Source organism: Alkalihalobacillus bogoriensis ATCC BAA-922 (genome assembly GCF_000621445.1).
Classification (GTDB): Bacteria; Bacillota; Bacilli; order Bacillales; family Bacillaceae_F; genus Bacillus_AO; species Bacillus_AO bogoriense.
Window position 1 is genome coordinate 115,343 of sequence record NZ_KK211277.1, and the last position, 230,686, is coordinate 346,028.

General features: G+C 37.2%; 241 protein-coding genes and 1 other annotated feature (2 of these 242 cut by a window edge). Of the genes, 23 read left to right on the forward strand and 218 right to left on the reverse strand.

Translation table 11 applies throughout. The annotated features are described in order from the left end of the window. From T323_RS0116335 to smc, 100 genes are all read right to left on the reverse strand, one after another. Positions 1–788, reverse strand: the 5' portion of a protein-coding gene (locus T323_RS0116335; protein ID WP_026674218.1) for a helix-turn-helix domain-containing protein. Its footprint begins 127 nt before the window's first position; the window shows 788 of its 915 coding nt (coding positions 1–788); its start codon is at positions 786–788; its stop codon lies beyond the left edge, outside the window. Between the two features lie 19 nt (positions 789–807). Further along, the gene (locus tag T323_RS0116340; RefSeq protein ID WP_026674219.1) at positions 808–1,575 is read right to left on the reverse strand and encodes a DUF3388 domain-containing protein; all 768 of its coding nucleotides are present in this window, start codon (positions 1,573–1,575) and stop codon (positions 808–810) included. Positions 1,576–1,859: 284 nt separating this feature from the next. After that, entirely contained in the window at positions 1,860–2,114 is a 255-nt protein-coding gene (locus T323_RS0116345) for a DUF3243 domain-containing protein (RefSeq protein WP_026674220.1), read from the reverse strand. Between the two features lie 90 nt (positions 2,115–2,204). Then, entirely contained in the window at positions 2,205–2,930 is a 726-nt protein-coding gene (gene ymfI, locus T323_RS0116350; protein WP_026674221.1) for an elongation factor P 5-aminopentanone reductase, read from the reverse strand. Positions 2,931–2,933: 3 nt separating this feature from the next. Beyond that, complete coding sequence (gene yfmH, locus T323_RS0116355; protein ID WP_026674222.1) at positions 2,934–4,235, reverse strand: EF-P 5-aminopentanol modification-associated protein YfmH; 1,302 nt, start codon at positions 4,233–4,235, stop codon at positions 2,934–2,936. Beyond that, entirely contained in the window at positions 4,236–5,516 is a 1,281-nt protein-coding gene (gene yfmF / locus T323_RS0116360; RefSeq protein WP_026674223.1) for an EF-P 5-aminopentanol modification-associated protein YfmF, read from the reverse strand. A gap of 244 nt (positions 5,517–5,760) precedes the next feature. Next, complete coding sequence (locus T323_RS0116365; protein ID WP_035179188.1) at positions 5,761–6,483, reverse strand: GntR family transcriptional regulator; 723 nt, start codon at positions 6,481–6,483, stop codon at positions 5,761–5,763. 21 nt (positions 6,484–6,504) lie between these two features. Next, entirely contained in the window at positions 6,505–8,883 is a 2,379-nt protein-coding gene (locus T323_RS0116370) for a DNA translocase FtsK (protein WP_026674225.1), read from the reverse strand. A 105-nt stretch (positions 8,884–8,988) separates the two neighbouring features. Continuing rightward, positions 8,989–9,201 carry a YlzJ-like family protein gene (locus tag T323_RS0116375; RefSeq protein WP_245613741.1) on the reverse strand — a complete coding sequence of 71 codons (213 nt, stop codon included), beginning with the start codon at positions 9,199–9,201 and terminating at the stop codon, positions 8,989–8,991. Further along, complete coding sequence (locus T323_RS0116380) at positions 9,201–9,968, reverse strand: ClpP family protease (RefSeq protein WP_026674227.1); 768 nt, start codon at positions 9,966–9,968, stop codon at positions 9,201–9,203. The genes T323_RS0116375 and T323_RS0116380 overlap by 1 nt, the downstream gene beginning before the upstream one ends. Before the next feature lie 166 nt (positions 9,969–10,134). Then, a complete protein-coding gene (locus tag T323_RS0116385; RefSeq protein WP_026674228.1) occupies positions 10,135–11,802 on the reverse strand; it encodes a ribonuclease J in 1,668 nt (555 codons plus the stop codon). A gap of 460 nt (positions 11,803–12,262) precedes the next feature. After that, positions 12,263–13,126 carry a 4-hydroxy-tetrahydrodipicolinate synthase gene (gene dapA, locus T323_RS0116390; protein WP_026674229.1) on the reverse strand — a complete coding sequence of 288 codons (864 nt, stop codon included), beginning with the start codon at positions 13,124–13,126 and terminating at the stop codon, positions 12,263–12,265. A gap of 59 nt (positions 13,127–13,185) precedes the next feature. Then, on the reverse strand, positions 13,186–14,409 hold the full coding sequence (gene dapG, locus T323_RS0116395; RefSeq protein WP_026674230.1) for an aspartate kinase: 1,224 nt from the start codon (positions 14,407–14,409) through the stop codon (positions 13,186–13,188). A 7-nt stretch (positions 14,410–14,416) separates the two neighbouring features. Beyond that, entirely contained in the window at positions 14,417–15,466 is a 1,050-nt protein-coding gene (gene asd / locus T323_RS0116400; RefSeq protein WP_026674231.1) for an aspartate-semialdehyde dehydrogenase, read from the reverse strand. 163 nt (positions 15,467–15,629) lie between these two features. Continuing rightward, positions 15,630–16,229 carry a dipicolinate synthase subunit B gene (locus T323_RS0116405; protein WP_035179060.1) on the reverse strand — a complete coding sequence of 200 codons (600 nt, stop codon included), beginning with the start codon at positions 16,227–16,229 and terminating at the stop codon, positions 15,630–15,632. A gap of 22 nt (positions 16,230–16,251) precedes the next feature. Continuing rightward, positions 16,252–17,127, reverse strand: a complete 876-nt coding sequence (dpaA, locus tag T323_RS0116410) for a dipicolinic acid synthetase subunit A (RefSeq protein ID WP_026674233.1) — start codon at positions 17,125–17,127, stop codon at positions 16,252–16,254. A 752-nt stretch (positions 17,128–17,879) separates the two neighbouring features. Then, positions 17,880–18,128, reverse strand: a complete 249-nt coding sequence (locus T323_RS0116415) for a YlmC/YmxH family sporulation protein (protein ID WP_026674234.1) — start codon at positions 18,126–18,128, stop codon at positions 17,880–17,882. Between the two features lie 78 nt (positions 18,129–18,206). Next, entirely contained in the window at positions 18,207–19,436 is a 1,230-nt protein-coding gene (locus tag T323_RS0116420) for a M16 family metallopeptidase (protein ID WP_026674235.1), read from the reverse strand. A 16-nt stretch (positions 19,437–19,452) separates the two neighbouring features. Next, positions 19,453–20,433, reverse strand: coding sequence for a polysaccharide deacetylase family protein (locus tag T323_RS0116425; protein WP_026674236.1), 981 nt, complete (start codon positions 20,431–20,433; stop codon positions 19,453–19,455). Positions 20,434–20,645: 212 nt separating this feature from the next. Next, positions 20,646–22,757, reverse strand: a complete 2,112-nt coding sequence (gene pnp / locus T323_RS0116430) for a polyribonucleotide nucleotidyltransferase (protein WP_026674237.1) — start codon at positions 22,755–22,757, stop codon at positions 20,646–20,648. A gap of 162 nt (positions 22,758–22,919) precedes the next feature. After that, positions 22,920–23,189: a 30S ribosomal protein S15 gene (gene rpsO, locus T323_RS0116435; RefSeq protein WP_026674238.1), complete on the reverse strand. Its 270-nt coding sequence runs from the start codon at positions 23,187–23,189 to the stop codon at positions 22,920–22,922. A gap of 148 nt (positions 23,190–23,337) precedes the next feature. Next, a complete protein-coding gene (gene ribF / locus T323_RS0116440; protein WP_026674239.1) occupies positions 23,338–24,291 on the reverse strand; it encodes a bifunctional riboflavin kinase/FAD synthetase in 954 nt (317 codons plus the stop codon). A gap of 14 nt (positions 24,292–24,305) precedes the next feature. Continuing rightward, complete coding sequence (truB, locus tag T323_RS0116445) at positions 24,306–25,226, reverse strand: tRNA pseudouridine(55) synthase TruB (RefSeq protein WP_026674240.1); 921 nt, start codon at positions 25,224–25,226, stop codon at positions 24,306–24,308. Positions 25,227–25,292: 66 nt separating this feature from the next. Then, the gene (gene rbfA, locus T323_RS0116450) at positions 25,293–25,637 is read right to left on the reverse strand and encodes a 30S ribosome-binding factor RbfA (protein WP_026674241.1); all 345 of its coding nucleotides are present in this window, start codon (positions 25,635–25,637) and stop codon (positions 25,293–25,295) included. Positions 25,638–25,656: 19 nt separating this feature from the next. Then, positions 25,657–25,935: a DUF503 domain-containing protein gene (locus T323_RS0116455; RefSeq protein WP_026674242.1), complete on the reverse strand. Its 279-nt coding sequence runs from the start codon at positions 25,933–25,935 to the stop codon at positions 25,657–25,659. After that, positions 25,932–28,079, reverse strand: coding sequence for a translation initiation factor IF-2 (infB, locus tag T323_RS0116460; RefSeq protein WP_026674243.1), 2,148 nt, complete (start codon positions 28,077–28,079; stop codon positions 25,932–25,934). The genes T323_RS0116455 and infB overlap by 4 nt, the downstream gene beginning before the upstream one ends. Positions 28,080–28,095: 16 nt before the next feature. Next, positions 28,096–28,410 (reverse strand): YlxQ family RNA-binding protein, encoded by a 315-nt coding sequence (locus T323_RS0116465; RefSeq protein WP_373279341.1) that lies wholly within the window; start codon positions 28,408–28,410, stop codon positions 28,096–28,098. Then, complete coding sequence (gene rnpM, locus T323_RS0116470) at positions 28,407–28,679, reverse strand: RNase P modulator RnpM (RefSeq protein WP_026674245.1); 273 nt, start codon at positions 28,677–28,679, stop codon at positions 28,407–28,409. Before rnpM ends, T323_RS0116465 begins: the two co-directional genes overlap by 4 nt. Positions 28,680–28,698: 19 nt before the next feature. Then, complete coding sequence (gene nusA / locus T323_RS0116475) at positions 28,699–29,805, reverse strand: transcription termination factor NusA (RefSeq protein WP_026674246.1); 1,107 nt, start codon at positions 29,803–29,805, stop codon at positions 28,699–28,701. Between the two features lie 20 nt (positions 29,806–29,825). Continuing rightward, positions 29,826–30,293 (reverse strand): ribosome maturation factor RimP, encoded by a 468-nt coding sequence (gene rimP / locus T323_RS0116480; protein ID WP_026674247.1) that lies wholly within the window; start codon positions 30,291–30,293, stop codon positions 29,826–29,828. A 213-nt stretch (positions 30,294–30,506) separates the two neighbouring features. Beyond that, entirely contained in the window at positions 30,507–34,802 is a 4,296-nt protein-coding gene (locus T323_RS0116485) for a PolC-type DNA polymerase III (protein ID WP_026674248.1), read from the reverse strand. 130 nt (positions 34,803–34,932) lie between these two features. Next, entirely contained in the window at positions 34,933–36,636 is a 1,704-nt protein-coding gene (locus tag T323_RS0116490; protein WP_026674249.1) for a proline--tRNA ligase, read from the reverse strand. A gap of 21 nt (positions 36,637–36,657) precedes the next feature. After that, positions 36,658–37,911 carry an RIP metalloprotease RseP gene (rseP, locus tag T323_RS0116495; protein ID WP_026674250.1) on the reverse strand — a complete coding sequence of 418 codons (1,254 nt, stop codon included), beginning with the start codon at positions 37,909–37,911 and terminating at the stop codon, positions 36,658–36,660. A 16-nt stretch (positions 37,912–37,927) separates the two neighbouring features. Further along, positions 37,928–39,076 (reverse strand): 1-deoxy-D-xylulose-5-phosphate reductoisomerase, encoded by a 1,149-nt coding sequence (locus T323_RS0116500; protein WP_026674251.1) that lies wholly within the window; start codon positions 39,074–39,076, stop codon positions 37,928–37,930. A 47-nt stretch (positions 39,077–39,123) separates the two neighbouring features. Then, positions 39,124–39,918 carry a phosphatidate cytidylyltransferase gene (locus T323_RS0116505; protein WP_026674252.1) on the reverse strand — a complete coding sequence of 265 codons (795 nt, stop codon included), beginning with the start codon at positions 39,916–39,918 and terminating at the stop codon, positions 39,124–39,126. A 15-nt stretch (positions 39,919–39,933) separates the two neighbouring features. Beyond that, a complete protein-coding gene (gene uppS, locus T323_RS0116510) occupies positions 39,934–40,698 on the reverse strand; it encodes an undecaprenyl pyrophosphate synthase (protein ID WP_026674253.1) in 765 nt (254 codons plus the stop codon). A 121-nt stretch (positions 40,699–40,819) separates the two neighbouring features. Next, positions 40,820–41,377 (reverse strand): ribosome recycling factor, encoded by a 558-nt coding sequence (gene frr, locus T323_RS0116515; protein WP_026674254.1) that lies wholly within the window; start codon positions 41,375–41,377, stop codon positions 40,820–40,822. Further along, complete coding sequence (gene pyrH, locus T323_RS0116520) at positions 41,377–42,099, reverse strand: UMP kinase (RefSeq protein WP_026674255.1); 723 nt, start codon at positions 42,097–42,099, stop codon at positions 41,377–41,379. Before pyrH ends, frr begins: the two co-directional genes overlap by 1 nt. 109 nt (positions 42,100–42,208) lie before the next feature. Then, positions 42,209–43,093 carry a translation elongation factor Ts gene (tsf, locus tag T323_RS0116525; protein ID WP_026674256.1) on the reverse strand — a complete coding sequence of 295 codons (885 nt, stop codon included), beginning with the start codon at positions 43,091–43,093 and terminating at the stop codon, positions 42,209–42,211. A gap of 96 nt (positions 43,094–43,189) precedes the next feature. Beyond that, positions 43,190–43,918: a 30S ribosomal protein S2 gene (rpsB, locus tag T323_RS0116530; RefSeq protein WP_026674257.1), complete on the reverse strand. Its 729-nt coding sequence runs from the start codon at positions 43,916–43,918 to the stop codon at positions 43,190–43,192. A 156-nt stretch (positions 43,919–44,074) separates the two neighbouring features. After that, a complete protein-coding gene (locus tag T323_RS0116535; protein WP_026674258.1) occupies positions 44,075–44,554 on the reverse strand; it encodes a DUF6115 domain-containing protein in 480 nt (159 codons plus the stop codon). A gap of 12 nt (positions 44,555–44,566) precedes the next feature. Then, the gene (locus T323_RS0116540; RefSeq protein WP_026674259.1) at positions 44,567–44,869 is read right to left on the reverse strand and encodes a hypothetical protein; all 303 of its coding nucleotides are present in this window, start codon (positions 44,867–44,869) and stop codon (positions 44,567–44,569) included. A gap of 46 nt (positions 44,870–44,915) precedes the next feature. Next, on the reverse strand, positions 44,916–46,316 hold the full coding sequence (locus T323_RS0116545) for a flagellar assembly protein A (RefSeq protein ID WP_026674260.1): 1,401 nt from the start codon (positions 46,314–46,316) through the stop codon (positions 44,916–44,918). Between the two features lie 64 nt (positions 46,317–46,380). Further along, entirely contained in the window at positions 46,381–47,145 is a 765-nt protein-coding gene (locus T323_RS0116550; RefSeq protein WP_245613742.1) for a FliA/WhiG family RNA polymerase sigma factor, read from the reverse strand. Continuing rightward, a complete protein-coding gene (locus tag T323_RS26985; RefSeq protein ID WP_035179067.1) occupies positions 47,145–47,474 on the reverse strand; it encodes a hypothetical protein in 330 nt (109 codons plus the stop codon). The genes T323_RS0116550 and T323_RS26985 overlap by 1 nt, the downstream gene beginning before the upstream one ends. After that, positions 47,474–47,962, reverse strand: coding sequence for a chemotaxis protein CheD (locus T323_RS0116560; RefSeq protein WP_026674262.1), 489 nt, complete (start codon positions 47,960–47,962; stop codon positions 47,474–47,476). Before T323_RS0116560 ends, T323_RS26985 begins: the two co-directional genes overlap by 1 nt. Further along, positions 47,946–48,593: a chemotaxis protein CheC gene (locus tag T323_RS0116565; RefSeq protein ID WP_026674263.1), complete on the reverse strand. Its 648-nt coding sequence runs from the start codon at positions 48,591–48,593 to the stop codon at positions 47,946–47,948. Before T323_RS0116565 ends, T323_RS0116560 begins: the two co-directional genes overlap by 17 nt. Positions 48,594–48,625: 32 nt before the next feature. Beyond that, positions 48,626–49,705, reverse strand: coding sequence for a protein-glutamate methylesterase/protein-glutamine glutaminase (locus T323_RS0116570; RefSeq protein WP_035179071.1), 1,080 nt, complete (start codon positions 49,703–49,705; stop codon positions 48,626–48,628). Between the two features lie 65 nt (positions 49,706–49,770). Further along, the gene (locus tag T323_RS0116575; protein WP_026674265.1) at positions 49,771–50,631 is read right to left on the reverse strand and encodes a MinD/ParA family protein; all 861 of its coding nucleotides are present in this window, start codon (positions 50,629–50,631) and stop codon (positions 49,771–49,773) included. Further along, on the reverse strand, positions 50,624–51,790 hold the full coding sequence (gene flhF, locus T323_RS0116580; RefSeq protein ID WP_026674266.1) for a flagellar biosynthesis GTPase FlhF: 1,167 nt from the start codon (positions 51,788–51,790) through the stop codon (positions 50,624–50,626). The genes T323_RS0116575 and flhF overlap by 8 nt, the downstream gene beginning before the upstream one ends. Further along, positions 51,787–53,829: a flagellar biosynthesis protein FlhA gene (gene flhA, locus T323_RS0116585; RefSeq protein ID WP_026674267.1), complete on the reverse strand. Its 2,043-nt coding sequence runs from the start codon at positions 53,827–53,829 to the stop codon at positions 51,787–51,789. The genes flhF and flhA overlap by 4 nt, the downstream gene beginning before the upstream one ends. A gap of 35 nt (positions 53,830–53,864) precedes the next feature. Further along, positions 53,865–54,950, reverse strand: coding sequence for a flagellar biosynthesis protein FlhB (gene flhB / locus T323_RS0116590; protein WP_026674268.1), 1,086 nt, complete (start codon positions 54,948–54,950; stop codon positions 53,865–53,867). 2 nt (positions 54,951–54,952) lie between these two features. Next, a complete protein-coding gene (fliR, locus tag T323_RS0116595; protein WP_026674269.1) occupies positions 54,953–55,726 on the reverse strand; it encodes a flagellar biosynthetic protein FliR in 774 nt (257 codons plus the stop codon). A 3-nt stretch (positions 55,727–55,729) separates the two neighbouring features. Further along, entirely contained in the window at positions 55,730–55,999 is a 270-nt protein-coding gene (gene fliQ / locus T323_RS0116600) for a flagellar biosynthesis protein FliQ (RefSeq protein WP_026674270.1), read from the reverse strand. Between the two features lie 21 nt (positions 56,000–56,020). Continuing rightward, complete coding sequence (gene fliP, locus T323_RS0116605; protein WP_026674271.1) at positions 56,021–56,701, reverse strand: flagellar type III secretion system pore protein FliP; 681 nt, start codon at positions 56,699–56,701, stop codon at positions 56,021–56,023. Beyond that, positions 56,694–57,359 carry a flagellar biosynthetic protein FliO gene (fliO, locus tag T323_RS26990; RefSeq protein ID WP_051556580.1) on the reverse strand — a complete coding sequence of 222 codons (666 nt, stop codon included), beginning with the start codon at positions 57,357–57,359 and terminating at the stop codon, positions 56,694–56,696. Before fliO ends, fliP begins: the two co-directional genes overlap by 8 nt. Positions 57,360–57,383: 24 nt before the next feature. Beyond that, positions 57,384–57,746 (reverse strand): response regulator, encoded by a 363-nt coding sequence (locus tag T323_RS0116615; RefSeq protein WP_026674272.1) that lies wholly within the window; start codon positions 57,744–57,746, stop codon positions 57,384–57,386. 23 nt (positions 57,747–57,769) lie between these two features. Continuing rightward, positions 57,770–58,975, reverse strand: coding sequence for a flagellar motor switch phosphatase FliY (gene fliY, locus T323_RS0116620; RefSeq protein WP_026674273.1), 1,206 nt, complete (start codon positions 58,973–58,975; stop codon positions 57,770–57,772). Next, complete coding sequence (gene fliM, locus T323_RS0116625; protein WP_026674274.1) at positions 58,965–59,960, reverse strand: flagellar motor switch protein FliM; 996 nt, start codon at positions 59,958–59,960, stop codon at positions 58,965–58,967. The genes fliY and fliM overlap by 11 nt, the downstream gene beginning before the upstream one ends. Positions 59,961–59,993: 33 nt before the next feature. Then, entirely contained in the window at positions 59,994–60,425 is a 432-nt protein-coding gene (gene fliL / locus T323_RS0116630; RefSeq protein WP_026674275.1) for a flagellar basal body-associated protein FliL, read from the reverse strand. After that, a complete protein-coding gene (locus T323_RS0116635) occupies positions 60,426–60,644 on the reverse strand; it encodes a flagellar FlbD family protein (RefSeq protein WP_026674276.1) in 219 nt (72 codons plus the stop codon). It lies immediately after the preceding gene. 55 nt (positions 60,645–60,699) lie between these two features. Beyond that, positions 60,700–61,545 (reverse strand): flagellar basal body rod protein FlgG, encoded by an 846-nt coding sequence (gene flgG / locus T323_RS0116640; protein WP_026674277.1) that lies wholly within the window; start codon positions 61,543–61,545, stop codon positions 60,700–60,702. Positions 61,546–61,636: 91 nt separating this feature from the next. Beyond that, on the reverse strand, positions 61,637–62,014 hold the full coding sequence (locus T323_RS0116645) for a TIGR02530 family flagellar biosynthesis protein (RefSeq protein WP_026674278.1): 378 nt from the start codon (positions 62,012–62,014) through the stop codon (positions 61,637–61,639). A gap of 35 nt (positions 62,015–62,049) precedes the next feature. Then, a complete protein-coding gene (gene flgD, locus T323_RS26995) occupies positions 62,050–62,505 on the reverse strand; it encodes a flagellar hook assembly protein FlgD (protein WP_035179074.1) in 456 nt (151 codons plus the stop codon). A gap of 14 nt (positions 62,506–62,519) precedes the next feature. Further along, positions 62,520–63,782: a flagellar hook-length control protein FliK gene (locus tag T323_RS0116655; RefSeq protein ID WP_026674279.1), complete on the reverse strand. Its 1,263-nt coding sequence runs from the start codon at positions 63,780–63,782 to the stop codon at positions 62,520–62,522. A 35-nt stretch (positions 63,783–63,817) separates the two neighbouring features. Then, positions 63,818–64,393, reverse strand: coding sequence for a MotE family protein (locus tag T323_RS0116660; protein ID WP_026674280.1), 576 nt, complete (start codon positions 64,391–64,393; stop codon positions 63,818–63,820). Between the two features lie 15 nt (positions 64,394–64,408). Next, positions 64,409–64,846, reverse strand: a complete 438-nt coding sequence (gene fliJ, locus T323_RS0116665) for a flagellar export protein FliJ (protein WP_026674281.1) — start codon at positions 64,844–64,846, stop codon at positions 64,409–64,411. Then, positions 64,843–66,165, reverse strand: a complete 1,323-nt coding sequence (gene fliI / locus T323_RS0116670; protein ID WP_026674282.1) for a flagellar protein export ATPase FliI — start codon at positions 66,163–66,165, stop codon at positions 64,843–64,845. Before fliI ends, fliJ begins: the two co-directional genes overlap by 4 nt. Then, positions 66,152–66,949: a flagellar assembly protein FliH gene (fliH, locus tag T323_RS0116675; protein WP_026674283.1), complete on the reverse strand. Its 798-nt coding sequence runs from the start codon at positions 66,947–66,949 to the stop codon at positions 66,152–66,154. Before fliH ends, fliI begins: the two co-directional genes overlap by 14 nt. Further along, positions 66,942–67,961: a flagellar motor switch protein FliG gene (gene fliG, locus T323_RS0116680; protein ID WP_026674284.1), complete on the reverse strand. Its 1,020-nt coding sequence runs from the start codon at positions 67,959–67,961 to the stop codon at positions 66,942–66,944. Before fliG ends, fliH begins: the two co-directional genes overlap by 8 nt. 12 nt (positions 67,962–67,973) lie before the next feature. After that, positions 67,974–69,563, reverse strand: a complete 1,590-nt coding sequence (gene fliF / locus T323_RS0116685) for a flagellar basal-body MS-ring/collar protein FliF (RefSeq protein ID WP_026674285.1) — start codon at positions 69,561–69,563, stop codon at positions 67,974–67,976. A 47-nt stretch (positions 69,564–69,610) separates the two neighbouring features. Beyond that, positions 69,611–69,907, reverse strand: a complete 297-nt coding sequence (gene fliE, locus T323_RS0116690) for a flagellar hook-basal body complex protein FliE (RefSeq protein WP_026674286.1) — start codon at positions 69,905–69,907, stop codon at positions 69,611–69,613. Between the two features lie 21 nt (positions 69,908–69,928). Next, the gene (gene flgC, locus T323_RS0116695; protein ID WP_026674287.1) at positions 69,929–70,381 is read right to left on the reverse strand and encodes a flagellar basal body rod protein FlgC; all 453 of its coding nucleotides are present in this window, start codon (positions 70,379–70,381) and stop codon (positions 69,929–69,931) included. A 2-nt stretch (positions 70,382–70,383) separates the two neighbouring features. Beyond that, entirely contained in the window at positions 70,384–70,785 is a 402-nt protein-coding gene (gene flgB / locus T323_RS0116700; protein WP_026674288.1) for a flagellar basal body rod protein FlgB, read from the reverse strand. A 335-nt stretch (positions 70,786–71,120) separates the two neighbouring features. After that, complete coding sequence (gene codY, locus T323_RS0116705) at positions 71,121–71,900, reverse strand: GTP-sensing pleiotropic transcriptional regulator CodY (RefSeq protein WP_026674289.1); 780 nt, start codon at positions 71,898–71,900, stop codon at positions 71,121–71,123. 22 nt (positions 71,901–71,922) lie between these two features. Then, a complete protein-coding gene (gene hslU / locus T323_RS0116710) occupies positions 71,923–73,314 on the reverse strand; it encodes an ATP-dependent protease ATPase subunit HslU (protein WP_026674290.1) in 1,392 nt (463 codons plus the stop codon). A 29-nt stretch (positions 73,315–73,343) separates the two neighbouring features. After that, positions 73,344–73,889: an ATP-dependent protease subunit HslV gene (hslV, locus tag T323_RS0116715; RefSeq protein WP_035179077.1), complete on the reverse strand. Its 546-nt coding sequence runs from the start codon at positions 73,887–73,889 to the stop codon at positions 73,344–73,346. A gap of 32 nt (positions 73,890–73,921) precedes the next feature. Then, a complete protein-coding gene (gene xerC / locus T323_RS0116720; RefSeq protein ID WP_026674292.1) occupies positions 73,922–74,827 on the reverse strand; it encodes a tyrosine recombinase XerC in 906 nt (301 codons plus the stop codon). Between the two features lie 66 nt (positions 74,828–74,893). After that, positions 74,894–76,195, reverse strand: a complete 1,302-nt coding sequence (gene trmFO / locus T323_RS0116725; protein WP_026674293.1) for an FADH(2)-oxidizing methylenetetrahydrofolate--tRNA-(uracil(54)-C(5))-methyltransferase TrmFO — start codon at positions 76,193–76,195, stop codon at positions 74,894–74,896. 44 nt (positions 76,196–76,239) lie between these two features. Beyond that, positions 76,240–78,315 (reverse strand): type I DNA topoisomerase, encoded by a 2,076-nt coding sequence (topA, locus tag T323_RS0116730; RefSeq protein ID WP_026674294.1) that lies wholly within the window; start codon positions 78,313–78,315, stop codon positions 76,240–76,242. Positions 78,316–78,495: 180 nt separating this feature from the next. Then, positions 78,496–79,386 (reverse strand): DNA-processing protein DprA, encoded by an 891-nt coding sequence (gene dprA, locus T323_RS0116735; RefSeq protein ID WP_026674295.1) that lies wholly within the window; start codon positions 79,384–79,386, stop codon positions 78,496–78,498. 97 nt (positions 79,387–79,483) lie between these two features. Beyond that, the gene (gene sucD, locus T323_RS0116740) at positions 79,484–80,389 is read right to left on the reverse strand and encodes a succinate--CoA ligase subunit alpha (protein ID WP_026674296.1); all 906 of its coding nucleotides are present in this window, start codon (positions 80,387–80,389) and stop codon (positions 79,484–79,486) included. 18 nt (positions 80,390–80,407) lie between these two features. Then, a complete protein-coding gene (sucC, locus tag T323_RS0116745) occupies positions 80,408–81,568 on the reverse strand; it encodes an ADP-forming succinate--CoA ligase subunit beta (RefSeq protein WP_026674297.1) in 1,161 nt (386 codons plus the stop codon). Positions 81,569–81,778: 210 nt separating this feature from the next. Further along, entirely contained in the window at positions 81,779–82,069 is a 291-nt protein-coding gene (locus T323_RS27000) for a DUF3905 domain-containing protein (RefSeq protein ID WP_051556581.1), read from the reverse strand. Next, on the reverse strand, positions 82,066–82,263 hold the full coding sequence (locus tag T323_RS0116755) for an alpha/beta-type small acid-soluble spore protein (RefSeq protein WP_026674298.1): 198 nt from the start codon (positions 82,261–82,263) through the stop codon (positions 82,066–82,068). Before T323_RS0116755 ends, T323_RS27000 begins: the two co-directional genes overlap by 4 nt. Positions 82,264–82,392: 129 nt before the next feature. Then, positions 82,393–82,665 (reverse strand): EscU/YscU/HrcU family type III secretion system export apparatus switch protein, encoded by a 273-nt coding sequence (locus tag T323_RS0116760; protein WP_026674299.1) that lies wholly within the window; start codon positions 82,663–82,665, stop codon positions 82,393–82,395. Further along, on the reverse strand, positions 82,662–84,383 hold the full coding sequence (locus T323_RS0116765; RefSeq protein ID WP_026674300.1) for a hypothetical protein: 1,722 nt from the start codon (positions 84,381–84,383) through the stop codon (positions 82,662–82,664). Before T323_RS0116765 ends, T323_RS0116760 begins: the two co-directional genes overlap by 4 nt. A gap of 20 nt (positions 84,384–84,403) precedes the next feature. Continuing rightward, positions 84,404–85,162, reverse strand: a complete 759-nt coding sequence (rnhB, locus tag T323_RS0116770) for a ribonuclease HII (RefSeq protein ID WP_026674301.1) — start codon at positions 85,160–85,162, stop codon at positions 84,404–84,406. A gap of 121 nt (positions 85,163–85,283) precedes the next feature. Continuing rightward, positions 85,284–86,150: a ribosome biogenesis GTPase YlqF gene (gene ylqF / locus T323_RS0116775; RefSeq protein ID WP_026674302.1), complete on the reverse strand. Its 867-nt coding sequence runs from the start codon at positions 86,148–86,150 to the stop codon at positions 85,284–85,286. A gap of 9 nt (positions 86,151–86,159) precedes the next feature. Next, the gene (lepB, locus tag T323_RS0116780) at positions 86,160–86,711 is read right to left on the reverse strand and encodes a signal peptidase I (protein WP_026674303.1); all 552 of its coding nucleotides are present in this window, start codon (positions 86,709–86,711) and stop codon (positions 86,160–86,162) included. 188 nt (positions 86,712–86,899) lie between these two features. Then, positions 86,900–87,244, reverse strand: coding sequence for a 50S ribosomal protein L19 (gene rplS / locus T323_RS0116785; protein ID WP_026674304.1), 345 nt, complete (start codon positions 87,242–87,244; stop codon positions 86,900–86,902). A gap of 131 nt (positions 87,245–87,375) precedes the next feature. Beyond that, positions 87,376–88,062 (reverse strand): tRNA (guanosine(37)-N1)-methyltransferase TrmD, encoded by a 687-nt coding sequence (trmD, locus tag T323_RS0116790; protein WP_026674305.1) that lies wholly within the window; start codon positions 88,060–88,062, stop codon positions 87,376–87,378. Between the two features lie 2 nt (positions 88,063–88,064). Then, complete coding sequence (gene rimM / locus T323_RS0116795; protein ID WP_026674306.1) at positions 88,065–88,583, reverse strand: ribosome maturation factor RimM; 519 nt, start codon at positions 88,581–88,583, stop codon at positions 88,065–88,067. Next, positions 88,567–88,992: a YlqD family protein gene (locus T323_RS0116800; RefSeq protein ID WP_026674307.1), complete on the reverse strand. Its 426-nt coding sequence runs from the start codon at positions 88,990–88,992 to the stop codon at positions 88,567–88,569. The genes rimM and T323_RS0116800 overlap by 17 nt, the downstream gene beginning before the upstream one ends. A gap of 124 nt (positions 88,993–89,116) precedes the next feature. After that, the gene (locus tag T323_RS0116805; protein WP_026674308.1) at positions 89,117–89,347 is read right to left on the reverse strand and encodes a KH domain-containing protein; all 231 of its coding nucleotides are present in this window, start codon (positions 89,345–89,347) and stop codon (positions 89,117–89,119) included. A gap of 32 nt (positions 89,348–89,379) precedes the next feature. After that, the gene (gene rpsP, locus T323_RS0116810) at positions 89,380–89,652 is read right to left on the reverse strand and encodes a 30S ribosomal protein S16 (RefSeq protein ID WP_026674309.1); all 273 of its coding nucleotides are present in this window, start codon (positions 89,650–89,652) and stop codon (positions 89,380–89,382) included. 84 nt (positions 89,653–89,736) lie between these two features. Next, on the reverse strand, positions 89,737–91,092 hold the full coding sequence (gene ffh, locus T323_RS0116815; protein ID WP_026674310.1) for a signal recognition particle protein: 1,356 nt from the start codon (positions 91,090–91,092) through the stop codon (positions 89,737–89,739). Positions 91,093–91,104: 12 nt separating this feature from the next. Next, positions 91,105–91,434: a putative DNA-binding protein gene (locus T323_RS0116820; RefSeq protein ID WP_026674311.1), complete on the reverse strand. Its 330-nt coding sequence runs from the start codon at positions 91,432–91,434 to the stop codon at positions 91,105–91,107. 90 nt (positions 91,435–91,524) lie between these two features. Continuing rightward, on the reverse strand, positions 91,525–92,526 hold the full coding sequence (gene ftsY, locus T323_RS0116825; protein ID WP_026674312.1) for a signal recognition particle-docking protein FtsY: 1,002 nt from the start codon (positions 92,524–92,526) through the stop codon (positions 91,525–91,527). 18 nt (positions 92,527–92,544) lie between these two features. Continuing rightward, positions 92,545–96,111 carry a chromosome segregation protein SMC gene (gene smc / locus T323_RS0116830; protein ID WP_026674313.1) on the reverse strand — a complete coding sequence of 1,189 codons (3,567 nt, stop codon included), beginning with the start codon at positions 96,109–96,111 and terminating at the stop codon, positions 92,545–92,547. 123 nt (positions 96,112–96,234) lie between these two features. On the opposite strand from smc, the gene T323_RS0116835 reads away from it, so the two are divergent. Beyond that, a complete protein-coding gene (locus T323_RS0116835; RefSeq protein ID WP_026674314.1) occupies positions 96,235–96,465 on the forward strand; it encodes a DUF1128 domain-containing protein in 231 nt (76 codons plus the stop codon). A gap of 192 nt (positions 96,466–96,657) precedes the next feature. Here T323_RS0116835 and rnc read toward each other — a convergent pair whose 3' ends face one another. The 11 genes from rnc to T323_RS0116890 all read right to left on the reverse strand — a co-directional run bounded on the left by rnc (position 96,658) and on the right by T323_RS0116890 (position 107,043). Beyond that, positions 96,658–97,449 (reverse strand): ribonuclease III, encoded by a 792-nt coding sequence (rnc, locus tag T323_RS0116840; RefSeq protein ID WP_026674315.1) that lies wholly within the window; start codon positions 97,447–97,449, stop codon positions 96,658–96,660. A gap of 74 nt (positions 97,450–97,523) precedes the next feature. Continuing rightward, positions 97,524–97,757 (reverse strand): acyl carrier protein, encoded by a 234-nt coding sequence (gene acpP, locus T323_RS0116845; protein ID WP_026674316.1) that lies wholly within the window; start codon positions 97,755–97,757, stop codon positions 97,524–97,526. Between the two features lie 93 nt (positions 97,758–97,850). After that, on the reverse strand, positions 97,851–98,594 hold the full coding sequence (fabG, locus tag T323_RS0116850) for a 3-oxoacyl-[acyl-carrier-protein] reductase (protein ID WP_026674317.1): 744 nt from the start codon (positions 98,592–98,594) through the stop codon (positions 97,851–97,853). Positions 98,595–98,603: 9 nt separating this feature from the next. Next, the gene (gene fabD, locus T323_RS0116855) at positions 98,604–99,542 is read right to left on the reverse strand and encodes an ACP S-malonyltransferase (protein WP_026674318.1); all 939 of its coding nucleotides are present in this window, start codon (positions 99,540–99,542) and stop codon (positions 98,604–98,606) included. After that, on the reverse strand, positions 99,542–100,552 hold the full coding sequence (plsX, locus tag T323_RS0116860; RefSeq protein ID WP_026674319.1) for a phosphate acyltransferase PlsX: 1,011 nt from the start codon (positions 100,550–100,552) through the stop codon (positions 99,542–99,544). The genes fabD and plsX overlap by 1 nt, the downstream gene beginning before the upstream one ends. A 78-nt stretch (positions 100,553–100,630) precedes the next feature. Then, a complete protein-coding gene (gene fapR, locus T323_RS0116865) occupies positions 100,631–101,185 on the reverse strand; it encodes a transcription factor FapR (protein ID WP_026674320.1) in 555 nt (184 codons plus the stop codon). 75 nt (positions 101,186–101,260) lie between these two features. Further along, the gene (recG, locus tag T323_RS0116870) at positions 101,261–103,303 is read right to left on the reverse strand and encodes an ATP-dependent DNA helicase RecG (protein ID WP_026674321.1); all 2,043 of its coding nucleotides are present in this window, start codon (positions 103,301–103,303) and stop codon (positions 101,261–101,263) included. Then, on the reverse strand, positions 103,300–104,187 hold the full coding sequence (sdaAA, locus tag T323_RS0116875; protein ID WP_026674322.1) for an L-serine ammonia-lyase, iron-sulfur-dependent, subunit alpha: 888 nt from the start codon (positions 104,185–104,187) through the stop codon (positions 103,300–103,302). The genes recG and sdaAA overlap by 4 nt, the downstream gene beginning before the upstream one ends. Before the next feature lie 14 nt (positions 104,188–104,201). Continuing rightward, positions 104,202–104,864, reverse strand: a complete 663-nt coding sequence (sdaAB, locus tag T323_RS0116880) for an L-serine ammonia-lyase, iron-sulfur-dependent subunit beta (protein WP_026674323.1) — start codon at positions 104,862–104,864, stop codon at positions 104,202–104,204. A 127-nt stretch (positions 104,865–104,991) separates the two neighbouring features. Beyond that, entirely contained in the window at positions 104,992–106,659 is a 1,668-nt protein-coding gene (gene fakA / locus T323_RS0116885) for a DAK2 domain-containing protein (RefSeq protein WP_026674324.1), read from the reverse strand. Positions 106,660–106,680: 21 nt separating this feature from the next. After that, positions 106,681–107,043 carry an Asp23/Gls24 family envelope stress response protein gene (locus T323_RS0116890; RefSeq protein WP_026674325.1) on the reverse strand — a complete coding sequence of 121 codons (363 nt, stop codon included), beginning with the start codon at positions 107,041–107,043 and terminating at the stop codon, positions 106,681–106,683. 271 nt (positions 107,044–107,314) lie between these two features. Here T323_RS0116890 and rpmB point away from each other — a divergent pair, with 271 nt between their 5' ends. Then, a complete protein-coding gene (gene rpmB / locus T323_RS0116895; RefSeq protein WP_026674326.1) occupies positions 107,315–107,503 on the forward strand; it encodes a 50S ribosomal protein L28 in 189 nt (62 codons plus the stop codon). Between the two features lie 200 nt (positions 107,504–107,703). Here rpmB and spoVM read toward each other — a convergent pair whose 3' ends face one another. The 15 genes from spoVM to T323_RS0116970 form a co-directional block, all read right to left on the reverse strand. Continuing rightward, positions 107,704–107,784 carry a stage V sporulation protein SpoVM gene (gene spoVM, locus T323_RS27005; RefSeq protein WP_035179085.1) on the reverse strand — a complete coding sequence of 27 codons (81 nt, stop codon included), beginning with the start codon at positions 107,782–107,784 and terminating at the stop codon, positions 107,704–107,706. Positions 107,785–107,988: 204 nt separating this feature from the next. Next, complete coding sequence (gene rpe / locus T323_RS0116905; RefSeq protein WP_026674327.1) at positions 107,989–108,636, reverse strand: ribulose-phosphate 3-epimerase; 648 nt, start codon at positions 108,634–108,636, stop codon at positions 107,989–107,991. 2 nt (positions 108,637–108,638) lie between these two features. Next, positions 108,639–109,520 (reverse strand): ribosome small subunit-dependent GTPase A, encoded by an 882-nt coding sequence (gene rsgA / locus T323_RS0116910; protein WP_026674328.1) that lies wholly within the window; start codon positions 109,518–109,520, stop codon positions 108,639–108,641. 73 nt (positions 109,521–109,593) lie between these two features. After that, positions 109,594–111,579, reverse strand: a complete 1,986-nt coding sequence (pknB, locus tag T323_RS0116915; protein ID WP_026674329.1) for a Stk1 family PASTA domain-containing Ser/Thr kinase — start codon at positions 111,577–111,579, stop codon at positions 109,594–109,596. 5 nt (positions 111,580–111,584) lie between these two features. Further along, positions 111,585–112,343, reverse strand: a complete 759-nt coding sequence (locus T323_RS0116920; RefSeq protein ID WP_035179088.1) for a Stp1/IreP family PP2C-type Ser/Thr phosphatase — start codon at positions 112,341–112,343, stop codon at positions 111,585–111,587. Beyond that, positions 112,344–113,423 (reverse strand): dual-specificity RNA methyltransferase RlmN, encoded by a 1,080-nt coding sequence (gene rlmN, locus T323_RS0116925; RefSeq protein ID WP_035179090.1) that lies wholly within the window; start codon positions 113,421–113,423, stop codon positions 112,344–112,346. Positions 113,424–113,439: 16 nt separating this feature from the next. Continuing rightward, positions 113,440–114,792, reverse strand: a complete 1,353-nt coding sequence (rsmB, locus tag T323_RS0116930; protein ID WP_026674332.1) for a 16S rRNA (cytosine(967)-C(5))-methyltransferase RsmB — start codon at positions 114,790–114,792, stop codon at positions 113,440–113,442. After that, positions 114,785–115,735 carry a methionyl-tRNA formyltransferase gene (gene fmt, locus T323_RS0116935; protein ID WP_026674333.1) on the reverse strand — a complete coding sequence of 317 codons (951 nt, stop codon included), beginning with the start codon at positions 115,733–115,735 and terminating at the stop codon, positions 114,785–114,787. Before fmt ends, rsmB begins: the two co-directional genes overlap by 8 nt. A gap of 30 nt (positions 115,736–115,765) precedes the next feature. Continuing rightward, positions 115,766–118,171 carry a primosomal protein N' gene (priA, locus tag T323_RS0116940; RefSeq protein WP_026674334.1) on the reverse strand — a complete coding sequence of 802 codons (2,406 nt, stop codon included), beginning with the start codon at positions 118,169–118,171 and terminating at the stop codon, positions 115,766–115,768. After that, positions 118,161–119,375 (reverse strand): bifunctional phosphopantothenoylcysteine decarboxylase/phosphopantothenate--cysteine ligase CoaBC, encoded by a 1,215-nt coding sequence (gene coaBC / locus T323_RS0116945; RefSeq protein WP_026674335.1) that lies wholly within the window; start codon positions 119,373–119,375, stop codon positions 118,161–118,163. Before coaBC ends, priA begins: the two co-directional genes overlap by 11 nt. A gap of 85 nt (positions 119,376–119,460) precedes the next feature. Further along, positions 119,461–119,673, reverse strand: a complete 213-nt coding sequence (gene rpoZ / locus T323_RS0116950; protein ID WP_026674336.1) for a DNA-directed RNA polymerase subunit omega — start codon at positions 119,671–119,673, stop codon at positions 119,461–119,463. A 1-nt stretch (position 119,674) separates the two neighbouring features. Beyond that, the gene (gene gmk / locus T323_RS0116955; RefSeq protein WP_026674337.1) at positions 119,675–120,289 is read right to left on the reverse strand and encodes a guanylate kinase; all 615 of its coding nucleotides are present in this window, start codon (positions 120,287–120,289) and stop codon (positions 119,675–119,677) included. Positions 120,290–120,319: 30 nt separating this feature from the next. Further along, positions 120,320–120,583, reverse strand: coding sequence for an extracellular matrix/biofilm regulator RemA (gene remA, locus T323_RS0116960; RefSeq protein ID WP_026674338.1), 264 nt, complete (start codon positions 120,581–120,583; stop codon positions 120,320–120,322). Positions 120,584–120,689: 106 nt separating this feature from the next. Further along, the gene (locus T323_RS0116965; protein WP_026674339.1) at positions 120,690–121,571 is read right to left on the reverse strand and encodes a YicC/YloC family endoribonuclease; all 882 of its coding nucleotides are present in this window, start codon (positions 121,569–121,571) and stop codon (positions 120,690–120,692) included. A gap of 223 nt (positions 121,572–121,794) precedes the next feature. Then, on the reverse strand, positions 121,795–124,497 hold the full coding sequence (locus tag T323_RS0116970) for a calcium-translocating P-type ATPase, SERCA-type (RefSeq protein WP_026674340.1): 2,703 nt from the start codon (positions 124,495–124,497) through the stop codon (positions 121,795–121,797). Positions 124,498–124,623: 126 nt separating this feature from the next. Between T323_RS0116970 and T323_RS0116975 the strand changes: the two genes are divergently transcribed. After that, positions 124,624–126,333, forward strand: a complete 1,710-nt coding sequence (locus T323_RS0116975) for an Rqc2 family fibronectin-binding protein (protein WP_026674341.1) — start codon at positions 124,624–124,626, stop codon at positions 126,331–126,333. A gap of 86 nt (positions 126,334–126,419) precedes the next feature. Here the strand turns inward: T323_RS0116975 and pyrE are convergent, their stop codons facing one another. The 45 genes from pyrE to T323_RS0117200 form a co-directional block, all read right to left on the reverse strand. Next, the gene (pyrE, locus tag T323_RS0116980) at positions 126,420–127,052 is read right to left on the reverse strand and encodes an orotate phosphoribosyltransferase (RefSeq protein ID WP_026674342.1); all 633 of its coding nucleotides are present in this window, start codon (positions 127,050–127,052) and stop codon (positions 126,420–126,422) included. Beyond that, a complete protein-coding gene (gene pyrF / locus T323_RS0116985) occupies positions 127,049–127,762 on the reverse strand; it encodes an orotidine-5'-phosphate decarboxylase (protein WP_026674343.1) in 714 nt (237 codons plus the stop codon). The genes pyrE and pyrF overlap by 4 nt, the downstream gene beginning before the upstream one ends. Next, the gene (locus tag T323_RS0116990) at positions 127,763–128,674 is read right to left on the reverse strand and encodes a dihydroorotate dehydrogenase (RefSeq protein WP_026674344.1); all 912 of its coding nucleotides are present in this window, start codon (positions 128,672–128,674) and stop codon (positions 127,763–127,765) included. Next, positions 128,671–129,435 (reverse strand): dihydroorotate dehydrogenase electron transfer subunit, encoded by a 765-nt coding sequence (locus tag T323_RS0116995; protein ID WP_035179201.1) that lies wholly within the window; start codon positions 129,433–129,435, stop codon positions 128,671–128,673. Before T323_RS0116995 ends, T323_RS0116990 begins: the two co-directional genes overlap by 4 nt. Before the next feature lie 25 nt (positions 129,436–129,460). Further along, positions 129,461–132,649: a carbamoyl-phosphate synthase large subunit gene (gene carB / locus T323_RS0117000; protein ID WP_026674346.1), complete on the reverse strand. Its 3,189-nt coding sequence runs from the start codon at positions 132,647–132,649 to the stop codon at positions 129,461–129,463. A 13-nt stretch (positions 132,650–132,662) separates the two neighbouring features. After that, a complete protein-coding gene (locus tag T323_RS0117005; RefSeq protein ID WP_026674347.1) occupies positions 132,663–133,754 on the reverse strand; it encodes a carbamoyl phosphate synthase small subunit in 1,092 nt (363 codons plus the stop codon). Between the two features lie 2 nt (positions 133,755–133,756). Further along, complete coding sequence (gene pyrC, locus T323_RS0117010; RefSeq protein WP_026674348.1) at positions 133,757–135,028, reverse strand: dihydroorotase; 1,272 nt, start codon at positions 135,026–135,028, stop codon at positions 133,757–133,759. Beyond that, the gene (locus T323_RS0117015; RefSeq protein ID WP_026674349.1) at positions 135,025–135,921 is read right to left on the reverse strand and encodes an aspartate carbamoyltransferase catalytic subunit; all 897 of its coding nucleotides are present in this window, start codon (positions 135,919–135,921) and stop codon (positions 135,025–135,027) included. Before T323_RS0117015 ends, pyrC begins: the two co-directional genes overlap by 4 nt. A 143-nt stretch (positions 135,922–136,064) precedes the next feature. After that, entirely contained in the window at positions 136,065–137,474 is a 1,410-nt protein-coding gene (locus tag T323_RS0117020) for a solute carrier family 23 protein (RefSeq protein WP_026674350.1), read from the reverse strand. 56 nt (positions 137,475–137,530) lie between these two features. After that, positions 137,531–138,067: a bifunctional pyr operon transcriptional regulator/uracil phosphoribosyltransferase PyrR gene (pyrR, locus tag T323_RS0117025; RefSeq protein WP_026674351.1), complete on the reverse strand. Its 537-nt coding sequence runs from the start codon at positions 138,065–138,067 to the stop codon at positions 137,531–137,533. A gap of 225 nt (positions 138,068–138,292) precedes the next feature. Next, complete coding sequence (locus T323_RS0117030) at positions 138,293–139,210, reverse strand: RluA family pseudouridine synthase (RefSeq protein WP_026674352.1); 918 nt, start codon at positions 139,208–139,210, stop codon at positions 138,293–138,295. After that, entirely contained in the window at positions 139,210–139,674 is a 465-nt protein-coding gene (gene lspA, locus T323_RS0117035) for a signal peptidase II (RefSeq protein ID WP_026674353.1), read from the reverse strand. Before lspA ends, T323_RS0117030 begins: the two co-directional genes overlap by 1 nt. A gap of 70 nt (positions 139,675–139,744) precedes the next feature. Further along, the gene (locus T323_RS0117040; RefSeq protein ID WP_026674354.1) at positions 139,745–140,404 is read right to left on the reverse strand and encodes a TraR/DksA C4-type zinc finger protein; all 660 of its coding nucleotides are present in this window, start codon (positions 140,402–140,404) and stop codon (positions 139,745–139,747) included. 160 nt (positions 140,405–140,564) lie between these two features. Beyond that, positions 140,565–143,327, reverse strand: a complete 2,763-nt coding sequence (ileS, locus tag T323_RS0117045; protein ID WP_026674355.1) for an isoleucine--tRNA ligase — start codon at positions 143,325–143,327, stop codon at positions 140,565–140,567. A 50-nt stretch (positions 143,328–143,377) separates the two neighbouring features. Further along, positions 143,378–143,602: a binding site (T-box leader), on the reverse strand. 93 nt (positions 143,603–143,695) lie between these two features. Continuing rightward, positions 143,696–144,193 carry a DivIVA domain-containing protein gene (locus tag T323_RS0117050; RefSeq protein ID WP_026674356.1) on the reverse strand — a complete coding sequence of 166 codons (498 nt, stop codon included), beginning with the start codon at positions 144,191–144,193 and terminating at the stop codon, positions 143,696–143,698. A gap of 90 nt (positions 144,194–144,283) precedes the next feature. Next, positions 144,284–145,063, reverse strand: coding sequence for a YlmH family RNA-binding protein (locus tag T323_RS0117055; RefSeq protein WP_026674357.1), 780 nt, complete (start codon positions 145,061–145,063; stop codon positions 144,284–144,286). Positions 145,064–145,081: 18 nt separating this feature from the next. Then, entirely contained in the window at positions 145,082–145,333 is a 252-nt protein-coding gene (locus T323_RS0117060) for a YggT family protein (protein ID WP_026674358.1), read from the reverse strand. A 15-nt stretch (positions 145,334–145,348) separates the two neighbouring features. Then, positions 145,349–145,780 (reverse strand): cell division protein SepF, encoded by a 432-nt coding sequence (locus T323_RS0117065; protein WP_026674359.1) that lies wholly within the window; start codon positions 145,778–145,780, stop codon positions 145,349–145,351. A gap of 11 nt (positions 145,781–145,791) precedes the next feature. Then, positions 145,792–146,481, reverse strand: coding sequence for a YggS family pyridoxal phosphate-dependent enzyme (locus T323_RS0117070; RefSeq protein WP_026674360.1), 690 nt, complete (start codon positions 146,479–146,481; stop codon positions 145,792–145,794). Between the two features lie 4 nt (positions 146,482–146,485). Then, on the reverse strand, positions 146,486–147,298 hold the full coding sequence (gene pgeF / locus T323_RS0117075) for a peptidoglycan editing factor PgeF (protein WP_245613743.1): 813 nt from the start codon (positions 147,296–147,298) through the stop codon (positions 146,486–146,488). Between the two features lie 110 nt (positions 147,299–147,408). Then, positions 147,409–147,666, reverse strand: coding sequence for a YlmC/YmxH family sporulation protein (locus T323_RS0117080; protein ID WP_026674362.1), 258 nt, complete (start codon positions 147,664–147,666; stop codon positions 147,409–147,411). A 119-nt stretch (positions 147,667–147,785) separates the two neighbouring features. Further along, on the reverse strand, positions 147,786–148,571 hold the full coding sequence (gene sigG / locus T323_RS0117085; protein WP_026674363.1) for an RNA polymerase sporulation sigma factor SigG: 786 nt from the start codon (positions 148,569–148,571) through the stop codon (positions 147,786–147,788). 146 nt (positions 148,572–148,717) lie between these two features. After that, positions 148,718–149,431: an RNA polymerase sporulation sigma factor SigE gene (sigE, locus tag T323_RS0117090; protein ID WP_026674364.1), complete on the reverse strand. Its 714-nt coding sequence runs from the start codon at positions 149,429–149,431 to the stop codon at positions 148,718–148,720. Positions 149,432–149,459: 28 nt separating this feature from the next. Next, a complete protein-coding gene (spoIIGA, locus tag T323_RS0117095) occupies positions 149,460–150,377 on the reverse strand; it encodes a sigma-E processing peptidase SpoIIGA (protein ID WP_026674365.1) in 918 nt (305 codons plus the stop codon). Between the two features lie 275 nt (positions 150,378–150,652). Next, positions 150,653–151,789 (reverse strand): cell division protein FtsZ, encoded by a 1,137-nt coding sequence (gene ftsZ / locus T323_RS0117100; protein ID WP_026674366.1) that lies wholly within the window; start codon positions 151,787–151,789, stop codon positions 150,653–150,655. Between the two features lie 50 nt (positions 151,790–151,839). Further along, entirely contained in the window at positions 151,840–153,117 is a 1,278-nt protein-coding gene (gene ftsA / locus T323_RS0117105; RefSeq protein ID WP_026674367.1) for a cell division protein FtsA, read from the reverse strand. Between the two features lie 155 nt (positions 153,118–153,272). Beyond that, the gene (locus T323_RS0117110) at positions 153,273–153,632 is read right to left on the reverse strand and encodes a small basic family protein (protein ID WP_026674368.1); all 360 of its coding nucleotides are present in this window, start codon (positions 153,630–153,632) and stop codon (positions 153,273–153,275) included. A 7-nt stretch (positions 153,633–153,639) separates the two neighbouring features. Continuing rightward, a complete protein-coding gene (locus T323_RS0117115) occupies positions 153,640–154,350 on the reverse strand; it encodes a DUF881 domain-containing protein (RefSeq protein ID WP_026674369.1) in 711 nt (236 codons plus the stop codon). A 4-nt stretch (positions 154,351–154,354) separates the two neighbouring features. After that, on the reverse strand, positions 154,355–155,065 hold the full coding sequence (locus T323_RS0117120; RefSeq protein ID WP_026674370.1) for a DUF881 domain-containing protein: 711 nt from the start codon (positions 155,063–155,065) through the stop codon (positions 154,355–154,357). Further along, a complete protein-coding gene (locus tag T323_RS0117125) occupies positions 155,049–155,825 on the reverse strand; it encodes a cell division protein FtsQ/DivIB (RefSeq protein ID WP_026674371.1) in 777 nt (258 codons plus the stop codon). Before T323_RS0117125 ends, T323_RS0117120 begins: the two co-directional genes overlap by 17 nt. Positions 155,826–155,973: 148 nt before the next feature. Beyond that, positions 155,974–156,882, reverse strand: coding sequence for a UDP-N-acetylmuramate dehydrogenase (gene murB / locus T323_RS0117130; RefSeq protein ID WP_026674372.1), 909 nt, complete (start codon positions 156,880–156,882; stop codon positions 155,974–155,976). 50 nt (positions 156,883–156,932) lie between these two features. Beyond that, entirely contained in the window at positions 156,933–158,024 is a 1,092-nt protein-coding gene (gene murG, locus T323_RS0117135) for an undecaprenyldiphospho-muramoylpentapeptide beta-N-acetylglucosaminyltransferase (RefSeq protein WP_026674373.1), read from the reverse strand. Between the two features lie 195 nt (positions 158,025–158,219). Continuing rightward, positions 158,220–159,320 (reverse strand): stage V sporulation protein E, encoded by a 1,101-nt coding sequence (spoVE, locus tag T323_RS0117140; RefSeq protein ID WP_026674374.1) that lies wholly within the window; start codon positions 159,318–159,320, stop codon positions 158,220–158,222. A 72-nt stretch (positions 159,321–159,392) separates the two neighbouring features. Continuing rightward, positions 159,393–160,751 (reverse strand): UDP-N-acetylmuramoyl-L-alanine--D-glutamate ligase, encoded by a 1,359-nt coding sequence (gene murD / locus T323_RS0117145; protein ID WP_026674375.1) that lies wholly within the window; start codon positions 160,749–160,751, stop codon positions 159,393–159,395. After that, complete coding sequence (mraY, locus tag T323_RS0117150) at positions 160,752–161,726, reverse strand: phospho-N-acetylmuramoyl-pentapeptide-transferase (RefSeq protein ID WP_026674376.1); 975 nt, start codon at positions 161,724–161,726, stop codon at positions 160,752–160,754. Positions 161,727–161,744: 18 nt separating this feature from the next. Then, positions 161,745–163,100, reverse strand: coding sequence for a UDP-N-acetylmuramoyl-tripeptide--D-alanyl-D-alanine ligase (locus T323_RS0117155; protein WP_026674377.1), 1,356 nt, complete (start codon positions 163,098–163,100; stop codon positions 161,745–161,747). Next, complete coding sequence (locus tag T323_RS0117160; protein ID WP_026674378.1) at positions 163,097–164,563, reverse strand: UDP-N-acetylmuramoyl-L-alanyl-D-glutamate--2,6-diaminopimelate ligase; 1,467 nt, start codon at positions 164,561–164,563, stop codon at positions 163,097–163,099. Before T323_RS0117160 ends, T323_RS0117155 begins: the two co-directional genes overlap by 4 nt. Before the next feature lie 210 nt (positions 164,564–164,773). Continuing rightward, a complete protein-coding gene (locus T323_RS0117165; RefSeq protein ID WP_026674379.1) occupies positions 164,774–166,708 on the reverse strand; it encodes a stage V sporulation protein D in 1,935 nt (644 codons plus the stop codon). Between the two features lie 108 nt (positions 166,709–166,816). Continuing rightward, positions 166,817–169,015, reverse strand: coding sequence for a penicillin-binding protein (locus T323_RS0117170; protein ID WP_156942468.1), 2,199 nt, complete (start codon positions 169,013–169,015; stop codon positions 166,817–166,819). Between the two features lie 228 nt (positions 169,016–169,243). Then, positions 169,244–169,597: a cell division protein FtsL gene (ftsL, locus tag T323_RS0117175; protein WP_026674381.1), complete on the reverse strand. Its 354-nt coding sequence runs from the start codon at positions 169,595–169,597 to the stop codon at positions 169,244–169,246. Positions 169,598–169,619: 22 nt separating this feature from the next. Then, a complete protein-coding gene (gene rsmH / locus T323_RS0117180) occupies positions 169,620–170,552 on the reverse strand; it encodes a 16S rRNA (cytosine(1402)-N(4))-methyltransferase RsmH (protein ID WP_026674382.1) in 933 nt (310 codons plus the stop codon). 26 nt (positions 170,553–170,578) lie between these two features. Then, on the reverse strand, positions 170,579–171,010 hold the full coding sequence (mraZ, locus tag T323_RS0117185; protein ID WP_026674383.1) for a division/cell wall cluster transcriptional repressor MraZ: 432 nt from the start codon (positions 171,008–171,010) through the stop codon (positions 170,579–170,581). Positions 171,011–171,166: 156 nt separating this feature from the next. Continuing rightward, positions 171,167–172,783, reverse strand: a complete 1,617-nt coding sequence (gene bshC, locus T323_RS0117190; protein WP_026674384.1) for a bacillithiol biosynthesis cysteine-adding enzyme BshC — start codon at positions 172,781–172,783, stop codon at positions 171,167–171,169. A gap of 76 nt (positions 172,784–172,859) precedes the next feature. Then, entirely contained in the window at positions 172,860–173,240 is a 381-nt protein-coding gene (locus T323_RS0117195; RefSeq protein ID WP_026674385.1) for a DUF3397 domain-containing protein, read from the reverse strand. Further along, positions 173,233–174,156 (reverse strand): 2-dehydropantoate 2-reductase, encoded by a 924-nt coding sequence (locus T323_RS0117200; protein ID WP_026674386.1) that lies wholly within the window; start codon positions 174,154–174,156, stop codon positions 173,233–173,235. Before T323_RS0117200 ends, T323_RS0117195 begins: the two co-directional genes overlap by 8 nt. A gap of 162 nt (positions 174,157–174,318) precedes the next feature. On the opposite strand from T323_RS0117200, the gene T323_RS0117205 reads away from it, so the two are divergent. Next, complete coding sequence (locus T323_RS0117205) at positions 174,319–174,798, forward strand: N-acetyltransferase (RefSeq protein ID WP_026674387.1); 480 nt, start codon at positions 174,319–174,321, stop codon at positions 174,796–174,798. Positions 174,799–174,854: 56 nt separating this feature from the next. On the opposite strand, the gene T323_RS0117210 is transcribed toward T323_RS0117205, so the two are convergent. The 4 genes from T323_RS0117210 to T323_RS0117225 form a co-directional block, all read right to left on the reverse strand. Next, on the reverse strand, positions 174,855–175,484 hold the full coding sequence (locus T323_RS0117210) for an RsfA family transcriptional regulator (RefSeq protein WP_026674388.1): 630 nt from the start codon (positions 175,482–175,484) through the stop codon (positions 174,855–174,857). A gap of 105 nt (positions 175,485–175,589) precedes the next feature. Continuing rightward, positions 175,590–176,357, reverse strand: coding sequence for an enoyl-CoA hydratase/isomerase family protein (locus T323_RS0117215; RefSeq protein WP_026674389.1), 768 nt, complete (start codon positions 176,355–176,357; stop codon positions 175,590–175,592). Positions 176,358–176,431: 74 nt separating this feature from the next. Continuing rightward, the gene (rpmF, locus tag T323_RS0117220; RefSeq protein ID WP_026674390.1) at positions 176,432–176,605 is read right to left on the reverse strand and encodes a 50S ribosomal protein L32; all 174 of its coding nucleotides are present in this window, start codon (positions 176,603–176,605) and stop codon (positions 176,432–176,434) included. Positions 176,606–176,708: 103 nt separating this feature from the next. Then, positions 176,709–177,221: a YceD family protein gene (locus tag T323_RS0117225; protein WP_026674391.1), complete on the reverse strand. Its 513-nt coding sequence runs from the start codon at positions 177,219–177,221 to the stop codon at positions 176,709–176,711. A gap of 217 nt (positions 177,222–177,438) precedes the next feature. On the opposite strand from T323_RS0117225, the gene T323_RS0117230 reads away from it, so the two are divergent. Next, positions 177,439–178,674, forward strand: a complete 1,236-nt coding sequence (locus T323_RS0117230) for a nucleotidyltransferase (protein WP_026674392.1) — start codon at positions 177,439–177,441, stop codon at positions 178,672–178,674. 19 nt (positions 178,675–178,693) lie between these two features. Here T323_RS0117230 and T323_RS0117235 read toward each other — a convergent pair whose 3' ends face one another. Further along, positions 178,694–179,746, reverse strand: coding sequence for a SepM family pheromone-processing serine protease (locus T323_RS0117235; protein WP_026674393.1), 1,053 nt, complete (start codon positions 179,744–179,746; stop codon positions 178,694–178,696). A 4-nt stretch (positions 179,747–179,750) separates the two neighbouring features. Continuing rightward, positions 179,751–180,530 carry a patatin-like phospholipase family protein gene (locus T323_RS0117240; RefSeq protein ID WP_026674394.1) on the reverse strand — a complete coding sequence of 260 codons (780 nt, stop codon included), beginning with the start codon at positions 180,528–180,530 and terminating at the stop codon, positions 179,751–179,753. A gap of 123 nt (positions 180,531–180,653) precedes the next feature. On the opposite strand from T323_RS0117240, the gene spoVV reads away from it, so the two are divergent. Beyond that, positions 180,654–181,871: a dipicolinic acid transporter SpoVV gene (gene spoVV / locus T323_RS0117245; protein ID WP_156942469.1), complete on the forward strand. Its 1,218-nt coding sequence runs from the start codon at positions 180,654–180,656 to the stop codon at positions 181,869–181,871. 165 nt (positions 181,872–182,036) lie between these two features. Here spoVV and coaD read toward each other — a convergent pair whose 3' ends face one another. Together coaD and rsmD are read right to left on the reverse strand one after the other, a co-directional pair. Next, positions 182,037–182,519, reverse strand: coding sequence for a pantetheine-phosphate adenylyltransferase (gene coaD / locus T323_RS0117250; protein WP_026674396.1), 483 nt, complete (start codon positions 182,517–182,519; stop codon positions 182,037–182,039). Positions 182,520–182,534: 15 nt separating this feature from the next. Next, a complete protein-coding gene (gene rsmD / locus T323_RS0117255; RefSeq protein WP_026674397.1) occupies positions 182,535–183,092 on the reverse strand; it encodes a 16S rRNA (guanine(966)-N(2))-methyltransferase RsmD in 558 nt (185 codons plus the stop codon). 438 nt (positions 183,093–183,530) lie between these two features. On the opposite strand from rsmD, the gene T323_RS0117260 reads away from it, so the two are divergent. Next, on the forward strand, positions 183,531–183,920 hold the full coding sequence (locus T323_RS0117260) for a DUF7147 family protein (protein WP_026674398.1): 390 nt from the start codon (positions 183,531–183,533) through the stop codon (positions 183,918–183,920). A gap of 15 nt (positions 183,921–183,935) precedes the next feature. On the opposite strand, the gene T323_RS0117265 is transcribed toward T323_RS0117260, so the two are convergent. Then, a complete protein-coding gene (locus T323_RS0117265) occupies positions 183,936–185,177 on the reverse strand; it encodes an MFS transporter (RefSeq protein ID WP_026674399.1) in 1,242 nt (413 codons plus the stop codon). A gap of 636 nt (positions 185,178–185,813) precedes the next feature. Further along, positions 185,814–186,092 (reverse strand): YlbG family protein, encoded by a 279-nt coding sequence (locus tag T323_RS0117270; protein WP_026674400.1) that lies wholly within the window; start codon positions 186,090–186,092, stop codon positions 185,814–185,816. Between the two features lie 109 nt (positions 186,093–186,201). Between T323_RS0117270 and T323_RS0117275 the strand changes: the two genes are divergently transcribed. Then, positions 186,202–186,522, forward strand: a complete 321-nt coding sequence (locus T323_RS0117275; RefSeq protein ID WP_026674401.1) for a hypothetical protein — start codon at positions 186,202–186,204, stop codon at positions 186,520–186,522. 147 nt (positions 186,523–186,669) lie between these two features. Here the strand turns inward: T323_RS0117275 and T323_RS0117285 are convergent, their stop codons facing one another. Beyond that, entirely contained in the window at positions 186,670–187,110 is a 441-nt protein-coding gene (locus T323_RS0117285) for a YlbF/YmcA family competence regulator (protein WP_026674403.1), read from the reverse strand. 44 nt (positions 187,111–187,154) lie between these two features. Next, positions 187,155–188,108 carry a UV DNA damage repair endonuclease UvsE gene (gene uvsE, locus T323_RS0117290; RefSeq protein WP_026674404.1) on the reverse strand — a complete coding sequence of 318 codons (954 nt, stop codon included), beginning with the start codon at positions 188,106–188,108 and terminating at the stop codon, positions 187,155–187,157. A 103-nt stretch (positions 188,109–188,211) separates the two neighbouring features. On the opposite strand from uvsE, the gene T323_RS0117295 reads away from it, so the two are divergent. Next, positions 188,212–188,973, forward strand: coding sequence for an ATP-grasp domain-containing protein (locus T323_RS0117295; RefSeq protein WP_026674405.1), 762 nt, complete (start codon positions 188,212–188,214; stop codon positions 188,971–188,973). Here the strand turns inward: T323_RS0117295 and T323_RS28085 are convergent, their stop codons facing one another. The 3 genes from T323_RS28085 to ylbD all read right to left on the reverse strand — a co-directional run bounded on the left by T323_RS28085 (position 188,974) and on the right by ylbD (position 190,405). Then, the gene (locus tag T323_RS28085) at positions 188,974–189,429 is read right to left on the reverse strand and encodes a hypothetical protein (protein WP_051556582.1); all 456 of its coding nucleotides are present in this window, start codon (positions 189,427–189,429) and stop codon (positions 188,974–188,976) included. It lies immediately after the preceding gene. A 209-nt stretch (positions 189,430–189,638) separates the two neighbouring features. Next, complete coding sequence (locus T323_RS0117305; protein WP_026674406.1) at positions 189,639–189,905, reverse strand: YlbE-like family protein; 267 nt, start codon at positions 189,903–189,905, stop codon at positions 189,639–189,641. Positions 189,906–189,922: 17 nt separating this feature from the next. Further along, entirely contained in the window at positions 189,923–190,405 is a 483-nt protein-coding gene (ylbD, locus tag T323_RS0117310) for a spore coat protein YlbD (RefSeq protein WP_026674407.1), read from the reverse strand. Positions 190,406–190,587: 182 nt separating this feature from the next. Here ylbD and T323_RS0117315 point away from each other — a divergent pair, with 182 nt between their 5' ends. Together T323_RS0117315 and T323_RS0117320 are read left to right on the forward strand one after the other, a co-directional pair. Further along, on the forward strand, positions 190,588–191,079 hold the full coding sequence (locus tag T323_RS0117315; protein ID WP_026674408.1) for a PaaI family thioesterase: 492 nt from the start codon (positions 190,588–190,590) through the stop codon (positions 191,077–191,079). Positions 191,080–191,089: 10 nt separating this feature from the next. Next, entirely contained in the window at positions 191,090–191,470 is a 381-nt protein-coding gene (locus T323_RS0117320; protein ID WP_026674409.1) for a hypothetical protein, read from the forward strand. A 32-nt stretch (positions 191,471–191,502) separates the two neighbouring features. Here T323_RS0117320 and T323_RS0117325 read toward each other — a convergent pair whose 3' ends face one another. From T323_RS0117325 to T323_RS0117340, 3 genes are all read right to left on the reverse strand, one after another. Beyond that, on the reverse strand, positions 191,503–191,727 hold the full coding sequence (locus T323_RS0117325; protein ID WP_026674410.1) for a hypothetical protein: 225 nt from the start codon (positions 191,725–191,727) through the stop codon (positions 191,503–191,505). Between the two features lie 72 nt (positions 191,728–191,799). Next, positions 191,800–192,900 (reverse strand): CAP domain-containing protein, encoded by a 1,101-nt coding sequence (locus T323_RS0117330; protein WP_035179105.1) that lies wholly within the window; start codon positions 192,898–192,900, stop codon positions 191,800–191,802. A gap of 286 nt (positions 192,901–193,186) precedes the next feature. Further along, entirely contained in the window at positions 193,187–193,615 is a 429-nt protein-coding gene (locus T323_RS0117340) for a CBS domain-containing protein (protein WP_026674412.1), read from the reverse strand. 207 nt (positions 193,616–193,822) lie between these two features. Between T323_RS0117340 and T323_RS0117345 the strand changes: the two genes are divergently transcribed. Next, entirely contained in the window at positions 193,823–194,179 is a 357-nt protein-coding gene (locus tag T323_RS0117345) for a YugN family protein (RefSeq protein ID WP_026674413.1), read from the forward strand. Positions 194,180–194,210: 31 nt separating this feature from the next. On the opposite strand, the gene T323_RS0117350 is transcribed toward T323_RS0117345, so the two are convergent. After that, a complete protein-coding gene (locus tag T323_RS0117350) occupies positions 194,211–194,663 on the reverse strand; it encodes a TcaA NTF2-like domain-containing protein (protein WP_026674414.1) in 453 nt (150 codons plus the stop codon). 63 nt (positions 194,664–194,726) lie between these two features. Next, on the reverse strand, positions 194,727–195,080 hold the full coding sequence (locus T323_RS0117355) for an Asp23/Gls24 family envelope stress response protein (RefSeq protein ID WP_026674415.1): 354 nt from the start codon (positions 195,078–195,080) through the stop codon (positions 194,727–194,729). A 132-nt stretch (positions 195,081–195,212) separates the two neighbouring features. Between T323_RS0117355 and ytvI the strand changes: the two genes are divergently transcribed. Next, positions 195,213–196,271 (forward strand): sporulation integral membrane protein YtvI, encoded by a 1,059-nt coding sequence (gene ytvI, locus T323_RS0117360; protein ID WP_026674416.1) that lies wholly within the window; start codon positions 195,213–195,215, stop codon positions 196,269–196,271. Between the two features lie 95 nt (positions 196,272–196,366). Further along, complete coding sequence (locus tag T323_RS0117365) at positions 196,367–196,798, forward strand: GNAT family N-acetyltransferase (protein ID WP_035179110.1); 432 nt, start codon at positions 196,367–196,369, stop codon at positions 196,796–196,798. Between the two features lie 191 nt (positions 196,799–196,989). On the opposite strand, the gene T323_RS0117370 is transcribed toward T323_RS0117365, so the two are convergent. The 6 genes from T323_RS0117370 to cyoE form a co-directional block, all read right to left on the reverse strand. Next, entirely contained in the window at positions 196,990–197,532 is a 543-nt protein-coding gene (locus tag T323_RS0117370; RefSeq protein ID WP_026674418.1) for a DUF420 domain-containing protein, read from the reverse strand. 159 nt (positions 197,533–197,691) lie between these two features. Continuing rightward, positions 197,692–198,036 (reverse strand): cytochrome C oxidase subunit IV family protein, encoded by a 345-nt coding sequence (locus T323_RS0117375; RefSeq protein WP_026674419.1) that lies wholly within the window; start codon positions 198,034–198,036, stop codon positions 197,692–197,694. Positions 198,037–198,040: 4 nt separating this feature from the next. Beyond that, entirely contained in the window at positions 198,041–198,661 is a 621-nt protein-coding gene (locus T323_RS0117380) for a cytochrome (ubi)quinol oxidase subunit III (protein WP_026674420.1), read from the reverse strand. A 6-nt stretch (positions 198,662–198,667) separates the two neighbouring features. Further along, positions 198,668–200,521 carry a cytochrome c oxidase subunit I gene (gene ctaD, locus T323_RS0117385; protein WP_026674421.1) on the reverse strand — a complete coding sequence of 618 codons (1,854 nt, stop codon included), beginning with the start codon at positions 200,519–200,521 and terminating at the stop codon, positions 198,668–198,670. Positions 200,522–200,534: 13 nt separating this feature from the next. Then, the gene (coxB, locus tag T323_RS0117390; RefSeq protein ID WP_026674422.1) at positions 200,535–201,545 is read right to left on the reverse strand and encodes a cytochrome c oxidase subunit II; all 1,011 of its coding nucleotides are present in this window, start codon (positions 201,543–201,545) and stop codon (positions 200,535–200,537) included. A gap of 125 nt (positions 201,546–201,670) precedes the next feature. Beyond that, on the reverse strand, positions 201,671–202,627 hold the full coding sequence (cyoE, locus tag T323_RS0117395) for a heme o synthase (RefSeq protein WP_026674423.1): 957 nt from the start codon (positions 202,625–202,627) through the stop codon (positions 201,671–201,673). Between the two features lie 309 nt (positions 202,628–202,936). Here cyoE and T323_RS0117400 point away from each other — a divergent pair, with 309 nt between their 5' ends. After that, on the forward strand, positions 202,937–203,830 hold the full coding sequence (locus tag T323_RS0117400; protein WP_026674424.1) for a COX15/CtaA family protein: 894 nt from the start codon (positions 202,937–202,939) through the stop codon (positions 203,828–203,830). A 128-nt stretch (positions 203,831–203,958) separates the two neighbouring features. On the opposite strand, the gene T323_RS0117405 is transcribed toward T323_RS0117400, so the two are convergent. The 4 genes from T323_RS0117405 to glsA form a co-directional block, all read right to left on the reverse strand. Next, the gene (locus T323_RS0117405; RefSeq protein WP_051556583.1) at positions 203,959–205,155 is read right to left on the reverse strand and encodes a GNAT family N-acetyltransferase; all 1,197 of its coding nucleotides are present in this window, start codon (positions 205,153–205,155) and stop codon (positions 203,959–203,961) included. 74 nt (positions 205,156–205,229) lie between these two features. Further along, a complete protein-coding gene (gene pyc, locus T323_RS0117410; protein ID WP_026674426.1) occupies positions 205,230–208,679 on the reverse strand; it encodes a pyruvate carboxylase in 3,450 nt (1,149 codons plus the stop codon). Between the two features lie 374 nt (positions 208,680–209,053). Next, positions 209,054–209,329 (reverse strand): Fpa/YlaN family protein, encoded by a 276-nt coding sequence (locus T323_RS0117415; protein WP_026674427.1) that lies wholly within the window; start codon positions 209,327–209,329, stop codon positions 209,054–209,056. Positions 209,330–209,436: 107 nt separating this feature from the next. Then, positions 209,437–210,366 (reverse strand): glutaminase A, encoded by a 930-nt coding sequence (gene glsA, locus T323_RS0117420; RefSeq protein WP_026674428.1) that lies wholly within the window; start codon positions 210,364–210,366, stop codon positions 209,437–209,439. Positions 210,367–210,507: 141 nt separating this feature from the next. On the opposite strand from glsA, the gene T323_RS0117425 reads away from it, so the two are divergent. Beyond that, the gene (locus T323_RS0117425) at positions 210,508–211,008 is read left to right on the forward strand and encodes a hypothetical protein (protein WP_026674429.1); all 501 of its coding nucleotides are present in this window, start codon (positions 210,508–210,510) and stop codon (positions 211,006–211,008) included. Positions 211,009–211,149: 141 nt separating this feature from the next. On the opposite strand, the gene T323_RS0117430 is transcribed toward T323_RS0117425, so the two are convergent. Both T323_RS0117430 and T323_RS0117435 read right to left on the reverse strand, forming a co-directional pair. Further along, entirely contained in the window at positions 211,150–212,478 is a 1,329-nt protein-coding gene (locus T323_RS0117430; protein ID WP_026674430.1) for a PhoH family protein, read from the reverse strand. 678 nt (positions 212,479–213,156) lie between these two features. Continuing rightward, complete coding sequence (locus T323_RS0117435; protein ID WP_026674431.1) at positions 213,157–213,612, reverse strand: pyridoxamine 5'-phosphate oxidase family protein; 456 nt, start codon at positions 213,610–213,612, stop codon at positions 213,157–213,159. 137 nt (positions 213,613–213,749) lie between these two features. On the opposite strand from T323_RS0117435, the gene T323_RS0117440 reads away from it, so the two are divergent. Next, positions 213,750–213,950, forward strand: coding sequence for a YlaI family protein (locus tag T323_RS0117440; protein ID WP_026674432.1), 201 nt, complete (start codon positions 213,750–213,752; stop codon positions 213,948–213,950). Between the two features lie 201 nt (positions 213,951–214,151). Here T323_RS0117440 and T323_RS0117445 read toward each other — a convergent pair whose 3' ends face one another. Genes T323_RS0117445 through typA form a run of 3 tightly spaced genes read right to left on the reverse strand, consistent with a single transcriptional unit; the run spans position 214,152 to position 216,617 of the window. Next, positions 214,152–214,421: a hypothetical protein gene (locus tag T323_RS0117445; RefSeq protein WP_026674433.1), complete on the reverse strand. Its 270-nt coding sequence runs from the start codon at positions 214,419–214,421 to the stop codon at positions 214,152–214,154. A gap of 4 nt (positions 214,422–214,425) precedes the next feature. Beyond that, positions 214,426–214,758: a YlaH-like family protein gene (locus T323_RS0117450; RefSeq protein ID WP_051556584.1), complete on the reverse strand. Its 333-nt coding sequence runs from the start codon at positions 214,756–214,758 to the stop codon at positions 214,426–214,428. Positions 214,759–214,778: 20 nt separating this feature from the next. Then, entirely contained in the window at positions 214,779–216,617 is a 1,839-nt protein-coding gene (typA, locus tag T323_RS0117455; protein WP_026674435.1) for a translational GTPase TypA, read from the reverse strand. A gap of 203 nt (positions 216,618–216,820) precedes the next feature. Here typA and T323_RS0117460 point away from each other — a divergent pair, with 203 nt between their 5' ends. Beyond that, on the forward strand, positions 216,821–217,021 hold the full coding sequence (locus tag T323_RS0117460) for a DUF5325 family protein (protein WP_026674436.1): 201 nt from the start codon (positions 216,821–216,823) through the stop codon (positions 217,019–217,021). Positions 217,022–217,058: 37 nt separating this feature from the next. Here T323_RS0117460 and T323_RS0117465 read toward each other — a convergent pair whose 3' ends face one another. From T323_RS0117465 to T323_RS0117475, 3 genes are all read right to left on the reverse strand, one after another. After that, entirely contained in the window at positions 217,059–217,955 is an 897-nt protein-coding gene (locus T323_RS0117465; RefSeq protein ID WP_026674437.1) for an NAD(P)-dependent oxidoreductase, read from the reverse strand. An 11-nt stretch (positions 217,956–217,966) separates the two neighbouring features. Then, entirely contained in the window at positions 217,967–218,749 is a 783-nt protein-coding gene (locus tag T323_RS0117470; RefSeq protein WP_026674438.1) for an inositol monophosphatase family protein, read from the reverse strand. Positions 218,750–218,864: 115 nt separating this feature from the next. Then, positions 218,865–219,053: a YkzI domain-containing protein gene (locus T323_RS0117475; RefSeq protein WP_026674439.1), complete on the reverse strand. Its 189-nt coding sequence runs from the start codon at positions 219,051–219,053 to the stop codon at positions 218,865–218,867. Positions 219,054–219,276: 223 nt separating this feature from the next. Here T323_RS0117475 and T323_RS0117480 point away from each other — a divergent pair, with 223 nt between their 5' ends. Beyond that, on the forward strand, positions 219,277–219,906 hold the full coding sequence (locus tag T323_RS0117480; protein ID WP_026674440.1) for a YktB family protein: 630 nt from the start codon (positions 219,277–219,279) through the stop codon (positions 219,904–219,906). Between the two features lie 74 nt (positions 219,907–219,980). On the opposite strand, the gene T323_RS0117485 is transcribed toward T323_RS0117480, so the two are convergent. Then, on the reverse strand, positions 219,981–220,247 hold the full coding sequence (locus T323_RS0117485) for a UPF0223 family protein (RefSeq protein ID WP_026674441.1): 267 nt from the start codon (positions 220,245–220,247) through the stop codon (positions 219,981–219,983). Between the two features lie 180 nt (positions 220,248–220,427). Here T323_RS0117485 and T323_RS0117490 point away from each other — a divergent pair, with 180 nt between their 5' ends. Next, positions 220,428–221,903 (forward strand): aminotransferase class I/II-fold pyridoxal phosphate-dependent enzyme, encoded by a 1,476-nt coding sequence (locus T323_RS0117490; RefSeq protein ID WP_026674442.1) that lies wholly within the window; start codon positions 220,428–220,430, stop codon positions 221,901–221,903. 126 nt (positions 221,904–222,029) lie between these two features. On the opposite strand, the gene T323_RS28500 is transcribed toward T323_RS0117490, so the two are convergent. The 3 genes from T323_RS28500 to T323_RS0117505 form a co-directional block, all read right to left on the reverse strand. Continuing rightward, complete coding sequence (locus T323_RS28500) at positions 222,030–222,155, reverse strand: GapA-binding peptide SR1P (RefSeq protein ID WP_373279342.1); 126 nt, start codon at positions 222,153–222,155, stop codon at positions 222,030–222,032. Positions 222,156–222,323: 168 nt separating this feature from the next. Then, a complete protein-coding gene (locus T323_RS0117500) occupies positions 222,324–222,620 on the reverse strand; it encodes a DUF3055 domain-containing protein (RefSeq protein WP_026674443.1) in 297 nt (98 codons plus the stop codon). Between the two features lie 101 nt (positions 222,621–222,721). Then, positions 222,722–223,171, reverse strand: a complete 450-nt coding sequence (locus T323_RS0117505) for a hypothetical protein (protein ID WP_026674444.1) — start codon at positions 223,169–223,171, stop codon at positions 222,722–222,724. 174 nt (positions 223,172–223,345) lie between these two features. Between T323_RS0117505 and T323_RS0117510 the strand changes: the two genes are divergently transcribed. Next, positions 223,346–223,765 carry a DUF1885 family protein gene (locus T323_RS0117510; protein WP_026674445.1) on the forward strand — a complete coding sequence of 140 codons (420 nt, stop codon included), beginning with the start codon at positions 223,346–223,348 and terminating at the stop codon, positions 223,763–223,765. Positions 223,766–223,860: 95 nt separating this feature from the next. Here T323_RS0117510 and T323_RS0117515 read toward each other — a convergent pair whose 3' ends face one another. Continuing rightward, a complete protein-coding gene (locus T323_RS0117515; protein WP_026674446.1) occupies positions 223,861–224,712 on the reverse strand; it encodes a polysaccharide deacetylase family protein in 852 nt (283 codons plus the stop codon). 143 nt (positions 224,713–224,855) lie between these two features. Here T323_RS0117515 and T323_RS0117520 point away from each other — a divergent pair, with 143 nt between their 5' ends. Then, entirely contained in the window at positions 224,856–225,917 is a 1,062-nt protein-coding gene (locus T323_RS0117520) for an FUSC family protein (RefSeq protein WP_026674447.1), read from the forward strand. Between the two features lie 260 nt (positions 225,918–226,177). Next, positions 226,178–226,561 carry a hypothetical protein gene (locus T323_RS0117525; RefSeq protein WP_026674448.1) on the forward strand — a complete coding sequence of 128 codons (384 nt, stop codon included), beginning with the start codon at positions 226,178–226,180 and terminating at the stop codon, positions 226,559–226,561. Positions 226,562–226,598: 37 nt separating this feature from the next. Here T323_RS0117525 and lpdA read toward each other — a convergent pair whose 3' ends face one another. The 4 genes in view from lpdA to pdhA are tightly spaced (at most 25 nt apart) and all read right to left on the reverse strand, a layout consistent with a single transcriptional unit that may run on beyond the window. Further along, complete coding sequence (gene lpdA, locus T323_RS0117530) at positions 226,599–228,008, reverse strand: dihydrolipoyl dehydrogenase (RefSeq protein WP_026674449.1); 1,410 nt, start codon at positions 228,006–228,008, stop codon at positions 226,599–226,601. A 3-nt stretch (positions 228,009–228,011) separates the two neighbouring features. Beyond that, positions 228,012–229,292 carry a dihydrolipoamide acetyltransferase family protein gene (locus T323_RS0117535; RefSeq protein WP_026674450.1) on the reverse strand — a complete coding sequence of 427 codons (1,281 nt, stop codon included), beginning with the start codon at positions 229,290–229,292 and terminating at the stop codon, positions 228,012–228,014. Between the two features lie 25 nt (positions 229,293–229,317). Beyond that, positions 229,318–230,295 carry an alpha-ketoacid dehydrogenase subunit beta gene (locus T323_RS0117540; RefSeq protein ID WP_026674451.1) on the reverse strand — a complete coding sequence of 326 codons (978 nt, stop codon included), beginning with the start codon at positions 230,293–230,295 and terminating at the stop codon, positions 229,318–229,320. 3 nt (positions 230,296–230,298) lie between these two features. Continuing rightward, positions 230,299–230,686, reverse strand: the final stretch of a protein-coding gene (gene pdhA / locus T323_RS0117545; RefSeq protein WP_084309324.1) for a pyruvate dehydrogenase (acetyl-transferring) E1 component subunit alpha. It continues 653 nt past the right edge of the window; the window shows 388 of its 1,041 coding nt (coding positions 654–1,041); its start codon lies beyond the right edge, outside the window; its stop codon occupies positions 230,299–230,301.

Below are 230,686 nucleotides of genomic sequence, written 5' to 3' on the forward strand. Positions count from 1 at the left end.
ATTTCTTCTTCTCCAGTGAAATCGTAATTTAATTCATCACCATCATTAGCTTCTTGACCATAAAAGCTTTTCCCTTTTGTATTTTTTATACCGACGTAACTTCTACCTGAAAACGAAATATCCACCTCAAATTGTTCTGTATCACTTAAGGCAAAGAATGTATTGTTTCCTCTTGTCTCTCCTTGAACTAGCACTTGTTCTTCTTCGGCCTCTGGCTCATTCTCCTCAACAGGTTCTTCGTCCTCAACAGGCTCTTCGTCTTGTGCCGATTCTAGTTCTTCTTCAGGTTCTTCTTCAGGTTCTTCATCAATGGTTGGGGAAACTTCAATTAATGTATTTTCATTTGCTGGAGGTTCTTCTCCTTCTGCTGCTCCGTCACTACCGTTTTCTTGAAGTAATAACCATACAGCTGAACCAATGACTACTAAAAAAACAACAGCCATTAATGTTGGCATTATTTTTGCAAATTTTGAACGGTGTGTTGCAACTGGTCGTCGTTTCGTTGTAGCGGTCCGTTCTGCACGAGAAGGAAGTTCTTTTACTTCTCGACTAGGGTTCGGGAGTTCACTTTGATATTGCTCAAATATTTCATCAGGATTCAAACCAACTGCTTCAGAATAACTTTTTACGAAAGCGCGGGCGTAAAATTTCCCTGGTAATGCATCAAAACGACCTTCCTCAATCGCAGCTAAATACCGCCTTTGGATTTTCGTTGACTTCTGCAAGTCATCTAAAGACATTCCCTTTTCTTCTCTACTCTCTTTTAAACGTTGACCTAATTCTGACATTGTAAACACCTACCAACTTTTAACTAATGTCAAATGAAGAAAATCCTGATTCCACAATATCATATGATATTTCTTCATTCTCATCGTTTCTTAATTCAATAATGCAATCAAAATCATCCATCGTAAATTCTGTTTCTCTCACAAAAATATCAGGATGTTCGACCACCTTCACTACAGGGTGATTCATAATATCCTCAACTAATTTCCGATGCTTCTCTGTTGCTCTCATCGTTGATACAATTCCGTCAATAATGTAAATATGATTTCCACTTAACTCATCTTCTGCAAGTTGACTTCGTATTGTTTGCCTTAATAAGGTGGAAGATAAAAATGACCACCGCTTATTTGCACATACACTAGCGGCTACAACTGATTCCGTTTTCCCAACCCGCGGCATCCCACGTATGCCAACTAAATAATGCTGGTTTTTTTTAAAAAGTTCTGCCATAAAATCAACAAGCAATCCTAATTCGTCCCGAACAAACCGAAACGTTTTTTTATCGTCTGCATCTCTTTCAATATAACGTCCATGACGAATTGCTAAACGATCACGGACTTTCGGTTCACGCAATTTTGTTACAGTAATATTATCAATCGTTTCAAGAATTCCTTTAAACCGTTTGATTTGGTCATCACTATTGCTGCGAATTAGCATCCCTCTTCGTTTATCCTCTACCCCATTTATTGTAACAATATTAATGGAGAGCATACCTAGTAATGAAGAAATATCACCAAGTAAGCCTGGTCTGTTTTTATGAATTAAATATTCTAAGTACCATTCTTTCATTTTTGCCCTCCCCTTTTGATTATAGTCTCCAAAAGGTAATAGATATTACATATGTAATATACTTTATGTAAGCAAAAGACTATTCAATATATTTTCTTTCATTTTACGCTATTTATATATTGATTAAAAGTAATTATTCCTTGTTTCTATATAATTTGACAAACTCCTACATAATTATGTAATGAAATGTAAGAACGTAAAAAATAATGAAAGTCTACATTGTTCTTAAATATGCCTCGATTGTGTAAAAAAGAGTGTCGTTCAACCGACACTCTTCTTCATCATTAGTTACCTTCGTTTTGCACAAGTTTTACCATCATGTTGGCAATTGCGTGTTGTTCTTCTTCTGATGCAACATTCCAAAGTTGAGCTAAGACACGCTCTTGTTCGTTTTTAGGTTCCACTTGTTGCGCCAAATATTCACCAACTTGATAAGCAACATCATTAATAACATTTTGGTTCATTCCCTCTGCTTTCGCTTGGTGAAGTCTATCACCTAAGAAATCTTTCCACTGCTCCCAGTTATCTAAAACAGACATATATGTTACCTCCTTAAATTAGACTTCGCTTGTATTTTTCGTTGAAATGGATGAATTTATACTAATGATTTATCAAACATATAAACAAAATTAACAAAACCATCCACCGTTTACCGAAATAATTTGACCATGAATATACGAAGCGTTTTCAGAAAGTAAAAACTGAACAACGTCTGCGACTTCCTCGGGTTTTCCAAGCCTTCCAAGGGGAATATCTTCTTGCATCAATCTTTTATCTTCATCCTTAAAAAATTGGAGCATTTTAGTCTCAATGGCACCTGGAGCCACTCCGTTCACGCGAATATTACTTGGGGCTAATTCTTTGGCTAACGCTTTAACGAAAGTATTTAGCCCCCCTTTTACAGCCGAATAAACAACTTCACAAGAAGCACCAGTTAATCCCCATATAGAAGAAATGACAAGAATGTCTCCTTGTTTTTGTTGTACCATTGGAGGTACAAGTGCTTTTGTTAATTGCATCGGTGATGTTAACTGTAGTTGTACCATTTTTGCAATGAAGTCATTGTCCATATCTGTTAGTAGTCCCACATAACTTTTGCCACTATTGTGAATGATTGTCGATGGAGGTGTGTCTAGTTGGGCTAACAGTGTAGGTACTCCAGAAGCTTCTGATAAATCAGCTTGCACTATCTTCACTTTCACTCCGAATAACTCACATTCTTTTTTTACGACCCTGGCATTTTCGATATTATTAAAATAGTGTACATACACATTTTTCCCACTTGCTGCTGTTTTTTTAGCAACAGCAGCACCGATTTCTCCACTTGCCCCTGTAATAAGAACCCATTCGTTCAACGTTTAAGCCTCCGTATATCCTTCAGGTTTAATTTGACATACAGTAAAACGTGAAAACGAAAAATGGTCCTTCATAATATCCGTTAATGTGTCTACGGATAATTGTTCAAGCATTGTAACAATATCAAACAAGTTCATGTCATTAAATTGATATCTTGTAAATTGGTTAGCGATATATTCTGGTGAATTTAATGACCTTAAAAACGAGCCGATTTTCTTTTTGCGAACTCGTTCAACTTCCTGTTCATTTAGTGGTGATGATACAAAGTCTTTCACCATCGCTTCAAGTCGGTTCGCTAAAGCATCAGGCTTTTTAGAATCTCCACCTATAATCGTAAACCCAAATCCTAATTCCGCTGAATGATCAAAAGAAAACGTTTCATCGATTAACCCTTCGTCGTATAACGTTTGATAATTCGAAGAACTTTGACCAAACATCAAGTCAAGAAGAATATTAAGTCCTAATTCACGTTCTAATAACTCATTTGCTTGCCTTGTTGGATTATGCTCTTTAAAGCCCACTAAACATTTTGGTGTTTGTACACTCATTGTAATGACTTCTTTTTCTTTGGCTACTTCCTCTGGTTCATCAGAGAAAAACCGTTTAATTTCTTGCTTATCTTTAAATTGTTTTTTTGCTTGATTTTCTTTTACTTGTTCAATAACTTTCGCTGGTTCAACTGGACCAATAACAAATAAAATCATGTTACTCGGGTGATAAAAGGTTTCATAGCATTGATATAACATGTCTTTCGTAATATTAGAAATCGAATCAATTGTACCCGCAATATCGATTTTCACTGGGTGTTGATGAAACATATTCGCAATTGTTCCAAAATACACCCGCCAGTCAGGATTATCATCATACATTGTTATTTCTTGACCGATAATACCTTTTTCTTTTTCCACACTTTCTTCCGTAAAATAAGGATGTTGTACAAAATTAAGAAGGGTATCTAGATTTTGTTCTACATTCGTCGTACTTGAGAATAAATAAGCCGTTCTAGTAAAGCTTGTAAAAGCATTGGCGGAAGCCCCTTGCTTACTAAAATCTTGGAATACATCCCCTTGTTCATCTTCGAACATTTTATGCTCTAGAAAATGGGCGATTCCATCAGGAACTTGCACTGGTTCCTGTCCACCGAGGGGAACAAAATGATTATCAATGGAACCATATTTTGTCGTAAAAGTGGCATATGTTTTATTAAAATCCTGTTTCGGAAGTACATACACTTGTAAGCCGTTTTCTAAAGTTTCATGCACGATACTTTCCTGTAATTGTTCAAATTTAATTTCTTTCGCCATTTATGCCTCCTCCTTTCCTTTAAGGAAATAGATCGTATCTAATTCAATCTTTTCGGCACTTTTTTGAATATCTTCTTTTGTTACTCGATCAATTCCTTCTAACCACTCTTCAATTGTCCGGTGTTTATTTGCGACCACATTATGGTAAAGTAACTCAACTAAAGCTCTTGGAACATCGACTGTTTCAAGAATTTGGTTTTTTATCATGGCCTTCGTTTGATTAATTTCATCCTCTGAAAAACGACCAGCCTTCATTTCTTCCATTTGTTCTTTAATGATAGACACCGCTTTTTCATAATTGGAAAATTCAATTCCAGACATAACCATAAGGATGCCTTTATGACTTTCGTACCGTGAGGCAGCATAATAAGCAAGGCTTTCTTTTTCTCTCACATTAATAAATAGCTTCGAGTGAGAAAACCCACCATATAAACCATTGCAAACTTGCAACGCAAAATAATCATCATCCCCAAATGTTGTATGAGTGCGGAAGCCTAAATGTAATTTTCCTTGCTTAACATCTTGTTTATCAAACACTTCTTTTTCTTTTATTTCTCGCTGTTGTTGGTCTTTTTCTGGCGTCTGTTTTCGATCTCCTTCTGGAAATGAAAAATACTGTTTTGTTACATCTTGCACTTGTGTTTCTTCTACATCACCGACGACATATAAATCAATTTTATCTTTATGTAGAAACTCTTGATAATACGAATATAGTTGTTCAGGAGTGACTGGATCAATCGATTCCTCATTCCCGTAAACCGAAAGCCCAAAAGGTTCGTCTTTGCACATTTCTTCGGTAATTCGTAAGTTTGCATAACGCATTTTATCATCATAAACAGATTGAATTCTTTGTTTTAACGAGCGCTTTTCATTTTCTACGATCGTTTGGTCAAATTGGTCATTATCTTTCTTTGGGTGTAACACAACTTGTGCAAGCAATGCGATTGCTTTTTCAAAAAGTGGACTCGTATCCTTTAAAAATTTCTCGTTGGCGACTTCCATCTTAAACATCATAATATGGTTTTCACCTTTTTTTTGTACATCAACTGACAAACTAGCACCATATAATTCGTCTAACTCGTTTCGAATCCGTTGTCTTGTTGGATAATTTTCGGTTCCTGCTTGTAAAACGTGCGGCAGTAACGCTCGCTTTGTTACCGTTTCCTTTTCAAGTGGTGCTTTGCAAAGTAATACAATTGTGTTTGTTTTATATTTGGTCGTTTTCACAACGTGAACATCAATACCTTGAACTGACATCGTTTGTTCTTTCAGACTTTGCATTTCCATCCTCCTTTATAATAATCCTATCTTACATACTTTTAACCATTTTTTTAATCCACATACATCCAGCTACTACGATATCATAAATTCTATATGTTAGTTGGATTATTGTACCATTTTTATCGAAAATCAACAAAAAGAATGCAACTTCAGAATAAGCCTTTTCATTACAAGGTGAAATCAGGACACAAAAACACTCCCCTAAAAAAAGCTGTCGATCATTTTCATCGACAGCTTGGCGTTTTTATTCCTCTGATGATTTTTTTCTTTTGCGAACAACATGAAACTTAAATTTATCGGCACGAAAATAGTTTAACGAATATAAAATCGGGCGATCGTGGTCATCGTAATGCATTTGCTTTAATAAAAGGAGAGACGTACTTGGATCACATTGGAGAATCGTGGATATCTCTTCATGAAAGCCTACAGGTTCAATATGGGTTATCGCATAACTAATCGTTCGTCCCTCTTCTTCAAGAATTTCATATATTGATTTAGTCGCATGAACCGAAAAATTCGGTAAGTATGGAGCTGGAGCTCTATCAATACAGTACGCCACAGGCTCACCATTTGCAGTACGAACTCTTTCCATTACGATAAGATTGTCGAAAGAACATCCAGTAAACTGTAATGCATCTTCTTCTAATGCTTCAATTTCAATCGAAGAAAGAAAAATGGTACCGGGCGTTTTATTCCCTTTGACTATCATATCAGTCACACTGTATAATTCTTCAATCCCAGAACTAAATAATGGTTTTGAATGAACAAACGTCCCAACACCATGACGCTTTACTACGAATCCTTCTTCTTCTAAAAATTGCAACGCTTCTCTTATCGTAGAGCGACTTACCTCAAGTTGTTTGGCGAGTTCAAACTCTGAAGGAAGCTTATCCCCTTCTTTATAAACCCCACTTTCAATGTCCTTTTTTACTCTCTCTATGATTTTGTTTCGTAACGGATGCTCCATTTGCCCCACGCTTTCCACTCCCTATTGTGATGATGCTTCTTCTTCTTGCTTTGCAACTAACACTTCTCTAGGTTTACTACCTTCATATGGACCAACAATCCCTCTTGCCTCCATTTCATCTATTAGCCTAGCTGCTCGCGTATAGCCAATTCGAAAACGTCGTTGCAACATCGACACTGATGCTGTATTCATGTTCATGACTAATTCCACAGCATCATCATATAATTCATCTGTACTTTCATTTGGTACATGAACTTCTTCCTCTGTCGGTGTCATATCTTCTTGGTACTGTGCTTTTTGTTGTGAAATAACATAATCGACAACTTCCTCTACTTCATCATCAGATAAAAAAGCACCTTGTACACGCGTTGGTTTTGACGCCCCTACAGGTAAATAAAGCATATCTCCACGTCCTAACAATTTCTCAGCGCCACCGCCATCTAAAATCGTTCTAGAGTCTGTTTGAGAAGAAACACCGAACGCAATTCTTGACGGTATATTTGCTTTAATAACCCCGGTAATAACATCAACAGAAGGCCGTTGTGTTGCTATAATCATATGAATACCTGCGGCTCTTGCCATTTGAGCTAAACGGGTAATCGAATCTTCCACGTCTCCTGATGCAACCATCATCAAATCGGCAAGCTCGTCTACAATGACGACAATATATGGTAAAGTCGGTTGCTTTGCTTCACCTTTCTCATTTTGCTTTACAATTTGTTCGTTGTAGCCTTCAATATTTCGCGTACCACTGTGAGAAAAGAGCTCATACCTTCTCTCCATTTCACTCACAACTTTTTTTAACGCTTGTGACGCTTTTTTAGGCTCTGTTACAACAGGGGTTAATAAATGTGGAATACCATTATACATGTTAAGTTCTACCATTTTAGGGTCAATCATAATAAGCTTTACTTCATGTGGTTTTGCTTTCAGTAAAATACTAGTAATTATCCCGTTAATACAAACACTTTTCCCGCTTCCTGTTGCTCCAGCGACTAAAAGATGTGGCATTTTATTTAAGGATGCTAATACTGGCTCCCCTGAAATATCACGACCTAGAGCTACAGATAGAACATTCGATTCTGAATGACTTTCAGGTGAGTCCAACACTTCCCTTAATGTAACAATGGCCACTTCTTGGTTTGGTACTTCAATTCCAATGGCTGATTTTCCAGGGATTGGTGCTTCAATTCTAATATCCTTTGCTGCAAGTGCTAATGCTAAGTCGTCCGTTAAATTGACTATTTTACTAACCTTTACTCCAACATTTGGGTGAACTTCATATTTTGTAACCGCAGGTCCAATATGAACTTTTGTCACTTCCGCCTTTACCCCAAAACTATCTAATGTTTGTTTTAATTTTTTTGCATTTTCTCTTGCTAAAATATGTTGTCCACCATTACTTTGGGATTGACTTGGTCTTTTCAACAAGTCGAGTGGTGGCAATGTATAATCTTTGTTTTCTATCTCGTTTTGGACTAAAGGTTGTCCAACCGAAAGAACTTCTGTGTCGCTATCATCTTGTTGATCCGTTTGTTTTTTCGGTTCTTGTTCATCTTGTAACGGTAATGTTAATTGCTCCTGCTTTTGTTCTTTATACACTTGTGAAGCTGTAAAGTCTCGAATTTCCACTTCTGGTATTTCCGTATCATGTTTACCTAGAGGCGCTTGTTGTTGTTTTAGCTCTGCTTGCTGTTGTCTTTGCTGTTTTAGTTGTTCTTTTTCTTTTTTCCTTTGTTCTTTTTGCTCTTGTAATCGTTCCTTAATCTTCGTGCTCCAATCGGTTATGTCATCCCGTATTCCTGTTATCATCTTATGGAAAAATGCATATGTTTTACTAAACGATTGAGCAAGCACTTCTGATAGTGATTTTCCTGTTATTAATAAAAAGGCGACAACCATACAAAAAAAGGAAATGAGAAAAGTTCCAATTGAGTCAAATAAAAAATGACTTAACGCAAAGCCAAGGGCACCAATCATCCCCCCACCGAAATCATCAACCGGTGCTTCATTATGTAATTGCAACCAATATAAATTCCACGTATTTCGTAAAACAGAGCGATCTTGAAACCCTTCTTGACCAGCTAGATTTTCAAATAGTCGTAGATGACTAAGTAAAAGGAAAGAAAATATAAATAAGTACAGCCCAACCAGCCTTCGTGAAACAAATGATGGGAGTTTACGTTTTATCATCGTATACAACGCTGTTACAAATACACCAATGGTTATAGCGACATACCATTCTCCTAGAAAAAATCGGAAAAAGAGCACAAATACCTCTCCGACACTTCCTAATTTAGCAAACGTAACAATGGATAATACAAGTAAAACAAGTCCGATAATTTCAAACTTTAATTGGACTCTCCAGTCTGCTTTTGTTTTTCGTTTTCGTTTTGCCATTCGTTCCACCTTCTATATTCCAAATGAAAAGAAAAGCAGCCAAATATTGGCTGCTTTAACCATATTCTTTTATTATTATACCATACTCAAAAACAACACTTCATCTTAAAATTGCGGTTTTAACTGAATGAGTCGCCCAGGGGCATAGTTTTCATTTAAGTAATGACTTGGATTACTGCTAACCAAACGAATCACTTTATATTCGGTTTCATTCGTTTTTTCAACAATTAAGAATCCACCATCAATTTCAATGCTTTCCTGCTCTTTCAATTGTTCGTTTGGAAAAATCATCTCTTCTGGAAGGATTGTATACAACATTATTGCATCATTCCTCCACTTGGTTCGTTTTTACGTTTTTCCTCGACCAATTCATTCAATTTCTTTAATGCTTGTCCAATTCCCCCAACCTCATTAATTAACCCATATTTTACAGCATCTGTTCCGACAACATTTGTTCCGATATCCCTCGTCAAATTTCCTTTGGAAAACATTAGTTCTTTAAATTTATCTTCTGTTATCATTGAATGCTTCGTAACAAAATTAATGACACGGTCTTGCATTTTATCTAAGTATTCAAATGTTTGAGGGACTCCAATGACAAGCCCAGTTAAACGAACAGGGTGAATCGTCATTGTTGCTGTTTCAGCAATATATGAAAAATCTGAGGCTACCGCAATTGGAACGCCTATCGAGTGACCGCCTCCTAATACAAGCGTAACAGTTGGTTTAGACAAAGAAGCAATCATTTCAGATAATGCTAGGCCAGCTTCAACATCTCCTCCTACTGTGTTTAAAATGACTAGTAACCCTTCGATTTTTTGGTTTTGTTCTGCTGCCACAAGCTGTGGAATAATGTGTTCATACTTCGTTGTTTTATTTTGTGGGGGAAGCTGCATATGACCTTCAATTTGCCCAATAATCGTTAAACAGTGAATGTTGGACTGGTTCATATCTGGGACATTTGTTTGTCCAAGCTCTTGTATTTTATTTAATAGTCCATCCCCTTTGTTATCTGGATTAATTGGTGGTACTTGAGGGGTGGCCGGTTGGTTTGGCTGATTTGGCTGATTTGGCTGTTCATTCATCGTTATTCCTCCTTAGTCGATGCTACTGTATAGTATGAACGGGTAGCCGATGTCTCATTCTATAAATTAGCAACGAAACTTTTTTCAGACAAAAAAAGGATGTCCAAAAAGAGTTTGGTTTACCCTTTTTGGAACATCCTTTTTAGTAAAAATCCTCGTTATCAACTTATACTTCCATAATGATAGGCAAAATCATCGGTCGACGCTTTGTTTTCTCAAACAAAAATCGACTAAGCACTTCTCTAACATTACTTTTTAATGATGACCATTCATTCACATTTTCTGTCATGCATTTTTTTAATGTTGTACTCACAAGTTCATTGGCTTCTACTAACAGCTTTTCTGATTCCCTTACATATACAAATCCTCTTGAAATAATATCCGGACCTGATACGATGCTACTACTTTCTTTATTTAACGTGACTACAACGACTAAAATGCCATCCTTTGATAACAAACGTCGGTCACGAAGGACAATATTGCCTACATCTCCAACACCTAATCCATCAATTAATACATTTCCAGATGGAACTTTCCCAGATTGGCGGCCTTGTTCATTTGTAAATTCAACAACTTCTCCCTTATCAACAAGAAATATATTTTCTTCTTGTACACCAACTTCGATAGCAAGACCTTTATGGGCACATTGCATTCGAAATTCACCATGAATCGGGATAAAGTATTTAGGTTTCATTAAATTTAACATCAATTTCAGTTCTTCTGCACTACCATGACCTGAAGCATGTACCTTTGCTTGTCCATAAATAATATCTGCACCAATCCGCGCAAGGAGGTCAATGATTTTCGCAACGGATTTTTCATTACCTGGTATCGGTGACGCTGCTATGATAATCGTATCATCACTTGTTACTTTCATTTGGCGATGAGCACCTTTTGCCATTCTCGCTAGTGCACTCATTGGTTCCCCTTGACTTCCCGTTGTTAAAACCGTAATTTGGTCTGGACGAAAATCAGCAATTTGTTCCATTTCAATAAACAAGTGATCCGGCGCTTTTAAATACCCTAATTCCCTTGCGATCGTAATGACACGATGCATACTTTTTCCTACCACAGCCACTTTTCGGTTCGTTTCAGAAGCAGCATTAATAACTGACTGAATGCGATGAACATTTGAGGCAAATGTCGTAACGATAATTCTTCCCGATGTTTTTTGAAACACCTCTGAAATTCCTTGTCCAATAATGGTTTCCGATAATGTTTGACCAGGTCGCTCCGCATTTGTACTATCAGATAGTAAGCAAAGAACACCAGTCTCACCGACATTTGCCATTTTTCCGATTTCTGCATGTTTCCCGTCAACAGGGGTTTGGTCAAATTTAAAATCCCCCGTATGAACAATGGCACCTTGAGACGTATGAACGATAACTCCTACCGAATCTGGAATACTGTGATTTGTTCGAAAAAACGAAACGTTTGTTTGACCGATAGTAATATTTGAGTTTGAGTCAACTAATCGTAAATCTACTTTTCCATATAGCCCATGTTCTTTCAGCTTTTCACCGATTAATCCTAATGTTAATCTTGTTCCGTAAACTGGAACATCTAACTTTCTTAAAATATACGGTAAGCCTCCTATATGGTCTTCATGTCCATGGGTAATGACAATCGCTTTCACACGGTCACCTTGTTCGACTAAATACGAAACGTCTGGGATGACAATATCAACACCGAGCATGTCGTCATCTGGGAACATTAAACCAGAATCGATAACGATAATATCCTCATCGACTTCTACTACGTACATGTTTTTGCCAATTTCGCCGACTCCCCCGAGTGCAAAAACACGAATTTTCTCTGTAATTAACTTTGACAATGTTAGTTCCTCCTATATTTACTTTTCAAATAGCAACCGAGCTTTATAGAGCTCAAATTCTGCTCTTGACTTATTTGTCCCCGTCGCACTAGAACAAATATGAAGTTTTGGACCAGCCAAGAAAAAAATTCGAACATGTAATATTTATATTCCCGAACAAATCACTTGTTTGTAGTATAACTTATTTTTTTATATGAATACAAGAGAAGAGTGTATCCGTTTTATATAGTCTTTTTATAAAGGCAGTTTTTGTATTGATTATTACTGTAATAAATTGTTTTTTTGCTTATGAAATGAAGTGGTTCCTCAGTGACCTGAGCGCAATAGAACTAACATGGCACAACCGATTAATACATATAGCTAGAAGTAATACAGCCGAATAAAAAGAATGACATGTTCCTGACACTTATCCTTTCCAATTGTATAAAAAAAAAAACAGCCATACATATTAGTATGACTGTTACGTGAATAACTCCATTAGTTGTGTCCGTTCCTTTGCAGATAATGGAATAAGTGGAAGTCGCACCGTCCCAACATCAATCCCTTTTAATTGAAGAGCTGCTTTCACACATGTTGGATTTGGAGCAGTAAACAATCCTTTCATTAAAGGCAGCAATTTACGATGCAAAGCAGCCGATTTTTCAATATTGCCTTTGAGAAAAGCATCAATCATTTGTTGCATTTCAGCTCCTATGACATGAGAAGCGACAGACACAACTCCTGTTGCACCAATCGCAAGAGCAGGTAATGTCATGGAGTCATCTCCACTATACAATGAAAATTGAGAACCAGTATTTTCAATAATCGTTGCCATCTGTTCTAAATCTCCACTTGCTTCTTTCACAGAGACGATGTTGGGAACTTTAGATAGTGTAATAATCGTTTCGGCTGACATATTAACAACCGACCTACCTGGAATATTATAGAGCATGACAGGTAACGTTGATGCGTTGGCAATGGCGGTAAAATGTTCGATCATACCTTGTTGTGATGGTTTATTATAATATGGTGTTACTGCCATAATCCCGTCTACCCCAATATCGCTAGCTTTTTTTGTAAGTTCTACCGAAGCGTACGTATTGTTATTCCCTGTTCCTGCAATCACTGGAACGCGTCCGCTTACTTTATCCACAACAAACTGAAATAACGCTAACTTTTCTTCTGTTGATAATGTTGGGGATTCCCCTGTCGTTCCTGCAATGACAACGCCATCTGAACCATTTGAAAGTAAATACTCAACCAATTTTTCTGTTTTCTTGAAGTCAATGTTTCCTTTGTGGTCAAAAGGAGTGACCATTGCTGTTAGAACCTGACCAAAGTTCACTGTCCTTCAACTCCTTATACTGAGGTTAATCTCAGCTTATTCTGCCTAAAGCAGAAATGTTAATTCAATTGACCATCTTGTTGTAATTGAAAAATGGTATGAAGAGCATTGACGGCTTTCACCATATCTTCACCTTTTACTAATACCCATATCGTTGTATGGGAGTCAGCAGATTGGAGAATCGATATATTTTCTTGAGAAAGAGCCGCGACAATTTTAGCTGTTACCCCAGGAACCCCTGTCATCCCTGCACCAACAGCAGATACTTTTGCACAATGTTTAATAGCTTCTGGTTCATATCCTAATTCTTGGAGAACTTCGATGGCTTTATCTGCCACTTCGTCCATTACAGTGTACACAACACCGAGTGGATTAATATTAATAAAGTCTACACTTATTTTTTCATTCGCCATCGCTTTAAATACTTGTTGCTGTAAATCAAACTGTCCTTCTTTGGCAATGACTTTTATTTGTGTGACGCCAGAAAGATTTGCAATTCCTGTAATTAAACGGTCTTGGACATCTTGGCCTTCCTTATCCGTCATTAAAGAAGTGACTAATGTTCCTTTGGAATCTGAATAAGTTGAACGAATATGCAGTGGGAGCTTGGCTTGCATGGCAATTTCAACCGCTCGAGGATGAATTACCTTTGCTCCTTGGTAGGCCATATTACAAATCTCATTATACGTGACCGACTCTAGTGGTCTTGCATCTTCGACAATCCTGGGATCAGCAGTCATAACCCCTTCGACATCTGTAAAAATGTCAACCCACTCTGCACCAACGGCAGCACCTAACGCTGTTGCGGACGTATCACTTCCACCTCGACCTAATGTCGTAATTTCACCCGTTTTTGTCTGACCTTGAAAACCTGCTACGACAATGACATCAACATCTTTTAATTCATGCCGTAAGTGATCAGACTTCATATCAATAATCTTTGCGTCCGTAAAATCATCTGTTGTTCTAAATCCTGCTTGAGGACCAGTCATCGCTTGTGCTTTTACCCCTTTTTTATTTAAGAGGTTTGTAAAAACAACTGACGATATCACTTCACCACAAGAAATGAGCATATCCTGTTCACGTTTTGCGATGGTCTTTGTATCAACCAAACTAAGTAACGTATCTGTTGCATATGGGTCACCACTCCGTCCCATTGCTGAAACGACTACGATGACCTTAAATCCTTCACGAACTGCTTTTTGGACATGATTCACAGCATGATCACGCGTTTCTTTTGTTTTAACTGATGTACCACCAAACTTTTGAACAATGATTTTCATAGAACACCTACTTCAATAATTGTAATTTCACTAGGCTTTCTGCGATTTGTACTGAATTCCATGCTGCACCTTTCAATAGATTGTCAGACACAACCCATAAGTGGAATCCGTTGTCTCGATCTAAATCTTTACGAATTCGTCCAACAAACACATCATTTTTCCCGACACTTGTTGTTGCCATTGGATATAGTTGATTACTAGGATCATCTTGTAACACAATACCTGGAGCATTGGCTAATAACGATCGAATTTCTTCTACAGAAGCGCCGCCTTTTTCTGTTTCAATATATACAGATTCTGAATGTCCTGTTTCAACTGGTAATCGTACACACGTCGCCGCTACTTCTAACTCGCTCATATGCATAATTTTCTTTGTTTCATTAATCATTTTCATTTCTTCAAATGTATACCCATTTTCCTGGAATAAGTCAATTTGTGGAATCGCGTTAAATGCGATTTGATAATGCTTTTTATCTCCACCAACTGGTAAAATTTCAGGTGTTACATCTTTTCCTTCTAAAATATCTTTTGATTGCTGTTTCATTTCATTAATCGCGTTCAATCCAGCACCTGACACTGCTTGGTATGTTGAAACAACAACTTTCTTCAATCCGTATTGTTGCCTTAACGGCTCAAGAGCAACGACCATTTGAATTGTTGAACAATTCGGGTTAGCAATGATGCCATTATGTTCATGTAAATCCGCTTCATTCACTTCAGGAACAACTAATGGAACTCCTTCTGTCATTCGAAACGCACTTGTATTATCTACACAAATTGCCCCACGTTTTACCGCTTCTGGTGCAAGTTGTTTTGAAACAGAACCACCAGCACTGAAGAGGGCCAACTGAACCCCTTCAAATGCTTCTGGTGTTGCTTCTTGCACAACAACTTCTTCACCTTTAAATAAGACGGTTTTTCCTGCAGAGCGTTTTGATGATAATAAACTTAATTTAGAAATTGGGAAGTTACGTTCCTCTAATGTTTTTAGCATTTGTTGCCCTACTGCACCTGTTGCTCCTACTACTGCTACATGATAACCTGATTGATTTGCCATTGTAATATTGTCTCCCTTCTGTTATAAACAAGCTTAGTTTAATAGATAATATTCATCACTTACTAATTTATTGTCTATTTTACCACAGTGATGTTATAAATACTGACATTCTCCTATTAAACTTTAAGGGATTTTTTATAAAATCGCAACTTCACTATTTTCCTTAATCTTTGTATTTTTCTACTAATACAGGCTGATATTGCTTACCACGTAAAGCAGCCTCAACAGTTTCCGGTAATGCTCCCATTCTCGCTACTAATGAGTTTGGTTTCCCATGTGGATTATCTTGACCAAATGGAATAAAGTAAATGTTTTTTGTCGCCATTAATTTCATGACATTCATCCCATTTAATCCTAACGCATCATTTGTTGAAATTCCTAGAACAACCGGATTTCCGGTACGTAATGTAGCTTTTGCTCCCATTAACACAGGCGAGTCTGTTAAGGCATTTGCTAATTTACTTGTAGAATTTCCTGTTAGCGGAGCTATGACCATACAATCAAGTGGAGTTTTCGGGCCAAAAGGCTCTGCTTTCACAATAGAGTCCACAATGTCCTCATCCGTAATTTCCTTTATTTTTTCAATCCAATCTTCACTTTTCCCAAATTTTGTATCTGTACTAATCACCGTATTACTAACAAACGGTGTAACTTTTGCCCCTAAATCAACTAATTTCTTCATTTGAGGAAGGACTGCCCCATACGTACAATGAGAACCTGTTAACCCAAATCCAATATGCTTTCCTTCAAATGATAAAGCCATTGTATTTCCTCCTTTAATTGAATTAGTCTTGTAATAGTAATTGAGCAAGAACATTTGCAAGAATTTGACCTGCTGTTTTTGGAGCTACAATTCCTGGTAGTCCAGGAGCAAGTAAAGCTTTAATCCCTCGTTTTTCAGCGTAACGAAAATCGGTACCACCTGGCTTTGAAGCTAGGTCAATAATTAAAGCATTTGTTGGCATCGTCGCTAAGACATTTGCCGTTACAATTTTTGCTGGGACTGTATTTATACAAAGATCAACATCCGAAACTTGATGAACTATATCTTTAATGTCAAAAGGAGTAAAACCCATTTCCGTTATTCTAGCAATGTGCTCTGATTCTCTTGCCCCTACTTTCACCTTAGCTCCTAGTGCTGCGAATGTCCGTGCAACAGACATACCGACGCGACCAAATCCTAAAACAGCAACGGTTGAGCCATGGATCGTAATATCTGTATGTTGAATGGCCATCATCACTGTTCCTTCTACTGTTGGAATCGAATTATAAATCGCAATATCATCCCGCTCTAACAACTTTACTAATTTCCGTTTGGAATTCTGAATACACTCATCTAAATACGAGTTGCTAATTCCGGTATATACAACACAGTGAGTCGGTGTCGCTTTTACTTGTTCTTCTGTAATCGTGATTGTTTCATTCGAAAAAACCGTATCCACTTCTCCTTGTTGATTCGTTCCACTTACTGGCAAAATAATGGCATCCACAGTCGAAAAATCAATGTTAGCAATCTGTTCTTTCGTCGCTCCTACAAATCCATCATCCAATTGCTCAAATCCAACCAATGAAAGTTTGGCATCTAAGGTCGATAGCTTGCGAATTATTTCTAATTGGCGTGCATCACCACCAATAATAACGATATGCTTCTCAGTAAGCATGGGTTCATCTCTCCCCTTTCATTTCCTTTAGAAATAACGATTTATTCGTTTCATTAAAAATCTAAAAACTGTAGGGGATACAATTTTTTTCGATTTCACCTTTATCTTATGTAACAAGGGTAAAATAGGTGAATGAGCAAAAAGAATATACAATACCCCTTTTATATCAACAAACTTCAACTCAACTAAACATATATAATGAATAAGCTTTCAAAGCTGCTATAGGAAAATTTTTATTTTTTTGTTCAAACCTTATTTTGTATTAATACAGCAATACTTTCTTTCAAGCGAAGTGTATGATGAACAACCAACACATCCCATGTTTCATTTTCGCGGTCACAGCAGCGGTTATTTGTGAACATGATACGGGTTTCCGTTTTTAAGCGGCCACAGGAGCGCTTATTCACGCAAAAGCAACTCTCTTCCTAGCGATATATTATGATTAACTGCTCCTGTGTCCGCCAACGTTCCAAAACGCTAGTAATGTTCACATATAACGGTTTTCATGGCCGCTTACTTATCCTAAACAATAAGAAAAACGCGGAGCGTCTTTTTTTTCAAGCGAAGTGCGGAGCCCTGCCCGCTTTTGACAGTGAACCACAAGTGCTCTTCCTGGGGTGAAACGCGCAGGTGCGCAGCCTTCGCTCTTCTTGAATAAGCTTTCAAAGCTCCCCTGCTACACCAAAATTTTTATACTCTCTTATATATAAAAAATACCCTAAAAGGTGTACTAGACCTTTTAGGGCTCTTTCTTATCCTTCATTACTGTCTTCCACATCAATAATAATCATGTCTGAACCAATTTTAATAATTTGATTCCAATATACTGTTACTTCTTTTTCTTTTTTTCCTAAACCAAACCATTTCATCGTTGGAATCACAAATGCTTCAATTTGCCCTGTTGACTCATCTATGACGAGATCCGTTTGTCCTAAAATTCCTAAGCGTTGGCCTTTTTGATAGTCAATGATTTCTTTTCCACTTATTTCACTTAATCTCATCGAATCCCCCCTCTATTGTTTTTATGAAAAGAAGAATAAAAAAATACCACAGACTTAAAAAGTCATGTGGCATTTTTGTTAATGTGGTAACTCTCCTGTTGGACTAATTAATGATAGAGCAGGTTCTTTTGAAAATAAGGAACGGGCTAACTCATTGACCTCTTCCATAGTCACTTCATTAATTTGGTCAATAATCTCATCTAAAGTTCGATGTTTTCCTAACAACAATTCATTTTTCCCGTTGCGGCTCATTCTACTGTTTGTACTTTCTAAACTTAACATTAAACTACCTTTTAATTGTTCTTTCCCATTTTTTAACTCTTTTTCTGTCATCCCATTTTGTGCTAGTGTTTCAACCGTTTGCTGTATGGATTGGTATAAACTATCTAATTGTTGTGGTGCTGTACCTGCATAAATTGTTAGTAAGCCATCATCACGGAAGGAAGAATGATAAGAAAACACAGAGTATGCTAATCCACGCTTTTCTCTAATTTCTTGGAATAACCGGCTACTCATACTTCCACCTAGTACATTATTTAAAAGGACGAGTGGATACATTTTTTTATTGCCAATTTCCAACCCTTGGTATCCTAAGCATAAATGAGCTTGTTCTGTTTCCTTTTTACGTCCTACCCGATTGGAAGCAAACGTTGGTGTAATAATTGGCTCTTCTTGTTTTCGTTTCGGAACAGCCGCAAAAATCGTTTTAATTTGGTCAATTAATGTTGGCGTAATGTTCCCTGCAATCGATACAACGACGTTATCTGCCGTATAATAACGGCTCATATAATCTTGTAATGACTCTTTTGTAAATGTGTTTAGTGTATCAACCGTTCCAAGAATCGGTAACCCTAATGCATGATCACCAAAACTTGCTTTTGACAACATATCATGAATAATGTCATCTGGAGTATCATCCACCATTTTTATTTCTTCAAACACAACATTCTTTTCTTTTGATAGCTCATCTTCTGCAAAAGTAGAATTAAAAAACATGTCTGCTAGTATATCAACAGCAATACCACCGTGTTCATCTAATACTTTTGCATAATAGCATGTGTATTCTTTTGATGTAAATGCATTTACTTGACCACCGATCGAATCAAATGCTTCCGCTATCTCAGACGCACTTCTCGTGTTGGTACCTTTAAAAAACATATGTTCTAGAAAATGCGAAATTCCATTTTCCTCGGTTCTTTCAAAACGTGAACCTGTCCCTATCCATATTCCAATCGAAATCGATCGTACTGTTGGGATTTCTTCTACTAATACTCGTAATCCGTTTGATAAATCAAGTTTTTGAATCAAAATTGTTCCCCCTATCTTAGTCGTCTAGGGCTACACCAAAACTTAAGCGTGATTCATCCATCAAATGAGACACCGTTCCAATTTGATACCCTTTCGCTTTTAACCCAATAATAAGCTGTTCCAACCCACCCGCAGTTGAGGATGTTGGATGCATTAAAATCATTGCACCTGGATGTACTTTGCTAAGGACATTATCAACCATCGTTTGAGGATCTGGCTTACGCCAATCAATTGTATCGACACTCCACATAATAGTATGCATATTCATACTATCTGCTATTTCTACAACTTCTTGCCGGAAACTCCCACTTGGTGGAGCGAACCATTTTGGTGTAACTTCCAATGTCGCATGAATAACATCATTTGTTTTTTGTAATTCTTCTTGGATTCGTGCTGACGATAATTGCTTCATGTCTGGATGAGAATAAGCATGATTTCCAATTTCATGCCCTTCTTCTTTAATCATTTTAGCCAACTTCGGGTTATCTTTTACCCAAGACCCGTCAAGAAAAAAAGTACTTTTAACATCTTGCTCATTCATTATTTTTAATACCGTTGGCAAATGCTCGTTCCCCCATGCAACATTAACTAATAATGTTACCATCGGTTTTTCTGGATTACCTTTATAAATGGGAGCAGGTGGCAAGTCTTCTAAATGAACTTTCGGTTCCACTTCTTTAAACACGAGCTTTTGTTGTTCATAATAGCCTTGTTCCTTCATTTTTTGATAAGAAGCATCAACATCGACTTGAATCCCATTATAACCGGGTATCGCTTTCCAAACTTTATCGACAACCGCATCAATCGGTTTTTCTTCATATTTTTTTTGAGCAGCTACAATCTCATCATATAACGGATCACTCATTTTTGAAGCAGTTACCGCTTCTTGTTTTAAGTTATCTATGTAATTTGATGAAAAAGGATTTTGAACTGTTCCAAATGATAATACCACAATCAAACAAAAAACAATAATTTGGATACCTGCGAACTTCTTCATAAATTTATACCCCCTTGTACTAATAAGAAATGTATGCATGTACAAAGGGTCATATGACTAGATTCATCAGGACAATCCACAAGGAGTTGACTGACTGTCTGCTTTGAAAAACCAGCTATGAGTCCATCTCATAACTGGCTTTTTAACCAATGTTTATACTCATTCTTGCAATTTCAAGAAAAACTTGGCAAATGCCAAGTTATCCTACACGTTTATTTTTCTTGCTTTTGTTCTTTTAAAAGGGCTTTTCTTGACAAGTTTACACGACCTTGTGAATCAATCTCAGTAACTTTAACAAGAATTTCATCGTCAATTTTCACAACGTCTTCTACTTTATTTACACGTTCTTCTGCTAGTTGTGAAATATGAACAAGACCGTCTTTACCTTTAAATAATTCGACAAATGCTCCAAATTTCTCAATTCGTTTTACTTTCCCTAAATATGTTTGTCCAACTTCAACTTCTCGAACAATATCTTCGATGGTGTCTTTTGCTTTTATATTCATTTGCTGATCAACAGATGAAATATAAATCGTTCCATCTTGCTCAATATCAATTTTAACACCAGTTTCTTCAATGATTTTATTAATGATTTTCCCACTTGGTCCAATGACATCACGGATTTTATCTGGGTTAATTTTCATTGTTAAGATTTTTGGCGCGTACTCGCTTAACTCTGTTCGAGACTCAGCAATAGCAGAGAGCATATTATCTAAAATAACCATTCTACCGTTTTTCGCTTGTTCAAGCGCTCGAACTAAAATATCACGGTCAATCCCTTTAATTTTGATATCCATTTGAATAGCCGTTACTCCCGTTTTCGTTCCGGCCACTTTAAAGTCCATATCCCCTAAAGCATCTTCCATGCCTTGAATATCAGTTAATACCGTTACATCTTCACCACTTTTGACAAGACCCATAGCAATCCCAGCTACCGGTGACTTAATAGGAACACCTGCATCCATCATCGCTAACGTACTTGCACAAATACTCGCCTGTGACGTTGACCCATTGGATTCTAACACTTCAGAGACAAGTCTAATTGTATATGGAAAATCTTTTTCACTTGGAATAACAGGCTCTAATGCACGTTCACCAAGGGCACCATGTCCTATTTCTCGGCGACCTGGTCCACGAATTGGTCCTGTTTCACCAACACTAAACTGTGGGAAATTATAGTGGTGCATAAAGCGTTTTGATTCCTCAATGCCTAATCCATCTAGAATTTGAACGTCTCCAAGGGCACCTAACGTACAAATGCTAAGAGCTTGAGTTTGTCCTCGTGTAAACAAACCTGAGCCATGTGTTCTTGGTAACAATCGAACTTGTGATGCCAATGGACGAATTTCCTCTGGGGCTCTGCCATCTGGACGAACCTTTTCTTTTGTAATAAGACGACGAACTTCTTCCTTCACAATTTTATGTAATGTTTCTTTGACATCACTTATATTTACATCTTCGTTTTCTTCAGGAGCATTTTCAAACTGTGCTACTGTTTCATTCATCACGACATCGATTGCTTCTTGTCGAGCATGCTTTTCCGGAACTTGAACAGCCTTTTTCAATTGCTCTTCAGCTAGGGAACGAACTTTTTGTTCTAATACTTCATCCACTTGTTTCAATTTAATCTCTGCTTTTTCTTTCCCAACAGCAGCAACGATTTCTTCTTGAAAAGCGATGAGACGTTTAATTTCTTCGTGTCCAAACATAATCGCTTCTAAAATCACATCTTCTGGTACTTCTTGTGCATTCGCTTCCACCATATTAATAGCGTCTTTTGTACCTGCAACGACTAAATCTAAATCACTTTGTTCTAATTGTTCCGTTGTTGGATTAATAATAAATGAACCGTCAATTCGTCCAATTGTTACACCTGCAATTGGGCCATCAAATGGAATATCAGAAACCGATAAGGCTAAGCTTGAACCGACCATTGCTGCCATTTCAGATGAACAATTTTGGTCAACACTCATCACTATGCTTATAACTTGAACTTCATTTCGGAATCCATCTGGGAATAATGGACGGATCGGTCTGTCGATTAAACGACTTGTTAAAATCGCTGTTTCACTTGGACGACCTTCACGTTTAATAAAGCCTCCAGGAATTTTCCCTACCGCATACAATCTTTCTTCATAATTCACAGTTAAAGGAAAAAAAGGTAAATCTTTTGGTTCTTTTGACGCAGTTGCTGTTGAAAGAACTGCTGTATCACCATAGCGAACTAAAACTGCTCCATTGGCTTGTTTCGCCAACTGACCTGTTTCCACAGTTAAAGGTCGCCCAGCCCAGTCAATTGAAAAAACTTTATTTTGTTGCTCCATGCTGGTGAGCTCCTCTCGTACTAAAAATTTATACTTATCATTTATTATTGCCTATTTATACTAAAAATAAAAGATAAAAGCAAATCCGCTTATTTTTTGAGAAAATATTCCAATAATTTTAACCTAAGAAAAAAGCGGGACTGCTCCCGCTTTCACCTCATGTTATCGACGTAAACCAAGCTTATCAACTAGATTACGGTAACGTGTAATGTCTTTGTTACGTAAATACGTTAAAAGGTTACGACGTTGTCCAACCATTTTCAAAAGGCCACGACGTGAGTGATGGTCCTTTTTGTGTTCACGTAAATGATCGTTTAACGTGTTAATTTGCTCAGTAAGGATAGCGACTTGTACCTCTGGAGAACCAGTATCACTTTCATGAGTTCTATACTCATTAATGATTTCATTTTTACGTTCTTGTGTTAATGCCATCCTATCCACCTCCTTTATTAGAATCCCCAATTACCAAGCAACCGTCGGTGAATCGAATTGCCAAGCAATGGATTAGAGTACTGTTGTTACAGTACAAACATTAGCATACCGTTTTTTTGCATAGATTGCAAGTTTTCGTTTGTAAATTTCATAAAACTGAAAAATGATCCGAAAAAAAGGCAATGGCTTGTTTTTTATCTTTTTCAATTTGTTCAATCAATTCCGTTACCCCAGCAAACTTCTTCTCATCTCTTATAAAGTCACAAAACGTAACTTGGACATTCTTTCCATATAAATCGCCTTCAAAGTTAAAAATATGAACTTCTAATGAAGGAGCTTGAACATTTGTTATAAAAGTAGGTTTTACTCCTAAATTACATACCCCTTGGTAGTTCATTTGTCCAACTGTAAATAAAACGGCGTACACACCCGTTTTTGGGATAATAAATGGTTCGTTGATTTCAATATTTGCCGTTGGAAAGCCTATTGTTCTTCCACGTTTATCTCCATGAACAACCGTCCCTTCAACTTCAAAGAACCTGCCTAGATAGTGTGGGAGTTGATTAACTTTTCCTGTTTTAAGGAATTGGCGAATTAGTGTCGAGCTAATTTTCTCTTCTTCCTGGGTCATTTTTTTTACAACTGTTTGAGTAAATTGACCTCTTGCATGGAAAGGCAATGTTTCCATCGTACCTTTTCCTAAATGCCCGTACGTATAATCAAAACCAGCAACAACATGGACAACGTGTAAATTCAGCAAAAATTCATCGACAAACTGCTGTGGGGTTAATTTAGAAAAAGGCAAATCAAATCGAACGATATATAATTTTTCTACACCTAATTGTTTAATATATTCTGCCTTTTGTTTAATTGGCGTAATATATTTCATTGGCTCTTTAGAGCGTGACAGCACTTCTTTAGGGTGTGGGGTAAAAGTCATTACAGCACTTTGTACATTTCTTTGCTTAGCTAGCTCCACTGCTGTCTGAATGACTTTTTGATGCCCAAGATGTACACCATCAAAATACCCTAACGCTAATACCGTAGGCGAATGCTGATTTCTTTTTAATTCATGAGGATAAGATAAATAAATGATTTCCATTCGCTTTCACCTTCTTAGTTATCAGACTGAATCACCAACATTTTTTCTGGTTTCATAAGTCCTGGCTTTGTTGGGTGTTTAGTGTATATAGCTAAACAATCTCCTTCTTTATTATATACAGTAAAACGGTCTGCAGCTATTTCTTTGCTCAATGGCAACACGGCTCCATTTTTTATTTTTGAAATAAGCTCATCGGAAACTTGAATCGAAGGAAAATGAGCGATTGCTTTTTCTAACGGAAAGACGATTTCTGATAAGTCATTCTCTTGTAGTTTTTGCTCAATTTCTTCAAAAGTCACACAACTTTCTATTGTAAACGGTCCTGATGCGACCCTTTGTAATTTTGACATATGAGCTGGATACCCTAATTGTTTCCCGATATCGACAGCTAATGTTCTCACATACGTTCCTTTACTACAATGGACGTGAAATCGAAATGCCAATTGTTTACCATCATAGTGAACATCATCTTCGACATGTAAATCATAAATTGTCACTTCTCGTTTTGGACGCTCAACTTCTTTATTGGCTCTTGCATATTCATATAATTTTTTTCCATTTACTTTTACTGCTGAATACATAGGTGGTACTTGAATAATTGTTCCTAGAAATTGACGACAAACGTCTTCAATTTGATCTTTTGTTATCGGTGTTGTGACTTCACGTTGTTCAACAAGCTCACCATACGCATCTTCTGTTGTTGTTGATGTCCCTATCGTCACTTCACCTATGTATGTTTTCGGATAATCACTCATATATTCGGCAACTTTTGTTGCTCTGCCGACACAAATCGGTAAAACACCTGTCACTTGTGGGTCAAGTGTTCCTGTATGACCCACTTTTTTCGTTCGAAGGATTTTTCTCATTTTCATGACACAATCATGAGACGTGAATCCTGCTGGCTTCAACAATGGGATGATTCCTGTTACTGACACTATTTATCCCCCTTAATACAGACAAAAGGATAGATAGGCTTCCCTATTCTATCCTCTGACGTAAAACTATTCTTTATTTAAATCAGCTAATAGTGCTTCAATTCGATTACCATATTCGATCGACTCATCAAACGTAAAAGTAATTTCCGGTGTTTTACGTAATCGAATTCTCTTTCCAATTTCAGAGCGAATAAAGCCTGATGCTTTTGATAAGCCTTTTAACGTATCAGCTTTCTCTTCTTCACTACCTAATACTGTAATATAGACTTTTGCTTGTTGAAGGTCACCAGTGACGTCAACACCTGTTACTGTTACAAATTTCACCCTAGGATCTTTAAGCTCTCTCATAATAATATCGCTTAATTCCTTTTTCATTTGTTCTCCAACACGACTAGCACGAACATTACTCATTTATATCACCTCACTACCATTACAGCCATTCATACGATGTAACTGTTCTTTCTAGTTCTGGTGTACTATCCACCAACGCCATTGCTCGACCAAGTTCTTTTTCAGCAACTGTTTTATCTGAAGCTACTGTAACAATGGCAAGCTCACATCGTTGCCATACATCTTGATATCCGATTTCTGAGACAGAAACATTGAAACGTTGTTTTAATCGTGTGATCAGACTTTTAGTAATCGAGCGTTTTTCTTTTAATGACTGAGGGCTATATAAGTATAGCTCACAGTAAACGACACCTATCATTGGCGTTTAATTTCCTCCATGATGTAGGCCTCAATAATGTCGCCTTCTTTTAGGTCATTAAACTTTTCTAACGTAATCCCACATTCATAACCTGCTGCTACTTCTTTCGCGTCATCTTTAAATCGTTTCAATGCATTAATTGCCCCTTCGTAAATGACAATACCATCACGAATTAAACGGACCGTGGAATCTCTAGTGATTTTTCCGTCAGTTACATAAGATCCGGCAATCATCCCAATTTTAGAAACTTTAAATGTTTGACGCACTTCTGCTTGACCAATGACTTTTTCTTCGAACTCAGGGTCAAGCATTCCTTTCATAGCTGCTTCAATCTCATCAATTGCATTGTAAATGACACGATGAAGTCGAATGTCAACTTGTTCTGCTTCTGCAGTACGTTTTGCATTATTATCTGGTCTTACATTAAATCCGATAACAATAGCATGTGATGCAGAAGCTAAAATAATATCTGATTCAGTAATTGCGCCTACACCTGTGTGAATGATGTTGACTTTAACACCTTCCACATCAATTTTTTCTAATGAGCCGCGCATTGCTTCTACAGACCCTTGCACGTCTGCTTTGATAATGACGTTAATTTCTTTAATTTCCCCTTGTTGAATCTTACTAAATAAATCATCTAAGCTTACTTTTGAAGTTTCTTTTAACTGTTCTTCACGCTGTCTTGACATACGCGTTTCGCCAACTTGACGAGCAGTTTTTTCATCTTCGAATACTTTAAATTGGTCACCAGCTAAAGGTACATCATTTAACCCAGTAATTTCAACTGGTGCAGCTGGACCTACTTTTTTGACTCGACGGCCAAGGTCATTAACCATGGCACGAACACGCCCAAAAGTATTTCCAACGACAATCGGGTCACCGACTTTTAATGTCCCTGATTGAACTAGCAGTGTTGCAACAGCTCCACGACCTTTATCAAGTTGCGCTTCAATGACGGTACCTTTTGCTAAACGGTCAGGGTTGGCTTTTAATTCAGCTACTTCAGCAACAAGAAGGATCATTTCTAAAAGCTCATCAATTCCTTCACCTTGTAGCGCAGATACAGGTACAAAAATAGTATCTCCACCCCAAGCCTCTGGTACTAATTCATATTCTGTTAATTCTTGCATCACACGGTCAGGATTGGCTGCTTCCTTATCCATTTTGTTAACTGCAACAATAATAGGAACACCCGCTGCTTTCGCGTGACTAATCGCTTCTTTCGTCTGTGGCATAACACCATCGTCTGCTGCAACAACAAGTACACAAATATCGGTCACTTGTGCTCCTCTTGCTCTCATCGTTGTAAAGGCAGCGTGGCCTGGTGTATCTAAAAACGTAATTCGTTTTCCACTAACTTCAACTTGGTACGCTCCAATATGCTGAGTAATCCCACCTGCTTCACCTGCAACGACTTTTGTTTCTCGGATGGAATCTAACAAAGTTGTTTTCCCGTGGTCAACGTGACCCATAATTGTAACAACAGGAGGACGTTCTTTTAAGCTTTTTGGATCTTCTTCTTCGACAGCTTCTTCGAAATTTGTCTCGTCGACGATAATTTCTTCTTCCACTTCAACCCCATAATCACCAGCAATTAATTCAATTGAATCTTTATCTAACTCTTGATTAATCGTAGCCATTACCCCTAAAAACATAAGCTTTTTTATAATTTCTGAAGGTTCTTTTCCTAATAGCTTTGCTAACTCTCCTACAGATAATGTACCGGAGAACGTTATTTTTTCTGGTAATGGTTTTTGTTTTGGTGCCTGTGGTTGTTGCTGGTTGTTCTGTTGTTGTTTACCTTTGTTTTGATTGTTGTTATTGTTACGTTTGTTATTTTGGTTCGGCCTATTTTGATTAAAATTTCCTTGCTTTTTGTTTTGTGCCTGATTTTGTCGTTGTTGTGGCGGCTTTGAAGCTGGTTTCTGATTATTATTTTTTGGTGCTGATGTTTTTGGTTCTTGTTTCACTTTTGGTTCTTCTTTTTTTGCAAATTGCCCGTCAAGTTTTTTGATTGTATCCTCATCAATAACTGACATGTGATTTGATACCGAAACATTCATTTTATTTAAAGCATCAATGATGTCCTTATTCGCAATGTTCTTTTCTTTAGCATATTCATATATTCGCATCTTCCTCATATGTTTACCTCCACCTCTATTGATCGATTAGTGTTCCCAATTTTTTAGCAAAACCGAAATCAGTTACACCTAATACGACTCTCTCTCCTTTGCCTATCGCACCGCCCAGTTTGTCTCGAGTTCCTACAATATATAGTGGCACCGAGTAAAATGAGCATTTATCCGTTACTTTTTTTACTGTTTGAGGGGATGCATCTTCAGACAGTAGGACAAGCTGGACGCCTTTACGTCGAACCTCTTTAATTACAAGCTCTTCACCTGAGATGATTTTCCGAGCTCTCGCCGCTAGCCCAAGTAGCGACAGCCATCTTTCTTCATTTGCACCCATCATTCTTTCGCCTGCGCTCTCATTTGTTCAAGTTGATCATATACTTCTGGGCTTACTTTTACATTTAAATGCTTTGATAAAACATCTTTTGATTTCGCAATCTCAAAGCATTGTTGACTATTCGTTAAATAGGCGCCACGACCATTTTTCTTCCCCGTTAAATCCACCGAAACTTCCCCTTCTTTTGAACGGACAATTCGAATTAGTTCTTTTTTCGGCTTCATTTCATTTGTAACTATACATTTTCGAAGTGGAACTTTACGTTGCTTCATGGGCTCCATCTCCTTATCCTTACTCTACTTCTTCTTCAATAGCATTTTCTTCTATTACAGGAGTTAACTCTTCATCAGATAATAATCCTAGTTCTTCAGCTTCTGACTCACTTTTAATGTCAATTTTCCAACCTGTTAGTTTTGCAGCTAACCTGGCATTTTGACCTCTTTTCCCAATCGCTAATGATAGTTGGTAATCAGGAACGATAACTTGAGTCATTTTTTCTTCTTCGTTTACCGTTACTTTTACAACTTTTGAAGGACTTAGTGCATTGGCTACATAAACAACAGGGTCTTCTGACCATTGTACAATATCAATTTTTTCACCTTTTAACTCATTTACAATTGTTTGTACTCTTTGTCCTTTCGGGCCAACACATGCACCAACAGGGTCAACTTCTGGATCATCGGCATAAACCGCTATCTTTGAGCGATCTCCGGCTTCTCTAGCAACCGATTTAATTTCAACCGTACCATCGTATATCTCAGGTACTTCTAATTCAAATAATCGCTTTAATAATCCAGGGTGTGTTCTAGAAATTAAAATTTGAGGTCCTTTAGTTGTCTTTTCCACTTTTGTAATAAAAGCCTTAATTCTATCATTATGCTTATACTGTTCATTTGGCATTTGTTCGTTTAAAGGAAGAAGCGCTTCAACTTTTCCTAAATCAACATAAATAAAGCGATTATCTTGACGTTGTACAATGCCTGTCATAATGTCTTCTTCTCTATCAATAAAATCTGAATAAATGATACCACGTTCTGCTTCACGGACACGTTGAGTCACGACTTGTTTCGCCGTTTGTGCCGCGATGCGCCCAAAATCCTTTGGTGTAACTTCAATTTCAACAACATCGTCCACTTGGAAATTCGGGTTGATTTTTTGTGCTTCATCCTCAGAAATTTCTAGTCTTGAATCAAACACTTCTTCCACAACCGTTTTTCTTGCAAACACACGGATCATTCCGGAGTCACGATTAATGTCAACACGTACATTTTGTGCTTGATTAAAATTTCGTTTATATCCCGAAATAAGAGCAGCTTCAATCGCTTCAATAATAATATCTTTACTTATCCCTTTTTGCGTCTCTAATGTTGTCAATGCATCCATAAAATCACTATTCATGGATCTCTCCCCCTTTCAACTTAAAAAACTACTGCAAGTCTTGCACTTGCCATTTTCTCGTATGGAATGGTGACGACTTTCTTTCTTGTCTTCACTTTCACTTCAACTTGAAGCTCTTCCCCGTCAAAACTAGTTAATGTTCCTTCGAACGCTTTTTCTCCGTTAATCGGCTCATATGTAGTAATATATACACTTTTTCCAACCGCTTTACGCAAATCTTCTTCTTTTTTTAATGGCCTCTCAGCTCCTGGAGAAGATACTTCTAAAAAGTATGGGTCTTTAATTGGATCTGTTTCATCCAATTTTTCACTAAGTCTTTCACTCACTTTTCCACACTCTTCAATGTCAACCCCATCGTCGGAATCAATATATACGCGCAAAAACCAGTTTTTACCTTCTTTTTTATATTCAATATCAACTAGTTCTAACTGCAACTCTTCAACAATCGGCATAACCAATTCTTTCGTAATTTCAGTTATTTTACTCATTAAAAGATCTCTCCTTTGTCCTTTGAAGGAGTGCTATACGTATAGTTTTTACTCAGGATATCAACCTTAACCCATCTAAATGAACAAGAAAGAGTGGGTTTCCCCACTCTTTTGGCTTCGTATTCTAAGTATTACCATAAAAACAATATCATACTCCACTTAGAAATGCAACAACGTGAATCATACCTTACGATGGTACACACTTCAGTTTAGCTAAAATAACGATAATTGATTGGATTCAGGTAAATCAGCTAAACATCCATGCTGATCTAAATTTTCCAATACCGTTTTTGTTAGCTTACTTCGTTGCTGTAAATCCTCTTTCGACAAAAACTCTTGTTGCCCTCTTGCTTTGACAATATTTATCGCAGCGTTTGTTCCTACCCCAGTAATCGCGTTAAATGGTGGAATTAATGTATTTCCTTTAATAATAAACTCCGCTGCTTTTGATTCATATAAGTCAACTTTTTCAAACGAATATCCACGTTCTACCATTTCCAGCGATAGCTCTAGTACAGTTAATAAGTTTTTTTCCTTTGGTGAAGCATCTAAACCTTTTTGGTTAATTTCTTCAATTTTTGTACGAATCGTGCTAGAACCTTTAATCATCGTATCTAGATCAAAATCATCTGCTCTTACTGTAAAATATGCTGCATAATATAGAAGTGGAAAATGAACTTTAAAATAAGCTATCCGAACAGCCATTAATACGTAAGCAGCTGCATGGGCTTTCGGGAACATATATTTTATCTTCATGCACGAACCGATATACCAATCTGGAACGTCATGCTTTTTCATTTCTTCAATCCATTCTTCTTGTAGACCTTTCCCTTTACGGACAAATTCCATAATTTTAAAGGCCAACGATGGCTCCAACCCTTTATAAATCAAATAGACCATAATGTCATCACGACAGCCAATTACGTCTTTAAGTTCACATGTTCCGTCATAAATTAACTCATTGGCATTGTTTAACCATACATCTGTACCATGTGAAAGCCCCGAAATTTGGACAAGCTCTGAAAACGTACTTGGTTTTGTTTCTTCCAACATTTGTCGAACAAACCGCGTTCCAAATTCCGGAATACCAAGTGTTCCTGTTTTACACATAATTTGTTCTTCAGTAACGCCAAGTACTTCTGGACCAGAAAATATTTTCATGACTTCTTTATCATCTGTTGGAATGGTTTTCGGGTCAATTCCACTTAAATCTTGTAGCATTCTTATGACTGTCGGATCATCGTGTCCTAAAATATCGAGTTTCAATAAGTTATCGTGAATGGAATGGAAGTCAAAATGCGTTGTTTTCCATTCTGAATTTTTATCATCTGCAGGGAATTGAATCGGACAAAAATCATGGATATCCATATAATCCGGAACTACAATAATCCCTCCAGGATGCTGTCCTGTTGTTCGTTTTACTCCTGTAAATCCTGAGGCTAACCGGTCGACTTCTGCAGAGCGAATATGCAATCCATGGTCGTTTTGGTACCCTTTGACATACCCGAATGCTGTTTTATCGGCGACTGTCCCAATCGTTCCAGCACGATACACATACTCTTCACCAAACAGTTCTTTTGTGTAATTATGGGCTCTCGGTTGGTATTCTCCTGAAAAGTTCAAATCGATATCAGGTACTTTATCTCCTTTAAAACCTAAAAACGTTTCAAACGGTATGTCTTGTCCATCTTTAATGTATGCTGTTCCACATTCAGGACAATCTTTATCAGGTAAATCATATCCTGAGCCAACCGAACCATCATTAAAGAAATAAGAGTGGTGACAGTTCGGACAAACATAATGAGGAGGAAGTGGATTCACTTCAGTAATTTCTGTCATTGTTGCTACAAAGGAAGAACCGACAGACCCTCGGGAACCTACTAAATAACCATCAATTAAAGATTTCTTCACTAGTTTATGAGAAATAAGATAAATAACGGCAAACCCATGTCCAATTATACTTTTTAATTCCTTTTCTAATCTTGCTTCAACAATTTCAGGCAATTGTTCCCCATAAATGCTACGCGCCATATTATAACTCATCTGACGAATTTCATCATCGGCTCCTTCGATTTTCGGTGTATATAAATCATCAGGGATCGGATGAATCGTATCGATTTGATCAGCAATCGCATTTGGATTTGTAATAACAACTTCTTTTGCCTTTGTCCCTCCTAAAAAAGAGAAACAATCAAGCATTTCTGTTGTTGTTCGAAAATGGACATCTGGTAATGTTTGTTTATTTAAAGGATTCGCCCCACCTTGAGAAGCAATTAAGATTTTACGGTAAATTTTATCCTTTGGTTCTAAGTAATGAACGTTTCCAGTTGCTACAATTGGTTTGTTTAACTTATCGCCTAGCTTTACAATATTATAAAGAATTTGTTCAATATGCTTTTCATCTCGAACAAGCTCTCTCTCGATTAAATGACGATAGTTGGAAGCAGGTTGAATTTCTAAGTAATCATAAAACTTCGCGATTTCTTCCACTTCTTCTGGTGACTTTTGCATCATCCCTTCAAAAACCTCGCCTTTATCACAACCAGAACCTATAATTAGGCCTTTTCGATATTTTTGCAATAAAGAACGTGGAATTCTAGGTGTCCGGAAGAAATATTCAAGATGAGAAAGGGACACAAGCTTGTACAAATTCTTTAAGCCTTCTTGTGTTTGAGCCAACACAATACAATGGGAAGGTCGTTGCCGTTGGAAGTCACCTTTTCCCATATTATCGTTTAATTGGTTATGATTGATTACACCGCGTTCATTTGCATCTTTCACCATTTTCCACAATAAATAACCTGTTGCTTCAGCGTCATAAATGGCACGGTGATGACTCACGAGTTCAATATCAAACTTTTTACAAAGTGTATTTAAACGATGATTTTTAAGCTCTGGATATAAAAAGCGACCTAATTCTAACGTATCAATAACGGGATTCGTTGCATCCCCAACTCCAATATTTCGAAATCCTACATTTAGAAAGCCCATGTCAAAACTTGCATTATGAGCAACTAAAATCGCATCACCAATAAACTCATGGAATTTCTTTAATACGTCTTCAATTTCTGGTGCGCCTTGGACTAAGTCATCAGTTATTCCTGTTAACTCAATGATCGTTTGAGATAAAGGCTCATGTGGGTCTGCAAAAGATTCAAACCGATCAATTATTTCTCCGTTATGAATTTTTACTGCAGCTAACTCAATGATTTTATTATAAACAGCCGATAACCCTGTTGTTTCAACGTCAAAAACAATATAAGTTTCATCCATGAGCATCCGGTCTGCAATATTATAAGCAATCGGAACACCGTCATCTACTAAATTCGCTTCAAGACCATATAAAACTTTGACGCCCGTTTTCTTACTAGCTGAATACGCATCAGGAAATGCTTGAACGACAGCATGGTCTGTAATGGCAATCGCTTTATGTCCCCATTTACCAGCTTGCTCAACATATTTTCCTACATTAGCAATCGCATCCATTTGACTCATTGTTGAATGCAAATGAAGCTCAACTCGTTTTTCCTCTGCTTCATCTTTTCGAACTTCTGGTGTAATTTGATTGATGTCGTTGGCAATCATAACTAAGTCACGGACAAATGTATCGTTTTGGACACCACCACGAACTTTTACCCACATTCCTTTTTTCACTGCTTGTAGAAGAGGAATATCTTCTTTGTCACGTGAAAACAGTTTAACTAAGATAGAACTGCTATAATCTGTAATTTTAAATGTTAATAAAACTCGTCCACTTCGTAACTCTCTTGTTTCTGCGTCAAAAATATATCCTTGTACCGTAATTCTACGTTCCTCATCCATAATTGTATCTAACATAATCGGTTCGTCTTTGATTGGATAGCCGATCATTAAAGGCTGATCACTCGTAGCGTCCACTTTCTTTTCCATTTTTTTCTTTTCAAGAATCGCTTCTACAACTTTCGAATGGTCTTCTTGAGCGCGCTGTTCCACGAATTTTTCAAACTCTTTTTCAGATTCCTTAACGACAATTTCTAATGTAACAGAGGGAAATCCAAATGTTTTCATCGTTGAGGCTAATATTTCCGTACACTTTCGTTTCACTGCGATGCCTTCTGTATCATTGCGAACTTCAACAACAATTTGTTTTCCGTTCCATTTCGGTACTTGATTTTCTAGCATCCCAAGAATCCCATTTGAAATCCCTACCATTCCTTTTATCCAAAGGGGCCAATATTCTTGTACAAGTGATTCTTGTAACTCTACCTTTTCATAAGAAATCGAAAAAGAAACAGAAGCAATATGACCAAATGCTTCGTTCATATTCGCTCGAAACAATTCATACACATTGGCAGGTAATACTTTTTGTAATTTGAAATAAAAATGCCAACGTTTTTCAAGCTTATGAATGGTCAATTTTTCAATTGAGCCTTCACGAAAGTAATTGTCAATGAGACTGGTAGGAATCGCAATTTGTTGTAATAGCAGTTGAAACCGTTCTTGTCTAATTTGTTCTTCCTGAGTCCCCATGTTTTCCTCTCCTTTTTATTTCTTTTTAACATAGAAGAAGCATAGATAAAGGTGAGACCCCTCCGTGCAGAAGCACGAGGAGGCTCACCTGGATCCTGCAAAAAAAAGTAAAGTCTATTTCCGATATGCTTTATCGTTGTGTTAACAGCTGTCGGAGTAATGCCGGTAGCTCACTTCTTTCTACTTCTACCATTTCTCCTGTTTTCCGAACTTTCACTTCAACAATATTATCAACGGCTTTTTTTCCAACGCCAATACGGACTGGTAAACCAATTAAATCACTATCGTTAAACTTAACTCCCGCTCGCTCAAGACGATCATCATATAACACATCATATCCTAATTCTTTTAGTTCGACATAAAGAGATTCCGCCAATTGTTTTTGTCTCTCATCTTTCATGTTGATTCCAACTAAGTGAATATGGAAAGGCGCTACAGGCAATGGCCATACTATTCCTTTTTCATCATGGCATTGTTCAACGATTGCCGCTACAGTTCTAGATACGCCAATGCCATAACAACCCATAATCATCAATTGTGATTTACCATTTTCATCTAAATAAGTGGCACCTAATGCTTCACTATATTTTGTTCCTAGTTTGAAAACATGACCGACTTCAATTCCTTTTGCAAACTTTATCGTGCCCATTCCATCTGGAGAAGGGTCCCCTTCTTGAATCAAACGTAAGTCTGCAAATTCATCAACTGAAAAATCACGAGTTACATTCACATTTTCATAGTGATACCCAGCTTCGTTTGCTCCACATACCCCGTTTACAATAGCGGCTACCGCATGGTCAGCCACAATTTTTATATTTTCAAGGAGTACAGGTCCGATATACCCTGGCTCACAACCGGTAACGGATTCGATTTGTTCATTTGAAGCAAGCTCTATTGTTGCTTTATTAAATAGATTTTTCACCTTAATTTCATTGACTTCATGGTCACCTCGAACAAGAACAAGAACAGGTTCTTCATTAACAATGAACATCACTGATTTAATAATACGTGAAGCATCTGTATTAAAAAATGCGGCAACTTGTTCAATGGTTTTTGCATTTGGTGTTTCCGTCTTCACTCGTTCTTTAATATCAGAAGTGCCTTGTTTATATTCTACATTCACTGGGGCAATTTCAATATTGGCAGCAAAAGAAGAACTATCTGAATAAGCAATCGTATCTTCCCCTACTTCGGTTAACACCATAAATTCATGTGTATCCGTTCCACCTATTGCTCCACTATCTGCTTCTACCGCTCTAAAGTCAAGTCCACATCTTGTAAAGATAGCATTGTAGGCTTCATACATTTTTTCATAACTTTGATCAAGTCCTTCTTGTGAAGTATCAAAAGAGTAGGCATCTTTCATAATAAATTCTCTTGATCGTAAAACACCAAAACGAGGTCTTCGCTCATCTCGATATTTCGTTTGAATTTGATACATATTTACAGGTAATTTTTTGTAGGACTTAATATCATCTCGTATTAGACTTGTAATCACTTCTTCATGTGTAGCCCCTAATACGAAATCCCGGTTATGTCTATCTTTTAATCGCATTAGTTCAGGACCATAATCTCCTAAACGTCCAGATTGCTCCCATAGTTCTGCGGGTTGAATGGCAGGCATTAGCACTTCTTGTGCTCCTTTAGCATCCATTTCATCACGAACAATTTCTTCTACTTTACGTAGTACACGTTTTCCTAGCGGGAGATAAGAATAAATTCCTGCTGCGTTTTGACGAATTAATCCAGCACGTAGCATTAATTGATGACTAGCGATATCTGCATCTGCAGGAACGTCTCTTAAAGTAGGAATTAAAAAAACACTTTGCCTCATAATTTCCGAACCTTCTTTCGTTTACAAGAAAAATTTATTGATATCATTCCAAGTGACAACTAGCATTAAAAGCATTAAAAGAGCAAATCCAATAAAGTGAATCATTCCTTCTTTTTGGGGGTCTACTGGTTTTCCGCGAACCGCTTCAAGTCCAATAAAAATTAATCTTCCCCCATCAAGAGCTGGTAAAGGAAGCAAATTAATAATTCCAAGATTCACACTTAATACCGCTGCCCATTTCATTAAAATAAATATTCCCATTTCAGCAGCTTGACCCGTATAATTATAAATTCCAACAGGTCCAGCTAAATGGTCAAGAGAAAATTGACCTGTAATTAACATTCCTAGTGACTCAAAAATCAGTTTAGTAAACATATATGTTTCTGTTATACCATATTGCAACGACCCTAGTAAGGAAAATTCTGTCGGCTGACTGATCCCAACAAATCCTTCTTTTTCTCCTAGCTGATTTTCTCGCTCTTGAGGTATAACTGGAATTTCTAACCTTTGGCCATTACGTTCCACTTCAAACATAAGCTCTTGACTAGGATGTTGCTGAATAATCGCAACTACTTCTAACCATGTATCTGTAGCTTGACCACTTATCGCTACCACCTGGTCATTTTCCTCTAATCCAGCTTCAAAAGCAGCTCCTTCTGGGATAACTTCGCCAATCTTTGCTTTATCGACTGGCATCCCTGCTAATAGGGCAAACGCCGTTAAAATAACAAAGGCTAACACAAAATTCATTAATGGACCTGCAAAAATCGCTAATGCCCGTTGTCCCACTGTTTTTGAACCAAACTGTCGATTTAATGGTGCAATTTGAGTGGATTCCTCATCAAAGACAATTTCAGCTTTTTCGTCTACTAAAAAAGTGATAAGCTCATCGCCATCGTAAGCTTCTACAAACAAGTCTTTTTCTAAATCAATTCGCTCAACACTAACCACTCTTGCATCTGGATGCTTTGATTTATTGTTGACTATCAACTTTGAAACTTTGTTATTGTTGTTAAAAACAAGTCCTACATCATATCCCGGTTTAATATGAACGGTTTCGGGATCTTCACCGGCCATTCGAACAAATCCACCTAATGGTAACAGTCGAATCGTATACACCGTTTCGTCCCGTTTAAAAGAGAATACTTTTGGACCAAAACCGATTGCAAATTCCCTACACAAAATACCAGCTCGTTTTGCAAAATATAAATGTCCCCATTCATGAATAAAGACAAGCAAACCAAAAATGATCACAATGGAAATTAACGTATTCACTAGTTTATCAACACCTTTATTTAATTAATGAGGTTACAAAAGATCTTGTTTCTTTGTCCACTTCTAATATATCATCTAACGAAGGATCTGCAATGGCATCATGCTTTTCAAGAGACTTTTCAATAAGTTGTTCAATATCAAGGAATGATATTTTTCCTTCTAGAAATGAAGCTACCGCCATTTCATTTGCAGCATTGAGGACGGTTGTCATCGTTCCTCCAATTCGGCCTGATTCATAAGCAAAATGAAGACAACGAAACCGGGTAAAGTCAGGTTTTGAAAAATGAAGCTTTTGAATCTCCCATAAGTTTAACCTGTCTTTATTCTTAAACTCAAGCCGTTTTGGGTAAGATAACGCATATTGAATCGGCACTCTCATATCAGGTGTTCCTAATTGTGCAATCACACTTCCATCAATATATTCTACCATAGAATGAATAATACTTTCTTTATGAAGGATCACTTCAATCTTGTCATAAGGGATGTTGAACAACCAATGCGCTTCAATAACTTCCAATCCTTTATTCATCATCGTTGCGGAATCGATTGTAATTTTTGACCCCATTGACCAGTTCGGATGGTTTAAAGCTTCTTGCACTGTTACATTTTGTAATTCAGAACGGGTCTTATCACGAAAACTACCACCTGATGCTGTCAATATTAATTTTGTTATATCTCTTTGCTGTTCTCCTTGTAAACATTGAAAGATTGCTGAATGTTCACTATCTACAGGAAGTAGTGCAACTTCATTTCTTCTAGCCGCTTCAGTGACAATATGCCCAGCTGTTACTAATGTTTCTTTATTAGCGATTGCGATTGTTTTTTTTGCTTCAATCGCAGCAAGAGTTGGAACTAAGCCAACACTTCCAATCACTGCGTTCACGACAATATCAACTTCATCAAGTGTTGCCACTTCTATAATGCCTTCTTCACCATACCGCAACGTGACATTGGCAGGAAGCTGACTTACTAATTTGTCATATGTTTCTTTTGATTGAACAGAGACTACTTTTGGTCGAAACTCATGAATTTGCTCAATCGCTAAAGCTTCGTTTTTCCCAATTGACATTGCCGATAAGGAAAATTGCTCTGGATGTTGCCTAATAATATCTAATGTTTGAGTTCCAATTGAGCCTGTTGCTCCAAGTAAACTAATGTTCTTCAACGGTTTCCACCCTCTGCTTATAAATATTACACTATGTATATCTATGCTTATATTAGTTGTAATAAATGTAGAATTGGCATGACATAAATCAAACTATCAAAACGATCTAATATACCGCCATGACCTGGTAATAATTTTCCTGAGTCTTTTACAGCATAATGTCGTTTTAATGCTGATTCAACTAAATCCCCTAGTTGCCCAAACACAGAAGTAATCACAATGACAAAAACAAGTAAAAACACTGAATCAAATAAAGGGAAAATAAATTGAAAAGCAACCCCTACAAGAAATGCAAAGGCGACCCCACCTAAAAACCCTTCAACGGTCTTCTTCGGGCTAATATCTGGCCAAAGTTTATGTTTTCCAATGGCCCTTCCAACAAAATATGCCCCTGAATCAGTAGACCAAATGATAAACAATACGAAAAACACGAGGGCAAGTCCATTTTCTGCGGCTCTTGTCATAATTAAATAATGGAAACCAAATCCAACGTACACTGTTGATAAAATAACAAATCCAGCTTCATCAAATGTAAAAGAATTTTTTGTTATGACGGTAACCATTAATAAAAGTAAAATCATAAAAATAAAAATTTCCACTTTCGATACATGAGTAATAAAAGTCATATCAACCCAATGTGTTGGTACTAACAATAGCCACATTAAAAATAAGCTTAATAATCCGATGGATGAAAGCGGTGAAATCTTTTTCATTTTCAATAATTCAATCATGGCAACAGACGCAACAAAAATAATAAATAACGTAAATGGAAAGCCACCTATAATCGTTAAGCCAATAATTAAAGCAGCACCTAAAACGCCTGTTATAACTCTTTTCTTCAAATCGATTCCTCCTTCCTAGACGCCACCGTATCGACGAGCACGTTGTTGATACATATGAATGGCCTCCATAAAGTGCTTTTCTGAAAAATCAGGCCATAGTACATCCGTAAAGCAAAATTCGCTGTAGGCTAACTGCCATAGCATAAAATTACTCAGCCTCATTTCGCCACTAGTACGGATTAACAAATCAGGGTCTGGAAGTTCTTTCGTCATTAAATAAGAAGCAATAACAGACTCATCAATACTTTCATGAGAAATAACCCCTGCCTCCACATCTTTTGCAATCGATTGAACAGCATCAATAATCTCTGCTCGACTTCCATAATTTAAGGCAAAATTTAAGATTAACCCCGTATTTTGCTTTGTCTGTTCGATTGCTGTATCTACAGCTCTTAACGTATGTTCTGGTAAATTCTCCCGTCTTCCCATTAATTGAACCTTTACATTTTGCTCAACTAATTTCGGCAGTTCTTTATCCAAATAAAGTTCTGGTAACTTCATCAGAAATTCAACCTCTGGTTTTGGACGTTTCCAATTTTCTGTTGAAAATGCATATAAAGTTAATACTTTCACTCCAATGTCATTTGCTTTTTTAACAATTTTATTAACTACTTTCATTCCTTCACGGTGTCCTGCCACGCGTGGAAGCCCTTTTTGTTTTGCCCATCGACCATTCCCATCCATGATGATTGCTACATGATGTGGGATACTCATACTCTCATTTTCTTTAGGGACATTTGGTACTTTGTCTTTTTTCCAGCTCGTAAACTTTTCAAACATTTTTGTTCCTCCACGATTTTACCTAGAACGAAATTGATTTTTATATTTCATGAGTTAGTAGTAAAAAAACCCCCTTGTACTAGAGGGTCTATTCCATTATTCTATTTTACCGTGAAAGTGATTATACTTCCATGATTTCTTTTTCTTTCTTAGAGGCAACATTATCTACTTCTGTAATATGTTGATCTGTAACTTTTTGAACATCATCAGTTGCACGGCGTAATTCGTCTTCTGTCATTTCACCGTCTTTTTGGAGTTTTTTCAGATCATCATTTGTGTCACGGCGAATATTGCGGACAGCTACTTTTGCTTCTTCCGCATACTTTTTCACTAATTTTACTAATTCTTTTCTTCGTTCTTCCGTAAGTGGAGGAATAGTTATCCGAATAATTGTTCCATCATTTGATGGCGTTAAGCCTAAATCCGCCATTTGGATCGCACGTTCGATATCACTCATCGCTGATTTATCAAACGGTTGAATAACAAGAAGTCTCGCTTCAGGAACGGAGATTGTCGCTAACTGGTTTAGCGGTGTTGGTGCACCATAATATTCGACTGTTACTTTATCAAGGATCGCAGGTGTTGCACGGCCTGCACGTAAAGTCGCAAACTCACGGTTTAGTGCTTCGATTGCTTTTTTCATTCTTGCTTCGGCATCTTTTAACAATTCTTTTGACATTAAGATTTCCCCCTAACTACTGTTCCAATTTCTTCACCTAACACGGCCCTCTTAATATTTCCTTCTTCCATAATTGAGAATACTATGAGCGGTATATTATTGTCCATACATAATGAAGAAGCTGTTGTATCCATCACAGCGAGTCCTTCTTTTAACACATCTAAATAGGTAATGGATTGATATTTTTTTGCATTTGCATCAACAGACGGGTCAGCGCTGTATACACCATCAACTTTATTTTTAGCCATTAAAATGACTTCTGCTTCAATTTCAGCAGCCCGCAGTGCAGCGGTTGTGTCTGTTGAGAAATAAGGGTTACCAGTTCCTGCTGCAAAAATAACAACTCGTTTCTTTTCTAAATGACGAATGGCTCTTCTACGAATATACGGTTCAGCTACTTGTCTCATTTCAATTGAAGTTTGTACACGAGATTGTACATCTAAGTTTTCTAGACTATCTTGAAGTGCAAGTGAGTTCATGACAGTGGCTAACATTCCCATATAATCGGCTGTTGCACGGTCCATCCCTTTTGCGCTACCTGCCATTCCACGCCAAATATTTCCACCGCCAACAACAACGGCTACTTCCACTTCTAATTCTACAATTTCTTTAATTTGTGATGCAATGGACTGAATGACAACTGGGTCAATTCCGTATCCTAACTCTCCTGCTAACGCTTCTCCACTTAGTTTTAAGACAACTCGATTATATTTCTTGCTCATCGCAACCTCCATTTACCATTCTATGATCCTGTTATGTAAGCGGGTTATTTCTATAGTGCTTTTTTAAAAAGAGGGAACACGTTGTGCTCCCTTGTTATCCTTTAATTCATTATTTCTTTACTTGAGACATTACTTCTTCAGCAAAGTTATCTTCACGTTTTTCCATACCTTCGCCAACTTCATAACGAACAAATGATTTCACTTCTCCGCCTTTGTTTTGAACGTATTTGCCAACCTTTTGATCACCATCTTTAACAAATGGTTGGTCAACTAAACATACTTGTTCGAAAAATTTACTTAAACGGCCTTCTACCATTTTTTCAACAATGTTTGCTGGCTTTCCTTCGTTTAATGCTTGTTGTTTTAATACTTCACGCTCACGGTCAACTTCATCAGCTGGAACACCATCACGATTAACATAAACTGGTTTGATCGCTGCAATGTGCATCGCTACATCTTTAGCAAGCTCTTCGTCAGTATTTCCAGCAATGACTGTTAATACACCAATTCTTCCACCCATGTGAAGGTAAGAACCAAATGCATCGTTATCAGTTTTTTCAACAACTTCAAAACGACGTAATGAAATTTTCTCACCGATTTTTGCAATTTGGCCTTTAATGTATTCTTCCACTGACGTTGAACCACCTTGGAAAGGTTGTGCCAAAGCATCTTCAACTGTTGCTGGATTTTGCTCAAGAACATGTTTCGCTAAATCAGCTACTAAGTTTTTAAAGTTTTCGTTTTTAGCAACGAAATCAGTTTCTGAGTTAACTTCTACAATCACCGCTTTATTCCCATTTTGTTCAACATAAGAAAGACCTTCTGCTGCAACACGGTCTGCTTTTTTCGCTGCACTTGCAATTCCTTTTTCACGTAAGAAATCAACTGCTTTTTCCATGTCACCATTTGTTTCAGTTAGTGCTTTTTTGCAGTCCATCATCCCTGCACCTGTTTTTTCACGTAACTCTTTTACCATACTTGCTGTAACTGCCATTTTTATTTCCTCCTTTAGTTTATATGTATTATTTTCGTGTAAAAAAGAGTGATAAAAGGGCAACCCCCTTTACCACCCTTGTGTGAGCAAATGAAATTATACGTTTGCTTCTTCTTCTGGAGCTTCCTCAACTTGCTGCTCTTCAGCAGAAGTTGCTTCAATGATAGCATCTGCCATTTTTCCAGTAAGAAGCTTCACAGCACGGATTGCATCATCATTACCAGGAATTACATAATCAACTTCGTCAGGATCACAGTTTGTATCAACAATTGCAACGATTGGAATGTTTAATTTACGAGCTTCCGCAATCGCAATACGCTCTTTGCGTGGGTCAATAACAAATAATGCATCAGGAATTGATTTCATGTCTTTAATACCGCCTAAGAATTTTTCTAGACGATCCATTTCCTTTTTAAGAAGAATAACTTCTTTTTTAGGAAGGACATCAAATGTACCATCTTCTTGCATTTTTTCAAGTTGCTTTAATCGAGCAATTCGCTTTTGAATTGTCTCAAAGTTTGTTAATGTACCACCTAACCAACGTTGATTAATGAAGTATCCACCACAACGAGCTGCTTCCTCTTTAACAGAGTCTTGCGCTTGCTTTTTTGTTCCTACAAAAAGAACTTTTCCGCCATCTTGCGCAATTTCTCTGATGAAATTGTAAGCTTCCTCAACTTTTTTGACTGTTTTTTGTAAGTCAATGATATAAATTCCGTTTCTTTCTGTGAAGATGTAGCGATCCATTTTTGGGTTCCAACGACGAGTTTGATGTCCGAAGTGTACCCCTGCTTCTAGTAATTGTTTCATGGAAATTACTGCCACACCCAACACCTCCTTTTGGTTTTTTTGTCCTCCGCTCTCCTCATCTTTAAGTAAGACTACAATGAGCACCATTACTTAAATTAGAAAGCGTGTGTGATTTAACACCGTGAATTAATATACCATACTGAAAAAAGGATAGCAAGTAACAAACGACAATTATTGATTAAATTTTAACATTAACTCTACTTCCACTTTACCTAATTGTAGTTTTTTCGCTATTTCTTCCGCTTTCCAACCTTGCTTTGCAAGAGCAAGAACTTTTGCTGTATCCGACTGGTCGTAGATTTCCTCTTGCTTCACTTCCTCTACAACCGGTGGTGTATAATCTTCATAGCTTGCTTTAGTCGATGGTGGGACAACTCGAGTCAGAGTTTGTTGCTTATATACATTATGATCATATGATGGCGTTATCATTTCTGAATCTCGAGTCGACACGGCTCGTAATTGCTGTGCCAATTTCTCATTTTCTTCCTTCATCTCTGTTGTATATGCAATAAGTAAATCTTCAATTTCTTGTTTAACTTTTTCACTGTCGATTGGGGATTCTTTTGCGTTTATTTTTTGAATTAAGGTTATAATCCATAGTATTGTAAATAAATGGACAATAAAACTAATTGTTAATAAATATGCTGTCATGTCTACACTCCTCTACCCTGAAAAATCAATAAATTGTCCTTTAAAAGGATGAGAAGCCTTCGTTTTTTCCTGTTCTTTTTTCTTTTTGTTCTCCTTCTTCTTTCCGCTATCATTAGAGCCTTCGCCGTTATTCGAAGCTTTCGCACTTTCATCTGATTGGTTCACTTGGTGGCGTTTTTGATCCGCTTCTTTTTTCGTCTCTTGGCTAATGACATCTTGAGCAACTTGCCCTCGCTGTTGCAATTGCTCTTGAATCTTTCCAGCATCTTGCGTTCTTGGAACTCCTATCTGGACTTCTACTGGTCTTATACTCATACGCTCACACCTCTAATTCGAGAATAAAGAGCTCATTAAGAGAACACTACATAGGAAGAAGTTTAATTTCTCCGTCGACCAATGCGAATTTAACATATTGGTGAGGCGACTTTATTTTTCTGCGATATTTTCCGAATGTTACAGACACATTTGGAAATATCGTCTTTTTCACTGTGAGTGTCCCAAACTCATTATCTTCTTTGTTCTCTATCATGTCTTCTAGCTCTTCTTTAGCATCCTGTAATGTTTGCTCCGTTTGCACAATTGTATTCCGAACTCGCAGCTTCATAATCCGCTCATTCGGTGCTAATGCTATTCCTGCCTTTTCTTTTGCCGCGAAAGCATTAAGGAGCTTTTCTAATTTTTCTAATTCATCAGACGCCTTCTTCACTGCCTCTTGCAATGTTTTTTCTTTTTCAAGAGTGGTTTGGTCGACACCGATAAATAGGGCTGTTTTTGAATGCATTGAATTGCCAATTTCTACAGCATGAATACCTTTTGCTGCTGACAATTGACCACCAACAATACTTCCTTTTCCTTTTTCACAAAAAATAGTTCCCCCAACAGAACAGCGACTATGTAATATCGCTTGACCAACATGTAGATCCCCACCAACATTTACATTAGCCTGATTAACAAATGTTGTATGCAAGTCTTGTCCTGCTTTTATATTACCACTATCTTGCGCAACAATACCAGCTGTCACAAAAATGGAACCACCAGCTTCGAGAATGGCTCCCTCAACCGTCCCATAAATGCGAATATCGCCTTTTGCACTTACGCTAAAGCCAGTCGGAACATTTCCTCGGATCGTAACATTTCCCACAAAGGAAATATTTCCAGTTTTCATGTTGACGTCACCATTGACTTCATAATTGGGATAAACATGGATCAACTTTTTTTCTACTGAGACTTGTCCATCAACAAGTGAAAAAAGTTTGAGCCCATCCTCACTTATTCTAGTATTTTTGCCAGGTCTAATTTGAATATCTTTTCCTGGTTTTTGCTCAACTTTTTCTCCTAGCACATTCATTCCTGGGATACCAGCGGTTGCTTCGATTTTTTCCCCTACTAAATCGCCTTCAGACACAGTAGGTATGTCAATTACTTGTTTTAAATCAACCGTTTGATTTCCAAGTACTTGTTCTTTCTGTTCTGTCTTCAACTGAACCGGTAGCAGATAGGCTTTTTCCCCATTTATAGGGGGCTTTCCTTCTGCTACAACGATAGGTAAGCTATTCGTCTGTGGATCTTCAATATAAGAAATAACTTGTTGTTCCTGTACTCCATAAACTACACCTTGCTCTTTTATAAACTCAAGAAGTTGCTCTACTGTCGTCGCGTTTTCTGTTTCAAGCTCATCTTCTTTTCGCGTTTTTTCCACAAGTGTAGCGGTCATCCCATCTTTTGTTATTTGAATGTCATATCGTTCAGATACGTCTCCCATTTGCCTCAAACCCTTTCTTGTCCATTGGCCTGCAATAATTTTATAAAAAACTACTGCTTGCCCTCTACTTCGATAATGCTTGTTGTAACCGGAACAAGGCTTTAGAGTGAATTTGGGATATTCTAGATGTAGACAACTCCATGACTTGTCCAATTTCTGTTAAGGTTAATTCTTCAAAATAGAACAATGTAACGACAAGTTGCTCTTTATCATTTAAGCTTGAAATCACATCAGCAACTTCTTTTTTCATCGCTTCAAACATAATCGATTCTTCTGGTGTTTTTGTTTGTGTATCAACAATCGTTGCTGTATACGTTTCTTCACGCTCAGAATCATTTGTTTGCTCATCCATTGATAATAAATTTGCATGGAAGCTCTCAGAAATGATTTGTACGACGTCATCTTCTGATAGTCCTAGCTCTTTTGCAACTTCAGATGCTTGGACGAATCGACCATGTTCTTGCTCTAATTTTTCAATTGTTGCATCGACCTTTTTCGCTTTTTCACGTAATGACCTCGGTAACCAATCTTCTTTGCGCAACCCATCAATGATAGCCCCACGAATTCGAAATGAAGCATAGGTATCGAATTTCAAGTCTCTTTTCGTATCAAACTTTTCTAGAGCATCATATAGGCCAAGCATCCCGTGACTCATTAAGTCTTCTCTATTTACATTTCGAGGTAATCCGACAGAAATCCTGCTTACATGATAAGTAACAAGAGGCATATAAATCCGAATGAGGGAATCCGCTGCTTCCGGACAACGGTCTTCGATCCATTTATCCCAAATCTGTTCTTCCTCGGTACGTGTCATTGTATTAGCCACCATTATACCTCCTCATCCTCAAGTAAGTCTTTAATATATTGTGCAGTTGCTTCTTCATCTATAGACGGATTCATTGAAATTTCTTGTTCTTTTTCTTCCACACTTCCAAAATCTATTGTTGCGCTCGTTTCTTCTAGTGCCGTTTGTTTATTCGTCAAAGTTACATACCCCCAAATAAATCGAAATAGGAACGTGATTAAAAAGAAACCAACTCCAGCAATTGTGGCCCGAATAACAGACGTTTGCATTAAATTTTGTGTGATAGAACTAGTAAAAACAATAATAAATGCTATCAGAGCAATATAGACGTTTAAAACAATAGATCCATACATTATATTTCTTTTACTCCTAGATTCACTGTCCGAACCATTAATTTTTTCGTAATCGGATTAAATTCAATTGTTCGACCACTGTTTCCTCCAACATCTTCCGCTAAGATCGTAATACTAAGCTGTTGGAGTTGTTTTTTTACCGCTTCTACATTCCGTGGACCTATTCGCATCAAATCAGAAGTAGAGGAAAATTGAAACATCTGTGCCCCACCGGCTATTTTAGACTTTAACAACCTTTTATTCACACCTTCTCTTTCAAGCCTTGAAACAAGTTCAATGATCGCTGTATCTGCATATTTTGCAATATTAACCGTCCCCGCTTTTCCTTGAGTCGAGTCCGGCAGCATAATATGGGCCATTCCAGATACATTCGTATATTCATCATAAATAATGACTCCTACACACGAGCCTAATCCAGCTGTTCGAATGGTATTCGGCGGCTTAGCGATATTTAAATCGGCCATTCCGACTTTAATTATATTCGTCATCAACATCGACACCTAATGAATTGAATATTTGCGAAAAGGAATCCGGGTCTGGAAGCAAGAAAAAATGGCCGTTGGAGTGTTCTGACTTCCTATTTAATTCTGTTATTTCTGTATCAATCACAATCGCATAATCCCCAATTTGGGAAAATTCAATAAGTCCGTAACTTAATATGGCTCCTGCCATATCAATACTTAAGGCTGGCACTGACGGCTGTAAATTCAACTTCGTGAAATCGGAAAGAGCTGATAAATAAGACCCAGCCAAAATATTGCCAACTTCCTGTAAAGCCGATAAGCCGATTTCTTCATATGGCGGATTTGATAACTGAAATGTATCATTACCTATTAATCTACGAATCAATTGTTCTGCTTCACCAATCGGGACCAAAAAAAACATATTTCCTGGCGCATCACCTTCCAACCGTAAAAAAATCGCTGCTACTACAGTATCTGTTCCCCCTACTAACTCCGTTATTTCTTGAAACGATACGATACGTACAGAAGGCACTTTCATTTCTATAAATTTATTAAGTAATTTGGATAATGCTGTTGCTGCATTTCCTGCACCAATATTTCCTACCTCTTTAAGTACATCTAAATGATAGGGTGTAATTTTTTCGATAAAACTCATTGTTCTCCCCTCACCTTACATTCAAATTTTCCTTATGCAAACGCGTTAATTTTCGCTGCGATATCCGCTAAATTAACGACTTCGTCGACATTTTTTGAAAGAATTGCTGCTTTAGGCATTCCAAACACAATCGATGTTTCTTCTGATTCCGCCACTGCATAACAGTTGCCGCTCTTTTTTAACTCGTGCAATCCTTCTGTTCCATCCGATCCCATTCCCGTCATGATAACTGCCATTTTCGTAAGATGAGGAATTGTTGCTAATGATTCATACATGACATCAACAGAGGGACGATGGCCACGGCGAACATCAGACTCATCAAGTACAATTGAAATCGTTGAACCTTTCTTTTGAAGCTTTAAATGTTTCCCCCCTGGAGCAATATAAGCACTCCCATTTTGGAGGATATCATGATGCTCTGCTTCTTTTACTGAAATACTTGATAACGAATTTAATCGAGTTGCTAATGATTTTGTAAATCCAGCTGGCATATGTTGCACAATTAAAATCGGAGCAGCGATATTCGCTTTTATTTCTTTTAATACTTGTTGTAATGCTTTTGGACCACCTGTCGATGTACCGATGGCAATGATTTTTTGTGTTCCTGACTGGAATGTTTCCAGCTGTTGTTTCACTTGGGCAGATGACACTTCAACTTTCGGTCGACTCTTTGAAATATTAGATTTTGTCAATCGTTTCATATCAATTGTAGACGCAAGGATGACTTTTTCAATCAACACATTTTTTATCTTGTGTAAATCTAATGAGATTGATCCTGATGTTTTCGTAATAAAATCAACTGCTCCCAAATCCATTGCAAGTAACGTGTTTTCAGCACCCGCTTTCGTCGTACTGCTGACCATAACAACAGGTAACGGATGTTTTCTCATAATTTCCCTTAATGTTGCTAACCCGTCCATGACTGGCATTTCAACATCGAGAGTCATGACATCTGGTTGATGTTCTACCATTTTCTTTAAAGCGTCCGCTCCATTACGGGCCGTCGATACAACAGTAATTCTTGAATCTTCCTCTAACAAATCTGAAATCAGTTTTCTCATAAATGCCGAATCATCTACAACGAGTACTTTAATTGCTTTTGTCACATGCATCCCCTAACTTTCTGTAGTCCGTATTCGTTCAGTTTGTGTTATAAAGTATAGGAAAGACTTTCTATTTACCCTTTTGTAAGGAAACCTTTTAATTTAGATATAAACGATGGAAACAATACCGCTTCTTTTGTTGTTTGTGTACCGATATAGGAAGCAACAATATTCGTAATCGCTTGACTTGGTTTTGAACGTGGGTCAAATAACAAGAATGGTTGCTGATGTTTGACAGCTTTCACTACAACTTTATCATTTGGAATCGTACCAAGAACGGAAATTTCTTTTTGTAAAAACTGTTTTGCGACTCTTTTTAAGTTCTCAGCGGTACTTTCCCCTTCACTTACTGATTCAGAACGATTAACAAGAAGCGAACAAGGCATAGATTGATCTTGCAGATGCATAAACTTAAGCATCGCATACGCATCAGTAATTGAAGTTGGTTCAGGTGTTGTTACTACTATCGCTTCATTGGCGGCTAAAATGTATTGAATGCTGTCTTCTGATACACCAGCCCCCATATCAAACAAGATATAGTCGTATTTTTTATAAAGTCCCTCAAGTTGTGAAATAAATCGATCGTACTTTTCCGAAGTCAGTTTAAATAATTTGGTAAAACCTGAACCTCCAGATACAAATGAAATGCCTTCTGGTCCTGTTTCAATAATGTCCCAAATGGTCAATTCATTTTCAATCATATCGACGATGTTATAGCGAGAAGAAACTCCCATTAAAATATCAACATTAGCCATCCCAATATCTAAGTCAAACAACACTACTTTTTTTCCAGCTTTCGCGAGTCCTATGGCGAAGTTCAATGAAAAATTTGATTTTCCTACTCCACCTTTCCCACTTACAATGGAAATTACTTTTGTGTCTTCTATGTCAGTGCTATCCATTAGTTTTCTTAAGCTTTGTGCTTGATCAGTCATGTTCATTTCCCTCTAGTATGGCATTAATTATTGTGTCTGAATCAGCTTCCACAATGTCATCAGGTACATTTTGACCTGTCGTTATATAAGCTACACCGACATGATAATCGTGAATCATATTCAACATTGCACCATAATAAGACGTCTCATCTTTCTTTGTAAAAATCAATTTTTGAATAGAAATTAAAGAAAATTGTTCGAAAATTGATTTCATATCCTTATATTTCGAGGTGAGCGCTAATACTAAATACGTCTCCATCTCATCATTAAAATCAATAATTTTACGAATTTCTTCTACATATAAGGAATTTCTGAAATTTCGTCCTGCACTATCTACCAACACTAAATCGTAGGCTGAAAATTGTTCTTTTGCTTTTCGAAAATCCTCAATGGAATAAGCTACTTCAAAAGGAATATTTAAAATCTTTGAGTAAGTTTTTAATTGCTCTACTGCTGCAATACGATACGTATCTGTCGTAATTAAAGCTACTTTCTTATGCTTTTTTAAGAGGCTATGTGCTGCTATTTTCGCTATCGTTGTTGTTTTCCCTACTCCTGTTGGTCCAACAACATTAATATATTTTTTACTAAAATCGATTCCACCCATATCAACATCGGTTAACATCGTTTCAAAATAAGCTTTTACTTCTTTTTTAAGATCAAGTTTTTCTGCTTCTTCTTTTTCAGTGGAATACCACTTCTTTAGTAAATGTTTCATTAGTTCTAATCGAATTGGTTTACTAACTTCTTGTTCAAGTAATTGGTCTTCCATTTGTTGGAACGGTTCCGGGTATTCTTTTTCTGATGGCTGCTGTTGATTGCTTATCGTATGAACCAACGTTTTTAATTGTTGTATTTCTTTCATCAGCTGTTCCTGGTCTTGGCCTGGCTTTTGTTTTTCGAATCTTTCTTTAGGCAACACCGGTTCGATTTCTTGTTTAATCATTTTGGGTTGAATCGGTTTAGGAGCTGGACGTTTGACTTGCGGCATCTGATCGATAGCCGCAATCACCTCAATGCTTTTTTTTGTGAAAAAGCCAAACAGTCCCCCGGTTTCCACTTCTTTCGAATTTAAAATAACAGCATCATGCCCTAATTCAGCTCGTATTTGTTTCATTGCCTCTGGCATAGAAGCTGCTGTATATTTCTTTACCTTCATTCCACATTCACCACCCCTACACTTTGAACCTCAATCGATGGGTCCAGTTCGTTATATGAAAGAATTGGAACAGTAGGCAATACTCTTTCCGTCAATTGTCTCACATACATTCGAACTGCTGGTGAGCATAACAGAATTGGGATTTGTCCCATTTGCGATAAACGTTCCATTTCATTTGATATTGATTGCAGGATAAGCTGAGAATCATTTGGATCCATGGATAAGTAATTCCCATGCTCTGTTTGTTGCACCGCATCGGCAATTCGCTTTTCAGCCACTCCACTTAATGTCACAACATATAACGGTTCACTTGGAGACGCATATTGCTTAGAAATTTGTCTTGCTAACGCTTGTCTCACATATTCTGTGACAAGGTCCATGTCTTTTGTCATTTGTCCATAATCAGCCAACGTTTCAAAAATAACTGGTAAATTACGAATTGACACATTTTCTTTTAATAAATTTGCCAGCACTTTTTGAATTTCTCCGATTGAAAGCGGGCTCGGTGTAACATCTTCTACTAATGTAGGATACGATTCTTTTAAATGGTCAACGAGCTGTTTCGTTTCTTGTCGACCTAATAATTCAAACGCGTGCTTTTTAATTGTTTCTGTTAAATGGGTTGATACTACAGACGGAGGGTCAACAACCGTATATCCAGATAACTCCGCTTGTTCTTTCATATCTTCCCCAATCCATATGGCTGGTAATCCAAATGCCGGCTCATACGTATCAATACCGACGATCGATTCATCATCAATTCCTGGACTCATCGCCATATAATGGTCAAGTAACAACTCTCCTTTTGCAATTTCATTTCCTTTAATTTTTATCGTATATTCATTCGGCTGTAATTGAATATTGTCCCGAATCCGAATTACAGGGACAACCATTCCTAGTTCTAATGCTAACTGTCGGCGAATCATAACAACACGGTCTAATAAGTCTCCACCTTGATTTGCATCCGCTAGCGGAATTAATCCATATCCAAACTCAAACTCAATCGGATCGATTTGCAATAGATTAATTACACTTTCCGGTGACCTTAATTCGTCCTTATCATTAGATTCATCTGTTGCCGCCGCTTCCTCGGTTAACAGTTGTTTTTTCTCTGTTCGTCCCATATTCCAAGCCGCATACAAAATCAATAATGCGATTGGGAATGTAACAAGGGGTGTGATCGGTGTAGCCACTCCTAAGAAAATGATTGTTCCACCAGCTACATATAACATTTTAGGATATGCTAATAATTGTTTCGTAATATCATGACCAAGATTTCCTTCAGATGCTGCACGTGTTACGATAATCCCTGTTGCAGTTGAGATTAATAGCGCTGGAATTTGACTGACAAGTCCATCTCCTACTGTTAACAGTGTATAGGTCGTCGCTGCATCACCCATGGACATGCCTTGTTGCATCATTCCGATAATTAAACCAAACAAAAGGTTAATCATAACAATAACAATACCTGCAATGGCATCTCCTTTTACGAATTTACTCGCACCATCCATTGCTCCGTAAAAGTCTGCTTCTTTTTCAATTTTTTCACGGCGTTCCTTCGCTTCAATATCCGATATCATACCTGCATTTAAATCAGCATCGATACTCATTTGTTTACCAGGCATAGCATCTAATGTAAAACGCGCTCCTACTTCAGATACACGTTCTGACCCTTTTGTAATAACGATAAATTGAATAATGATTAGAATTAAGAAAACAACAAACCCGACAAGTGCATTCCCTCCAACAACGAAGGAACCGAATGTATCAATAACATTCCCCGCTTCCGCGTTTCCTAAAATCGAACGTGTCGTCGAAACGTTCAATCCAAGTCGAAATAACGTAACAAGTAATAACAATGTTGGGAAGATGGAAAACTGTAACGGTTCTCTCGTATTCATCGCAACAAGGATAATCAATAAAGCTAACGAAATATTAATGATTATCAAAAAGTCGAGCATTAACGGTGGAAGTGGAATTATCAACATGATAATGATGAGTATAACTCCTAATAAAACCGACAAATCTCTAATAGGCACTAGAACCTCTCTCCTCTTCTAACCAGCTTTTTCCATTAAACTTCTTTGTTTTTTAGTCGATACACATAAGCGAGGACCTCTGCAACAGCTTTAAACAAATCCTCGGGTACGACTGAGCCTATCTCTGCTTGAGAATAAAGAGCTCTAGCTAATGGGCGGTTTTCTACTGTAACAACTTGATTTTCTTTTGCAATTGTCTTTATTTTTAAAGCTACATAGTCTACACCTTTGGCCACAACAACAGGAGCGTCCATCTTTTCTCCATCATAACGAAGGGCAACAGCAAAGTGAGTAGGGTTTGTAATGACAACATCTGCATTAGGTACTTCTTGCATCATCCTAGACATCGCCATTTCCATTTGCTTTTGTCTTCGTTTCGATTTAATCCGTGGATCTCCGTCCATGTTTTTTCGCTCATCCTTTACATCTTGCTTTGACATACGAATTTGTTTTTCATGGTCATAACGTTGATATAAATAATCTGGAATCGCTAAAATCAATAATAGAATGGCGACGGCAACTCCCATTGTCGCCGCAAGCTGGGCAATCACAGAAAACGCATCACCCACTGATTTTTGCGATAATATCATTACTTTATCTAAATTAATCCACAAAATTGTAAATACAACCGTTCCAACAAGTGAGATTTTCAACATGGATTTCAAAAACTCAACTAATGCTCGCGCTGAAAAAATCCGCTTTGCACCTTGGATTGGATTAAGTTTTGATAACTTCATTTTAATTGCTTCAGGAGCAAACAAAACACCGACTTGAATATAACTACTTATCACACCGCCTAACATAGCAATGACCAAAATCGGTAACACAACACCAACCGTCTCAACGGTTAATTCCATAAATAGCGACTGAACCGATTGTTCTGTAATTTCCATTAACAAGTATTGTGTGAATGTATGGGTTAGTAGTTGAAATAATTTTTCTCCAAGCCTTCCACCAAATAACCATAAAAACAAAAAGACAATTAACAAAATAAGCGCTGTGTTTATATCTGTACTTTTTGGGACTTGCCCTTTCTTTCTTGTATCTTCACGCTTTTTTGCAGTTGCTTTTTCGGTTTTTTCTTGGGCAAAAAATTGGAGATCCATTTTTATAAAACTCATTATTATGCTCCTCCTAGCAACTGCATTAATGTGCGCATCGTAACTAACATTTGGTCAAATAAATGTTGTACAAGGAAGAAAAAGATTCCCATATAAATCATTAATAACAAAAGACCCACTGTAATCTTTAATGGTATCCCGACTACAAATACGTTCATTTGCGGTACAGCTCTTGCTACCATCCCTAGTGATAAGTCAACAAGAAATAAAGCTCCTACAATCGGAATGGCCATTTGAAAAGCAATAAGAAACATCATTGAAAAGCTTTTTATTACAAAATATATAATATTTTCATTCCCAAACGGGAGAAATACCTGGTCTATTGGAATAAATTCATAGCTATAAAAGACACCGTCAATAAGAAGATGATGACCATCTACAGCAAGCAAGTATAAAATCGCAAGAGCATATAAATATCCCCCAATTAACGGACTTTGTGCACCTGTTTGAGGGTCAATCGTATTCGCAATCATAAATCCCATGTTCATGTCGATAAAGCCCCCAGCCACTTGTATGGCGTATAGCAGCATCATCGCAACTAAGCCGACAACTAAACCGACTAACACTTCTTTAATAATTAATAAAAAGTAAGTCCCATCAATTGGAATGATAGGAATTTCAATTGTAAAAAACATAATCCAAGCTAAAAACACAGCAAGTCCAATTTTAAATTGGTTCGGAATATTCCGGTATGAAAAAATCGGCATAACTGTAAAAAATGCAAGCACTCGTAAAAAGATGAGTAAGAACGCTGGAAGCTGATTAATCCACTCCATTCTTTACCCTATAAACCGATGAAGATTATAAAAAATATTATGGGTAAAACCAATGACATGGGATAACATCCATGGTCCGAATACAACAAGTGCTATAAATACACCAACAATTTTCGGAATAAACGCTAATGTTTGCTCTTGGATTTGGGTTGTTGCCTGAAATATACTAACGAGCAATCCAAGACCTAATGCAATAACTAACAATGGTCCGGCTACTACTAAAACAGTAAAAATTCCATTTTCAGCCATTGAAATAACGAACTCTTGACTCACAATACATCATCCTTTACAACGTTACTGAAAACTAAGCAATAGTGACCGAACAATTAAATACCAACCGTCTACCATGACAAATAACAAGATTTTAAAAGGTAGGGCAATCATAACTGGTGGTAACATCATCATCCCCATCGACATAAGAACACTTGCTACAATCATGTCGATAACTAAAAACGGAATAAAGATTAAAAACCCAATTTGAAAAGCGGTTTTCAGTTCACTTATCGCAAATGCAGGGACGAGTGCGGTGAGTGGAACATCATCTATTGTCTCAGGTCTGTCCATTCCTGCATAGCCCATAAATAATGCCAAATCTTTTTCACGTGTATGTTTCGCCATAAACTCTTTTATCGGCAAAGCTGCGCGTTCAAAAGCTTCTTCTTGTGTAATTTCATTATTAAAATACGGTGTTAACGCTTCGTCGTTAATCTCCCCAAAAATGGGAGCCATGATAAAAAATGTTAAAAATAAGGCTAACCCAATTAATACTTGATTTGGAGGCATTTGCTGTGTCGCTAACCCGGTTCTAACAAATGATAAGACGATAACAATTCGAGTAAATGACGTCATTAAGATTAAGAAACTTGGTGCTAATGTTAAAATCGTTAATAAAACAAGCAATTGTATCGTTGTTGCAACATTGGCAGGTTCATCATTCAACATGTCTAAGTCAATTCCTGGTAACATATCAGTCATGTTTCTTCTCCTTCATCGCTTTGTGGATTTCTTGTTGCGATTTGGAGACATCCTCCAACTGTTTATTTAAAAGTTGTCCAAACTGTAATGGTTCGCTTTTTTGAACAGACTTCTTTTTCATAATCGTGTCGTTTAACCATCCCGCTGCTTTCGTAATCGGTTGGTCCATACGAATTTGCTCTTGTTTTTTCTGTTCTAATAATTGGTCGATTTCTTCTTTATCTTCAATCTCTTTCACTAATTGAATCGTGTCTGAAACTCCGACAATTAACACACGTTCTCCAATTTTCACCATTTGAATAGAGCGATTAGGACCTAAAGAAAGCCCACCTATCGATTGCATCGTATGATTGTTTTGAAACTGCCTCGTTCGACTATTTACAAATCGTAATAATAAATAGATAAGCCCGATAACTAAAAGTAGTGCACCAATCATCTGAACAATTAGCCAAAAGAAACTTTTCTCTTGATAACTTTCAACTACCGGTTCAGCGTCTTGATTTACTGGTAATTCATCAGTATTGGGTGTAGCATCCTCTGTAGGTGTTTGAAGGCTATCTGCTACTGTCCGAGGTCCTTCTGTTGACTCTGCCCCGATAGAGACAGGGAACAGAAGGAAGAAAAATAGTAAGAATAACAATAAGCTTCGTAATAACAAAAGATGCACCCCTTTCTAATTTACTTATCCTAATGCTTTCCCGATCGCTTCTAGCACGCGGTCAGCTTGGAATGGTTTCACGATAAAGTCCTTTGCACCAGCTTGGATAGCATCAATAACCATCGCTTGTTGCCCCATTGCCGAACACATAATGATTTTTGCATTCCCATCCATTTTTTTAATTTCCTTTAATGCCGTAATTCCATCCATCTCTGGCATTGTTATATCCATTGTTACAAGATCAGGAGATAGCTCTTTGTATTTCTCAACAGCCTGTGCTCCATCTGGTGCTTCACCTACAACGTCATACCCATTTTTACTAAGAATATCTTTAATCATCATTCTCATAAATGCAGCATCATCAACAATTAAAATCTTTTTTGACATATTGGTCATCCTTTCTCCATCTCTTATTTTAAGTTGCGAATTCGTTCTTCTTGACTAACAATATCCGTTACACGTACTCCAAAGTTTTCATCAATAACAACAACTTCACCTTTAGCGATCAGCTTTTGATTTACTAAAATATCAACTGGTTCCCCGGCAAGCTTATCAAGTTCGATAATGGAACCTTGACTAAATTCTAGAATTTCTTTAATCGAACGTTTTGTTCTTCCTAATTCCACTGTTACATTTAGCGGAATATCCAATAACATATTTAAATTTTGAGACTCTGATTGTGTTAATCTTGGTGTTTCAAAATTTGTAAACGCTGCTGGTTGAACATCGACTTGACGCTGATTAAAGTTTGAACCTAAATGCTGTTGACCACGTTGTTCATAATGTGGTTGATGATATTGTTCTTGCGCTTGTTGTGGCGGTGCTTGCATTGTCGGCTGTTGTGCAACTGGTTCAGCAGCCTGAGTCGGTTCTGGTTGTGGTGCTGGTGTTGGAGCCGTTATTTCTTCTTCTGTTGAAGAAGGATTCATCAATTCATTCACTAAATCTTTAGCAAATCGAACCGTAACTAATTGCATAATAGATGAATCAATTAAGTCTCCAACTTTTAAGCGAAATGAAATTTTTACAAGCATTTCATCTTTTGGAACATTTGACATTCCTTCTTCATTTTTAACATCCATAATGTCAATGCCAGGAGGAGAAATATCCACTTTTTTATTAAAAATCGTTGACATCGATGTTGATGCAGAACCCATCATTTGATTCATTGCTTCTTGGACAGCACTAATTTCCATCTCACCTAATTGGTCGTTTGGGTTTGTCCCATCTCCACCAAGCATTAAATCAGCAATGATTGCCGCGTCAGTTGATTTAATGACAAGCATGTTCATGCCTTCAAAGCCAACTGTATACTCAACAGATATCGCAACATGTGGTTTTGGAAATTCTGTTTCTAATGAACTTTTATCAATAACGGACACTTTAGGAGTCGTAATATCGACTTTTTGATTTAATAACGTTGACAATGCAGTTGAAGCACTCCCAAACGAAATATTGCCAATTTCCCCTAACGTATCTTGTTCTACAGGAGATAAGTAGTCATTCACATTTAATGACGGCTTGTCGCTTTCTTCCTCTTGTGTATCTCCGTCTGCTTCTGTAACACCTTTTAATAATTCATTTATTTCATCTTGGGATAGCATATCACCATTCATCGCCTGTTCCCTCCTCCATCACATCTGTGACTTGAACTGCCACTTGATTTTTTATTTTTCCTGGTTGTGCTAAATATTTCGGTTCTCCTCCAACACTTACGACCAATGGCTTAGAAATGGGTTGATTTAATTCAATAACATCACCTATGGCTAAGTATAAAAAGTCTTGAATTGAGATTTCAGAACGACCTAATTCAGCGTTCACAACTAAAGGAGCTGATTGAACGGTTCTTTCTAATGAAACAACTTCTTCAGGAAGTCGTTGTTTTTTCTTTGTTTGCATCCAATAATGTACAGATAATTTCGGTAAAATTTCTTCTAATACAACATGTGGCAAACATAAGTTAATCATCCCAGATGTTTCGCCAATCGTCGTAGACAAAGAAATAACAACAACCGTTTCATTTGGTGATACCATTTGTAAAAATTGTGGGTTCACTTCAAGTGCTTCTGTCACTAAATCAAATTCGATTATCGAACTCCATGCTTCAGTAAAACTCTCTAATGTTCGTTGGAACAATTGAGACATTATTCGAGTTTCAATTTCTGTTAAATTTTCAACTTTATTTACAGCGATACCTTTACCACCTAATAATCTGTCTAACATTGAATAGGCGATGTTTGGATTCACTTCCATTAAAAAACGGCCGTCTAGCGGGTACGCTTCAAATACATTCAATATTGTCTGTTTCGGAATCGAACGAATAAATTCCTCATATGGTAACTGGTCAACAGATGCAACTGAAATTTGAACAAATGTTCGTAATTGCGCTGAAAAGAATGTCGTTAACAACCTGGCAAAGTTTTCGTGAATTCTCGACAAACTTCGAATTTGATCTTTCGAAAAACGTAATGCTCGCTTAAAGTCGTACACTTTAATTTTCTTTTCGGATTCTTCTTTTTTTAATTCATCCGCATCCATTTCACCAGTCGATAGCGCAGACAAAAGCGCATCAATCTCACCTTGTGACAAAATATCAGCCAAGAGCCTCACCTCTTTTCATTCCATGTCGTTCATTTATTGAATAATAAATCGTCTTGTGTATACGTGAACTACTTCTCCTTCTTCCATTAACTCATTTATCTTTTCACGTAATTTACTTTCTAGGTCTTCAATTGCTTCTCCACCAGAAAGTTGAGAACTTGTAACCTCGGATAATTCGCGAATAATAATATTCTCAAGTTGGAAATCACGTTTTGCAATTTCTTTTAATGCTTTTTTGTTATCGACTTGAATGCGAAATTGTACTTTCGCAAAATCATTCGAAAGAAGGTTTGTCGTCATTTCTGGTGTGTCATATGATAAAGACACAATTTCATCAATCGTTGGCTCATGGTCTTCATCTGAATTACTAGAAAAATAGTTTACTAATACGAGAGCAAGGACACCGAGTAACGTTAATGAAAGAATAATAATTAACATTATCGTAATTAGTTTATTTTTAAACACTCATGAGCCCTCCGTTTGTCTGTCTTTGTACATCGCAACTAAGCCGATGCTTTTGTAGAACTGATTGATTTTCAGCATAACATCATCCATTGTATCTAGCACTACGATCTTTTTTCCATTGACAAGTGTAATCGTCGTATCAGGAAAAGCTTCGACTTGTTCTATTAACAATGCATTCAATAAAAACTCATTACGGTTTAATCGAATTAAAGAAATCATCGGCATTATATAGGCTAGGACGTAGCCTAGCCTACCCTCCTAGTTTAAATTTTGCTTATCGCTTCATTTGCATAATTTCTTGTAAAATTTCATCTGAAGTGGTAATCATTCGCGTATTTGCCTGAAATCCACGTTGTGCAACGATCATTTCCGTAAACTCTTCAGATAAGTCAACATTTGACATTTCAAGCGCACCAGAGAAAAGTAATCCTGCTCCTTGCTCACCCGGAATCGCCATTGGTAATGGATTTCCTGAGTTCGCAGATTGAATGTAAATGTTTCCACCAGATTTCTCTAATCCGTCAGGGTTATTAAATTTTACAAGTCCGATTTGACCCATCTCCATTAACACACCTTCAGCATTAACTACGTTAATCTTTCCGTCAGAACCGATACTGAAACTTTTTACATCGTTAATCGTGCCATTTGGTTCACCTGTTTCATCATTAATAGTTCCGTCAAACAAACGTAATGGTGATTGTCCATTCATCCCAACTAAATACAACCCGTTTGAATTTACAATCGCACCATCTTGATCTAGATAAAAGTTACCAGCACGAGTGTAAAATGAATTCCCAGCTTCGTCTCTTACTTCAAAAAATCCATCACCTGAAATCCCTAAATCAAGCTGGCGACCTGTTGTTTGTAAGCTTCCTTGTGTTCCAATCGTATCAATTGTTGCTAATTGTGATCCTAAACCAACTTGACGTGGGTTCATCCCTCCACGGTTGTCTCCTGGTGCTGTTGCTCCTGCAAGCTGTTGGCTCATTAAATCTGAAAAAGTCGTTCTTCCTTTTTTATATCCGAATGTATTAACGTTAGCGATATTATTTCCGATTACATCAAGTTTTACTTGAAAGTTCTTCATTCCACTTATTCCTGAGTACATTGAACGTAACATATGAGCGTGATGCCCCTTTCTTCTTTTCGTTTTTTTTACTGCTTCTGTCAATCCACAGTATTGATAGCTTCCTTTTCGGTCCAGCTATCTTTTAAATAATGATTGTGCCGTTAATATTGGTAAAAATTTGCGAACTTGCCTCCGTCCGGTCTAATGCCGTAATTACGGTATTGTTTTTCACACTTACAACTAATGCCGCTTCCTCCATTAATACCAAAGAGTCATGAATGCCTTTTTCACGTGCTTCCTTTAGCTTTCCTTCGATGACTGTCCATCTTTGTTCGGCTATTTCAATTCCTCGCTCATCCATTCGCTTTTGAGCATGTTTGCTTATTTTGAGTTCCTCTGTTTGTTCAAGTTGAGAATGAAGCAAAGAAGCGAATTTAGAAGGTTGCACATGCTTTGCCACATGTTTTCCTGGAAGCTTCGGTAATTGATGCAAATGGTGTGAGTGGATTTTTGTTTCCATAACCATCACCTCGTTTGCGTTCTAACAAATGAGCCTTATTCGGCTTTACTTACTTGAACTAACTGGTCATTTCGAATCCATACTCCACTATCGAGTTGAATAGAAATTGCCCCATTTTTATCAACTTTCACAGAAGTAACCGTATTTTCATGTTCCTCTGTTCGTGAACGGAAATCATCAATTTTTACTTCTAATTCCCATTTCACTTTTTTTCCGATAAGCTCACTATGTTGAACTAAATTTTGACTCGTTTGTGTTTTTACAAATTGCTGAATCGCCGTACTCATATTTGTCATTTGTTCTAAACTTGAAAACTGAGCCATTTGGGCGATAAATTCACGATCCTCCATTGGATTTAATGGATCCTGATTTTGCAATTGTGTTATTAACATTTTCAAAAAATCATCTTTGCCAAGAATATTTCCTGGTGTTGACTTTTGTTGTTGTTGATGCGTTGCCAATGAATAATTATCTTGAATTGTATTTGTCATTGTTTATTCACACCTTATACTTTTTCATTAAAGGTTAAATCATCGAGTAGCTCAGAAAACGATTCTTGCTGAGGCTCTTCCTTATCCTCTTCATGACGCTGTTCTCGTTGTTGCTGCTGTTTGTTTTCTTCGTCTTTGTGCAATTGTCCAAACTGTTGCTGTTGTACAATTTCAATTTTTTCTACTTGAAGCTGTTGCAAGCCAAAACTTTGACGTAGTTGGTGTAATTGCGATTCAATTAACTCTTTAGCAGCCGTCGTTGTCGCCATAATCTTTGCTGTTATGACACCGTTTTGCTGTAATAATTGAATATCTAAACGTCCAAGATGGGCCGGGTTTAGCTTTAATGTCAATTGTGTCGTTCCACCATTTAACAGGCGAACATTACTATTCCCTAATAACTCTTGAAATTGTCGCATAAACTGTTGTTGTTGCGCTTGTTTTGTTTGTGATTCTCCAACATGAATCACAAATTGCTGAACTCTGTCCATCGGTTGAGCTAATTCTAATCCTTGTTGAACAAGTGAAAGCGATTTGGTTCCATCATCATAGTTCATATTTAAGTTCGGAATCGGCATAACCGACTGTTTTTGATTCATCATCTGTTGCTGCACTTGTTGAATATGGTGGAAAAATGATTCTTTCTTCGCTTCAGCTACAGGCTTTTCTTTGTTTACTACATTGTTTACTTCAGTCAAAACAACAACTACTTTTTGCAAAAGCTCTTTTACATTCGGTTGTCCTGTCATTACCGTTTCATTTCCTTTTGGTAACTGTTGGATAACAGTTGGGAACAGTTCAACTACGATTGGTAATAATGGAGCAAGTGCTTTTTCTACATCAATTGTTCCTTTGTCTTGTTCTTCTTGTAATGATAATAATATTGCGATGACTTTTGTGATTGGGTTCAATTCCGTGTCGTTCATGACAAGTTCTAGCGATTGATTAGAACCAATTACATTTTCAAGCTGCTGTTTTATATCATCAGGTAGTTGTTCATGTACCGATGTCGCTTCTTTTGTTACCTCAGAAGGAACATAAATATTTTGAAAGTGTTCAGATACAATGAAAAGAGCTTCATCAGTTTCTGTTTCCGTTAACAAAGGTACATCCTTTTGTAGTTCTAGTTGAGGGTGTTGTCCTTCTTCCTGTGGTATAAGTAATTGTTGAAATAACCCAAAGAAAACTGTATTTTCACCTGTATTTTCGCTTGGAATTTGTTTTTGCCCTACCGTTGGTTGTTGAAGTCCAAGTAGTTGTATAGGTGCAATTTGCATGTTTTTCTTTCACCTCCTTTCAATTTCCTTATACATTATTGATTCGATAGGAGAAGCATAATTTCAGCGGCTTTTTCCGCTTCCATCTTCGCTAATATAGCAGCACGTGTTTGAATCGAAATTTGGGACATATGCAAGATTGCTTCATCTACTGCGAGCTCAGATAAAATGTTGGCCGCGTTTTTAGCAGACATTGCTTCATAGGTTTTTCCGATATCTTTTAGTTCAATTTTTACCTCCGCTGTCGCTTCTTCTTGTAGACCCACATGCTCTTCTAATTCCTTTGCGAGCTCGGTTTGCAATTCAAGTTCTTCTTCTTTCTCTGCAACTTGACGCTCTAAATCAGTAATTTTAGCTTCTTGTTCATGAATAGTAGCCATTAGCTCCTCAACATTTACAGCTTCTTCCTCTTCCTCTTGACTGGCCTCTTCTTCATCTATCATCGAAGAAACAAACGGAAGTGTTGACCCCACTTCTTTTGCTTTATCTCCAAGGTTAATTCCAAGAAACTGGGCACCTACGAAAACAAGAAGTAGTAAGAAAAGCAATGGAATAAAACCGGTAAAGAAAAACCATTGAAATTTGCTATATTCTTTTTGTTTTTCGCTCATCTTCTCACCTATTCTTTAGCGGTTTGCATATAATTGAACTGCGATCTCATCCATGAGTTTATTTTCTTCCGCTTTTTGTTCTAACATATATTCCTCAAGCTTTTTTTCTTTCATTTTTTCATAGGTTTTAAATTCAATCGCTGATTTTGTTAACATATCTTGCTTTTGATACATATGCTCTCGCGCGATATTTGTTTTAAATTGCTGTTGCTCAATTTCTTGTTGCAATCGCATGATTAATGTTTGATGTTGCAACAATTCATGCACTGGCATTCCTGAAGACAGCTGTTCGCGGTAGCCATCCTCAATTTTTTCCCGTCTTTTTAACAAGTTATATAAAGCTGTCGCTGTTTCTTCAAATGTTTGCGCTGCCTCATGATAATCAAGCTGCTTCGTCTGTTTTTCTTTTTCTTTCATTTCTAATACTTTTTGCAACGTATATTGAAAGGTCATCGTTTCTCTCCTTTACCAAACTCTTGAATCAATTGATGTTTCGATTCAACAAAGGATATATGTTCTTCTGTGCTTTGTTTTAAAAATGAAATAATTTGCGGATACATTCGAATCGCTTCATCCACTTGCTTCGATGTCCCTCTTTTATAAGCCCCAATATTGATTAAATCTTCAGAGTCATAATACGAAGCTAATAACGTTCGTAATTGTTCTGCTGCATGTAAATGGTCTGGAGTAGCAATGTCGTGCATAACACGACTTACACTTCTGAGTATATTAATCGCTGGAAACTGACCTTTATTCGCTAACTTACGGTCCAATATAAAATGACCATCTAATATCCCACGAACCGCATCTGAAATAGGTTCATTAAAATCATCTCCATCGACTAAAACGGTGTAAAATGCTGTAATCGAACCCGTTGCATCTGTCCCTGAGCGCTCTAACAAACGGGGAAGCATCGCAAAAACAGATGGTGTATACCCTTTTGTAGTAGGGGGTTCTCCTATAGCTAAACCAATTTCTCGCTGTGCCATCGCAAATCTTGTCACTGAGTCCATCATTAAGTTCACATCTAAGCCCTGATTTCGAAAATATTCAGCAATCGCTGTTGCGGTCATGGCCCCTTTTATTCGCATTAAAGCAGGCTGGTCTGATGTAGCGACAACTAATACCGTCCGTTTTAATCCTTCTTCCCCTAGGTCACGTTCGATAAAGTCTTTTACCTCACGACCACGCTCTCCAATTAATGCAATCACATTAATATCAGCTTCGGAGTTTTTTGTAATCATGGACAGAAGTGTACTTTTTCCGACACCACTTCCTGCAAAAATCCCGATACGCTGTCCTTTTCCAACGGTTAATAACGAATCAATCGCTCTTACTCCTAAACCCATTTGTTCTGAAATTCGCGGTCTTTTTAATGGGTTCGGCGGATTATTATCCGTCGGAAAGGAAGATAACCCTCCAGGAAGCTCTGATCCATCTAGAGGTTGTCCACACCCATCTATAATTTTCCCAATCAAATTAGAGCCTACTTTGATCTGTAACGGCTTATTTGTCCCTTCAACTAAGCTCCCTGGAGAAATATCATTTGTTCCGTTAAGTGGCATTAACAACACATTTTCATCACGAAAGCCAACAACTTCAGCCATCACTTTTGATTTCTTTTGCTTGCCGACATGGATATAACATAGGTCTCCGATTGAAGCTTGAGGTCCTCTTGATTCAATCGTCAATCCAACTACTCTTGTTACTTTTCCATACCATTTCAAAGAATCAATAGATTGTATTTCAGATACAACACTATGAGCGTTCACTTGTCGAAGCCTCCTTCAGTTTTTCATGAAGTCTCGCCTTTATTTCAGTAAGTTGGCTATCAACACTCGCATCGATACGACCAAATGGCGTTTCAATTATACAGCCTTGTTCATTAAGCTGAGAATCAGGATAAATATACAATTCTTGTGTTTGACTTAATAAACTACTTATCTCTTCTTTATGGGATAATGTCCGTTCATACATCACTGGGTGGATATATAAAGTTACATCTTCCCGATCTCTCACTTCTTTGATCGCTTCTTTCATAATGACCATCCATGCATCATCTAACTGAGAAATGACACCTGGCATCATTTTTTGACAGATTGCTAAAGCAATGTCGATAATAACTGGCTCCGCCTGTTCTATTCGATTGTGATAGTCCTGCTTAGAAGCAGCAATAACCGCTTTAGCTTGCTCCAGCTCATGTTCACACGCTGCTTTTCCAGCATCTAATCCGTGTTCAAATCCTTCATTATAACCAACTTCTTGTGCTTCTCTTTGCAATTGTTCAAGTTGATCATGAACTTGTTGTTGATATACTTCGAGCTGTTGTCTTCTTTCTTCAGCTTCGCGTTCTGCATTTGCAATGATTTCGGCTGCTTCGACTTTGGCTTGTTCAATAAGATGATTTACTTCATCTGACGAAGTGTTGTTCATTTGCTCTTGTTCATCCAACTCAAACTCTTCGGTAAACGATTGGCTTTGAATTGGTTTAATTCCTATTTGGACGACTTCTTCTTTTTTAGCATTCGTAAAAGGAGACTTAATGAGCTTAGACAATAATATCATCTCCTCCACCACGCGCGATTACGATTTCACCTGCCTCTTCAAGACGACGAACAATCGCTACAATTCGTGACTGCGCTTCTTCTACATCTCGAAGTCTAACCGGACCCATGAATTCCATTTCTTCTTTAAATGTATCAGCCATACGCTGAGACATATTGCTAAAGATAACTTCCTTCACTTCGTCACTTGCCACTTTAAGTGAAAGCTGTAAATCTTCATTTTCCACATCACGGATAACACGTTGAATTGAACGATTATCAAGTGTAACAATATCTTCAAAGACAAACATTCTCTTCTTAATTTCTTCTGCAAGTTCTGGATCTTGAATTTCAAGCGCATCTAAAATCGTTCTTTCCGTACTTCGGTCAACACCATTTAACACTTCTACAACTGCTTCAATTCCACCAGTTTCTGTGTAATCTTGCGTAACAGTCGCCGATAATTTTTGTTCAAGAATGCTTTCGACTTCATTTACTATTTCAGGCGATGTGCTATCCATTAACGCGATTCGCTTTGCAACATCTGCTTGAACCTCTTGTGGAAGCTCAGAAAGAATTTGACCGGCTTGTACTGATTCTAAATAAGACAAAATAAGAGCAATCGTTTGTGGATGTTCATTTTGAATAAAGTTTAAAATTTGGGATGCATCTGCTTTTCTTGCAAAATCAAAAGGACGAACTTGTAAAGTCGATGTTAATCGGTTAATAATTTCCATCGCTTCGTTTTCACCTAATGCTTTTTCAAGAACATTTTTGGCATAGCCAATCCCACCTTGAGAAATATAATCTTGCGCTAATACTAATTGATGAAATTGCTCGACGATTTCTTCCTTTGTGTTGCTTTCCACCTTGCGAACATTCGCAATTTCCAAAGTTAATTTTTCAATCTCTTCTTCACTTAAATGTTTATATACTTGTGCAGAAACATCTGGCCCTAATGAAATTAGGAGGATAGCCGCTTTTTGTTTGCCAGATAGTTTCGAATTTTTCTTTGTGTCCTTCAACTGCTTTCCCTCCTAATCTTCAGTTAACCAAGTTCGAACTAGTTTTGCGAAATCATCTGGTTTGTCTTTCGCTAATTTCTCTAATTGTTTTCGTTTTACCGCCATCTCACTATCATCATCATTTGGTAAATCAGGTATCTCTCTTGCCATAGTTGGCGGAACATCAACTTCTTCTGTTTCTTCTTGAACTGCTTTTTTACGACGAACAAGTAATATTACTAATAAAACGATAATCGCTACAAGCACGCCGCCAACAACATACATCCATGTCGGGATCATTGGCTGAACAACAGGTTCCATTACCGGCTTCCCATTAAATGGTTGTGCTGATACGAATATTTTTTGGTTTATTTCATCATCTGTTAAATTATCTGCGATATTGCTATCAATACTTGTACGAACTATCGTACCTAAAATCTGTTGAATATCATTAATTCGTTCTTGCGGTAAAGATAATGGGTCCTCAGGATTTGGCGGTTCTACCATGACTTGTAAGCCGATATCTCTTATACGATACGGGCTTTCAACGATATCACGGCGAATTCGATTCACATCATTGTTAATTCGTTCTTCAATTCTTTCATAATCACCTACGCCACCACCAATAACTCCTGGATAATTCGGAATGCCCTCACCAACTCCAGCAATTCCTCCTTCACCCATGTCTTCTCCTGAGTACGTTTCCGTTACTCGCTCTATACTTACAGCTAATCCAGCCATGTTTTCTTCATCTACTGGTGAAACTAAATCTTCTTGTCGATTTTCTTGAGTAAAATCAATATCCGTTGAGACAGAAACCAATACTTTATCATGACCCATTATCGTCCCAAGCATTTGTTGTAGTTGACGTTGAATGTCTTGCTCAACATCACGTTTGATTGAACGTTGTTGCTCATACGCTGTAAGTGAAGAACCGACAGCTGAATCATCTAAATACTCAAGGTGTTCAAACATTTGGTTCATAATCACAATATTTTCAATAGGAAGATTTGGTACACTTTTAGATACTAAATGGTAAAGTGCACGAATTTGCTTAGCATCCATTTGATATCCTGGAGCTGTGTTAACAACAATGGATGCAGATGCCGCATTCGGTGTGTCTGTGACCCATAAGCTTTCTTCTGGTAATGTAATCATGACATTGGCACTAGAAACGCCATCGACATTTCGAATTAAGTTTCCTAATTCCGTTTGAATGGCGGCTCTTTCTACAACCGAAAATTCATTATCGGTCATCCCAAATCCCATACCATCTTTAAACGTCCCATAATCAATACTTCCACTATGTGGAATTCCTTCAGCTGCTAATTCTACTTTTAATGTGTCAACCATTGTCTCTGGTACACTAATTGTTGTCCCATTATGTGAAATTTGTGACTGAACCCCTCTGGCATCAAGCGTCTCCTTAATTTGACCAGTTTCTTGTACAGTTAAATTACTGTATAGGGGCACAAAGTTTGAACGGGTTCCAAAAAAAGCTAGTAAACCAAATAATAAAAGTAATACTGCAACTGAACCGATCATCATTCCTTTTTGACTCGTCGTTCTACTTTTCCAAAAAGTCCCTATTTTTTCTTTATATAATGTAAGATTCTCGTTCATGTGCCCTCCTAGCTAAAACCATGTCAATGTTGTAAACTCACTTGATTTTATACTTGCATTCTCATTACTTCTTGATATGCTTCAATCACTTTATTTCGAACTTCTATTGTCGCCTGTAATGTTAAGGAAGCTTTTTGTCCTGTAATCATTACATTGTGCAGGTCATCAATTTCGCCTCTAGCTAAAGCTTCGGTCGCTTTAGCTGATTCATTTTGCACTTTATTTACATTTTGAAGTGCATCACTTAGCGCTTGCTTAAATTTATTATGAGCCTCTGCAGGTGTTTGTTTCACTTCTAAACTACGTGGCAATATAAACGGTGATTGAATTTTATTTATGTCCATGATTTACCCTCTCTTTATCTGTTAACGCCCAATTTCTAGGGCTTTCATTAACATATTTTTCGTTGCATTTAATGTTGTTACATTCGCTTCGTACGATCGTGTCGCACTCATCAAATCAACCGTTTCCTTTAATGGATCAACGTTTGGTAATTGAACATATCCTTCTGCATTCGCATCTGGATGAAATGGGTCGTACACTAGCTTAAATGGAGATTGGTCTTCAACAATTCTTGAGACTTTAACACCTTCACCAGCTTGATTACTTTTTCCCATCGCTTTTTGTAAGTGAGAAGAAAAGTGTTGTTGGTTCGGTTGTAGCACAACCATCTTCCTACGATAGGGCTGCCACTCTCCATTTACAAAATTTGCTCGTGTTGTATCTGCATTCGCCATGTTTGATGACACAACATCCATTCTCAAACGTTGAGCCGTTAAAGCTGAAGCTGTTGTATTAAACCCACTAAAAATCGTCATCCCTATCTACCTCCTTTTATAACCGTCTCAAGGCTTTTAAATCTACCATTCAAGCGGTCAATTAACGCATTATAATAGATTTGGTTTTTGGCAAGCTCTGCCATTTCATGGTCAATGTCTACATTATTCAAATTGTGATTGTACATCGTTTTGTTATTGGTCGTGACAAATGCTTGTCTTTGCTTTCCTGTACTAAATTCGACATGTCGATGGTCCGTTCGATTTGCGTTAAAAGAACTATTTTCCAACTCTCGATTTAATGTATGTTTAAATTCGACATTTTTTGCTTTGTAGTTCGGTGTATCGACATTTGCGATATTATTTGCGATTGTTTTTTGTCGTAAAGCTGAGCCATCAATGGCTTTCTCAAGTGTATGAAATGCAGAACTCGAGAAAAGATTCATATTTATTCACCCTTTCACTAAATTACATCATCAAAACTTTTAGACTAAAGTCTTAGCTAACTTTATCGAATTATGTTGAATGATGTAATCGCATGTCTATTATAATATATAATTCCTAAAAAATAATTAATAATTAATTCCTTTTTTCATGTTTTTTTACATTTTTTTATTTATGTTCTTTTATTTCTCCTACGATTGTCATGTATCAATAGTAAACTAAAATATATCATACTATGAAGGAAGCTTTTGATCTACAACTATTTAAAAAAAAACGAAAAAAAAGTCGAAAAAACACCGTTCCTGTTACCTTGGAACGGTGTTTTTTCCTAAAATTGTTAATTTGTTTTTAATTTTTCTAGTTCTGCTAAAAATTTATCGTTCAAAACCTTTATATATGTGCCTTTCATTCCGAGTGACCTTGATTCAATCACACCAGCACTTTCTAATTTTCGTAAGGCATTGACGATAACCGAACGCGTAATCCCAACTCGGTCTGCAATTTTGCTTGCAACAAGCAAGCCTTCTTTTCCATCTAATTCTTCAAAAATATGCTCAACAGCTTCTAATTCACTATACGATAACGATGAAATCGCCATTTGAACAACAGCTTTACTTCTTGCTTCCTCTTCAATTTCTTGAGTTTTTTCATGTGAAATTTCCATTCCTACAACTGTAGCTCCATATTCAGCTAAGATTAAATCATCATTATTAAAGGAATCATTTAATCTCGCTAATATTAATGTTCCTAATCTTTGTCCTCCACCAAGGATAGGAACAATTGTCGTTAAACCTGTAGAAAATAAATCTTTATTCTCAACGGGAAATGCTGTGTATTCACTATTAATATCTAAATTAGCACTTGTTTCATCTAATTTAAATAAATTCGTTGTATACACTTCCGGAAATTGGCGTTCCTCTAACATTTTCTTCATTCTTTCATTTTCGATTTCTTGTTTAATCGCAAATCCTAATAATTTCCCACGACGACTAACAACAAAAATATTGGCACTTATAACATCACGTAACGTTTCCGCCATATCTCTAAAATTCACGTGTTGTCCGCCTGATTTTTGTAACATTTCATTAATTTTTCTCGTTCTTGATAATAAATCCATCGTTTTTCCTCCTAGTTTCATCCTACAAAATATACTGGCTTAAATCTCTGTTTTTAGCAATCGATGCTAATTTTTCTTCTACATACTGTGGTGTAATTTTAATTTCTGCTAAGTTAATATCAGGTGCTTCGAAAGATAAATCCTCCAACAGCTTTTCTAATAACGTATGAAGCCGTCGTGCGCCTATGTTTTCTGTATCTTGATTTACATCCGTTGCAATTGTCGCAATCTTATGAATAGCATCGTCAGAAAATTCTACTTTTATACCTTCTGTTTCTAATAGAGCTGTATATTGCTTTATTAATGCATTATTCGGTTCAATTAAGATTCGTTTAAAGTCATCAACTGTTAGATTTGATAACTCCACTCGAATCGGGAAACGCCCTTGCAATTCCGGAATTAAATCTGACGGTTTTGCCATATGAAACGCTCCAGCAGCAATAAATAAAATGTGATCCGTACGAACTGGCCCATATTTCGTAACAACCGTTGAACCTTCGACAATTGGAAGAATATCTCGTTGTACCCCTTCTCTAGATACATCGGCAGAATTTTGATTTTTTCCTGCCACTTTATCAATTTCATCAATAAAAATAATTCCTAATTGTTCTGCACGGTTTACAGCATCCTGTGTGACTTCATCCATATCAATGAGTTTTTGTGCTTCTTCATCCGTTAATACTTTTCTAGCTTCAGCAACAGTTAACTTACGTTTCTTCTTTCGCTTCGGCATCATTCCACCTAACATATCTTGCATATTGATGCCCATTTGTTCCATTCCAGCTCCTTGAAACATATCAAGGAAGTTTTGCGATTGTTCTTCTACTTCAATCGTCACCATCCAATCCTCGAGCTCTCCTAATGCTAACTGATGAGCCATTTGCTTTTTGCGTTGATTCGCATCAGTTTGCTCTGTTTCGGGTTGTGGTTCTTCCTGTTGTCCTTGATTTCCAAATAACATTTCTAATGGATTTTTATATTGTGTTTGTTTCTTAGCGGTCGGTACAAGCAAGTCAACGATTCTGCGATTCGCATTTTCCTCTGCTTTGTCTTTTACACTAACCATCTTTTCTTCTTTCACTAAGCGTATAGATGTTTCAACTAAATCACGAACCATTGACTCTACATCTCGACCTACATAACCAACTTCTGTGAATTTTGTCGCTTCCACTTTGCTAAATGGAGCCCCAACTAGTTTTGCTAACCTTCTGGCAATTTCAGTTTTCCCGACGCCTGTTGGTCCAATCATTAAAATATTTTTCGGCGTTACTTCATCTCGTAATTTTTCTTCTAATTTCCCACGACGATATCGATTTCTTAATGCAATTGCAACCGAACGTTTTGCTGCATCTTGCCCTACTATGTATTGATCAAGTCGCTCAACAATTTGTCTAGGTGTTAATTGGCTTTCCATTTTCATCGCCTCCATTACGTCAGTTTGAATTACAATTCTTCAATAACGATTTGGTCATTTGTATACACACAAATTTCACCTGCTGTTTCAAGCGCTGCTACAGCAATTTCTTTTGCAGATAAGTTTGGTGCATGTTTTTTTAATGCTCGACCAGCAGATAAAGCATAATTTCCACCTGAACCTATTGCTAAAATACCATCATCAGGCTCAATCACTTCACCTGTCCCTGATACAAGCAATAAATGCTCCTCATTCATTACGATTAACATTGCTTCAAGACGTCGTAACACTTTATCATTCCGCCATTCTTTCGCTAATTCTACAGCCGCTCTTTGCAGGTTCCCGTTAAACTCTTCTAGTCGACCTTCGAATTTTTCAAATAAAGTAAAAGCATCCGCAACAGAACCAGCAAAACCCGCCAATACTTTCCCCTGATATATCTTACGTACTTTACGGGCTGTATGTTTCATCACAACAGCATTACCAAATGTAACTTGGCCGTCGCCTGTCATCGCACATTTTCCGTTATGTTGAATCGCAAAAATTGTTGTCGCATGAAAAGAATGTGTTGTCATATTAATCCTCCTTATCGTACCTATAATTGACCTTATGCTCTTGGATGGTGCTTATTGTATACTTCTTTTAAACGGTCTTTAGTTACATGTGTGTAGATTTGGGTTGAAGAAAGATGCTCATGACCTAACAATTCTTGCACGACTCGTAAATCAGCACCTTGATTTAATAAGTGAGTGGCAAATGTATGACGTATCATATGAGGTGTACTATGTACAGTAAGAGCTGCTTGACCTAATCGTTTGTTTAATATCGTACGAACACTTCGGTCACTTAACGGGCCACCTCGAAAATTTACAAACAATTGAGATGTAGGCTTTGAACTTTTCTTCATTAATTGTATACGACCATCATTGACATAGGTTTCAATTGCATCTAAAGCAAAGCTCCCAACTGGAACATATCGTTCTTTCCGACCCTTTCCAAATACAAGAATTGTCCCAAATGTAAAGTCAATATTATTTATAGTTAAATTGCAACACTCACTCACACGTATACCCGTTGCATAAAGCAGTTCTAGAATTGCTTTGTCTCTTTGATCAAGAGGTTCGTCTTGTTTAAAGGATGAAAATAATGTGTCCATTTCTTGCTCATACAAAAACGTCGGCAATTTCAATTCTTTTTTTGGCAAATGAGCAAAGGCAAAAGGGTTTTCTGTTACGAATGTTTCTCGAAGAAGAAAACGATAAAAACTTCGCAAGCAAGAAATTTTCCTCGCTACAGTCGAGCGTGCATAACCTTGACGATATAACTCAGTTAAATATAACCTTACAAAAACATAAGAAACAGCAGCAAAGTCATCAATCTTATGCTGCTTCATAAACGATATGAAGTGGGTAATATCTAGTTCATAATTTGTAAATGTATGAACTGAACTATTTTTTTCAATTTGTAAATATTGAAAAAATAATGTTTTTTCATGTTCCATTTTTTTGTCCATATTTTTAGTCCACCTCACAAGAGCTACTAAATTTTATCATAATTTAGTAGCTCTTTTCAATAAAGTTTACATTTTTTTCATAAAATTCTGAATTGTTGTCAACGCACGATTAGCTAACTGTTCATTACGTTCTTGCTTGTTTTTAATACGCTTTTCTAACGGAGGCAATAAACCGAAATTCGCATTCATTGGCTGAAAGTTCTTTGGGTTAGCCGTTGTAATATAGTTAGACATACTTCCTAAAACAGTCTCTTGTGGGAAGGTAAGCACGTCTTTATTTTGAACCAATCTTGCTGCATTCATTCCTGCAATTAACCCAGCTGCAGCTGATTCAACATAACCTTCGACACCGGTAATTTGACCAGCAAAAAATAAATCTTCTCGTTGCCGATATTGATATGTTGGCTCAAGTAAATTAGGAGAATTAATAAAAGTGTTTCGATGCATTACTCCATACCTTACAATCTCCGCATTTTCTAAACCAGGGATTAATTGAATAATTTCTTTTTGGGGCCCCCATTTAATATGGGTTTGGAATCCAACAATATTGTAAAGGGTTCCAGATTGGTTATCTTGTCTTAGCTGAACAACAGCAAATGGACGTTTGCCTGTTTTCGGGTCCTCAAGACCGACTGGTTTCATTGGACCAAACAACAATGTTTTTTTGCCACGCTTTGCCATCACTTCTACAGGCATACACCCTTCAAAGAAAATTTCTTTTTCAAACTCTTTTAACGGGACAGATTCAGCAGCAATGAGTGCCTCATAAAATCGGTCAAACTCTTCCTCTGTCATCGGGCAATTTAAATATGCGGCTTCCCCTTTGTCATACCTTGATTTTAAATATACTTTTTCCATATCAATGCTATCGGTTTCAATAATTGGTGCTGCTGCGTCATAAAAATATAAATATTCTTCTCCAGTTAAATGTTGTAATTGTTCCGATAATGCAGGTGAGGTTAATGGTCCTGTTGCAATGACCGTAGGACCTTCAGGGATTTTTTCAATTTCTTCTGTTACTACCGTTACATTCGGATGGTTTCGAACTCGTTCTGTCACTGCATTGGCAAATTCATGACGGTCAACTGCTAACGCACCACCTGCAGGAACAGAACAATCATCTGCTGCTTTAATAATGACAGAATCAAGCAATCTCATTTCTTCTTTTAATACACCGACAGCATTTGTTAATGTATTCGCTCGTAATGAGTTACTGCATACTAGTTCAGCAAATTTATCTGTATGATGTGCCGGAGTTTGCCGAACTGGTCTCATTTCAAATAGTGTAACTGGAACGCCTTGCTTGGCTATTTGCCAAGCCGCTTCACTTCCAGCTAATCCCGCTCCTATTACATTAATTCCACTCATGTTGAAACTCCTTTTCTTCGTAAAAGGATGAGTCTATTCTCATCCTATAATCGCTCTTCTTTATAATCACAAGACACACACTCGACTTGTGTCCCTTTTTTCGACTTTTTCTCTACAAGCATATTTTCACATTTTGGACATGTCCTTGCAATCGGCTTATCCCATGAAACAAATTCACACCCAGGATATTGATCACAACCATAAAATGTGCGGCGTTTTTTGCTTTTTCGTTCCACAATTTTTCCTTCTTTACAAGTTGGACAACTTACCCCAATATCTTTTACAATCGCTTTTGTATTGCGACAATCCGGAAAATTAGAACATGCCATAAACTTACCGTAACGCCCCATTTTATAAACCATATCATGTCCACATTTTTCACATGATTCCCCAGCTGGCTCATCTTTAATTTCGACTTCTTCCATTTCTTCTTCAGCATGCTTTACTTGCTTTTCAAATTCATGGTAAAAATGATCGATGATTTGAATCCAATTTTTTTCGCCTTCTTCAACTGAATCAAGATCGTTTTCCATTTTCGCTGTAAATTCTACATCTAGAATTTCCGGGAAAAACTCAGAAATGAGCTCGATTACAATTTCTCCTAATTCTGTCGGAATAAATCGCTTATCATCTAAAGCAACATACCCACGACGTTGAATCGTATCAAGTGTTGGCGCAAAGGTCGATGGTCGACCAATTCCTAGCTCCTCCATTGTCTTTACCAATCTTGCCTCTGAATAGCGTGGTGGTGGCTGAGTGAAATGTTGGTTTGGAGTTATTTCCTCTTTCTTGACTGATGCGCCTTCCTCTAAGTCAGGAAGTAATTTATCTTCTTCCTTTTTCCCATCATCATTTCCTTCAATATACACTTTCATAAAACCAGGAAATTTAACTTTTGAGCCCGTTGCACGAAATAGTACTCCTTCATTGTTTAAGTCCACTGTCATCGTATCCATAATCGCTGGTGCCATTTCACTAGCAACTAAGCGTTCCCATATGAGCTTATATAAACGAAACTGATCTCTAGATAAAAATGACTTGACTGTTTTCGGGTCATATAATACAGAAGTCGGACGGATTGCCTCATGAGCATCTTGTGTTTTTTTATCTGAGTTTTTCGTTGTGCGCTCACCTTTGCGAGTATACTCTTGTCCGTATTGTTCTTCGATATACTGTTTTGTTTCTTCTTTCGCAGTATCCGAAATTCGAGTTGAATCAGTACGCATATACGTAATTAACCCAACAGTTCCTTCTTTACCAATGTCAATTCCTTCATATAATTGTTGTGCCAACATCATCGTCTTTTTTGCACGGAAATTTAATTTTCTCGCTGCTTCCTGTTGCAGTGAAGATGTCGTAAATGGCGCAACCGGATTTCGTTTCCGTTCCTTTTTCTTTACGGAAGTAATGGAAAACGAATCTCCTTTTAGTCGACCGAGAATTTCCTTAACATCATTCTCAGACTTAAGCTCAACTTTTTTATTGTCCACCCCGTAAAACTTAGCCTCAAACTGTTCATTGTTCATTTTAAATAAACCTTGAATGGTCCAATATTCCTCTGGAACAAAAGCTTGAATTTCTTTTTCACGGTCAATTATCATTTTAACTGCTACCGATTGGACACGACCCGCACTTAATCCTTTTTTCACTTTCTTCCATAATATAGGACTAATATTGTAACCGACAAGCCTATCTAACACACGACGTGCTTGTTGAGCATCCACTAAATCCATATTAATTGGACGTGGTGTTTTAAAAGCATCTTTAATTGCTTGTTTTGTGATTTCATTAAAGACAACCCTACAGTCTGATTGTTCATCAATATTTAAACTATGAGCTAGATGCCAAGCAATTGCTTCTCCTTCACGATCCGGGTCAGCTGCTAAATAAATACGTTTCACTTTTTTGGCTGCACTTTTTAATTCTTTTAAAACTGGTCCCTTACCACGAATCGTAATATATTTCGGGTCAAAACTTCTTTCAACGTCTACTCCCATTTGACTTTTCGGCAAATCTCTAACATGTCCCATTGATGCCTTAACGATATATTTCTTCCCTAAGTATTTACCAATTGTCTTTGCTTTAGCGGGAGATTCAACGATTACTAAGTAATCTGCCATAACGAGCTCCTCCCCCTTCGAAGGATATATTAAAATCTTCCCTATTATTAAACACAAGTTTATGATTTGTCAAATATTACTTTTAATAAATCAAGTGCAACGAAGACTATTTATCATATAATGATAACATTATTTAACACTATTGTGAAAAATATTCTCACTGAACTTCTTAAATAACTATCAGTTTTCCCAACTTTCATTTTCATATTCTTCTAAAATGTCTTTTGCCTCTACAATTAATTTTGCCCCTTGCTGGATGAGACGATTTGGTCCTAAAGACATTTGTTCGTAAATGGGTCCTGGTACCGCAAATACATCTTTTCCTTGTTCTAGCGCTTGATCGGCAGTAATTAAGGCACCACTCCGTTCTTTCGCTTCCACTACTACTGTTCCTTTACTTAAGCCACTAATTAATCGATTACGTTCAGGAAATTGCCACTTATTTGGCTTTGTTTTTGCTGGATACTCAGAAAGTAGGAGATGATATCTTCCAATTTCATCTGCTAAACGTTCATTGACTGATGGGTATATATAGTCAAACCCCGAACCAAGAATCGCAATTGTCTTTCCACCATAATTCATTGTTAACCGATGTGCCATTGTATCAATTCCTTTAGCAAGCCCACTCACAATTAACCATCGATCTTCTACAATTGGGCGGACAATTTTTTCTAAACTACGCTGCCCCCCTTTTGTAGGTTCTCGCGTGCCTACAACTGCTAGTGCTTTCGGGTAATGTAATAATGCTATATTCCCTTTACAATAGAGTACCCAAGGCGGATCGAAAAGTTGCCTTAACGTCGGGGGATATTCGTTTTCGAAAAAAGTAATGGGAATGATTTGTTTTTCTCTGTATTCTTGTATAAGTAGGGGCATTGAAATCGTGTGTAAATCTTGATAAAGGAGAGAAACATACTTTTTTTGAAGGGAATAATGGGAGATTAACTCTTGTTCAGATAATTGATATAGCTTCTCTAACTTTGCATCAACTGATAAGATTTTCTGAATTGTTTTCCATCCAACTCCACGACAATGATGAAGATGTAGTAACCGTTCTCGAAACGCTTCCATCTAATCCACTCCTAAAAAACTATGATATTAGAACCATATCCTTTGTTTTTATTGTAAAAAAACAAAAAGCTCCCTTCCTCGGGGAGCTTTTTGCTTTTTATTTATGAGTAATACATTTCTCAAGAAGGTTTTGTTCTTTAAGTACGGAAATTAACGTTTCTCCCATAACCGATGGTGTTGGTGCAACTTTCACACCGCAACTTTCAAGCGTTTTAATCTTTTCTGCTGCTGTACCTTTACCACCTGAAATAATAGCTCCAGCATGACCCATACGTTTCCCTGGAGGTGCTGTTTGACCACCAATGAATCCTACTACAGGTTTTTTCATGTTTGCTTTAATCCATTCTGCTGCTTCTTCTTCCGCAGTTCCCCCAATTTCACCGATCATAATGACCGCATATGTATCAGGGTCTTCGTTAAAGAGTTGTAGCACATCGATAAAATTTGTTCCGTTTACAGGGTCTCCACCAATTCCAACAGCAGTAGATTGGCCAATTCCTTCTGTAGAAAGCTGATGAACAGCTTCATATGTTAATGTTCCTGAACGAGAAACAACACCGACATGACCTTTTTTATGAATGTAACCAGGCATAATTCCAATTTTACATTCTTCTGGCGTGATTACACCCGGGCAGTTTGGTCCTACAAGACGAGTCTTTTTCCCTTCCATATAACGTTTAACATTTGTCATATCAAGAACTGGGATTCCTTCAGTAATACAAATCACTAAATCAAGTTCAGCATCAGTTGCTTCCATAATCGCATCTGCTGCAAATGCTGGTGGAACATAAATAACGGAAGCTGTCGCACCTGTAGCTTCTACAGCTTGTTGAACTGTATCAAAAACAGGAATTCCTTCAATTTCCGTTCCTCCTTTACCAGGAGTGACACCACCAACGATTTGTGTTCCATATTCAACTGCTTGTTTTGTATGGAATAAACCTGTTGCACCTGTTATCCCTTGTACAATTACTTTTGTATCTTTATTAATCAGGATACTCATTCTCCACGTCCCGCCTTTCTATTTCACTAGTGAAACTATTTTTTGTGCACCGTCAGCCATTGAATCAGCTGAAGTGATGTTTAATCCAGATTCATTAAGAATCTTTTTACCTAAGTCAACATTTGTTCCTTCTAAGCGAACAACAAGTGGAATTTCTAAACCAACTTGTTTTGTTGCTTCAATAACACCTTCAGCAATAACATCACACTTCATAATTCCACCGAAAATATTAACAAAAATTCCTTTAACGTTTTCATCGGATAAAATAATCTTAAAGGCTTCTGTTACTTTCTCAGCTGTAGCACCGCCCCCAACATCAAGGAAGTTAGCCGGATCACCATTGTAATGTTTAATGATATCCATAGTTGCCATTGCAAGACCTGCACCATTAACCATACATCCGATGTTTCCATCAAGTGAAATGTAACTTAAGTCATATTTAGATGCTTCAATTTCTTTTACATCTTCTTCGTCAAGGTCACGGTATTCAAGAATATCTTTTTGACGGTACAATGCATTCGAATCAAAGTTTAACTTTGCATCGAGTGCCATAACTTTACCATCGCCAGTTGTAACTAGTGGATTAATTTCAGCAATCGAACAATCTTTTTCTACGAACACTCTGTATAAACCGAGCATAAACTTTACTGCTTGGCCAACAAGTTCTTTAGGAATGTTAATATTAAAGGCTAAACGACGAGCTTGAAATCCTTGTAATCCAACAGCTGGGTCAATTACTTCTTTAAAGATCTTTTCAGGTGTCGCCTCAGCAACTTCTTCAATTTCAGTTCCACCCTCTTCAGAACCCATTAACACAACTCTTGAAGTGGCACGGTCAAGAACGAGCCCAATGTAGTACTCTTTTTTGATATCGCATCCTTCTTCAATCAGTAAGCGCTTTACTTCTTTTCCTTCTGGTCCTGTTTGATGAGTTACTAAAGTTTTACCTAGTATCTCTTCAGCATATGTACGAACCTCATCTAAGTTCTTTGCTACTTTAACTCCGCCAGCTTTTCCACGTCCACCAGCATGAATTTGAGCTTTTACAACACTCACTTGAGTGCCTAGTTCTTTTGCTGCTTCAACCGCTTCTTCTACTGAAAAAGCAACTTTACCATTTGGTACGGCAACCCCGTATTGTCTTAGGAGCTGCTTGCCTTGATACTCGTGGATATTCATTCTCTCCATCCTCCTATCAATTGCATGCAAATAATGTTTGCATGATGAATGCATGCCATTCATTAAAAAATAGTATGTTTTGGCAAACTCCTCTACTATTGTAACAATTTTTTGAACGTTTTGGGAGAGGAAAATGAAAAATATTTACGATGGGGACACAAAAGCTTATTTTCGTTCGCTTTTGTGTCCTAATCCTTTTCATTATGCTCTCTATTTTTCTTTTTTTCTTTTCACATTTTCAAGATCAGGAGCTGTGCCAGTAAACGAATCATTTCCATAAGAAACATTTATACTCGGATGCTGAAACATCGACCTTGGTGGAGTCATTTTCTCTTCAACAACTTCACAATCCTCCGACTCAACACGTAGACCAGAGTGGGCTAATGGTTTATTTTCTTCTTCCACCCAATGATCACCTGACATAATAGCAGGATCGATCGTTTCGTCCCAATCATCTAATGGTGTTTTTGGGTTCGGATCAAACTCTCTTTTTTCTTTCACTTCGCCTCATCTCCTTTTTCTTTCTTTTTTGTTTGTTCTTTCGTTCCTTTTTTGGTCAATAGTCTTTTGGCCATGTCCACTGTGGCTTCCGTTTCATGTATAGAACGGAATATCCCAAATTCATGAGCGATTTCTTCTTTATATTTTTCCAAAAATGCCTCTACTTCTGGAATGACAAGAAGATTCTTTTTCACAAGAACACTCCTTTCAAACTTACCATTATCGGTTAGTTTACCCAACTTTCTAATTTTGTTCGTGAGTATAAAAAAAAAGAATATACCAAAGGTTGGTTATTCCTTTTTGTACATTCTTTAGTATATGTTTTATGAATGTTGTTTATCAATTTGATATACAAATGCAAATACTTCTGCAACTACTTCATACAGTTCGACTGGAATCGTTTCGTTAATTTCTAACTTCGATAACAACTCTACTAAATTAGGGTCTTCTTGAATGGGTAAATGATGTTCCTTCGCTTTTGCAATGATTTCGTCTGCAACAAGTCCCTTCCCTTTTGCTACAACTTTTGGCGCTTGATCTTTCTTTTCATCGTATTGTAGGGCAATTGCTTGTTTTTTCAATGTTTCTTTTCTCATATCCGAACATCAACCCCTTCATAGGAAACTTTTGACCCATACGTGTTTTTAATCGGAGAAGCAGTAGTTTCTTTTACTGTAACCCAATTGACAGATGACAACTGATAGTCAATATTCGTTAACTTTGATTTTAATACAGCTTGTAGAGCAGCAAGTGCTTTTGGTTTAGGGTGTTCATTAAAAATTTGAATCGAAACGATTTTTTTTTGTATTTGAACATCAATGATCGTCTCATGTAGCTTTTCTAATTGTAAATAAAATAAAATTCTACAATGCTCTTTATCAATTTGGCCATCTTTCGTCTTTTTACCTTCCCACTGAATCGTAACGTCTGTTTGATGATTGCCTAATTGTAATGGAATTTGTAGTGCGAGTTGATGAAATGGCCCTGTTTGCTCGCTGGCAATTAATTGTTGGCCTGTAATTCGAGATAACATTGCCTCTGCCTGTTGTTTCAGTGTTTGATTTGTTTCAAGCTGGACAAGTTGAAGAAGCAAAGATTTCATACTTTCTCCTTGTAACGGTATCTTGCCACTTTGCGCTTCAAACATTTTTAGTAATTCATTTTCATGGGTAAAACCAACTGTTTTCATAATCGATGTTACCAATGATAAAAATCCATTACGAATATTTTCTCTAGCGTCACGGTCGAGCAAAGACGCAATTATATTTTTTTCTGTTTCTTGAATCGGCTCCGCGAGTAACTGGCTTAACTTTTGGTGTACACCGTCAACTGTTACTCCTTGCGTGACCAATGATAATAGCTGCTGTGCCTGTAGATGTGATTTCGCATCATTTGTGACTGACAATTGGCTCATAAACAACCGAAACATAGCTTGTGGCTCAGTCGAACGAAACTGTTCTAAACCATTTGCAAATCCTGGCCAAAGCTCATTCACAATCTTTTGATTGTTACCTTTTAAAATAGCATCTTTAAATTGATTATAAAAAAGAGCAGGCTCTTTTACTACATCGGTCTTTTGCAAAAGGTTCATTAAAATCAATCGGTTTTCTTCACGTTGTTCCACACTTAAAGATTGAAGAAGACGAGCAATCGGAGAAGTGTGGCTTGGCACAGCCACCGATTCAGTTAAGTGACGCAGCGCTTCCACAAGTTTTCCTTTTTCAGGACTATCGATCTTTATTTGATTTAGCCATTGTGTCATTTGCTGCAAAAGAGGTTCTTTTGTTTGAGTAGCAGAAAACGCCTCAAATAAAGAAAGTTTAAGTGGGATATTTCGTTCGATCATTTGTTGTATGAGCGCTAAGTTCCCTTTTGATAGTCCATGCTTTTCAATAATTTGACTTGCACCTTGGAGCATTTCCTTTGAAAATGGAACGTGCATATTTGAAAAATGGCGTACTAATTGTTCATTCGTTTTCGTGTTTGGAAGTCCTAATTGTTGAAGAATGGAAGCTTGTAGTCCAGTCGTTTGTTGGCTACTACTTGCTTCTCTTCCTTGCCATTGTCCTAACACTTTTAATTTTGGTATTCCTGTATCTGGCTGAACTTCAAACCAATAAGATAAACCCGCTGTTAAAGCTGCTTCAAGTCGAGCTGTAACGGTCATCGTCCCGATTCGAAGTGCGGCTACATTATTCGGGAATAATTTTTGAACTTGCCCTTGAAAAACTTGTCCAGGAGTAAGATTCACTTGTCGCACAGCCACTGTTGTACTTTTTGCTATTGATGATTGTTGTATGGATGACGGATACATCTTACTCCCCCTTTTGCTTTCTACATTTCGCTAATTGGACGAAATGATTTTCGGTGTTCTTCTATTATGCCGTAACGTTCAATCGCTTCTAAATGCTCTTTTGTTCCATAACCCATATGACTATCAAAACCATATTGAGGATAACGTTTGGCTACTTGTTCCATATATTTATCTCTTGTCACTTTTGCTATAATGGAGCTCGCTGCAATGCTAATGCTTTTTTGATCTCCTTTAATAATTGATGTTTGCTCAATCGGAATCGGCAATTTCATCGCATCAATGAGAAGATGTTGGGGTTGCTTTTTTAATAAGTGAACGGCTTGGCACATTGCCTTTTTTGTTGCTTCATAAATATTTAATGTATCAATTTCATCTGCATGAATCATACTAACACTGCACGCTATTGCCTCTTTTTCTATCATTTCAAAAAAATACTCTCTTTTTTGTTTCGATAGTTTTTTTGAATCAGTTAAACCAGGTAAATAAAACGATTCAGGTAAAATTACCGCTGCACAAACGACTGGTCCTGCTAATGGTCCTCGTCCGACTTCATCTATCCCAGCTATGTATGTGACTCCTTGTTCTCTTACTTTCATCTCATATTGCAACATTTCTTGAAACTGTTCAAATAATTGGTTCTCATGAGCTTTTCTTTTTTCATATCGATCAAGTAGTTTCTTGACTCCTTGTCGCGGGTCATGTTTCAGAGCGTTCATCCATTCTTCTGCATCCTCAGACATCAACAACTGCTCGATTTCTTTAATCGTCTTTTGTTCCAACTTGTTCCCCACCAATCTCTTTCTTATATCGGTTTGTACTCCACTTTCGTTAATAAACACTTTCATTTTACGCTTACAAAAAAGGTTAGCATCGGCCAATTGGACCAACTGCTAACCAAGTTTACAAAGTATTTGAAGACGTAATATTCGGTGTTTCTAATGAAATTCGCCCTAACGTACCAGAGCGTAATTCACGCAATATGATTTCAGCAGCCTTATCGTAATCAATATACCCACCGCCTAACAAACACCCTCGTTTTCTGCCAATCTCATCAAACACTTCAATTCCTTCATCTGGTAGTTCCGCTAACTTATAGCGGTCTTTTAAGACGGTTGGATATTCATCTTTTAAATATGTAATAACAAATAAAGCAATATCTTGGAAGTCTAACAATTCATCTTTAATTGCACCTGTAGCGGCTAGGCGATAACCAATTAGCTGGTCTTCAAACTTGGGCCATAAAATTCCGGGTGTATCCAAAAGTTCTAGTTCCGTCCCTACTTTAATCCATTGTTGTTGTTTTGTAATACCAGGACGGTCACCCGTTTTTGCAATTTTTTTAACAGCTAGTCGGTTAATAAGCGTACTTTTTCCAACGTTTGGGATTCCTAATATCATCGCACGAATAGCACGCGGCTTCATGCCTCTTGATTTCATCTTTTCTAACATTGGTGCTGCAAGGCTTTGACAAGCACTAGATATTCCTGAAACCCCTTTTCCTGTTTGACTATCAATTGCTAGCACTTTTGCCCCTTTATCTTCAAAATAAGCTTTCCATTTTGATGTGACATTAGGATCAGCTAAGTCTGCTTTATTTAAAAGTACTAATCTTGGTTTATGAGCTACGATTTCATCAATCATTGGATTTCTAGATGCAAGGGGAACTCTAGCATCAAGTAACTCAATGACAACATCAATTAGTTTTAACTTCTCAGTTACTTCCCTTCTTGCTTTCGCCATATGCCCAGGAAACCATTGAATTGTCATTGTTTTCACCTACCTCACTATACGTATATCTGAAAAAGGCCAAAAAACAATATTAGCTTTTCCAACAATTTCATCAATCGGAATTAGTCCAATATCTCGACTATCTAAACTACGCTGCCGGTTATCTCCCATTACAAATAAATATCCTTCTGGTACACTTACTTCGTTTGTAACTTCTTGAAGAGTAAAATCATACGTAAGTTTCCCGCCAGCTAGTTGATTTTTTAATTCATCTAAGTATGGTTCATCATACGGTTCATTGTTAATATATAAAATATCATCTTCATAAACAATCGTATCGCCTGGCAAACCAATGACCCGTTTAATATAATCCTTTTCTTCTGTTGCGTGAAAGACAACAATATCAAAACGGTCAGGTTCACTAATAGTGTAGCCGATTTTATTCACAATCATGCGGTCACTATGGTGAAGAGTCGGCATCATTGACTCACCTTCAACCACAATTGGAGCAAAAAAGAAAAATCGTATTAATACAGCTAGTAACAACGCAATAATAAGCGCCTTAATCCATTCAAGTGTTTCACTTTTTCCCCTGACCATTGAAAAACTCCTCCACTTTAACGTATACATATGTAAAAACGTACTAGGCATATATTATGTCAGTATGTATTTCTTCATTTATCCTTCTAGAGTAAGCTTTCATAGCTTCGCTGCTAGACCAAAATTTATATACTTTCTTATCGTTTAAAAAAAGGAGCTTGTGAAACAAGCCCCTTCTTTTTTCTTTATTATCGGATTTCTTTAATACGGGCAGCTTTACCACGTAGGTTACGTAAGTAGTAAAGTTTCGCACGACGTACTTTACCGCGACGCTTCACTTCAATCTTAGCGATTTTCGGTGAATGTAATGGGAATGTACGTTCAACACCTACTCCGTATGAGATTTTACGAGCTGTGAATGTTTCACTTACACCAGTACCACGGCGTTTAATAACAACACCTTCGTATACCTGAATACGCTCACGATTCCCCTCAACAACTTTTACGTGAATACGTAAAGTGTCTCCAGGACGAAATTCAGGAAGATCAGTGCGTAATTGCTCTTGAGTAATTTCACGGATAACGTTGTTCATATTATTCCACTCCTTCCATACAGATGCTCATTCCAGTTTTATGACTGCAGCGGAACATCTTGATCAGGCCTAAGCCACAAAAAAAATCATACCATATTATAGGTGCAAGAGCAAGCTATTACCGCTATCTTCTACTGTTTTTTTTGCTTTTTTAATAAATCTGGTCGTCTCATCTCTGTTCGCTTTCTCGATTGTTCTTGTCGCCATTGTTCAATGCGCTCGTGATGTCCAGATAACAGGACATCAGGTACTTTCATTCCTCGAAAGTCAGCCGGTCTAGTATATTGAGGATGTTCTAGCAAGCCTGTTGAAAAAGAGTCTGTAATCGCTGACTGTTGATTTCCTAAAACACCAGGTAACAGTCTCGTTACACTGTCAGCAATAACCATTGCCCCTATTTCTCCACCTGTTAGAATATAGTCGCCTATGGATATTTCATCCGTAACGAGATGTTGACGAATTCGTTCATCGTAGCCCTCATAATGACCACAAATAATAATTAAATGATCTTCTTTTGCCAGTTCTTCTGCCTTTTGTTGTGTATAAGTTTCTCCTTGTGGACACATCAAAATCACTCTCGGCTTAGCCTCATTCGCTAAATCATGAACAGCGTCAAACAATGGCTGTGGTGTCAACACCATGCCTGCTCCACCACCATAAGGATAATCATCCACTTTTTTATGCTTGTTTACCGAATAATCACGGAAATTAACAACACGGTATTGCACCACATTTTTTTCCTGGGCATGCTTTAGCATCGACGTTCCAAATACCCCTTGAAACATTTCTGGAAACAATGATAATATATCGATTTTCACAGTTATATTAGCCCCTCAAGTAAATGAATCGTAATTCTTTTTTCAGTCGGCTTTACTTCTTTCACAACACTATCAATGTAAGGAATTAAAATATCTTTTCCGGGCCCCTTTTGTTGGATTACCCAAACATCATTAGCCCCTGGGGATAAAATTTCTTTCACCTTGCCTAACTCTTGACCCTCTTCTGTAAAAACAGAACAACCAATGATTTCATGATAATAATATTCATCATCTTCTAACACACCGAGCTCTGTTTCAGAAATTTTTAATAGACCACCTTTAAATGGCTCAACTTGATTAATCGATGTATACTCGTCAAATTGTAACAAATGAAAATTTTTATGTTTCCGGTGAGTCTTTATTGTCACTTCAATAAGGTTGTCTGAATTCGGTGGTTCAACAAATAACGTCTTTCCTACGACAAAACGCTCGTCTTCAAAATCTGTTGTTGAGATTACACGTATCTCTCCTTGAATGCCATGTGTATTTACGATTTTTCCTACTCTAAACCAATTTGTCATCGTCGTTCCTTCCTTCTCGAATTTCATGTATAATTCCATCTTTTATAATAATTTCTGATTGGGTTAATATATTGTCCCACACATCACCAATTTTTACTTCACATAAGGATTGAATTGTCCCATCTTTTAGTTCTGATCCTAATTGTAGTTTATGTAGTTGATGACGTTTAAATTGTACCGAACGAATTTTTTCTTCACGTTGGCGAATTTCTTCTTTGTAGCTTTGTCTTACTTTCCTTGATCGTTCTTGATTTCCTTGAAGTGTTTTTTGATTTTTATGTAATTGAAACGTTAATTGTTCCAGTTCTTTTTCATACTGAGCTTCTTCTTCTTCAAGCTTTTGCAATAAATGTTCTTTTCGTTTCTCGGTTAAGATTTGCTTTACAACAACAGTTCTTATTAATTTCATCGTCCACCTCGATTAGATTTGGGCTTTCCTTATATTTTATATAAGGTTTATAAAAGCAACAAGGGGTAGTCCATAGTCTTTTTGATAGAATAGATAGAAAAAAGAGAAGGTTTCCCTTCCCTTTCTACTCTACGATATCCAAACGGACTCGTTTGTTTTCTTTTAACGCTGCTGCGTGTAGAACAGACCGTATTGCTTTAGCAACACGCCCTTGCTTTCCTATCACTTTGCCCATATCATCGGCATGGACAGATAGCTGAACAATCATGCCTTGCTCATCTTCAATCTCTTTTACGAAAACTTCTTGGGGGTGGTCAACGAGAGCTCTAGCTATATGTTCGATTAACTCTTTCATTGCATTCCCTACCCTTTATTCATTTTCATGAATTACTTTTCGTTTTTTGCGTTGTGATGCTTCTCCATTAACCCTTCTTTAGAGAAAAGGTTGCGAACTGTATCAGATGGTTTTGCACCTTTTTGTAACCACTCAAGCGCACGGTCTTCTTTAATTTCAACTTTTGCAGGTTGTGTGATTGGATTATATGTTCCAATTTCCTCAATAAATCGACCATCACGCGGTGCGCGAGAATCTGCTACTACTACACGATAAAATGGGGCTTTTTTAGAACCCATACGTTTCAAACGAATTTTAACTGCCATTCGTTAAACACCTCCGAATATTTATAAAAATTTATATATTTATCATTTTCTCTAGCATCTAACTAGGAAAAAATCATAACCAATTTACATGAAAGGAAATGGCATTTTTCCTTTCCCTTTACCTTTTTTCTTGCCTTTTGTCATCCCTGTCATCTGCTTCATCATTTTTTTCATGTCTTCAAATTGTTTAAGTAAGCGATTGACGTCTTGAATCGTCGTTCCGCTCCCTTTTGCAATTCTTCGTCTTCTACTTGCATTGATGAGGCTAGGGTCTTGCTTTTCAGCTTTTGTCATCGACCTTACGATCGCTTCAACTCGATTAATTTGTTTATCATCAACTTGAAGGTTTTTCATGTTTTTCATTTTATTCATACCAGGCATCATACCTAATATTTCATCTAATGGACCCATGCTTCTTACTTGTGCTAGTTGGTCAAGAAAGTCATCAAACGTTAAATCCATCGTTCGCATTTTCTTTTCAAGTTCTCGCGCTTTTTCTTCATCAACATTCGCTTGAGCTTTTTCGATAAGCGTTAGAACATCACCCATCCCTAAAATTCGAGATGCCATTCTTTCTGGATGAAATGGTTCAAGTTGGTCGACTTTTTCGCCCATACCTGCAAATTTAATCGGTGTGTTCGTCACTGCCTTAACTGAAAGTGCAGCTCCACCACGTGTGTCGCCATCTAACTTTGTTAACACTACTCCGGTAATATCAAGCTGTTCATTAAAGCTTTCCGCTACATTAACCGCATCTTGCCCTGTCATAGCATCAACAACAAGCAAAATTTCATCTGGTTTAGCAAGTTGCTTAACTTGTTGAAGCTCATCCATTAACTCCTCGTCAATATGGAGTCGACCTGCTGTATCGATAATAACATAATCGTGATGGTCGTCTTTTGCTTTTTTTATCGCTTCTTCGGCAATTTTTACAGGGCTTTCTTTGTCACCTAATGAAAACACCGGCATATTTAATTGCTTTCCAAGCGTTTCAAGCTGTTTAATGGCAGCTGGGCGATAAATATCTGCCGCAACTAACATCGGGTTTCGATTGTGCTTCTTACGTAAGTGATTGGCAAGCTTAGCCGTTGTCGTCGTTTTACCAGCACCTTGGAGACCCACCATCATAATAATGGTTGGTGCTTTTTGCGCAACCGCAATTTTGCTTTGTTCGCCTCCCATTAAGGCCGTTAATTCTTCATTTACAACTTTGATAACTTGTTGGCCAGGTGTTAAACTTTTTAATACTTCTTGTCCAATGGCCCGCTCTTTCACTTTCGCAATAAATTCTTTTACCACTTTAAAGTTAACGTCTGCTTCAAGTAGTGCAAGACGGACTTCACGCATCATTTCTTTTACATCCGCTTCAGAGACTTTCCCTTTGCCGCGAATTTTTTGCATCGTATTTTGTAGTCGTTCAGCTAATCCTTCAAATGCCAATCCGTTCGCCTCCTATTCCAGTTTTTCAAGAGACTCAACTAACCGCATCATCTCTTCAGGAGCCGCTTCATGTAAGATCGCTGCTTTTAAAAGTGAAAGTAACTGTGCCCGTTCTTCAAACTTTTTAAGAAGTGCCAGTTTCTCTTCATACTCTTCAAGCATTGCTTCAGTCCGCTTGATATTGTCATAAACGGCTTGCCGACTAACTTCAAATTCTTCAGCAATTTCACCTAACGAATAATCGTCCAAATAATATAAAGACATATACTGACGTTGCTTCGATGTTAGAAGAGCTTGATAAAAATCGAACAAATAGTTCATCCTCAACGTTTTATCTAACATAGAAACACCCCTTGTTAAGTGAATTCCCTTTACAAATAAATATCTTACATGAAACGAAATTTAGTGTCAAGTTTTTTTCTTGATATTCTGTTATTCTGCCCTTTCTTCGTCGACCTCAGCTTCAAGTACATCTTTAAATAAACCATAAACAAACTGTTCTGCGTCAAACTTTTGCAAGTCATCCATTTGTTCACCAAGGCCTACAAATTTCACTGGGATGTTAAGTTCATGGCGGATCGCAAGGACAATTCCTCCTTTGGCGGTTCCGTCTAATTTTGTTAAGACAATACCAGAAACATCTGTAGCTTCACCAAATGTTTTTGCCTGCGTCATTGCATTTTGACCTGTCGTTGCATCTAACACTAACAAAACTTCATGTGGAGCACCAGGCACTTCTCGTTCAATTACTCGTTTCACTTTCTCAAGCTCTTTCATCAAGTTCACCTTATTTTGCAGGCGTCCTGCTGTATCACAAAGCAATACATCTACATTTCTAGACTTTGCGGCTTGCACAGCATCAAACATCACAGCAGCTGGGTCACTTCCCTCTTGCTGTTTAATCACATCAACGCCGACACGTTCTCCCCATACTTCAAGTTGTTCAATTGCTCCTGCTCTGAACGTATCTCCAGCAGCTAAAAGCACAGATTTTCCTTCTTCTTTAAACATGTGAGCCAGCTTTCCAATCGATGTCGTTTTCCCTACTCCATTTACTCCAACTACAAGAATGACTGTCATCCCTTCTACTGCTTCCCGTATAGAAATATCATCTTCATCTTTTTCTAATAATGCGGCTAGCTTCTCTGAAATGACCGGCTGTATCTCTTTTGTATCTTTTATATTTCGTAATTTCACTTCTTCCTTTAATTCATCAATTAATTCCATAACCGTTGAAACACCAACGTCAGAACTAATAAGCAATTCTTCTAGCTCTTCAAAGAAGTCTTCATCAACACTTCGATATCTAGCGACCAGTTCATTCATTTTTCCTAAAAACGAATCTCTTGTTTTTTCTAGACCAGTTTTAAATTTATCGGTTACTGTATCGGTTTGCAAACTAATCTTTTCTTTTAATTTTTTAAAAAAGCTCATGTTCATTCCCTCCTAAAATTAACTTTCCACTAATTCTTTCGTGTCCTCAAGACGAACCGATACTAATCTTGAAACCCCTGATTCTTGCATTGTTACGCCATATAGAACATCCGCTTCTTCCATTGTTCCTTTGCGGTGTGTGATAACGATAAACTGTGTATCACCACTAAACACTTTTAGATAACGGGCAAATCGACTAACATTGGCTTCATCAAGTGCTGCCTCTACTTCATCTAACACACAAAATGGAACAGGTCGTACTTTTAAAATGGCAAAAAGTAAGGCAATGGCAGTAAGTGCTCGTTCTCCCCCTGAAAGCAAAGCAAGATGCTGAAGTTTTTTCCCTGGTGGTCTTGCAACGATATCAACTCCCGTTAACAATAGATTGTCTGGGTCCGTTAAAATCAAGTCTGCTCCTCCACCTCCAAATAATTCTTGAAAGACCACTTGAAAATGCGAACGAATTTGGGTAAATGATTCGCTAAATCGCTTTGTCATTTCCTCATCCATTTCTCTAATGACATTGTATAACGTTTCTTTTGCTTCAACCAAATCTTGTTGCTGTTCTTGTAAAAACTGATAGCGTTCATTTACTCGTTCAAATTCTTCAATGGCCCCAATATTGACCGTCCCTAATTCTTCAATCGCCAACTTAATTAACTTTACTTTCGTTCTTGCATCTTCAACATCGATCATGAGTGGATAATGTTCTTTCGCATAATCATAACTCATTTCATATTCTTCACGAAGCATTGTCAGGCGATTGTCCAGCTCGACATCAAGTCGATTCACTCGCACTTCTTTACGATGTAAATCATCAACGAGGAGCTTTAAACGATTTTTATCTTGTTTTCCTGCTTTCTCTAATGTTGTAATGTTGGCTTCTAGCTTTGTTCTTGCCTCTTTACTTTCTCTTATTTTAACAATCATTTCTTCTTTTTGTTGACGATTTCTCTCGATTTTCTCATCTATCGTTTCTTCGCCACTCGTATTTTTAGAAAACTCATTTTCCAACAGCCAATACTGTTCTTCAATTTCACTAGCCTGCTGAGCAATTTGGCTATATTCTTCTTGAAGTCTTGCAACCGTTTCTTTTTGGTTCACAAACCTCTCTTCTTCTTTGGCAAGTTGGATTTTCAAATCCGTTATTTCGGTTTGTAATGTTTCTTTCGACGATTGCTGTTGTTTTTTCTTTTGTTCGATTTCAGCCACTTCTTGTTCTAACACTTTCGCAGAAGTCGATAAGCTTGAAAGCTCTCGTCGTAATCCTTCCATTTTTGATTGCATTTGCTTTTTTTCATTCTCATAATTATGTTGTTCACGGTCAAAGAGCGTTAGACGTTCATTAACACTTTTTTCTTCTAATTCAATTTCACGCAGTTCAGCTTTTACAACTTGCTCTACTTCACGCGCTTGCTCTCCTTGCTCTCTAAGCTGCTCTAATTGCCGCTCATTGTTCGATACCATGTCTTTTATTTTTTTGACATTCGCTTCAGCTTGAGCTGTTTTCTCTTCCATCATCACTAGTTTTTCTTGTAGTCCTTCAAGTTCACGCTGTCTCCCTAGCAATGGCGTCGTATTTTTTTTCACAGACCCTCCTGTCATTGAACCGCCTGGGTTAATGACATCACCATCAAGTGTCACAATACGCATTTTATACCCTGTAATGTTGGCAATTTCATTCGCCCCTTGAAGGTCTTTTGCTACAAGGACATGTCCAAGTAAATTCGAGAGAACTTGTTCATATCGTTGCTCAAATTGAACTAAATCTGAAGCAATCCCTACAAAGGAAGAATGCCCTTTTATACTTGATAGTTGCTGACTAGGCACAAACCTTGCTTTAATGACTGGCAATGGTAAAAAAGTCGAACGTCCGAGACGGTTTTTCTTTAAAAACCCAATTGCTTGTCTTGCAGCCGCTTCAGATTCTACGACAATATGTTGGGTTGCTCCTCCAAGTGCAATTTCAATTGCTGTTTCATATTCTTTCGGTACTGTAACAAGCTCTGCTACAGCTCCAACAATACCTTGAAGTTGATTTCCCCTCGCCTTAAGTACTTCTTTTACACCTTGGAAAAATCCAGAAAAATCCGATTGCATTTCTTCTAGTACTTCTTTTCGTGACCGAACTTGTTGAATATGTTGGTACGCTTCAAACAATTGCGTTTGTTTTTTTTGATAATCATTTTTTTGTTGTTCTAGTTTCACTTGTAGAGCTCGAAACTGGGATACTTTTTCGTTTAAGGACTGCTGTTTTTCTTCTAATTGTTTTGCTAATTCTTGTTTTTTTAGAACAATGGATTCCCTAGTTTGGATAAGGTGTTCATTGCTTTCAACTAAACGAGTACTTTTTCCATCTGTTTGTTTCAGTTGTTCTTCTATATAACGGATTTCATTTCGTAATGAAGCTTGTTCATTTAGCACTTCTATGTAATCCGATTTTAACTGTTCTAGTTTTTGTTCGAGGTCTTCTGCCGCTAACAACATCGCGTCCTGTTTTCCGTTAACGGTACCCTGAAGTTCGTGAACCGCTTCTTTTACCTGTTGTAATTTTTCTTGCTCTACTGATAGAAGTTGCTCATATTTATCACGTTTTGATTTTGCTTCTTCTAATTGTTTAAGGAGCTGTTCTTTATTTAATGAAAAATTCTTTTTACGCTCTTTTAATACTTCTTTTTGACCTTCACTTTTTTCTAGCTCTTCACTTGTTGTTAATAACAGCTCTTGCCAGTAACTCATCGCATCATCTAATTGCTTCATTTCAGCTCGTAATGATTCAACGGTTTCTTCAGATTCCGTCACCTTTGCTGACATTTGTTTATGTTGTTCTTCCAATTGTTCGATCGCTAAATTAGCTTCTGTCCATTCTTGATGAAGTTCTGTAATTTCATGGACAATTAAAGCGACATCGACCGTTTGTAATTCTTCTTTTTTAGCTAAATAATCTTTTGCAATTGACGCTTGTATTTGCAAAGGCTCAATTTGGCCTTCTAACTCGTGAATAATGTCTTCCACACGATATAAATTCTCTTGTGTTTCTGCGAGCTTGCGTTCCGCTTTTACTTTTCTAGTCTTATATTTAAGAACACCGGCTGCTTCTTCAAAAATGACACGACGGTCTTCTCCTTTACTGCTCAATATTTCTTCTACTTTTCCTTGCCCAATAATCGAATACGCCTCTTTTCCTAATCCAGAATCTAGAAAAAGGTCAACAATATCTTTTAAACGACAAGATTGCTTATTAATAAAATATTCACTATCACCAGAACGGTATACTCTCCTTGTTACACTCACTTCCGTGTAATCAATCGGAATGTATTGATCTTCATTATCTAAGACAAGTGAGATTTCCGCAAAGTTTAATGGTTTTCTCGTGTCACTTCCTGCAAAAATGATATCTTCCATTTTTGAACCACGTAAAGATTTTGCTGATTGTTCTCCGAGAACCCATCTTACTCCATCAGATATATTACTTTTTCCACTTCCATTTGGTCCTACAACCGCTGTAACTCCTTTATCAAACTCGATCGACATTTTGTCTGCGAACGATTTAAATCCCATGACCTCTAATCTTTTGAGGAACATTGTTTTTCCTCCCCATCTTGTAATCCTAACTAACCTATTTTATCATAGATACTAGTAAAGAAAAACGTGTGTTCACGCATGTTGAATAATTTTTACATAACGAGTAGAAAGGATGTGTCATCGATGGATTTAACGGTACAAAGCGAAGAAAATTTGCATTATATGATTGAAGAAATAAAACGTAAGCTTCAAGTTGTTAACGTTGGTGCGATTCGCGCTGAAGGATTTGACTTACAACATTATGAGGATATTTTTGATATTTACGAAATGTTAAATCGCCAAAGTCGAGTCAGTGTTCGAGAAATTGAAGCGATTATTGCGGAGTTAAGTAAGTTTCGAAAAGAGGAAAACTAAGCAGTAGCCAATCTTCATTTGGACAAACCAAGTCCCACGGTAGAAAAGGTTTTCTAGAATAAGCTTTCAAAGCTTCACTTCTACACTAAAACTTTTTATGCTTTCTTATCTTTTGAAAAAAACGCCCACTTTAACAGCGGGCGTTTTTCCATGGATTAAACATAACAATCATTATGTTTCACCCTGTTCAATCTATTCCAATTCTTTACTGAGCTTAACTAAAGCTTGTTGTGCTGCATGTTGCTCTGCTTCTTTTTTTGAGCGTCCGACCCCGACACCAAGAACTTGCTCATTTAAAACAACTTCTGAAACAAACTCACGGCTATGAGCTGGTCCACGTTCTTGGACAATCTCATAATGAATTTGACCAATGTTATCTCTTTGAACAAATTCTTGTAGTTGACTTTTGAAATCCATCATATGAGAAAAAGCACCACTATTTATTTTAGGGTAAATCGTTTGGTTTAAAAAACGATAAACCGCGTCCATATCATGGTCTAAATATAATGCACCAACAAACGACTCAAATACATCAGCAAGCAAAGCTGGACGTTGTCTTCCACCAGTCATCTCTTCCCCTTTTCCTAGCAAAACAAGTTGTCCAAATGCTAGTTCGTTGGCTAAGTTCGCTAGAGACGCTTCACAAACAATCGCTGCTCGTAACTTTGTCATGTCTCCTTCGCTCATCGTATCAAAATTTTTATATAAATATTGCGATACAGCAAGTTCTAGTACTGCATCCCCTAAAAATTCTAATCTCTCATTGTCCTTGCAAGGATTAATACGATGCTCATTCACATAGGATGAATGGGTGAAAGCTTGGATTAACAACTTATTATCGTGAAAAGTTAAACCTAGCAATTGTTCTAATTGCTCAAACTTTTCTTTTTGACTAGCTGTTAATGTAACTTTACGGGGTCTTTGCTTTCTATCATATTGACTTGATACATTCCGTTTTCGGTAATTTCTAGAAGAGTGTGGCATGTGAACCGAACCTTTCACCTCATAATTTTAATGTAAAGCAAGTCCCATTCATAAGTATGGGACTTGACGATGAACTACTGCTGACCTTCTATGTAGCTTACTACATCTTGAACAGTAGAAATTTTCTCTGCATCTTCATCAGAAATTTCAAGGTCAAACTCATCCTCTAGTTCCATAACAAGCTCAACAACATCTAATGAGTCTGCTCCTAAATCATCTTTAAATGAAGCTTCAGGTTTCACCTCTGCTTCTTCCACACCAAGACGATCAACAATAATTTTTGTAATGCGTGCTAACGTATCTGCCATGTTTACGTTCACCTCCTCTCAAAGTAAACATGTTTTTACCCCTGTCTACATAGTTAATGACATTATAGGTGATTTCAAAGGAAAATTCTACCCTTAAGGCATAAACATCCCGCCATCAACATGAAGGGTCTGGCCTGTCATATATTCTGCTTCATCTGACGCTAAAAATCGGATCGCATGTGCGACATGTTCAGGTTTCCCAAGTGAAGAAAGTGGAATTTGCTGTAATAACCCTTCCTTTACATCCTCTGGAAGCTTATCCGTCATATCGGTTTCAATAAAACCAGGGGCTACGGCATTAACTGTAATATTCCGATTTGCGAGTTCCCGAGCTAATGATTTCGTTAACCCAATGACTCCCGCTTTTGCTGCCACGTAATTTGCTTGTCCCGCATTACCTAACACCCCAACAACTGAAGCGACATTAATTATTCGACCATAGCGCTGTTTCATCATTTGACGCATAACCGCTTTTGCACATAAAAATACACCTTTTAAATTCGTATCGATAACCGCATCCCAGTCTTCTTCTTTCATTCGCATGACTAACGTATCTCTCGTAATTCCTGCATTGTTTACAAGAATATCGACTGTACCAAAAGTAGATACCACTTCTTTTACCATTGTTTGCACTTCATCACTATTTGAAACATCCGCTTGAATGGCAATGGCTTCAACGCCAAGTTCTTTTATTTGGGCAACGACTTGTTCTGCTTTTTCTTTACTTCCAGCATAATTGACACAAACATTCGCTCCTTGTTTCGCTAAATCGAGTGCGACTGCCTTCCCAATACCTCTTGAAGCTCCTGTAACGAGAGCTGTTTTTCCTTTTAATATCATATTTGGTCATCCTTTCATTGCTTCAAGCGCTTTTTGAAGACTCTCTTGGTTACTAATAGCATGAACGTTAACTCGACGTTGCACTTTTTTGACGAGTCCAGATAAAACATTACCCGCTCCAATTTCAATAAATGTATCGACACCTTGCTCTAACATCGTTCGTACACTGTTTTCCCACTGCACAGGAGAATATACTTGCTCTACTAATTTTTCTCGAATATCGGCAGCAGAACGAACTTCTTGTGCCGTTACATTAGCAATAACGGGGACACTTGCATCTTCAATGGCTATCGTCTCTAATACCTCTTTCAAGCGATTTGCAGCTGGTTTCATTAATGCTGAATGAAACGGCCCGCTGACAGATAGAGGGATAACCCTTTTTGCTCCAGCTTCCTTTGCCTTTTCTGATGCAAGTTCCACACCTTTAGCTGTTCCACTAATCACGATTTGTCCAGGGCAATTTAAATTTGCAAGTTGTACAAGGTTACCTTCCGCTGTAACCTCTTCAGTTAGTACTGCGAGAGTTGCGCTTTCCATTCCTAAAACGGCCGCCATCGCCCCCTCACCAAACGGTACCGCCTCTTCCATAAATAATCCTCTTTGCCTTACCGTATAAACAGCATCTTCAAACTGCATTGCTCCAGCAGCAACAAGGGCACTATACTCTCCTAAACTATGGCCAGCAACAAAATCAGGGGTGATTTCATATGACTTCATTAATTCTAACACCGCAACACTCATCGTTAATAAAGCGGGTTGTGTATGTTCTGTTCGTTTTAATGTTTCTTCTGGACCATTAAACATAATGTTAGATAATGAATAACCTAAACGAACATCGGCTTTTTCGAAGATTTGCTTTATTTCTGCTTTTTCATTTTTAATATCTTGTCCCATTCCAACATACTGTGATCCTTGTCCCGGAAAGACAAATGCAATTTTCCCCATTATAATTCTCCTTTACTTCTTTGTTGCTCATACTTCACGAGCTCTGACTGTATTGTTGTGACAACATGCTCCTCTACCATGTCTTTTGCCTGAACAATCGTTTCGTAAAACGCCGTTGAATCAGAAGAACCATGCGACTTAATGACCGGTGCTTTTAATCCAAATAACGCTGCTCCACCATATTCAGAATAATCCATCTTTGCTTTCACACGAAGGAAACTAGATTTTAACAACCCCGCAACGAGTTTGCTAAATAATGAGCTCATTAGTTCAGTTTTGATGAGCGAAAATAGAGAACGTCCCGCACCTTCAGTTGACTTCAACACTAAGTTTCCAGAAAAACCATCACAAACGATGACATCGCCAACACCTGTTAATAAATCCCTTGCTTCTACATTTCCAATAAAATGAAAGTTTCCTTCTTGTAAGAGAGGAAATGCTTGTTTTGTTAGTTCATTTCCTTTGCCCTCTTCAGTTCCTACATTTAACAACCCTACTCGAGGTGTTTTGCGTTTTTTTACCATTTGCATATAAATATGACCCATGACCGCATATTGAAATAAATGCTCGGACTTTGCATCCATATTTGCCCCTACATCAAGAAGCAAAAATCCTTTACCATCTAACGTTGGGAGCATCGGAGCTAATGCTGGTCGGTCAATGCCTTTAATTCGACCAACATGTAAAAGTCCTGCCGTCATAAGTGCCCCAGTATTTCCAGCTGATATAACAGCATCAGCACGTCCTTCTTTCACTTCTTTAATCGCAAGCACCATTGATGAGTCTTTTTTCCTTCTTACAGCAGTTGTTGGCGTATCTGTATCTTCTATTTTTTCCGTTGTATGTATGACAGAGATTCTTGTGTCATCTGATATATATTGGCGAATATCCGCTTCATTTCCGACTATCGTAATTTCAAGATTTGGAAACTGTTTTATCGCTCTCATCGCTGCTTCTACTGGTGCTTTTGGTGCTTTATCGCCACCCATACCATCCATCGCAATACGCATGTTCGTTCACTCAACTCCTACTTTAGAAAAATTAAATAGATTTCATTGAAATCCTGCAAAAAAGTTCCGACAAAACCTTTACTTCTTCGAACGAAACATGACGAACTCTCCAGAAAAAACAGGTTCGTTTTCAACAAAGCTGTGCACATCTACTACTGTTCTGTCTTTATCTAGCTTCACTACTTTTGCTTTGGCAATAACTCGTTCATTTACACTCACTTGACGCGTGAATCGGATTGTTGCTTTTGCAGTTAAAGCAAGCTCATCATTAATAATCGCTACTGCTAAAGAGTTTGCTTGCGCAAATAAATGATGACCTCTAGCAATTTTATTTCGAGAAAAAACATGTTCTTCTTTTATATCCAATATTGAAATAGCACTTTTATCAAGTTCAAGGTCGATAATTTCACCAATAACCTCTTCGATCGGCAAAGCTTTTACATCATCTAATTGTTTTTGAGCAACACCCTTTATTCTCTCTCGCAGTTCCGGAATAGACAATTCCATACGATCTAAACGAATCGTTTGTACACTTACAGAAAATTCTTTTGCGAGCGTTTCATCTGTAATAAACGGATTTTTCTCAATCGTTTCTTGTAAAAGCCTTTGGCGGTCCTTTTTCGTTCGTTTCATTATATTTACCACCACCCGTTAATATGACTAGGTACTAAGAGTAGTATATATGTCATTTTTTTAGATTTCAATAGATTAATCAAGTTTTTGTCCATCAAAAACGCCTTCTTGCTTTAAATACTGGCGAATCCGTTGCCATGACTCACTTTCCCAGAATTCATGATTTTGTACTAATTCGGCTGCATCTTGCCGTGCAACTTCCAATGTTCGGTAATCATGAACAACATCTCCAAGTTTGAAGTGAGGAAGTCCGCTTTGTTTTTGTCCAAAAAAATCGCCTGGCCCTCGTAGTTCCAAGTCCTTTTCTGAAAGAACAAATCCATCATTTGTTTCTGTCATGATTTTCATTCTTTCTTTTCCGACTTCCGATTTTGGATCAGCTAATAGAATACAGTAAGACTGATGGCTCCCACGTCCAACACGTCCTCGTAATTGGTGAAGTTGAGATAAACCAAATCGTTCTGCATCATATATCACCATAATCGAAGCATTCGGAACATTAACCCCTACTTCAACGACTGTCGTTGAGACGAGAATTTGAAGTTTATTTTCGCTAAATTCATTCATTACTTTTTCTTTTTCGGCTGAAGAAAGCCTGCCATGCATAAGCCCAACTTGATATTTCTCATAATATGATGCAAGCATTGAATGGACATCAATCGCATTTTGAACATCTAGTTTCTCTGATTCTTCAATAAGTGGACAAATAACATAAGCTTGTCTTCCTTTTTCTATTTCTTTTTCAATAAAACCGAGCACTCGGTCAAACTGCACATGCTTTGCCCAATACGTCTCGATTTTTTTCCGCCCAGCCGGGAGCTCGTCTATGATCGACACATCCATGTCACCAAACACCGAAATCGCAAGCGTTCTCGGAATCGGTGTTGCTGTCATAAACAAGACGTCTGGATTTTCGCCTTTATCTCGTAGTACTCGCCTTTGTTCAACCCCAAATCTATGTTGTTCATCCGTGATGACAAGCCCTAACCGATGAAATTCAACATCTTGTTGTATAAGAGCATGTGTCCCTACAATAATATGAACTTCACCATTTGCAATTTGTTCGACTCTTTCACGACGTTTTTTGCCCTTAACCGAACTTGTTAATAATGTCACTTGAATTCCATAAGATTGGAAAAGTTGTTGTAAAGATTCAAAATGTTGTTCCGCTAATATTTCTGTCGGAACCATTAGAGCGGATTGGAAACCTGCAGTAAATGCCGCAAACATGGCGCATGCGGCAACAACTGTTTTCCCCGATCCGACATCACCTTGCAAAAGTCGGTTCATCCGGTATGGATTTATCATGTCTGTTATAATCTCATTTATAACTCGTTGCTGTGCTTTAGTTAATGAAAACGGAAGCTGTTGTTTAAACTCGTTTAGTTTCTCCTGTTCAACCACATAGGCTACACCTTTTGATTGTTCACGGGAAAGTTTACGAAAAGACTGCATTTTTAGCTGAAATAATAAAAATTCCTCATATACCATTCTTCGACGTGCATGTTTCACACTATTCGCATTTTGAGGATAATGTAGCCGAATAATCGCTTCTTTTCGTTCAAGAAGCTTGTACTTTTCTAGCATATCACTAGGAAGAATTTCAGGAATATCGTCTGCAAATTGTTTAATTGCCTCATATATCATTTTCCGAAGAAATTTCACCGTTATTTTTCCACTAACAGAATAGACAGGTGAAAGTTCATTACGGTCGTGGATTCCGATTTTATACTCTTGAACGGTTATCATGAGGCGGTGCTGGTCCCATTTGCCCGTCAATGTGATTTGTTCCCCTAATTTCAACTGTTTCTTCGCATATGAACGATTAAAGATAACAGCAGTCACAAGGACAGACCCAATTAATACACGAACAGTAATTCTTGATTTTCCTTTTCCAAAAAAACGAGCAACGGGTTCACTATGAATAACACCTGCTACAGTAACTCTCTCATCATGTTGAACGTCATGAAGGTCCTTTAAAGAATAGTCCTCATAACGGTACGGAAAATATTCAATTAACTGTTCCACTGTAGTAATTCCCAAACTCGAAAGCTGTTCAGCCGTTTCATCCCCGATTCCTTTTATCTCCCTAACGTCAACATTTGCATACCCAATCATTTTTTATCTAGCGGTATTCCAAAAATCTTCACTTCTAATGCTCTTCCTGTTGGTGTTGCCGCTAATCCTCCTTGAGCTGTTTCTCTTAATGCCACTGGCATCGTCTCCCCAATTTTATACATCGCATCAATGACTTCATCACATGGAATTCGACTTGTAATTCCAGCTAGTGCCATATCTGCCGCAGTCATTGCAATTGCTGCTCCCATTGCGTTCCGTTTCACACAGGGTACTTCAACTAATCCTGCTACAGGGTCACAAACGAGCCCTAGCATATTTTTCAATGCGATCGCCATCGCCTCTGCACTTTGGGCTGGTGTCCCTCCAGCAAGCTCTACAATGGCTGCTGCTGCCATTCCTGATGCTGACCCTACTTCAGCTTGACAGCCCCCTGCAGCGCCTGAAATCGAAGCATTATTCGCGACGACAAATCCAAAGGCACCGGCCGCAAACAAATAATGTACCATCTGTTCTTTCGTCGGCTTTAATTTATTTTTCAGTCCGAAAAGAGTTCCAGGTACAACACCAGCAGAGCCTGCTGTTGGTGTTGCACAGATTGTTCCCATAGCAGCATTCACTTCATTTGTTGCAACAGCCTTGCTTACTGCATCTAATAATGTTGTACCCGTTAATGTATTCCCTTTTTCAATATATTGCTGAAGTAATACCGCGTCTCCACCGGTTAAACCCGAGACAGATTTTATATTTTCAGTAATTCCCCGTTGTACCGCTTGCTCCATTACATCTAAGTTTTTTTCCATTTGCGACATGATGTCTTCTCGGGATCGCCCTGTTACTTCCATTTCTTGAAGAATCATGACATCTGAAATTTTGATATGTTTTGACTCCGCTAATTCCACTAGTTCTGCTACATTTCGAAACAAGGTAAGCCCTCCTTTTAATCGTGAATTTTCGTTACTTTATTCACATTCGGTAACGATTCCAATTGCTGTAATAATTCAAACTCTACATTCTGGTCTACTTCAATTACCATTAATGCTTCTTGCCCTTTTTCTTTTCGAGAAACTTCCATATGACCAATATTAATTTCATGTTTAGCAACGATATTTGATACATTCGCTATTACGCCAAATGTATCATCATGAACAACCAATATCGCAGGGTGGTTTCCTGATAACTTTAACTCAAACCCATTTAATTCAATAATCTCAATTTTTCCTCCACCGATTGAAATCCCTATTAGTTCGAGCTCATTTTCCTCATCACCAAGAACAACTTTTGCCGTGTTCGGATGATCAGTAATCGCTTCTTCCTCAAAAATTTTTATCATGATTCCTTTTTCTTCTGCTATCTTAAATGAACTTGTAATTCGAGGATCATCTGTATCAAAATCTAATATTCCACCAACTAACGCAACATCAGTTCCATGTCCTTTATATGTTTTTGCAAAAGAACCATAAAAGGAGATATTCACCCATGTTGGTTGTTTTTGAAATAATGTCCTTGCCACACGCCCAATTCTTGCTGCGCCAGCTGTATGTGAGCTAGAAGGACCAATCATCACCGGACCAATAATATCAAATACTGTTCTATATTTCATCCACTTTACCCTCCGTTCTTGTTTTAAAACACTGTTTGGGCATACTCTCGTTTGCAAAGCAATCTTTTTTTGAAATTAGCTTTTCGAAAAAATATTCCTACCCAAGTAGGTAGGAATATTTGTCTCTTTATTCTATCGCCAATATATAAGAATATAGCGGTTGCTTTCCTTCATGGATCTCAACTTCTATGTCTTCGGAAACGGTTTGAATATATTTTGCAAGTTCATTTGCACTTTGTTCTGTGGCTCCTTCTCCCCAAATTAAAGTGAGAAGCTCCGTATCTTCATTTACCATTTGGTCAACTAGCTGTTTCGCTACTTCATTCATAGAAGGTCCAGAACTAACAATTTTCTTTTCGGCAATTCCCATAAAGTCATCTTTTTTAATTTCAACACCATCAAGGTTTGTGTCTCGGACTGCAAATGTCACTAACCCTGTTTGTACTTCTCCCATAGCTTCTTTCATCGCGTTCGCATTATCTTCAGCATTTCCAGTTGGGTTAAATGTTAATAGCGCAGATAACCCTTGTGGAACAGATTTAGAAGGAATCACAATCACTTGTTGATCAGCTACTTTTGCTGCTTGCTCTGCTGCCATAATAATATTTCCATTATTCGGAAGAACAAAAACGGTATCTGCATGAACATCATGGATTGCTTTGACAATATCTTCTGTGCTCGGGTTCATTGTTTGTCCGCCGGCGATAACAACATCGGCTCCAATTCCCTTAAATAAAGAAGCAATTCCTTCACCCATGGAAACGGTAACAATGCCAAACAGTTTATTTTCCTTCGGTTTTTCTTCCGTTTCATACACTGCTTTTGTCACATCTAAAAGATTAGTATGCTGTTCTCTCATGTTGTCCACTTTTACGTTAATAAAGCTTCCATACCGCTGTGCTTTTGATAATACTTCCCCTGGGGTTTCAGCATGGATATGTATTTTTAAAAGTTCTTCATCTGATACAACGAGCAATGAATCTCCTATTTCGCTTAACTCATGGCGAAATTTCGATTCGTTGTATGGATGGAGTTTCAATTTTTCTTCTTCAAACTTCACCATGACTTCGGTACAATATCCAAATTCAATATCTTCAGTAGAAAGTTGACTTTGAACATTGTGATGCTCCATTTTTACTAAATCTTCCATTGAAGGTTCATCTTCTGCACCATCAGACACTTTTTCCCCTTTTAAAATGGCAAGAAATCCTTCGTAAATATAAAGCAATCCTTGTCCACCAGAATCAACTACCCCTACTTCCTTTAAGACCGGTAATAAATCTGGTGTTCTTTTTAAAGAAGCTCTTCCTTCTTTCACAACTGCTTCCATAACAGCTGTTGCATCATCCTGCTTTACCGCCATTGCTTTTTTCGCACTATCTTTCGCAACCGTTAAGATTGTCCCTTCTACAGGCTTCATAACAGCTTTATAAGCTGTAGTTACCCCTAGGTCAAATGCTTTAGCTAAATCTTTTCCAGTAATGTCTTGTCTCCCTTCAAGTGCTTTAGAAAATCCGCGGAACAACTGTGACAAAATGACACCTGAATTTCCTCTTGCCCCCATCAATAATCCTTTTGAAAAAGCGGTTGCGACAGATGTTGCCTTATCTTTAGACGCTGTTTTTACTTCTTTCACACCAGATGTAATCGATAAGTTCATATTTGTACCTGTATCTCCATCTGGAACTGGAAACACATTCAAAGAGTCTACTTTTTTTGCGTGTTTTGATAAATTGGCTGCACCTTCAATAAACATATGCGCCAATAACTGACCATTAATAACCTTACTTGACACTTGACTTCCTCCTAACTCGGATTAAGGGTTAGTAACCCGAACCCCTTGAACAAAGATGTTAACTGAATCAACAGTCAAACCTAACATTTTTTCTAACTGGTATTTTACCTTCGTTTGCACATTATGAGCGACTTCTGAAATTTTCGTACCGTAACTTACAATAATGTACATATCAATATGTACTTCATTTTCTTCTTCTCGAATGACAACGCCACGTTGGAAATTTTCTTTACCTAATAATTCGGTTATTCCATCTTTGATTTGTTTTTGTGAAGCCATACCAACAATGCCATAGCAATCAACAGCAGCTCCACCAGCAATCGTTCCTACTACTTCCTTTGAAACTTCAATAACACCCATTTGCGTTTTTAATTCAATTGACATATGATAAATCCCCCTTCTCGTATTTTCAAGCTACAGGAAATATTTCCACTCATCCACATATAGGGTTGTACGTGTATACACCACTTTACTTCACTACCCTACATCTTACTATATTCTGCACATTTTTAAAAGAAAGTTCACAAAAATCGGCGTCAAGCAATATTCCTTGATAGAATATTATTGCAATCTTTTCAAGGCTATGCTAAGATATTCAAGTATGATTTCGGATGAAACTTGATTCATCTCATTGTGAGATAGGAGGTGCACTTACATGGCACGTAAATGTCACATTACTGGTAAACAAGCACGTACTGGTAACAAACGTTCCCACGCTCTGAATAAAACAAAGCGTAAATGGGGTGTTAACGTACAAAAAGTACGTATTTTAGTAGACGGCAAACCAAAACGCGTTTATGTATCTGCTCGCGCATTAAAGTCTGGCAAAGTAGAACGCGCGTAATGAACAAAATGGGTTTCTATACTTTTAATTCATGTATCGTGTAAACGTTTGGATAGAAATTCATGCTAAAAACAAAAAAAGCAAGCCACATCAGGCAATTGTCAATCACTAAATTGACAATTGCCTGATTGTGTTTTATAAAAGCCTATTCCCCAAAAAAGTACACCGAAGACAAGCACGGTGTACTTTTCGATTTTGTACTACCCTTTTTTAAACGAACTTAATACTGCTCTTACAAAACCACCAATGAACTTAGGTAGTTTAATCGTATAAAATTTCATAGCTCCTCCTCCTCAACATAAATTGCCACCGGAAAAAGTATGAAGGATGATGACAATGCTCATTTATACTAGTATATTCAACACAATTAAAATAGTACCGAAAATTTATAGAAAATCATCTTGTCTTTTTTTCTATAGTCCATCCTATGCAATTTTTGAATGAATATGTTAGTCTATTTGAGATTTTCATGGAGGAAACATCACTTACTTGCCCCTTATTTGGGCAATTGCTGTTTGTCTATCGGTTTCATTGTAAATAGCAGAGCCGGCAACTAGTACATTCGCTCCAGCCTCGATACAACGTCGAGCTGTATCTTTATTAACACCGCCATCTACTTCGATGTCTAACGTTAATCCTTTTGATTTTCCCATTTCAGAAACCGCGTGAATTTTTGGTAACACACTTTCGATAAACCGTTGTCCCCCAAATCCAGGGTTTACAGTCATAAGTAGAACAAGGTCAACATCACTAATGACATGCTGAATCGTATCAACAGGTGTTGCCGGATTTAAAACTACACCTGCTTTCACACCGCAATCTTTTATCAATTGAATCGTTCTGTGTAAATGTGGACATGCTTCAACATGGACTGAAATAATGTCAGCCCCGCTCTTTGCAAACTCTGGAATATATTTATCTGGGTTTTCTATCATTAAATGGACATCTAATGGCAAATCTGTAACAGGTCGTATGGCCGCCACAACGAGGGGGCCGATCGTTATATTGGGGACAAAATGTCCATCCATAACATCAATATGAATATAATCTGCTCCGCTTTGCTCAACATCTTTAATTTCCGCCTCAAGCTTGGCAAAATTAGCAGATAAAATTGATGGTGCAATTTTAACCATGACTAGTACCTCCGTTTCATACTTTTAATTTCCTCTAAAAATTCTAAATAGTGGTCATACCTGTATTGAACGATATCCCCTTTTTCCACTGCAGCTTTCACAGCACATTTTGGTTCACTCGTATGTGTGCAGCCACGAAATTTACAATTTCCCATTTCTTTTTTCATCTCTGGAAAATATAACGATAAATCCTCTGCTTCTATTGTTGTAAAATCTAGTGAGCTAAACCCAGGGGTATCCGCAACTAAGCCGGTTCCAATCGGGATGAGTTCCACATGGCGAGTCGTATGTTTACCACGACCTAAATGAGTAGAAATTTCATTTGTTTCAATTAATAAATCTGGATTAATCGCGTTTAATAGAGAAGATTTCCCAACTCCTGATTGTCCAGCAATGACACTAATTTTATTATCAAATAATGACTTTACATGTTTTAACCCTTCTTTTTTCTTACTAGAAATAAGAACTACTTCATATCCTATCTTTTCGTAATCCGCTTTATAGTTATACATTTCAAGTTTTTCTTCTTCTGTTAACAAATCAACTTTACTAATGCAAATGATCGGGATAATATCGTGTGCTTCAATATGTACTAAAAACCGATTCAATAATAGAGGACTAAATTCCGGCTCTTGCGCGGAAAAAACAAGAATAGCTTGTTCTACATTTGCAATAGGAGGACGAACCATTTCATTTTCTCGCTCAAACACTTCAAGAATATAACCATCTGTTTTATTTTCAGCCTCAAATTCGACCATATCCCCCACTAAAGGTTTTATATTTCGATTACGAAAATTACCTCTCCCACGGCACTGAAATATACCATCATCATTTTTGACATAATAAAATCCACTTAATGCTTTAATGATTTTGCCTTTTGCCATTATGCCTCCTTAGCTTAACTTTCTAAAGAAAGGATTAGGGATAGGATAAACTATCCCTTTTACATGTTTTCATTTAATAGGAATAACTATACGTTTTTACTTCTTCCCCATTTATATATAACTTCACTGTCGCATCCTTTTCTGTACTCACTCGTAGTGGAACCCGGTATGTTTTAGAATCTTTTATCGTTTCATCTACAAACACTTTTTCTCCAGAGGTCGTTGCATCATCAAATACAATTCGAATGTGAAATGAAGCCCCGCGTTCTTTATCTTCATCTTCTACACCAATTGGGATTTGCGCTTCTATTGCCCTTGTTTTCGGCTCTTCTGGTTCAGGTTCCGGCTCTGGCTCTGGTTCTGGCTCTGGACCTTTGGAAACAACAAGATTGACAACATCTCCTTTTTTCACTTTCGTAAATGGGTTAGGAGACTGTGAAATAATCCTTCCTTCTGTTACGCTATTTGAATGTTGATTTGTAAATTGCCCGATAAGTCCTTCTGACTTTAAATATTCACGAGCAGCTTCCTCTGTAATACCCGATAAATTTTCGAGTGAGATTTCAGCTTCAGCACTAACGGTTAAGTGAACGGTTGTTTCTTCCATAATGATGAGCGAGCCAGCTTCTGGATTTTGCGACAAAATAATCCCTGGTTCATATTCACCTGTTTCCCGTTCTACAAATTCAATTTCTGCCACTCCTTCTAACAAACGTTCTGCTCGGTTTCGTGGCAAGTCCACCACATTTGGCATAGCCGTTTTTTCTTTTCCTTCACTTACATAAAGGGTGACAATACTATTTACTTTTACTACCGACCCACTACGTGGATGTTGCCGAATCACTGTGTTTTCTTCGGCTTCATCGTCTGGACTGAACTCTATTTCAACTTCAAGGTTCTTTTCAAGAAGTAAAGCCTCTGCTTCATCTACTTGTAAAGTGAGGACATCTGGCACTTCTACTTCATCTACTTTAAGAAGATTAGGAAGAAAAGCAAAAGTACCAACAGCGGCTAGTAAAAATAAAAAGATTAACAGAACGATGACTTTTACTGTTCGCTTTTTCTTTTTCTTTTTTTCTTTCGGCTCTGCTACTACTGGTTCAACTTTTTCAGACGTTGGTTGGGTAGCCTCGATCGTTTTGTCCATATCATTTTCATTTACCATATTGTCTTTGATAATTGGAATCGCTTTTGTTACTTCATCATCCGTCGGGATAACAAATGGTGCTTCATGAAACCGACTCGGATCTAGAGCTGTTTCTAAATCTTCAGCCATATCGTACACCGTTACATAACGGTGAAACGGGTCCTTCGCTGTCGCTTTCTTAATAATGTTTTCAATACTTTGCGGAACATTTGCTTGATACGTTCGGACAGATGGAACTTCACTTTGCAAATGTTTAATGGCAATCGAAACCGCTGTATCTCCAGAAAAAGGCAGTTTCCCAGTTACCATCTCATATAACACAATACCTAATGAATAAATATCTGATTTAAGATTGACAACGCCACCTCTTGCTTGTTCAGGAGATAAATAATGAACTGAACCCATTACGGAATTTGTATGAGTGATTGTTGCAGAAGACATCGCTCTAGCAATACCGAAATCTGTAACTTTAGCATCTCCATTTGAGCTAATTAATATATTATGAGGCTTAATATCTCGGTGCACAATTTGATTCATATGGGCATGGGAAATCGCTGACATAACTTGTGACATAATATGAATCGTCTCATCAAGGGGAATCGGTCCTTTTTGTTGTATGTACTCTTTTAATGTAGGACCTTCAACATATTCCATAACAATATAATAGATATCTTCTTCTTCCCCAACATCATAAATACTAACAACATTGGGATGAGCTAAGCTTGTCGCCGCCTGAGCTTCTCTACGAAACCGTTTAATGAACTGTTCATCACCAGAAAATTGAGGTTGTAATACTTTGACTGCAACTTCTCGGTCAAGTATAACGTCAAGTGCTTTATAGACATTGGCCATTCCGCCTCCGCCTACTCTTTCAAGAATTTGATAACGACCACTAATTCTTTTTCCTATCATTTTTTTCACCTAACCTCATCGTCTGAAGAAGAATAATGTACAACCGCAACAGTAATATTATCTTCCCCACCACGTTCATTAGCAATCGTTATAAGCTTATTAACCTTTTCTTCTATCTTTTCATCTGATAGTAAGACATCATTAATTTCTTCATCAATTACTTTATTGCTTAACCCATCAGAACATAATAATAAATAGTTTCCTAATTCCCATTCTAACGTTATCACGTCTACTTTTATTTGATTTTCTGTTCCTAATGCTCGTAATAACACATTTTTTCGTGGATGGTTTTCCGCTTCTTGGTCGGTAATTTGTCCAGTTCTGACAAGTTCATTCACTAATGAATGGTCTTGTGTTTTTTGGATGAAACCACTTGTATTCAGTACATATCCACGACTATCACCAATGTGGGCAATCGTAACAAATTGATTTGTACATATCGCAGCGACTAACGTTGTTCCCATGCCTTGACATTCAACGTGTTCATTTGCATGGGAATACAACGTTTCGTTAACTTGATTAATGTTATTTATTAGCCACTTTTCTGCGTCTGTAGGGTTTGAAATTTGTTCAACTTCGCTCCACTTTTCTTCTAGGATCATCTTTGTCATTTTACTTGCAACATCACCCGCTTGGTGGCCACCCATTCCATCTGCAACAACTGCTAATACATCGCCATTTTTTGCAAGGAATATTCCCCCGTTATCCTCATTATGCGGTCTTGCTTGTCCCACATCTGTTTTAAATGCATAAATCAAATCCATTCACCTCGTCTCCTCTTTCCGCTCCTTCGCTCTTAGCTGGCCACATGCTGCATCAATGTCGTGACCTTGCTCACGGCGAATCGTTGTATTAATACCACGTTTCTTTAATACTCGTTCAAAACTAAAAATTTGTTCTCGTGGTGTTCGTTTATAATCTCTCTCTACTACATAGTTTACCGGAATTAAGTTCACATGGCATTTAATATTTTTAATTAAATCTGCTAATTGTTCGGCATGCTCATCTTGATCATTAACTCCACCAAATAATCCATACTCAAACGTCACTCTTCTTCCTGTTTTATCAATATAATAGGAAATAGCGTCCATTAACTTCGGCAATGGGTAAGCTTTATTAATAGGCATAAGTTTCGTGCGGATTTCCATAGTCGGGGCATGTAATGAAATCGCAAAATTAATTTGCATTCCTTCATCTGCAAACTTATAGATATAAGGGACAATGCCACTTGTTGAGACAGTAATATGTCGTGCCCCAATATTTAAGCCTTTGTCATGGTTGATTGTTTTAATAAAAGATACTAGCGCTTCATAATTATCAAAAGGCTCACCAATCCCCATGACCACAACAGAACTAACTCGCTGGTCTTCATCATCCATTGCGCGCTGTGCTTCTAATACTTGAGCGACAATTTCACCTGCTTCTAAATTACGCTTTAATCCTCCTAATGTTGACGCACAAAACGTACATCCAATACGACAGCCAACTTGAGTAGTTACACAAACACTGTTTCCATATTCATGTCGCATTACTACCGTTTCAATGGAGTAACCATCATGTAATTCAAATAAAAATTTTACCGTCCCATCACTAGAGACTTGCTTTGTCACAATATGTAACGTTGTTAATGTAAATGCTTGCTCAAGCTTTTCTCGTAGTTGAAATGACAAATTTGTCATTTCATCTATTTGTGTCACTCTTTTTTTATACAACCAATCGTAAATTTGTGCAGCTCGAAATTTTGGTTCACCTTTATCTAATAACCATTGCTCTAGTTCAATAAAAGAAAGAGAATATATGGATACTTTCGTCGTAACATCAGTTTTCGCCCTCATTTCAGCCATACTACGCCTCCTCACACTAAGATCGTCTTACTAATGCTGCAATAAAAAAACCATCCGTCCCAAACTCATGCGGTAATATCGTTACATACCCAGTATTTCCTTGTTTCTTTGTTTGTAGTACACGAGGTAATCTTTCGAATAAAGTTGGATCGAAAGCAAATTCTTTATTTTCTGCCAAGAAATTGAACACGATTTCTTCATTTTCAATGGCGTCAATTGTACAAGTGCTATAGACAAGGGTCCCACCTTTTTTTAATAAAGGAGCAACATTAGCTAAAATCTTTTGTTGGATAATAGAAATAGCCTCCATATCTTTGCTTGTTTTCGTCCATTTCAAATCTGGTTTTCTTTGAATTACACCTAAACCAGAGCGTGGTACATCAACTAAAATATAATCAAAGCTTCCCTCGCTAAAATGCTCGTGAGCTAGTCGAGCATCCAACACCTGTTCACTTACATTTGTAAGCTGTAATCGCTCTTTGCTTTCTTTAATTAGCCTCACCTTATGTTTGTGTAAATCTAATGCAATCACATTTCCTGTATTCATCATTCGTTCGGCAAGATGTGTTGATTTACCGCCAGGCGCAGCACAACAATCTAGTACTTGGCTATGTTGTGATGGGGATAATGCACGTGCTACTAGCATTGAGCTTTCATCTTGAATAGTAATATAGCCATTACGAAAAGATTCAGTTTTTGGAATGTTTCCTTTTACAACTTTTAATGCATCCTCAGATAAGTGACCATGTTCGACTTCAATGCCTTCTTCCTGCAATCTTAGAATTGCCTCCTCTCTCGTACCTTTCGTTTGATTCACCCGAAGTGTCACCGCAGGAGCTCTTAAATTTTGAGCGCATATTTTCTTTGTTTCATCAAAGCCAAATTGTTCTACCCATCTTTTGACTAACCATAATGGATGACTTGTTTCAACTGCTAAACGCTCGACCTTATCACTAATATTAGAAAAGTCTGAAAGCCCTTCTCTTTGTATACTTCGAAGAATGCCATTCACCATTCCTGAAACCCCTTGGTGACCACGTTTTTTCGCTATGTTTACAGCTTCATGGACAACGGCTCGTTCTGGAACTTTATTTAAATAGACCATTTGATAAAGTGATAATCTTAGTAAAACATGAACCCATTGTTGCAATGAGGATAGACCTTTTTTAATGAAAGGTTTCAAGTAATAATCAAGCGTATCTCTACGTTGAATTGTGCCATATATAATTTCTGTTAATAAGGCGACATCGCGCTTTTCTATTTCTGTTTTATTAATCGTTTGATTTAACAACAAATTGCTATACGCCTGATTTTTTTCAATTTGAAGTAACACATCAAGTGCGATTTCGCGAACTGACTTTTTACTCATGATCGTCTCCTATTATCATTCCTTCTTTTAAAAACGAACCTGTGCCCTGCAAATACTGTTTTGCCATCATCCGTTTTTTTCCTGCCGGTTGTAAATCTGTAACCTTTATTCCAATTTCATTTCCTGTTGCCACTGTAAATCCATCATCTTCGACACGTAAAATGGTTCCTGCGCGTTGTTCTTTATCCGTCTTTACTTTATTGCCCCACCATACTTTTACATTTCGTCCTTCTATTGTTGTAAAAGCAACAGGCCATGGATGTAATCCTCGAATTTGGTTATAGATAGCTTCTCCGTTTATTGCCCAATTTATTTTTTCTTGCTCTCTAGAAATATTTTTAGCAAAAGTCGCTTCTTCATCAATTTGTTGTTGTGGTTTGATGTCACCGGCAAGTAAGTCTGGTAGCGTAGTAGATAATAGTTTTGCCCCCGCAGCACTTAATTTGTTATGAAGTGTTCCAACATGATCATTTTCTAATATTGGAACGACCGTTTGTGAAATAATGTCGCCTGCATCTAGTTTTTCCGCCATATACATTATTGTTATTCCTGTTTCTTTCTCACCATCAATAATCGCTTGGTGAATCGGTGCTCCACCTCTATATTTGGGTAAAAGTGAAGCATGAACATTAATGCACCCATACTTTGGTGCATCTAACAATGCCTTAGGTAAGATTTGACCATATGCAGCCGTTATAATTAAATCTGGTTTTAATGCTAAAATCGCTTCCAGTTCTTTTTCATCTTTAATTTTTTCTGGCTGATACACGGGAATATTATGTGTTAAAGCTTCTACTTTTACAGGGGGAGGTGTGATGACCTTTTTCCTTCCTTTCGGTCGGTCTGGTTGTGTTACAACCGCGATAATTTGATATTCATCATCTACTAATTGCTTTAATACTGGTACTGAAAAGTCTGGCGTTCCCATAAATATAACGTTCATTATTATCCTCACTTTCACAATATACTAACATTACATAAACATTTGTGGATTTGTATCTATGGACAATTGTAATGGTCCTTGACTCGTTTCACGCATGTACATATGCTGAATTTCTCTTAGTAATTCAGCTAGCTCTGGTTCATTTTTGTATTTTATCAAACATTGATATCGATATCTATCTTTAATCCGCGGGATCGGTGAAGCTACAGGGCCTAACACCTTAGTTTGATTTCCTAAGCTATTCTTTAAAAAGGCCGTTATTTTTTCCGTCACATGAATGACCTTTCCAAGTTCTGGATGGGAGACTGTAACTAATGTTAGAAAATAGTATGGAGGATAACCCGCTTTTTTTCGCAACGCCATCTCTTGATGAAAATATCGGATATAATCATGTTGTTTCACTAACTCTATACTATAATGTTCTGGTGTATATGTTTGGATGACAACTTCTCCTGGACGTTCATGTCTTCCTGCTCTTCCACTAACTTGGGTTAGCAATTGGAATGTTCGCTCTGACGCTCTAAAATCTGGCAAGTGTAACATCGAATCGGCAGCGAGCACACCAACAAGAGTGATATTAGGGAAATCTAGACCTTTGGCTATCATTTGAGTGCCTAATAGAATATCGGCTTTTCCTTCCCCAAAAGCTTGTAATAATTTTTGGTGTGCTCCTTTTTTTCTTGTTGTATCGACATCCATTCGAATCACACGTGCTTCTGGTAGTAACTTTCCGAGCTCTTCTTCTACTTTTTGTGTTCCCGTTCCAAAAAAGCGGACATGCTCACTTCCGCATGAGTGACATGTCGTAATCATGTTTTCTTCATGGCCACAATAGTGACACTTCAATGCATTTTGATTGCGGTGATACGTTAATGAGATATCACAATGCTCACACTGCGCTACATACCCACAGTCTCGACACATCACAAATGTTGAATACCCTCTTCGGTTAAGAAAAAGAACAGTCTGTTCATTTTTTTCGAGACGGTCTTGTATATGTTGAAACAACGTGGCCGAAAACATCGAGCGATTTCCAGCCCTTAATTCTTCTCTCATATCAATTATCTCTACTGCTGGTAACGGTTTATCATTCACTCGTTTTGTTAAAGGCAATACGTGGTACCTTCCTCTAAGCCCTCTCGCATATGTTTCCAACGAAGGTGTTGCACTTCCTAACACAACTGGACATTCATGATATTTCCCTCGATAAATAGCCACTTCACGAGCATTATACCTTGGATTATCTTCTTGTTTATAACTTCCTTCATGCTCTTCATCAATAATGATGAGCCCTAAGTTTTCAAACGGAGCGAAAATAGCAGAGCGGGCACCAACAACAACTCGAACTTGTTTACGGTGAATTTTTCGCCACTCGTCGTATTTCTCACCTACAGAAAGTCCACTATGTAAGACAGCGACTTCATTTCCAAATCTACCTTTAAACCGCTCTACCATTTGAGGTGTTAACGAAATTTCAGGTACTAAAACAATCGCTTCTTTTCCTTCCTTAAGCACTTTGGCAATCGCTTGCAAATAGACTTCTGTTTTCCCACTTCCCGTTACACCGTGCAATAAAAAAGTATCATGTCGTGTTTCCTTAATTGCAGCCAAAATCGGTTCAATGGTTTGTTGTTGCTCTGTCGTCAGTGTGAGAGGTTCCGTTTTTGTAAACTCCAATTCATCGAAAGGATCGCGATACACTTCAACTTCGAATTGTTCAATTATTCCTTTAGCTTCTAATCCTTTAACAGATGTTCGAGATGCATTTGTTTGTTCAAGAAGTTGCTGTAAAGAGATATCACTAGGATGTTGAATAAAAAAAGAGAGCAATTCCTTTTGTTTTGATGCTCGGTCTGATGTTTGGTCAAGCTCTTTTTTAAGTTGTTCAATCGGTTGAAGTATCCTTAATCTTTTCTCTAGCTTTTTTTGTCCTTTTTCTTTTACTTGATACATCATTTCTACTGTCCCATTTTTTACAGCTTGTTGAACTTCTTTCACAAGTTTTCCGTCTTTTTTTATTTCATCCCATTGTCGAGAAGAAGAAGTTTCAAATAAAGGTAAAAGACGAGGAGAAAGATTAGTTTCGTCTAATACTCTAACTTCTTTTTTTACTGTTGTTCTCATTGCTGCTGGGAGCATAACTTGATAAGCAGAAATCCGATAACATAAAATCGTTTCCGCTAGCCACTTTCCTATATTTAATAACTCTTCTGTTAAAACCGGTGTGACATCTAATAATTCAATAATTGATTTCACATTTTTCACAGACGAAACTTCAACGAGTTCAATGACAAACCCTTGAATTTTTCGTGGTCCAAAAGGAACGACAACTCTCATCCCTTTTTCAATGACATCGACATATTCGGGTGGTACTTGATAATCAAAAAGCTTATCGGTTTGACCACTTGGAATGTCAACAATGACTTTAGCAAACATCGTAAGCCGTTCCTTTATAGTCGAGTATTTCTTTCCATATTTCAGTAGCGACTTCTTGTTTCGATAAAAGCGGGAGAGGTTTGACCACTTTTTTTGTTATGATGAGGACCCGGTTTGTATCAGAAGCAAATCCTGCCCCTTTTTCTGTTATATCATTAGCAATAATCATATCTAAGTTCTTCCGTTCTAACTTGTCTTTAGCATAGTGTTCTACTTGTTGTGACTCAGCTGCAAATCCAATTAATAGTTGATGTTTTTTGTTTTCACCTAATGTTTTGAGGATATCTTTTGTTCGTTCAAATTCAATGGATAAAGGTCCTTCTTGTTTCTTTACTTTTTGTGAATACGTTTGTTTCGGTCGATAATCGGACACCGCAGCACTTTTAATAACATAATCACTTGTTGGATATTCTTTAATAACAGCTTCATACATCTCTTCGGCCGTTACAACTGGAACAAATGTTAATCCTTTTGGGATGTCAAGAGAAGACGGACCTGAAATGAGGGTGACATTCGCACCTAGCTCGACCGCTTCTTGTGCTAGAGCATACCCCATTTTCCCTGAGGAGTGATTACTAATAAAACGAACAGGATCAATTTTTTCTTGTGTTGGACCTGCTGTTATAAGAACGCTTTTATTTCGTAGTGGCTTCTCTTTTTCTTTAGCAAAAAAAGAAGTTAAACATGCTAATATATCATCTGGTTCTGGTAACCTTCCTTTTCCTACATATCCACAGGCAAGATAACCTTCTTCTGGTTCAATAAACTGATAGCCATCTAGACGAATTCTCTCCATGTTCCGTTGAACAGCTGGATGCTCATACATATGAACATTCATTGCTGGAGCGACAAATACAGGTGCTGTCGTTGCTAGCAGTGTTGTCGAGATCATATCATCAGCAATACCATTTGCTAATTTCCCTATCATGTTTGCCGTTGCAGGGGCAATGACAACAACATCAGCCCAATCAGCTATATCAATATGAGCAACAACCTGTGGGTCATTTTCACTAAATGTATCATCATAGACCATATTCCTTGATAATGTTTGAAATGTTAATGGTGTTACAAATTCCTTTGCAGACTTTGACATCGCAACCTTAACATTCGCCCCCGCTTGCACGAGTTTACTCGTTAATGCTGCAGCTTTAAATACGGCAATTCCCCCGGTTACACATAGCAACACATTTTTCCCAACTATCACGCTTTGTTCCCCCTATCATACATGTAATGCGTTTAGGCATAATGAAAGAAAACAACCTACAAGGTATAGGTTGTTTTTATTTCTTTTACTCTTCTTCTGTATATCGCTCAAATTTAAGATGTTCATGAATAATTTCTTCTAACGCCATTCCCACTGGTTTATGTGATGCTGGTTTTGCTACTAATGGTGCACGGCGCGCGTTTTCTTTAATTTCACGAGCTCGTTTCGATGATACGGTCACTAACGTATATTTTGAATCTAACTTATCCATTAAAGAGTCAATTGATGGGTATAACATATTATTCGACCTCCACAAGTTGTTTGTATTTTTCAATAAGTCGTTCTCGCTTACAATGTTCCGCAACGACGATAGCTTTAATCCGCTCAACCGCTAATTCTACTTCGTCATTTTCAACGACATAATCATATTTTTTCATCATTTCAATTTCTTCTTTAGCGACTGTCATTCTTTTGTCAATGATTTCCGCTGTTTCTGTGCCACGACCTTGGATTCGCTTTCGGAGCTCAGCTAAGCTTGGTGGCATCAGAAAGATAAATACTCCTTCTGGAAACCGCTCTCTCACTTTTAACGCTCCTTGCACTTCGATTTCTAAAATAATATCTGTTCCTGCCTCTAATGTTTGACGAACATAGTCAATTGGTGTGCCATAATAATTCCCAACATATTCAGCCCATTCTAATAGTTGATTTTTCTCAATCATCGTTTCAAATTGTTCACGCGATTTAAAAAAATAGTTCACACCATCTTCTTCTCCGGCTCTTGGTGAACGTGTTGTTGCGGAAACTGAATATTGAATATCTGTATTTTCTTTCCGAAGTGCCGCACAAACCGTCCCTTTTCCTACTCCGGCTGGACCTGACAGCACTATTAGTAAACCTTTTTCTTTCTTCATATGTACCTCCATTATATAAGCCACATGACTTTAAGCTTCGTCTGCACCATCCTCTTTTGTTGTCAACCGTTGAGCAACCGTTTCAGGTTGGACTGCACTTAAAATAACATGATCACTATCTGCTATAATTACTGCTCTTGTTCTCCGACCATATGTAGCATCAATCAGCATATTTCTGTCTCTTGCTTCTTGAATAATTCGTTTTATTGGTGCGGACTCAGGACTTACAATTGAAATGATTCGATTAGCAGAAACAATATTCCCAAACCCAATATTGATTAATTTAATATTCATGAAAATTTCCCCCATTAGGTGAGCGCTCCTACAACTCCCACTATTTTTGCCATTCTATAATTACTATATACGAAAATTCGTTCGAGCACTAGCGGGAATTCTCGTTTTATTCAATATTTTGCACTTGTTCTTTAATTTTCTCTATCTCACTCTTTAATTCTACTACTTGCTGACTAATATGTATATCATTTGCTTTTGAACCTATTGTGTTTGCTTCCCGATTTAATTCTTGAACGAGAAAATCTAACTTTCTTCCAATCGGTTCATCTTCATGTAAGATGACAAGAAACTGTTGGCAATGCGACGTCAATCTTGTTAGCTCTTCATCAATATTTGATTTATCTGCAAATAAGGCCACTTCTGTTATGACTCTCGCCTCATCCATGTCAAGTTGTCCCTCTACTGCATCTTTTATTTTCTTATACAGTTTTTTTTCATATTTTGACACAATCGTTGGTGCATACTCTTTTAGTTCATCGACAATGAAAGATATTTTTACAATTCTTTTTTTCACATCATCACACAACACAGAACCTTCTTCTTGTCTCATATTTACAAGCTGAAGAAGGGCATTTTCAACCGCTTCTACAATAGTAGCTTGAAGATGGGTAGATTCATTTTCCTTTTCAATCACTTCCACAACATTATCTTGAAATAAAATCGTTTCTAGTAGCTTCTCTTTAGCTACCCCTGTCTTATTCATCATTTCGTCCGCCACTTTTGTATACTCTTTCACTAGCGACCAATCTACTTTTACTGATTTTGTCACCAACTCTTCTCCATCAATTCCGATGTAAAGCTCTATTTTCCCTCGTTTTATTTGTTCTTGAACTCGTTTTTTTATCCGGTCTTCGATTTGTAAAAATTGTCGAGGAATTCTGATTGTTATTTCGGAAAAACGATGGTTAAAAGACCGTATTTCAACAGTGACTTTCCCACTTTCACTAGATACAGAAGCTTGACCGTACCCTGTCATACTCTTTACCATACTTATCACATCCACTTTCTCTATTCTAACCAATTTTACCATTTGCAACAAGTAGAAGAAAGAAGAGCGTTTTTTCAACAGCCATTTTGTTATTGTTATTGGGGAAAGTTGCTGTATGCACTGAATTGGCATCCAATATGTACAAGCAGGGGTGAAACTAAGACAAAACGCCTTTGAGAATCCAAGTCTCTAAGGCGTTGTATTGTCTCTTTTTTCAAATCCATTATTTTTTTAGTAGTCTGAACCCACCTAATGCCACAGTTGGAATAGCAGCCATTCCAAGAATTAACAACCACTCTCTTCCTGTCAAACTTGTTGTATGGAAAATCCCTTGAAGTGGTGGGTAATAAACAACGACCAACATTAAAAGTATGGATGATAACACAGCAAATACAAGATAAATATTTTCAAACGGATTTCGATGGAAAACCGAGTACTCACTGCGACAATCAAACACATGAATGAGCTGGGCCATTACTAATGTCACAAATGCGACCGTCTGTGCTTTCATTAAATCATTTGGATCCGCATTTAGGGTAACCATAAAGGCGACTAGTGTAACAATCCCAATCATAAATCCACGGCTTATAATTTTCCATGCTAGCCCTCTAGCAAACACACCTTCATTTGGACTACGCGGTGGTCTTTTCATGACATCACCTTCTGCTTTGTCCATTCCAAGAGCCATTGCAGGTAATCCATCTGTTACTAAATTAATCCATAAAATTTGAATGGCTACCAATGGCAGTGGAAGACCTAACATCATAGCAAATAGCATGACAAGAATTTCACCAACATTTGAGGCAAGCATATAGCGAATGAATTTTCTTATATTTTCATAGATATTGCGACCTTCTTTAATAGCAGCTTTAATCGTAGCGAAATTATCATCACTTAAGATTAAAGAAGAAGCTTCTTTTGCTACATCTGTTCCTGTAATCCCCATGGCAATCCCAATATTCGCTGCTTTAATTGCAGGAGCATCATTCACACCATCACCTGTCATTGCTACAATATGACCTTTTGCTTGCAGAGCCTTTACAATTTTCAACTTATGTTCAGGCGATACCCGCGCATACACGTACACATCATCAACAATTTCTTCTAAATCTTTCACACTTAATCTAGATAAGGTTTGACCATCTAACACTTTTCCTCCCTTTGGAAGAATACCTAATTGTGTGGCTATCGCTTTAGCCGTTATTACATGATCACCCGTTATCATAATCGTTTTTATTCCTGCTTGACGACACTCACGAATAGAGTCACGGACTTCTTCTCGTGGCGGGTCAATCATACCTTGCAATCCAATAAACGTTAAATTTCGTTCCACATCTAATGTTTGTTCTATCGATTCCCCAGCTTTAATCGGTCGATATGCAATCGCAATTGTTCGTAAGGCTTGGCTTGCTAGTGTCGTAATCGCCTCATTTACTCTATCAAGATGACGAGACGTTAATGGTTCCATTTTTTCAGCATAGACGATGTCTGTACTATTCGATAATATGACATCTGGTGCACCTTTTGTAATCGCGTATAATTGACCTTTTTTATCTTTTACAATGACAGTCATCATCTTTCTCGTCGATTCAAACGGAAATTCTTTTACAACGGTAAACTGACTTTGAATTTCCTCGTCTTTTATCCCCGCTTTCATCGCAGCAACTACAAGTGCCCCTTCAGTCGGATCACCGTCAAGTTGATATGTCGTTTTTGCTTTTTTTAAAACCCCGTCTTTTTCCTTCTTTACTTTAATTGAAGCATGGTTACATAGCTTTCCGTAAACAAGCAATTGTTGCAGTGTTCGATTTGACTCTACTTTTACTTTCTTTCCTTCGTAGAGAAAGTCACCAACGGGCTCATATCCTGTTCCTGTAATATTCCATGTTTTTCCTCCAGACCAAACATGAGTAACGGTCATTTTATTTTGTGTTAATGTTCCTGTTTTATCTGAACAAATAACAGAAGCACAACCTAGTGTTTCAACCGCTGGTAGTTTACGAACGATGGCTTTTCTTTTAATCATTCGTTGAACACCAAGGGCAAGTGCAACTGTAACAATGGCCGGAAGTCCTTCTGGAATTGCTGCCACCGCTAAAGAGACCCCAGCTAAAATCATCGTATACACATCATGACCTTGTATTACACCGATAATAACAACAAGTGCGGTTAACATTAGTGCAGCTACAATTAATATTTTCCCTAATTGCTCTAATTTACGTTGAAGTGGGGTCACTAATGTTTCTGTTGATTGTAACAGGTGAGCAATTTTGCCCATTTCTGTTTTCATTCCTGTTGCGACAATGACTCCGATTCCATTTCCTTGTGTAACCATTGTCCCCATAAAAGCCATATTTTCTTGATCCCCGACTTCAATCGTATCACCTTTAATCGAATCGACGACTTTTTGAACAGGTACAGATTCTCCAGTAAGAGAAGACTCTTCTATTTTAAGGCCGCTTGCTGAAACTAAACGTATATCTGCCCCAATTCGATCTCCACTTGCTATTTTCACAACATCTCCTACAACAGCTTCACTCGATAGGATTTTGACCCATTGTCCTTCTCGAAGCACAACCATTTGCGGGGCGGATAATTCTTTAAGTGCTGCTAATGATTTTTCAGCCTTTCTCTCTTGGACAAATCCAAGAACTCCATTTAATAATACAATGACCATAATGGTAATGGCATCAATATATTCCCCTAGTAATCCCGATATCAATGTTGCCGCGAGTAATACAAGAACCATAAAATCTTTAAACTGATTTAAAAACACGAATAGGGCTGAAGGTTTATCTCCCTCATCTAATTTATTTTCTCCATATTGTTTAAGTCGTTTTTCTGCCTCCTTTTTTGTTAAACCTTTTTGCATGTGAGTTCCTGTTGATCTTTCGACCTCATTAATCTCCATCTCGTACCATTTCATGCCCACACCCCATATCTTACTAGTAAAATCATTTAAACAACCTATACAAGCCATCTTATTCAAGCACGTCCTAAAAAATGCTATACTGTTAATTGAACGCAAGTTTTTTATAGAAAGGTGATCTTTATGTCTTTTGATGGACTCATAACACGAGCAATTACCGAAGAGTTCCGTTCTCTTTTTGAAACAGGTAGAATTTCAAAAATATATCAACCTTATAAAAATGAGATCATCCTTGCGATACGGGCGCAAGGTCAAAATTATCAACTATTACTTTCAGCAAACCCGAGCTTTTCGCGCGCTCATATTACAATGGAAAAGTATGAAAACCCAAAAACCCCTCCCATGTTTTGCATGTTGCTTAGAAAACATTTAGAAGGGGCGATTATCGATAAAATTGAACAAGTAGAAATGGAACGAATCATCATTCTCCATATAAAAGGAAAAGATGAATTAGGTGATATCAGTCAAAAACAACTGATTATCGAAATCATGGGCAGACATAGTAATATTATTTTAGTTGATTCGACTACGAGAAAAATAATAGACAGTATTAAACATGTTTCACTTTCACAAAGCAGTGTCAGAACGGTCTTACCTGGTCAACCGTATGAGTTTCCTCCTCCACAAGAGAAACTTGATCCTTTTACCATTACAAAAGAAGAGTTTCAACAAAAACTAGACTTTAATCAAGGTAAACTTGATAAGCAAATCGTTGACCGCTTTTCTGGCATTTCTCCTCTAGTAGCTAAAGAAATTTATGCACGAGCTGGGTTGGCTAACCGCCAAACCCTTACTGATGCCTTCTTTTCTGTCATTGACCCACTAAAGGAAAAAAAGGTTGTTCCTCAAAAAATTACAGTCGCAGATAAGGAATACTTCTCCATTATTCCGATGACTCATCTTGGTGGGAATGTCCAAACCTTTGAATCGGTTAGTTTACTTCTTGACAGATTTTATTACGGAAAGGCAGAAAGAGATAGAGTAAAACAACAAGGACAAGACATCGAACGATTTATTCGAAATGAGTGGCAAAAAAACAATAAAAAAATTAAAAAGCTTGAACAAACGTTACAAGAAGGAGAAAAAGCAAATAAGTATCAACGCTTTGGTGAACTGCTTACTGCCAATTTACACGTTGTAAAACGTGGGGATACAACTGTTGAAGTTGTTGACTATTATGATGAAAACAGCGGTACGATAGAAATCAAACTTGACCCGTTGAAATCTCCTTCAGAAAATGCCCAGCAGTTTTTTCGAAAATATAACAAAGGAAAAAATTCAATTGCAGTTGTCCTTGAACAAATTAAACTAGCAAAAGAAGAAATGTCCTATTTTGAGCAACTGATTCAACAAGTGGAATCTGCTTCCCCTAAAGATATTGAAGAAATACGCGAAGAATTAGTGGAAGGTGGGTATTTACGGAAACGCCGAAACGACGTTAAAAAGAAAAAGAAAGAGGATAAGCCACAACTTGACCGTTATGTATCGTCAACAGGATTAGAAATTGTGGTAGGAAAAAATAATAAACAGAACGAATATATTACTAACAAATTAGCAAGACAAGATGAACTATGGTTTCATACAAAAGATATTCCAGGTTCACATGTTGTCATCCGTAGCACGACTGTCGATGAGAAATCGATTATGGAAGCTGCGCATTTAGCTGCTTATTTTAGTAAAGCGAAACATTCTAGTTCTGTACCCGTCGATTATACAAAAATTCGGCATGTTAAAAAACCAAACGGAGCAAAGCCTGGCTTTGTCATTTATGATAATCAAACAACCGTTTACGTGACTCCTGATGAAGATCTTGTTGTTTCACTACGCATTTAACAGCCCAAGTAAAATAGTAATTACAATGTTTTATAAAAAAAGAAAGGGGAACTTCAGGATTGCACACTGAAGTTCCCCTTTCTTTTTTACTTCGTCATCCATGCTTCTGATGCAGGGTTTTCTCGCCATTGTTTTAATTTTTCAATTTGGTCATTTGTAATTTCATTTCGTTCTAATGACACTTCGAGCAATGCATCATAATCCGTTAATGTCACAGCCTCAATATTGGCATTTTGTAAATTTATTTGGCCTGATTCAAGTCCGTATGTAAAAATTGCAACGACACCAACAACCTCAGCACCTGCCTCACGAACAGCTTCTGCTGCTGTCATTACACTTCCTCCGGTGGAAATTAAATCTTCAACAATCACCACACGGTCACCTTCATTAATCACACCTTCAATTTGATTGCCTTTTCCATGACCTTTTGATTTACTACGTATATAAGCCATCGGTAATTCCATTCTTTCACTGACCCATGCTGCATGAGGAATCCCCGCTGTTGCTGTGCCAGCGACTACATCGACTCCATCAAAATGCTGTTCAATTAATTGAACAAGACCATCTGCAATCGCACGACGCACATTTGGGTAAGATAATGTTAAGCGATTGTCACAATAAATCGGTGATTTTAATCCAGAACTCCAAGTAAATGGGTCATTCGGCTTTAATGCGACAGCCTTTATATCTAATAAATGAGAGACGATTTCTCTTTTCATTCACTTTCACTCCATTCCTTTTTCACATTTTCATAAGCTTCGGCGGGGTTTTCGGATTTCGTTATCGTTCTCCCTACAACAATCCCCCAACTTCCTAATTCTCTTGCTTGTTTTGGTGTTGTTACACGTGTCTGATCCCCTATATCATCACCTAGCAATCGTATACCTGGAGTAACTGTTACAAAAGAAGAAGAACACACTTCTTTAATTAACGGAACTTCTAGCGGAGAACAAACCACACCATCTAAACCACTTTGTTCCGTTAGAGCAGCATATGATTTCACCGTGTCTTTGAGAGACCCAGGAATTCCTAATTCTGAATTCATCATTGTCTCAGATGTGCTTGTTAATTGAGTCACTGCAATAAGCGCTGGCCGTTTTTGCCCAGATGTTGTTCCTGCCTCTAATCCTTCTCTTGCTGCTATCATCATTTTTGAACCACCGGCAGCATGCACATTAACAATATCCACTTGTTGCTTAGCTAATACTTTCATGGCATGATGCACTGTATTAGGAATATCATGAAGCTTTAAATCTAAAAAGATATGATGTCCCGCTTCTTTTAACTTTTCGAGGAAGTTTGGACCTAAGCTATAAAATAACTCCATTCCCACCTTCACAAAAAGCGGTTTCCATTGAAAATGTTGCAAAAACGAAAATACAGCTTCTTCACTTGCAAAATCAAGTGCTATAATAATTGGCCTGTCCATTTATTTCCAACTCCCTCCAGTTAATTCGGAAATATGGCTCACATTCATTTCATCTAATAACGCTGGCAATTGGTCGATAATAGTTGGACAAACAAACGGGTCAACAAAGTTAGCTGTACCTACAGCAATTGCGCTTGCTCCCGCTAAGAAGAATTCAATGACATCTTCTGCGGATTCAATCCCACCCATTCCAATAATCGGGATTGATACAGCTTGGCTTACTTGGTGAATCATTCTAATGGCAACAGGTTTGATAGCCGGACCTGATAATCCTCCTGCTCCATTAGCTAAAATCGGTTTGCGTGATTTTCGGTCAATTCTCATGCCAAGTAATGTATTAATCATCGATAGACCATCTGCTCCTGCTTCTTCTACTGCTTTTGCCATCGTTACAATATCAGATACATTCGGTGATAATTTTACATAAACCGGTTTTTCAGATACTTCTTTTACTAACCTTGTTAATTGGGCAGCCACTTCAGGCATTGTCCCAAAGGCTATTCCACCTTTTTTCACATTTGGGCATGAAATATTTAGTTCAAGTGCCGCCACGTTTTTCGCCGTTGAAATTCGCTTCGCCACTTCGATATAATCTTCCATTTCAGACCCTGCGACATTGGCAATAATCGGAACATCATATTTTTCGAGCCACGGTAATTCTTCTCCCATAATCTTATCAATTCCGGGATTTTGTAAGCCAATTGCATTTAACATTCCTGCCGCTGTTTCAGCCACTCGAGGGGTTGGATTACCATATCGTGGTTCAAATGTTGCAGCTTTTACTGCAATAGCTCCGAGAACGGATAAATCATAAAACTGGGCATATTCTTTTCCAAATCCAAAACATCCAGATGCAGGCATGATTGGATTTTTCATCGATAAGCCTGGTAATTGCACTGCTAATTGACTCATAAAACCACCTCGCCTATCGGAAATACAGGACCATCTGTACAAATTTTCTTATATGCGGTTCCTTCTGGGTCATTTTGCAAATGGCATACACAAGCAAGACAAGCCCCAATTCCACAGCCCATTCTTTGTTCTAATGATAAGAAACCACGTCTGTCTTTATAATTGGCTTCTAATGCTTTTAACATGGGGTTTGGTCCACAGGAATAAAGAACATCAAAATTAAGTTTTTGTTGAGCAATCACATCGGTAACAAAACCTAAGGTACCATGAGTTCCGTCAACAGTCGATACATATGTATCACCTAATGCAGAAAATTTCTCTTCATAAAACACGTCTTTCTTTGATGCAAATCCTAACACATGAATGACCTTTACCCCTTTTGCCTTTAATTGTTGAGAAAGATAGTAGAGAGGAGGAACCCCAATTCCCCCACCTACTAATAACGCTGTTTCTCCTTTTGACACGGCTTCCACTGGAAAACCAGTTCCAAGAGGCCCTAATAAATCTACTTCTTCTCCTTGTACACGTTCACTCATTAATGTGGTCCCTTTACCTTCAGCACGATATAACATCGTCAGTTGTTGTTTGGCTTTATCAACATGACAAATGCTTATCGGACGACGTAAGAGCGGGTCGATCCCTCGGTCTACTTTTACATGAACAAATTGACCAGGTTGCTCCATTTCTTCAACTAATGAACCTTCTAATACGAGTTCAAAAATGGAATCGGCGATTTGTTCTTGAGAAACTATCGTTAACATATCTCTTCTCAATTGGATTTCCCCCTTAATTCATCACTGGCATACTTTCAGATGCAAAGGTAATGGACTCTAGTACTTTTAATAATGCCTCTGCTGTATCTAATGAGGTTAAACAAACAACTCCATTTTCAACTGATTCGCGGCGAATACGGAAGCCGTCACGGGCAGGTTGCTTTCCTTTTGTTAATGTATTAATAACAAATTGTGCTTCACCGTTACGAATCACATCTAATAAGTTTGGTGTTGCATCTCCAATTTTATTTACAACTGTCACTGGAATCTTTTCTGCTTGGACAAGACTTGCTGTTCCCTCTGTCGCTAAAACATTAAACCCAATGCGGTGGAAGCGGCGAACAAGCGCTAACGCTTCTTCTTTATCTTTATCAGCTATTGTAAATAATACCGACCCATGCTTTGGAATTTTCATTCCTGACGCAATTAACCCTTTGTAAAGTGCTTTTTCTAATGTGTAGTCCCGCCCCATTACTTCTCCTGTTGATTTCATTTCTGGTCCTAATGTAATATCAACACGTCTTAATTTTGCAAATGAGAATACCGGCACTTTTACAGACACTTGCTTTCCTTCTGGATGATATCCCGTTTCAAATCCTAATTCAGGTAGTTTTTGTCCTAGGATAGCTTTTGTAGCAATATTCGCCATCGCAACACCTGTAATTTTACTTAAAAACGGTACAGTTCGACTTGAACGCGGATTAACTTCAAGAACATATACTTCATTATCATGAAGAACAAATTGGATATTGAGTAAGCCGACAATACGAAGACCACGCGCGAGTGCAATTGTTCGGTCAATAATTTTTGCTTTTACTTCTTCAGACAATGTTTGTGGTGGATAAACCGCAATGGAGTCACCAGAGTGAACACCAGCACGCTCAATATGTTCCATAATCCCTGGAATATAAACTGTTTCTCCATCAGAAATCGCATCGACTTCAATTTCTTTTCCTGTTAAATAACGGTCAATTAACACCGGATGTTTCGGATTCACTTTAACTGCCGTTTCCATATAATTTAATAACTCTTCTTCTTGGTAAACGATTTGCATCGCACGTCCACCTAAAACATATGACGGACGAACTAAAACCGGATAGCCGATTTCATTAGCAATCGTTACAGCTGCCTCTACAGAAGTCGCCGTTTTTCCTAATGGTTGAGGAATAGAAAGCTGTTGCAATGTATGTTCAAATTTATCACGGTTTTCTGCACGGTCCATATCTTCAAGTGCAGTTCCTAAAATTTTTACGCCTCTCTCTTGCAAGTCGGCTGCTAAATTAATCGCCGTTTGACCTCCAAATTGTACGATGACTCCTTCTGGTTGTTCTTGGCGAATAACATGCATCACATCTTCAATCGTGAGCGGTTCAAAATATAATTTATCTGATGTACTGAAATCAGTTGAGACTGTTTCTGGATTATTATTTATAATAATGGCTTCATAACCAGCTTCTTTAATCGCCCACACCGTATGAACAGTAGCATAATCAAACTCAATGCCTTGTCCAATTCGAATAGGACCCGAACCTAAAACTAATATGCTCTTCTTCTCTGTAATGACAGATTCATTTTCCTCTTCATACGTCCCGTAATAATAAGGTGTAGCCGATTCAAACTCAGCAGCACACGTATCGACCATTTTATATACCGGCATCATTCCATGTTGTTCACGTAAGGTAAAGACCTCAAGTTCTGTCATGTCCCATTGATTAGCAATAAACGCATCCGCAAAGCCACGCTCTTTCGCTTCTTGTAATAGTTCAACATTTTGCTTATTTTCTTTTAATGTTTTTTCGAGTAATACAATTTTTTCAAGTTTTTGTAAAAAGAATGGATCAATTTTACTTAATTCCCAAATTTGTTTCACCGTATAGCCTCGACGAAATGCTTCCCCAATAACGAACAATCTTTCATCGTCCGCTGCTGCAATTCTGCGGTCGATTTCGTCATTATCAAGCTGAGCCATCTCCTCCACTTGAATATGTGTGACGTTGGATTCAAGTGAGCGAACCGCTTTTAATAATGACTCCTCTAAGTTTCTCCCGATCGCCATAACTTCTCCAGTTGCTTTCATTTGTGTTCCTAGTTTACGATTAGCAGACTCAAATTTATCAAATGGCCAACGTGGGATTTTACTAACGACATAATCTAATGACGGTTCAAAACTTGCATATGTCGTTTGCGTAATTGGATTGATAATCTCATCTAATGCATAACCAACGGCAATTTTTGCTGCGATTTTTGCAATTGGATAACCCGTTGCTTTTGAAGCAAGAGCAGAAGATCGACTTACCCGTGGGTTCACTTCAATTAAGTAATATTGGAAACTGTCTGGGTCTAAAGCAAATTGAACATTACAACCACCTTCTATTTTTAACGCACGAATAATACGAAGGGCAGAGTTACGTAACATTTGGTATTCACGGTCTGATAGTGTTTGACTCGGTGCAAATACGATTGAATCTCCTGTGTGTACACCAACAGGGTCGAAGTTTTCCATATTACAAACCACAATCGCTTGGTCTTTTGCATCACGCATCACTTCATATTCAACTTCTTTAAACCCAGCAATGCTTTTTTCTAATAAACATTGGGTAACAGGACTATATTTCAATCCACTAGAAACCGTTTCAATTAATTCTTCTTCATCGTGAACGATTCCACCACCTGTACCACCTAACGTATAAGCAGGTCTGACAATAATCGGATATCCTACTCTTTCGACAAACTGATATGCTTCATCTAAGTTATGAACAATATCACTATCAGGAACTGGCTCTTGTAGTTCATTCATGAGAGTACGGAATAAATCACGGTCTTCCGCTTGTTTAATTGCATCTAGCTTTGTTCCTAATAATTCAATATTAAATTCATCTAAAATTCCTGACTCTTCTAACTCAACAGCCATATTTAGCCCTGTTTGTCCACCTAAAGTTGGCAATAAGCCATCTGGGCGTTCTTGACGAATAATTCGACTTACAAATTCAAACGTAATCGGCTCAATATACACTTTATCCGCCATAGTTGTATCTGTCATAATCGTGGCAGGGTTAGAATTAATTAAAATGACTTCATATCCTTCTTCTTTAAGGGCTTGACATGCTTGTGTTCCTGCATAATCAAACTCTGCTGCTTGTCCGATGACGATTGGACCAGAGCCAATCACTAATATCTTATTTATATCTGTTCGTTTTCCCACTTTTGTCTCCCCCTTAAGCGTTACGTACTTTTCCGTTTTTATATTCTTCAATCATACGAATAAATTTATCAAATAAATGGTTAGAATCTTCTGGGCCAGGTGATGCTTCTGGATGGTACTGAACACTAAACACAGGATGATCTATATGAGCAACCCCTTCTACCGTGCCGTCATTAACTGATACATGAGTCACTTTTAAACGAGTATTTTCAAGTGACTTCGGGTCAATCGTAAACCCATGATTTTGAGAGGTAATATCAATTTTTCCTGTTTCAAGTTCTTTTACTGGGTGGTTCGAACCACGGTGACCGAATTTCATTTTTTCTGATTTCCCACCACATGCAAGTGAGATTAATTGATGACCTAAACAAATGCCGAAAATCGGAACTTTACCGATTAATCCTTTAATTAATTCAATACCTTCTTCAACATCAGCAGGGTCTCCAGGGCCGTTTGATAACATAATTCCATCTGGATTTAACCGAAGGACTTCTTCTATTGATGCATTAAAAGGAACAACGATAACATCACAATCATAATGAATTAAGTTTCTAAGAATGCCGTGTTTGGCGCCAAAGTCAACGAGGACAACACGGTACCCTCTTCCTGGTGCATGGTACGGGTCTTTTGTTGACACACGAGCGACTTGGTTTATTTCTAATGGTTTTTCTCGTAATTGTGTAACTACCTCATCAACATTTGCTTCCATATTACAAAGCTTTCCTTTTAACGTTCCATGTTTTCGAATTAACCTAGTTAATTTTCTCGTATCAATGCCCTCTAATCCTGGAATTCCTTTAAAAGCAAGAAGGTCATGTAATGTTTCTTCGCTACGATAATTACTAGGGTACTCTGCCACTTCTTTTACAATCAAACCGTGGATAGCAGGTTCAATCGATTCAAAATCATCACGGTTGACTCCATAATTCCCTATAAGAGGGTAAGTTAACGTTACAATTTGCCCGCAATATGATGGGTCTGAAAGGATTTCTTGATATCCTGTCATCCCTGTATTAAAAACGACTTCCCCATCATTTTCGATTTCACTTCCAAATGCTCTTCCAACAAACACCGTTCCATCTTCTAAAATTAATTGTCTTTTCATCGTTATTCCCCCTTCTGCCAAACAAGCTTGCCTTCTACAAACGTATATGTTGGCCATCCTTTACATGTCCAGCCTGCAAATGGTGTGTTTTTCCCTTTTGATGCGAAATTGTCAGGATTGATTTTTTCTTCATGATGTAAATCAATGACGGTTATATCGGCCAAAGCCCCTTCCTCTAATGTTCCATATGGAAGTTGAAATGCAGATGCAGGCTTATTCGTTAGCCAATCGACAAGTTGCTTTAATGTCATCGTCCCCTTTTCTACTAAGTACGTATACATAAGTGGAAATGCGGTTTCTAACCCTACAATGCCAAATGGAGCTTTCTGCATTCCTGCCTCTTTTTCTTCTTTTGCATGTGGAGCATGGTCTGTAGCAATAAAATCAATTGTTCCATCTAATAATCCTTCAATTAACGCTGTTTTATCTTCCGCTCCTCGTAGTGGAGGATTCATTTTATAATTGGGGTCAAGCCCTGGGATATCTTCATCACATAATAAAAGATGGTGTGGCGTAACTTCAGCTGTAACATGAATACCCGCTTTTTTTGCATCACGGACAACACGAACCGATTCTTTCGTACTAATATGACACACATGATAATGGGCATTTGCTGCTTCTGCTAACAGGACATCACGGGCAATATGAACCGATTCACAGACAGAAGGAATTCCATTGATTCCGTGCTTTTCTGAAAATTTTCCTTCGTGGACCGAACCTTGATTGATAAGTGTATTCTCTTCACAATGAGCGACAATCGCCATATTTTGTTTTGCCGCTTCTTTCATCGCTGCTAACATCATACTTGCATCTTGGACGCCAACACCATCATCAGTAAAGGCAAAAGCGCCTGCTTGTTTTAATTGAGCAAAATCGGTTAACTCTTTACCTAATTGACGAGTAGTAATTGCTGCATATGGTAATACACGTACTTTTGCCGTTTCTTTAATTCGTTGTTGAACCCAATCCATTTGTTCTTTTGTATCTGGCACTGGACGTGTGTTTGGCATTGGGGCAACCGTTGTAAATCCACCTCTTGCCGCCGCCTCTGAACCGGTTTGAATTGTTTCTTTATGCTCACCACCAGGTTCCCGGAAATGAACGTGTAGATCTAGCATTCCTGGAATGACCAATTGATTGGACACATCGATAACTGTTTCTCCGTTTAGATTTTCTGCTATTTTTATAATTTTTCCATTTTCAATCAAAATATCTTTTTGAACTAAATTCCCATTTTCATCTAGTAACTGACCATTTTTCACTACTGTGTTCATCGTATTCCCCCTCCAGATTGTTCAATGGCTCTTTTTAATACAGCCATTCTTACAGCAACTCCATTTGTCATTTGCTTAAATATTCTAGAACGTGGACATTCCACTAGCTCACTTGCAATCTCAACGCCACGGTTAATCGGGGCTGGATGCATGATAATGCTGTTTGTTTTCATTCTCTGTTCCCGTCCTAACGTTAATCCAAACTGATCATGATAGTCATTTTGTTCTGTTACCATTTTCACCGCATGACGCTCGTGTTGAATGCGTAACATCATCATCACATCAGCCATTTCAACAGCATCATCAATATCGATATATTGACCATACGGGATAGAATCATCAATCCATTGTTTCGGTCCTGAAAACCAAACACTGGCTCCAAGACGATGGAGTACTTCTGCATTTGAACGAGCTACTCTACTATGTCTAATGTCCCCAACAATGACCACCTTCAAGCCGTCAAATGAGCCAAATTCTTGTTTAATCGTTAATAAATCAAGCAATGACTGTGTCGGATGGTGACCACAACCATCTCCTCCATTTATTATGGGAATTGATATCGTTCCAATTAATTCGTTAAAATACTCATCTCGTTCATGGCGAATCACAACGACATTTGTACCAATGGCTTCGAGTGTTTTCACCGTATCATATAAAGTTTCTCCTTTAATGACACTGGATGAATCAGCTTCAAAATTTAATACTTGTAAACCTAGTTTCTTTTCGGCCACTTCAAAGCTAAATTTCGTTCGAGTACTCGGTTCAAAAAACAAATTTGAAACAAATGTTTCGCGATTCGGTTGCCACCTATCTCCATTTAAAAACTGTTGTGCTTGCTCTAATATTTGATGAATTTCATCTGTTCCAAGTAATGGCATCGTTAATATGTTCATTGTTTTTCCTCCCCTATTTAGCCTATAAAAAACACCCTAAAAGACATTTTAGGGTGCAGAAAAGTAGGAAGAGATGTGAAATTCCGATCTCCTTCTTCTTTTTCACCCTTTTAAGTCTCTCGTACTTAGTTAAAGGATGTGGATTATACAGTTTCTTTTGTTTCTTCGATTTCTTCAAACATCGGTGTTTTTCCATAACTATCTTCTTTACCAGGTAACACTAAGTGTAAAATTACCCCGATAATCGCCGCTAATGCCATACCAGCAATTTGTACGTCTGCATTCACTTGGATAAACGCTCCACCAATTCCTAGTACTAAAATAACGGAAGAAATGATTAGATTTCGTTTTACCCCTAAGTTAATCTTGTTGTCAATTAACATGCGAAGACCTGATGACGCGATAACCCCGAACAGAAGAATTGAAATCCCACCCATGACTGGAGAAGGAATTGTGCCGACAAAAGCAGCAAATTTGCCTACGAAAGCTAACACGACAGCAATGACCGCAGCTCCACCGATTACAAATACACTAAACACTCTAGTAATCGCAACGACACCGATATTTTCTCCATAAGTTGTATTCGGTGGCCCACCGATTAAAGAAGCAATAATTGTTGCTACCCCATCTCCTAAAATGGAACGGTGAAGACCTGGTTTTTTTATAAAGTTTTTTCCAACCACTTTACTTAACACCATTTGGTCTCCGATATGTTCAGAAATCGTCACAATGGCGATAGGGACCATAACCCAAGCAATTTGCCATGAAAAAGAAGGAGTATATGTGACAAACGGGACGATAAAGTCAGGCATTGCAAACCAATTCGCTGCTCGAACAGAAGAAAAATCAACTAACCCTTGCGTTAATGCGAATAAATACCCTCCAACAATACCAAACATAAACGGAATCAGTCCGAAAAATCCTTTAAAAAACATCGCTGAAATGACAGTAATTACTAATGTGACAAGTGCAACCATTAAATATGTACCATTGTATACAGATACAGATTCTGTGATTTGTTCAATAGGTCCATTATATTGTTCAGTCTCTCCTGTAAACCCTTCTAATGCTTCATCTTGTAAAACATACCTTGATTCTTCTACTGTTTCATACATCGCCATATCAATGGCCACCCCAGCTAATCCAAGTCCGATGACCATAATAACTGGACCAACTACGATTGGCGGTAATATTTTCATTAACCAACGAACTCCACTTGCTTTAATGAAGAGTGCAACTACCCCATAGACTATTCCCGCTAAGAAACTTCCAATCATCGCTCCTTCTGGCCCACCAATCGTAATTGCCGTAATGATTGGTGCTATAAAGGCAAACGAAGATCCTAAATATGCTGGTACTTGTCCTCTTGTTATTAGTAGATAAGCTAGCGTACCGAGACCACTTGATACTAAGGCAACAGCTGGACTTAACCCAACAATAACCGGTACTAAAACCGTTGCACCAAACATCGCAAATAAATGTTGCAAACTAAAAATAAGCCATTTATCAAACCTTGGTATTTCGTGGATACCAACATCTTTTTTTTCTACCATTTTTCTTCCCCCTCAACAAGGCCGATATGTAATTAGTGTTCTCGTATAATAAAACGTTATACTCTTTGCTCAATACTGACTTCATCAATATCATCGACTTCTTTTAATTTCGCGACGATTTTTTCACTTTTCGAAGTGGGTACATTTTTCCCTACATAATCTGGGCGAATCGGTAATTCACGATGGCCCCTATCAACTAAGACAGCTAATTGAATTTGAGCAGGTCGCCCCATGTCGATTAAAGCATCTAAAGCTGCTCTTACCGTTCGTCCTGTATAAAGGACATCGTCAACTAAAATGACTTTTTGATTTGTGACCGGAGGAATGGAGGTCCCTTTTAAAATAGGTTCTTTCGTTTTCGTTTTCACTGTTAAATCGTCACGATATAACGTAATATCGATTTCTCCAACTGGAATAGACTCTCCTTCAATCTCCAATATCCTTTCTGCTAATCGCTCCGCAAAATAAATACCTCTCGTGCGGATTCCAACGAGAACACACTCATTTATTCCCTTGTTTTTTTCAATAATTTCATGGGCAATTCGAGTCGTTGCCCGACGAATGGCTTCTTCGTCAAGAATAATCCGTGCCACTTTTGTTCACCTCCATTTTTTCACATGAAGCGTTTTTTCTTTCTTATCTTTCAAAAAAACCTCTCATCTTGTAGGATGAGAGGTTTTGTAAGCATAAAGAACTAAGATATAGGCAGATTTCACCTAGATCTCATTATTCCGCTTCCTTCTCAGCCTCACAGGACTGTAGTTAAAGGACTATATTCTATTAATGATTATTATTCCAAAGTTCGACATAAAAGTCAACTATAAAGAAGATATTCGTAATTGTTCTAATAGTTGATCCATATCATCGGGAATCGGGGCTTGAAATTCTAATTGTTCACCTGTTCTAGGATGTGTGAACCCTAATATTTCAGCATGGAGGGCTTGACCTTCAATGTCTAATGTTTTTTTCGGTCCATATTTTGGGTCACCAGCTAATGGATAACCGATATATTTCAGATGAACTCTTATTTGGTGTGTTCTTCCTGTTTCTAATTGACACTGAACAAAAGTAAAGTTTGTGAATCTTTCTAAAACATTAAAATGTGTCACTGCATCTCTTCCATTTTCATCGGTAACCGTCATACTTTGGCGGTCTTGTTTGTCACGACCAATTGGTGCATCTACTGTGCCATGGTCATGGGCAATGACACCGTGCACAATCGCTTTATAAATCCGCTTTGTCGTTTTCGCTTTTAATTGTTCGACTAAAGATTCATGGGCACGGTCATTTTTGGCAACCATGAGCAGCCCTGAAGTATCTTTATCAATACGGTGAACAATTCCTGGTCGGATGACACCATTAATCCCAGATAAATCTTTGCAATGGTACATTAAGCCGTTAACAAGTGTTCCTGAATAATGTCCAGGAGCAGGATGAACAACCATTCCTCTTGGCTTATTCACGACGACAACATCTTCATCTTCATACACAATATCTAAATCCATTTTTTCTGGGACTACTTCTAACACTTCTGGATCTGGGATGGTTAGCACTATTTGGTCATGAAGTTGCATTTTATAATTACTTTTTACGTGTACACCATTTACAGTTAGATGACCATTCTTAACCCATTGTTGCACTTGACTTCTAGACCAATCCTCATTAAATGACGTAATCACTTTATCAATTCTTTCGTTTTTTTCTTGTTCTGTTATTGTCCACTGAAGCTCTTCCATTAACGATTCTCCTTTGTTTTCCTTTCATCGTATATCAATTTAATCATCATTAATCCAACGCCAACCACTAAAGCGGAATCAGCGACATTAAAAATGGGGAAATTGTACGTGAAAATAAATGTATCAATAAAGTCGACCACTTCACCACGGAATACACGGTCGATAAAATTCCCAATGGCTCCTCCTAGCATTAAGGCTAGTGATATGCCAAAGAGCATGCTTTTTTTTCCCTCTTTTTCTATGTAGTATATTAGAAAACCGACAACGATAACCGTCACAATATAAAAAAACCACATTTTTCCTTCTAATATCCCAAAAGCTGCACCTTTATTTCGGTGTGACGTAAAATAAAGGACATTTTCAATTAAAGGAATTCTTTGACCGATCTCCATTGAAGTAACAACAATCCACTTTGTTAATTGATCAAGCAAAATAATAACTACCGCAATGACATAATAAATCAATGTATTTAGCCTCCACTCATTCTACTCATACGATAGCATTTTAGCATAAAAAGGGGGATGTGTCCTCCCCCTACTTCTCATTTAAATATTGGTCGTAATGAATATTTCTCTGGAAATGAACCGAGTCATCACCTTTATATCCTTCAATATCAGTGGATACAAACGCTTCGATCTCCTCTACATATCCGATTAACTCCCCTGTTTCATCAAGTGAGGAATCTTCAAATATCATCCCGTTTGCATTAAATCTTGCTACAGCTTGCCAAGCATCTTCGGCATCAAATTGCATATTTTCATTTTCTTCGTCGCCATCAAAATTAAACTTATCAAAGTTTCCTAATACCTCTTCTTCAACAGGCCGATTATGACTTAATTCTCCTTTAGAGTGCTCAATAACCGTTCTCGCTGTTGGATTTGCAATAAGTCTTTCAGCCGGTATTTGTTTTCCTGTTACTTCACAAATTCCATATGTTCCTTTTTCCATTTTATCCAATGAATATTGAATATCTTCGAGTTCTCTTTTTAAGTTTTCTCGGAGGGCGATATCCTTTTCACGTTCATATAAATCTGTTGCAGTATCGGCGGGATGATTATCATATTGGGATATTTCACCTGTAGATAAGGCAATGTTTAGTTCTAACCCAAAATGTTCTGTTTCATCTAATCGAGCTTCCACTCTTTGTTTACGTTGAACTAAATCCTGTTTAATCGCTTCATACTGTTGGTTCATCTAATCCCTCCATTCCCATCATTGAGTGCTCATAACAACTCGTTTTTATTTTATCCGATACACGTTTCATTAGCCTACACAAGTTTTGACAAGCATTTAAAAAAAACGTTATACACAAGAAAAGATGCCCTATACAGAGGACATCTTTTTCTTTTACTCTTTAGCTATAATGATTTGTTACAATCTCAGCACAAGAAGGGCATAATGTCGGGTGTTCTTCGTTTTGACCAATTTCTGTTGAAACTATCCAACAACGTTCACACGTTTCCCCTGCTGCTTTTTCAACAATAACTGTGATGTCATCAAAGCTAGTCGCATCTTCTGGTGCTTCTTCTTTTAGACCTGCAATAATTACCTTCGATACAATAAATAATTTGTGTAAACTTGAAATCCCTTCAAGTAACGCTTTTGTTTGTTCGTTCGGATATAACGTGAGTTGAGCGGTTAGCGATTTTCCAATTGTCTTTTCATTTCTTGCTGTTTCTAACGCTTTTAACACATCATTCCGTATATCCATAACTTGGTCCCACTTTGCAATTAAAGTCGATGCTTCTACAAACTCTTTTGCTTCTGGCATATCAGTTAATTGAACACTTTCTTCTGTTACAGCTGGAATGAACTTCCAAACTTCATCTGCTGTATGTGGCAAAATAGGTGTAACCAATTTCGTTAACGAAACTAAAATTTCATACATTACCGTTTGAATCGAACGACGGTCGTGATGATCTGCATGCTCAATATATAATGTATCTTTCGCAATATCCATATAAAACGAACTTAATTCGATCGAACAGAAATTATGAACCGTATGGAAGACCGTTGAAAATTGATATTGATCATACGCTGTTTTTGCTTTTCCAATCACTTCATGAAGTTTAATCATCATATATTTATCCAGTTCTGGTAATGAATCATATTCCACAGTATGAACAGCAGGATCAAAATCAGCCAAGTTACCAAGCAAGAAACGGAATGTGTTCCGAATTTTTCGGTATACTTCTGATACTTGCTTTAAGATTTTATCTGATACACGCACATCTGCTTGATAATCTACAGAGGCGACCCATAAGCGTAAAATATCAGCACCTAACTGCTTCATAACATCGTTAGGGACAACAACATTCCCAATCGACTTACTCATCTTTCTTCCTTCACCATCTAAAGCAAATCCGTGACTTAACACACCTTTGTACGGAGCTTTTCCACTAACCGCAACACTTGTAGATAATGAAGAGTTAAACCATCCACGGTATTGGTCTGACCCTTCTAAATATAAATCAGCCGGACGCTGTAAATCATCACGCTCCACTAATACAGCTTGGTGTGATGAACCAGAATCAAACCATACATCCATAATATCCATTTCTCTTGTAAATTCACCATTCGGACTATGCTCTGACGTAAAGCCCTTTGGAAGTAAATCTTTTGTCTCCCATTCAAACCAAATATTTGAACCGTGCTCTCTAAATAACTGTGATACATGGTCAATCGTTTCATCATTCACAATCGGCTCCCCATTTTCACCATAAAAAATCGGAATAGGAACTCCCCATGCACGCTGCCTAGAAATACACCAATCCCCACGGTCTCTTACCATGTTAAATAGTCTTGTTTCACCCCATGTTGGAATCCAGTTTACTTCTTGAATCGCTTCAAGTAATTCTTTTCTAAAATCTTTAATCGATGCAAACCATTGTGCTGTCGCTCGGAAGATAACTGGCTTTTTGGTGCGCCAATCATGAGGATAAGAATGTGTAATAAATGATAATTTTAAAAGCGCACCCGCTTCATCTAATTTTTCTGTAATTGGTTTATTCGCTGTATCATAAAACAACCCTTCAAAACCTGGAGCTTCATCTGTAAATACACCCTTATCATCGACAGGACATAATACATCTAATCCATATTTTTGGCCAACAATATAATCATCTTCCCCATGTCCTGGCGCTGTATGCACACAACCTGTTCCTGCATCTAATGTTACATGCTCCCCACACATTACTAAGGATTCACGACCATATAAAGGATGAACAGCAATTATATTCTCTAATTGCGCCCCTTTTACAGTTCTGAGGACTTCATACTCTTCCCATTCTAATGTTGTCACTAATGATTCTAATAATCCAGTCGCCACAACAAATTTATTTGTATTCACTTTCACAACACTATATTCTAATTCAGGGTGAACTGTAATTCCTAAGTTAGCAGGAATCGTCCACGGTGTTGTTGTCCAAATGACGATTTTTTCATCTTGCTCTAAAACGCCTTTTCCATCTTTAACTCCAAATGCAACATAAATCGATGCTGAACGTTTATCATGATATTCGATTTCTGCTTCAGCTAAAGCAGATTCAGAAGATGGAGACCAGTATACTGGTTTTAATCCTTTATAAATATAGCCTTTTTTCGCCATTTCACCGAATACTTTAATTTGTTGTGCTTCATATTCCTTATCAAGAGTAACGTAAGGGTTTTCCCAATCGCCACGAACCCCTAAACGTTTAAATTGTTCTCGTTGACGATTAACTTGTTCCCTTGCGTATTCTTCACACAATTTACGGAACTCGGCTACACTTAGCGCTTTTCGGTTAACTTTCCCATTTTTCGTTAACGCTGTTTCAATCGGTAAACCATGTGTATCCCATCCCGGAACATATGGGGCTTGAAAACCACTCATTGATTTATAGCGTACAATAAAATCTTTTAAAACTTTATTTAACGCATGGCCCATATGGATATCTCCATTCGCATACGGGGGACCGTCATGCAAAACAAATAATGGTCTTCCTTCTGTTCGTTCTTGAACTTGTTTATATATATTTTTTTCTTCCCACTCTTTTTGAAGATCCGGTTCACGATTTGGTAAATTACCGCGCATCGGAAATTCTGTTTTTGGCATTAAAAGCGTATCTTTGTACTCCATCACAAAATGGCCTCCCTTATTTTTTCAATACAAAAAACCTTCCCCCCCAAACTAGGGACGAGAAGGTTACCCGTGGTACCACCCTATTGAATAAAACAATTTGTTCTATCCACTCTACATTCATAACGCGAACAAACGCTATAGCCTACTAGATAAAAATCGTTCGGTATAGAACTTAAGGGTGATTTTCGCTTTATTTCTTTAACTAGGCTCTCACCATTCCTAGCTCGCTTTGTAAAGAATAACAAAGGTACTCTCCCTGTCATAGTCATTTTCATTTAAGTTGTGTGTTGAAATTATATGAAAAATGAAAGCAAACGTCAAGAACATCTTCAATTTTAACGAGAAAAATTTAAATTGAGTCTGCCCTAGTCACGTGTTTCTTGTTCATATCCTTCTTCAGTGTGACTCGCAACATCATCCCAATCATCAGACTGAAGCATTTCTAACTGAGCTTCAACTAACATTTTAAAACGAATACGATAAACAGAAGCTTGTTTCTTCAATTCTTCTGTTTCAATCATAATTTTTCTTGATTTCGATAGGGCATCGTTAATTATGCGATCTGCATTTTTTTCTGCCTCTTTTACGATGAGCTGTGCTTCTTTTTGCGCATTTCGACGAACTTCTTCTGCTGATTCTTGAGCAACTAATATCGATTTATTTAACGTTTGTTCAATATTGTTAAAATGTTCGAGTCTTGTTTCTAGGTCTTCTACTTTTTCAAATAGGTCTTTTTTCTCACGAAGTACTGCTTCATAATCTTTAATGATCTGGTCAAGGAATTCATTAACCTCATCTTCATCATATCCACGAAATCCTCGTGTAAATTCCTTATTGTGAATGTCAAGGGGTGTTAAAGGCACACACTCCACCTCCATCTGTTAGTATAAACAATTTCGATAAATAACAATATTCGACAAAGACTTCCTATTTCCTGCAAATTAAATCGAATATTATTTTAATTTTCCATATAGAATTCGCCATTTATCTTTTTTTGTTTTACCTTCAATTGAAATTAATTTACTTCTTCCATGGCCACGCATAGATATATGGTCCCCCTGTTGTAATTGAAAAGCAGATTGTTCAACGATTTTCCAATTGACTTTCACTAATCCCCGTTCTATATATGGAATCGTTTTTGCCCGTGAAAGTCGATAAATTTCTGATAAAACAACATCTAATCGTAAAGATGAAAATGTTCCAACCTGCTCTTCCCAACTCTCTATATGTTTAATTTGCTCAGAATTTGGAATTCGATTCAATTCAATGGAAGCTCGTCCAATCGTATGTAGATTAGCTTCGATAAAATCAGCCGTTTCTTGTTGTGTGATAATTTGAACGCGATTTTCTTCAAACAAAATATCTCCAAACTTTTCTCGTTTCATACCTAAGGACATAAGCGAACCTAATACATCTCGATGCTCAATTGTCACGAATTTTTGAGGGTACTCAAGCTCAAACGTTACAATATTAAATTCTTCTTCTTCATCACTTTCATCGTAGGGAGGAAGTAGAAGTGCCCGTTTTCGCTCAGAATGAGTACTGCCTCCCCAAAAGGAGAGGCGAACGTCGTCTTGTTTACCGATGAGCATTGACATGATTTCTTGTTCACGAGGATCTAAAAAATCAGTTAATTTTCTCCGATATTGTTGTTCAGCATCCGCTTTCCAATCCAGCACTTTATCAACAAAAGCCCTTTCATCTTCACGGAAATGTTGATAGATTGTCGTCATTGTCTCACCTATTACTCATTAAAATATGGCCGCAACACCCATTCTTGCAAAATGAAGAGCAAAAATTGCAACGATTGGTGAAATATCAATCATCCCTAATGGAGGAATAATTTTGCGGAATGGAGCTAAATATGGTTCAACAATGGAACCTAAAAATTGCCCAATACTCGATTCTCTTGCATTTGGAAACCAAGACATTAAAATATATGCAATTATCGCATAAGAATAAAGCGTTAATAGTAAAAGCAATAAATTACCAATACCTGCCATCTAATTCACCACCCTTTATGCATCAAAACGGTCTTCAAACATCTCTGTAATTGTTCCGGATACATCTACATTATCTGGTGTACATAAAAAGATGTTTGCTCCTAATTTTTGAATATCTCCTCCTATAGCATACACTGTTCCGCTTAAAAAATCGACTATTCGCTTTGCTTGTTCGTGTGAAATTCGCTGTAAATTAATAATCACGGCTTTTCGGTTTTTTAAATGGTCTGCGATATCCTGTGCCTCATCATATGTTCTTGGCTCGTGCAAAATCACTTTTGCCGTTTGTTGAATGCTTTGTAATGAAACTACATTTTGCCCTTTTGAGCGCCGTCTTCCTTCTGTTGATTCTTCTTGAGCTGCGGCCGCTTCATCAATATATTCTTCAATTTCAGTTACATCATCTTCTAACTCAAAAAATCGCTTAAACTTCGATTTCATTCCCATTTTTGTTCCTCCTATCTATCCTTTTGTTTTGAACCGACTAACAATGTACCAATTCTTACAAATGTTGCCCCTTCTTCTATTGCAACTTCAAAGTCATTTGACATCCCCATCGATAATTCATCACATGGAGCATACGGCAATTGTAATGCTTGTACACTTTCTTTTAATTCACGCAAACGTCGGAAAATCGGACGCGTTTCTTCTGGATCATCGACAAACGGGGCCATGGTCATTAACCCGACAACTCGTATTGAAGGATATTTTTCAAGCAACTTTATAAAAGGAATCACTTGTTTTTCATTAAGTCCTGACTTTGATTGTTCCTGAGATATATTGACTTGCACAAAACAATGAAGCAAACGGCCATTAGACCTTTTTTCAATTTCCTCAGCTAATGACTCTCGGTCAAGCGAATGAAGAAAGTCAAATTTTCCTATCATCTTTTTTACTTTTTTTGTTTGAATTGAACCGATGAAATGCCATATTCCACGTGTTTGAAATGCTTCTCTTTTTTCAACGCCACCTTCAACTCGATTTTCACCAATATGAATAATGCCGGCATCTAGTGCTTCTTTCGTCCGCTTTTCATCCACATATTTTGTAACAGCTATTATATTTACATCGTGTCGATTTCGGTTTGACTTTTGGCATGCAGCTTGGATTTTTTCTTCAACATTGGCTAAATTTTGTTGAACCGTCAACGCATCACACACTCCTTCTTCCGATAAAACTCATCATTCTTCCTGTTTTTCCTTTTTCTTTTCGATGAGAAAAGAAGAGTTCAAGATTACTCGCAGTACAATACGAACTTTTCCTAATATTCCCAGAAGGGATGCCAGCCTTTTCTAAAAGCGTCCGATTTATTTGTTGTAAGTCTAATAAAAACTTATTATCACTCACAACAGTAAAATGTGAATCACAGACCTTCTTCACTTCATCAATCACCTTTTGGTCAACTTCATATTGTTCTTTACCGATTGCTGGACCAATCACACAATGAATATCTTCCAATGGGACTCCTTCTTTTTTCACCCATAGGTCAATCATCTTCGGACCAATGGCTCCTACTGTACCTCGCCACCCTGCATGTGCAAGGCCAATATAATTTGTTTTCGGCGAGCTAAAATACAAAGGTACACAGTCCGCATAAAGACTTGTGAGAAGAATATCAGGCTCATTTGTATATAAGGCATCTACACCTTTAATGGCATTCTCAACTTGCATTGCGCCACTTCCTGTATCCTTGATAGTGACCTTTTTGATTTGTGCCCCATGAACTTGTTCTCCTACAATCCATGATTGAAGAGGAAATCCAATTTTTGAAGCAATATTTTCTCGATTTTTCTTAACTGCAATTTCATCATCCTGTACGTGTAATCCCATATTTAAGCTTGTATAGGGCGGAAGACTCACTCCGCCATTTCTTGTCGTAAATCCAGCAACGATAGAATGATCACCTTTTAAAAAAGGGATATGAAAATATTCTTTTTCCTGTAAAATAAATGGTTCTATACTCACAAATGGTCACATCCCATTATTCCTTTGTTTGACAAAAAAATTGAATTTCTTTCATTTTAGCATATTTTTCTACAGGCAAGAAATGACTTTCTTATTTTTTCTTTGTTTCTTTATGGGATTTGTGCTTGATAATCATCTGGTAATTGTACCAAAATAACATCTGATCCAATTTTTACTATATTACTCCAAGGAATGACCATTTCCGCCTCTTTCTGAAAAAAACTCATCATTCTACCTGTTCCACCTATTATGAGCGCATCAATACGACCTGTTGATAAATTAATATCCAAATCACCTAAATGACCAAGCCGTTTTCCATTATCAATATTTACAATGTCTTTCGTTTGCAAATCTGAAATTTTCATCATAGGTCAACACCTCACCTTTCCTTGCCAACTTGTTACTACAATATATGCGGCTCGTTTTTTTTCTATACCCTTTTCTGTCCATTAGAAAAAGCTGACTGCTTATGCAGTCAGCTTATCAATTAACTTTTGGCATGCTTATTCATTTGTTGGATCGCCGCTTTTTCTAACCTAGACACTTGAGCTTGAGAGATCCCGATCTCATCAGCTACTTCCATTTGTGTTTTGCCTTGGAAAAAGCGCATATTAAGTATCATTTTTTCACGGTCATTTAATCTTACCATTGCCTCCCTAAGGGCAATTTCTTCTACCCAATTTACATCTTTGTTTTTCTCATCACTAATTTGGTCCATAACATAAATCGGGTCACCGCCATCATTATAAATCGGTTCAAACAAAGAGACTGGATCTTGAATTGCATCTAACGCAAAAACAACGTCTTCTTTTGGCACATCAAGCACTTTTGAAATTTCAACAACTGTTGGTTCCCGCTCGCGGTTCTTTTGAGCCATAAGCTGGTCACGCACCTGTAATGCTTTATACGCGATATCTCGGAGAGAACGTGATACCCTGATAGGGTTATTATCGCGTAAGTAGCGACGAATTTCCCCAATTATCATAGGAACAGCATAAGTAGAAAATTTTACATTTTGACTTAAATCAAAATTATCAATCGATTTCATTAACCCTATGCAACCGACTTGAAATAAATCATCCACATACTCACCGCGGTTATTAAAGCGCTGGATTACACTTAATACTAAACGGAGATTTCCATTTACTAATGTTTCTCTTGCGCTAATGTCACCACTTTGAAGCTTTTCAAACAGTTCTCTCATTTCCGCATTTTTCAATACAGGTAACTTTGATGTGTCAACTCCACAAATTTCAACTTTATTTCGAGTCAATTTCTTCCCTCCTAACAGGAGATGATGTACAAGTAAAGTATCTCCTTAGCAGGGAAAAATATGCATGGTGGATTTTGCTTTTGGTATAACAAAAAACGTCTAAGAATACATAAAATAAGGACGGAAAGCTATTTAAAATTTTTTTGTCATACCATTTTGTTGAACTCTTTTCGTAATCTTTTAATTATTCTCTTTTCTAATCTTGAAATATATGATTGCGATATGCCTAACATATCCGCCACATCTTTCTGTGTTTTTTCTTCTCCTCCAGCTAGTCCGAATCGAAGTTCCATAATTTGTTTTTCGCGGTCATTTAATGTATACAACGCTTTTACTAACAATTTTCTATCGACACGCTCCTCAATTCCCTTTGTAATAATATCTTCTTCCGTACCTAGTACATCTGAAAGCAAAAGTTCATTTCCATCCCAATCAATGTTTAATGGTTCATCGAATGAAACTTCTGAACGGATTTTATTATTCCTCCGTAAATACATTAATATTTCGTTTTCAATACATCTTGAAGCATATGTAGCTAATTTAATTTTTTTCTCTGGATTAAACGTATTGACAGCTTTAATTAATCCTATTGTGCCAATGCTGATTAAATCCTCAATATTAATGCCTGTATTTTCAAATTTTCTTGCAATATATACGACTAACCTCAAGTTTCTTTCAATTAACATAGACCGAGCAACTTTATCTCCTGTTGGCAATTTTTTTAGTAGGTGGGCTTCTTCTTCTTTTGTTAACGGTGGAGGAAGGGCTTCACTTCCTCCTATATAGTAGATTTCATCCGATTTAATTCCTAATCGAACTAATAATCTTTGCCACGCTAATGTAAGTTTCAATTTCAACATGAACAATGCCTCCTCAATGATTTAAACATCATGCTAATTTTTTCCCCGTATTCGTTATTAGAAGTTTTGGGTGGACAATACATTGATACTCCCCGTCATTCGCCAAGTTAGAAGCATTAATTCCAACTAGCACCTTTTTAATTTGATGTTCTTGTTCATGATGTTTAATTTTAACGTAGTCTGGTTTTAGAGCAATTAAAAATTGTTGATCATGTCCTACTACTCGATATGGAATAATTCGCATTCTTTCGGCAAAAGGATGTTCTAAATCCGTAGAAATTGAATCAACTGATGTTAAGGCTTTAATTTGTTCCTCGGATAATAGATGTTGTAATGCCGTTGATTCCAAAATCATAACAGGGGCCCTGGTAATCGGGTCATGAAGTTGATTGCCACTATCAATCAATCCCTTTACTTCCACCGTTTCTTCATTGATTGTGATCACTACTTCAGCTAATTGGTCATAATGAACTTGTTTAACTTCCACTTGTTGCAATTGAGATTTGGAAAAATACCATACAAGTGGAAATCCAATTAATACAAATAACCAACTAAACGTACTTCCATAGCCCGATGTTTTTGAGATGACAACACCTTCTAGTATCTCTACTTCCGTTTGCCAAAAATAATGAAGGGCGAAGAGTCCACCTCCTGTCATAAACGTTACAAAGTAAAACATACATAAATTCTGCAGAAAAAAAGCGAACCTCCTAAAGCCGAAAGCAATGAAGACAATCCCCATAGAGAATAAAAATTTCATCCACGGTTGATAAAACAACCAAGCAATCGGTGTAAACAACAATAAGACAATCGAAGAAGCGACCATTCCTGCTAGTATCATTCTCCAATGAGTGACATTTCGTTTTAATGCTAAGGCGGTAATATAAAGTAGTAATAGATCAATACATAAGTTCAAAAACCATATAACATCTAAATAAATGGTCATGACGAAGCCTCTCAACTTTAATTTGAAACAAGTATATATCACATTCTATTTCTATGTCTGTCATTTCATGACGATAGATTCGTTGTTATTTTGTGAGATTTTCACCAACTGTGTCAAAGAAAAACGGGGAATTTCACTAATTTCTTAACTTGACTCAGCAAACACCTATTGAATCAATCATTTCGAAAAACGACAAAAATAGCACACTCTAAAAAAAAAATCATAAAAAAAAATGTAAGCACATATAATGTACTTACATTTCGTGTATTACTCGATTATTTTGGTCGTCTTCTTCGATTTCTAAGGAATGTAGGGATGTCCAATGTGTCCATTTGTTCACCTGACGATTGTTGCTGTGAAGATTGAAATCTTGGCTCCTGTGATACTTTCTCCTCTTTTTGAACTTGTTGATTTACTTTTTGAGCCGGACGTTGCAGTTGAGCTGGATTTGAAGCATCTATTTCTTCAAACCCTGTCGCAATGACCGTAACGACAATTTCATCTTTTAAATTTTCATTAATAACGGAACCAAAAATCATATTTACTTCTGGGTCAGAGGCAGCAGATACAATCTCAGCGGCTTCATGAACTTCATATAAGCTTAAGTTTGTTCCACCTGTAATGTTCATTAGCACACCTTGTGCACCATCAACAGACGTTTCAAGTAATGGACTTGAGATTGCTTTTTTTGCCGCTTCAGCAGCGCGATTTTCACCAGTTGCAATACCGATCCCCATTAAGGCAGACCCTTTGTCACTCATAATTGTTTTTACATCAGCAAAGTCAAGGTTAATTAAACCTGGTACAGCAATTAAGTCAGATATCCCTTGTACCCCTTGACGTAACACATTGTCCGCTTCTCTAAACGCCTCTAACATTGGTGTGTTTTTGTCGACAATTTCAAGTAGGCGATCATTAGGGATTACAATTAATGTATCCACTTTTTCTTTTAAAGAACTTATTCCTAAAGCGGCTTGACCTGACCGTTTTCGACCTTCAAACGTAAATGGTCGTGTAACAACGCCGACTGTTAAAGCTCCCATTTCCTTTGCAATTTGTGCAATGACTGGAGCAGCCCCCGTACCAGTTCCACCACCCATACCCGCAGTGATAAATACCATATCTGCACCTGCAAGAGCCTCTTCAATTTGTTCTTTACTTTCCTCAGCTGCTTTTTTCCCAATTTCAGGATTCGCACCTGCTCCTAATCCTCGAGTCAGTTTTCCACCAAGCTGGAGCTTTGTTTCTGCTTTGGAAAGATGCAATGCTTGTGCATCAGTATTTACTGCAATAAAATCTACGCCTTGTAAGCCGTTTTCAATCATACGATTAACAGCATTACTTCCGCCTCCGCCAACTCCAATAACCTTTATTGTAGCTAGCTGATCCATATCCATTTCAAACTCTAACATGTAAGGTCCCCCTAATCCATCGTGTATGCCGTATTCTGGAATATATACAATCACTCAAAAAATACTTTAAATAAATTTTTCACTTTCTTTTTTACTCCATTATCACCATTCGATTTTTGGACAGGTTTTTCCTTCTTCTTTCCTGTCTTTTCTTCTTGTTCAATTGATGATACGGAAGCAGCTACTTCTTTTCCGACAATTTTAACATTTCGGTAGGCAAATTGAATTAACCCGATACTCGTCGTATATTGTGATTCTCGTACTCCAATATAATCTGGAGTGGCTACACGAACATTGTTTTTTAAGATTTCCCTAGCTAATTCTAATACCCCTGGCATCATAACCGTTCCACCAGTTAGAACAAATCCACCTGCAAGCTCACGATAACCTAAACGTCTGATTTCTTGATTAACTAAATCAAACATTTCTTCCATCCTTGGCTCAATAATATGGGCGAGCTCAAACTGTGAATATTCATCCTGGGTGTTACTTCCAATGACTGTCACTTTAAAAATATCATCTTCTGATGCTTCATCCAAATAAGCATGTCCATGTTTTTTCTTGATTCGTTCAGCTTCATCCGTTGATGTGCGTAAGCCGACAGCAATATCATTTGTAATATGGTCACCACCAACTGGAATTACTGTTGTTGAATGAAGTGTTCCTTGATCAAAAATGGAAATCGTTATCGAACCACCACCGATGTCAATTAATCCAACACCGAGATTTTTTTCGTCTTTTGAAATCGCGACAGAACCTGTAGCTAAAGGTTGAAAACAAATATCTGCGATTTCTAAGCCGGCTTTTTCAATGCATCGATATAAATTTTGTAGGACCGTACTAGAACCAGTAATAATAGTCCCTTCCATTTCTAAACGAACACCGATCATTCCTCTTGGATCGGTTATTTCATCTAACCCATCCAAAATAAACTGCCTTGGGATAACGTCAATTATTTCTCTTTCAGGTGGGATCGATAATACTTGTGAAGCATCAATGACTCTAGCAATATCATTATCACCAATTTCACGGTCATCGCTTACGACTCCAACAACACCGTGACAAGGTTGCAGCTGAATGTGGTTTCCATTCACCCCAACAATCACTTGATTTATTGATAATCCAACCATTCTCTCTGCTTGTTCAACTGCTCGTTTAATCGAATGAACAGTTTCATCAATATCGACAATGGCTCCTTTTTTTATTCCAGTTGAACTTGTATTTCCTACACCAATAATATTTAAATTGCCACTGGCCATTTCACCAATGATAATTCGGACATTGGATGTACCGATGTCTAAACTTACATAAATCTCATTGTTGTTCATCTCTGGCACCTCCTTCTTCTATATGTGTTGTATGCTATAGTTTAGGGACATTTTTTTACATAATAGGATTATATTCAACATAAAACAACAAATCCCCTCTAATATATACGTTTATTTTATAAATTTTTTCCGAAATATTAGGTCTTATGTCTTGGTTATACTTGTTGTTCATTTCGCTTAGCATCCCATTTTGTTAATATGAGCCGACGGATAACGGCAATATTATTAAATAGCCGTACTCCAAAAGCAAATATAGCAGCTAAGTATAAGTCTACACCAAGATGCACACCTAGAAAAGACAAACCTGCAGCTAAAAGGATATTAAAGAAAAAACCTGTTAAAAACACATTTCCATCAAACGTACTTTGCAAATGTGCTCGGATTCCACCAAAAAGCGTATCTAACGCTGCAAGTACAGCGATAGAGAGGTAATTCAAGTATTCATCGGGCACTCTAAATTCAGTAAAAAAACCTAATAAAATTCCAATAAGCAACCCTAACACAGGTAACCACATATTCCTCTTAATCCTCCTTTACTAGCTCCATATACCGTACTCTAGGTGTTTGGTCAAATGGTGGCAATGTAATATAATTAATCGGTTCAGACTTTAACGAGAACCCTTCAATTTCAAAGTAATCGTTCGATTCCGAAATCACCATATGATTATGAAGCTTTTCGGCATCATCGGCTAATACTTTCACTTGAATCGGTAAAGGAGGTAGGCGTCTTCCCCCATTTAATTGTGTCACCCCTCCAACCCCACGAAACGAGGTAGTGGAGATGACACGATGCCCACCAATCGATATATCTTTTGCCCCATAAAAATTTAGTTCATTTACAAGAAAGCGAAGTAATTCTGGTGGAACCGATCGACGAGGACGATCAATAAAAAAATCATCGTTCATTTCATCAATCGTAATGATAATCCCTTGACCACTTTTTTCTGTTAATCCTGCTTCCTTCCGTAGTTGTTCGATTTGTTCTAAGATGACTTGTTCGACATTTTGCTCGTTATCAAATGAACCCTCATACTGGTGGAGTAAAGAAAGGTGATTTTCAATTTCTAAAACGAGTTGTTGATGGCGCTCCTGCTCGGCTTGTAAATCATTCCGCAATTCACGGATATCACGAGTATCACGAATGGTAGGTTCTTTTGTTGACTGAAATTGGACAGCCATCATAAATCCTATGATTAACATGACGAATGTGAAAACCATACGTTTATCCTTCATGTCATCACCCTCTTTCTGCTAATAACGGCTCCATAATAATGTCTTTTTTTTCAATGCGAACTTCGATTTGGTCATTTACGAGTCGGTCTTTCACGCCACCTAATATATTTAGTGAAGCCTCTAACGTATTCGTATCTCCGATGGCAGAAACGACAAACGGAGCAGCAGAAGTATGTCCATCAATTAAGATTACAGGACCTATACACCGAATATAGGAGCGATGAGTAATTCGTTGTCCATTAATAGAAATCGCTTCTGCACCGGCAACGAATAGTTCATCCACAACCATCTGAACATGATTTTCATGAACAATGTAGTCATTTGGATTTGCTCCATCTGCGATATAAGAAGCGTCACTTAATTGCACTTCCACACCTGGTCCTTTTACTTTGACTGAACCGACGACTTTTCTTAATCTCTCAAGGTCCTCAATTAAATTCGTGACTCGTAATTCTTGTTGCTCATCCATTTCAGCAATTTGTTCTTCTATTTCACTTAATTGAGCTTGATACCCACGTAATTCTTCTTGCAAATTTCGATTGACAGCTTGCTCAATAATAATTTTATTACGTAGCTCATCTTCATGACGCCACTGGGTTTGTGAAATCGAATCCGTACCCGTGCCATCGTTAGCAAATTGATAGGAAAGGGAAATGATAAATCCTGTGACCAATAGTACAAATGCTAATATAACGTGTTTACCTTTCACCCTCACTTTCGATTGCCTCCTCAGTGTTATACTCCTCGAAGTAAGGACTCATTCTCATATGAATAATCCCTTGTTTTCCCGGACCTAATTCTTTCACAATAGAAGGATATGGAGAAATTAGTTCAGAAAAGTTCCGTACTGTTGAATGGACTTCATAACCATCATTCATAAACAAAGTGATTCTAAGAGGATCTGAATCAATAGGAGTATGATAGATTTCAGAAATACGATTGCCAATATTATCTGGTAACTTTGTAAGTTCAGTTGCTAATTCTTCAACAACCGTTCCTTGCTCCCAGTTTTTTAATATAGGAGCATCAGCTGGAAATTCTTCTTGTCCAATTTCCCGCAAAAATTTCCCTGTTTCAATAATAGGATAATATTTTTCATCTTCATAGAGATATGCAACTCTTACATACTCTTTTACATTTATTGAGATTGTTGTTGGAAATACCCGTTTTATTTCAACCGATTTAATCTCATCAATCGCAACAATATTTGCTTCCGCATCTTTATCGATATTCCACATGCTTGTCCCAACATGAATATTACTCGCCTTCAATATAGTTTCATCAGCAATATAATAATTTCCACTAACTTCAATTGAACGTACGTGACTTAGTGGAGATTGAAAATACACAACTAAAAGGATAAGAAAAAAGAAAAAAGATAGGAAAAAAATTAAGCGGCGGTTCGCTCTCTGTTTTCTTTGTTCCTTAAGCTTAGGAATTCGGTCGTGAATCGTTATGACCTTTTCATCTGACATTTTCAGCATCCCCCACTTAAAAGCTACCACTCTTTCATAATGTTTCATTTTAAAAATACGGCATATATCTATGCCGTATTCTTATCTTACATTTTTAAATTATAACATAAGATTGGTGAAAATATAGATAGTAAACACTGGATTCCGACTATTTTTCACCAATAATTTCAACTTCAGTTTCTAACGAGATATTAAAATGGGTCTTTACCGTCTTTTGAATAAAAGCAATCAAATCCAAAACATCTTGCGCTTTAGCCTCATCAATGTTCACAATAAAATTCGCATGCATTGTTGAAACTTGAGCCCCTCCAATTTTGTGCCCTTTCAAATTCGATTTTTCGATTAGTTGACCTGCATATTCAGGTAAAGGGTTTCGAAAAACACTTCCCGCACATGGATAATTCCATGGTTGTGATTTTCTACGATAATCTTTATTTTTTTGAAGCTCCGCTTTAATGGATTCAGTGTCTCCATGCTCTAGTTGAAAGATCGCCTCTACACAAACACCCTTTTCTTTTTGCAATCGTGATGTCCGATAAGAGAATTCCATTTCATGATTATCAAGCCATTTCATTGTACCATCTTCAAATAAAATATGGGCTTTCATTAAAATATTTGAAATATCTGAACCGTGTGCTCCTGCATTCATAAAAACAGCTCCACCTACTGAGCCTGGAATTCCACCAGCAAACTCCAACCCTGATAATCCCTTTTTACTAATGACGGTTGCTAGTTTAATTATTGAGTAGCCACCACCAACTTTAATCGTATTATCATGTATTTCCAAATCACTGATTCCATCGGATAACTTAATAACAACCCCACGGATCCCTTTGTCACTTACTAATAAATTCGAACCTCTACCTATTGTTCGCCATGGGATTTGTTTGCTTGTCACATAAGCCATTAGTTCTTTTAATGATTCTACACTTTTCGGTTCAACTAAAACGTCAGCTGGACCGCCTATTTTCCATGTTGTATGATTAGCAAGTGGTTCATCCACTAACACTGTCCCAATATCCATAGCTTTAATTTCATTTACAACTATTTTTTCCATTCAAATCCCTCATTCCTCTTTGAACCATGTTGTTCGTTGCCGATTATATTTTACTTTTGTTCTATTAGTTTGCATACGACGTTATATAAATCTGTCGCTGCCTTTGGTCTACCAAGTGCAATTGCTGCCTGATGCATTTCTTCCCATTTGTTTGTATCACTACAAATGGTTGTAATATCTTGCATTAAAGTTTCTCCACTCATTTCTTTTTCCAACCTTACGATGGCAGCCCCCTTCGAAGCAAGGGCATTCGCATTTTTTTCTTGATGATTATTTGTCACATAAGGACTTGGAATAAGGATGCTTGGTAACCCAAGTGCCGTCACTTCTGCTAGCGTTGTCGCTCCTGCTCTAGCGACAATTAAATCAACAGCTGCTAACACTTCTGGCATATTATGAAGAAACGGTTCGACAACAACATTATTTGGGTCCCCATGTTTCTTCACTTCATGTAAGACATGCTCATGATGCACTTGACCTGTCACATAAAGAAATTGAAAAGGACTTTCCTTCATGTTTGGTAGGACTTCTAAAAATGCATCATTAATTGGTTTTGCACCACGACTTCCGCCTACAATAAGAATCGTTCTCTTTCCTTTCACTAGCCCAAATGTTTCAATATTTACAGCTTTTGTGTTGACGACTTCCTGTGCTCTAGGGTTTCCGATCATCTCGGTTTTTTTCACAGGGAATAATGATTTTGCTTCTTCAAATGAAAGAGCGATCTTATCAACATAGCGGCTCAAAAATTTATTTGTTAAACCTGGGACACTGTTTTGTTCATGAATCACTGTCGGAATTTTTAATTTTGCAGCTGCATAAACAACTGGACCACAAACGTATCCGCCTGTTCCTATAACAACATCTGGTTTAAATTGCTTCATTATTTTCTTTGCTTTTTTCGTGCCTTGAATAAAACGAGAAATCGTTTTAAGGTTTTCTATGGAAATGGACCGTTTAAATCCTGTAATTTCTATTGACTGAAACGCAATTCCTTCTCGAGGGACAAGCTCACTCTCTAAGCCTTTGTTTGTTCCTATGTATAATACTTCAACTTCACAGTTTTTTTGTATTTCTTTTATTAAAGACAATGCTGGATATATATGACCACCAGTTCCTCCACCACTAACAATTACTCTCATCTTATTCCTCCTATTTCAAACACTCTCCTCTTACCATTTTACCATGAGAGGAACTTGTATTATACCTATCTCTTTCAAACGATGATGTAAAAATAAATAAAATACTATCTTCCGTTCTGTTTTACACCATCCATAATCTGTTTTTACACATGAATAATAAAGCCGCTTCTTCAATTTCAGAAAGCGGCTTTATTATTATATCCTTGCATACCGACTAATGTTAAGTAAAACACCGATCGCAACCAACATTAATGTTAATGAAGAACCGCCATAACTTAAAAACGGCAAAGTAATCCCCGTTACCGGCATAAGTCCTGTTACAACCCCTATATTAATCATAACTTGGATCGCAACCATACCAATGATTCCGACTGCTAATAAACTCCCAAACAAATCTTGTGCTCCTAAGGCAATACGAATTCCACGCCAAAGCATAATACCAAATAAGAAAATAACAAACGCTCCGCCTAAAAATCCAAGCTCTTCTGATAAAATGGCAAAAATAAAATCTGTCTGTGGTTCGGGTAAATAAAAATATTTTTGCCTACTTTCACCTAAACCTAATCCAAGCAATCCTCCTGGTCCAATAGCATACAATGATTGTATGATTTGAAATCCACTTCCAAGAGGATCAGACCAAGGATCGAGAAATGATGTAATTCGTTTCATCCGATATGGGGCAGAAATGATGAGACCAACTAACCCAGCGAGACCAACTAGTGCCAATCCGATAAAATGGGAAACTCGTGCACCTGCAACAAAAATCATAATGACACATGTACCGACCATCACTGCCCCTGTACCTAAATCAGGTTGAAGCATAATCATCCCGAATGCGACCAATACGAGTGATAATGATGGTAATAACCCTTTTTTAAAAGAGGTGATTTTCTTTTGATTCTCGGATAAATATTTGGCTAAAAACGCAATCATCGCTAATTTCATAAATTCCGACGGTTGAATGGAAAAGGCTCCTACTCCTAACCAACTTCTTGCTCCACCACGAACAAGTCCAACTCCAGGAATTAAAACGACGACAAGTAAAATGAAACATATGATAAGCAATAACTTTGACCATCTTCTCCATGTCCAATATTCAATGTTCATAATAAAGATCATCGCTATTACTCCAGCACCGGCAAAAAAGATTTGACGTTTCGCAAAGAAAAATGAATCATCAAATTTATATTGTGCCCATGCTGCGCTTGCACTATAGACCATGATGATTCCTATAGTAAGCAATGCAATTGTTGCAAAAAGTAAAATATAATCTGGGGACGTTTTGCTTTTGACCACTCCACACACCTCACGGTAAAAGTTCGTACAACCTTTACCTATACATATGCATCAAAAGTGTGGAACATGTCCTTATTCCCCTCTTAATTTTTGAACAGCGGAAATAAAAGAATCTCCTCTTTCTTCAAATGTCTTATACTGATCCCAACTTGCACATGCCGGTGATAAAAGTACAATGTCCCCTTCATCTGAAATGTCATACGCAAGCGGTACCGCATCTTCCACTCTTTCGGCTTGCTTTATAATTGGAACTCCGGCTTTTTTTGCCACTTTGACAATTTTCTCTTGTGTTTGTCCAAATGCAATAACAGCCTTAACCCTTTTAAGCGCAGGAACAAAATCATCAAATTCATTTCCACGGTCAAGGCCTCCCGCTAACAATATAACAGGATTTGTAAAAGCGGAAATTGCCGCATTAGCTGCAAGAATGTTTGTCGCCTTCGAATCATTATAAAAACGACGTCCATGTATTGCTTCAACATATTGAACTCGATGCTTCACACCAGTAAATGTTTGTAATACGGATTGAATTTTTTCTGTTTTAGCACCCATTACTTTTGTTGCACAAATAGCTGCTAAAATATTTTCTAAATTATGTTGTCCTGGAAGCGCAACATCATCAACATTTATGATTTTTTCTCCTTGATAATAAATCGCCCCAGCTTTTATGTATCCACCTGTTTTTTGTTCTTTTTTCGTTGAAAATGGAATTTTTGTTCCTTTTGCCCGTTCAGAAAGTGAAAGAACATAAGGGTCATCCACATTCACAACGTGATAGTCCTCATCTGTTAAATTTGCAAAAATTTTCGCCTTTGCCTGTCCATATTTTTCTTTTGTTCCATGATAGTCCAAATGGGCATCAAATAAATTTAATAATACCGCTACTTTTGGATGAAATGTTTCGGTTCCTTGTAGTTGAAAGCTAGAAAGCTCCGTAACGATAATATTCTCATTTGTGGCCTGTTGCACTACTTCACACGCGACCGTTCCAATATTACCTGCTACAAGCGGAGTCTTTTCACTTCCTTTTAACATTTCTACAGCTAATGTCGTTGTTGTTGTTTTTCCATTCGAACCCGTAATCGCAATAAGAGGCGCCTCTGACAAACGAGAAGCTAATTCCACCTCTGTTACGACAGAAATCCCACGTCGAACAGCCTCTTCAATAAGAGGATTCGAATATGGGATACCTGGGTTTTTTACGATAAAATCAACAGGCTCATCCAACAATGATAATGGATGAGCTCCGCATATAACGCGAACACCAAGTTCTTCTAATTGTCTCGCCTCAGGATTTTCTTCGAGTGGCTTCGCATCATTTACTGTAATGATAGCTCCAAGTTGAGAAAGCAATCGACTTGCTGCGAATCCACTTTTCGCTAATCCTATAATTAAAATATGTTGATTTTTAAATTGTTGGATATCCTTCATTTACACCCACACCTCTAAATAAATTCCTAATATCGCAAATAACATTCCGACTAACCAAAATGTTACAACCACTCGCCATTCGGACCATCCAGATAACTCATAATGATGGTGGAGTGGACTCATCTTAAAGATTCGTTTCCCTCTCGTTTTAAAGGAGATAACTTGAATTATAACAGATAGTGTCTCAATTACAAAAACACCACCAATAATGATAAGTAAAATTTCAAGTTGAGTTAATATTGCAACGGCAGCAATTGCGCCTCCTAATGCTAATGAACCTGTATCTCCCATAAAAACTTTAGCTGGGTGGGCGTTAAATACAAGAAATCCGAGAACCGCACCAACAACAGCGGCGCAAAATATCGCCACATCATACATTTCAGCATACCATGCGAGAATGGCAAATGCTCCAAATGCAATAGCTCCTGTCCCTGCTAATAAACCATCCAATCCATCTGTTAAATTAACAGCATTTGATGCTCCAACTAACATCACAATGATAAGTGGCAAATATAGCCAACCAATATCAATAGCCCATGTTGTTGCAGGGATGGCAATTTCAGTGGAAAACCCGAGCTGCTGCAATGAAATGTAAAATACAACAGCAATTAATAATTGAGCGACTAACTTTTGTTTTGATGTTAAACCAAGATTTCTTTTTTTGGCAACTTTAATAAAATCATCTAAAAACCCAATAAGACCATATCCTACAGTCACAAAAAGTAATAATATTATTTCAGGAGAAAACGTAAAGAACTTCGCAATGATAATAATTGTACTAATAATAATCGATAATAAAATCATTACGCCACCCATTGTAGGGGTACCACTTTTTTTCTGATGTGATTGAGGACCTTCTTCTCGTATACTTTGACCAAATTTTAACCTTCGCAAAAAAGGAATAAGTATTGGCGATAGTAGAACGGCAATGAGAAACGATGCGATAAGTGTAAATAATAATACTTGTTCCAACATACTGTCATTGCCTCCTTCCTAAGAAATTAATTGTTCAACAATGGTTTCTAATTTCATTCCTCGTGATGCCTTTACAAGCACGATTGTTTTCTCATCAAGCAAAGGGAGAATTTCTGCTATGACTTCTTCTTTATTTTCAAACGATTTTACAACCATTGTATTATGTGAATTCTTTTGTAATTCATCATATATCCATTTCCCTTTACTTCCTATCGTGTAAACATGTGTAATTGGTTTATCGACAGCAGACGCAACAGAGCGATGCAATGATTCTTCATCCGGTCCTAATTCATAAATATCACCAAGAACAACAATTTTTTTCTCATATGGCAGCTCTTTTATTACTTCAATTGCGGCCCTCATAGAAGTAGGACTTGCATTATAAGCATCATCAATGATGATACTATGTGATTTGCCTTGTTTTTTCTCTAACCTCATACTCGTTAATGCGATTTGGTTTAACCCTTCATTAATATTTTTTTCTTCCACATTTAATAATTTCCCTATGATTATGGCATATGCTGCATTATGAACATTATGTTTCCCTAACAAAGGCAATGAATATTGAAAATTAGAATCTTGTAATCGGAACGTAAATCCATTATCATCACCCTCATACTCTACAATCGTCACATCATTCTGTTCACTAAATCCACATGTGATCATCTCGTTAGTCGTATAAGGAAAAAGAAGGGGCTCATCTCCATCGATAATAACCTTTCCGTTATTGCGAAGGCCTTCCGCAATTTCCATTTTTGCTTTTGCAATCGCCTCTCTACTTCCTAGTTGTTCAATATGCGATTCTCCTATATTCGTCACAACAGCATAATGAGGCCTTGCAATCTCACTTAATAGTGCAATTTCACGAAGCCCACTCATCCCCATTTCAAGAATGAGCACTTCACAAGAAGCCGGCATCGCTAACACAGTTAATGGTAACCCAATCTCATTATTAAAATTTCCATTCGTTTTATGTGTAGAATATGTTGTTGATAATACGGCTGTAATAATATCTTTTGTCGTTGTTTTCCCATTACTACCAGTCACACCAATAACAGTCGGTTGGATTTGTTCCAAATATACTTTTGCCATTTCTTGTAATGCTACTAATGTATCTTCGACAAAAAACAACGGAAATTGGTTTGGTATTTCCCGAGGAATTTGTTTACCTTTTTCCCAAACCGCGGCAATGGCTCCGTTTTGAATGGCATGTAAAAGAAACTCATGTCCATCAAACCTTTCACCTACAAGGGGAACAAATAACCCATCCTTCATTTCCTTTCGACTATCTGTAAATACACCTGAAAATTCTTGAACAATTTCCACATTAGAAGATAAGCTTATTTTTCTAACTAACTTTCCCGTTATGCTCATTCCATGATTCTCCTTATCGCTTCTTTTGCTACAATTCTATCGTCAAAATCATATGTAGTTGTTCCTATAATTTGATAGGTTTCATGGCCTTTCCCTGCAATAACAACTACATCCTCTTTTTTCGCATTTTGAACCGTTGTTTCGATTGCCTTTTTTCTATCCACAACAACGCTGTATTCTTGCCCTACTACTCCTGCTTCCATATCTTTGATAATGTTGTTCGGATCCTCACTTCTAGGGTTGTCTGAAGTGAAAATCGCATAGTCAGCATAATCAACCGCGATTTTCGCCATTAATGGTCGTTTTGTTCGATCTCTGTCACCACCGCATCCAACAATACACCATACATCCCCTTTGGCGAACTCCTTTATTGTTTTTAATACATTTTTTAAACTATCTGCTGTATGAGCATAATCAACAATAACAGAAAAAGGCTGACCAACATCTACTAGTTCAAATCGACCAGGTACACCTTCTATTTGTTCGATGCTCTCTACAATCGTCTTCAATTTAATCCCAAGTGCTAAACTTGTAGAAACTGCAGCTAAAACATTATAAACACTAAACAATCCAACTAATTTCATCGAAACGGGCGAGGAGCCAATAGGTGTTTTTAATATAAAATGTGTCCCTGACGTTTTCATTGAAACCGAATGTGCCATCACATCACTTTGTTGTTTGATTCCATATGTAATCACTTGTGCAGCTGTCATTCGCTTATATTCATTTGAAACAGGGTCATCTTCATTTAATACCGCAACTTTTCTTGCCTCTTTATCATAACGGTTTCCAAGTTGAGAAAAAAGCAAACCTTTTGCCTGCTTATACTTTTCCATTGTTTCATGGTAATCAAGATGCTCTGGTGTCAAATTTGTAAATACACCAATATCAAAATTACTTCCTCTTACTCTTCCTAAATCAAGAGCATGTGAAGATACTTCCATTATGGCAACTTCTACTTCATTCGATACCATTTGAGCAAAGGTTTTTTGTAACTCTAATGATTCAGGAGTTGTATTTTTCGTATCATATATTACTTCTCCAATCTTCTTATACATTGTTCCAATTAACCCTGTATTTCTTTTGGCATTTTGTACAATTTGTTCGATAATATGAGTTGTAGTCGTTTTCCCGTTAGTGCCAGTCACTCCAACTAATGTTAATTGATTTGTTGGATAATGATAAAAATGATTCGCGATAACAGCAAGAGCTAATGACGTATCTTTAACAACGATAGCAGGAACAGAAACATTAACTGTACGTTCGGTTAAAATGGCTACTGCTCCATTTGATATTGCCTCATCTATATAATCATGACCATCAACATGAAATCCTTTTAAACAAACAAACAAACTACCATTCTTTACTTCTCTAGAATCCATTTCAATCGAAGTTATATTTGGGTTCTCATCACCTAGCTTTTCAACATGTAACAATGGCTCAATTACTTGATTCAAGTTCATCTGAAATCCCTCACTTCTTATGATAATCACCATATTATACTATCAACGAAGCTTGCCACACTAGATTAAGAGTGCTTTAAGACATGACTGATAGTTCTACATATGTATGTCTAAACTAGTCACATAAGAAGTTTTGAACAAAAAATACATAAAATAATACCTCCTCCCCATAGAAAAGGAGGAGGTATTCCACTATTTTATAGGTCTATTTTAGTCGTTTGTTTCTTTTTTGTCACCCATATAAAGTCTTATTGTTGAACCCGTATTTACTTTCATTCCTGGTTCTGGAGACTGAGCCAACACTTCTGGTCCTTCTCCCGACGTATCTAGTCTTAAATCGTAATAAGCTTGATTGATTTCGTTAACCGTTAAGCCAACTAAATCAGGAACTTCGATTAAAGGCTCATCATTCCATGCTAATTCTTTTTCAATTTGGTCTTTGCGTTTTTCCACGCCAATCGCTCGTAAACTATCTTCCATCATCTTACCAACAATAGGAGCTGCTACGATCCCACCAAATTGTAACGTATCTTTTGGATTATCAATCGCAACGTAAATGACAAGCTTGGGGTCATCAGCTGGTGCAAATCCGATAAATGATACAATATGGTTATTTTCTAAATACCGACCATCTTTTGCTTTTTGTGCTGTTCCTGTTTTCCCACCAACTCGATACCCATCAACATAAGCACCTTTCCCTGTTCCTAGTGCGACAACACTTTCTAATGCATGGCGGATTTGATTCGACGTATCTTCTGATATAACTCTCCGTTTCACTATAGGTGTTTGACTGCTATAGACTTCTCCTGTATCTTTATCAACCCACTCTTTCGCTAAATATGGTTGATATAAATATCCACCATTAATCGCTGCTGAAACTGCTGTGACTTGCTGAAGCGGTGTAACAGCCACACCTTGACCAAAAGCAGTTGTAGCTAGTTCTAGCGGACCAACATTATCACGGTTAAATAGAATTCCTGTCCCTTCCCCTTGAAGGTCGATCCCCGTTTTTTTACCGAAACCAAACGACTCAATATAATCAAATAAGCGATCTGTTCCAAGCCTCTCTCCTAGTTCAACAAAACCAGGGTTACAAGAATTTTGAACGACTTCTAAAAATGTTTGATGGCCATGTCCACCTTTTTTCCAACATCGCAATTTACGTCCGGCCACTTCGATATGGCCTGGGTCATTAAATGTATCTTTTTCTAAATTCACTTCATTTTCTTCTAATGCCGCAGCTAATGTTATAATTTTAAATGTTGAACCTGGCTCATATTGCATCCATACAGGTTTATTTTGATTGTAAATTTCAGGAGGCACTTCTCGAAAGTTTTCAGGATCATAGTCTGGTCGACTTGACATTCCTAATATTTCTCCTGTATTCGGGTCCATTGCGATGGCGATCGCACCATCTGGATTATACGTTGCCTCTGCAATATCCAATTCTCTTTCAATGATCGTTTGAATTCGACTGTCAATCGTTAACCTTAAATCCAAACCATCAATTGGAGGTGTATACTCATCTGCTAAATCAGGAAGACGTTTTCCTTTAGCATCTGAAAAAAATGAAACTCTTCCCTTTTCACCACTTAAGTTTTCGTCATAGTACAACTCAAGCCCTGTAAGTCCTTGATTATCAATTCCCGCAAACCCTAGTACATGGGAAAGATAAGAACCAAATGGATAATGGCGTTTACTATCTTCTGCAATATACACTCCATCCAATCCTAACTTTCGTACTTCGTTTGCTTTTTCTTTCGATATCTTCCGACCTTCAGGGTTTATCCTTACGATCGACTCATGTTTTGTCACAAGCTCATATGCTTTTTTATGATCCATATTAAGAGCAGCTGCTAATTGTTCTGCCGTGTCACTTGGATTTTTCACTTGTCTTGGAACTACAAGTATCGAAGGCGCACTAACATTTGTCGCTAGGACGACATCATTTCTGTCTAAAATTTCTCCGCGCATTGCTTCAAACGGAATATCCCGACTCCAAGAGTCCTCCGCTCTATCCGTGAGCCAATCCCCTAAAGCAAATTGAACATATCCTAGTCGTACTGCAATTATTAAAAAGATAAGCAAACCAAATCCTAACACTAATACTAAACGTTTTCGTACAGTGACATTTGACACTCGCACCGACTTCACCCCAAATTTCAGTTGTAAGTCCGTATTCGAACGAATACAAAGCTTGTTCTACTATATGCTTGTACGAATGACATTAGAACAGCCTGTACGAGTGAAATGTTATTCTAACCCTTCTTCTTCCTGTTCTCCGTGTTCTTCAATCGTTTCATCTGGAGAAGCTAACTCATTTTTTTCTTTCGGACTTACTAATTCAACGTGCAAATAATCTCCTTCACGAACAGTACTGCCTTCTTTTACACTTTGAACAACTGTAAATCCAGACCCATCCATCGACGTTTGTAACTGTAACGCTTTTGATAATTTCATAACATCTCGGAAAGACCAACCAATAATGTCGGGCATCGCAAAATGCTCTCCGTCTGTTCGTAAAATGACACGCTCTCCAGCAAAAAGGTGACGGTTTTCAAATGGCTGTTGCGCGACAATCGTTTTTCCAGAGCCGACAACAATCACATCAAGTCCATGATTTTTCAACTGTTTTTCAACTTCTTTAACAGACTCTCCTTCATAATTTTGAAGCTGGAAACCTGTTTGTTCAACCTGTTCCGTTATTTCCTCCATCGAAGGTGTAATATTTAAATATTGCAAACTATGCTTCATAACAGAGTTAAAAATCATAGAAACAGGTGCTGATCCTCGCTCAACGGAAGACTTTAATTTTGGTCTATCAACAGCGACATACACAACGACTCTTGGGTCATCTTTTGGAGCCATTCCTAAAAAAGAAAAAATATTAACCCCATCCCCTTTTAAATATCCTCCATTCACAGGATCCGGGATTTGCGCTGTACCTGTTTTTCCAATGACATCGAAACCCTCAATATAATATGGTCTCCCTGTCCCAGCCGATTCAGTAACAACCTTTTCCATTAATTCACGAACTTGTTTTGCAGTATTCTTGCTTATTGGCTCTCCGACAACTTCCGGCTCATTTTTCTTAACAACTTTACCTGTTTCCGGGTTCACAATTTTATCAACAATATATGGTTTCATCATTTTACCATCATTCGCAATTGCGGTTGCTGCTTGAATTTGTTGGATAGGTGTCACAGCTGAACCTTGTCCAAAAGAAGTCGTAGCCGTATTGATTTTTGTTGGCTGGGCAATTAAACTATCAACTTCATTTGGCAGATCAATCCCTGTAGGCTCAGTAAATCCAAACCTTTCAATATATTCAAATAGCTTATCGGTTCCAAGATGATCGACACCGATTCGAATAAATGCTGCATTGGATGAACGCTGAAATCCTTCATCATAAGTGATTGTTCCCCAACCACGCCCCTCATTATGGTCAGCTATCCTAGCGCTGCCAACCTGAGTTGTACCCGATTGAAAATAGGCATTTCCATCATACACACCTTCTTCAATCGCTGCTGCAAGGGTAAATACTTTCATTGTCGACCCTGGCTCAAACCTATCTGAAACAGCATAATTTAAGTAATTGGTTATTTCTTCATATTGATTCGGATTAAAACTAGGGCGATTGCTCATCGCCAAAATTTCTCCTGTCTTCGGGTCAGCTACAATCGCAATCATTCTCTCAGGAGAATATTCATTATCCACCTGGGTCATCACTTGCTCTAAAGCTGTTTGAATATTTGAATCAAGTGTCAAATAAATATCATCTCCATGTTTTGGAGGGGTAATATTTTCTTTTGGATCAGGAAGTCTTATCCCACGTGTATCTGCTTTATATTCGATATATCCATCTTCCGGTCGTAAATATTCATCAAGACTTAATTCAAGTCCTAATCTCGAGTTTTCCATATCTCTCTCTGTGTATCCAATGACATGAGAAGCATACGTTTGTTTCGGATAATATCTTCGTGGTTCTTCATTAAAATGTATACCAGGAAGTTCAAGTTCTTTAATTTGAGTCATTTTATCATGACTTAAGTTTCTACCACTCGGACCAAATTCAACTTGAAACCGGTCACTTGTTAAGAGCTCATAAATTCTTTCTTCTGGTAAATCTAGATGTCCTGCTAATTTCTTCGCTGTTTTTTCGGGGTTTTTCACATAGCTTGTTTGGTCTTCATTTAAAACTGCATATACGGAATACGAACTAATTTCTTGAGCGAGTGCACTTCCATTTCTGTCAAAAATCGTCCCTCTTTCTCCGTGAATCTTTGTTTTTCTTGTCCATCTTTCTTCTGCCATGGCTTGTAAATCAACACTATTCACTTCGCTGTTCGCTTGAATATACACCATTCTCCCTAAAAGGATGGTAAATAAAAAGACAAACAAAAACATAATGACGACAGCTCTCACATTCGTTATTGCGCGTTTAACTTCCATCATTCTCACATCCATTTGATATTGTTCATAAGCTGCTCTCACCAGAAATGCAAGTAATTTTTCAATAATCTTTCACTTTGCTGTTTTCCCATCTTTTTTAACGGTTCAAGTAGAATGACTTTTTTGTTCCTTGGATCGATTTCATTTAACGAAAACATCGATACAATTCACCGTAATTTTTTCACTTAAAAAGAGACAATAGGTAGAAAAACTAGTCCGGGTTTCGAACTAGTTTTGGATAACTTTCACTTTATCATCATTAAGTGACATACCTGAACTTTTTGCAATGTCTAGAATTCTTTCAGGATCGCTCAACTCAATAACTTGTAATTGTAAACCTTCATTATGCTGTGTTTGCTGTTGGACGGAGTATTCAAGATTATGTATATCTCTCTTAACAGAATAAATAGCAGCATAATTTGCAACAATAATGGACACTAATACGAAAACTGCAATGACCATTAAGAAAATAAGACCTTTTTCCCCTTTTGTAATGCCATGTTGTTTCGTCTTAACAACTTCTCGTTGCTTTTTATATTGACTTTCCTTTGGTAATTGATATTGTCGGGCTAAATTACTCATAATTTTCTCCTCTCCTTACACGTTACAATTTTTCTACAATGCGAAGCTTGGCCGACCGAGAGCGGTTGTTATACTCAAGTTCCTCTTCTGAGGGAATAATTGGCTTTCTTGTAATTAATTTTAAATTCGGCTTATACTCATCTGGAATAATTGGCAAACCAGGTGGTAAATCTGGCCCTTTACTTTCTTTTTTCATCATTTCTTTACAAATTCGGTCCTCCAATGAATGGAATGTGATTACACACACTCGACCTCCTTGTTTTAAAAGACTAAATGCATCTTCTAATGCATCCTCAAATACTTTTAGTTCATCATTAACGGCAATGCGAATGGCTTGGAATACTCGCTTGGCAGGATGCCCACCTTTTCTTCTTGCTGGTGCAGGAATGGCTTCTTTAATGAGATGAACTAATTCATCTGTTGTTTCAATCGGTTTAAATTCTCTTGCCTGTTCAATTTTTCTAGCAATTTGCTTTGAAAATTTTTCTTCTCCGTATTTAAAAAATATGGAAACTAACTGATGATACTCCCATTCATTAACAACCTCGTAGGCTGAAAGAGATGCTGATTGGTCCATCCTCATATCTAAACGGGCATCTTGATGATAACTAAACCCACGGCTACCTTCATCTAATTGTGGGGACGACACCCCTAAATCAAAAAGAATTCCATCCACTTCCATAATCCCACGATTGTGTAATTCTTGTTTCACAAATCGAAAATTACTTCGGATTAACGTAAATTTCCCTTCATAAGGAGCTAACCTTTCTTTCGCATGAGCTAATGCAGTTTCATCTTGATCGAAACCAAAAAGATGACCATCATCCCCAAGCTTTGACAAGATCAACTCGCTATGTCCCGCTCCTCCTAATGTACAATCCACATATATTCCATTGGGTTTAACATTTAGGCCGTCTATTGATTCATTTTTTAACACCGTTACATGTTCAAACAATCAATACACCTACCTTCACTTCTGTCTTATAAATCAAAATCTACGATGTTTTCTGCTATTTCACTAAATGATTCTTCAGATTCTGCAAAATATTCTTCCCAAATCCCTTTACTCCAAATTTCCACCCGATTGGATACCCCAATAATGACACATTCTTTTTCAATTTCTGCAAAATCTCGTAATGGAGATACGATATTTACTCTCCCCTGTTTGTCTAATTCACATTCAGTGGCACCTGAAAAGAAAAATCGAGTAAAGGCTCTAGCATCTTTTTTCGTAAAAGGAAGTGTTTTTAACTTAGCTTCGAGTTGTTTCCACTCTTCTTCGGGGTAGACAAATAAACAACGGTCTAATCCTCTCGTAATGACGAAAGATTCTCCGAGACCGTCTCGGAATTTTGCCGGTATGATGAGTCGCCCTTTTTCATCGACATTATGTCGGTACTCCCCCATAAACATCTTGGAAACACCCTCCCCCACTTCCTACCTCTAATCTACCACATCCCTCCACTTTGTACCACTAGATTTTAAATTACGAGAAAAAACAAAAAAATCCTGCTTTAATCAAGCAAGATTTTTAAAACCCTTATTTTTCAACTGTTTTTTTAAGTCTTTTTATGGATAGACAAGTTTGTGTATTCCATCATCTCCAAAATTCAGTTCTTTAGTCCTAGTCAAAAACTCTTCTCCATACTTATTTAAAAAATAAAAAAGGTGATAAACCCGTTCTTGGGGTAAACCTAACGGGAAAAGTTTCTGCTCAATTTCATTGAATTTCCTTAATTCTGAATCATAATGGACTTTTATACGATGTTCTATTTTACTTGTCACTTTTTCAATTTCATGAGAAAGAATCTTGATATTTTTTTCCGCTAACGCAGCCGAAGTTTCATCAATTTCTTTGGACAACGCTCTTAAAGGCTCATGTGCTACCTTTACATCTTGAAGAACACGTTCTTTTATTTGAGCCATGTTCCATATATTATGTTCTTGTAACCATTTTGTTTTCTTTTCTGATACTTTCTTCTCAAACACATCCGCCATCGTCACTTCTTTTTCCTTCATCCACTGGTCGACTTTTTCCTCTACAATCGTAACTGATTTTCTCGGAACGATAGGCGGCATTTTATAAGAAAACAAATGAAAAACGGACTTTAACGTTGCCCAATAAGCAATTTCTCCCGGACCTGCAACAAACGCGAGCACCGGTAACAAATATTCTTGCATAATAGGACGGGTGACCACATTATTACTTAATAACTCTGGGTTATTATTTGCGATTGTTAAAAATTGTTGTTTCGAAAAAATCGAGGAATTCGTCCGATACATTCCATCTTCTTTTCTAACTTTTTCACGTTTTCCATTTTCTAAATAGAACAAATTCGCATTTGTTTTATCGATTGTAACTGGTAGAGGGTACCCTTGCTTTTCTAACTCCGTTGATTGCTTAATGAATCTCTGCTGCAGCTCATCATTATTTTCAATTAATTCAGTAAATAATGATGATTCTAATTTTCGTATTTCTTTCGCTCCTGAATCTAATAGCAACAAACCTTCCTCACGAAAAACCCAACTTATTAATTCACTAAAGAAGTCGGTATATGTCGTTGCCTTATGTAAACAGGATTCTATGACAGAAAAAATAGCTTTTGTATGTTCCGTTTCATGCAGGTGCAAAAATACATCTCGAACCCATGTATGTGCACGTTCCTTTTCCAAGTTTAAGTCAGATAATGATGTTTTTTTATCATGGTGGTGGGAAAGTGAAAATTTCATCAACGTTTTTTTTTCTTCAACGTAGATATGGTTTATTTCATCAAAATCATGATCCTCACCAGCGACCCAAAATAAAGGGATGACCGGAACACCTAGCTCCTTTTCTTGTTGTTTTGCTAATTGAACAACCGTTAGCGCTTTATAATAAGTAAACAGCGGGCCCATCAATAAGCCTGGTTGCTGTCCACCTACAATCAGAACGGAGCGCTCATCTTTTAGCTTCTCAATTTGTTTCAACGATTTTTGATGATAAGTAAATTTTTTATGATAATCCACCAATAAATCTGCTAATTTATTCCGTTCAAATTTCCGGTTACGAAGCTCTTTATATCGTGTCGAGTATACATCTCTTTCTTTATAATGATAATCAAAAAAAGATGATAACGTTGTATTCGCTTCGGAATAATCATTAGCAATTTTCGCAAGTGGTGAAAGGGGACTTTCTTTCACATTCATATGTAACGTCCTTTCAATATAAAGGTTAGCGTTATGTATTATATCAGAGATTAATCAGGCAAACCAACCATCTTGCTTATCTGACTATCGAAAAAAATAAGCCAACGATACTTAATACAATATATAAAAATAAAAACAGCAAAAAGTTAAAGCGCCAAATCCCTTTCATCAACTTTCCTACATTAATATCACTTGTCGTTTTCCAATGAAGAATTGTAAAGAAAATAGCTGTAACTAATATAATGATTAAAATTAACCAAATAAAAGACTGGTTCCACGTATATAACATAATAAAATAGACAGCGACAATAAAAAGAAAGGTCGAATAATCAGATGCCCATTTAATTGATTTCCGTTTATCTTTCGTTAGTTTGACCGAAATAATATAAATAAAATACCATCCAAGCAACGGAATCGTAACAAAAGTAGCAATGACACCTGCTAAAGCATTAACCATCGATATCGCTCCTTTCCTTTTGTTTAATTTGATGATAGACATCTAATGTATATGGCAAACTAATTTTTCGTTTCAATCCTTCTCGTAGGATATATCCTGAAATTGCATCAATTTCTGTTTGATTCCCACTCTCGATATCTCGAAGCATCGATGATTTATTTTCCTTTGTATTTTGGCATACTTGGATAATGTAGGTCCAGATATCTTCATGATCCTTTAACTGCAATGTCATGATTGCTTCTTGGCACAACTTTTTCATGATTGAAACAATCGTTTCATCATGAAGAAGCTCTCCATTTTTTAATTCATACAACGCCGTCAACGGATTAATCACAGCATTCACTATAAGTTTTCTTTTCATAACTTCTAACCATTCACCTTCAACATCAACGGAATATCCAACTGAACTTAGCTTGTCCCAGAAAGGTTTTAGCTCCAATTCATCACCTAGAACATGTCCTATTCTCATGATTCCAATTCCTGTGTGCTCTACTTTTACATTGCTATGTTTTAAGGCACCATGTTCAACAATTCCTACATACACAGAGTTCCTTAGTTCCTGCATTAATGTAATATGATTCATACCATTTTGTAGAAAGAAGATGGGGGAATTTATTTTCAATTTTGAAATTTTTGTCAAAACACGTTTTACCTGGTGTTCTTTTACCGCAAGAAAAATAATCGTTGCTGTTTTAAGTGAAGACAAACATTCAAAAGGAATGGCATCGACGGGGTGGAAAGACGCAATAGAATTGCGTAGTAAAGAAACTCCTTCTCTATTTAAAGCTTCTGCTTGCTCTTTTCCATTCGTAACGACAGTAACATTAGCCCCTGCCTTACTTGCATAGGAGGCAAGCAATAATCCAACAGAACCCCCACCTATAATCCAAACATTCACAAAACCCACCCTTTCCATAGAACTACTTCCTTATGACTAAATTGTAGCATAGATACAAAATTGTAGTATATTATTGTTTTTAATATTTAAATTAAATATCAAATATTTTTTCATGTATTTTATGCGTTTACATAATCTTTATAGTAAAATAAGAATAGAATAATATGAGGAGGAATTAACGTGGAAAAACCTGTCGTCAAGAAGCTCTTAATCAATTATAAAACATTAGAAGATTTTGAAAACTTCCTTGAATATGGAGCAGCCGAACTTTCAATGAAAGAAGACCTAGAAGGTAGCATTGTTGAAAATGATAGCGAGTCTCCTTTCTATGGTATTTATTACGGTGATAAACTTGTCGCTAGAATGAGTTTGTACCGAATAGAAGCAAAATATGACCGTTATTTCGACCCCGCTCAAGACTATCTTGAATTATGGAAATTAGAGGTGTTAGAACCATATCAAGGAAAAGGGTATGGTCAAGTACTAGTAGATTTTGCTAAGAGTTTTAATTTACCAATTAAAACAAATGCCAGACGTCGTTCAAATGATTTTTGGTCAAAAATGGGCTTTGAACCGGTTACTTACCAACCTGAACGAGATAGAGGAGAAAACCCATATGTTTGGTATCCAGAAGGGGTAGGCGAACAAACGGTAGAATAACATCTTTTCTTCCACACAACAACCCGAAGTGAAAGCTTCGGGTTGTTGTGTTTTTATTATGATTTTGAATTCATTGCTTTAGTATCTTCTTCTGACAAAATAGACATCTTTCTTGCTCGGTCCATAATCCCGATTAAAGCACGATAATCCTCATTAATGATTTCTTTATCCTTTTTCAATGCGGTTATTTCTTTTTCAATTTTACGATTTCTTTGTTTTAACTGTTCAATTTCTTCTTTTAATTCTTCATTTTCTCTAACTAAGGCTTGTTGTTCTTTTTCACCTTTTGTATATTGCTGTAAAAATTTTATTACATTTTCCATTGTCATCGCTATTTCAGATTCTTTTTCAATAACTTCGTTTTCCTCTTGATTTTCTTTTTGTTCTTCAACATGAAGTTCTTCTGCAACTTCTACAGCGAAACTTACTTCTTGTTGTTGATTTTCTTCTTTTTGCGGTTTTGCTTTTTTGCGTTGTTTTTTGGCTAATGCAATCGCTGCATCATATTTTTTTCGGATCGCCGAGTTCCATCGAAATCCACAAGCTGCCGATGTCCTTGACAAACGTTGACCCACTTCTTCAAATGCAGCTAGTTGAGTGCTTCCCTCACGTATATGTCTTAGTACTACCTCTGCTAGAATTAAATCTTCATCACTACTCCATGCATCTTGACGAACAGTTGACATACAATCCCTCCTAATGGTCTTTTGTCTATAATATGCATTTACTAGACAAGATAGACTCTCTTCTATTAAAGGATTATGTCCCCGTTGAAAAAAAAGTATTCAATTTTAAGATTTTCTTAAAAATTTTTTCACAGCTTCATGATGTTCCTCACTTGCCCACAGTACCGCACATTCATCAATTTCCCTCATTATTCTTCGCTTTATGTTTTCTTTGTCAAAACGGTCAAGCATTCTTTGTTTATATGTTTTTAATACAGGCATACTAGAGTGAAGTAGTGGAGAAATCCACTCTTTAGACTCCATTTTAAAGTTAGATTTTGCTAGTACACTGTCTATGATTCTCATTGCATGTGCTTCTTCCGCATTAAAGCGTTTACAAGATAGTAAAGCTTTCATCGCTTGTGTTGCACCTATACGCTCACTCAAAAAGGTCGAACCACCCCACCCTGTTGTAATCCCTAATCCCCCTTGAACAAATCCTACTTTTGCGTGACTAGCCGCAATACGATAATCACATGAAATAGCAAGTTCACACCCCCCACCAACAGCTGTTCCATTAATCGCCGCAACCGTAACTTTCGGAAAGAAAAACAAACGATATAATATCATTCCCATCTTCATCAACATCTCTTTTGCTTCTTCTTTTGTATGTAAGCTATGAAAGACAGATAAATCCCCGCCAGAACAAAATGCCTCTTCTCCTTGCCCTGTGATAACTAGCACTTTATCTTCTGGATGACGCTCCACCTCATCAAGGACAACCACCAATTCATCCATCACGTCATAATCAATCGCATTTCGAATTGATGGACGGTTTATCGTCACTGTAACGGTCCCATTAGGCTCCCGTACTACAATTAGCTTTTTCTCCACTTCATTTCTCCTCCATTCGCTAAAAAACAAATAAAAAGAGCAAAGGAATCATCCCCTGCTCGTTTATTTTAACATTATTTGTTTAATACGTCTTGACCTTTATAAGTGCCACATTCCTTACAAACACGGTGTGCAATTTTTAATTCTCCGCATTCTGGGCATTTTACCATACCAGGTACTGCTAACTTATAGTGAGTACGACGTTTTCTTTTACGAGTTTTAGACGTTCTTCTAAAAGGTACTGCCATCATTCCCACCTCCTTACAAAATATGTATAACTATTAGTTACCAGACGGTCAAAATTTGACCTTATAAAATGAAGGCCCGAAATGCCGGTACTTCGATTTCCCATTACTTGTTGTCAAAAAACTTAGAGAGTTCCGCTAATCTTGGATCGATTCGGTTCTTTTGGTCCTCTTCCTTGACAAATTCCCAATCTTCTCCAGATTTAGGTGCTCTTCCCTCTTCTTGTTCGCTAAAAATTTGCAAAGGGATTTCAAGTAAGATTAATTCCTTAATATAAGGAATTAGGTCAATTACTTCTCCTTCAACAGAATGAATTTCATTATCTTCACCATCTTGTTCCCAATTTGTTTCATAAAGACGAAAAGATTCTTTTGCTTGAATATCAAATGGGAGTTCGACATCATTTAGGGTCCGTGAACAAGGAAGTGTTAATGTTCCTTTAATATGGAGAGGAAACGTAACAATATCTGACGATACGTGTGCTTCACCACTCACTTCAACTGGTGATACCCTTCTGATTTGCGGATCTAATTTTCTCAAATCTGATAAATCTAATGTTTCATTAAATTGGATTCCTTTGCTCTTTTGAGCATGAAGTTGTTGGATTGTCCATTTCATGATTCTCACCTCAAGGCAACAAGAGTAATTATAGCTTTACAAATAGTATTTGTCAACCTTTCTTCTTTACACTCTATCTAAGAAAAAAATGACTTTGATGATTCTGTATCACTTTATCATATTTCTTAAATGAAGGACAACTATCCATTCTGTGTTGTAGTATATGATATACTAAAATTTAGGATAATGAGAGTATTATTTGAATGGAGGAATGTTTTTGAAGTCAACCGGTGTCATTGTTGAATATAACCCATTTCATAATGGTCATTTATATCATATGGAAGAAGCAAGAAAACAAACAAACGCCGATGTTATTATCGCTGTGATGAGTGGAACTTTTCTGCAACGAGGTGAACCAGCGTTAGTTTCAAAGTGGCAAAGAACAAAAATGGCGTTAGCTGGTGGAGCAGACCTCGTGATTGAACTCCCATATGCTTATTCCACTCAAAAAGCTGAAACATTTGCATTTGGTGCCATTTCAATTTTACACTCTTTATTTACAAAAAACGTTTGTTTTGGAAGTGAATCTGGTCAAATTGAAGACTTTACTAAACTGCTTGGTTTTATAAATACGAATCATACAAATTATAATTTTTATATTCAAAAATTTGTTAAAGAGGGAAACAGTTATCCAAAAGCGTGTGCCCTTGCTTATAAAGCATTACAACCAAGCGCAACCCTTATCGACTTATCAAAGCCAAACAATATTTTAGGTTTTCACTATATTCAAGCGATCCATCGACTTGGTTCTGATATTACCCCTGTCACGATTTTAAGAAAACAGGCACAATATCATGATCAGTCAATTGAAAAGCATTCAATTGCAAGCGCAACTAGTATTCGGAATGAATTACTAAAACAAAACTTTACATTATCTTCTATCTCTCATGTTGTGCCAGAAACAACTTACCATTTATTGCAGGACTACTATAAGAAATATGATATTTTCCATAATTGGGAGCAATATTTTCCGTTATTAAAATATCGCCTACTCACCCTTCCTAATGAACAGCTTGAAGCTATTTATGAAGGGGAAGAAGGACTTCATCATCGCTTAAAAAAACATTGTCAAGCTGCACAAAATTTTTCCGAGTTTATGACCCTTGTAAAAACAAAACGCTATACTTGGAATCGAATTCAACGCTATTGCTTACATATTTTGACGAACACGACAAAAAAAGAAATCGAAGAGGCAACAAAAGGAGAGCTTCCTTATATTCGAATATTAGGAATGTCAGGTCAAGGTCGACAATATTTGAAAAGAACAAAAAAAAGAATCAGCGTTCCAATGATTACAAGACCTACTGAGATTGACCATCCATTATTAACGATTGATAAACGAGCAACCGCCTGTTATGCGTTAGCCTATCCCCCTGAAAAACAAGCAGATGCCTTACTTGAAGATTACGCAACCCCTCCAATTCAAACGAAAGAAGAGAGCCATCCTTTCTAGGATAGGATGCTCTCTTGTTTTACTGTTTTGGTGGCAATTCTTGAAGAAATTCCAATGCTTCATCAAATGTTTCTACACCAATGACTTTTGTTTTTGTGCCGATTTCTTCAGCTGTTCGTAACGCTTCCTTATAATTTGAATCTTCTCGGGCACCTTCTTTTGGGACAAAGAAATAATCGACACTAGCTTTATGGGCAGCAACAACCTTTTGTTCTACTCCACCAATTCTCCCTACATTTCCCTCTTCATTAATCGTTCCTGTACCCGCAATTTGATACCCTTTTGTTATATCTTCTTTCACTAATTGATTATAAATTTCAAGTGAAAACATTAATCCAGCTGATGGACCTCCTATTTTTGATACATCAATTGTGACGTCTGGAGAAAACGAGACCGTTCGATCAACAACAGGATATAAAATTCCTAGTCCTATACGTTCATCGCCACCACTAACTTCTTTTGGAAATGGTGCTGTTGTCGTGATGACTTCAAGAGTTTCTCCTTCCCGAGTAATCGTTAAAAGAATATCTTCTCCATTATCATTTTCAGCTACCTCTTCATTCAATTGCTCAATAGAAGTTACAGCAACACCATTTACAGAAGTAATTCGATCCCCAGGTTGTAATACTTTTTCAGCTGGCATTCCTTCAATAAATGAAGAGACCATAATTCCATGGTAATCAATCGATATGTTTTTATTTGCTCTTTCATACGCAATCATTTTTGCTGCCTCTTGAGAGCTAGCCATCATCATTGCTTGTCGATGAAAATATTCTTCATCTGTTTCTTCTGGTCCAACGATTTGTTCTTCTGGGATAATTTCTCGATAATCACTTAAATGGGCCCATGCGTAGAAATATGCATTTGCTTTTCCCATTTTTACAGTCGTTAACATAAACGACCCATTTTCTTCTTTAAAGCCACCTTCTACATCAATCACAGGCGCTAATGTTTTTGCTTCTCCAGGTTGAGTATAATAAAAAGGAAGCTGATAGAAATGTAATAGGAGTAAAATCGATAAGACAATCCACCGCATACGAAGTTTTGATTTTTTCTTATGTTCAATAACCATTGCTTTATTTCCCCTTCCAATTTTCAATTTCAGCTTTTATTTTTGGAAGTTGCTTTCTTGCTTCTTCCTCTCCTAGGGCGATGTATTCTTCTACATTAGTAAATGCAATCGAACTGGCTTGCCTTATCATCGGCTTCATCATAATCGTGGCATCAATCTCTTCTTTACGAACCATCTCTCGTTCCATGATATCTAATGTTTGTAGTATTACATCATATATTGATTGGATTTCTTTTTCAACTTGAAAATAAGAAACATCAACGGCAATCGTAATATCAGCCCCCATTTCTTTTGCGAGCGAAACAGGAACTCGATCAATGACTCCCCCATCAACGAGAAGACGATTGTCCATTTTAATAGGGACAAAGATACCAGGTATAGAAATACTTGCTCGAACAGCCTCTGGTAAATTGCCTTTTTTAAAAACAACTCGTTCCCCTGTTCTTAAATCGGTTGCCACTGTCCATACTGGCGGACTTAACTCATCAAGAGATTTTCCTTTTGATAACACCCTAATTAGTTCTGTCACTTTCTTTCCTGTGACAAACCCCATTTTTGGAACGGTAAAATCAACATAATATTTTCTTCTAAATAATGTTGCAAATCGTTCAAGATTTGGAATCGAGTGCCCAACCCCATATAAAGCACCGACAAGAGCCCCCATACTACTTCCAGCTATATAATCGATTGGGATCTTTTCTTCTGTTAATACTTTTAAAACTCCAATATGTGCAAACCCTCTTGCTCCTCCTGAACCAAGGGCTAATCCAATTTTTGGTCTCATTGTTACTACCTCCTATCATACGACTACAATTCCGTGTTTTCAATCATATGGTCTAAATTGCTGGACTATACGTATATTGATTAATGGGACATGTTTTATTCTTTATAATAGGGGGCAATGCAAGTGAATCCATCAAAAATAAAAACAATCGCTCTAGCCACACTTGCCATTTTTCTAGCGGCCTCACTTATGATTTTTCCACAAGAATCACTGGACGCTTCCATACGTGGTTTAACAATGTGGTGGGATGTTGTATTTCCATCATTACTTCCTTTTTTTATCGTTTCTGAATTACTAATTGGATTTGGTGTCGTCACATTTTTAGGGACGATATTAGAGCGGTTTATGAGACCATTATTTAAAGTTCCTGGTGAAGGTGGATTCGTCTGGGCTATGGGATTAGCATCTGGCTATCCAGCAGGCGCCAAACTTACTGCTCGATTACGTCAAGAAAAAAAATTAACACAGATCGAAGCAGAACGTTTAGTTACGTTTACGAATTCATCAAACCCACTCTTTATTTTTGGAGCAATTGCCGTTGGCTTTTTTCATAACCCAACATTAGGCATCATCTTAGCATTATCTCATTATTTAGGGAATCTATGTGTAGGAATATGTATGAGATTTCATGGATACTCAAAAGAAAAGACGATGAAAAAAAGTTCTCCTCCTCCCTTTTCTTTAAAGAAATCTCTTCAAGCTCTTCATGAGGAGCGAATTCGAGATGGAAGACCATTGGGGAAATTACTTGGAGATGCCGTCCAATCATCGGTCAATACATTATTAATGATTGGCGGATTTATTATTTTATTTTCTGTGTTAAACAAGTTATTAGGCTTAATTGAAGTCACCCACATATTATCGGTAGCCTTGTCCGTTGTTCTAGCCATTTTTCATATTCCAACTGAACTTAGTGTCCCATTAATCTCAGGATTATTTGAAATTACCCTTGGTGGACAAATGGCAAGTAATGTTGAGGATGCAACATTATTTCAAAAAGCTGTTGTGATGAGTTTTATATTAGCGTTTAGCGGACTTTCTGTTCAAGCTCAAGTAGCAAGTATACTAGCAGAGACAGATATTCGTTTTAAACCATATTTTATCGCTAGAATAATACACGGATTTCTTGCTGCTTTTTTCACTGTTATTTTTTGGAACCCCCTTTATGTGAACCAAGTGACAACAGATCATCCTACAGCTGTCCCTGTTTTCTTGCAGCAGCAATCTTACTCATGGTTCGTCGAAGGTTGGTCCTATTTGCTTCAATACGGGTCATTTTTCACCCTTGTTTGCTTATGTCTCTATGTCTTTATTCGTATGCGTCGCATGTCCTATCGATAAGTATATTAAGAAAAACGCGGGAGCGTCTTTTCGTTTCAAGCGAAGTGAGGAGCTTTCCCTCTAGAATAAGCTTTAAAAGCTTCACTGGTAGACTAAAATTTCTCTTATCTTTCAAAAAAGATGTCCAAAGCGCTTCTTGACTCGCTCGGACATCTTTTTGTATCTTTATTCTTGCCTGAATTTTTCTTGTAACGCTTTTTCCACTATATCTGGAACTAGATCGGAAACCGGAGCATTATACTTTGCCACTTCTTTTACAATACTTGAACTTAGATAAGAGTATTGATTGTTTGTCATCATAAAAAACGTTTCTACTTCTGATTTTAGTTTTCGGTTAATAGAAGCTGCTTGCATTTCATATTCAAAATCCGAGACAGCACGGAGTCCACGGATAATGACATTGGCTTGGCTTTTTGCGACATAATCAACGAGAAGACCATTAAAAGAATCGATTTCAACATTATCAATATGCTTTGTTACTTCTTCTAATAAACCTACTCTTTCTTCTATGCTAAACAACGGTTGTTTGTTTCGATTATGTAAAACAGCAACAATGACCTTATCAAATACATGCGCTCCTCGAGTAATAATATCAAGGTGTCCATATGTAACCGGATCAAAACTGCCTGGACATACTGCAATTTTCATTGTTGAATCCCCCTTTTATGTATCTATTCTATTGTAAATTGAAATCGTTGTATCTCCATATGTTTCTGATCGAATACATTGTAGAGATTCAATGATATTTGGTAACACAACATTATGGTCATGCTCAGCCATAATCATCCCATCATGACGTAAGAGCTCGTTGGTTGAAATAAATGTCAAATCCCGCTCTAGCTGCTGTTTTGCATAGGGAGGGTCCAAAAAGATACAAGTAAAATGTATATCTCTTTTCACAAGCGCTTTTAATGCTCTTGAAGCTTCATTCCGATAAACTTCTACTCTTTCTTCATAATTACAGCGCTTAACATTTTCTTTTATCACATCTACCGCTTTTTTTTGTTGGTCTACAAAGATCACTCTTTCCATGCCGCGACTTAGGGCTTCAATGCCTAAACTTCCACTACCACCATATAAATCTAAAGCTATACCCCCGTTAAAATAAGGCCCAATTATATTAAAGACAGCTTCCTTTACTTTATCTGTCGTTGGTCTTGTCATTGTTCCTGGAACCGCTTTAATTGGTTTTCCTTTATGCTCACCTGATATGACTCTCAAAGTAGATGTCACCTAACCTTCGACTTTTATTATCTTTCCTTATCCTATCACAAAATGATGAAAACATTAACAATATTCAAATGGGGATAGCCTATTATATCATCTTCTTTTTACATACAGAATATTTTTCAAACAGACGTATAGATTTTTATCCACTGGCGATACTAGGAGTAGCAACATTCAATCAATGTTGCGACAACCGCGGAGAAGGCTTACGTTTCCCCATAAGTTCTTCCTCCGGTTTCTCCTCTCCCATAGCCTTGTACATACTGAGTATGTTGTAGGGCACCTCGCAAGAATTTCTTGCGAGGATTTTTTTTTGTGATAACATAAATATTAGATTTTAATAGAATGTCGTAAATTTTGTTGAATAGCGAGTTTCATGTACAGCTTACAACATAAAATACGAATACAGCGTAATAAAAAAGGAGATATTCTATGGTTCAACGATTTATTGAAATAGGGGAAGGCTATTCTGATCTTTATGAATTAATTGAAATTGCCAATACAAATAAGCACCGTATTGACAAGCTAATTTGCTTACAAACCGTCAAGGACGAGAAAAAGATGTGCTCCTTTGTCGTCACATTACACCCTGCCTCTCCTGGTCATGTCTACCCCCTTTACATTTGTCGGGAAGGCATTCCGCAATTCTCATGGAAAGAAACAAGGCGCTATACACTCTTTACTTCACTCGCTGCAATACTGCAAAAAGAAATATTTACCATTGACGTTCGACATTCAAGTTCATTTCAGGAAAAAGATTTATATTATAGTTATATCATTGGTGTCCTTAGGATGAATCGAATTATCCCTCCTTTACAATAGCAAAACGGAAGCCATCTATTTTTGATGAGCTTCCACTTTATTATGAGTTCGTTTCATATTTGCTGAACTTTTCCCTTCCGTAACAGGAAATACCTTCACTTTCATTACAATAATAGCAAGAAACAGTATCAAGCTGGCACTAATAAATAACCCTCTTATTCCAATGATATTTACAATCACACCACCGATCATTGGTCCAAGCATTGTTCCTAAATACATTGCACTATTCGAAAATCCATATGTTCGACTTTCCATCCCGGTTGGAGCATAGTGTCGAATTAATGTATTTACAGCAGGTAGCAATCCCCCTAAGCATAGACCAAGTAAAAAACGCAAACAAATCAATTGCCAAAGCTCAACAACAAATGCTTGTGGGATAGAAAATATAGCTACACCAAGTAACGAATAAAAGAGGACATGTTGTGCACCTTTTTTATCACTTAATTTACCAAGTTGCGGAGAAGCAATCATATTGGCAAATCCCATTACTGACACAGCAACTCCTGCATAAAAAGCAACATTCGCTTCTGTTGTTAACTCTTGAACAAATAAGGAGAGAAGGGGATTTACTCCCATTATGGCAAGTTGGATACAGAATACAATGCAATATAACGAGAAGATCGGTCCTTTTGTTGTTATCGCTTTAAAATCTTGAATTGTATTTGTCTTTTCCATACCCGGAGATGGGGTAAAATCTTCTTTCACAAAAAAGAGAACAACAAATGCGGCAACCAAGATGACAGCACCCGTTACAAAAAAAATCATACGATAGCCAAATGCCTGTGCTAGTAAACCACCAAATAACGGCCCACAAATGGCACCTGAAACCGCTCCTGATTGTAATATTCCAAGCGCATATCCTACTCGTTCTTTCGGGGTATTCGTTGAAACAAGTCCAATTGAGGCAGGAATAAACCCTGAAATCACACCGTTTGCTAACCTTAAAAACAGTAACGATATCGGTCCAACCGCAAATCCAGTTAAACTAAGGACAACCGCCATTCCAAAGCCAGAACGTAAAATCATTGACTTTCTTCCATATTTATCAGCCATTCTTCCCCAAAAAGGGGAAAATAAAAAGGCGGTTAAAAAATTTGCCCCAAAAATTACCCCTGCCCATATAGCAATTTTATCGGGATCCGTTACCCCTAACTCTTGTAAATATAATGGCAAAAAGGGGATGATCATTGTCATTGCTGCGATCACCAAAAATTGACTTACAACTAAAATACATAGATTTCTTTTCCACATCTTCATGGCATTTCACTTCCTTACTCATCACCTATTATATATTTCGGATGCCGAAATACTCAATCCGGCTATAGTAAGGTATCAAAGTGGAAAAGAAGCAAATCATCTTGTTTTCTTACTTTTGCTTCTCTATGCTTAAAGATTTGATTTACTCTATATCCCTAAGGAAGATTTATGTAAGAAAAACACGGGAGCGTCTTTCCTTTCAAGCGAAGTGTATGATGAAACAACAAACACATCCCATGTCCCATTTTTGCGGTCAGAGCAGCCGTTATTTGTGAACATGATACGGGTTTCCGTTTTTTAGCGGCCACAGGAGCGTTTATTCACGCAAAAGCCACTCTATACCTAGCGAAATATTATGATTAACGGCTCCTATGTCCTCCAACGTTCCAAAACGCTAGCCATGTTCACAGATAACGGTTTTCATGGCCGCTTACTTACCATAAACAACAAAATTGCTTACGCGATAAACCCGCCCAAGTGTTGAATGATTCACTTGGGTCTTTTCTTTCAAGCGAAGTGCGAAGCCTTCGCTCTTCTACAATAAACTTTCAAAGCCTCACTGCTATAACAAAATTTTTATATTTTCATATATGTAAAAAAAGATACCCCAAAAGGTGTGTCCTTTTAGGATATCTTTCATAAACCCATGCGATAATCATATTCTTTCGCTTTATCTGGTTTTGCATTTTGATACTCTGTTTTAATAAATGGTCTCATCGAAACGTTTACACTTTTTACAAAATGAAATGATTCCAGCTTTTCAACCGTGGTTGAAACTTTGTTTTGATCACAATATAATATAACATACTTCATTTTCTTTGAAACATAATGAACATTTCCATATTTTCTTAATTGTCTAGCGTACTTTAAAGAATGTAACCAAACGGCGATTCCTTGCCTTTCACTAACAACCATGATTTGTTCTCCTTTGTCCTATCTTGAATCTGGTTATCACTAGTCTAGCATGTTCATTCTTAACGAGCAATAGCATTTGTACTTAAGTTGACAAAAAGGTGGTGAGCTTTTGCTTGCACAAGTTTGGTCGTTCTTTTTAGATGAAATAGAAAAAGAAAATACATACATCACATCAGTTACAAAAAAAGACCGTGCACAAATCCCTTTCGTTTATATTACAACGAAGGAACCGATTTCTTTAAAAAAACTGAATTCACATATTAAAGAAGTAGGAACTCGTGCCATGAAGGGGAAACGCTTGAATATGGACCTCCATTTTGTTCGCCAACAACAAAACATGTATGTATACCGAATACGGTTTCTCGTTCCAAGTGAGAAGATGTTTTGTTGTGGAAACGGATGTTTCGATTGCATTCGATTTACGAGCTAATGTTTTTGAAAATACAAGCTATTTTGCTAAGAATGCTGCACTTAGTGAAAATGGAGCAAAAAGCCATACGACTCATATAGAAAAAGAGAAGGCCGCTGAAATAAGTGAATTTTCCTTTCCCAGTGGCCTTCTCACATTTATTGTTGGTTAATTACATCCACAGCCGCCACCAGTACTACATCCCCCACTACATGACATGCTATCGAAATATGGATTACCTGTTGGGACTTTAATATGTTCAGAAACTTCATGAGCAATAATTTGACTTATTTCATTTAACAATTGCTCTAATTCTGTTTCTGCTTTTTTAAAGTCTGATACGGTTTTCTCACTGTCCATTGCCCGTTTTGCTACGCGAATCTCTGTTGAAACAACATCGTAATCTGGATGGTATCTCCCAAAACGTTGCACTTCCTCATAACGCTCTTTCCATTTGTTAAACTGTTGAATCAGTGTTTGTGCTTTTTTATCTTGAAGTAATTTATATCTACATTGCTGATAATGAGCAAAAGTATCTGAAGCAAGAATCATATCTGATAATTTTGCAGCTTCCTCTATAATATCAACAGATGTCATCGTCGTAATCATAGTGATGCACCTCCTGAATTCATTATACACAAATCCACTTAAAATTACATTCTAATGCTTGCCTCTGTTAATAATTCACAGCGCTTAGACTCTTTTAACTTTGCCATTAACTTCAGTAGTGCTTGGTCTTTTTTCTTTGCTTCTATCATGACATCAACCTGTTCTGCAGAAATATTCTCTAGAAAATGTAACAGCCGTTCATGATTTATAAAATCATGATGTCGTTTATCCATATCTCCTTCTTTAGGGCTAGACATATGAATTTTAATTGGCAACGGACTATTAGCCCATGTTTCTTTTATTCTATCCCATAATTCTATAATTGGTTCTTCACTTGGATTTAAATCATGATGATGCAAATCTAGAACAACTGGAATTCCAAGTTTTTCACCCAAATATAAAGCATCATTAATATTATAAATTGTATCATCATTTTCTAGTAGGATCATTTGGCTCAACGATTCAGGAATGATTGAAAAGTTTTCAATAAAAGTTTCTAACCCTTCCATTTTTCCATTTTTACTTCCACCTATATGCAATACGCAACGATGTTTTGGATCTATGTTCATTCCTTTTAATAATTTATAGTGATATAAGAGCGTTTGCATCGACCGTTGCGTAATTTCTTTAGATTGACTGTTAAGAACAACAAAATGGTCTGGATGAAAATCAACTCGCATTTGTTCTGCATGCACAAAATCTCCTAGATTTTTCAACTCTGCCGCTATTGCTTTTTCATACTTCCATCCTTCTGTATATGGATGATTAACTAAAGGGACAAGTTTAGAAGAAAAACGAAAAAATTCAATGTCATGTGCTTTGTTATGCTTTAATAAACGTAGCGTATTTTCAATATTTGATTTTGCGATTCGCTCTAAGCGTCCTAAACCCGCTTCTTGATTAGATAGTGTTGCAAACTGTTTAGCAGTCATTGTTTGAGAAGGAGAAGCATTTTTTAACATTTCACTCATCGCTACATATCCAAATCTTACAATCACAACGTTCGCCTCTTCTCTTTGTCCACCCTCTTTCATTTGACATCGAACCAATTACCTTCTATAATTTCCTCGATTGTATTAAATAAAGAAAGAGGGTGACGCTTTGAATTTTGTTACATTTAATCCGTTTCGAACGATTGGTATTCCTAATGTGAAATATGTGAAACCAGAGCATATGTTTGAAGAACGTGAAAAAATAAATGCTGCTGATATTTGTTTATATCCTGAAAATTGGCAAGTCAATGCTCTTGTTTATGGGATGAAGAAAAAAATATTCCCGAGCATCCAATCTATTCAGCTCGGTTTTAATAAAATTGAAGTAACTCGTGCACTATGGAGTGTTTGTCCTGAACATGTCCCAAAAACCGTCATTTTAGGAAGAAATGACACGAACATTAATAAAGTGTTTGCCATGTTTCCATTTCCGTTTGTTGCTAAAGAAATAAGAAGTTCAATGGGTAAAGGCGTATTTCTTATTGAAAACCAGTCACAATTTTATGAATATGCCGAAGCTAACCCCTACTTTTATGTTCAAGAATTTTTACCTATTGAACAAGATTTACGAATTTGTTTTGTTGGTGATCAAGTTGTCACAGCATATTCACGTAAAAATGAACATCATTCATTTCGAAATAATGTAGCCCAAGGTGGACAAATTTCCTTTGACAATATTCCCACTCATGCAATTGACCTTGTAGCGAAAACAGCTCGTGAACTCGGAATTAATCATGCTGGGTTTGATGTTGTCATGGCCGGAGGAAAAGCTTATTTTTTAGAATTTAATATTCTATTTGGAAATCAAGGGTTTCAACAAGCAGGTATCTCTGTTGAAAAAATCGTACATGACTACTTACTTTCATTGTAATTACTCTGTGATTTCTACCGTGAACTCTTCTTCTAACTCATAAGGCCTTCCGTCATTTTGAACAACTTCAATTTTGATTGTATGTTCTCCTTTCGGGAGGTCTTTAATGATAAATCCTGCTTTATAAATGGAATCAACAAATGCCCCATTTATATAAAGCTTTATGTGACCTTCTCCATCAACATGTGCGGCTCCTGTATTTTCCTTAGAAAAATGAAAATCATGAATAAAACATTCAATATATAAGTCATTTTCCTTAACTTCATGTCCAATTTCCATTTTCCTTGATTCATTACTCGTAGTCACCGTCACAACGCCATTTGATTGAAAGGGGATGACACGGTAATGGTGCGCTGTTTGTTCATTTTTAGGGACTTCCTCTCCACATGCGAAAATTAAAGGAGACGAAAACAAGAAAATGACTCCCAACGTTACTATACAAAATACATTCTTCATGATTATCCCTCCCACATTGTTTCTTTCTTAGTGTTTACTTTCTTTCAAATCTCATTCGTCCCATAAGAAAAACGCGGGAGGACTTTTCGTTTTAAGCGCAGTGCGGAGCCTACAATCTTCTAGAATAAGCTCTCAAAGCTTCACTGCTTTACCAACATTTTTATACATTTTTATAATGTTGAAAAAAAAACTCATAGCAAATTATAGTGCTATGAGTCAGGTTGAGTTGGCTGTTGTCCTTGATTTGTTACTGTACTTTGTAACATTTGAATCATCATCATTGCTAGGTTTAAATTGCCTTGCAATCGTTCAATTCGTTGTGGAAACGTTTTTCCATAAAATTGGTTTGCTTCTTGTTCTAATGTTGAAATGGTATGTGGTTCACGATTCAATTTTCGATACCAATGCGGATGTTGACGAACAAACTGTCTCAACTCAGGTTTATTCGTTAACTGCATATAAACGTCTCTTCGCATTGTGTACATCTCTCCTATTAGTGTTGTCTAAAAGAAAAAGGATCCTCTTGCTGAGGTTGCTGTTGTGCTTGTTGACTTTGCTGTCCTGGCTGCTGATTGGGCTGTCCTTGAAACGTTTGCATTAACCCTTGAATATTCGATAGCACACCGCTAAATTGAGTAATATGTTGCTGTAAGTCATTAATATTTATTTTCTTGATTAGATCCATAATGTTTAATTGATTGCTGTTTTCTTTATCTTTATCTTTATCCGTTTCCTCTTTCTGCGGTTCCTTTTTTTCCTCCTCTTGAACAACTTTCTCTGAAGTTATTTCTTTTTTGGAATACCCTTTTTTATAAGACGCCCAATCTTCATGATCCGGTCCTAACAATGTCCATTCTTCATACACATCCTGCCAGGATTTCCTTCCTTCTTTAACTTCTTTCACTAACAGTGGATGCTCTTTCACAAACTTCTTAAATTCCTGTACAGAAGGATGCAATGAGCGTTTTTTCCCCATTTTTGTCCCTCCTTTTCTAAATACAAATTCCATCCAAATTGTCTTCTCTACATTGTATAAAGATGCCCATTTATTGGTGAGCCCAATTTCTGAATGTTTTTCTTTAACACACATGATTTGCGGATCGTCTCGTTATGTTGCTATTATTAATAATGACTTTATGTAGAAGGGATTCGAATAAGATGGATGTCAGTAAACTAAGAGACCAATTTGAAACGTTCATTCAGAAAGCTTCTGATGAGGAATATAACGTACTATCATCGATATTAACCGGACTACAACAAAAACAAGAAGGGAACTTCAGAACCTATTTATCTGCCATAACCGATGTCAAACCAAAACAATTAGAAAATGGTGACTTTGAAATTTCCTGCCCGATCCGACCATTAATTGAAAACCCTTTAAAGATAGTTCATGGTGGGATGACAGCTACATTAATTGATAGTACAATGGGTGGTTTGTTAATATCAAACCTACCGGAAAACCAATCCGCTGTTACGGTGGAAATGAAGGTGAATTATATTCGACCAGGAATTGGTTCTCATCTTCGCTGTGTTGCTACCATCTTACATCAAGGAAAACAACTCTCTGTTGTTGAAGCAAAGGTATTTAATGATAAAAACCATCTTATTGCAACAGGAACAGGTACTTTCTTTACCATTACAAAAAAATAGGAGGAGTTACATGTTGGTAGCCGCTATTGTTATTCCTATTCTTTTTACGATTTTTTTATTTATTGTGAAAAAGGACAAAAAGAAATATAGATGCGAATGGGAGAACGTGGGAACAATTAAAGAAGTATCAAGTCTACGTGGAAAAATAATTAAACAATTGTCCGAAAAAAAACGGTATTATCAACATTTATATACAAGAAAAATCAGATTAACAATAGAAACCAAAGAAGGAGTACAATATGAGGTTATCTTTGAAAAGCCAATTAAAGATGGTCAGGATTACTCCTTTCCTGTCGGCACTATTATCCATGCGCATGGTCAATGGGTAGAAACTTTATTATTTCATGCCAATCGAATCGAAAAGCGGGATGTGGTTGAAAGGTTGAATTGACCTTTTTCCACATCCCGCTCTATTATTCATCTTTACCCACCAGATGCATTTATTTTTTCTGCTTGTTTATACGCATCGACCATTCCCCAAATCCATAAAATTGGCGTAGTAATAAAACCAATAATAATAAACATGAGTAACCCGGAAATAAAATAAGCGATAATAAACGCAATTCCCTTTGCAATTTGCCCATTATAAATTTGACCTAAACCGGCAAAGAAAAAACTTAACACAGCAGCAAGCCCAGCATTTTTCATATTTTTCCCCCTGACGTGTTGAACTTTACTCAATATTTAATAAATGTTTATCAGAGGGAATTTAGAACGGATTTAATTTAAAAATTGCCATGGTGTCATAAAATTTTGAGTATAATACAACTCATGTACACCGACTCCTAAATGAGTAAACTCATCACTTAATAAATTCACGCGATGCCCCTCACTATTTAACCAGCCCTCAACAGCAGCAATGGCATCTACATAATTTGCTGCAATATTTTCCCCAGCTGTTTGGTACTTTACATTTCCTTCTTGAAGCCTATCAACTAATTCCCCATGTTGAGGTGATTCATGAGAAAAAAATTCATTCGTACTCATATCTTCACTATGACCATAAGCAACAGAAGCAATTTTTTCATCCCATTCCAACGGTGGTTTATCATGTAGATATCGAATCGCATTTGTAATGTCGAGAATTTGTTGCTCTGCTCCTTTTTCAATGGCTTTCCATTCTTCTTCTGTCGGCTCATCTACCATTGGTAAGGAACCACGATAAGTAAGCGCATATGGACGTTGTTTTAGTAACACATCACCTTTAATATATCGTACACTAGATAGCTGCTCTGTAAATGTATCAAAATATAGTTGAATATAATTTCCATTATATTCAACAAGTGGCTGCGTTTGCAATTCCTCATCATTTAACTCAAATCGAAAAGATGCCCCCTCAGCTTGGATCGGCACTTGAGCAGTAATATCGACATGACGCATTATGTCATTGTAATCCGTTCCACTTACAAATGGATCACTAGCGATCGAACGACCAATCCCGTAAATCGTGACGACTTCATCTTTTTCAATTCCTACTTGGATATAACCATCATCTTCAACATAATATATCCACCAATCATATCCATATAAAGAAGGATCAATTCTCTTTGGTTCCCCTAGTTGTTTCACAACTTCCTCCGTGGATTCTCCGAGTAATACATCTAATGTAAATTCAAGATTTTCATTTTCTTCTTCAAGCTCATCTTCCATTTTCACAACAGGTTCCACTTGTTCCTCTTCATGAGGAATAATGAGTTCCGCCAGTTGCTCGATGTTTTCCCTTTCGCTTTGTTCAGTTGACAACATGGGCCACACAAATACAAATGCCACAAGTAGAAAAAGCGAACACATTGTTACAACCCCACAGCCTAAACGATTCATAAGATGCTCCTCTCTCTCTTTATAGTGTTGTTATGTAAGGTTCTCGCTCTTTATTCGTATTCCTGCCAAGAAAATCTTATCCGACAATAATAGAATGGATACGTTGTAATCAGACAAAAATCGAAGGAAGAATATATGAAGAAAAACGCGAGAGCGTCTTTTCTCTCAAGCGAAGTGCGGAGCCTTGGCTTGAGAGAAATAGCTTTCAAAGCTTCCCTTCTTTTGCTCAATTTTTATATTTTTTTCAAAAAAAAAAAGAGTGCCACTATCGGCACTCTTCATTAACTTAATGATGAACTTCTGGTCGTTCTGAAATTTCACTAAGAGCAAAACCAGCTTCATCACTTGAACTTGTATGAACCGCTAAATCACCAAGAGCAACAATCCCCACCAATTGATTGTTTTCCACAATCGGTAAACGGCGGATTTGTTTTTCTGCCATCATTTTAGCCGCTTCATCAATGCCCATATCTGGTGTTGCTGTAATTAAATTTTCACTCATAATTTCTGTCACTTGAGTCGAGTTAGGACGTTTTTCTGCTACCCCTCGTATGACAATATCTCTATCTGTAATCATCCCCATAAGCTGTTTTTCTTCACATATTGGGATGGCACCAACATTTAATTCTTTCATCTTAACAGCGACTTCAAATACATTATCGACAGGTGTACAATATTCAACATTTGTAGTCATAACATCGCGTAAATGTTCCATTGAAATTCCTCCTTTTTAATAACGTTCTCAGTTAGGATAACCAACAACGAAAAAGGACATTCTACAGCAAAGAAGTTGGTTTATGTTTTAATTTTCATCCAATTAAAGGCTCGTCATAAAAGATTCACCAATAGACGTTGCATCTTCGGTTGTTTCATACTATCATTATAGAAGTATAAAGCCGTATTTGCTCTAGGAGGGAAAAATATGAAGTTTGAATCAATTGGTTTAGGTGATAAAGAATTTAAATTTTCAACATTGCAACACGCCGCTGAGTCTGCTGGGTTTATCCATGCAGGGCAATGGGATTATGAGCGAGTGACATTTGATTATAAAATGGCTTCGACTGAACATAACGTTACATATTTCTTACGTGTTCACGCTTATGCAATTGAAGGAGATATTCCTTCACCAGATGCTAAAGTGAAACTTCTTGACCCAATTTTAGGGAAGCATTACTATCCACATGGTGTCGAGTATGAAAACGAGGAGTTTCCAAATACAATTGTCACAAAAAGCAAGCAAAAGCTTGAATTGCTTAAAGAAAAATTAGAGCAACAATAAAAAAACAAGTAACTTGAGGAATGTTCTCAAGTTACTTGTTTTTTATTATAGTAATCAACCGATAACTTTCTTCATATGGATAAAGTACATACGAAAGGTCTAAATTTTCCACTTCAACATGGCCAAAACGGTCTGTTGTTTCTTCCACTTCAATTACATTTGCATAATACTCACCATGCTCATTTATTTGAACATCACCAATGTCTTGTTGCAACACTTGAAGTGTTTGACTGTTATCTTGCAGGTCACTTACATATCTTCGAACAGCATGGTAAAAGGTTGTATTAGCTACTAAATACGGTTCAACATCATTGAATTTACCACCGTTTACAGCATCAACTAATTGATTTTTATATTCAACGATAAATTTGGCGACATCTTGTTCTTCTTCTTGAGATACGCTTGTTAACTCTCCAATGTCCTGGTTACAGCCAACTAATAGTAGTAATAGTACAAGAATTATTATTTGTTTCCAATGTCTCATGTTTGTACTCCTTTTTGTAAGTCTATAAAAAGAGTAAAACAAACGATTAGAAACTGCAACTTTTTATGATTGGAAATGTACAGCTTCTACTTTAACATCAAATAAGCCAACTTTAAAACCTGTCATTTCTTCAAGTTCAGATATCACTAATGATTGAAACGTTTGAATCAATGTTGGCAAACATTCACCATATAAAATCGAGACTTTCGCTATTATGTGTAGCTGATTGTCATGGAAGGATATTTCGATTCCATTTTTAAAATCTTTTCGAATCCATGTTTTTACTTGGTCTTTTAATAAGGGAAGCGGTTGTAATTTAGGTTTCATTTCCTCTATAACATGATCACATAAATCCAAAACAATTTGCTCGCTCATGTACAAGTGTCCATCCTCTAAAATTTTCGCAATCACTTTCATCAATCCTTTCCTTTATTTTGAAAGGCCTTACACAATAAATCTTTTCAAAAACATAAGTAAATTTCTGTTCATCTTTGTCCTAACATACTATAATATGATATAGATGGCTATTTATCAGAAAGGGGTTTAAAATTGTCCTATATTTTCTCAAAACGTATACTCTTCACCATACTAGCAATTATTGCGCTCATTATTATTGGATATTATGTTTTGCCAGTTTCTGTCCCACTTCTTTTAGCTTTTTTTACAGCACTTGTTCTTACACCGTTCGTTGAACTCCTTTTAAAAAAAGCGAAAGTGAAGCGAAATATAGCTGTCATGTTGGTCTTTGTATTATTTGTATGCTTTATTGGGCTTAGTGGTTACTTTATTGTAACTAAAGCCGTTACTCAGGGAGTGCAACTCGTTGAAAACCTTCCGACTTATATAAATGATATTAATCGAGCTTGGATAGATTTCCAAAAAAATCTAGAAGACAGCTATGAAGATTTACCTCCTGATCTCGTATATGAAATTAATGCACAAGTTAGTTCGTATTTAACAACACTACGCCGCGATATTGGCGACCGAAATTTAATTGATGATATCACATCACTCGTAACGAAAATACCTGCATACCTAGTTCAATTTATTGTTTATTTAATTGCTTTATTTTTGTTTATGTTGGAATTACCAAGGCTCAAAGTTAAATTATATTCTTATTTCTCAGAAAAAACAGCAGACCGTGTTAATTTTATGGTGTCACGACTCATGTATGTAATTTCTGGCTTTATTAAAGCACAATTTTTAGTCAGTATTGTTATATTTGCTGTTTCCTTAATTGGATTGCTTATCATCGTTCCAGAACTTGCCCTTTTAATGGCGTTTATTATTTGGATTATTGATTTCATTCCAATCATAGGGTCGATTGCTATTCTCGGACCTTGGGCGCTCTTTCATTTATTCACAGGTGACATTGCTCTTGGATCACAACTTTTAATTTTAGCTGGAATATTACTAGTTATTAGAAGAACTGTTGAACCAAAAGTAATGGGCCAACATATCGGTTTATCCCCATTAGCGACATTAATTGCAATGTATATTGGATTGATGTTATTTGGGGTAATGGGCTTCATTATCGGTCCATTAATTGTGATTGCTTTTACTTCAGCAAAAGAAGCTGGCATCATTAAAATGAACTTTAAGATTTAACGAAAAAAAGCAAAGGGTAAAACTGCACATTTTCTTTCATGGAAAACAATCGTAGTTTCAACCTTTGCTTTTTTTTAACGAGGGGGCGTTTATTCTTGGAAATTACTACGATTACGGAACAAGATTATCCACAGCTTTCTAAGCTAATGATTAGTTTAGGATACCCTACAACAAAAGAAGAAATGGAATCAAGATTAACTACCATTTCAAAGCATCCTGATTATGAAACCTTCATAGCCAAACAAAATCAACAAATTGTTGGTATGGTTGGTGCTTGTCACCAGTTAGCTTATGAAAAAAACCATACATATGTCAGAATCATTTCCATGGTTGTGGAAGAAAACTATCGTAAACAAGGAATTGGGAAAAAGCTAATTGAAGTGGTGGAACATTGGGCCAAAGGAAAAGGAGCCCATGCTATCGTCCTTAATAGTGGCAATCGCAAGGAAAGAAAAATTGCCCATTTGTTTTATCAAAAACTTGGATTCATCGGTAAAAGTACAGGATACTATAAAGTTATTTTATGACGCCTTTAAGAAATGATTCTTAAAGGTGTTTTCACGTTCACCTGAATTTTTCGGTCAGAGCACCCGTTATTTGTGAACTTGATACGGGTTTCCTTTTTTAGCGGCCACAGAAGCGCTTATTCACGCAAAAGCTAAAAAAGCACGGAAAAAGTATAGTTCTACTTTTTCCGTGCCTGCTTACGTTATTATTATTAATAATATGGAGAAATCATTAAATACACGAGTACGCCAGTTAAGCTTACATAAAGCCACAATGGCATTGTCCACCTCGCCAATTTTCGATGGCGTTCATTCTCGCCATTCCATGCTCTTGCCACTGCTGTTAGTGCTAATGGGACGATAACAGCGGCTAAAACAATATGAGTAATGAGAATAAAGTAATATACCCCTTTTAACCAGCCGTCTCCACCATAAGGAGTCGATGTCGTTAATAAGTGATGCCCGATATATGTGACTAAAAATAATGTTGTTGTAATAAAAGCTGCGTAAATAAATCTTCGATGTAAGGTGACATTTTTCTTAATAATGGCAACCAGAGCAATCAATAAAAAGAAAAAGGTAAACGTATTAAATATCGCGTTCATCATTGGCAAAATACGAACGTCAAATAAATCAAAGCCTTCAACCGGTGGGATGCGAGATAAAAGAACAACAACACCGTTTATAATAATCGTTAATATAATAATTAATGGCTTATAATTCCGTTTTTTTGCTAGTCCAGTATATTCTGACATGTATTTCACTCCAATCTGTCTGTTTTCAGTCAAGCCTCTCTCATTATACACAATATGAGCGAAAAAACGCAGAAAAAACATTACAAAAAGATGAACTTTACCGTGAAGGTCAAACATTTTGAAAAAAACAGGATGTGAATACACATCCTGTTTCATTACTTAATATTTTGTTACCCCTAAAAGTAACATTAACGCGGCAACTGTTATCACGGCAATCACCATGCCTGATACCATAAACGTATTGACCCAACCATGGTCTTTATCTTTCATATGCATAAAGAAAAGCAATTGAAGAAACAGTTGAATCACCGCTAAAATTAATATAAACGGTACAGCAAATGATGCAGGAACAACATCACTCGCAACAGCAACAAAGGCGAGAATCGTTAAGAAAATCATCAATGCAAACGAAACAACTTGCTTTTTCTGTTCTGCATTTGTTTTTCTTTTTTCTTCCTCTGTCATTGCACTTTTTGCAAATGGTTGACTTAAGTTATCTCCCATATGATTAGCCCCCTATTCCCATGAGATAAACCACACTAAAGATGAATACCCAAACAACGTCAATAAAGTGCCAGTACAAACTTGCAACATAGAATTTAGGCGCATTTGTAAGGGTAATTCCCGAACGTCTGTAACGAACTAACAACGTCGTAATCCAAAGTAATCCAAACGCAACGTGAGCCCCATGAAGTCCAACTAATGAGTAGAACGCTGAAGCGAACGCACTAGTAGAATACCCTAAACCATAGTGGTGGTAATACTCATAAAACTCATAAACCTCTAGTCCTAAGAATGCAAGGCCTAGTAACACAGTAATAATCATCCAAACCATCATTTTTCTAAACTGGTTTTTCTTCATCGCATACATTGCAAGAACACTTGTTAAACTACTTGTTAATAAAATCATTGTCATAATAAAAACAAGTGGCAATGCGAAAATTTCTTGCGGGGTTGGTCCATCACCAACACCGCCTTTTAATCCTAAATAGGTTCCAAAGAATGTCGCAAATAAGACTGTTTCTCCACCAAGGAAAAACCAAAAACCTAAAAACTTATTTTTACCTTCAAGGGTTGCTCTCTCTGGATGAGGAGGAAGCCCTTTTGAATGATCAATTGCACCTGCCATAGTAGCTTACCTCTCTTCCTTAATATCTTTTACTGGAATATAGTATCCATGGTCTTCTTTAACAGAACGTGTGAACATCGCACCGAAAGTAATGACAAGACCAGCAACCGCAACGATGAGTGGTTCAATAACTGGGTTGTCGAAGCCCATCATAACAAAACCAAATCCAGCAACGAACAAACCAAATGACATGACAAATGGGATAAATGAACCATTTGGCATATGAATATCTGCTAACGGCTCAGCCGGTTTCATTTTGCCATCACCATGAACTTTTTCGTAGAACAACGGATCTAACGAACGAACTAATGGTGTTTGCGCAAAGTTATACTCTGGTACTGGATGTGCACAAGCCCATTCCAATGTACGTGCATCCCAAGGGTCTTGACCTGTTTGTTGATCTTTACGATAAGCAGAATAAATCACGTTAATCACTAAAACGATAATACCTGCTGACATAAAGAATGTTCCAATTGTACTAATCATATTCATTCCATCTAAGCCTTGGTCGCCAAGGTAAGTGTATACACGACGTGGCATACCCATTAAACCTAAGAAATGCTGAATGAAGAAAGTTAAATGGAATCCAATATAAAATAGTGCAAAGAAAAGTTTACCTAATGTTTCATTTAATTTATGACCAAACATAAGCGGATACCAGTAGAATAATCCAGCAAATAAGGCCATAACGATACCACCAACAATAATGTAGTGGAAGTGAGCAACAACGAAATAAGTATCATGGTATAAATGGTCAACAGGAGCCATTGCAAGCATTACCCCAGTTACCCCACCAAGTACAAACGTTGGTACGAAAGACGAAGCAAATAACATCGCTGTATTAAATGTGATTTTTCCGCCCCACATTGTAAATAACCAGTTAAAGATTTTAATCCCTGTCGGAACTGCAATCATCATTGTAGCAACAGCGAAAATAGAGTTAGAAATAGGTCCTAAACCAACGGTAAACATGTGGTGAACCCAAACCATGAATCCTAAAAACGCGATAATGATCGTTGCAAATACCATGGCAGTATATCCAAATAGACGCTTTCTTGAGAACGCTGGAATAACTTCAGAAATAATACCAAAAGCAGGTAATACAAGGATGTATACTTCAGGGTGACCGAAAATCCAGAAAATATGCTGCCATAACACAGCGTTTCCACCCATATCTGGAATAAAGAATTGTCCATCAAATAAACGGTCTAGCATTAGAAGCGCTAAACCAGCTGCTAATGGTGTGAAAGCAAATAAGATTAACATAGATGTAATAAAAGATGTCCAGACAAACAATGGTAATCTCATCATTGTCATTCCCGGAGCTCTCATATTGATAATCGTAACGAGGAAGTTAATCGCTGACAACAATGTCCCGATACCAGCTACCTGTAATCCTAGTACATAAAAATCAAGTCCACTTCCTGCGTAATCTCGACTCGATAACGGTACATATGCCGTCCAACCAGCATCTGGACCACCACCAAAGAACCAACTTAAATTAACAAGAAATGCCCCAAAAAAGAAAATCCAAAATCCTAATGAGTTAACAAATGGGAACGCAACGTCACGAGCTCCAATTTGCAAAGGAACAACAAAGTTCATAAATGCAAAAAGAAGAGGTGTTGCCACGAAAAATAACATGACGGTTCCATGCATTGTTAGTAGCTCATTAAACGTTTGCCCGCTTACAAAACTATTATCTGGATACATGAGCTGAATTCTCATAAAAACAGCCATGATACCAGCTTGAACGAAATAAAGTGTACCAGCGATTAAATATAAAATCGCAATTTTTTTATGGTCAACGGTTGTTAACCAATCCCATAATACACTTTTTGACTTTGTATTAGTAGCCAATGGGGTTACCTCCTTATTCTATTGATAACGAACGCAAGTATGCAATTAACGCTGTCATATCTTCTTCACTCATGTCAGGGTAGGCTAACATGTTGTTACCTTGCTTTAATGATTCAGGATCACGAATCCAAGCTTCTAAGTTTTCATCCGTGAAATCAAGATAACCTGCAATCGTTTTACGGTTTGCAAAGTTATTTAAAGCTGGACCACTCGCAGTACCCATACCATTAACAGCATGACAACCTAAACAGCCATTATTTTCGAATACTTCTCGTCCTTGTTGTGCTAATGCTTCTTGAGGTTCAGGAGGCTCTTGCATCCCTGCTACCCATGCATCATATTCATCTCTTTCTAATGCGATAAGTTTGAAGTCCATTAAAGCATGTTCTGGTCCACATAACTCAGCACATTTTCCTTTAAATATACCTGGCTCATCAGCTTGTAGCCAAAGGTGATTCGTAATTCCTGGGATTGTATCCACTTTTCCTCCAAGTGCTGGTACCCAGAAAGAGTGAATGACATCTTGTCCGTGCAGTTCAAATACAACTTTCTCACCTACTGGAATATACACGTCTTGACCAGCGGTAAATCCTTCATCTTCGTAATCGAACTGCCACCAGAACTGATGTCCTGTTACTTTAATCGTAACGGTATGATCGCCTTCTGGTTCAGTATCAGCTAACATAAACGACCCTGTGATCGTTGGAACAGCTAAGATAGCTAATAAAATAATTGGAATTACTGTCCACGTAATTTCTAACGCAGTACTACCATGAACCTGTTTTGGATATGCATCGTCACCAGGTTTTCTTCTAAATTTAAATAAAATAATAAAGAAGATCGAAAATACAACAACGGCTACAAAAATCATGATGACTAAAGATAGAATCATGTAATCATATAACCACTGTGATTGTGGCCCTTTTGGATCAAGAGCCGTTAAATTTTCCTCACCACAACCAGCTAACAATAACGCAAGCAGAGTTAATGGAAGAAAACGTAATACACTTTTCCAGTTTTCCATCTGAAAACAAACCTCACTTTCGCTCTATAGTCCCTCTTGTTTTATATACTTGATAGTCAGCTATTCTTTTCACACAAAAAAATTCAATTCATTATCTTAAAAGATAGTATTGAATTTTCTTGGTTTTAAATATGAACAATGACCATAAGCACGAAAATAATTGTTAGGTAGTTTAAAGAATAAACGAACATGAATCTAGACCATTTAATATCGTCTTTCATTTTAAACCCAGCTAACCCTAAGACTAGCCACCCTAACCCTAATAATGCTGCTACAATCGTATAGACAATACCAAATGGATACAACATTAATGATACTGGTAACAGTGCTGCTACATATACGACGATTTGACGCTTTGTCACATCAAATCCTGCAACAACTGGTAACATTGGAATTCCTGCAGCCCGATATTCTTCACAGCGTTTCATCGCTAAGGCAAGAAAATGTGGCGGTTGCCAGAAGAACATAATAAAAAATAAAATCCAGGCGTAAGTATGCAAGCTAGGATCAATTACTGCCCACCCGATGAGCGGTGGAACAGCCCCAGACACACTTCCTACAATTGTATTTAAAGATGTAGTACGTTTTGTCCACATTGTATACAACACAACATATACAAATAAACCAATCATCCCAATAATCGCTGCCGTTATATTTGCAAGGGATAATAAAATAATCCCGATAGCCGATTGGATGAGCCCTACAATAAGTACATGTGAGCCTTGTAATTTCCCTGTAACAGTTGGACGGTCTTTAGTTCGTTCCATTAGATGATCAATATCACGGTCAATAAAATTATTTAACGTACAACCGCCAGCCATTACTAGACCTGCTCCTAGCAATCCAAAAAGGACAAGATGAAATTGATCGAGCAAGCTAACACCAGTATATTTTGCTGCTAGAAAAATCCCTGCAAAAGCTGTGATTAAATTTGATGTAACAATACCCATTTTAGCAAGTGTCACATAATGTTTCCATGTTTTTTCTTCCATGTCCGTTATTGAACTTGAATTTGGACTTGAAGTAGTAGTTGAATGTGTTAACACATCGCTTGCTTCTATTGCTGTATTGGATTTATTCATCCACAATTCACCCCCTTTTTAGAGTATCACATATTACAAAACGTTTGCGTTAGCCAAATGTCGGTAATTTCTATTACAAAAAGTGACTAACTCATAAGAACGTTTTCAGACCTTTTCTGATCATAAAGACATTATATCTTAATTTCTTATTTCTTTCATCAAATTCAAAAGTTTCACATTATCTTCACATTTAATATTGCCATAAAAAGTTCACTCTTCAATAATTGACTTTTTTCCCTATTGTTCATAAGATCGTGTTATGCTTAATTTCTATCAATTTGATTCTACGAAATAGAAAGGGGAAAACCATTGCATAAATCATTAAAAATATATAGTGTGATTACATCCATTGGCATGCTCATCGTCCTTATGCAAGGGGCTCTTGTTACAAAAACAGGTTCAGGTGAAGGCTGTGGTGCAACATGGCCGCTATGCTTTGGTGAAGTTATACCAACCTCACCTGCTATTGAAACGATCATTGAATATAGTCATCGCATCGTTTCAGGTATGCTAGGATTCATGATAATTATATTAGCCATATGGACTTGGCGGAAAATAGGGCACTTAAAAGAAACAAAGTTTATGGCTATCATGGCAATCTTCTTTATCGTTTTTCAAGGACTATTAGGAGCGGGAGCCGTCGTTTTTGGTCAATCTGAAGCCATTCTCGCCTTACATTTTGGAATTTCTGCTATCTCGTTAGCAACTGTCGTATTATTAACTGTACTCGTATTTGAAGACGGAAAATCTAGAGTACCTGCACCAAAAGTAACAAAAAGATTTCGTTATTTTATATATTTTGTCATCACATACACTTACGCTGTTATTTACACAGGAGCGTTAGTCAAACATACAAACGCAACATTAGCTTGTAGCGGTTTCCCATTATGTAATGGGATGTTATTCCCAGGTTTCATTGGTCCTATTGGTGTCCATTTTCTTCATCGCCTAGCTGGGATATCCGTTTTTATACTATTACTCGTTTTACTCATTATCGTTATTAAGCATTATCGACATGAACCAACAGTATTTTGGGGTACAATTATAGCGTTTATTTTTGTACTAGGACAAGTCATTAGTGGCGTTGCCGTTATTTTTACAGCAGCCGCACTTGTGAATGCCATGTTCCATGCCCTAATCATTTCATTACTTTTTTCAACACTCGCTTATTTAACGATGATTATTAGTAGAAAACCACATTAAAGAGAGATGGCTGTTCGGATTGCTGACGAACAGCCATTTTTCTTTCTTTTAAGAAAAACGCGGGAGCGTCTTTTCGTTTCAAGCATCTAGAATAAGCTTTCAAAGCTTCACTGCTATTTTCTTACTTTTTAAAAAAAGTCAATGAAAGCCGGTTGCTCGTCTCCTATCCTTTTTTCCCACTCTTCTAGCTCTTCATTATTTCCTTTAATTGCTCCCATTTTAGCCAACTGCATCGGTCGTTTATAATGCATCAACATCGTCGTTAACATATTAATATTTACTTGAATTCCTCTTTTTGGGGGGTGTTGGCAAGCTCCATTGTCTGGCTTACTATCAAACTTTTTCACCTCATGTTTGTCCCCATGAAAGACTATCTGATAAATCCCATTATTCCAGTCGGCAAATGGGTCATATACATGAACAAATAAAGAGGACAGCGTCCCCGCCTGAAAAGGATAGTTTTCCAAAAATAGTTTGACATTTACAATTCTCGCCATAAAATACGGAGATAATTCTTGTTTTACTTTTGGATTCGCAAACAAAAATGTTGATTCGTCACTTGACGGTAATGTTAATTCAACCTGATCTATCATTGAATCATGATCCGCAATAAAATTCCATAATCCGCCTCTGCTATCTTCATCCGTATAAATAAGCTCAGAAATTTTCATTTTACGGTCTTTCACTTCATAAATGATATAACCTGTTGGGCTATCGTCTTCACGATAATAAACAGATAAATGTAGTTTTTTCCTATTATATGTTAATTCATCCCACCATTCTTCTGTTCTTTTTAGCATGCCAAAGTAGGATTGACAATACGTATCATAAATGGAGTGCAAGTGAAAGGTTTGTTGAAGCGACTCCCGCTTCATCCATCCTACCGCAGTAATTTTCTTTGGAAGTTCATGTGAAGCTACAACTATCTTTTTCTCATCACAAAATATTTCCCATCCATATTTACGATAAAAAGGGATAGAGAACGGAAACAAATAAGAAAGTGTTACACCCTGATCATCCAACTCTTTCAATCCAATTTTCAGTAGGTTTCGAACAAGGCCTTTTCTTCTATGTTCTGGATATGTAGCGACTCCAGCGATCCCTCCCATTTTATATGCAACATTCCCTAACATCACCGTTAATGAAAGGACAGTCATCTTTGACTCCAATGTTTCTCCTTCAAAATAGCCATACGTTTGTTCTGGTCGCTTTGTCCTTATAAAATACGCTTTTTGTTCCTCAGTTAATTCATACTGAAACGCAAACTGAGAAAGTGTTAAACTCTCCTCCATCTCTTCCTTTGTTAACTTTCTAATTTCCCCCACCATTATCACCCCTATTTTATTGAAATTGCCTCAAAGAAAAAGGCTAGAGATAAAGCCTCTAGCCCATGTTGTGCTTAATTTGACAATTCAATTAATAAATCTCCGGTTTGAATCGCTTCTCCATTCGTAACATGGACTTCTTTTACTTCGCCATCAAATGGAGCTTGAACCGTTGTTTCCATTTTCATTGCTTCCGTAATCATGAGATGGTCACCTTTTTTAACCTTATCTCCCTTGACAACTAACGTTTTCACAACCGTACCAGGCATTGAAGCTCCTATCTGGTTCGGGTTGCTCTTATCGACTTTCGCCTTTGCTTTAACAGATGTTTTTACATTCATATCTTTAATCATCACTTCACGTGGCTGACCATTTAGCTCAAAGTAAACGATACGATTCCCGTCATCTTGCGGTTTAGAAATAGAAACGAGCTTCACGATTAACGTTTTCCCTTTTTCGATTTCAACTTCGATCTCTTCCCCTAACCGTAACCCATAAAAGAATGTTGGTGTATCGAGAACAGAAACTTCACCAAACTGTTGACGGAAACGCTCATACTCCATAAACACTTTCGGATAAATCGCATAAGAGAGTATATCATGACTCGTTACTTGTCGATTTAAAGTATGGTATAACGTCTCTTTTACCTCTTGGAAGTTAATCGGGTCTAGCAATTCACCAGGTCTAGTTGTTAGAGGCTCTCTTCCCTTTAAAATAATTTGTTGTAATTCTTTCGGGAAGCCTTCGTATGGTTGACCAAGTTGGCCTTGGAAAAATTCCACAACAGAATCTGGGAAATCTAGGTTATCACCACGGTCATAAATATCATCTTCAGTTAAATTATTTTGAACCATATATAATGCCATATCACCAACAACTTTCGATGATGGAGTTACTTTTACTACATCCCCAAACATATCGTTCACTCGGCGATACATTTTTTTCACTTCATTCCAGCGATTTTTTAATCCAACCGCTTTCGCTTGTTGCTGAAGATTACTGTATTGACCACCAGGCATTTCATGCTCATACACTTCTGTATGTGGCGCATTCATCCCACTTTCAAAGCCACTATAGAACTTACGGGTACTATCCCAATAATCACTTAATTGCTCTAATGCTTTAATATCAACATTAGGCTGTCGTTCTGACCCTGATAATGCATAATATAAGCTATTCATACTCGGCTGTGATGTTTGCCCTGCCATAGAGCTTATCGCTACATCAACAATATCGACACCAGCTTCAATCGCACGTGCGTATGTGAATAATCCATTTCCACTTGTATCATGTGTATGCAAGTGAATTGGAATATCAATCGTTTGTTTTAACTCAGTTACTAATTGATACGCAGCTTCTGGTTTTAGTAAACCTGCCATATCTTTAATCCCTAAAATATGCGCTCCAGCGTTTTCCAACTCTTTTGCTAAATTTTTATAATACTGTAAATCATATTTTGTACGGTTTTTATCTAAAATATCTCCCGTGTAACATAGAGTCGCCTCGGCTATTTTTCCACTTTCTCGCACTGAATCAATAGTCAATCTCATACCTTCCACCCAGTTTAAACTGTCAAAGATACGGAAAACATCAATGCCAGCTGCAGCGGATTTATCCACGAACTCTTTGATTAAATTATCTGGATAGTTCGTATAACCAACCGCATTTGATGCCCGGAATAACATTTGCAATAAGACATTTGGCATTTTATTGCGTAAAATTAAAAGTCTTTCCCATGGGTCTTCATGTAAAAATCTCATCGCAACATCAAATGTAGCGCCGCCCCACATTTCTGATGAAAACAAATGTGGTACCATTCTTGCAGTCGGTTCTGCAATTTGCTTTAAATCATGCGTACGAACCCTTGTTGCAAGCAAAGATTGATGGGCATCTCGGAATGTTGTATCTGTTAACAACACTTCTTTTTGCTCTTTTACCCATTTGCTTAACCCATCAGCGCCTCTTTCTTCAAGGATTTGCTTTGTCCCTTTTGGAAATGGCTCTGTATAATTTACTTTTGGTACTTCCGGAATATCTAGTACTGGTTTTTTTACACCTTCTAATCCAGGATATCCATTTACAATCGTTTCACCGATAAATGATAACATTTTTGTTCCACGGTCTTTTCGTTTTGGAAACACAAAAAGTTCTGGAGTAGTATCGATAAATGATGTGTTATATTCCCCTGAAAGAAAAGCTTTGTGCTGAACGACATTTTCTAAAAACGCAATGTTTGTTTTAATCCCACGAATACGAAATTCTCGTAAGTTTCGCAACATTTTTTGAGCAGCGCCTTCAAAAGTAAGGGCCCACGTCGACACTTTAACGAGCAATGAATCATAATAAGGAGTAATAACTGACCCTTGATAACCGTTTCCAGCATCAAGACGAACGCCAAATCCACCACCAGAACGGTAAGCCATAATTTTCCCTGTGTCTGGTAAAAACCCATTACTTGGATCTTCCGTTGTCACACGTGACTGAATCGCATATCCATTACATGCGATGTCTTCTTGTTTAGGAATTCCTAATACTTTATTATGTAGCTCTTCACCATCTGCAATAAATAATTGGGATTGAACAATATCAACACCCGTAATCATTTCTGTAATTGTATGTTCTACTTGAATTCGCGGATTTACTTCAATAAAGAAGAATTCACCGTTTTCTGTTACTAAAAATTCAACAGTCCCTGCATTTATATAATTCACACTTTTTGATAATTGCACAGCTGCCTCACATATTTTCTCACGTAACTCTTGATCTAACGATACACTAGGAGCCACTTCAACTACTTTTTGATGTCGTCGTTGAACAGAACAGTCGCGCTCATATAAATGGACAATATTTCCATGCTTGTCCGCTAAGATTTGCACTTCAATATGTTTTGGATTTTCTACAAATTTTTCCACATACACTTCGTCATTTCCAAAAGCCGATTTCGCTTCTGACTTAGCTCTGTCGTATGCTTCACTTAAAGCTTCTTGTGACCGGACAATTCTCATACCACGTCCGCCACCACCAAGCGCTGCTTTAATAATAAAAGGAAATCCATGTTCATTTGCAAACGCTTGAACATCTTCTAGACTGTTAACAGGTCCATCACTTCCTGGAATAACAGGGATATTTGCTTTAATAGCCTGTTCCCTTGCTTGTACTTTATCACCAAACATAACTAAATGTTCTGTATTTGGACCAATAAAAATAATGCCTTCTTCTTCACATCGCTTAGCAAATTGTAAATTTTCAGACAGAAATCCATATCCTGGGTGAATCGCATCTACATCATTTCGCTTTGCAATTTCTAGAATACCTTCGATATCTAAATATGCTTCAATCGGTTTCTTACCTTCCCCAACTAGGTAAGCTTCATCTGCTTTATAGCGATGGTAAGCACCCACATCTTCTTTGGAATAAATCGCAACCGTTCGAATATGTAACTCTGTGCATGCTCTAAAAATTCGGATAGCAATCTCTCCACGATTTGCTACTAGAACCTTTTTAATGTTCTTTAACCCATCCATAGTACTCCTCCTATAACCAACATAATAATTTTCATTGTTAGAAATGAAATGATAGGAAATCAAGAGTTTGCCACTCTAGAAAACTTCCCCTTTATCTTTAGCTTTTCTCTATATAAAGATTATATTATCATGAAACGAATTTCAAACTCAAAACTTTTCTAAATAAAAACAACTTTCTCACAATTTTTAATGCTAAAAAAAACACGAGATTTTCTTTTCGTTTCTAGCAAAATACGGCCTTCAATCTTCATTAATAAACAAGCTTCACTACTATACCGACATTTTATATATTCTTATATAAAAAAAACTTGAATCTTTTTAGCTGTCTTGTTCTAAATAAAAACCAAGCTACCAAAAAAATAGCTTGGTTTATATTATTTTCTTGTAGACGCCTCATGTAATGTTGCTAATTTTCGCTCTAAATCTGATAATAATTGCTTTCCCGTTTCTTTATCTACAAGTTCTAAACGAATAGCAAAATCTATCTCTCTAGACAATCCGAACATTTGTGTATCTAACACTTCCTCGTAAAGAGGACATTGTGGCATCGTTAAGTTTTCTAATTGAACTTCTATTAACCTTTGTATTTTTTCAGCATCAGCTTTAAGAAGGGCATATGCTTTTTCGCTATGTCCTGTAACGGTCTTCATGAAACCTTGTCCCTCCTTTATGAATCTTCTCTACCTACTTTATACTTATACTATCTCTGTTGAGGCAAAAATGCAATGGTTTTCAATGAAATATAGCGAAAAGAACGTTAAAAAATACTCAGTTTCATTTCTTTTGCTAAAAGTTCTAATAACTTTATTCCTGCAATACTATTTCCCTTTTCATCAAGTGCTGGTCCATATATTCCTATTCCCATACCATGTGGAACAGAACCTAAAATTCCACCAGAGACACCACTTTTTGCTGGAATTCCTACTTTGATGGCAAACTCACCTGATGCATTATACATTCCGCACGTCACCATAAATGTTTTAACGATCCGTGCAACGTCAAATGGAACTATAATTTCTCCCGAAAGAGGGTCAATCCCTTTGTTGGCTAAAACCCACCCAATTTTCGCTAGATCATGACAATTGAGTTCAATCGCACATTGCTTTGTATACAATGCCAATAATTCATTGACATCTCCTTCAATTACACCATGTTGTTTCATAAAGTATGCTAATGATCGGTTTAAATCTGCTGTTTCAAATTCTGATTGAGCAACACGTTCATTGTATGTAATGTCATGATTCCCTGTAAGTTTCTGAATGAAACCAATAAGCCTAGATAATTTTTCGTCATTTGTTTGCCCTGGCAATAAATTTGTTACAGCAAGAGCTCCTGCATTAATCATAGGATTTAATGGTTTGGAGGGGACACTAGTTTCTAGCTTTGATATCGAGTTAAACGGGTCCCCCGTTGGTTCCATTCCTACTTTTTGAAACACAAAGTCTTCTCCTTTATCCATAAGAGCCAATGCTAATGTAAGAACTTTGGAAATACTTTGTAACGTAAATGTTTCCGAAACATTCCCAGCAGAAAAACACTGATTCGGTCCCTCATATATAGCAATGGCTAGCGTATTTGGATCTGCTTCTCCAAGTGCTGGTATATACGTGGCTACTTTGCCTTTTTCCGTATAAGAGCTTACTTTCTCAATCCATTTCTGTAACTGCTCCGTTTTTTGACAACCCATTTATCATCCCTCCATCTACTCCTAATAAACTCTAACCTCATTATGGACGTAAAGCAATTTTACTAACCGCTTTCTATTAGCCAAAAAGGTATAAACCGATTATACTAATATATAGTACTTGATGGGGAAGGAGATTTCATAATGGAATTTGTTTTTTTTATTACAGGAAATGTTGAACATCCGTTAACGATCGACCCGACCGTTTGGATTTTTGATGATAGAAAAGTGGACCTGACGACGTATTTTACCGAATCAAAAGAAGAAGAAGATTCGTTAACCGCCTATAAAAAAGCGATTTCAGCGCAATGGGATAAAGAAATAACAGAAGGGGCACAGCCTCCATCTCAGACGAATGACAACCGAGTGTCGTTCAAAAAAGAAGAACTATTACATGGTACATTTGCGATGAAACTTGAGCCTTTTATATTCCATACAAAACCAGTAAACCCCTCAGCTCTCGTCATTGAAACAACGACTGGAGATACAATAACTTTGGATTGGGACGAGGCAACATCATGTTTACTTAAATTTTCAGATAAGGGAAAACCTTTAACGGAAAATGGTCCTGTTCACATTCTTTATGGTGATGGCTCAAACCTTGAAGATCCTATTACAAATGTGGCAAAGCTTATCGTAAAATAAGAAAAAAACGGGAGCGTCTTTGCTTTCAAAGCTTCACTGCTATACCAAAATTATTTATCTTTTAAAAAGGTTTACGCAAAAATGGCTATTTCACCTTTTTGCATAAACCTCTTTTTCTTTCCCTGTTTGTACATCCTTGTTTTACAATAAATCAGCTGCTAATTGAGCTAGACCGGAACGTTCCCCTTTTTCTAATTTCACATGTCCACTAATTTTTTCATTTTTAAACTTTTCCACAACATACGTTAACCCATTGTTATATTCGTCTAAATATGGGTGATCAATTTGTTTTGGGTCCCCCATTAAAACGATTTTACTTCGTTCTCCTACTCTTGTTAAAATCGTTTTCACTTCATGTTTTGTTAAGTTTTGTGCTTCATCAATGATGATGAACTGATCAGGGATACTTCGGCCACGAATATAAGTCAAAGCTTCTACTTGAATCGAACCCATACCAGCGAGAATTTGATCTAGTTCACCTGGTTTTTTTGCATTAAACAAATATTCCAAATTATCAAAAATCGGTTGCATCCACGGTCTTAGTTTTTCTTCTTTTTCTCCTGGTAAAAAACCAATATCTTTTCCTACAGGAATGACAGGCCTTGCTACTAGTAGCTTATTATACCTCCCTAAGTCCTCTGTTTGTAATAATCCCGAAGCTAATGATAATAATGTTTTACCTGTTCCAGCTTTTCCGATTAACGTGACGAGAGGGATGTCATCACGAAGAAGCAATTCAAAGGCCATTTTTTGTTGGACGTTTCGAGCTTTAATTCCCCAAACTTGGTCTGGCTCTATACTAAAAGGTTTGATTTTTTTTCCGTCAAAATCCACTTTTCCTATCGCAGAAGAGGAACCTCCTAGCGCATTTTTCATAATAATAAATTGGTGGGGATACAATGGGTATTGTGATAATTCACTCGCATCTAGCTCTTGATTTGTATAAAATGAGTTAAGAATATCGGTATCCACATACATTTCAACATAACCTGAATACACATTATCAAATTCTATAACTCGGTCATTTAAAAAATCTTCTGCAGGAATACCTAAGGCATCCGCTTTTACCCTTACGAGAGCATCTTTACTAATAAGAATAACATCTTTGCCATCTTGTTTTTCTTGTTCTTCTAATAACAAGTTTAAGGCAACCGCTATAATCCGATTATCATTGGTCATGTCTGCAAATGAACCTTTTAGCTTTTCAAAAGAACGGTGATTTAGCTCCACTCGCAATCGGCCACCTGTGTCAAGTAACACTCCTTCATGAAGTTTTCCCTTCCCACGTAGGCTGTCCATTATTTTTGAGAAATGCCTAGCGTTCCTTCCGATTTCATCCATGTAACGTTTTTTTGAATCTACCTCTTCTAAAACAATAGCTGGAATGACAACTTCATTGTCTTCAAAGGCATATACTGAATTCGGGTCTTGTAATAAGACATTCGTATCTAAGACGTAGATTTTGCTCAACATTCCGCCTCCTGACTCAAGTTCGTTTCTCCACAACACTTACTTATAGCTTATGCACATCTAGAAAAATATGTTATTTTCCTATTCACGTACAACTTCTATAGTATAGTTGTATGTTCACCAACATGAAGATAGAAGAAAAATTAGACAGTCCCTCCTTAAACGTTTAATTTTTTCTGTCTCTTTATTATTCTTCATTTTTTTGAACTGTTCCTTTTTCCAATCAAACTTTACAAAAACGATATAATCCGATGTTAACACGAATTAATTTTCCGTACGGACATCTGTTCCGTTATTCATAAAAAAATCACCCCATCTAACAACATGACGGACATACGTACTGCCATATTCCCTTTATAGGCATGTTTTGAGCTGATTTATCTCATTTTTGGGTCAGAGTAGGCGTTATTTGTGAACATGATACGGGTTTCCGTTTTTTAGCGGCCACAGAAGCGCTTATTCACGCAAAAGCCACTCTATTCCTAGCGATATATTATGATTAACTGCTCCTGTGTCCGCCAACGTTCCAAAACGCTAGCAATGTTCACAGATAACGGTCTTCATGGCCGCTTATTACCATAAACAACAAAATCACTTGTCTCATAGTACCCCAAACCCCTAATTCATTCTAAGAATAGAAGAGAGCACTGTTAGCCAACAATGAAAAAAAGCCTATTTCTAGGCTTTTTTCATCGCTTCCATCACTTGTTTGTCAAGCTTTGCTGCTGCTTCAGCATCATATGTTTTTTCATATTTAGGTTCTTGTGAAATTTTCGAACCATAAAACATGACATCTCTTACTTCTTTAACTGTAATTTCCACTAACGCTAATTTTAATGGAACATCTTCCATTTTTTCTACTATAACTTTTGCATCACCTGCCACTGAATAAGTTGAGCCATTACCAATAAAATTTAGAACAACTCCGGCATGTTTTGCAATATTTTCAACAATTCTTGAACGGTTATCCACCGCAAATCGAACCGTTGCATTGTCAGGTGCAAACACCCAAGAAATCGCACTCACATTAGGAGAACCTGTTTCATTGTCAACCGTTGCAATCGTTACAAGTCTTTCTGATTGCAATAATGGAAGTAGTTCATCTGTTAATTTTGTTTCTACTTGATTGGCCATACTAAAACCTCCAGATCAATTGTTTTCGTACACCTATACTATACCTATATTTATGGAAACTTAAAACTATAATGCAATATTTCAGTTTATTTTTTCTTATACATTGAGTAGAATAGATGTACAAGAGGTGATTTTTCATGCGAGTAAAATGTGTATTATGCGATAAAATTAATAATATTGATGATTATAGTCCTGATGCGAAACGACTTCGAAATAGACCTATTCACACGTATATGTGCCCGGAGTGTCAAGAGCGTATCACAGAAAGAACAGCCGAACGACAAGCAACAGGCAATTTCAAATTGTACAGAAAACAAAAACAAGAAAATGATTGGTAAAGAAAAACGCGGAGCGTCTTTTCTTTCAAGCGAAGTGCCTAGCCCTGCCCGCTTTTAACAGTGAACCCCAAGTGCACTTCTTGGGGTGAAACGCGCAGGTGCGCAGCTTTTGCTCTTCTTGAATAAGCTTTAAAACATGCAGCGGCTACGCCTATAAACAAAGAACTCCGATCTGTTCCTTACGGAACAGATCGGAGTTCTTTAGTTATATTTCGGTTCTGATTCGATTGATAGTAACAGCGCATCGATAAGGTCAATTGGATATTGTTTTGTATCCTTTTTTTGTTCTATCCAATAGTCGACAATATACCATGCGCCTTCTTTTTTTATTTCTAGCTTTTCGATTTTATGATCTTGCTTTAAAATTTCATCAAAGAACATGTACGTATCAAGTGCGGCTTTATCATTCGGTCGTGCATCAGACACCACTTTTATCGACAACCAATTATAGATCGCATCTTGCAAGTTCATGTTATCACCCTTGCGCTTGTTCTTTTTTATGACGTGATAGTCTGAATCGATATATTCCTAATACAGCCGCTGCAACGAGTAGGGATTCTACGACTGGCATTCCAATCGCAAAAATCGTTAATGGAATACACCCAACTAATAAAGCAATGTATACAACCGCAGATTTCAATATAGGCAATTTCCTAGCAAACCCTAAGTTATAAACAACAATCGATGTAATGACGACTAGCGCATAAAGTAACCAAAAACCCATAATATGATTTTGATCAATTTGGACAAGAACCGCAAACATCGATAAATCGTCTGGATTTACTTCTATTGGCTGCTGCTCTACCATAGGATTTCCCCTCCTTTACCTTATTGTTTTGCTGCTAATTTTTTCTTTTTCTCCACACGCTCACGTTCAGATTTATTTAATAACTTTTTACGTAATCGAATAGATTCTGGTGTTAATTCACAATATTCATCTTCATTTAAATACTCAAGAGCTTCTTCTAATGTCATAATACGTGGTCGTTTCATTGTCACCGTTTGGTCTTTTGTCGCTGAACGGACATTCGTTTGTTGCTTTGCTTTCGTAATATTAACCGTTAAGTCATTTTCACGATTATGCTCCCCAACAATCATACCCTCATATATTTCTGTTCCTGGTTCAACAAAAATTGTTCCACGTTCTTCGACACCCATGATACCATAAGCCGTTGCTTTTCCGGATTCCATTGAGACTAGGACGCCTTGACGTCTTCCCCCAACTTGTCCAGGAGCCATCGGTTGATAGCTATCAAATGAGTGGTTAATAATCCCATACCCTCGTGTTTGCGATAAAAATTCAGTTGTATATCCAATGAGACCACGGGAAGGAACTAAAAACTCAAGACGAACTTGACCACTACCTGTGTTAGTCATGTTTAACATTTCGCCTTTTCTTGCTCCTAACGATTCCATTACCGATCCTGTATATTCTTCAGGAACATCAATTTGAACACGTTCCATTGGTTCACTTTTTACTCCATCAATGTCACGAACAATAACTTCAGGTTTCGATACTTGAAGTTCATACCCTTCACGTCGCATATTTTCAATTAAAATGGATAAATGAAGCTCTCCACGACCTGATACTTCCCAAACGTCTGGCGAATCGGTGTTGTCTACACGTAAGCTAACGTCTGTTTCTAATTGAGCACGAAGACGCTCTTCAATTTTTCTACTTGTGACAAACTTTCCTTCACGTCCCGCAAACGGGCTATTGTTAACAAGGAACGTCATTTTTAACGTTGGTTCATCAATACGTAGAATCGGTAATGCTTCTTGATGCTCAACTGGACAAACTGTTTCCCCGACGTTAATTTCTTCCATTCCGGAAACTGCAATTAAATCTCCAGCTTTTGCTTCGTTAATCTCAATTCGTTTTAAACCTAAGAAACCAAAGATTTTAGTCACACGAAACTGCTTAACAGACCCGTCAAGTTTCATTAAGGCTACTTGTTGCCCTACAGAAATTGTCCCGCGGAATACACGTCCAATCCCAATTCTACCAAGATAATCATTGTAGTCTAACATCGCTACCTGAAACTGTAATGGTTCTTCACTGTTATCAACTGGTGCTGGCATCTTATCTATAATCGTTTCGAATAATGATTCCATATTCTCATCTTGTTGCTCATGATTTAAGCTTGCTGTTCCATTAATCGCTGATGCATAAACAACTGGAAAATCTAATTGGTCCTCATCAGCCCCTAAGTCAATTAATAAGTCAACAACTTCGTCAACAACTTCTGTAGGTCGCGCAAAGTCACGGTCAATTTTATTGACAACGACAATTGGGTTTAATTTTTGCTCAAGTGCTTTTTTTAACACAAATCGTGTTTGTGGCATACAGCCTTCATAAGCATCGACAACTAATAAAACACCATCCACCATTTTCATAATACGTTCAACTTCTCCACCAAAGTCAGCATGTCCAGGTGTGTCTAATATGTTGATTCGCTTATCTTTGTAATTAATTGCCGTATTTTTAGCAAGGATCGTAATACCTCGTTCTTTTTCTAATGCATTAGAGTCCATTGCTCTTTCTTCTACTTGTTCATGGGCACTAAATGTACCTGATTGCTTTAACAACTGATCGACCAAAGTCGTTTTCCCGTGGTCAACGTGGGCAATAATAGCTATATTTCGAATGTCTTCGCGTTGTTTCATACTCCTAAGTTCGCTCCTTATCTTCTAATTATAACTGTATAAGTATATCATAAACTAATCTATAAAAAGTAAACTTTCTCTTTTTTTACTTTTTCTTATTATTCCCTTGTAACTAGATTGTCAAAACTTAAGGGTTTCACTTTTCTGTAATACAAGGTAAACTATAAAGAGTATTTGTCAGACTATTCGTAGGAGGATTCATCATGAAAAAAGAGAACCTACTATTTTTAACATTAGCCATTGTTACTGTAATTTGTATTATGGCCATTGGCATCGCTATAGCAGAACGTAGTATCGTTATCGCCCTCCTTGCCGTAATTGGGATGATTGTCGCCACAGGTCTTGGGTTCACACTGAGAAAGAAAATCCGTGAATCAGAAGAGATGGAGCAAAAAAGTGTGTAGTGGTCTTTGACCTTTACACACTTTTTTATCCCTATATTTATTCCTTCTCATTCCAGCGCTTCACTTCAACACCTACCTTTTGTTCAAGTGGACGAATGATTGCTGCTACATCTTCATTTCCATACGTTTGTTTTGCCTGATTTACGATCGCTTCTGCTTTTTTCACCATTTCAGTTGGAACCTTTAACTCTTCTGCTAAATCTAGGGCAAGTCCCATATCTTTATGCAATAAATTCACACTAAAACGTTGTTCGAATTGCCGGTCCATAATTGCTTCTACAGACCAATCCATGCTTTTGGAGAATCCAGAGCTTCTTCGAATAATATCTAGCAAAACTTCTGGATTAACTCCTGCTTTTTCTCCCATTACAAAAGCTTCTGCTAATGCGGCCGTATGGACACCGACAAGCATATTATTAATTAATTTAATGACACTTCCATTACCAACATCACCGACATATTGGACATATTCCCCTGTTACCTTTAATACAGGTAGGACTTTTTGAAATATCGCTTCGTCTCCTCCACACATCATCGTTAATGTCCCCGCTTTTGCTCCCATCGGTCCTCCACTTACAGGGGCATCAAGATAATAAGCTTCTTTTTTTTGTATTTTCTTCGCAACCTCTTTATTTAATGCTGGACTTATTGTCGAATGATCGATAATAATTTTTCCGGAAGTTGCACCAGCAATGAGCCCATTATCTCCGTCATATACTTCGTAAATGGAAGCTGGAAGCGGTAAACATGTAAAAACAATATCGACTTGTTCAATTAATGTTTTAGGGGACTCCATTTCTATCGCACCCATTGAAAGCGCTTGTTCAATTGGTGGACGACTTCGACTTACAACATAGGTTTCATAACCTGCCTGAAGTAAATTTGCTGTCATTGGTAATCCCATCGTGCCAAGACCAATAAATCCTATTTTCATTTTTTCCCCTCCTATATAAAAATATTATCTAAAATAGCTTGATGAAGACCTGGCCGACCAACAAAAACAGATTCGGTTTGCAAGTAGTGAATCGCTTGTCCTCGAATCGTTGAATGGACACCACCAACTTCGTGTAAGATGACAAAACCCCCAGCAAAGTCCCATGGTGATAGCTTCAAACTGATATATCCATCTAATCGTCCTGAAGCAACATAGGCAATTTCAATAGCGGCTGAACCATAAGATCGAACCCCTCGAACTTTCTTTGTTAAGGTTGAAAGATTTTTTTGAATCGTTTCATCTCCTTCTACTAACCAACGAGCATTTAAGCTAACAATCGATTCTTCTATGTCTACTGATGTTAACCTATTCAACTGTACGCCATTTAAATAAGCTCCTGCTCCTAATACAGCATGGAAAAGTTCATCTGTCATGACATTATATATCAGACCAACTTGACCAATTCCGTTATGATAAACACCAATCGATATCGCAAAATTATATTGTTGATGAACAAAATTCGTCGTCCCATCAATTGGGTCAATAATCCAAACGGTTCCTTCTTCCTTAATCCCTTCACTCGTTCCTTCTTCACCTAAAATCGCATGTTCAGGGTAATTTTCTTTTATTTTCTGAACAAAAAATTGTTCTATATTTCGGTCCATTTCTGTCACCAAATCATCTGGATTTGATTTCCATTCAACTTTAATTGTTTTTTCTAATGAATCCTTTAATTGAACCCCTGCTTCTTTAACCCACTGAATCGCTTGTTTTTCTAATTCGGACCAATTCATTGATGTTCCCTCCTTGTTCACTAGCAAATCTTAGGATATATTATGACATAACTTCTCGACTTAAGGAAAGAATTAGCAAAAAAAATAAAAGCAGGCCAACTGGCCTGCTTAACGATTACATTTTTAAAACAAGAAATTCTTTTCGGAGAACTTCTAATTTTTTCTTACTTTCATTCATCGCTTGTAAATCCTCTGATAACATGGCATCGTGTAGTGTCGCCAATTCATAATCAATTTCCAAACGAAGAACTGGTATTCTTTTTTCTGCATCCGTTTTATTCACTGTTTGTATTACTTGTTCCATGGTAACCCACACTCCTTATAACATATTATCTACGAAGCACTTGAGTAAAGGATGTTGTTTTTTTGAAATATTCAGATACTTTTACTTATTATATCATATGTACTTATGATTTGAAACGCTACGATTTTTTTTTCTTTTTCCTCTTTCTCCCTTATAGCATATGCTTATGACAATAAGTTGGTGTATGGTACACTAGAAAAAAAATTAAAAAGGATGTGGAGAAATGTCGTTTTCTGGATTTAACAAAAATGACTTTTCAGTTTTTTTAACAGAGGGTCTTGAAGAAAGAATGGAAGGAATTCGCGAACAGATTCAGCCAAAATTCAAAGAAATAGGGGCTATACTATCAGATGACATCGCCATGTTAGCAGGCAATGAAATGCATCTTCATATTGCAAAACATGCACGCAGAACTGTGAATCCACCTAAAGATACGTGGTTAGCTATTTGTCACGATAAACGCGGTTATAAAAAGCACCCACATTTTCAAGTTGGTTTATTTGATGACCATGTCTTTTTATGGCTTGCTTTTATATATGAAATGCCAAATAAAAAAGAAATTGCGCAACAGTTTTTACAAGATTTTGATACTGTAAAATCAACGATACCAGACGATTATGTTATTTCCCTTGACCATATGAAAAAAGAGGCTCACTCTTTCCAAACGATGGGGGAAACGGGCTTAAATGAAGCACTTGTTCGTTTCCGCGATATAAAGAAGGCAGAGTTTCTAGTCGGGCAACATATTAAAGCAGATGACCCCATCTTACAGGATGGCGAACAGTTTCTGGAAAAAGCAAAGTCAACATTTGAAACACTTATCCCCCTTTACAAAAAAGCTTTTTCTTATTAAAACAAAAACAAAGCTGTCGACATTGTATCGACAGCTTTGTTTTCCTTTCATTCAGTTATATATCTTTGTTACACTCACTTCATTTTTATCTTCAGGTCACTCGCTTTTTCCTTCGCTGCTTTTACTGCCCGAAAACAAGATACTTTCGCTTCTTCATCAAATTGTTTACATAGTTGCTTTTCTTCACTTTTAGAAGGGACGATTTCTTTAAAACGTCGATACAACCGTAAAAGTTCCTCCCGCTCAACTCCTTCATTATACGCTTTTTCCACTCCTTGGAAAAAGGCAACAACATCCATTACTTCTTCTTTGCTCCAATCTAACGAAATCGGCATATTCATGTAAAATAGCCTCTCTTTCTAAACAAATATATCAATTCTTACTTTTCTATTTTATAAGATATGAAAAGAAAGAACAAACTAAGAGGAAAAATCTATTTGAATTTAACAATGAATTTGATATACTCATTCTTGTTTTACTATATGTGATTTTGACTATTATCTTAAGAAGAGGTGACGACTATGTCCCAACAGCATTTAACTCCTTTATTTACTGGTGTTCGAGAACATGCAAAAAAGGATCCAATACAATTTCATATTCCAGGACATAAAAAAGGGAATGGAATGGACGACGAGTTTCGAACGTTTATAGGTGAAAATGCATTATCTATAGATTTAATTAATATTACCCCATTGGATGATTTACACCATCCTCACGGTATGATTAAAGAAGCCCAAGAGCTTGCAGCCAAAGCATTTGGTGCGGACTTTACCTTTTTTTCTGTTCAAGGAACAAGCGGGGCTATTATGACAATGATTATGAGTGTTTGTGGTCCGGGAGATAAAATCATCGTACCAAGAAATGTTCATAAATCAGTCATGTCAGCCATTATATTTTCAGGGGCGACACCTATATTCATTCACCCAGAACTCGATAATCACTTAGGAATTTCTCACGGAATTACAACAGATGCCGTTTCTAAAGCATTAGAACAACATCCTGATGCAAAAGGCTTATTAGTCATTAATCCAACTTATTTTGGAGTTTCCGCCAATTTAAAGGAAATTGTTGACATTTCTCATCGTTATAATGTCCCTGTATTAGTTGATGAAGCACATGGTGTTCATATTCACTTCCATGAAGACCTTCCGTTATCAGCTATGCAGGCAGGAGCAGATATGGCGGCTACAAGTGTACATAAACTAGGTGGTTCCATGACCCAAAGTTCCGTTTTAAATGTAAAAGAAGGGTTAATCTCCCCAACACGTGTACAAGCCATTATAAGTATGCTGACAACAACTTCAACTTCTTATCTTTTGCTCTCTTCCTTAGATGTCGCTAGAAAGCAATTAGCGACAAAAGGACATGAGATGATAAGTGAGTCGATTTCATTAGCAAACAGAACACGACAGGAAATCAACGAAATTCCTGGCCTTTATTGTGTTGGACCCGAAATTGTCGGTTCAAAAGCCGCATTTGACTTTGATCCAACGAAATTAATCATTTCCATAAAAGATTTAGGCATAACGGGGTATGATGTTGAAGTATGGCTTCGTGAAAAATATAATATTGAAGTAGAACTTTCAGACCTATATAACATTTTATGTATTATTACATTTGGTGATACGCTAGCTGAAACAACAACGTTAGTCAACGCGTTACGAGAATTATCGAAGCTTCACCAAGATCAAATTGAATTAAGACACACAGCTGAAGTCAATGTGCCTGATATTCCAACGTTAGCTCTTTCACCGAGAGATGCTTTTTATTCTGAAACAGAAATTGTTCCTTTTCATGAATCTGCTGGACGAATTATTGCTGAATTTATTATGGTCTATCCACCTGGGATTCCAATTTTAATTCCTGGAGAAATTATTACAAAAGAAAATATTGATTATATTCAAGAAAACTTAGCTGCAGGCTTACCTGTACAAGGACCCGAAGACCAAGAATTTCAATTTTTAAGAGTTATTAAAGAACATCATGCAATCCGATAATTGTTAATCGTTAGCTTTCAAGGCTTCACTACAAAACCAAAAGTTTTATGCTTTCTTATATGTTTAAAAAGACCGACAAAGTTTTGTCGGTCTTTTTTTGTTTCCACTCCTAATTTCATTCGTGTTCTATTTTTTATTTTTACATTTCTGACAATCGTTCCCTTTGGCATAAAGCGTCATGACTTTTTCTGAAGGAATGTGTTCGATCGTTTTATTACAAGTTTGACATACAATAATTCCCACAACCGTCATCTCCCTTTTTGAAAGCGTTTTAATATTTCCGTGATTTAAATATAATATATCACATTCGAGATGTCAATGGTTAAATTGTATAACACATTAGGTTATTTTTCTGACACATTGAAGCTAAAACAGAAAAAAAGACAAACAAAAAACGCATCTATGATGCGTTTATCCATTTTAATATTGTGGTTCCATCGGCATATTTGGAAGCGTTTCTTCAAAAAATATCGATAAATCCTCGGCTTCCTTTTTATTTTTAATATGAAATACTCGTTGAAGATGTTCCACGTTTTTTACATCCTCAGCACATAATAATGAAGATCTTCCTGTTTGCATGCAAATCACAAGAGGCTTCCCAAAGAACATGTTTGTATAAACAATCCCAAAATCATAGCGAACATCGTCGGTTGTGAATCCAATGAATTGCACTTTCACATTTTCATATTCATCGTATAAACGCTCAAACAAATTCATATGAATACCTCCTTTTTTTCTGACGCTTATTACAATTATAGTAAGAAAATTCCGAATTAGCAACCCTATTTCCTTAACAAAACGATGACAAAGCTGTGACGTTAATAATTATAACGTTTAAATTGTGTTTGTTTATTTGTCATAAAGTTGGATACTTCCTGTAAAAATACTAAATCATCTTCACTCACTGAATAATTAAACGATGGCACACAAATATAAAGAATCCCTAATAAATGATGACCTGAATAAAATGGAGTCAACATTCTTTCTTCTGTTTCTTCAAAGAAAACCGTCTCTTTTCCTCGTATCGCACATAAACTTAATTGTCCTTCCCCAAACGCTTCAATAGGAGGGTATGGACAATGACCAATACATTCATAAAGAACAAAAGACTCTTGTTTTACAATAAATATAGCTACACTCATCTCGCTTTTTGCATGATTCCCTATCGCATGAACGATTCCACTGTAAAATTCGTTAATATTTTTGGCATAGTCAAAAACTAATCCAACTTCTAACCGTAATTCGTCAAGAAATTGTGACTTATCCATGTCATCCCCCCTATTTCTCTTTTTTGTTTATACGTTTTTGTATGTATATAAGTTTCATTACCTCTATTATTTTTATGTTAAAATGATGTTAGCATTCCTTTTTGTTGTCATTTAGTCTATCAGAATGCTAAGATAAAAAAAGATGAAAACGTTTTATGACTGGAGTGTATATACATGTCAAACCATGCTTTTATTAAACTCGTTAGCCGTTCTAAACAACAAACGATAACATTAGACGAATTAAAAGATATTTTTACATATTATAAGACGATTACAAGTAAAACTGGTGACCAACTTGCATGGGGGTATGGTCAAGCCGCATTTCCCTATGAAATAACACCATCACCTGATGGGGATGAACACTGGTTCTATTTGAAAGGAACTGTACCAGGATATAAATACATTGTCTTAGGTGTCGGAACGGAGCAAACTGATACTGATAGCCAAACGGCATATATTCAAGTGACGTTACCAGAAGGAGCAACACACGGTGACAAAGGGAAAGCAAATGAGTTTGTTAAATTCCTCGGAAAAAAATTAGAAGCTGAAGTTCAATTATTTAACGAACGGACGATGTACTTTTATAAAAGATAAAAATAAACATAAAAAGACTGAGGCACAATAAAAAGCTAAAAACGCAATACATATCGTTTATAAAGCTCTTTGTGTCCCAGCCTTTCTTCTATTGTTTACCGAATATCGTGTGGGTCTACAAATTGATATCCTTTGTCTTGGAGCCTAGTTACAATATTTTTCAAGGCTTTATTTGTCCATTCTCGGTCATGTAATAATAAATTCCCACCATCTGTCAATTCAGGGGCGTTGACCATTACTTCTTCAAGTGCACTAGCTTCTCGATATTCAGTAAAATAATCATACCCATAACTCCAGTTCATCCATTGCATTCCTTCTTCTTGCACAACTTCTTTAGAGATATCTGTGTTTTTTCCGTAAGGAGCTCGGAAGAATCTTGGTTGTTGTCCCGTAATTTCTTCAATTAACGCATTTAACTCTTTAATTTCTGCTCGTTGTTCTTCTGCTGAAATTTCATTTAAATTCACATGACTCATTGTATGGTTTCCAATTTCAAACCCCATTTCATCCAGCTGCTTTATTTTTTCTTTTCCTTCTTCACTCTGGATTAAATCACCATTAACAAAAAAGATAGCTCGTACTCCAAGTTCTTTTAACGTATCTGCCATTTCCATACTGTATTGATGTGGTGTATCATCAATCGTTAACAATAACACCTTTTCATTGGCATTATCTATTGGAGTGATCCATATATTTTCATTGAGCTCGTAAGAAGCTTCAACCTCAGATTCTTCCTCCTCTTCTTCTTCTGCCGTTTTTTCTTTTCTCCCATTCTTTTCAGAATCCCATTTTCCTTCCGATTTGTTTCTTTCACTTGTAAAAACTTGATTCTCTTGTTGAATTTGTTGTTGGGAAGTGAACTGTTCCTGTTCTGCAACTTCATTAGGCTCGGATGTACATCCAATGACTATAAAAACAAGAGCCATAAAGACAATCGTTCGTTTCATTAGTAACATCCCTTTCCATTGCATTTGTTTATATCGTAACCATCTTACCTCATGTTTTAAGTGGTAACATTATGTAGTTTTATGCATATTCAAATTCCATTCGTCCATACTAGAAATAATTGCATTTTCAATAGGTGGGAAACATGAATATTACAAAATGGTTTGGAAGACGAGTTCTTAAAACTGGACTAGCTGTATTTGTAACTGCATCGATTTGTCAGCTACTTGACTTACCCGTTGTATTCGCCATTATTACTGCCATTGTAACAACAGAACCAACGGCTGCTGACTCAATAAAAAAAGGGGTTATACGACTCCCTGCCGCTGCCATTGGCGCATTATTCGCCATTATTTTTGACATGTTATTAGGGCACTCTGCCTTGACATACGCGATTGTCTCTATACTAACTATTATGACTTGTGCCAAGTTAAAATTAGATACGGGTACACTTGTTGCGACGTTAACGGCTGTTGCTATGATTCCAGGTACGAGTGACAGTTTTACATTTGATTTTATGATGCGACTATCGGGTACTACGATTGGGATCATTGTTTCAACATTAGTAAACTTTGTTGTATTACCGCCTCAATTTGGCCCGCTCGTTGTAAAAAAAGTTGATTACTTATATGATGAGGTCGCAAACACATGTTGTTCCATTGTCCAACAATTAACAGATACAACAAATCAAATCCATCATTCTATTTACCGCTCTTTAACCCAGGAACTTGAAAAGGCTATCCAACTTACTCAATTTCAAGAGGACGAGTGGAAATATCGGAAATTTAATGATAATGAAAAGCGTTCCTTTGAGTTTTTACAACAAAAGTTAACGTTATTACAGCAAATTATCTTCCACTTAGGCAGTTTATCATATGTCAATATTCAGTCAAGTGAATTAGCAAAGGACGACATTGCTTTACTTTCTTCTGCTGGTTCTGATTTATCCACAATGTTAAAAGATCCGTACCATAAATTAACGAGAAACCATACAATCATTATTGCTCAATTACAAAATCAGCTTTCAAACACTAGTCATCTCGTAGATGAACAACCAAACACGATCGCCAATGTGTATTATGAATTAATTTTAATATACCAATTAACCCAAGAAGTCGCGTCCATCACTGAAAAAGAACGGATTTTTTCGGAAAGCCATGCGACATATCCAAAATATATTTTTGCTAAAAGAGTGCAATATGATTAAAATCCTTTTCCCCTCTTCCTGCAAATTCCTTCCTGATAGGATGTACAAAAGATTAGATAGAATCTTTTTGTACATCTTTTCTTTTTTTTGAAACTTTTTCCTTCCTTATTTCGTCTAATAAAAGAGGAATTCATTTCATTATTCGTATTTTTAGATTTGATTTCTTTTTGATTACAATTTTGTTACTAATGTTCCAACCTATATTTGACATGGTAAAATAATTGAAAGCGAATCATTACATAAAGGAAGTGACCAAGAGAGTGAAACAACAACTTTCATATTTAATCTTAACCTCCTTCCTATTAACATCAGGATGCTGGGCTACCGAAGCCGTAACAAATTATCCTTTTGAAAATGAAGAAGAACAAATGATTACCGTTTTATTTTCCAATAATCATACGATTCAAAATGAGTCTAGTTTTTATGATGCCTTACTTGAGTTTCAACAATTATATCCAGATTATGATCTTCCTTTAACGATTGTTTACGAAGATGAGCGAGACATCATTCAATATTTCGAAATTACTGAATTTCCAACATTACTTGTCATTGATGGACAAACTGTAGAACTGCGGATAGAAGGCCATCATGGCAAAGATGACATTTTAAATAAATTAAATTCAATTGTACCTCAACAAATGTAAAGAGTCGGCATTGCGATGCAATACCGACTCTTTATTCTTATTTTACGATATGAATTGGTGTTCCTAACGCAACTTCTGCTGCTTCCATTGTAATTTCTCCTAGTGATGGGTGAGCATGAATCGTTAATGCGATATCTTCAGCCGTCATCCCTGTTTCAATCGCTAATCCTAACTCCGCAATCATATCAGAAGCATTTGGTCCAGCAATTTGTGCCCCAATCACTAAACCGTCATCTTTTCTTGTTACCAATTTCATAAATCCATCTGTTTCATTTAAGGAAAGCGCACGTCCGTTTGCTGCAAATGGGAATTTTGAAGCTACTACTTCAAACCCAGCATCTTTTGCTTCTTTCTCTGTATATCCAACACTAGCAAGCTCAGGATCAGAAAATACAACAGCTGGAATGGCTAAATAATCAATTTCAGCTTTTTCACCAGCGATGGATTCTGCCGCGATTTTCCCTTCATATGATGCTTTATGCGCTAGTGGTGGTCCAGCAATAATGTCACCAATTGCATAGATATTAGATTGACTTGAGCGACATTGTTTATCTACTTTCACTAATCCACGCTCATCTAATTCAACACCGGCTTGCTCTAAACCTAACTCATCGGTGTTTGGTTTACGACCTACAGTGACTAAACAATAATCTGCCTCAACCACTTCTTCTTTTCCTTTAACTTCAAACGTGACTTTCACACCGTTTTCGGTTTTTTCTACACCTTTTGCTAAAGCTTCTGTATGAATAACAACGCCACTTTTTTTCAATCGTCTGGAAACAAGCTGACTCATTTGCTTTTCAAAGCCAGCAACAATTTGTTTCCCACCTTCAAGAACAATGACTTCAGTACCTAGGTTCGCATAAGCTCCCGTTAATTCAATTCCAATATAGCCGCCACCAATGACAACCATTTTCTTTGGAATTTCTCTTAAAGCAAGAGCACCACTAGAATTTAATACACGGTCATTGTATTTAAATGTCGGTAATTCAATTGGTGTTGAACCTGTGGCAACAATACAATTTTTAAACTTATACGTTTGGGAATGTTTTTCATCCATAACTTTTACTGTTGTATTATCGACAAAGTAAGCTTCACCGCGAACGATGTTGACTTTATTTCCTTTCAGTAACCCTTCAACTCCACCCGTTAATTTTTTAACGACCGAGCTTTTCCACTCTTGTACTTTCGTAAAATCTACAGATACATTATCAACTGTAATCCCCATATCATCAGAATGCTTAGCATGATGAACACGATGACCAGCAGCAATTAATGCTTTTGAAGGGATACAACCAATATTTAAACATACCCCACCTAATTCACTTTTTTCAACAATTGTAACCGATTGACCGAGTTGAGCAGCACGAATGGCTGCTACATATCCACCAGGTCCTGAACCGATGACGAGCGTATCAACTTCTTCTGGAAAATCTCCTACTACCATCGATTATCCCTCCATTATTAATAATTGCGGATCATTTAATAAACGCTTCACATGGTTTAATGCATTTTGAGCTGTCACACCATCAATTAATCTATGGTCATAGCTAATTGATAATGCTAAAACTGGAGCGACAACAATTTCTCCATTTTTAACTACAGGCTTTTCCTCAATACGACCTACACCTAAAATCATCACTTCTGGGTGGTTAATGATCGGTGTGAACCATTGACCTCTAGCTGAACCTAAGTTGGAAATCGTACAACTTCCACCTTTCATTTCAGCTGGGCTTAGTTTGCCATCACGAGCTTTTACAGCTAATTCGCCAATTTCTTGAGCAATCATATAAACCGATTTACGATCAGCATCTTTTACAACTGGAACCACAAGTCCTTGCTCCGTATCTGCTGCTATTCCAATGTTAAAGTACTTTTTATAGACGATTTCTTCATTTACATCATCAATTGAAGCATTCAATGCTGGATATTCTCGTAATGCACTTGTTAGAGCTTTAACGACATAAGGTAAATAAGTTAACTTAATTCCTTTTTGTGCTGCTGCCTCTTTATATTGTTTACGGTGCGCAACAAGAGCTGTCACATCAACTTCATCCATATGAGTTACATGTGGAGCTGTATGTTTCGAGTTAACCATCGCATTTGCAATCGCTTTGCGGATTCCTTTTAATGGAACACGTTCTTCAAGTTCCCCTTGAGGAATCGCTTGTGGAGTTGCTTTACTTGAAGATGCTGCTTGTTTTGGTTGCTCTGTTGCTGCAGCAGCTGGTTGATCTTCTTGTCCACCGCCACTAATAAAGTTATCAATATCTTCTTTTGTAATACGGCCATTCTTCGCCGTTCCCGTTACATTTTTAATATTAATCCCTTTTTCACGAGCATATTTACGCACAGAAGGCATCGCGATGACACGTGTATCATCATCTTCATTATCTGACGATTTTTGCTCTGTTTGAGCTGGTGCTGTTGCTTTTTCTTCTTGCTTTGGTTGTTCTTCAGCAGGTGTTTCTTCTGTTGCTTCAGATTCAAACCCAGGTGCATCAATCGTAACGAGAACGTCTCCAACCGTAGATACGGTTCCTTCTTCTACTTTTACTTCAAGCACTTTTCCATCTACAGGAGAAGGAATTTCTACGACCGCTTTATCATTTTGAACTTCGAGTAAAATATCATCTTCTTTAACTTCATCACCAGCTTTGACAAACCATTTCACGATTTCGCCTTCGTGAATACCTTCACCAATGTCTGGAAGTTTAAATTCATATGGCACGTTAAAAGCCTCCTTTATATTTTTATTAGAAGTTTACTATATATTTCGCTTTTTCTACGATATCTTTGAAATCAGGAAGCCACACATCTTCAGCTGCAGCAAATGGGAACACAGTATCCGGAGCAGCTACTCGTAAAATCGGAGCTTCTAAGTGTAAAATTGCACGTTCTGCTACTTCTGCAACGATATTTGCACCAATTCCCGCTTGTTTTTGTGCTTCTTGGACAACCATCGCACGGTTCGTTTTTTCAACTGAAGATATAATCGTATCAATATCTATCGGGCTAATCGTCATTAAGTCGATAACTTCCGCATCAATTCCTTCTTTTTCAAGTTCTTCTGCTGCTTTTAGTGAAGAATGAACCATTGCACCGTATGTAATGATTGTAATGTCTTTTCCTTCACGTTTAATATCAGCTTTACCTAATGGGATTGTATATTCACCTTCAGGAACTTCTCCTCTAAATGAACGATAAAGCTTCATATGCTCTAAATACACAACAGGGTCGTTATCACGAATCGCTGAAATTAACAGCCCTTTTGCATCATATGGAGTTGCAGGAATAACAACTTTTAAACCAGGTGTTTGAGCAACAAGACCTTCTAAATTATCCGCATGAAGTTCAGGAGTTTTAACGCCACCACCAAAAGGAGAACGAACAGTAATTGGCGAATGATACTTTCCACCAGAACGGTAACGCATACGTGCCATTTGAGCTGCTACTGAATCAAACACTTCAAAAACAAACCCAAAAAATTGAATTTCCATAACTGGACGAAAACCCGTTAAGCCTAAACCGATAGCTAATCCTCCAATTCCAGATTCAGCTAGCGGTGTATCAAATACACGCTCTTCACCAAATTCTTTTTGAAGGCCTTCCGTAGCACGGAATACACCGCCATTAAGACCTACATCTTCACCAAAAACAAGAACATCTTCATTTGTTTTAAGCTCATTCCGCATTGCATCGGTAATGGCTTGAATCATTGTCATTTGCGCCATCGTTTATTTCGACTCCTTTGCTGTATATTCTTCCATTTGCTCTCGTAGGTTATGTGGAAGTTCTTCGAACATAAAACCGATTAAATCAGTTACTTTTTGTTTAGGTGCTGCATCAGCTTTTTTAATTGCATCTTTAATATCTTCTTTTGCTTTATCAACTGTTTCATTTTCTAATTCTTCATTCCATAATTTTTTCTTTTCTAAAAACTTACGGAAACGAACTAGAGGGTCTTTCTTTTCCCACTCATTGTCTAAATCAGACGTACGATATCTTGTAGGGTCATCCCCTGCCATTGTGTGCGGACCATAACGGTAACACATTGTTTCAATTAATGTTGGAACACCTTCTAAAGCACGCTCTCTCGCTTGTTTTGTTACTGCATAAACAGCT

What these genes read in the sequence shown, in the direction of transcription:
- T323_RS0116550 (WP_245613742.1), bottom strand. Translation starts at nt 47,145, where the DNA reads ATGGTGGCTAATACAATGACACGTACCGAGGAAGAACAGATTTGGGAT.
- T323_RS0117445 (WP_026674433.1), bottom strand. Translation starts at nt 214,421, where the DNA reads ATGAACTTGCAAGATGCGATCTATAATTGGTTGTCGATAAAAGTGGTG.
- fliR (WP_026674269.1), bottom strand. Translation starts at nt 55,726, where the DNA reads ATGGAGTGGATTAATCAGCTTCCAGCGTTCTTACTCATCTTTTTACGA.
- T323_RS0117330 (WP_035179105.1), bottom strand. Translation starts at nt 192,900, where the DNA reads ATGAATCGTTTAGGCTGTGGGGTTGTAACAATGTGTTCGCTTTTTCTA.
- T323_RS0117160 (WP_026674378.1), bottom strand. Translation starts at nt 164,563, where the DNA reads ATGAACTTGAATCAAGTAATTGAGCCATTGTTACATGTTGAAAAGCTA.
- T323_RS0117015 (WP_026674349.1), bottom strand. Translation starts at nt 135,921, where the DNA reads ATGAACATATTAACGATGCCATTACTTGGAACAGATGAAATTCATCAA.
- T323_RS28500 (WP_373279342.1), bottom strand. Translation starts at nt 222,155, where the DNA reads ATGACGGTTGTGGGAATTATTGTATGTCAAACTTGTAATAAAACGATC.
- hslV (WP_035179077.1), bottom strand. Translation starts at nt 73,889, where the DNA reads ATGACAACACATTCTTTTCATGCGACAACAATTTTTGCGATTCAACAT.
- T323_RS0116570 (WP_035179071.1), bottom strand. Translation starts at nt 49,705, where the DNA reads ATGCATGTGACAAAAGCAATTAAAGTACTCGTTGTAGATGATTCGGCA.
- T323_RS0116765 (WP_026674300.1), bottom strand. Translation starts at nt 84,383, where the DNA reads ATGTATCCGTCATCCATACAACAATCATCAATAGCAAAAAGTACAACA.
- uppS (WP_026674253.1), bottom strand. Translation starts at nt 40,698, where the DNA reads ATGTTTGAAAAGTTTACGAGCTGGAAAAAAGACAAAGTACCAAATGTC.
- T323_RS0116535 (WP_026674258.1), bottom strand. Translation starts at nt 44,554, where the DNA reads ATGACAGCATATTTATTAACAATTAGTTTTATTGTCCATTTATTTACA.
- T323_RS0117065 (WP_026674359.1), bottom strand. Translation starts at nt 145,780, where the DNA reads ATGGGAATGAAATCGAAGTTTAAGCGATTTTTTGAGTTAGAAGATGAT.
- rpe (WP_026674327.1), bottom strand. Translation starts at nt 108,636, where the DNA reads ATGGTTAAAATTGCACCATCAATTTTATCTGCTAATTTTGCCAAGCTT.
- fliE (WP_026674286.1), bottom strand. Translation starts at nt 69,907, where the DNA reads ATGGACATAAATAAAATTCAATCACCGTTTATATTGCCACGTAGTTTA.
- sigE (WP_026674364.1), bottom strand. Translation starts at nt 149,431, where the DNA reads ATGTTGAAATTGAAACTTACATTAGCGTGGCAAAGATTATTAGTTCGA.
- T323_RS0116920 (WP_035179088.1), bottom strand. Translation starts at nt 112,343, where the DNA reads ATGGATTTGATTTATGCATTTAAAACAGATGTGGGACAAGCAAGACCG.
- T323_RS0116805 (WP_026674308.1), bottom strand. Translation starts at nt 89,347, where the DNA reads ATGAAAGAGTTAATCGAACATATAGCTAGAGCTCTCGTTGACCACCCC.
- T323_RS0116835 (WP_026674314.1), top strand. Translation starts at nt 96,235, where the DNA reads ATGGATTTAACGGTACAAAGCGAAGAAAATTTGCATTATATGATTGAA.
- sucC (WP_026674297.1), bottom strand. Translation starts at nt 81,568, where the DNA reads ATGAATATCCACGAGTATCAAGGCAAGCAGCTCCTAAGACAATACGGG.
- codY (WP_026674289.1), bottom strand. Translation starts at nt 71,900, where the DNA reads ATGGATTTATTATCAAGAACGAGAAAAATTAATGAAATGTTACAAAAA.
- T323_RS0116990 (WP_026674344.1), bottom strand. Translation starts at nt 128,674, where the DNA reads ATGAGTCAATTAGCAGTGCAATTACCAGGCTTATCGATGAAAAATCCA.
- T323_RS0117225 (WP_026674391.1), bottom strand. Translation starts at nt 177,221, where the DNA reads ATGAAATGGACAATCCAACAACTTCATGCTCAAAAGAGCAAAGGAATC.
- T323_RS0117380 (WP_026674420.1), bottom strand. Translation starts at nt 198,661, where the DNA reads ATGGCAGGTGCAATTGATCATTCAAAAGGGCTTCCTCCTCATCCAGAG.
- T323_RS0117350 (WP_026674414.1), bottom strand. Translation starts at nt 194,663, where the DNA reads ATGAGACATTGGAAACAAATAATAATTCTTGTACTATTACTACTATTA.
- T323_RS0116660 (WP_026674280.1), bottom strand. Translation starts at nt 64,393, where the DNA reads ATGAGCGAAAAACAAAAAGAATATAGCAAATTTCAATGGTTTTTCTTT.
- T323_RS0117060 (WP_026674358.1), bottom strand. Translation starts at nt 145,333, where the DNA reads ATGGCAGGTATTGGTAATTTATTGCTTTTACTATTAACGCTTTATTCT.
- coxB (WP_026674422.1), bottom strand. Translation starts at nt 201,545, where the DNA reads ATGGAAAACTGGAAAAGTGTATTACGTTTTCTTCCATTAACTCTGCTT.
- pyrF (WP_026674343.1), bottom strand. Translation starts at nt 127,762, where the DNA reads ATGGACAGGCCAATTATTATAGCACTTGATTTTGCAAGTGAAGAAGCT.
- T323_RS0116635 (WP_026674276.1), bottom strand. Translation starts at nt 60,644, where the DNA reads ATGATTTCTTTAATTCGATTAAACCGTAATGAGTTTTTATTGAATGCA.
- lepB (WP_026674303.1), bottom strand. Translation starts at nt 86,711, where the DNA reads ATGGTCAGGGGAAAAAGTGAAACACTTGAATGGATTAAGGCGCTTATT.
- T323_RS0116415 (WP_026674234.1), bottom strand. Translation starts at nt 18,128, where the DNA reads ATGAGATTAAGTGAAATAAGTGGAAAAGAAATCATTGACTATCAAAAA.
- T323_RS0117315 (WP_026674408.1), top strand. Translation starts at nt 190,588, where the DNA reads ATGGATGTCAGTAAACTAAGAGACCAATTTGAAACGTTCATTCAGAAA.
- T323_RS0117500 (WP_026674443.1), bottom strand. Translation starts at nt 222,620, where the DNA reads ATGAATTTGTTTGAGCGTTTATACGATGAATATGAAAATGTGAAAGTG.
- T323_RS0117440 (WP_026674432.1), top strand. Translation starts at nt 213,750, where the DNA reads ATGCGAGTAAAATGTGTATTATGCGATAAAATTAATAATATTGATGAT.
- flgD (WP_035179074.1), bottom strand. Translation starts at nt 62,505, where the DNA reads ATGACAAATACAATTCAAGATAATTATTCATTGGCAACGCATCAACAA.
- tsf (WP_026674256.1), bottom strand. Translation starts at nt 43,093, where the DNA reads ATGGCAGTTACAGCAAGTATGGTAAAAGAGTTACGTGAAAAAACAGGT.
- T323_RS0116995 (WP_035179201.1), bottom strand. Translation starts at nt 129,435, where the DNA reads ATGTTAACGATAGTTTCTCAAGAACAAATCGCCGATTCCATTTTTGAA.
- nusA (WP_026674246.1), bottom strand. Translation starts at nt 29,805, where the DNA reads ATGAATAGTGATTTTATGGATGCATTGACAACATTAGAGACGCAAAAA.
- T323_RS0116455 (WP_026674242.1), bottom strand. Translation starts at nt 25,935, where the DNA reads ATGATAGGTGTCGTTTACTGTGAGCTATACTTATATAGCCCTCAGTCA.
- flgG (WP_026674277.1), bottom strand. Translation starts at nt 61,545, where the DNA reads ATGTTACGTTCAATGTACTCAGGAATAAGTGGAATGAAGAACTTTCAA.
- murB (WP_026674372.1), bottom strand. Translation starts at nt 156,882, where the DNA reads ATGGAAAAAATAGTTGTAAATGAAATTAAAGCTATGGATATTGGGACA.
- flhF (WP_026674266.1), bottom strand. Translation starts at nt 51,790, where the DNA reads ATGAAGGTAAAGAAATATACAGCAGCTTCTATGCCAGAGGCAATGAAA.
- smc (WP_026674313.1), bottom strand. Translation starts at nt 96,111, where the DNA reads ATGTTCCTCAAAAGATTAGAGGTCATGGGATTTAAATCGTTCGCAGAC.
- fabD (WP_026674318.1), bottom strand. Translation starts at nt 99,542, where the DNA reads ATGGGGAAAATTGCATTTGTCTTTCCGGGACAAGGATCACAGTATGTT.
- ylqF (WP_026674302.1), bottom strand. Translation starts at nt 86,150, where the DNA reads ATGACAATTCAATGGTTTCCTGGGCATATGGCGAAAGCAAGAAGGGAA.
- sdaAB (WP_026674323.1), bottom strand. Translation starts at nt 104,864, where the DNA reads ATGAAATATAGAACAGTATTTGATATTATTGGTCCGGTGATGATTGGT.
- T323_RS0117210 (WP_026674388.1), bottom strand. Translation starts at nt 175,484, where the DNA reads ATGTCAACTGTTCGTCAAGATGCATGGAGTAGTGATGAAGATTTAATT.
- T323_RS0116965 (WP_026674339.1), bottom strand. Translation starts at nt 121,571, where the DNA reads ATGGTAAAGAGTATGACAGGGTACGGTCAAGCTTCTGTATCTAGTGAA.
- pyrE (WP_026674342.1), bottom strand. Translation starts at nt 127,052, where the DNA reads ATGAAAAGAGAAATCGTCTCTCATTTATTAGATATAAAGGCTGTCGCA.
- T323_RS0116655 (WP_026674279.1), bottom strand. Translation starts at nt 63,782, where the DNA reads ATGCAAATTGCACCTATACAACTACTTGGACTTCAACAACCAACGGTA.
- T323_RS26985 (WP_035179067.1), bottom strand. Translation starts at nt 47,474, where the DNA reads ATGTATGGATCTATTGTTTTAAACGTCTATATTGCTCTGATAGCATTT.
- T323_RS0116540 (WP_026674259.1), bottom strand. Translation starts at nt 44,869, where the DNA reads ATGAGTATAAGACCAGTAGAAGTCCAGATAGGAGTTCCAAGAACGCAA.
- T323_RS0117470 (WP_026674438.1), bottom strand. Translation starts at nt 218,749, where the DNA reads ATGAATTGGTCCGAATTAGAAAAACAAGCGATTCAGTGGGTTAAAGAA.
- dapG (WP_026674230.1), bottom strand. Translation starts at nt 14,409, where the DNA reads ATGAAAATCATTGTTCAAAAGTTTGGTGGTACATCAGTTAAAACAAAA.
- T323_RS0116375 (WP_245613741.1), bottom strand. Translation starts at nt 9,201, where the DNA reads ATGTTGTATACAATCCTTCCAGAAGAGATGATTTTTCCAAACGAACAA.
- T323_RS0117200 (WP_026674386.1), bottom strand. Translation starts at nt 174,156, where the DNA reads ATGGAAAGGGTGGGTTTTGTGAATGTTTGGATTATAGGTGGGGGTTCT.
- T323_RS0116615 (WP_026674272.1), bottom strand. Translation starts at nt 57,746, where the DNA reads ATGTCAAAAAAGATTTTAATTGTTGATGATGCTGCATTTATGAGAATG.
- T323_RS0116425 (WP_026674236.1), bottom strand. Translation starts at nt 20,433, where the DNA reads ATGAAGAAGTTCGCAGGTATCCAAATTATTGTTTTTTGTTTGATTGTG.
- dprA (WP_026674295.1), bottom strand. Translation starts at nt 79,386, where the DNA reads ATGGAAGCGTTTCGAGAACGGTTACTACATCTTCATCATTGTCGTGGA.
- T323_RS0117005 (WP_026674347.1), bottom strand. Translation starts at nt 133,754, where the DNA reads ATGAAAAGACAATTAATTTTAGAAGATGGAACGGTGTTTGTTGGAAGA.
- T323_RS0116485 (WP_026674248.1), bottom strand. Translation starts at nt 34,802, where the DNA reads ATGGGGACTCAGGAAGAACAAATTAGACAAGAACGGTTTCAACTGCTA.
- coaD (WP_026674396.1), bottom strand. Translation starts at nt 182,519, where the DNA reads ATGAAAATTGCAGTATGTCCAGGCAGTTTTGATCCGGTTACATATGGA.
- T323_RS0117265 (WP_026674399.1), bottom strand. Translation starts at nt 185,177, where the DNA reads ATGAAGATGTGGAAAAGAAATCTATGTATTTTAGTTGTAAGTCAATTT.
- spoVM (WP_035179085.1), bottom strand. Translation starts at nt 107,784, where the DNA reads ATGAAATTTTATACGATTAAACTACCTAAGTTCATTGGTGGTTTTGTA.
- fliJ (WP_026674281.1), bottom strand. Translation starts at nt 64,846, where the DNA reads ATGACCTTTCAATATACGTTGCAAAAAGTATTAGAAATGAAAGAAAAA.
- T323_RS0117260 (WP_026674398.1), top strand. Translation starts at nt 183,531, where the DNA reads ATGGTTCAACGATTTATTGAAATAGGGGAAGGCTATTCTGATCTTTAT.
- T323_RS0117305 (WP_026674406.1), bottom strand. Translation starts at nt 189,905, where the DNA reads ATGCGAAGAGACGTTTATATGCAGTTAACGAATAAACCTGAGTTGAGA.
- gmk (WP_026674337.1), bottom strand. Translation starts at nt 120,289, where the DNA reads ATGAAGAAAGAAAAAGGTTTACTAATAGTGCTGTCAGGTCCAGCCGGA.
- T323_RS0117170 (WP_156942468.1), bottom strand. Translation starts at nt 169,015, where the DNA reads ATGGAAGTTAAACGCGCAATAACGAATGTGAGAGCTGTCGTCATTATG.
- T323_RS0117425 (WP_026674429.1), top strand. Translation starts at nt 210,508, where the DNA reads ATGGAATTTGTTTTTTTTATTACAGGAAATGTTGAACATCCGTTAACG.
- T323_RS0116890 (WP_026674325.1), bottom strand. Translation starts at nt 107,043, where the DNA reads ATGTCAATTGAATTAAAAACGCAAATGGGTGTTATTGAAGTTTCAAAG.
- ylbD (WP_026674407.1), bottom strand. Translation starts at nt 190,405, where the DNA reads ATGGGGAAAAAACGCTCATTGCATCCTTCTGTACAGGAATTTAAGAAG.
- T323_RS0117040 (WP_026674354.1), bottom strand. Translation starts at nt 140,404, where the DNA reads ATGAACCAACAGTATGAAGCGATTAAACAGGATTTAGTTCAACGTAAA.
- plsX (WP_026674319.1), bottom strand. Translation starts at nt 100,552, where the DNA reads ATGCGTATTGCGATGGATGGTATGGGTGGCGATAAAGCACCAAAAGCA.
- T323_RS0116340 (WP_026674219.1), bottom strand. Translation starts at nt 1,575, where the DNA reads ATGAAAGAATGGTACTTAGAATATTTAATTCATAAAAACAGACCAGGC.
- T323_RS0117520 (WP_026674447.1), top strand. Translation starts at nt 224,856, where the DNA reads ATGAATATTACAAAATGGTTTGGAAGACGAGTTCTTAAAACTGGACTA.
- T323_RS0117450 (WP_051556584.1), bottom strand. Translation starts at nt 214,758, where the DNA reads ATGGTAGAGCAGCAGCCAATAGAAGTAAATCCAGACGATTTATCGATG.
- rimP (WP_026674247.1), bottom strand. Translation starts at nt 30,293, where the DNA reads ATGAGTAAAATAACTGAAATTACGAAAGAATTGGTTATGCCGATTGTT.
- T323_RS0117415 (WP_026674427.1), bottom strand. Translation starts at nt 209,329, where the DNA reads ATGAAGACCGTTACAGGACATAGCGAAAAAGCATATGCCCTTCTTAAA.
- T323_RS0117480 (WP_026674440.1), top strand. Translation starts at nt 219,277, where the DNA reads ATGTCGTTTTCTGGATTTAACAAAAATGACTTTTCAGTTTTTTTAACA.
- rpsO (WP_026674238.1), bottom strand. Translation starts at nt 23,189, where the DNA reads ATGGCATTAACACAAGAACGTAAAAATGAAATCATTAATGAGTATAGA.
- yfmH (WP_026674222.1), bottom strand. Translation starts at nt 4,235, where the DNA reads ATGGCGAAAGAAATTAAATTTGAACAATTACAGGAAAGTATCGTGCAT.
- T323_RS0117195 (WP_026674385.1), bottom strand. Translation starts at nt 173,240, where the DNA reads ATGGTTAATGCTTTAGCAGGTGTCATTGCTACTTTTGTTACGATTCCG.
- T323_RS0117055 (WP_026674357.1), bottom strand. Translation starts at nt 145,063, where the DNA reads ATGACGACAATCTATCAACATTTCCGTGAAGATGAAAGGGCTTTTGTT.
- topA (WP_026674294.1), bottom strand. Translation starts at nt 78,315, where the DNA reads ATGGCAGATTACTTAGTAATCGTTGAATCTCCCGCTAAAGCAAAGACA.
- bshC (WP_026674384.1), bottom strand. Translation starts at nt 172,783, where the DNA reads ATGAATGTGAAAGAAAGTCCCCTTTCACCACTTGCGAAAATTGCTAAT.
- rpoZ (WP_026674336.1), bottom strand. Translation starts at nt 119,673, where the DNA reads ATGTTATACCCATCAATTGACTCTTTAATGGATAAGTTAGATTCAAAA.
- rsmB (WP_026674332.1), bottom strand. Translation starts at nt 114,792, where the DNA reads ATGAGTAAAAAGTCAGTTCGCGAAATCGCACTTGATGTGTTACTTCAA.
- T323_RS0117460 (WP_026674436.1), top strand. Translation starts at nt 216,821, where the DNA reads ATGAAAAAAGAGAACCTACTATTTTTAACATTAGCCATTGTTACTGTA.
- T323_RS0117020 (WP_026674350.1), bottom strand. Translation starts at nt 137,474, where the DNA reads ATGGTAGAAAAAAAAGATGTTGGTATCCACGAAATACCAAGGTTTGAT.
- recG (WP_026674321.1), bottom strand. Translation starts at nt 103,303, where the DNA reads ATGATTGGGTATGCAAATGTTGACGTTAGGGAGATAAAAGGAATCGGG.
- ftsL (WP_026674381.1), bottom strand. Translation starts at nt 169,597, where the DNA reads ATGAGTAATTTAGCCCGACAATATCAATTACCAAAGGAAAGTCAATAT.
- T323_RS0117320 (WP_026674409.1), top strand. Translation starts at nt 191,090, where the DNA reads ATGTTGGTAGCCGCTATTGTTATTCCTATTCTTTTTACGATTTTTTTA.
- T323_RS0117240 (WP_026674394.1), bottom strand. Translation starts at nt 180,530, where the DNA reads ATGAGACCAAAAATTGGATTAGCCCTTGGTTCAGGAGGAGCAAGAGGG.
- T323_RS0117485 (WP_026674441.1), bottom strand. Translation starts at nt 220,247, where the DNA reads ATGAATATGCCGATTTCGTTAGATTGGAGCAAAGAAGAAGTAATGGAT.
- pnp (WP_026674237.1), bottom strand. Translation starts at nt 22,757, where the DNA reads ATGGAGCAACAAAATAAAGTTTTTTCAATTGACTGGGCTGGGCGACCT.
- T323_RS0117490 (WP_026674442.1), top strand. Translation starts at nt 220,428, where the DNA reads ATGTCCCAACAGCATTTAACTCCTTTATTTACTGGTGTTCGAGAACAT.
- fliY (WP_026674273.1), bottom strand. Translation starts at nt 58,975, where the DNA reads ATGAATGGTGATATGCTATCCCAAGATGAAATAAATGAATTATTAAAA.
- ileS (WP_026674355.1), bottom strand. Translation starts at nt 143,327, where the DNA reads ATGGAGTACAAAGATACGCTTTTAATGCCAAAAACAGAATTTCCGATG.
- lpdA (WP_026674449.1), bottom strand. Translation starts at nt 228,008, where the DNA reads ATGGTAGTAGGAGATTTTCCAGAAGAAGTTGATACGCTCGTCATCGGT.
- rpmF (WP_026674390.1), bottom strand. Translation starts at nt 176,605, where the DNA reads ATGGCAGTACCTTTTAGAAGAACGTCTAAAACTCGTAAAAGAAAACGT.
- flgB (WP_026674288.1), bottom strand. Translation starts at nt 70,785, where the DNA reads ATGAATCTTTTCTCGAGTTCTGCATTTCATACACTTGAGAAAGCCATT.
- T323_RS0116575 (WP_026674265.1), bottom strand. Translation starts at nt 50,631, where the DNA reads ATGACTGATCAAGCACAAAGCTTAAGAAAACTAATGGATAGCACTGAC.
- T323_RS0116760 (WP_026674299.1), bottom strand. Translation starts at nt 82,665, where the DNA reads ATGAGAAAAGAAACATTGAAAAAACAAGCAATTGCCCTACAATACGAT.
- T323_RS0117355 (WP_026674415.1), bottom strand. Translation starts at nt 195,080, where the DNA reads ATGAAAGTGATTGCGAAAATTTTAGAGGATGGACACTTGTACATGAGC.
- T323_RS0117375 (WP_026674419.1), bottom strand. Translation starts at nt 198,036, where the DNA reads ATGGGAGATAACTTAAGTCAACCATTTGCAAAAAGTGCAATGACAGAG.
- T323_RS0117540 (WP_026674451.1), bottom strand. Translation starts at nt 230,295, where the DNA reads ATGGCGCAAATGACAATGATTCAAGCCATTACCGATGCAATGCGGAAT.
- trmFO (WP_026674293.1), bottom strand. Translation starts at nt 76,195, where the DNA reads ATGAGTGGAATTAATGTAATAGGAGCGGGATTAGCTGGAAGTGAAGCG.
- T323_RS0117235 (WP_026674393.1), bottom strand. Translation starts at nt 179,746, where the DNA reads ATGGTTATTGAACATAAGAAAAAATCAAAACTTCGTATGCGGTGGATT.
- priA (WP_026674334.1), bottom strand. Translation starts at nt 118,171, where the DNA reads ATGTTTGCTAAAGTCATTGTTGACATTCCAAGTGGTCAAACCGATAAG.
- T323_RS0117285 (WP_026674403.1), bottom strand. Translation starts at nt 187,110, where the DNA reads ATGATTACGACGATGACATCTGTTGATATTATAGAGGAAGCTGCAAAA.
- T323_RS0117510 (WP_026674445.1), top strand. Translation starts at nt 223,346, where the DNA reads ATGTCAAACCATGCTTTTATTAAACTCGTTAGCCGTTCTAAACAACAA.
- T323_RS0117080 (WP_026674362.1), bottom strand. Translation starts at nt 147,666, where the DNA reads ATGATGAAAATTTCAGATTTGCAAACGAAAGACATTGTAAATATTGAT.
- pyrH (WP_026674255.1), bottom strand. Translation starts at nt 42,099, where the DNA reads ATGAGCAAGAAATATAATCGAGTTGTCTTAAAACTAAGTGGAGAAGCG.
- T323_RS0116560 (WP_026674262.1), bottom strand. Translation starts at nt 47,962, where the DNA reads ATGACGAATATAATTAAAGTCGGAATGGCCGATTTAAATATCGCTAAG.
- frr (WP_026674254.1), bottom strand. Translation starts at nt 41,377, where the DNA reads ATGTCAAAAGAATTGTTAAAAGATGCCGAAGCAAGAATGAAAAAAGCA.
- T323_RS0116975 (WP_026674341.1), top strand. Translation starts at nt 124,624, where the DNA reads ATGTCTTTTGATGGACTCATAACACGAGCAATTACCGAAGAGTTCCGT.
- T323_RS0116465 (WP_373279341.1), bottom strand. Translation starts at nt 28,410, where the DNA reads ATGATGGGTGCAAATGAAGAAAGATGGCTGTCGCTACTTGGGCTAGCG.
- fmt (WP_026674333.1), bottom strand. Translation starts at nt 115,735, where the DNA reads ATGAACGTTATATTTATGGGAACGCCAGACTTTTCAGTACCAGTATTA.
- T323_RS28085 (WP_051556582.1), bottom strand. Translation starts at nt 189,429, where the DNA reads ATGAAGAATGTATTTTGTATAGTAACGTTGGGAGTCATTTTCTTGTTT.
- T323_RS0116370 (WP_026674225.1), bottom strand. Translation starts at nt 8,883, where the DNA reads ATGGCAAAACGAAAACGAAAAACAAAAGCAGACTGGAGAGTCCAATTA.
- pknB (WP_026674329.1), bottom strand. Translation starts at nt 111,579, where the DNA reads ATGATAGGAAAAAGAATTAGTGGTCGTTATCAAATTCTTGAAAGAGTA.
- T323_RS0116380 (WP_026674227.1), bottom strand. Translation starts at nt 9,968, where the DNA reads ATGAATGAACAGCCAAATCAGCCAAATCAGCCAAACCAACCGGCCACC.
- T323_RS0117125 (WP_026674371.1), bottom strand. Translation starts at nt 155,825, where the DNA reads ATGTCAGATGAAAAGGTCATAACGATTCACGACCGAATTCCTAAGCTT.
- T323_RS0117325 (WP_026674410.1), bottom strand. Translation starts at nt 191,727, where the DNA reads ATGAAAAATGCTGGGCTTGCTGCTGTGTTAAGTTTTTTCTTTGCCGGT.
- T323_RS0117270 (WP_026674400.1), bottom strand. Translation starts at nt 186,092, where the DNA reads ATGGTTGTTAGTGAAAGGCAAGGAATCGCCGTTTGGTTACATTCTTTA.
- hslU (WP_026674290.1), bottom strand. Translation starts at nt 73,314, where the DNA reads ATGGAAAGCCAATTAACACCTAGACAAATTGTTGAGCGACTTGATCAA.
- T323_RS0116645 (WP_026674278.1), bottom strand. Translation starts at nt 62,014, where the DNA reads ATGGAAACAAAAATCCACTCACACCATTTGCATCAATTACCGAAGCTT.
- fliF (WP_026674285.1), bottom strand. Translation starts at nt 69,563, where the DNA reads ATGAACGAGAATCTTACATTATATAAAGAAAAAATAGGGACTTTTTGG.
- xerC (WP_026674292.1), bottom strand. Translation starts at nt 74,827, where the DNA reads ATGGACAAAAAAATGGAACATGAAAAAACATTATTTTTTCAATATTTA.
- ribF (WP_026674239.1), bottom strand. Translation starts at nt 24,291, where the DNA reads ATGGAAATCATTTATTTATCTTATCCTCATGAATTAAAAAGAAATCAG.
- rbfA (WP_026674241.1), bottom strand. Translation starts at nt 25,637, where the DNA reads ATGAGTAATGTTCGTGCTAGTCGTGTTGGAGAACAAATGAAAAAGGAA.
- ftsZ (WP_026674366.1), bottom strand. Translation starts at nt 151,789, where the DNA reads ATGTTAGAGTTTGAAATGGATATGGATCAGCTAGCTACAATAAAGGTT.
- T323_RS0117515 (WP_026674446.1), bottom strand. Translation starts at nt 224,712, where the DNA reads ATGAAACGAACGATTGTCTTTATGGCTCTTGTTTTTATAGTCATTGGA.
- T323_RS0116365 (WP_035179188.1), bottom strand. Translation starts at nt 6,483, where the DNA reads ATGGAGCATCCGTTACGAAACAAAATCATAGAGAGAGTAAAAAAGGAC.
- murD (WP_026674375.1), bottom strand. Translation starts at nt 160,751, where the DNA reads ATGAAGGATATCCAACAATTTAAAAATCAACATATTTTAATTATAGGA.
- asd (WP_026674231.1), bottom strand. Translation starts at nt 15,466, where the DNA reads ATGGCAAATCAATCAGGTTATCATGTAGCAGTAGTAGGAGCAACAGGT.
- T323_RS0116490 (WP_026674249.1), bottom strand. Translation starts at nt 36,636, where the DNA reads ATGAGGCAAAGTGTTTTTTTAATTCCTACTTTAAGAGACGTTCCTGCA.
- typA (WP_026674435.1), bottom strand. Translation starts at nt 216,617, where the DNA reads ATGAAACAACGCGAAGACATTCGAAATATAGCTATTATTGCCCACGTT.
- T323_RS0117475 (WP_026674439.1), bottom strand. Translation starts at nt 219,053, where the DNA reads ATGGAACAAGTAATACAAACAGTGAATAAAACGGATGCAGAAAAAAGA.
- dpaA (WP_026674233.1), bottom strand. Translation starts at nt 17,127, where the DNA reads ATGCTTACTGAGAAGCATATCGTTATTATTGGTGGTGATGCACGCCAA.
- T323_RS0117505 (WP_026674444.1), bottom strand. Translation starts at nt 223,171, where the DNA reads ATGGATAAGTCACAATTTCTTGACGAATTACGGTTAGAAGTTGGATTA.
- T323_RS0117340 (WP_026674412.1), bottom strand. Translation starts at nt 193,615, where the DNA reads ATGGAACATTTACGCGATGTTATGACTACAAATGTTGAATATTGTACA.
- flhB (WP_026674268.1), bottom strand. Translation starts at nt 54,950, where the DNA reads ATGAGTTTTATAAAAATGGATCTCCAATTTTTTGCCCAAGAAAAAACC.
- murG (WP_026674373.1), bottom strand. Translation starts at nt 158,024, where the DNA reads ATGAGAGTAATTGTTAGTGGTGGAGGAACTGGTGGTCATATATATCCA.
- T323_RS0116345 (WP_026674220.1), bottom strand. Translation starts at nt 2,114, where the DNA reads ATGTCTGTTTTAGATAACTGGGAGCAGTGGAAAGATTTCTTAGGTGAT.
- pyc (WP_026674426.1), bottom strand. Translation starts at nt 208,679, where the DNA reads ATGGATGGGTTAAAGAACATTAAAAAGGTTCTAGTAGCAAATCGTGGA.
- pyrC (WP_026674348.1), bottom strand. Translation starts at nt 135,028, where the DNA reads ATGAACACAGTAGTGAAAAATGGTCAGTTACTAGATGAAAATGGGAAT.
- T323_RS0116565 (WP_026674263.1), bottom strand. Translation starts at nt 48,593, where the DNA reads ATGAGTTTTATCGAAAAAATTACACCCTATCATTTAGATGTACTTAAA.
- glsA (WP_026674428.1), bottom strand. Translation starts at nt 210,366, where the DNA reads ATGGGTTGTCAAAAAACGGAGCAGTTACAGAAATGGATTGAGAAAGTA.
- rplS (WP_026674304.1), bottom strand. Translation starts at nt 87,244, where the DNA reads ATGAACAACGTTATCCGTGAAATTACTCAAGAGCAATTACGCACTGAT.
- ftsA (WP_026674367.1), bottom strand. Translation starts at nt 153,117, where the DNA reads ATGAACAACAATGAGATTTATGTAAGTTTAGACATCGGTACATCCAAT.
- T323_RS0117155 (WP_026674377.1), bottom strand. Translation starts at nt 163,100, where the DNA reads ATGAGCATAACGGGAAAGTTAGTTAGAAAAATAAGCTTATCTTCTAAT.
- rimM (WP_026674306.1), bottom strand. Translation starts at nt 88,583, where the DNA reads ATGACAAATTGGTTTAGAGTAGGAAAAATCGTAAATACACATGGCATT.
- rpsP (WP_026674309.1), bottom strand. Translation starts at nt 89,652, where the DNA reads ATGGCAGTTAAAATTCGTTTGAAACGTATGGGTTCTAAAAAAGCCCCA.
- rnc (WP_026674315.1), bottom strand. Translation starts at nt 97,449, where the DNA reads ATGCCACACTCTTCTAGAAATTACCGAAAACGGAATGTATCAAGTCAA.
- spoIIGA (WP_026674365.1), bottom strand. Translation starts at nt 150,377, where the DNA reads ATGACCATTTATTTAGATGTTATATGGTTTTTGAACTTATGTATTGAT.
- flgC (WP_026674287.1), bottom strand. Translation starts at nt 70,381, where the DNA reads ATGACGATTTTTAGTGGGTTTAATACAACAGCTTCAGCTTTAACGGCT.
- fapR (WP_026674320.1), bottom strand. Translation starts at nt 101,185, where the DNA reads ATGAAACGAACGAAAAAGGACCGCCAAAGGCTTTTACAAGAAACGATT.
- rlmN (WP_035179090.1), bottom strand. Translation starts at nt 113,423, where the DNA reads ATGGCTGAAATGAGGGCGAAAACTGATGTTACGACGAAAGTATCCATA.
- T323_RS0116970 (WP_026674340.1), bottom strand. Translation starts at nt 124,497, where the DNA reads ATGAAATGGTACGAGATGGAGATTAATGAGGTCGAAAGATCAACAGGA.
- ftsY (WP_026674312.1), bottom strand. Translation starts at nt 92,526, where the DNA reads ATGAGCTTTTTTAAAAAATTAAAAGAAAAGATTAGTTTGCAAACCGAT.
- fliP (WP_026674271.1), bottom strand. Translation starts at nt 56,701, where the DNA reads ATGACTGATATGTTACCAGGAATTGACTTAGACATGTTGAATGATGAA.
- mraY (WP_026674376.1), bottom strand. Translation starts at nt 161,726, where the DNA reads ATGTTGGAACAAGTATTATTATTTACACTTATCGCATCGTTTCTCATT.
- rsgA (WP_026674328.1), bottom strand. Translation starts at nt 109,520, where the DNA reads ATGGCAAAAGGCAAAATCATTAAAGCATTAAGTGGATTTTATTATGTC.
- T323_RS0117110 (WP_026674368.1), bottom strand. Translation starts at nt 153,632, where the DNA reads ATGTGGTTACCTGTGTTAGGGTTGCTTATTGGAATTTTATTAGGTTTT.
- yfmF (WP_026674223.1), bottom strand. Translation starts at nt 5,516, where the DNA reads ATGCAAAGTCTGAAAGAACAAACGATGTCAGTTCAAGGTATTGATGTT.
- infB (WP_026674243.1), bottom strand. Translation starts at nt 28,079, where the DNA reads ATGAGGAAGATGCGAATATATGAATATGCTAAAGAAAAGAACATTGCG.
- cyoE (WP_026674423.1), bottom strand. Translation starts at nt 202,627, where the DNA reads ATGAATAAATCCAATACAGCAATAGAAGCAAGCGATGTGTTAACACAT.
- T323_RS0117115 (WP_026674369.1), bottom strand. Translation starts at nt 154,350, where the DNA reads ATGAAGGATAAACGTATGGTTTTCACATTCGTCATGTTAATCATAGGA.
- T323_RS0116800 (WP_026674307.1), bottom strand. Translation starts at nt 88,992, where the DNA reads ATGAAATTAATAAGAACTGTTGTTGTAAAGCAAATCTTAACCGAGAAA.
- T323_RS0116405 (WP_035179060.1), bottom strand. Translation starts at nt 16,229, where the DNA reads ATGGCTTTATCATTTGAAGGAAAGCATATTGGATTTGGGTTAACAGGT.
- rpmB (WP_026674326.1), top strand. Translation starts at nt 107,315, where the DNA reads ATGGCACGTAAATGTCACATTACTGGTAAACAAGCACGTACTGGTAAC.
- T323_RS0117465 (WP_026674437.1), bottom strand. Translation starts at nt 217,955, where the DNA reads ATGAAAATAGGATTTATTGGTCTTGGCACGATGGGATTACCAATGACA.
- T323_RS0116545 (WP_026674260.1), bottom strand. Translation starts at nt 46,316, where the DNA reads ATGGGAGACGTATCTGAACGATATGACATTCAAATAACAAAAGATGGG.
- remA (WP_026674338.1), bottom strand. Translation starts at nt 120,583, where the DNA reads ATGAATATTAAATTAATCAATATTGGGTTTGGGAATATTGTTTCTGCT.
- mraZ (WP_026674383.1), bottom strand. Translation starts at nt 171,010, where the DNA reads ATGTTTATGGGGGAGTACCGACATAATGTCGATGAAAAAGGGCGACTC.
- T323_RS0117435 (WP_026674431.1), bottom strand. Translation starts at nt 213,612, where the DNA reads ATGGCCAATCAAGTAGAAACAAAATTAACAGATGAACTACTTCCATTA.
- sucD (WP_026674296.1), bottom strand. Translation starts at nt 80,389, where the DNA reads ATGAGTATCCTGATTAATAAAGATACAAAAGTAATTGTACAAGGGATA.
- rnpM (WP_026674245.1), bottom strand. Translation starts at nt 28,679, where the DNA reads ATGAAGCAACGTAAAGTTCCACTTCGAAAATGTATAGTTACAAATGAA.
- T323_RS0117370 (WP_026674418.1), bottom strand. Translation starts at nt 197,532, where the DNA reads ATGTCAGAATATACTGGACTAGCAAAAAAACGGAATTATAAGCCATTA.
- T323_RS0116820 (WP_026674311.1), bottom strand. Translation starts at nt 91,434, where the DNA reads ATGTTAGATAAAACGTTGAGGATGAACTATTTGTTCGATTTTTATCAA.
- T323_RS0117030 (WP_026674352.1), bottom strand. Translation starts at nt 139,210, where the DNA reads ATGGAAGAGCTTCAGTGGACAATAACAGAACAAGAAAAAAACGAAAGA.
- acpP (WP_026674316.1), bottom strand. Translation starts at nt 97,757, where the DNA reads ATGGCAGATACGTTAGCACGCATTACAAAAATTATTGTTGATCGTCTT.
- T323_RS0117345 (WP_026674413.1), top strand. Translation starts at nt 193,823, where the DNA reads ATGAAGTTTGAATCAATTGGTTTAGGTGATAAAGAATTTAAATTTTCA.